Genomic DNA, 184,025 nt, shown 5'->3' on the forward strand with positions numbered 1-184,025 from the left:
CCTTCACCGCGAGAAGGCCATGCGAACGGCCCGGGACCCTCGGTGCGTCCCGGACCGGTACGAAGCCACGGCGCCACGGTCGGCCAGACGTCCCGGCAGTGCCGTCCCCCGGTCACCTCGCCGCCCACGCGCGAGGAACAGCTGTCTGCTGCCGGTGCGGCGCGAGGACACAACGAGCTAGCGGATGCGCCGCCGCGCCGAGGGCCCGGGATCGCCGGATCCGCCGGGCCCTTCGCGTGCGGACGCCCGAACGCTCCGCGGACCGTCGGCTGCCCCCCGCTCGCTCACGCCGGCGCCACGGCAGCACGCACCCCTTCACCGCGAGAAGGCCATGCGAACGGCCCGGGACCCTCGGTGCGTCCCGGACCGGTACGAAGCCACGGCGCCACGGTCGGCCAGACGTCCCGGCGGTGCCGTCCCCCGGTCACCTCGCCGCCCACGCGCGAGGAACAGCTGTCTGCTGCCGGTGCGGCGCGAGGACACAACGAGCCAGCGGATGCGCCGCCGCGCCGAGGGCCCGGGGATCACCGGATCCGCCGGGCCCTTCGCGTGCGGACGCTCAGGGACTCCGGCCCCGACCATCGGCCGCGCAGCTCACGCCGGTGCCGCAGCACGCCAGCAGGGCGCTGCCGGACGTCACCTCGAAGATGTCCCGGTGCCGCTGGAGGGATGCCCCGGGGGGTGTACGCGGGCGAGGTCCCGGTGCGCCCTGAAGAGCCCGAGGGCCGGCAGCGCGCGCAGCGACCTCTCACCGGTGGAGCTCGCCGCTGGGAAGTCGCGGTGCCGTGCCGGCTAGGCCTCCCGGCGGTGCCGTCCGCCGGTCGCCTCGCCGCCCTCGGTGGCCAGCGCCGCCTTGCGCTCCGCCTCGGCCTTCTCCTCGGCCTCCATCTCGGCGAAGACGTCGATGGGCGCGGGTGCCTTCGCGAGGAAGATCCAGGTGAGCCAGACCGCCAGCAGGAACGGCGGGATCTTCAGGGCGACCAGGACCCAGCCGAGCTTGGTGGTGTCGGACCACCAGTAGAGCGGGAAGAGGATCGCACACTTGGCGAGCAGGATCAGGCCCCAGGCCCAACTCGCCTTCGCATAGGCCTTCTTGCGGCCGGGGTTGCGGGTGCGCCAGGAGAGGTTCTCCTTGAAGACCGGGCCGAGGATGAGGCCGATCAGGGGCACACCGGCCAGGGTCGTGACGATGTACGCCACCGCCAGGCCCAGCGTGTAGAGCATGCCGGGGAGGTAGAAGTCCTTGGCGTTTCCGGTGAACATCGCGAAGACGACACCGAAGGCCACACCGAAGACACCGCTGAAGGCGTGCTTGACGGTGTCCTTCATGGCGAGCCGGACCACGACCAGGACCAGGGACACGATCAGCGCGGCGATCGCCGACACGTGCAGGTTCTTGTCGACCGTGAAGATCGCGACGAAGAGCAGGCCCGGCACGACCGTCTCGACCATGCCGCGGACACCGCCGAACGCGTCGAACAGCGCGGCCTCGGTCACCGCACGGGCATCGCCGGTTCCGTCGGGCGGACTCTGGTCGGTGCCTTCGGTCGGCTTGTCGAGGGACGTCACCGGCTACTCCCGTCCGAGGGGTCGCAGTTCGTATTTCGGGTTGAACAGCACCCGGCGGCCCCGGCTCATCGAGATCCGGCCCGATGCGATCAGCTTGCGCCCCGGTTCTATGCCCACGATGGAACGCCTGCCGAGCCACACCACGTCCAGCGCGGCGGAGCCGTCGAACAGCTCGGCCTCCAGGGCGGGGACCCCGGCGCGCGGACGCAAGGTGACCGTGCGCAAGGTACCAGTTACCGTGACGATCTGCCGGTCGTGGCAGTCGCCGATCTTCGTACAGCCCGCGGCGTCGGCGTCCTCGCGCAGTTCCTCGGACTCCAGGTCCTCCTGCGACGAGGAGAGCCGGTCGAGCATGCGCCGGAACCGGCCGGCCGGCTTTTCGGAACGAGGAACAGCACTCATACCTGAAGCGTACCGGGGCACACCGACAGCACCGTAGCCAAGCTCACTTCGCAGCCCGCTCACTTGGCAGCGCTCACTTCTCGAACCGGTACCCCATACCCGGCTCGGTGATGAAGTGCTTCGGGTGCGAGGGGTCCGTCTCCAGTTTCCGCCGCAGCTGGGCCATGTACACGCGCAGGTAGTTGGTCTCGGTGCCGTACGACGGCCCCCACACCTCCTGCAGCAGCTGCTTCTGGCTGACCAGCCGGCCGGTGTTGCGGACCAGCACCTCCAGCAGGTGCCACTCGGTCGGGGTGAGGCGGACGTCCTTGCCCGCGCGGTTGACCTTCTTGGCGGCCAGGTCGACGGTGAAGCCCTCGGTCTCGACGGTCGTCAGGTCGTCCTCGCCGGGCCCGACCGGCTCGGCCCGGCGCACCGCGGCCCGCAGCCGGGCCAGCAGCTCGTCCATGCCGAAGGGCTTGGTGACATAGTCGTCGGCGCCCGCGTCCAGCGCCTCGACCTTCTCGTCCGAGGAGTGCCGGGCGGACAGGACCAGGATGGGCACGCGGGTCCAGCCGCGCAGGCCCCTGATCACCTCGACGCCGTCCATGTCGGGCAGGCCCAGGTCGAGCACGACCACGTCGGGGTGCCGGGAGGCGGCGAGGTCCAGGGCGGTACGGCCGTCGGGCGCCGCGTCGACCTCGTACTTGCGCGCCTTGAGGTTGATCACGAGGGCGCGCACGATCTGCGGCTCGTCCTCGACCACGAGCACCCGGGTCGTCATAGGGTCTGCCTTTCTGGTTCTGCGATGTCCGGGCCCAGGTCCAGGGGCTCGGGACCGGATCCCGCCGCCCGCAGGCTCAGGACCATGGTGAGTCCGCCGCCCGGCGTGTCCTCGGCGGTGAGGGTGCCGCCCATGGCCTCCGCGAAGCCCCGGGCGACCGCGAGGCCGAGCCCGACCCCGGCGCCGCGCGGGGCGTCGCCGTACCGCTGGAACGGCTCGAAGATCCGGTCCTTGGCCTCGTCCGGCACGCCCGGCCCCTGGTCCACCACGCGCACCTCGACCCGGTCGGCGATGGCGCTGGCGGAGACCAGCACGGGCCTGCGCTTCGGGCTGTACTTGACGGCGTTCTCCACCAGGTTGGCCACGGACCGCTCCAGCAGCCCGGGATCGACCTCGACCATCGGCAGGCTCTCGGGCACGTCCAGCTCGACGCTGTCCTCCGGGACGCCGCCGAGTGCCATCGGCACGACCTCGTCCACGTCGATCTCACGGATCAGCGGCGTGACCGTACCGGTCTGCAGGCGGGACATGTCGAGGAGGTTGCCGACGAGGTGGTCCAGCCGGTCGGCGCCCTCCTCGATGGCGGCCAGCAGCTCGGCCCGGTCCTCGTCGGACCACTCGACGTCGTCGGAGCGCAGCGAGGAGACCGACGCCTTGATGCCGGCCAGCGGGGTGCGCAGGTCGTGGCTGACGGCCGCGAGCAGGGCCGTGCGGATGCGGTTGCCCTCGGCGAGCGCGCGGGCCTGGTCGGCCTCCTCCTGCAGGCGCCGGCGGTCCAGGGCGACGGCGGCCTGCGCGGCGAAGGCGGCGAGCACCCGGCGGTCCTCGGCGGGCAGCACCCGGCCGGTGAGCGCGAGCGCCATGTGGTCGCCGACCGGCATGTCGACGTCGGCGTCCTCGGGCCGCTCCAGCGGCCTGCCGAATCCGGCCCGCCCGGCGCAGGTCCACGGCTCGGTGTCGCCCGCCCGCTCCAGCAGCGCGGCCGACTCCATCGCGAAGGTCTCCCGGACCCGCTCCAGCAGCTCCTCCAGACTGGTCTCGCCGCGCAGCACGTTCCCGGCGAGGAAGGAGAGTATCTCCGACTCGGCGCGCAGCCGGGCGGCCTGGTGGGTGCGCCGGGCGGCCAGGTCCACCACCGAGGCGACCGACATGCCGACGCCGAAGAAGATCGCGATGGCCACGATGTTCTTGGGATCCGCGATGGTCAGCCGGTGCAGGGGCGGTGTGTAGAAGTAGTTCAGCAGGAGCGAGCCGAAGGCCGCCGAGGCCAGCGCGGGCAGCAGGCCGCCGAGCAGCGCCGCCGCGACGGTGACGGTCAGGAACAGCAGCATGTCGTTGGCGAGGCCGAGGGCCACGCTGTTCAGCAGCACCGCGAGGACCGCGGGGCCCAGCAGGCCCACCGCCCAGCCCCAGATGATCCGGGCCCGCCCGAGCCGGGCGCCCCGGGCCACGGGCAGCCCGCGGCCCCTGGCGACCTCCTCGTGGGTGACGATGTGGACGTCGAGGTCGGGCCCCGACTCCCGGGCGACCGTGGCGCCGACGCCGGGCCCGAAGACGTACTGCCAGGCCTTGCGGCGCGAGGAGCCCAGCACGATCTGGGTGGCGTTCACGCCCCGCGCGAAGTCCAGCAGCGCGGCCGGTATGTCGTCGCCGACGACGTGGTGGAAGGTGCCGCCCAGGTCCTCGACGAGGGTGCGCTGGACGGCCAGCTCCTTCGGGGAGGCCGAGGTCAGCCCGTCGCTGCGGGCTATGTACACGGCGAGCACCTCGCCGCCGGCGCCCTTCTCCGCGAGCCGCGCGGCACGCCGGATCAGGGTGCGCCCCTCGGGGCCGCCGGTCAGCCCGACCACGATCCGCTCGCGGGAGCCCCAGATCTTGGAGACCCGGTGTTCGCTGCGGTAGGCGTTCAGGTACTCGTCCACCCGGTCCGCCACCCACAGCAGCGCCAGCTCGCGCAGCGCGGTGAGGTTGCCGGGCCGGAAGTAGTTGGACAGGGCCGCGTCGACCTTGTCCGGCTGGTAGATGTTGCCGTGCGCCATCCGCCGGCGCAGCGCCTCCGGGGACATGTCGACCAGCTCGATCTGGTCGGCCCGCCGTACCACCTCGTCCGGGACGGTCTCGCGCTGCCGCACGCCGGTGATCGATTCCACGACGTCGCCGAGTGACTCCAGGTGCTGGATGTTGACGGTGGAGATCACGTCCACACCCGCGGCGAGCAGTTCCTCCACGTCCTGCCAGCGCTTGGCGTTACGGGAGCCGGGGATGTTCGTGTGGGCGAGTTCGTCCACCAGGGCGACGGCCGGCGCCCGGCGCAGCACGGCGTCGACGTCCATCTCGCCGAAGGTGCTGCCCCGGTACTCCAGCCGCCGGCGCGGCACCTGCTCCAGGCCGTGCAGCATCACCTCGGTGCGCGGCCGGTCGTAGTGCTCGACGAAGGCCACGACACAGTCGGTGCCCCGCTCCACGCGGCGGTGCGCCTCGGAAAGCATGGCGTAGGTCTTGCCCACGCCCGGTGCCGCACCGAGGTAGATCCGAAGTTTGCCGCGTGCCATGGCTCCATTGTCTTCCGGTGACTGCTGCCTACGCAGCGTCGACCTTACGGCCAACAATCACGGCCAAACGTGACAGAGGGGCGGGCGACGGGCAACTTTGACGCAACCCTGATGACACCGCGGACGGTCGGCCGGCTCAGTGCTCGACGATCTCGCCGTCGCGCAGTTCCAGCACCCGGTCGGCCAGGTCGAGGAGGGTCGCGTCGTGCGTGGCGACCAGCGCGGACGGGGGCCCGTCCGGGTCGGCGGAGGCCGGCCCCTCGCTGCGTACGACGGCCCGGAGCAGCTCCATGACCGCGTGCCCGGTCTCGGCGTCGAGCTGGCCGGTCGGTTCGTCGGCGAGGAGCAGGGCCGGCCTGTTGGCGAGGGCGCGGGCGATGGCGACCCGCTGCTGCTGCCCGCCGGACAGCTCACCGGGCCGCTGGGCGGCATGGCCCGCCAGCCCGACGAGGGAGAGCAGCAGCTCGACCCGCTCCTCGCGCTCGCGCGGGTCCGCCCGGCGCAGCCTGAGCGGTACACCGACGTTCTCGGCGGCGGTGAGGATCGGGATGAGCCCGAAGGACTGGAAGACGAACCCGATCCGGTCCCGGCGCAGCCGCAGCAGCTCGCTCTCGCCCAGCTCCCCCAGCTGCCGCCCGTCCACTTCGACCCGCCCCCGGTCGGGCGTGTCGAGCCCGCCGACGATGTTCAGGAGAGTGGTCTTCCCGGACCCGGAACGCCCCTTGAGAGCGACGAGTTCACCCCGCCGCACCTCCAGCGAGACCCCGCGCAGAGCATGCACGACCGCGGCACCGCGCCCGTACGACTTGTGCACGTCCTCGACCCGCACCATGGTCCCGGTGACCACCCGTCCGCCCATACGGCCTCCCCCATCGATGGGGCGCCAGTATCGCGCCCCAAAGGGGCGCGGGGAACTGCGCGAGCAACCACAACGAACCCGCGCGCGGCGACGGCTCGACCCCGCAAAACGGGCCGCACCCCGCAAAGGCACGGCCCGTACATCCCTGCTGAACCCGGCGGAGCGCCTAGCGGACCTCCGTGATCTCCGGTCCGCGCTGCAGCTGACCCATCCCACCGGAGAAGCGGGAGCCCTCATCCTGCTGCACCCCCTCGGGGACCATCTGGGCGTCGTTCGGCAGCTTGAGGACGATCGGGTCGCGAGGCGCCATCGGCCCCTCACCGCGGACCACGACCGTGTCGCGGAAGATCTGCTCCAGCAGCCCGGCGGCCTGCGGCTGCACCGCGCCCTGCCCGGAGATCACACCGCGCAGGAACCACCGCGGACCGTCCACGCCCACGAACCGCACGACCTGGAAACCACCCGTGCCGTCCGGCAGCTGCACCGGTACCTGGGCGCGCAGCTCCCAGCCGAGCGGGCCCTCGGCCTCGTCGACGATGCCACCCTGCTGGGTGATGCCGGACGCGATCTCCTCGCGGACCTCGCCCCAGATGCCCTCGCGCTTGGGCGCGGCGAAGGCCTGGAGCTGGATGGCGCTGTCGCGCAGCACGACGGTCGCGGCGACGATCGCGTCACCGGCGACCTCGACCCTGAGCTCCATGCCGTCGACGCCCGGTACGAACAGTCCGCCGAGGTCCACACGGCCCTCGGCCGGGTCGCGTACCTCGCTGCTGTCCCACGGCCCGTCGGGCCGCGGCCCGGGCTCCAGCCGGACGCGCTCGCGCTCGGCCTCGGCTTCTCCCTCGTCCGCCTCGGTGTCGACGCTGTCGACGACCTGCTCGGCCTCGCCGGCCGCGTCCTCGGCGGCACCCTTCTTCTTGCGACGTCCGAACACGTCACTGTCCTTCCCGGTCGGATACGACCGAAGCGTATCGATTCCCACCCGTCGGACCGCCATCGGCGGCCTGACCGCTTGTGCCGCTTTCGCCGCCCACCGCGGCATGACCGCCGGTGGACCCGAAGCCCCCTTCGGCCCGCGTGGAGTCGGGAAGCTCCGCGACCTCCTGGAAGCGGACCCTCTCGACCTGCTGGACGACCAGTTGGGCAATCCGGTCGAAGCGCTCGAACCGCACGCTCTCACGCGGGTCGAGATTCACCACGATCACCTTGATCTCCCCACGGTACCCGGCATCAACCGTCCCCGGGGCATTGACGAGGGCGACACCGCAGCGAGCGGCGAGACCGGAGCGTGGGTGCACGAAGGCCGCGTACCCCTCGGGCAGGGCGATCGACACACCCGTGGGGAGCACGGCTCGCTCCCCGGGACCCAGTTCGCACGGCTCGGTGGTGCGCAGATCGGCTCCGGCGTCCCCCGGATGCTCGTACGCCGGAAGCGGTACGTCGGGGTCGACGCGCCGGAGCAGCACGTTCAGGGGGCCACGGCTCACGGGTTCACCTCGAAGGCGCGGGCACGCCGGATCTGGTCCGGGTCGCTCATGGCGGCCTGGATCTCCTCCTCGCGGCCGTGGTCGATGAAGTGGTCGACCTTGACCTCGATGAAGAGGGCGTCGGCGCGGACCGCGACGGGCCCGTCGGGGCCGCCGATGCGGCCGGTGGCGGTGGAGTAGATCTTCCGCCCGGCGACGGCGGTGACCTCGGCCTCCAGGTGCAGCGTGGTGCCGACGGGCACGGGCCGCACGAAGTCGGTCTCCAGCCGACCTGTGACGGCGATGGTCCGCAGCAGCCAGTTCAGCGAGCCGAGGGTCTCGTCGAGGGCCGTGGCCAGCACTCCGCCGTGCGCGAGGCCCGGGGCGCCCTGGTGGGCGGGCTGGACGGTGAACTCGGCGGTCAGCGAGACACCCTCGCCGGCCCGGGCCTCCAGGTGCAGTCCGTGCGACTGCCCGGGGCCGCAGCCGAAACAGTGTGCGTAGTGGGCGCCGAGGAGTTCTCCGGGCGCGGGCGCGTCGGGGTGCCGTACCGGTTTCACCGCGTCGGCGGGGGGCTGAAGGCTTGCGGAACTACCACTCACAGGCGCAGACCTTACCCGCGCGTCGGGCCGATACGGATCCCGTGCCAAGCTTGGCTCCATGCAGCCCTCCGCCACCCCCTACGAAGAACGCCTCACCACCCCCCGCTCGTGGTGGCTGATCAGCTTCCTGGTGGGCGTCTCCTTCGCCCTGATCCTGCTTCCCTTCGGCACTCTGCCGCTGCTCGGCGGCCTGGTCGGCGGTACGGCCGCGGCGGCGGTGGTCGCCAGTGCGTACGGCTCCCTGCGCATCCGGGTCGTGGGCGACTCGCTGATCGCGGGCGAGGCGAAGATCCCGGTGTCGGCGCTGGGCGACTCGGAGGTGCTGGACGCGGAGGAGGCCCGCGCCTGGCGGACGTACAAGGCCGACACGCGCGCCTTCCTGCTGCTGCGCGCCTACATCCCCACGGCGCTGCGGGTGGAGGTCACGGACCCGGAGGACCCGACGCCGTACCTGTATCTGTCGACGCGGGAGCCGGAGAAGCTGGCGGCGGCGATCGAGGCCGCGCGCAAGGCGGACGCGTAGCCTCCGGCGGGCCGGCTAGAGCTCTTCGGGAAGGTCGCGCAGCTTCAGCGGTTCCGCCGGCTCCTCCAGCGGCGGCAGCTCGGCCAGCTCCTCCCAGGGCACCTGGATCTTGCGCAGGTCGGCCCGGACGTGCGCGGCGAGCTTCTTGGTGTCCCGGCGGTTCATGACCGCCCCGACCGCGGCGCCCACCATGAAGGGCATGAGGTTGGGCAGGTCGCGGACCATCCGCTTCATGATCTGCTGGCGCAGTTCGCGCTTCATGCGGACGCTGAGGGCCGCGTCGTACGTCGACGGCTTCATCACGTCGATGCCGCGCTCCCCCGACCAGGAGGACAGATACGCGGTACTGCGGGTCTTGAGGTTCCCCGGCGGTCGTACGCCGTAGACCTCGTGCAGTTCGGCGACGAGCTTCAGCTCGATCGCGGCGACCCCGGTGATCTCCGCGGCCAGTTCGGTCGGCATCGCGGGCGGCACCGGCAGCATCGCCGCCGCTCCGATCCCGGCTCCCACCGTCGAGGTGCCGGCCGCCGCGCCCGCCACCAGTTTGTCGGCGAGTTCTTCGGGTCCGAGGCCCGGGAACTGCCGGCGCAGGGTCGCGAGGTCGCGTACGGGGATGCGCGGGGCGATCTCGATGATGCGGTCCGCGAGGTAGCCCAGGCCCGCGCGGGCGCCGCTGCCGCCCCTGCGGACCCCTTCCCGGGCCAAGTCCCAGGCCCTGTCGCGCATCACCGCGGCCCGTCGCCGGGCGACGGGCGCGGGCTGCTGCACCGGCGCCGGGTGGTCCGCCCGGTCGGTCACCGGTTCGAGCGGGGCCACCACTCCGGGTGCCCCCCGCTCGTCGTCACGCGCGCCGTACGAGCCGTCGGACGGCCCTTCGTCCGCTTTCCCCAGGGAGAAGCGGCGCTTCCGTGGAGGGGTCGAGCCAGACACGGCCGACCCCTTCTCAGTCGCAGTCGCGGCAGATCGGCTGACCGTTCTTCTCCCGGGCCAGCTGGCTGCGGTGGTGCACCAGGAAGCAGCTCATGCAGGTGAACTCGTCCTGCTGCTTCGGCAGCACCCGGACGGCCAGCTCCTCGTTCGAGAGGTCGGCGCCGGGCAGTTCGAGGCCCTCGGCGGCCTCGAACTCGTCGACGTCCACCGACGAGGTGGACTTGTCGTTCCGCCGGGCCTTCAGCTCTTCAAGGCTGTCCGAGTCGACGTCGTCGTCGGTCTTGCGTGGAGTGTCGTAATCCGTTGCCATATCGCTCTCCCCCTCTGGGTGTCTGCGGTGTCTCCAGCGCACGTAACGCGTGAGAGGCCGGACTTGTGCCCGACCTGAGGCGGAGATTTTGCCTCACATCAAGGTCTGTTACTCAATCGACACCCAACCCGACCCCTCAAGAGTGATCGGCTTGGATGGCGGTGAGGACCGTACACGGTTCGAATGCCGCACCTCAAAGGCGCCTCACCGTGTACTTCCCGTGATCATGAGCCCTGAAAACTGGGACTTTCCCGGCTTTCTGCCATGTTTCATGATCACAGAGAGTACATGGCTGAAAATCCGTCCATGTGATCGATCACACAACGGGAAGCCCATTCGGAGGCTGAAAAATTCCGCGTAAAGCGAACATCTCTCGCGTGTGTCGGTTCCGGGCCCAGGTTGCCCGGTCCCGGATCACAGCGGCAGGGTGACCCGCATCACCAGCCCGCCGCCCTCGCGGGGCTGCGCCACGATGTGGCCGCCGTGCGCGCGGGCCACGGACCTGGCGATGGACAGGCCGAGTCCCACACCCTTGTCGCTCCCTGTGCGCTCCGTACGGAGCCGTCTGAAGGGCTCGAAGAGGTTGTCGATCTCGTACGCCGGCACCACCGGCCCGGTGTTCGTGACGGTCAGCACCGCCTGCCCGTGCTGGACCTCGGTGGTCACCTCGACCCAACCCTCATCGGGCACGTTGTACCGCACCGCGTTCTGCACCAGGTTCAGCGCGATCCGCTCCAGCAGCACGCCGTTGCCCTGCACCACCGCCGGCTTGCGCTCGCCGCGGATCTTCACGCCCTTGGCCTCGGCCTCGGCGTGCACCTGGTCGACGGCCTGGGTGGCGACCTCGGCCAGGTCGACGGGCCCCCGCTCGACGATCTGGTTGTCGCTGCGGGCGAGCAGCAGCAGGCCCTCGACGAGTTGCTCGCTGCGCTCGTTGGTGGCCAGCAGCGTCTTGCCCAGCTGCTGCAGCTCCACCGGCGCGTTCGGGTCCGACAGATGGACCTCCAGAAGTGTTCTGTTGATCGCGAGCGGGGTGCGCAGCTCATGGGAGGCGTTGCCGACGAAGCGCTGCTGGGCGGTGAAGGCCCGTTGCAGCCGCTCCAGCATGTCGTCGAAGGTGTCCGCCAGCTCCTTCAGCTCGTCGTCCGGGCCGTCCAGCTCGATCCGGCGGGACAGGTCGGACCCGGCCACCTGACGGGCGGTGCGGGTGATCCGGCCGAGCGGGGACAGCACGCGGCCGGCCATCGCGTAACCGAACGCGAAGGCGATCACGGCCAGGCCCAGCAGGGCGAGCAGGGAGCGGCTGAGCAGGTCGTCCAGGGCCGCCTGGCGCTGCTGGTCCACGCAGTGGGCGATCACTTCGTTGAAGTCCGACAGCGGCACCGGGTTGGAGTTGATCGCGGTGATCGCGGGGCAGTTGTCGCTGGTGACCCGGATGTTCGTGCCGCTGACGATCTTGAACAGCGGCTGGTTGCCGGTACTGATCGCCTGCGCGGCCAGCAGGTAGATGATCGACAGCAGCAGGATGCCGGCGATCAGGAACATGCCGCCGTAGAGCAGCGTGAGCCGTATGCGGATGGTCGGGCGCAGCCACGGGAACGGGGGCTGCGGCCTTCTGGGGTCCCAGGTGGGTTTCGGTGGCGCCTGGGGCGGCGCGGGTGTGGCGGCCATGGCGGATCAGATCCGGTAGCCGGAGCCGGGGACGGTGACGATCACCGGCGGCTCGCCCAGCTTGCGCCGCAGGGTCATCACGGTCACCCGCACGACGTTGGTGAACGGGTCGGTGTTCTCGTCCCAGGCCTTCTCCAGCAGCTGCTCGGCCGAGACCACCGCGCCCTCGCTGCGCATGAGCACCTCCAGCACCGCGAACTCCTTGGGCGCGAGCTGGATCTCCTTGCCCTCGCGGAAGACCTCGCGGCGGTTGGGGTCCAGCTTGATTCCGGCGCGCTCCAGGACCGGCGGCAGGGGAACGCTCGTACGACGGCCGAGGGCGCGCACGCGCGCGATCAGTTCGCTGAACGCGAAGGGCTTGGGCAGATAGTCGTCGGCGCCGATCTCCAGGCCCTCGACCCGGTCGCTGACATCGCCGGACGCCGTGAGCATGAGCACGCGCGTGGGCATGCCCAGCTCGACGATCTTGCGGCAGACGTCGTCGCCGTGCACCAGCGGGAGGTCGCGGTCGAGGACGACCACGTCGTAGTCGTTGACGCCGATGCGCTCCAGGGCGGCCGCACCGTCGTACACGACGTCGACGGCCATGGCCTCCCGGCGCAGTCCGGTGGCCACCGCATCGGCGAGCAGCTGCTCGTCCTCGACGACGAGTACGCGCACGTCGCTTGTCCTTCCTCATGTCCACCCGCGTAGCGCGCCGTGGGCGCGTGCGGGCAGGGGTGTTCGTGGGGTGTGACCTCCATCCTGCCCTTTTCGGCCGTAAGTCGGCTGTAAGGCGGGTTGTGGACCGCACGGATCCGCGCTCCGGGGCGGGAATACGAGATTTTCTCCTCCGGTTGAGGTTTCCGGGTGAGGGAGCGGGGGGAGGACGGCTTTACACCCCGCGATCACGCTCTGCATGTGCCGCAGCACCATGCGGTACTCCGCGATCCGCTTCCGCAGAGTGGGCGCGGGTGTCCGGCACCGTCGCCGCCCAGCAGGGCAGCGCTGGGCACCCGTGAGAGACGTGATCGCCCCTTTCCCAAACAGGCACACCCCCGTGCCACCGACCCACGACCCAGGACGAGGGGGCGCAGCATGGACGCTTTCACCGCAGGACTTCTGCAGCGCATAAGGGCGACCGAGTCCGACCTGTCGCGGGCTCGTGACGAGGGTGACGACTTCCTCGTCGAAGTGGAGCAGGCAGAGCTCGACGACCTGCGACGCCTCGCCGCCGAACACGGTGTGGAGGTCGGCGCGTCACGCGTCTGATCGGCCCGAAAGCGCAACAGCGGGACCCCCGGCGAATCCAGCGCCGGGGGTCCCGTCTGTTTCTCACCTGCGGGCTCGGTTGCTTCTCACCTGCGGGCTCGGTCAGTCATGCCACGCCCCGAACTCCTCCAGCAGCCCCTGCAGCGGCTGGAACACCCCCGGTGACCCGGCGACGGTCAGATCCCGCGACGGCCGCTCTCCGGGCCGCCCACCGACCAGCGCGCCCGCCTCCCGGGCGATCAGGTCACCCGCCGCGAAGTCCCACGCGTTCAGCCCCCGCTCGTAGTACCCGTCGAGCCGGCCGCAGGCCACATCGCACAGGTCGACCGCCGCAGAACCGCTGCGCCGGATGTCCCGCAGCAGCGGGATCAGCCGGCCGGCCACCTCGGCCTGGTGGGCGCGGACCTCGGCGACGTAGTTGAAGCCGGTGGAGACCAGCGCCTGGTCCAGCGGGGGCGCGGGACGGCAGGCGAGCGCCCGCTCGCCCTCCCATGCGCCGGTGGCCCACGCGCCGCCGCCCCGTACCGCGTGGTACGTCTCGCCGCGCATCGGAGCGGCGACGACCCCGGCGACGGTCTCGCCGTCCTGCTCGGCCGCTATGGACACCGCCCAGGTCGGCAGCCCGTACAGGTAGTTCACCGTGCCGTCGAGCGGATCGATCACCCAGCGGACGCCGCTGGTGCCCGCCACGGAGGCGCCCTCCTCGCCGAGGAAGCCGTCGTCGGGCCGTCGGCCGGAGATCAGATCGGTGATCAGCTTCTCCGCAGCGATGTCCATCTCGGTGACGACGTCGATCGGGCTGGACTTGGTCCTCGCCACGGCCAGGTCGGCCGGTCGGCCGTCCCGCAGCAGCTCACCGGCGCGGCGGGCGGCCTCCTGGGCCAGCTCCAGCAGTTCCCGGTGCAGGGGGTCGGTCACGGGTCTCCTCACGCGTAGGGGCTGTCGGCGCCGGCGGCGGCCGGGTGGGGCGCACGGGCGGGGCAGCAGCCGACCGGGCAGAGGTTGTGGCTCGCGCCCAGCGCACCCAGGGCGCACGGGGCGACCTCCTGGCCGCGCTCCACGGCGGCGCGCTCCGTGATCAGGTCGCGGACGGCGGCGGCGAACCGGGGGTCGGCGCCGACGGTGGCCGAGCGGCGCACCGGCAGGCCCAGTTCCTCGGCCTTGGCCCTGGCCTCGGTGTCGAGGTCGTAGAGGACCTCCATGTGGTCGGAGACAAAGCCGATGGGCGCCATGACGACAGCCGGGACGCCCGCCGCGTGCTGCTCCTGAAGGTGGTCGCAGATGTCCGGTTCCAGCCACGGGATGTGCGGGGCGCCGGAGCGCGACTGGTAGACCAGCCGCCAGGGGTGGTCGACGCCGGTGCGCTCGCGGACGGCGTCGGCGATCAGCTGGGCCACGTCCAGGTGCTGCTCGACGTAGGCGCCGCCCTCGCCGTGAGTCTCGACCGGGCCGGAGGTGTCGGCGGCGGAGGTCGGGATGGAGTGGGTGGTGAAGGCGATGTGGGCGCCCGCGCGGACGTCCTCGGGAAGGTCTTCGAGGGCGCGCAGCACGCCGTCGATCATGGGCTCGACGAAGCCCGGGTGGTTGAAGTAGTGCCGCAGCTTGTCGATCTTCGGCAGCGGCAGGCCCTCGGCCTCCAGGGTGGCCAGCGCGTCGGCCAGGTTCTCGCGGTACTGGCGGCAGCCCGAGTAGGAGGCGTAGGCGCTGGTGGCGAGCACGAGGATGCGGCGGCGTCCGTCGGCGACCATCTCGCGCAGGGTGTCCGTCAGGTACGGCGCCCAGTTGCGGTTGCCCCAGTAGACCGGCAGGTCCAGGCCGTGCTCGGCGAAGTCCTTGCGCAGGGCGTCCAGCAGGGCGCGGTTCTGGTCGTTGATGGGGCTGACCCCGCCGAACAGGAAGTAGTGCTGCCCGACTTCCTTCAGGCGTTCCTTCGGGATGCCGCGCCCGCGCGTGACGTTCTCCAGGAACGGGACCACGTCGTCCGGGCCTTCGGGGCCGCCGAAGGAGAGCAGGAGCAGGGCGTCGTACGGGGTGGCATCGAGCGCGTCTGGCATGTCTCGATCCTGCCACTCGGTACTGACAGCCAGGAAACAGCGGGGTGACGAGTCGGGTTCCAGCCGGTTTATGCCTGTTTTTCCCGCAGGCAAAATCAGGTGCCGTTAGGGTCCCCTAACTCGTAAGCTGTATCAGCCGTATTCGCGCCTTACCGAGCCGCTTCGGAGACCCCGTGCCCAGCCCCTACAGAGCCCTGTTCGCCGAACCCGGCACCAAGGCGTTCTCCGCCGCGGGATTCCTCGGCCGGATGCCGCTGTCGATGATGGGCATCGGCGTGGTCACGATGGTCTCCCAGCTGACCGGTCGGTACGGGCTCGCGGGGGCGCTGTCGGCCACCATCGCGCTGTCCGCCGCGGCGATCGGGCCGCAGATCTCCCGGCTGGTCGACCGGCACGGGCAGCGCCGGGTGCTGCGTCCCGCGACCCTGGTGGCCCTCACGGCGGCGGCCGGGCTGCTGCTCACCGCGCACCTGAAGTGGCCGGACTGGGTGCTGTTCGTGTGCGCGGCCGGGATCGGTTCGGTGCCGAGTCTGGGGGCGATGATCCGGGCCCGCTGGGCGGCGCTGTACCGGGGCACCGACAAGCTGCACACCGCGTACTCGTTCGAGTCGGTCGTCGACGAGGTCTGCTTCATCTTCGGCCCGATCATCTCCATCGGACTGTCCACAACCTGGTTCCCGGAGGCCGGGCCGCTGCTCGCCGCCTGCTTCCTGGCCGCCGGCGTCTTCTGGCTCACCGCCCAGCGCGCCACCGAACCGGAGCCGCACCCGCGCGAACACCACGGCGGCGGTACGGCCCTGCGCTCGGCCGGGCTGCAGGTGCTGGTGGCCACCTTCGCGGCGACCGGCGCGATCTTCGGGTCGGTGGACGTGGTCACCGTCGCCTTCGCCGACGAGCGCGGCCACAAGGGCGCCGCGAGCGTGGTCCTGGCGCTGTACGCGGCCGGATCCTGCGTGGCCGGGGTGGTCTTCGGGCTGCTGCGGTTCGCCGGGGCGCCGGAACGCCGCTGGCTGCTGGGCGTGGCGGCGATGGCCGTGAGTATGATCCCCCTCCTACTGGTCGGAAACCTGCCGCTTCTGGCCGTGGCGCTGTTCGTTTCGGGGCTGTCCATCGCACCGACGATGATCACGACGATGTCCCTCATCGAAGAGCACGTACCTCGCGCGCAGCTCACCGAAGGCATGACCTGGGTGAGCACCGGCCTCGCGGTCGGGGTCGCGCTCGGCTCGTCCGTGGCCGGCTCGGTGATCGACGCAGCCGGGGCGCGGGCCGGGTACGGGGTTCCGGCCGTGTCCGGGGCCGTCGCGGTCGCGGTCGGTTTCCTCGGGTACCGCCGGCTGCGCAGGCCGGCCGCGGGTCGGGGAGGCACCGTTGAGCAGCACAGCGAGCGGGAAGAACGGCACGTGGCGTAACTGGGGCGGGAACGTCTCCGCCCGGCCCGCCCGGCAGGTCACACCGGCGTCGGTGGAGGAGCTGGCGGCGGCGGTGCGCCGGGCCGCCGAGGACGGCCTGAAGGTGAAGGCGGTCGGGACCGGCCACTCCTTCACGTCCATAGCCGCCACCGACGGTGTGTTGATCCGCCCTCAACTGTTGACCGGCATCCGCAAGATTGATCGTGAAGCCATGACGGTCACGGTCGAGGCCGGCACTCCGCTCAAGAGACTCAATGCGGCTCTGGCGCGCGAGGGTCTGTCGCTCACCAACATGGGCGACATCATGGAGCAGACCGTCTCCGGGGCCACCAGCACCGGCACGCACGGCACGGGCCGCGAGTCGGCCTCGATCGCCGCCCAGATCACAGGGCTCGAACTCGTCACGGCGGACGGCTCGGTGCTCACCTGCTCCGAGAAGGAGAACCCCGAGGTGTTCGCGGCCGCCCGAATAGGCCTCGGCGCCCTCGGCATCGTCACCGCGATCACCTTCGCCGTGGAGCCGATCTTCCTGCTCACCGCACGCGAGGAGCCGATGCCCCTCGACCGGGTCCTCGCAGAGTTCGATCAACTCTGGGCGGAGAACGAGCACTTCGAGTTCTACTGGTTCCCGCACACCGGCAACACCAACACCAAGCGGAACAACCGCAGCGCCGGTCCCGAGCAGCCCGTGGGGCAGCTGGCCGGCTGGTTCGAGGACGAGTTCCTCTCCAACGGCGTCTTCCAGGTGGCCCAGTGGGTCGGCCGCGCCGCCCCCGCCACCGTTCCCGCCATCGCCCGGATCTCCAGCAAGGCCCTGTCCGCGCGGACCTACACGGACATCCCGTACAAGGTCTTCACCTCGCCGCGCCGGGTGCGCTTCGTGGAGATGGAGTACGCCGTCCCCCGTGCGGCCCTGGCGGAGACGCTGGGCGAGCTGAAGAGCATGGTCGAACGCTCGGGGCTGCGGGTCAGCTTCCCCGTCGAGGTGCGCACCGCCCCGGCCGACGACATCACCCTGTCCACCGCCTCCGGCCGGGACAGCGCCTATGTCGCCGTCCACATGTTCCGGGGCACGCCCTATCAGGCGTACTTCACCGCCGCCGAGCGCATCTTCACCGCCCACGAGGGCCGGCCGCACTGGGGCAAGGTGCACACCCGGGACGCCGAGTACTTCACGCGCGTGTACCCGCGTTTCGGCGAGTTCACTGGGCTGAGGGACCGTCTTGACCCGGAACGGCTGTTCCAGAACGACTACTTGCGGAGGGTTCTGGGGTCGTAGGCGTCTGGGCGGACCCGCTGGGCGTGGGGGTCGGCGACGGGTTCGGGCCGCCGCTCGCCCCTCCGCCCGGGGAGTCGCCGGGCGTCGGCATCGCGCTGCGGGCCGTACCGTGGCCGGGACCGGGCGCGTGCTCGCGGGACGGAGTGTCCGAAGGAGCCGGTGTCTCCTCGGACTTGGCCGGCGCGTCGGGCGTCACGGAGGACGGGCCCCGGCCGGTGACGGCAGCGCTGACCGTCGTACCCGTGCTGCCGCTGAAGCTGTTGCCGGACACCAGTTCATACGTCGTGATGCCGCCCATGGTCACCCCGAACACGAGGGCGGCCGCGAGCACCGGCCGCCGCCAGCTCTTCACCCGCGCGCGGTAGACGGTGCCCTCGGTGAACTCACCCGGAGCCCGTGGCACTTGCTCCCTGGGACGGGTCGCGACCGTCGCCTCCCGCAACTGCTCCCCCGTCCGCTTGAAGAAGTGCTGGAACACCGTGCCCCCACAGGTGGCGACGATGCTGACGACTCCCGCGCCGAGAATCGTGCCGTACACCCGAAGTACGACGCCAGTTTGGCCGCCACGACGGCCGCGAGGGCGCTGCCCGCGACCTGGGGGACGCTCAGGTCGATCCGTTTGCGACCCACATCGGGCGTCTCACGCATACCCGGAACTTGCCTGCCTTTCCCGTACTTGATCGACATTGATCCACCGACTGCACGAGATAGGGACGTACAGCGGAAACCATTAGTTCCGTTTCTGGGGATTGCGTGAAGTTCGCCACGTTCATGATCCGCAAAACCGGTTGCCGACGGCCAAGTCGCAAGCGTTGCCAGAAGTTGGGCGGCGTGCCCATCCACGCACATGGTCCAAATGGAGTACTGTTGCGAACCCTGGGCCTGGTCTCCCACCAGGGTGTCCGCGGCCCTGAAGGACCGCCGGGAGGGGGCTAGTTGCACAGGGTGACGAATTTCGTCACTTAGCGTTGCGAATAGGTAACCGTGCCATAACGGCGGCCCAGGGCCCGTGCCCGACACGCCGGGCAACTCGGCAAGGTTGTGGCAGGCTGCACCCGGGCAGGCCACACTCGACTAGCGGAAGCAGCGACGCACGTGACGTCGGCAGGCACCACCCGGGAGGTCCCCATGCCCGAACTGCGTGTCGTGGCCGTCTCGAATGACGGCACACGGCTGGTGCTCAAGGCTGCCGACGCAACGGAGTACACCCTTCCGATCGACGAACGGCTGCGCGCCGCCGTGCGCGGCGACCGGCCGCGCCTCGGCCAGATCGAGATCGAGGTCGAGAGCCATCTCCGCCCCCGTGACATCCAGGCGCGTATACGCGCCGGTGCCACCGCGGAAGAGGTCGCCCAGCTCGCCGGCATCCCCGTCGACCGGGTCCGGCGCTTCGAGGGGCCCGTGCTGGCCGAGCGCGCCTTCATGGCCGAGCGCGCCCGCAAGACCCCGGTCCGCCGCCCCGGCGAGAACTCGGGTCCGCTGCTCGGCGAGGCCGTGCAGGAGCGGCTGCTGCTGCGCGGCGCCGAGAAGGACACCGTGCAGTGGGACTCCTGGCGCCGCGACGACGGCACCTGGGAGGTGCTCCTCGTCTACCGGGTCGCGGGCGAACCGCACTCGGCGAGCTGGACGTACGACCCGCCCCGGCGGCTCGTCCAGGCCGTGGACGACGAGGCGCGCTCGCTGATCGGCGAGTCCGACGACCTCGCCGTGCCCGAGCCGAGCTTCCCGTTCGTGCCGCGCATCGCCCGCCTGCCACGCGAGCGTTCGATGGACCGCGCGCTGGACCGGGGCGAGCGGGAGCGGCCGAGTCTGCCCGCGCAGGCGTCCGAGCCTCCCGAGGAGAGCACGGGCGAACGCGACTCGCTGACCAGCCTGCTGGAGGCGGTGCCGAGCTTCCGGGGCGACCTGGTGGTCCCAGAGCGCCCGGCGGAGACGCCGGAGGAACCCGACGGCGAGACGGCCGCCGAGGAGCCGCCGGCCCCCGCCGCCTCGGCCGGTTCGGCGTACGCGGACGTCCTCATGCCCCGCTCCGTCGGCAGCCACCGCGACCGGCTGATCGGCGCCACCGACCGCCAGGCCGAGGCCGACGGCGTCCGCCCCGGCCGCCGCGCCGCCGTGCCGAGCTGGGACGAGATCGTGTTCGGCACGCGCCGCAAGAAGCAGGAGTAACCGGCCGTTCGGAAACGGAAAGTGGGGGCACGCGCGCGTGCCCCCACTTCCCGTTGCGCGCGCCCGACTTTCGGGTGCACGCGTGCGTGCCCGGTTTACAGGCTGCACGCGTGCGTGCCCGCCTTCCGGCCGCACGCGTGCGTGCCCCGCCTCTCGACTGCCGCTACTGCGGATCCGCGCCCACCGCCACCGGCCGGGACGGGTCCGAGGACCACTCGGACCAGGAACCGACGTACAGGGCCGCCGGGATGCCCGCCACGGCCAGCGCGAGCACTTCATGGGCGCCGGAGACGCCCGAGCCGCAGTACACACCCACCTCGGTGTCCGTGGAGACGCCCAGGGCCTTGAAGCGGTCCCGCAGCTCCGCCGCGGGCAGGAAGCGGCCGTCGGGGCCCACGTTCTCCGTCGTCGGCGCCGACACCGCGCCGGGGATGTGCCCGCCGACCCGGTCGATCGGCTCCACCTCACCCCGGTACCGCTCCCCCGCCCGCGCGTCCAGCAGCACACCCGCGCGAGCCAGGGCCGCCGCCCCGTCCGCGTCCAGCAGGCCCGACGCGTCCGGCGCCGGCCGGAAGTCGCCCTCGGTCACAGCGGGCACCTCCGTGGACAGCTCGGCCTGCCAGGACGGCAATCCGCCGTCGAGGACCCGCACGTCCGGGTGACCCGTCCAGCACAGCAGCCACCAGGCGCGCGCGGCCGCCCAGCCCTGGCCGCCGTCGTACACGACGACCGGCCGGTCGGACGACACGCCCGCGCGGCGCATCGCGGCGCCGAACTCCGCGAGGTCCGGAAGCGGATGCCGGCCCCGTTCCCCGGGCACACCGGCCAGCTCCCGGTCCAGGTCGACGAAGGCCGCGCCGGGGATGTGCCCGGCCGCGTACTCGGCCCGCCCGTCGAAGGCCGGCGCGCCCGCCGCCTTCGCCAGGCTCAGCTGCCAGCGCACGTCCAGCACTACCGGAGGGCGGTCGCCGGTCAGCTCGTGCGCGAGATCGGATGCGGTGATGATGGCTCTCATGGCGCCATGCATACGCCAGGGGTGGCCGCGGCGTCCAGGTCCGGCTACTCTGCTCGGCCGGACAGGCTCGATCACGCGGCGTACGGGATCGAGCACGTGCTGTACAGCCGGCGGACACCCGCCGGCCCTCGTCAGGAAGCGGCGAAAGACGACGGACCGGGCATCCTCCCGGAGGTGTCGCCGAGCGTCGGCGCGGTAAGTCCCGGCGCGGCGTGGAGGATGCGGGCACCGGCGCGGGCGGACCCGCCGTCGGCGTGGACACCCCTTCCGGGGAGCGGAAGCGACACGGCCACCGCGAGGGGCCGGGGAGAGAGTGATCGATGACCGAGGCACGGGAGCCGGCCGGCCCGCACGCGCGGCATGCGCCCGGCACGCCCTGCTGGGTGAGCCTGATGGCGCACGGGCTGGCCGCCACCGAGGAGTTCTACGGTGAGCTGTTCGGCTGGGAGTTCCGGCCGGGCCCGCAGCAGCTCGGCCCGTATGTGCGGGCGCTGCTCGACGGGCGCGAGGTGGCGGGCATGGGCCAGCTGCCGCCGGACCACCGGCTGCCGATCGCCTGGACGCCGTACCTCGCCTCGCAGGACGTGGACCAGACGGCCGACACGGTGCGGGAGTGCGGCGGCACCGTGGCGGTCGGGCCGCTGGACGCCGCCGAGGCCGGGCGACTGGCCATCGCCGCGGACCCCTCCGGGGCGGTGTTCGGCATCTGGCAGGGCTCCGCGCACCTCGGCACCGCGATCAGCGGAGTGCCCGGCACGCCCGCGTGGAACGAGCTGGTGACCTTCGAGACCGAGAGCGTGTCCAAGTTCTACGCGACCGTGTTCGGTTACGAGCGGGAGCCGGTGGTCTCCGCCGACTTCGACTACGTGACCCTCCACCTCGCCGGCCGCCCGGTGGCCGGTCTGCACGGCGTCGGCCATGCGCTGCCCCGCGACCGCGGACCGCACTGGCAGACGTACTTCGAGGTCGCCGACGCCGACGCGACGGTGCGGCAGGTGGCGGACCTCGGCGGCCGCGTCATCAGACAGCCGCACAACAGCCCACACGGCCGGGTGGCGACGGTGGCGGACCCGGAGGGCGCGGAGTTCTCGGTGATCCAGAACCCGCACTGAGCATCCGGGGGCGGATTTCGACCGGCCACCGGGGGCGAGTCCGGGCGGTTGTCGGGGCGAGCCGGCCGGTCCTTCAGACCGGGGCCAGTCCCATGGGACGAGTCCCAGGCGCTCGGGACGAGTCCAGCCAGCCGCCCACAGCAGGACCAGCCAGTCGCTCAGGGCGGCATCAACCGGTCGCTCGGGGCGAGTCCAGGCAGTCGACGAACCGTGTGAGCTTGGGCAACCGGGTGCGCAGCGGCTCCCCGCCGCCGGAGGCAAGGACCGTACTCGGGTCGTCGGCCTCCCTGGAGGGCATCGGCTCCACGTACCTACTCGTGCCCGGTCCCCAGGCCGTCGGTGAAGGCGCGTCCGCGGTGCTACTCGCTTTCCCCTGCTTTCGAGGAGCGGAAGGCCAATGTCCCCACGAACGCCAGCGCGGCCATGACGGCGGCGCCGGCGAATGCGGCGGTGATGCCGCTGGTCAGGGCTTCCCCCGGCGTACCGGTCACGCCCCGGGAGCACGCTCCGAACACCGTGGTCAGGATCGCCAGGCCGAGCGTGATACCCGTCTGCTGAATGGTCTGCAGCGCCCCGCCGGCGGCCCCGGCCGCGCTGGACGGCACCTTCGCCATGATGATCACACTCAGCGGCATCAGCCCCAGCCCGGTACCACACCCCATCAGCACGGTCGCTGCGAACACCACGGGGAAGTAGCCGGTGTCGGGGGTCAGTCGAGTCAGCAGGACCAGCCCGGCGACCAACAGCGCGGTGCCGGTCATGGTCACCGGCTTCGGCCCGAACCGCCGCAACAGCCGCGGCACCAGCCGGATCATCGCGAACATCAGGACGGCTGTCGGGAGGAACGCGAAGCCCGTCGACAGCGGGCCTACTTGGCGTACGTCCTGCATGTACAGGGACAGGAAGAAAAACATCGACATGCTCGCCATGTAGCCGACGAACACATTGTTGTACGCGGCCGCGCGATTGCGGTCAGCGAACAGCACCAGCGGCAGCAGGGGCTGTACCGCCCGTTTCTCGACGAGGAGGAAGACCACGATCAGCGCGGCGCCCGCGAGGAGCGAGAGACCGATGGTGACATCGCCCCATCCGTGCGTCGCAGCCCGGATAAGGCCGAACACCAGGGCAGCGACCCCGCCCGTCGCGGTCAAGGCACCCAGCAGATCCAACCGGGCCTCCCGCCTGGGCAGGATCGGCAGGTACCGCCTGGCCAGCAGGACCGCCGGCACGCCCAGGGGAACGTTGATGAACAGTACCGCCCGCCAGCCGAGCCACTGGGCCAGCAAGCCACCGAGGATCAGGCCGACCGCGAATCCGGCACTCGCCATCCCCGAGTACAGCGCCAGCGCGCGCACCCGGGCCCTCGGCTCGGTGAAGACCGTGTTCAGCAGCGCCAGCGCGTTCGGTCCGGCCATGGCGGCCCCGGCCCCCTGTGCGACCCGGGCGGCCAGCAGCCAGTCGGCCGACTGTGCAAGGCCCCCGGCCAACGACGCCGCGGTGAACAGGGTGACTCCCGCGACGAACAACCGTCGTCGGCCGAACAGATCTCCCGCGCGGCCGCTGACCAGCAACAGCCCGCCGAACGCCAGGGTGTAGGCGTCGAGGACCCAGGGCAGACCGGTGGCGCTGAAGTTCAGGTCGGTCCGGATGCGGGGCAGCACTACGTTCATGACCGTGACGTCCAGGACGATCAACAACTGGCAGCTGAGCAGGATGGCCAACACGACGCCGGGGCGAAGGGGGCGACCATCCTCGCCGACCTCGGCATCTGGGAGCGCTGCGACATCAGACATGGGGACTCCGGGAGGGGGATCGAAACAGCGACCGGGCGGATCGGCGCGTCAACTGACCGAGATGCGACGCAGCTTCCTCGGGGAGTCGACGGAGTAGGCCGCGCGCGCGTGCACGACTCGCCGGTTGTCCATGACCAGAACCTGACCGGCCTGCCACCGGTGTACATACATCACCTCGGGGATGTTCAGCCACCGGTCCAGCACCGCGAAGAGCTCGAAACTCTGTTCCTTGGTGTAGCCGACCACGGCCGAGCCGAAGTTGCGTTCCGGATCCTCCGGGTAGTCGAGCCCGACCCAGAGCGTGTCCCCGCCCGTGACCGGGTCCACCTGCACCGGTGCCACGACCGGGTTGCCCTCGGGCCGCTCCACGTAGAAGCCCGAGACCCTGGACCAGTACTCGATCTGGATGCCGCGCAGTGTGTCCACCAGGGCGGCGGGAGCCGTCGCGAAGAACGCGCGGCTGCTGGCGATCAGCGTCTCGCCACCCTCGTCCGGGGCTTCGAGACACTCCAGCCCGATGTAGCTGACCCTGTTCGCGTTCAGGAGTGCGTCGACGTGCATCGGTATGGCGCCGGTGCGGAACTGGGAGTTGTCGGTCCCGGGCCGCTGCTCCTGGATGAGCTGCGTTCCGTAGCTGTACGACGCCGCCGCGCCGAGCGGCGCCATGATGTCCTCCAGGGACATCGGATCCGGGCCCTCGGGCTCCAGGACGACGAAGCCGTGGCGCTTCAGCTTCTCCAGGTACGGTGAGGAGGCCCTGCGGCCGCAGCGAGCGTCGGCGGCCGAGCGTCGCATGTCGGTGGGGAAGTCCATGGTTCTTCTCTTCGCTGGTCGGTGACGTGGCATCAGGTACGGCTCAGCTGCCGCGGGTGAGTTCCGCCCGGGTGTAGTTGGCAGCGGCCGTGCCGAACTGGAGCGCCGCGTGGGAGCCCGCGGTGTGGATGTCGCGCCACAGCCGCTGCAGGACCGAGCCGGTGCTGTGTCCGCTGGTGCCGGAAGCCCTCATGAGGCGGTCAACCGCGCGGACCAGCAGCTCGGCTGCGAATGCGCAGTCCCGCTGGTTGCGCGCCACGTCCGAGCGGGTGACCGTCGGCGCGGTGTCGGTGACCTGCGCGATGCGGTCGAGGAGCAGTTCGGCCGCGTCGATCTCACTGGAACTGCGCGCGAACACATCCGCGTAATGGGCGACTACCGGATCGTACGCACCCGGGCGCCCGTGCAGTTTCGCCCCGGTCAGCTGCTTCCAGTACCGCAGTGCGCCGTGGGCGGCGCCGAGCATCGGCAGACAGAACAGGAACGCGTTCACAGCCAGCAGCGGCACCGCGCGGCCGTCCGGGCCTGCCTGTGGAGCGTCCAACTCGGTGAGGAGGCCGGCGGGGAAGGTCATCGTGTCCGGGACGAAGACCTGCTCGACGACCGCCGTGTGGCTGCCGGTCGCCTGCATCCCGACATCGTCCCAGGTCCGATCGATGCGGACCTCGGCGCGCGGCACCAGGCACACCCGCTGCTCGGACCCGTCGGGCCCCTCCGCGGCGGCGGATAGGAGGATCCAGTGGGCCCGCTCCGACGAGGACACCGCCGGCCAGGATCCCGAGAGCAACCAGCCGCCCTCCACCGGGGCCGCGACGCCCCTGGGCGTCACACCACCGGCGATGAGAGTGTCCGGCCCGCCCGCCCACAGCTGCTTCTGTCCCGCCGGCGGCAGGTAGTTCGCCGTGCGGGTCATCAGTCCGGCCACCACCATGCACCAGGCGGTTGCCGGGCACTGCTCGCCGATGACAACGGCTGCCTGCTTCAGTTCCGCGAACGTCCCGCCGGAGCCGCCGAGCGACGTCGGCACGAAGTGACGTGCGGCCCCGGCGGCGACGAGCGCGTTGATGACATCGAGGTCCGGCGTGCGGGCGGCCTCGGCCTTCTCGGCCCGTCGGCTCGCCAACTCGGCGATGTCCGGCGCCTGTTCCACCAGCGACGAGGATCCGGTCGTCTTCATGGCAGCATCACATCCCGACCGCGTGCTGCGAAAGAATCTCCGCGGCGAGGCGTGCGACGGTCACCGGCTCGCGGAAAAGCCGGGCGACGGCGAATTCGACGTCGAACTCCTCTTCCAGGACGGACAGCAGCCGGACCATGTTGACCGAGTTGAGACCGGCGCCGATGAGATCCGCTTCGTACTCGTCGGGGCCGATCCCGTAGCCCTGTTGCTGTAGCTGATCGACGATTCCGCTGATCACCGTTGGTTCGTTCACTGCCACCCGCCCTCGATCCCGTCCTCTACGTGCCGCAGGTTCTCCGCCTCGAACACGTCGAAATGCCCACCGGTCAGCGCGACGGTGCGCATCGTCGGCGCCCATGCCCGCCAGGCGTCCGGGTCCGGTTCGGCCGGCCGTTCACTGGCGCGGAACTGGACGACCGGAACCCGTACGGGGCTCGGCTGCCAGTCGCGCAGCAGCAGCTTGTTCTGCCGGTACACCTCGAACCTCCGGTGCAGTGCCGGGTCGCTGCTCACGGCCTGCGCCGAGACCACCACACCGCCCGCCTGCCGGATGTCGTGGACGAACTCGGACACCATCACCGCGTCGGAGTCCTCACAGTGGCGCGCCGCCGCCGACACGGGGGTGTCGAGCATGACGACCCTGGTGATCGGGTACGTCGCCGCCCGCGCGGCCTCCGCGGCGAGCGCGCCACCGAACGACCAGCCGACGAGGACGCACGGCACACCCGGGTCGTCGATCTGCCCCTCCAGGTGGCGCATGCAGACGTCCGCCTTGACGGCCAGTGTGGGGGCCGTGGACCCGGGCGCGTCGAAGGGCCGGTCGAAGCCGAGCACGTGGACGTCGATGTCGCCCGGCAGGTTCCGGATCAGACCGGCGTAGCAGGCAACACCCCCGCCGACGGGCGGGAAGAAAATCACCCTGCCGCGCGGATTGGCCACCGAGCGCGGGGTGAAGCTCCACACCGCCTCGCTCGCCGACCCGCGTTCGGCCTTGCACAACTGCGCCAGGCCGGTCACCGTCGGGTTCGAGAGGAAGCGCCCGAACGCGATGTCGTACCCAAACCTGCTGCGCAACATCGTCAACAGCCGGATCGCGTCGAGGGAACTGCCGCCGGACTCGAAGAACCCCTCCGTTCCGGGCGCCCTGCCCAAGAGTTCGGTCCAGCAGGCCGCCACCTCCTGGGCGTGCGGTCCCCGGTCGAGCGGCACGGCTGCCTCTGCCGACGCAGCGGGCGGCGTCGCCGCCGTGCGCAACCGGCGGTGGTCGACCTTCCCGTTGGCGGTCAGCGGGATTTCGTCGAGGGCGACGAGCGCGTAGGGGACCATGTACGAGGGCAGTTCGTCGCGCAGCGCGGCGATGCTGCGCTCGCGCCAGTCGGCGGGGGCGTCGGCGGACAGCGTGACGTAGGCGAGGACACCGCCACCGTTCTGCGGGACGCACGCGGCGCTCCGGCGCACGTGGCCCATGGCGTTGAGCAGCGATTCGATCTCGCCCAGCTCGACCCGGTAACCGTTGACCTTGACCTGGGTGTCGATGCGGCCGAGTATCTCGACGACGCCGTCCGGGCCGCGGCGGCCGCGGTCGCCGGTGCGGTAGATCCAGCCGTGCTCCGGGTCGTCGACGAATGCCTGCGCGGTCCGCTCCGGGTCGTTCAGATACCCGTCGGCGACTCCGTGGCCCGCGATGTGGATCTCGCCGATGTGCCAGTCCGGACACACGTTGCGCTGGGCGTCCAGCACCAGGATGTCCTGGCCGGCCAGCGGCCTCCCGTACGGGATCGACCGGCCGGTGCAGTCGGGCGGCGTGATCCGGTGGTGGATCGACCAGATCGAGCCCTCGGTCGCACCGCCCAGGCTGATCACCTCCGCCCCGGCGGACAACCGCTCCAGCCCGGCGGGAAGGTGCAGCGGGATCCAGTCTCCGCTGAGCATGAAGGAGCGGATCGACGCGAGGGCGCCGCCCTCCTCCGCGAGCAGGGCGGCCAGCGCCGGAGCCGAGTTCCAGATCGTCACCGAGTGCTCCGTGACGATCCTCGTCCAGGCCGACGGGGTGCGCGCGGAGTCCTCGGGCAGCATGACCACCGCGGCGCCGACGAGCAGCGGACCGAAGATGTCGTACACCGACAGGTCGAAGCCGATCGAGGACACCGACAGCACGCTGTCGGACGGCCCGAGCTTGATCAGGTCGTTGATCGCGTCGATGGTGTTCAGTACCGCGCCGTGGCGGATGACCACGCCCTTCGGCTCCCCCGTCGACCCGGACGTGAAGATCACATAGGCGACGTCGGGCGCGCCGCGGTCCGGCAGCCGCCGCTCCCCCGGAGCCGTCGTCGGCACGGCGATCGTCCGCACCCCGCGCTGGTGCCACTCGTCGGCGACGTTCCGCTCGTCCCCGGTCACCGCGAAGCGCAGCCGGGCCTGACGAGTGATCCGGTCGAGCCGTCCCTGCGGCAGCCCCCAGTCCAGCGGAATGTACACGCAGCCGGCGAGCAGCGCGCCCAGGATCGCCACGACCTGGCCACGGCCGCGCGGCAGATGGATCGCGACGTGGTCGCCGACGACGGCGCCCGCGGTCACCAGCCGATGCGCGACCTCGGCGGCCGCGTCGGCCAGTGCCGCGTAGGTCAGCTCCCCGTCGCCGTCCCGGACCGCCGGCGCGTCGGGCATCAGCTCTACGGTCTCCAGCACCCGCTGCTGCAGCGTCGTTCCCCCGTGTTCCGCGGGGCGGACGCGGTCGGCCGCGGGAAGCGTGCGTCCGCCCGGCCTGGTCCAGTCGGCCCCGTCGGCCGCCAGCCGGTCGACCGCGTGGGCGTACTGCTCGATGAAGTCGTCGAGGAAGCCTTCGTCGAAGGCGTCGGTGCGCCAGTCGAAGCCCAGGTGGATGGTGCCGTCACGGTCCACGCCGACCTGGTGGTCCAGCAGGACCTGCGGCACTCTCAGTTGCACGGTGTCCCAGTCCCGCCGCAGGCCGAGCGCCGCTTCCCGCGGCGTGTCGAGTTCGGTCGCGGTGAAAGCGAACGGGTACAGCAGCCGGCGCCGGTCGGCAGTCGGGTCGGCCAGGCGGACGATCTCGGGGCCGCTGAGCGAGGAGTGCAGCGAGTGTTCCAGGACGCGGCCCTGCACCTCCCGCGCGAGCGAGACGAAGTCGCGCCCCTCGGCCGCCGGCATCGCCACCGGGAGGGGGGTGCCGTGGTTGCCGAGCTGCCTGTTGCCGGCGTGCGGGTCCTGCTGCGAGAGAACGAGGGTGAGGGTGTGTGGCCGGCCGCCGCCGACGGCGCCGAGGAGCGCCCCGTACACCGTGAGGAAGACCATCGGCACGGTCAGGCCGTGCCGGTTGGCCTGCCGGGTGATCGCCTCCGCCGTGGGCCGGTCGAGGTGCAGCATCCGGTGCGCCACGGCCCGGCCCGCGTGCCGCCAGTCGGGCCGCAGCGGTACCTCGGCGGTCTCCGGCAGCGTCGGCGCCACCTCGCGCCAGTACCGTTCGTCGCGCTCCTTCCGCCGACCGGTCGGCGAGGCCGGCTCGGGGTCGGCTGCCACGCCGTCGGCGTCGCGGACCAGCCCTTCCAGGAACCGCGCGAGTGACGCGGCGTCCATCAGCCACAGCGTGTAGACGAGGTGGATGCGCGCCCGCCGTGCCGAGCGCACCACGGTGACCCGCAGCTGCGGCCAGGTGTCGAATTCGAGCGCGTCCGAGCGGAACTCGTCGCGCACACCGCTGTCGAGAGTGTCGAAGGTGGCCTCCGTCGCGTCCAGTACGGTGACCGGGACGACGGCGTTCTCGGCGACCGGCGTCCGGGTCAGGTCGTTTCCGACGCGCATGCGCAGGATCGGGTTCTCCCGTACCAGACGGTCCAGGCGCCGTTGGACGGCGTCCACGGCGGACACCCGCAGCTCGCAGGCGACGTAGTACCGGGCCGGACTGCGCAGTTCGAGCCCGTCCTGGTCGCCGACCAGGTAGGCGCGCTGGAGCGGTCCGAGCACGTGGTCCGGCGCTTCCGGTGCCCGCGAGGCCGGCACGTCGATCGTGTCGACGTCTTCAGTCATGGGTCGCCTCCCAGCCCGTGCGGATCGCCCGCAGCAGCCCGCGGTGCACGCGCCCGATCACATCGGCGCCGGAGATTCCCTTGCGGTAGTAGTAGGTCATGACCATCTCGGGCCCGGACATCTGAAGCTCCCCCTGCAGTTGGTAGCGCAGCGCACGGCCGAGTGACCTCGGGCTCCAGGCCCCGAGGTCGCGCGCACGCAGATCCCGCGGCATCGGCCGCTGGTTGCACAGGACAGTGGACAGCGGAAAGCGGTCCGTGTCGCCCAGCCCCAGATCGGCGACACGCTGGTCGAACTCCCAGTCGCCGTACTGAGTGCCGTCGGCCAGCTGACGCGCCATGGCGCCGACGCTGTTCCGCAGGGACGGTGCGCCCGGTCCGCGGACTATCAGGCTCGTGGTGAAGTTTCCGACGACGGCGGCATCGGTCTCGCCGCGGTTCTGGCTCATCACGATGACGGACGGACGGTCGAGCCCGAAGGCGGCGGCGACCGCCTGCTCGAAGCCGGCCAGGACGACGGTGAACGCGGAGACGCCCAACTCCTGGGCGATCATGTGGACCTGGCGTGTGCACAGGGTGCCCAGGGGCAGCGAGAGCAGCTCGCCCTGCGCCCCGTCGGGTCCGGTGGCTTCGGGCAGTTCGACCTGGGTGACACCGTCCAGCAGGCCCCGCCAGTACGCGGCCGCCGGGCCCGGCTCCGGCTTCCTCGCCGTCGCGAGGCAGAACGCCCGGTATCCGCCGTGGTCCTGGTCCGCGACGGGGTCCGGGCCCCGGCCGGACAGCAGGGCCCGCAGCTCGCCGGCCAGCGCGTCCAGGCCCAGCCCGTCCACGAACAGGTGATGCGCCACTAGGAGGACCGAACTGCCGGTGGTCCCCCGGACGAGCGCGGCCCGGATCGGCGGCGCGGCCTCGGGGTCGATCAGCTCGGACACCAGCGCGGTACGAACGGCCTGCACCCCCTCGCGGAAGGCCGGCGAGTCCGTCTCGACGTCGATGTCCACGACACGGACCGCACAGGACAGCTCCGCCGGCGCGGTCCAGGTCTGTTCCTGCCAGTCGGCGGTGAGCGCCAGCCCCAGCGCGTCGTGCCGTGCGAGCAGCGGCCGGAGCGCCTCGGTGAGCGCTGTCTCGGACAACCGCCGCGCGATGGGAATCTCCCGGGAGATGTTGCACCAGTTCGCGTTGCCGCCCGACATGCAGATCCACATGTACGCCAGCTGACGGGAGGACAGCGGATAGCGGTGCGGCGCCGTCGGCGCGGGCGGGCGGCAGGTCTCCGCGGCGTCGGAGCCGGCCGGGCAGCGCCTGCGGTCGATCTCGCGGGCCAGGGCCGGCACGTCGCGCAGGCGGAAGGCCTCCGCCACGGTCAGCCGCACCCCGTAGACACGGTTGACACTGGACATCGCCGCGAGCATCTCCAGCGACGAGATGCCGGCGTCGACCAGGCCGAAGGCATCCTCGTCGATGCCCAGCAGGGCGTGCAGGTGCCGCTCGACCTCGTGACCGGCGGCACCGGCGGGGGTGGGGTCCTCGGACGGCGGGACGGTGAGCCGGTCCAGGGACGCCAGCAGGGCCCGCCGGTCCACCTTGCCGCTGCGCAGCATCGGCAGGTCCGCCCGCAGGTGCAGGGTGAACCGCGGCAGCCGCCGACTGCGGCCGAGGCCATGGATCGTGGTGCGCAGCGGCTCCTCGGCGGGAGCCTCACCCGGCGCGGTGGCGACGAAGAGCTGTGGACCCCCGTGATCGACGACCACGCACTGTCGTACCTCGGGCAATGCCTCGACGTCGTCGATCAGGGGCTGGAAGGAGACCCGCCGGCCGCCGAACTTGATGTCGTTGCCGCTCCGGCCGACGATCAGCAGGGCGCCGTCGTCGGTCCGGCGGCCGAGATCGCCGGTCGGCAGGGGGACGGGGAACGGAGCCGTCCGGTGCTGGTCACCGGTACCGGCGCACAGAATGCCGAGCGCCGGTGCCTGCGAGGTGAGGAGCACCTCGCCGACTCCGGTGTCGTCGAGGTCACGGAAGGCCACCTCGACGCCGGGGCGCGGCACCCCGACGGGTATCGACTGCGCGTCACCGTGGTCGAGTCGCTGGACATCGCGCCGGTACAACTGCGCGAGCGTCGCCTCGGTCTGGCCGTACAGGTTGACGATCTCGGCGTTGGGTGCGATGGCGGCCCACTGATCCACCACCCGCCGGCCGAGGACCTCGCCGGCGAAGAAGATCAGCCGCAGGCCCTGCAGTCCGGCTGCCGCGAGCCGCGGTTCCTCGGCCAGCCGGGTCGCAATGGACGGAACGAGGAACGCCGTCGTCGGGTCGCTGTCGACCAGGTGGTCGGCCAGCGCCGGCAGGTCGAGCTGCGCATCGACGGGCGGCAGCGACAGCACACCGCCCGCGCCGAGCACGCCGAGCAGTTCCCGCAGCGAGGGGTCGAAGTTCACCCGGGTGACGGCGGCGCACCGGTCCGACTCGGCGAGCCCGAACTCGTCGCGGAACCAGTCGAGGAAGAGGTCCAGGCCGCGACGGCTGCCGACGACGGCCTTCGGCTCCCCGGTCGAGCCGGACGTGGGGATCACATAGCCGGCGTCCGGGTCCTGGAACCTCCGCGCCCGCGACTCGGTGTGCGGGGCGGATTCGAGGAGGATCGCGCCGGTGCCGGATTCGACGACGATCTCGGTCACGCCTCGGGTCGCCCCCCGGTACTGGTCGGCCGGGGTGACATCGTGACTGATCACCGCGGCAGGGCAGGTGCGGTGTTCGAGCCAGGCGTACTGCTGCGCGGTCAGTCCGGCGTCCACCGGCACGGGGACCGCGCCGGCGCGCCACACGGCCAGCAGCCCGACCAAGTACGCGGGCGACAGCGGGCCCATGACCATGACGCTCGCGCGGGCCACGTCGGCCGCGGCGAGCCGCTCGGCCAGGGTGGCGACCGCCGCCTCCAACTGCGCGTACGTCATCGACCGGCCGCACCACTCCACGGCGGTCCGCGCCGACCGCTCGCTCGGGGCGACCGGGCATCGAAGGCCGATGCCTTCCGCGGGAGTCATATCGCGAGTGCTTCCTCGTCCTGGACGATGCGCTTGACCGCCTCGTAGTCGATCTTTCCGACCGGGGTCCGCGGCAGCGCGGCAGCGAACCGGTACGTCTGAGGCAGCTGGTACGGGAGCAGGTGCGAACCGACCTGCCGGCGGATCGACTTCGGATCGCACCCGGGCTCGGTCATGACCAGCGCGGCGACCTGTTCGCCGCCCTCCCCGTCAGGCAGCCCGACGACCGCGCAGTCGATGACGCCGTCGCACTTGCGCAGTACCGTCTCGACCTCGATCGGCGCGACCTTGTTGCCCGTGACGTTGATGAACGTGGACTTGCGCCCCCGGATGAACCAGCCCTCCGGCCGTGCGACGACGAGGTCCTGGGTGCGCAGCCAGCCGTCCACGAACATCGCCGACTCCGCCGCCGGGTCCCGGTAGTACCCGCGGGCCAGGGCCGGTCCGCGTACCAGGAGTTCGCAGATCTGTTCCTCGCCGTCGAATGCGTCGACCGGCTCCAGCGTCCACTCGATCCCCGGGAGCGGCAGCCCGATCGTGCCCGGTCCCGCGTTGTCGGCGTCGTACGTGATGATGCCGATCTCGCCCAGCCCGTAGCCCTGGCGCAGCGGCAAGCCGAACCGCTCGCCGAAGCGCGCCTGGGTGTCGGCGGCGATGGGGGCGCTTCCGGTGAGGGCGAACCGCAGGGAGCCGAGCATCGAAGGGTCGACCCGGTCGGCCGCGACGAGCATCTGGTACATCACCGGAAGGCCGCTGACGAAGGTCACCGCGTGATCGGCGATGGCGCGTGCCAGGCCACGGCCCGTCAGATGCGAGCCGCGGGTGAAAACGAGCTTCGCCCCGCTCAGCAGGCTGGGCAGTGCCAGCACGTCAATTCCGTGGCCGTGCCAAAGCGGCAGCGCGCACAGCACCACGTCCGAGGGCGCCAGGCCGACCTTGCCCGCCCAGGAGCTCACCCGCTCCATGACGGCCGCCTGGCTCATCACGATTCCCTTCGGCTCACCGGTCGAGCCCGAGGTGCAGTGCACGACGAAGTCCGTGAGCAGGTACTCGTGAGGCGCCCTCGCAGCGTGACCGGACCTCTCGCGGACGCCCTCGATGCCTCGTGCGGTCGGCTCCAACACGATGGAGCCGATGCCGCCGGAGCCGTCGCGCAGCACCATGTCCAGGTCGAACTTGGCCGAGAGACGCGCCGTCTCCTCGGGGGTCGCCCTGCTGTCCAGGAGCACGATGACCAGTTGCAGCTTGGCGGCGGCGAAGTAGGCGGAGACGAAGCTGACGGGATCGTCCAGCGCCAGGCCGACGACGGAGCCGAGCAGGGTGGCATCGAGCTGCTCGGCGATGGCGTCGGTGGTCTCGACGAGCCGGCCGTAGGAGACCGTGGTGCCGTCGTAGGACACCACGGCCGTCGAGTCGGGCAGACGCTGGGCGACGCTACACAGTTCCTGATACAGCGTCATGAGGTGGTGCTCGCCACCTTTTCGCCGGTCCTGCCCAGGATGTTGTTGAAGTGGCTGTGCATCGCCTTCGCCGCGAAGGTCCTGCGGTGCACGGCCTTCGAATCCTCGCGGGTCTGCTCCAGGGTCACCCGCAGCCGGTCGGTGAGCACGTGCTTGGTGGCCGAGAACGCGATCTCGGGGTAGCGCGCCATCCGCTGCGCCCGCTGCATCGCCCGGTCGAGCAGGAACTCCGGCTCACAGGCCTCGTCCGCCATGCCCCAGCGAAGTGCGGTGTCGGCGCCGATCGGGCGGCAGGACATGATGACATGGCGGGCGATGTCGTAACTGCTGATGGTGGAGAGGATGGCGGCCCCCATGGAGGCCCCGATGCCGTGCTCCAGCTCCGGCATGACCAGGTTCGCCCGGGTGGACATGATCTTCCAGTCGAACATCATGGCCAACTGGAAGCCCAGGCCGATGGCGTGGCGGTCGATCGCCGCGATTGTCGGCTTGCTTGTGTCCAGGACCGATACGTAGAGGTCGGTGATCCAGTCGATGAGCTCGTCGACCGAGTCGTCCGTCGCCAGCAGCATGACCTCGTTGAAGTCCCCTCCCGCGCAGAAGCTCCGGTCACGGCCGCCGTTGACGACGATCGCGCCCACCGTGTCGTCGCGGTCCGCTTCGCGCAGAGCGGACATGAACGCCTCGGCCATCCGCTTGCCGAACGGATTCGTCGGCTTCTCGTGGGCCAGGGTCAGGATCCGAATTCCGTCGACGTCCTCGATGTCGATCAATGCCACGACTTTCCCCTGTTCTCAGTGGTACTCACGGATGTAGGCGGCTATCGCCGCCTCCAGGCACTTGTCCGAGTCGATCGGCTCAAGCGGGGACTCGACCAGCGCACCGGCCTGTGCAGTGGCGACGTGTTCGTAGAATCGCTCCACGTCGACGGTCTCCAGGCCGATCAGACGGGCGACGGCGCCGTCAAGATTGCGCTGGACACCGCTGCCGTGGTGCATGGCCTGCTTCGGCCGCCACGCGATCTCCGGCGGGAGGAGCGCCTCCGCCGCAGCCCGCATGTGCCCCTTCTCCCGGTCCCGATGGCGCATGACCTCGGGGGCCGTGTCCAGGGCGGCTTGGATGACGGGCGTGTTCCAGTACATGTGGCGCAGGGCGTAGCCGTACGCTGCGGCCCCGGCACCGGTCCACTCGCCGCCCAAGGCCCCGTCGGCCAGGCACTGGGCGACGGCGCGCTGCAGATCGGGCACCGTGCCCGCCTCGACCCGGAGCCCGGAGTTGATGTAGTCGGCGCCGATGCCGGTCAGGATGGTGCCGGCGGGAATCCGGCCGTTCCGGTAGACCGCGACGAGGTTCACTCCTCCGGCGACCATCTCCCGGTTGGGAACGCCGAGCATCCGGACGGTTTCCGGGATCGCCCGGAGGATGTCCTCCTCGGAGAGCGCGATGCGACGGACCGTCATGCCCAGGTGGGAGCCGAGCTCGTCGGCCGCGGCGTATTCGTCACCCCACGGGGTGCCCAGTGTGGCGAGGTGATCGAGGATTCCGGCCTGCTTCGCCAGCGCGGCGACGAGCCCGGAGTCCACTCCGCCGGAGACGACGACGGTCACGGGCCGCGGCGTGCCGGAGGCGATGATTTCCCGACGCAGCACCTCGATCTGCCGGGCTCCGGCCTCGACGGCGCTCTCGCCGGCCATGGGAGAGGCCTTCCAGCCCTTCGACACGGTCTCGGTGACATCCGTCGAGTCGCCGTCCGCGGAGCGGGAGAAGACGACGGTACGACCGCCGCCGATCGTGCGGATCGAGGCGCGGATGGCGCGGATCTGCGCCACGCGATCGGATTCCGCGCCCACGCACGCGATGGCTCGTGCGGTCAACTGGGCCAGGTCAGTTCCGATCAGGACGCGGCCCGTGCCCGGCTGCTGCCAGTAGCGCAGGAGCGTGAGGTTCTGCCGGCTGGTGCGGACCGTGACGCGGTCACCGGTCCACTCGATCGTGTTGCAGTCGTCCGGGCCACCGGAGGGCAGCGGCCACTCGCGGCCGAACTCCTCCACCACGAGCCGCCCGATGTCACCGGGCTCACCGGCGCCGTCGAGCTGTGTCAGGAGGCCGGTGCCCTGGTTGTGTACGTCCAGGAGCAGCGAGGGATACCTGTTCATCGGGCCGTCCCCCTCACGCGACCGACAGCCGGACCAGCTTGCGCGGCTGGTTCGGGAAGGCGGCACGACCATGGACGACCTGGTGGTTGTCCTGGACGATCACCTCCCCGACCTGCCACTTGTGGGCGTAGAGCACGCTCGGTTGGTGCAGCACCGCCTTGATCCTGTCCAGCAGCTCGGCGCTCTCTTCGGCCGTGCGGCCCACGACCGTCGCGTCATGGGTGCGCATCGGGTCGTCGGGGTCGGTGAGGCCGATGACCAGCCGCATCTTGCCGGTGACCGGATCATCCTGGATCGGGGCCACCCTGGGGTGCTCCCCCTCGGGCCGGTTTCGGTAGTAGCCGGAGATCCGGTTGCGGTACTCGATGGTGATGCCGCGCATGACCTCGAGCAGATCGGCCGGCGCCTGGGCGAAGAACGCGGCATTGCTCGCGATCAGTGTCTCGCCACCGGCTTCGGGCGCCGTCACGCAATGCATGCCGATGTACCTGACCGCCGGTCCGGCGTTGAAGAGGCCGTCGGTGTGCAGCGGCATCCCGCGGCTGGTGAACTGCAGGTTGTCGGAGCCCTCCTTCGGCTGGAGGTCAAGCTTGGTACCGAAGCCGTACTCAACCGGTTCGCCCAGCTCCGACATGATGTCGTCGAGGCTGTGGTCGCCGGCTCTGTCCGGCTGGAGGACGACGAACCCGTAGTCGTCCAGCTTCTTCCGGAGGTCCTGGTGCTGTCCGGGAGGACAGACTGCGCGTTGGGCGATTTCCTGCATGTCGAGCGAGTTGATCATTTCCACCCCAAAGCGATCAGATGCGACGCAAGCGCGGCCGCACCGACTCGGTTGACGTCTCTGCTGCGGGAACAGCGATCCGACCGTGCAGCAGGTCGGAATCAGCAACGTCTTTAAGCCGCAGCGGAGTTCAAGCACCATCGCCGTGAATCCGTCGGCGGCTGGCGGCGTGCGGCTGTGTTTCGGCCGGGCGAGTGAGAAGGCCCGCCCAGGACTTGGCCTGCGGGAGCAGCACAGCGGAGCCGGCATGGAGTTGGCCGGGAAGGTCTCTCAGACTTCGCGCAAGCCCGTACGAATCGCGCCCTCAGACTGTCGCCCCTGTGCCGCCGAGGAAACCAAGCGTTCCGGATCCGGCGTCAAGGACGGCATGAGCTCCCAGGGGAACGGTCAACTGAACCGGACCGTGTCCGAAGGGCAGGTCCACGACGATCGGAACACCAAGGGGCCTCAGACGCTCGGCCACGACGCTCAGCACGCGTTCGGGGTTACCGCACCGTTCCCATGATCCACAGGCCACGCCCCTCACTCCGTCGAACCAACCGACGGCGAGCAGTTGTGTGAGCATCCTGTCGATCCTGTAGGGGGCCTCGCCGACGTCTTCGAGGACCGCGATGCCGTCTGCAGCGGGCCGGAACTCCCGCGTGCCCGCGGTGCTGCAGAGCATCGCCAGATTGCCTCCGACGGTCACGCCTTCGGCGACACCGGGCACGAGACCGTGGCCACCTGAGAGAGAGACCTCGTCCAACGGGCCGAAGAGGGCGGACCGCAACCCTCGCAACGATTCCTCATCAGGCTCCGCGGTACCCAGCACCGGACCGGCCACGGTGGGACCGTAGAAGGTCTGAACGCCAAGATGCGTGGCGAACGCCTGGTGGAGGGCAGTGATGTCGCTGGAGCCGATCAGCGGCTTTGCCGGGCCAGGCCCGGTGGCGCGCCTGAGTTCCGCCCAGTCCATGAGGCCCAGGATCCGGGAGGAACCGTACCCTCCGAGCGCACAGAAAACCGCGTCGATGTTCGGATCGCACCAGGCGTCGCGGAGATCCGCTGCCCGGTCGCGGTCACGCGCGGCAAGATGGCCGTGCTCGCCGCGCCCGAGCACATACTGGCCGAGCCGGACGTCCAGTCCCATGGAGCGCAGTACCGCACAACCGTGCTTCAGGCGTTCCTCGTTCACGGGTCCCGCTGGAGCGACCACACCGACGGTCATGCCCGGGGTCAGTGGAGCGGCAGGTGTGAGCCGCGGCAACGGTGCCATGTCTGAAGTCAATGATGCCCTGCCTGGATGGTTGTTCGGCGACTGAACGCCGAGTATGTCGGACCGAGGAATTCGGTGCGCCGGTCGCGACCGGCGTCGCCCCGGGGATCCGGTCACAGCACACGCACGGGGGCGTCCCGAAGGAACGCCTCGACGCAGTGCACGGCATCGGCGTAGAACACCTCGAACACGCCTTGGGTGCAATACCCGACATGTGGCGTCAGCACGGTATTGGGTGCGCGCAGGAGTGGATGCGAAGGCGGGATGGGCTCCGTGTCGTGCACGTCCAGGGCCGCTCCGGCGATCCAGCCTTCGTGCAGGGCGGTCAGCAGAGCCTCCTGGACGACGAGCGCAGATCGGGCCGTGTTGACGAGATATGCCGTCGGCTTCATGAGCCGCAGTTCGGGCTCGCCGACAACGCCCCTGCTCCGGTCGCCCAGCCGCAGGTGGAGGGTGACGAAGTCCGAGCGCCGCAGGAGGTCCACCTTGGTAACGGGCTCGACCCCGAGGCGCTGGGCATGCTCGGGATCGAGGTTCTGGCTCCAGGCGAGAACCTTCATTCCGAACGCCGCCCCCACGGACGCGACGCGCTGCCCGAGCCGGCCCAGCCCGATCACGCCCAGTGTCGCTCCGTCGAGGTCGCGGCCCAAGCCGCGTTGCCAGTCACCGTCACGCAGTGCGGCTTGCTCGGCACCGACGCGCTTGGCGAGCTCCAGGAGGAGCGCCCAGGTGAGCTCCGCCGCCGCGTACGGAGGCATACGTGTGCCGCACACGGTGATACCGAGCAACCGTGCCTCCGCCATATCGATGGCTGCGTTCGCCATACCGGTCGTCACCAAGAGCCGCAGCCGGAGCAGGCGCCGCAGCAGCGAGCCGGGGAACGGCGTGCGCTCTCTCATGGCGATGACGGCGTCGAACGGCCGGAGGCGTTCGGCGACCGCCGCCTCGTCGGCGACGTGGTCACCGAAGAACGTCACCTCCGCCTCGGGGGGCATGGCCTGCCAGCAGCTCAGGGCCGCTCCGAGGCCCTGGTAGTCGTCCAGTACCGCGATGCGGAACAAGGGTCCTCTTTCCTTCGGCGCGGTGGACTACGCCTCGATCGGTGCGGCGATCTGGACCCGCTTGAGATGCCTCGCGGGGTCTTCGAACGCGTTTCGCGAGTGAAGCATGCGCCAGTTGTCCCAGACGATCAGATCCCGCTCCTCGTAGCGGACGGCGACGTGATGCTCGTCGTAGATCTCCTTGCCGCGTTCCAGAAGGCGCGCGGCGACTTCGTCACCCTCGGGCAGGATCAGGTTGTTGTACGAGAAACGGAACACCAGCCCGGTCCTGCGCTGCTCCAGGACAGGATGCTCGGTCCGGTAGTCCACGCCGCGCCGCGCCAGGCCGTCGGTGGACTTCCACTCGTACGTCGTGGCGAGCAGGTGCTGCCGCTCGTCCTCGGTGAGTTCGTCGAGGAGCTGGTGACCGTCGAGCATGGTGGTCTCACCGCCCTCTCCGGAGGCCGGCGTGATGCACCACAGCGCGAGATACCGGGGCGGAGTACCGCGGTACTCGTACCCTTCGGTGTGCGGCACGAGCGACTTGCGATTCTGGGCGTGATAGGTGTCGTCCATGTCGGCTTCCGGCTTCAGGTCACCGACGACCGTGCCGGTCGGAGTGGGCTGAAAGTCGCCCAGCTCCTTGAGGAACGCCACGTGATCGAAGGTTTTCGGCACATTCACCACGTGCACGTAGCCGTTGTTGCCCAGCAGTTGGTGGAAGGCATAGCGTAGAACGCCTTCGGGAAGGAGATCCCCGTTGACGTCAGTACAGGACAGGACGCTGTCCGGCGACTTGCTCACGGTTCTGATATCTCTTTCTGGATATGTAACTAAGGTTGGTAACCCGGCTTGGTGAAGGCCGTTGCCATGATGTGCTCGATGAGGGCGTTGTACGAGATGCCCCCGGCCGCCGCCATGGTGGCAAGATTGCCCTGCCGGGAGAGCCCCGGGAGGGTGTTCAGCTCCAGAAACCAAGGTTCCCCCTGCTCGTCCAGCATGAAGTCGACGCGGCCGACGCCATGGCACTTGAGCGCCTTGAACGCCGTCAGGGCCAGTTCGGCCAGGCGATCCTGGAGAGCTGCAGGAATGTCAGCCGGACAGGAGTGCTGACGCAGGTCGGAGTTGTGCTTGATTTCATAGTCGTAGAAACCGCCGTCGAACGTCGTCGCCAGGACGGGCAGCACCCGGAGCTCGCCGGACATCTCCAGGATGCCGACGGAGATGTCCGTGCCTACCACGAGGTGGCTCACAAGACAGGACGTGTTCGATGCATCCTGTTGGGCCGCCGTGATCCGTGACTCGAGTTCTGGGATGTCGTTGACGATTGCCGACCCCAGACTGCCCCCGCCGGACGAGGGCTTCCAGAAGAGGGGGAAGGCGAGTTCCGTCGCTATGCGCTTGGCCTCTACGGCCGCGTCGGTGGTGAAGTCCACCTCTGTCCATGCGGGGACCGGTACGCCTGCGGCCTGCACGACCTTGTTCGCGGCCGGCTTGAACATCGCGCATGACGAGGCATAGACACCGGATCCCTGGTACGGCAACTGCAGGACATCCAGCAGCCCCTGGAGCTTTCCGTCCTCGGCGTACCAGCCATGTGAGGCGATGAAGGCCGCGTTGGCATTGGTCACCCGCTGGAGGAAGTCCGGCGCCTCCAAATCGACGATTTCTGCGTCCCAACCCGATTCTCGCAGCGCGGGGGTGGCGGTGTCACCCGACACGATCGAACCTCGGCGCTCGGGGGTGGGTCCTCCGACGATGACTGCCAACTTGCCCTTGTCCATCTTCTGGACCACTCCTTTGAATCGCAATCAGATCTCGGCTAACCCCATATGAGGTCGCCGGGCGCAACCTCCGAGGTCGCGGTGCTGCCGGTGGCGAGGGATCGACTTTCCGTGGCCCAGGAAGGCTCGACGATCGACAGGAAGGGGGCGGCCAGCGCCGCCGCGATGGCCAGGGAAAGGATCCGGCGCCGTACGCGGGCGACATGGGGAGCCTTCTGACTGTGTGACACGTGTTTCATGACGTTCTTTTTCAACTCTTGCACGAGAAGCAGAAGACATCTGTTCTCCTCGTGGCGCATGACTGTGGGGACCTCGATTCTTGTTGCGCACGGAGCGGGGAACAACCCCTGCCCCTGGCGCACACGGGTCCTGACACGAATGTGCCAGCCCTGACGTCGACTCTTCAGCGGTCGTGAGGGCATGACCGTGCCGTCGGTTCGCCCTGTTTGTTCCGCGTGATCGCGGGCGGGGCCTCCGCGTGTCGCTACGGCTGCGCCCGGGTTCCACGGCGCCCGGAGGCCGTGCGGGTCCGCTCCTTGCCTGGTCTTGTCGGGATGGTGGTCTGGCCGTCAGGTGACGGCTGGCAGGGCCGTCGGCCGGCGCCAGCAGGTGGTGAACGCCGTCGCCCAGGGCCAGGTCCGCTCGATCCACGGGAAGCGGCGGCGGGCGCGCAGGCGATGCGGGCGGGCGGGTGGCAGAGGCGGAAGCGCATGGTGTCCGGCTCGGCATGGGTCAGGCCGTCGATGTCGTGCAAGGCCAACAGCCGCCCCCACGCGTCGAGATCGGCAGCGAGGTTCGCGGCGAGCATCCATCCGCGATTCACCTCCCACGATGCGGAGGGCAAGTTGTCCAGTCCCATGGCCTTGTTGGTGCGTACCTTGCGGTGATGACAGTGGCGTCGAGGTCGATGACGATCCAGCCACACAGCCGCTTGCCAGCTGCCGTCAGCCACGGAAAGCCGCCCGGCCCCAGATGCAGCAGACTCCACACGTGGCGACGTCATCCGCCGGACCGACATGCCCGCCTCTCCGAGGCACTTGCTGAAGCAGGTGTCGCCGGCCACCGCCAGCAGTCGGGGCCCCGGCATGAGCGCTTGTGGTGCGCGGCAACTCCCGTCGGCTCTACGGTGAGAGGGGAAGAGCCGCACCGGTCAACGCAAAGCCGCCTGTTCCAGCACGGCCCGGGCCAGAATGCGTGTCACGTCGTGCACATTGGCGGGGAGTTCAGAGAACAGCGGGGACAGGTCCGTGCATCCGATGAGGACACTGTCACCCGACGCGGTCCAGGGTGCTTCGATCGCCTTGTGCAATTGGGCCGATGCTTCCGCGACGCGACCGGACTTGACCAGTTCAACGCATTCCTGGATTTTGAGCTGTGTCTCGCCGTCAGGGTAGACGGGCGTAATGTTCGCGCCTACGAGCGTCCTGTGCAGGTGGCCGAGTTTCAGAGCGCCACTGGTGATGGCCAGTGCGGGGCGCCTAACTTCTGCGTCGCGCAGCCCGGTTGCCACTGCCTGAAGCATGTCCACGACAGGGACGTCCACTGCGGCGGCCACTTCGTCGTAGTAGGCCTGTGTGGTGACCGAGGGCATGGCGATCAGTTGGGCCCCGGCCTCTTGGAGTCTGCGGGCCACGTCTTTGAGTTGCGCCACCGGAGACGGCCCGTCAGCCAAAAGGTGGTCCAGGCGGCTGGGTATGAAGGGGCTCGAGAGCAGCAGGACTTCCGGGTGCTGTTGGTCGCTCGCCGCCTCGGTCATCTCAACAAGCCGCACATAGAAATTTGCGCAGGCGAGCGGACCCAACCCCCCGATAATCCCGATTTTCTGCCACTGGTTGATCGGTTCGCTGTACACACGCACGACACTGCGATCCCGAGCAGTGTGCCCTCAAGCCCCACCGAGTGGCCACTGGCGGCCACGGCACCCACGCGCCAAGCGTGTCCTCGTGGTTGTCGGACATCGTCACGCCGGTTTCGGAAGGCGGCCGAAGTGGCGCGCTACGACTCGAACATGCCAGGGACACGCTGAGCAGCCGCGGCTGAACGCTACGTCGCCCTCGTGGTCGAGCTCGTGAAGAGAATGGTGTGAACATGATCACGGCGTAGCCGTCGCCGTCCCCATTCGCGAGGGCCACGTGCTGCCTGGCCGTCACGCTCGGCGCGGCGGCGGGTGGGCGACCTGTACCCCTGCACCGCGAGCCTCAGGGGCCTTCCACCCTGTGCGTGACCGTGCCTCGTCCACGGGCCGACCCGCTCGCGCAGTCGCTCGCGGACCGTTGCCGTCAAACGCGGCCGACGAAGATCCACGTATCTTTGGCCTGCACAGACGCGACGCGCACCGTGCCACCCTCACCATTTGCTCGCCGGCCTACTTTGAGACGGACATGCACCACGACCCTCATGGCACCCCCACACCTGAGGCTGGATTGCGTAACGCGATCACTCAAGCCAGGTCCGCCCTGAGTCGAGCGGCCTCGGAGATGAATGTGATCTTCGAGGCTCTCGACGTGGCGAGCAACCAACTCATCCTGAAGAACCAGCGGCAGCCCAGCCATGCCGTCGACGTTGAGGTGGTAGTGGGCCTGGAGCGGATCTCCGAGCTATTGGAGAGCATGACCCTACTCGCCCAGTGCGAGCTGGTCGGAATGCACCCGGGCATCGCTCTTTCCCCGGAGGAGCTCGGCAACGGAATCCGGCGGAACCGCGAACTACTCGACCGTGGGGTTTCCATTCGGAGTATTCACATGGAGCCGATGACACGGGTTCCGCACGGAGCGGTGCATGTACAGCAGCTGGTTGAGTGTGGGGTGCAGGTGCGGCTCGCGAATTCGCTGCCGTTTCGGCTGATCGTGGCTGACCGGTACTGGGCGATGGTACCGATCTCCCCGGTGGATGGTGAGCTGGCACTGATGCTTCTCCGTGGGGGACCGTTGGTGAACCTGCTGTGTGATCTCTTCGAGCATGCCTGGCTGCACGCCTCGCCGGTGAACGCCACCACACCTGTCGCTGAGGGAGCGAGCCCGACTCCCCAGCAGCGGTTGATGCTCAAGGCCATGGCCGCCGGGTACAAGGACGACACCGTAGCTCGCGAACTCGGAGTCTCCACACGAACGTACCGGAGGCTGATTGCGGATCTGTTGCGAGTACTCGGCGTGGAGTCCCGCTTCCAGGCCGGCGCGCAGGCGATGCGGCTGGGCTGGTTGGACTGAGCATCGATTCCGAGGCCGGCGCCGTGCTCGATGTACTGCGTTCTTGGAGCCGGTGTCGACCCAGCTCCAGGTGATGGTGGGGCAGGTCGTCTCGGCCTCTCCGAGGAGCCGTATCCCTACGGCTCCTCGGAGAGGCTCGCGGCTGTGACGGTCACGGCGAGGATCAGTCCGATGGCGTCGGTGAGGATGTACCGCCTCCGCCCGACGATCTCCTTGGCGGCGTCCGCACCCTGGCTGGTCAGCGGCACGCACGCATATCGTCGTGGAGATCCTGGTAGTCCTGGACGGGAGGACCCTGTTGCCGATCGACCGGATCGCTGCCGACCGGCCGTCCGAAGGGCAGCACGCCGTCACCATCTCCCACGCCAAGATCCGCGCGCTCGGCGGGCAGGCCATGGGGACTTGGGAACCGTCCCTTGTGGGCGGGCTGTCCTGGCCGGTAGGGGTCATGACAGGGAAGGGCCATTCTGACGGCATTGCCGCCCTGGCCCTTCGAGCCAAGGATTGATCTTGGCCGCGCCCACAATCTGCCGCGTGCAGGTGTGGCCCTGTTTCGGTGCACTCCGGTAAAGGAATGTCCAGAGCCAGGGGGCGGTGTGAGAAGCAAAGGCAGGACGGCGGTCGTTGTGAGGCCCGAGACCGGAGCGTGCATGACAGCTCATCTCCGGTGATACCAGGCTGCCGAACGCCCGAGCAACGGCCGGCGCTCGATGTTCGCCGACGCGTACGCATCGCCTTCGGTGCCGCAGTCGAGAGTGTCGCCGTGCGGGCGTTCACCCAGCCACCCACCGTCCTTGAGACAGCGGAGATGAGACGGCCGACATGTACGAGCACACTTCCGGTCGCCCAAGGTTGATTCTGGCCGACGGCCCTGGGGGACCACCCCCGCAGTGGTTCCTGCCCCGGCTCTGCGAGCGATACGAACTTCACGTTCTGCGGCGCCCGCTCGAGGATCCGGCCGCGGATCGCGATCGGGCGGGTCAGTTCAGCGCCTGGTGCCACCAGGAGGTAGTGGACCCGGAGACGCCGTTCCGGCAGGCAATCCTTGAGCACGCCGGAAACTGGCACCCGCACGGTGTGCTGTCGTTCAGTGAGTTGCTCGTCGAGCAGGCGCACATGGCCGCCTCGGCACTGGGTCTGCCCGCCAATCCCTCCCACGCACTGCCGGCCCTGCGGGACAAGTATGTTCAGCGGGAGCTCCTGCAACGGGCCGGCGTTCCGGTGCCGAGGTACGCCGGCGTCGACGGACTCGACCAGCTCAGGCACGCGCTGGCGCTGGTAGGCGGTAACGCCGTCCTGAAGCCGGTGGCAGGCGTGGGCAGCATGGCGACCCATCCTGTCAGCGCTTCCTCCGATCTGGCGCAGATCTGGGAGACCGCCCGGAGTGAATACCTGGCCGACCCTCGCGGGAACGGCAGGCCCGTGTTCATCCTGGAGGAGCGTCTCATCGGCCGCCCCTGGCACACCGACCCCCGCTATGGCACATACGTCAGCGTGGAGTCCCTGGTCCAGTCAGGGGAGATCATGCATCTCGCCGTGACCGACAAGCTGCCGCTGACCGAGCCCTTCCGGGAGAACGGCGGAATTCTGCCGTCTTCGCTGGGAGCGGCCGACATCGCGCGGTTGCATGCTGCGGCAACCGATGCGATCCGCGCCATCGGTCTTACCGACTGTGCGGTGCACACGGAGTTCATGCTCACTGCGGACGGCCCCAGGGTGATCGAGGTGAACGGCCGTATCGGGGGAGGAGTCACCGAGCAGCTGTTCCTCTCGTCCGGCTATGACGTCGTCCTCGCGATGGCAGCAGTCGCCACGGGAACGCCCGCTCCAGAGGCGCGGCCGGCCAGACGCAGTGCAGCGATCATGTTGCCGCAGGCTCCTGGAGAAGAGGCACGCCTGTCCCGAGTCCCCGAAGCAGCGGAGGTTCTGGCGCTCCCCGGTGTGGTCTCGGTGCAGATCAACTACTCAGTCGGACAACGTCCGGAGTGGGAGCGTGGCACTGCCGCTGGTACGCTCGCTCGCGTCTTCGCCGCAGCCGACCAGCCCGAGGTCCTCCTTTCCACCTTCGATGAGTTGTCCTCCTCGCGGTTCTTCTCCTTTGAACCCGTTGTGGAAGCCGAGCAGTCGGCCCCCCTTTCGATCCGGTGAGCAAGGGACGTTCGGCCGCTCTCCGATTCGGCGGGCGTGAAGCCGTCGGGAGCTGGCTGCTGGTCGTGCTGCTGGTGGACAAGACCGGCGCCGGCCTCTGGCAGACTTCCGCGGCTCTCTACTTCACCCATGTCGAGGGCCTCAGCCCCCGAAGTATCGGGCTGTTGCTGGGGATGGCGGGCACGGCCGGTATGGCGGGTGCCCCGCTGGCCGGATGGCTGGCCGATCACGTCTCGCTGCGGGGACTGGCCTTGGCGGGATATGTATACCGGGCGGGAGCCGCGGTCACACTACTGGTCTGCCATCAATTCTGGTCACTGCTCGCGGTGATGACGCTCGGAAGCGTCGGTGACCGAGCGGCAGCGGTGCTGCAGCGGTTGCTCGTGGCCAGGGTCGGCATGGACGATCGGGTGCGCTTTCAAGCCAAGGCGAGGGTGGCCACGAATATCGGGTTCGCGCTCGGGGCCCTGGGTGCCGGAGCGGCCGAGGCAGTGGGGACGGACCTCGCCTTCCACGTGATCCTGTTGACCAACGCCCTGTTCTTCGGCACCGCTGCGGTGCTGCTGCGCCGACTCCGGCTCCATGCCGCGCCTTGTGAGCCTGGTGAGGACGCGGCACCCCCGGGGGCGAAGCCGCGGTACGGCAGAGGTCCCTGGCGTGACCTCAGCTACCTGGCTTTCGTCCTGCTGGAGGCGCCGCTCTTCCTGGATGCCTCACTGTTCAATGTGGCCCTCCCGCTCTGGCTCGTATCCGCCACCCGCGCGCCGCATGAGCTAACGGCTGGGCTCTTCCTCCTCAACACCGTGTCAGTCATCGTCTTTCAGATGCGGTTGTCCCGCCTCGGCAGATCGATCGAACGCACGCAGGCGGCAGTGGCGGCGACCGGCGCGGCCTTTCTGCTGGGATGCTGTTGCGCGGCGGTGGCGGGTCACGGCGGCGCGATCACGGCGGCGATCGCTCTGTGCGGTGCCGCAGCGGCCATCACGGTGGCCGAGATGCTGCACGCACTGACTTCGTGGGAACTCGCCGTGAGCCTCGCTCCCCTGTCTTCCCGGGGCGCGTACATCGGAGTTCACGGGCTCGCCCAGTCCGCAGAGCGGGCGGGGGGTCCCCTTCTGGTCACCGGTGCGGTCCTGGCAACAGGACCGACCGGCTGGGTCACGCTGGGCTTCTGCCTGGCAGTCATATCCCTTGTGCAGTACTTCGTGGTCAGGGCACGCCGACGGAGCATGGACTCCGTTGTGCGAGCAAGGAGTCACCAGCCCCGAGTCAAGGTGTCCTGAAGAGCTCACCGCAGGATCACAAGGGCAGCGCCCATCGCCATGACAGTCATCGGTCGACGCCTCGTCGTCCCGTTCGTGTTCGCGCACACCACCTCGGCGTGCCCGGCAACAGCCTGCCGTGCGCGGTGACGGTCTTGTTGCAGTCGGCGGCGGTGGCGGTGGCCCGGGCCACTCTGGTGGACGTTGGCGTCCCAGACATCCGGCCGACCCGCCGGCCGTCGCGGAATGTCCAGGACACGCTCCGGCCGTCGGGGGCCGGTCGGTGGTGACAGTGACGGCGGCCTGGAAGCTGTCGGGCCACTGGTCGACGAGGTCGTAGGCGCCCTGGCAGCCGGCCGCGCGGGCGCCGCTGCCGCTGGGGCCGGGCCGGTGTGCGGTCGGGGAGCTGCCCTGCGGTTCGGGTCGGGTTTCTGGCGGCCCGGCCGGCTGCGGTGCGCGTGGCGGACGGGATGGCGGCGGGCGCCGTCGGCGAGCCGTGCGGGGTGGTGAGCCGGCGATCGGTTGCCGGTCGTCGCGGGCGGCGGTGCTGTCGTCGCCGGAGCCACCGAACGGCATCATCGACACGCCGAGCGCCAGTGCCGAGAGCAGCACAGCGGCGGCGAGCAGGCCGCCGCGCAGGGCGCGGCCGCGGCCGGTGCCCTCAGCCGGGGATGCGCGCCGCCTTCGGCGTGCCAGCGGCGCTCACGCCGCCGTCCCGCCTTCGTTCCGGGCCGGTCGCAGTTCTTCAGTGCGGTGATCGTCTCTTCGGTCATGAGTCCGAGGCCACTGGGCAACACACCGTCAGACGCGTCCTCCGCCGGGTTCAGAACGATGGGGCCGTCAGGTCAGCCCGACGTTACCGGCAGTACGTCAGGCGACAGTGCTGCCGCGCGCGCCGTCGCGCTCGTCATCTCCTTGCGATGATGACGGCGGCACAGGACCTCGTACCCGACGGCCTCCTCAGCCGCGCCGACGTCCCCCACCACGACCTGCTCGCCCTCGACGACCATCTTGCCGCCCACCGTGCGAGCGTTGTGGGTGGCCCGTGCCCCGCACCAGCACATCGCCTCCACCTGGAGCGTCTCGATCCGGTCCGCCAGCTCGATCAGCCGCTGCGAACCGGGGAACAGCTTGGTGCGGAAGTCGGTGGTGATGCCAAAGGCGAACACATCGAGGTCCAGATCGTCAACGATCCGGGCCAGCTGGTCGATCTGCTCCGTGAACAAGAACTGGGCCTCGTCCACGATGACGTAGTCGACCTTGCCGCCGAGCGACATACGCTCCACCACGAACGCATAGAGATCCAGCCCGGGTGTTGCCTCCACCGCGTCGGTCACCAGCCCCAGGCGCGACGACAGCTTGCCGGTCCCCGCGCGGTCCTCCCGTGTGAAGATCACGCCCTGCAGTCCGCGAGCCGAACGGTTGTGCGCAATTTGAAGCGCCAGAGTCGACTTCCCACAATCCATCGTTCCGGAGAAGAACGCCAGCTCGGGCATGAGGAGTTGAGCACCTTTCGGCGAGAGGTCGTGCGGGTCGGGAGGGTCAGGAGCGTACTTCGAGCAGCGGGATCAGCTGCTCGGCGGGCGTCATCGAACCGTGGTTGCCCACCAGCGACGATTCCTTGGGCTCCCGCTCGGACGCGATGATCAGGACGTCGTCGTACGCGGCCGCGACCACGTCCCCGAGCCGGGGGTACACCCGTTCGTCGATGTGCGGCCCGAACCAGCCCGCCGCGATCGCCTCGTCCCGCGAGGCCACCCAGAACTGCTCGCCGAGCACCTCGCGCCAGACGGTCAGTACGTCGTTCTCGGCGCCCGGCACCGCGTACACGTGCCGCGCCCGGCCCTCGCCGCCCAGCAGGGCGACCCCGGCGCGCAGCTCCCAGTCCGTGTCGAAGTCGATGCGGTGCTCGTCGTCGAACGGGACGTCGACCATGCCGTGGTCGGCGGTGACGTAGAGCGCGCTGCGGGGCGGCAGTTGCTCGGCGAGGCGCTGGGCGAGCCGGTCGACGTACATCAGCTGGCCGCGCCAGGTGTCGGAGGCGACGCCGTAGCGGTGTCCGGCGCCGTCCAGCTCGGAGTAGTACGTGTAGACCAGCGAGCGGTCCCCGGCGGCCAGTTGCTCCGCCGCGAGGTCCATGCGCTCCTCGCCGCTGAGCCGGCCGTGGAAGCTGCCGCCACTGAGCGCGATCTTGGTGAGCGGGGTGTGCTCGAAGATGGGCGAGGTCACCTGGGCGGCGTGCACCCCGGCCGCCTGGGCCAGCTGGAAGACGGTGGGGTACGGCTGCCAGGCGCGCGGATCGGTGTACGGCTGCCAGCGGAGCTGGTTCATCAGCTCGCCGGTGGCCGGGTTGCGCACGGTGTAGCCGGGCAGGCCGTGCACGCCGGGCGGCAGGCCGGTGCCGACGGAGGCGAGGGAGACGGCGGTGGTCGCCGGGTAGCCGGCGGTGAGCGGGCGGCCGGTGCCGCCGCGCGAGGTGCCGAGCAGCGAGGTCAGGAAGGGCGCCTCGTCGGCGTGCGCCCGCAGCTGTTCCCAGCCGAGCCCGTCTATCAGCAGGACACAGACCCGGTCGGCCGGGGTCAGCTCCTCGATCGTGGCCTTGAGGCCGGGGACGCCCATGCCGGCGGCCAGGGTGGGCAGCAGATCGGCGAGGGAGCCGGTGCCGTACTCGGGCAGCGGCGCGGTGTCCAGGGCGAGCGGTTCCGGGTGGTCCCAGGCGGAGAGCTGGGACATCAGCGGGCGATGTCCGCGGTCGCCTCCGAGATGGCCTGGGCGAAGGCGAGCGCCTGGCGCACCGTCTCCGGGCCGTCCCCGGCCTCGCTGACGCGCAGGCTGAGGTCGTCCGCCGTGGAGCTGCCCGTGTAGCCGTGGTCGGCGTCGCAGTTGGGGTCGCCGCAGGCGGCGGGCTCCAGGTCGATGCGGCTGACCGCGCCCCAGCCGATGGTCAGCACGACCTCGCGGGGCAGGGTGCCCGGCGCGTACTGCTCGGGGTTGGCGACCACCCGGCTGACCACGACCGACGAGATCCGCTCGATCTTGACGGACTCGGTGGAGGTGGTGGCGTACGGCGTCGGGGAGGTGCTGTCGGCGGCCTGCTCGTCGGTGTGGCTGACGATGAAGCGGTTGCCGGTGAGGACGAGCACGGTCACATGGCGCCGCACCTCGTTCTGATCGAAGGTGGTCTCCTGGTGGACCAGGTACGACCGGATGGGCTCGCCGCCCACAGCGGCCTCCACCGCCTCGGCCACGAGGGCCGGGTAGTAGCCGCTGCGCTCGATCGCCGCGCGCAGCCCCTGGGTCGTCGTACTGGTCTTGGCCATGGCGTCCATCCTAATCCGTGGGCATGGGGGGTCCGGTCCAGTCACGAAGACCGGGGTCGGCCTGCGCACGCGCGCGTGGGCGCCGCGGAACGAGCCCCGGCAGGATGTCCAGCCCCTGCGCGGCGATCAGACAGGAGACGGGTTCGGGTCCGCCGCCGTCCGCCTCGAACGCGACCACGACGGGCAGTGTTTCGCCCAGCGCTCGCCGCAGGCGTGCCGCCTCCTCGGCGGCGGGCTCACGGAAGACGGGGTCCTGGAAGGCGGAGGGGCACGCGACGAAGCCCGGGTCGGTGAAGACGATCTCCAGGCCGTGGTGATACGTGAGGTCGTATCCTGCGGCCAGCCGCAGCTGCCCGCCGTCCCAGACGATCACTTCCCAGTCCCACCAGCTGCCCTCGGGCAGCGGACGGCCGGCGATCTCCATGCGGTCTCCCTCCCCTGATCAGTAGGTGATCAGTAGGCCGGCATGGTGCGCGGGCCCAGGTCGTCGCGGGCCGGTGGGGGCGCGAGCCGTACCGTGGCGCTGAGGACGCTCACGCCGTGCGGGGCGACGACGACCGGTTCCAGGGTGACGGCGACCACCTCCGGATGGTCGTCGACCAGCCGGGACACCCGCAGCAGCAGTTCCTCCAGCGCCGGGGTGTCGACGGGCGTGGAGCCGCGCCAGCCGAACAGCAGCGGTGCCGTACGGATCGACCGCACCAGCGAGGTCGCCTCCCGGTCGGTGACCGGGACCAGCCGGTGCGCCATGTCGCCGAGCAGCTGGGAGGCGGCCCCGGCCAGCCCGAAGGACAGCACGGCCCCGGCCGCCGGGTCGATCACGGCCCGTACGACGGTGTCGACGCCGCGCGGTGCCATGCCCTGCACCACCGGCCGCAGCTCCTCCGGCGTGCCGAACAGCTCGGTCAACTCGGCGTACGCCCGGCGCAGTTGCTCCTCGTCCGCGAGGTCGAGGCGTACGCCGCCCAGGTCGGCGCGGTGTCTGAGGTGCGGAGCGGTGGCCTTGAGGGCGACCGGGTAGCCGAGGGCGCGGGCGGCTTCGGCGGCGGAGTCGGGAGTGGGCGCGGGCAGCGCGCGCCGCACGGGGATGCCGTACTTGCCGAGCAGCTCGCAGGTCTCCGCGTCGGAGATCGTGAGCCCTTGCCCGCGCGCGAGCAGCTCACCGATCAGCCGCGCGGCCCCCTTCTCGTCGATGTCGTCGTACTCGGGCACCTTCCCCGGGTCCATGGCCTCCCGCCGCCACTGCCCGTACTTGACGGCTTCGGCCAACGCCCGCACGGCACGTTCGGCGGCGGGGTAGGCGGGGATGAGGTGCATGCCCTCCGGAGGACTGGCCGCACCCGCTCTCGCGGTGGGCAGGCGTTCCGCAGCACGGAACAGGCGGGCACCGCCCTCGGTACCGGGTGCCTTGTCAACGGCCGCGGGTGCGGTACTGGCCGCTGCCGACAAGGCCTCCGCAAGCCCCCCGAGCTCCACATGCACCACCAGCACCGGCTTCCCCGGAACGGCAGCCGCGGCCGACCGCAACGCCTCCGCCAGCTCCGCATCCCCCGGCGACGCTTCCCCGATCGCGGGGATCGCCGTCACCACGACGGAGTCGCACGACTCGTCGGCCAGCGCGGCGCCCAGCGCCCGATGGAAGTCCTCCGCCGTCGCCCCCGTCGTCAGGTCCAGCGGACGCGAAGGCCGCAGCCCCTCCGCCAGACACCGGTCGTACGTCAGCACGCCCAGCGACTCCGAGTTCCCCAGGATCGCCACCCTCGGCCCCGCCGGCAGCGGCTGCCGGGCGAGCAGCAGCCCCGCGTCGACCAGCTCGGTGATCGTGTCGACCCGGATCACCCCGGCTTGCCGCAGCAGCGCGGAGACGGTGGCGTGCGGCAGCCGGGTGGCCCGCACCGCGTGTCCCTGCGGCGTGGAACCGTCCCCCTGCACCACGACCAGCGGCTTCGCCGCCGCCGTCCGGCGCGCGAGGCGCGTGAACTTGCGCGGGTTGCCGATGGACTCCAGGTACATGAGGGCGACGTCGGTCTCGGGGTCGTCGTACCAGTACTGGAGGACGTCGTTGCCGGAGACGTCCGCGCGGTTGCCGGCGGAGACGAAGGTGGACACGCCGGTGACCCCGGTGACCCCTCCGCCGCGCCGGTGCAGCCGGGACAGCAGGGCGATGCCGATGGCGCCGGACTGGGCGAACATCCCGATACGGCCGGGGCGGGGCATCTCCGGGGCGAGGGAGGCGTTGAGGCGCACGTCCGGCGCGGTGTTGATGATCCCGAAGGCGTTCGGGCCGATGATCCGCATGCCGTACGCGCGTGCCTGCCGCACGAGGGCCCGCTGCCGCTCGCGCCCCTCGGGCCCGCTCTCGGCGTACCCGGCGGAGAGCACGACGAGCCCCTGCACCCCGTGTTCGCCGCACTCGGCGACCACGGCGGGAACGTGCTCGGCCGGTACGGCGACCACGGCGAGGTCCACCGGACCGCCGATGTCCCGCACGCGCCGGTAGGCCGGCACCCCGTCGACCTCACCGAGGCTTTCCGGGAAGGCCTTGTTCACGGCGTGCAGCAGGCCGCCATAGCCGGCGTCCCGGATGTTGCCGAGGACGCTGCGGCCCACGCCGCCGGGGGCGCGGCCCACGCCGACCACCGCCACCGAGCCGGGCATGAGCAGCCGCCGTACCGAGCGGGCCTCGGCGCGCTGCTCGCGCGCTCGCTGCACGGCGAGGGAGCGGTCGGTGGGTTCGAGGTCGAACTCCAGGCGGACGACGCCGTCCTCGAAGCTGCGCTTCTGGGTGTAGCCGGCGTCCGTGAACACCTTGATCATCTTGGTGTTGGCGGGCAGCACCTCGGCGGCGAAGCGGCGGATGCCGCGCTCGCGGGCGACCGCCGCGATGTGTTCCAGCAGGGCGGAGGCGACCCCGCGGCCCTGGTGCGCGTCCTGCACCAGGAAGGCGACCTCGGCCTCGTCGGCGGGCGCCGAGGCGGGCATGCCGTCGGCGCCGATGCGGTCATAGCGTACGGTGGCGATGAACTCGCCGCCGATGGTGGCCGCGAGTCCCACCCGGTCCACAAAGTCGTGGTGCGTGAAGCGGTGGACGTCCTTGGCGGAGAGCCTGGGGTACGGCGCGAAGAAGCGGTAGTACTTCGACTCGTCCGAGACCTGCTCGTAGAAGCTGACCAGGCGGTCGGCGTCATCAACGGTGATGGGCCTGATGCGCGCGGTACCACCGTCGCGCAGCACCACGTCCGCCTCCCAGTGGGCGGGGTACTGGTGCCGGTCCTGCCGGTCCGCCGAGGTCTGCATGGGCCCCAGAGTACGGCTCGCGTCCGACAACGGCGCAGGGCAGTCTGTGGAGGACGGAAGCCGGAACCGAGGCCGCGGTTCCGACGCCACGCCGGGGCGGACGAAGGTCCGCTCCGGGGCATGCTTCGCGATATGGGAAACTGGTCTAGACAACCCTGAAGACTGAAGGGCAGCAACACATGGCTGAGCGCCGCGTCAACGTCGGCTGGGCCGAGGGCCTCCACGCCCGCCCCGCCTCCATCTTCGTCCGAGCCGCCACGGCCGCAGGCGTCCCGGTGACGATCGCCAAGGCTGACGGCAACCCCGTCAACGCGGCCTCCATGCTGGCTGTCCTGGGCCTGGGTGCCCAGGGCGGCGAGGAGATCGTGCTGGCCTCCGACGCCGAGGGTGCGGACGTCGCCCTCGACCGTCTGGCCAAGCTGGTCTCCGAGGGTCTCGAGGAACTGCCCGAGACGGTCTGAACAGCAGCACGCTGACACACCGGAGCCGCGTCGCCCTTTTCGGGCGGCGCGACTCTGCGTTTCCGGGCTCTTTGCGCACACACCGGAATTGAGGCAGCGGGAAATGCTGCGCAGCCGAATACCTCTTCTTTGTATACGGCGCCCGTGTTAATGCTGGAGGCCCGACATGTTTACGGCGTGTTGCGAAGTCCTCACACGCTCGCCGGCCCCGGAAAAGCGCAGCCGGTGCACGGCCGTCGCGCGCTCGGTGTGCAGCGCCGTGAGCGCCCGCGCGCGCTCCCCGTCGCCGCGCGCCACCGCGTCGACGATGGCGCCGTGCTCCGTCCAGTAGTCCACCGGGCTGGACGGCGCCTCCACCGCGTACATCCAGGCGATCTTGTGCCGGAGCTGGCTGAGCATCGCGGTCAGCGAGGGGCTGCCCGAGGCCTGGGCGAGCGTCTCGTGGAACCAGCCGCCCAGCGAGCGCAGATCGTCGCTGTTGCCCCTGCGGGCCCGCTCCTGGCCCAGCCTGACCAGGCCGCGCAGCACCTTCAGATGGGCCTCGGTGCGCCGCTGGGCGGCCCTGGCGGCGCCGAGCGGCTCCAGCAGCAGGCGCATCTCCAGCAGGTCGGCGGCCTCCTGCTCGGTCGGCTCGGCCACGCACGCGCCTGCGTGCCGTCGGGTCACCACGAAGCCCTCGGCCTCCAGGGTGCGCAGGGCCTCGCGGACGGGGACGCGCGAGACGCCGTAGCGGCGGGCCAGGACTTCCTCGGTCAACCGGCCGCCGCGCTCGTAGACACCCGCGACGATGTCGTCCCGGATGGCCGTGCACACCGAGTGCGCCGGAATACGCATGACCGACCTCCGCCTTAATCCCCGTGAAACGTCGACGATGGACGCCTGTCCCGTGACTCTATTCCAATGAGCCGCAATTTCCGACGGCGGGCCAGAATCCATGGATATTTTTTGGTCAGCGGATCGGGTGCGCCCCTGAAAAGACGACGAAAGCCCCGGCTCGGTGAGCCGGGGCTTCGCATGCCGCGCGATGAGGCGTCAGACGTTCACGCCGTGCTTGCGGAGGTAGGCGACGGGGTCGACGTCCGAGCCGTAGTCGGGGGTCGTACGGGCCTCGAAGTGCAGGTGCGGGCCCGTGGTGTTGCCGGTCGCGCCGGACAGGCCGATCTGCTGGCCCGGGGTGACCTGCTGGCCCACCGAGACGCCGATCGACGACAGGTGGCCGTACTGGGTGTACATGCCGTCGGCCATCTTGATCACGATCTGGTTGCCGTACGCGCCGCCCCAGCCGGTGGAGACGACGGTGCCGGAGCCGACCGCGTGCACCGGGGTGCCGCTCGCGGCGTGGAAGTCGATGCCGGTGTGCGAGCCGGAGGACCACAGCGAGCTGCTCGCCCTGTAGCCGGTGGAGACGTAGGAGTTCGCGATCGGGACGACGAAGGCGTTCATCAGGCGCTTGCGCTCGGCCTCCCGGGCGGCGCGGGCCCTGGCCTCGCGCTGCTCCTTCGCCCTCTTCGCCGCGGCCTCCTCGGCCGCCTTCTGCTCGGCGGCCCGCTGCTGCGCGGCGGCCTGCGCGTCGATGTGCTCGGCCACGTCGTCACTCAGGGTGAGGACCGGCGTGAGGCCGGTCTGCTCCACGGTGTTCTCGGCGGCGAGCGCCGGGGAGGCGGCCAGGGTGCCGATGACACCGGTGGTGGTGAGGGCCGCGATGCCTGCCGCCTGAGCGGTGGTGCGCTTGACCCGGCCGGGCTTGCGGTGCTTCCCGGTGGCGCACATGAACGCCATGGAGTGGCTGGTCCTTTCCTTCCTTCTCGCCTACCGGGTTAGCTGACGGGTTCGGAGCAGGAAGGTCTCCTACGGGCCCCCTCGCCAAGCGCGGGCGCCCGATTCACCCCAGGGACTGCGTGGGTCCCCGGCTCCCCTGGCTCGCGCCGTACGGGGACTCGGCGATGGCTGTCCGGTGCCGCGGGTGCGGCGCACTACCGACGAACAGCCCGGGTGACGCTACGTAAGCCTGCTTTCGAACCCCAAACGGATCCGGGCTTTTGTAGCGCATCCCACAGGGCAGACAGGCAACCTCCGCCTCAAATCGGGCATCCCGAAAAAGGAGTGAGAACGGCAGGGGCCCTGACGGTCCGTAGACCGTCAGGGCCCCACGCACGCGTGCGGTCACTCGGCCGCCACGACCGTCACTTCACCGATGCCGAGCGCCTCCACCGGTGCCTTGATCTGGGAGGCGTCACCGACGAGGACGGTCACCAGACGGTCCACCGGGAAGGCGTTCACGACGGCCGCCGTGGCCTCCACCGTGCCCGTCGCGGCCAACTGCTGATAGAGCGTCGCCTGGAAGTCGTCGGGCAGATACTGCTCGACCTGGTCGGCCAGCGTGCTCGCGACGGCCGCCGCGGTCTCGTACTTGAGCGGCGCCACCCCGACGAGGTTCTGCACGGCCACGTCCCGCTCGGCGTCGGTCAGACCGTCCGCCGCGAGGGTGCGCAGCACCTTCCACAGGTCCTCCAGCGCCGGGCCGGTGTTGGGGGTGTCCACGGAGCCGCTGATGGCGAGCATCGAGGCGCCCGTGCCGTCCGGCGCGGACCGGAGGACCTGGCCGAACGCGCGCACACCGTAGGTGTAGCCCTTCTCCTCCCGCAGGACGCGGTCCAGGCGGGAGGTGAGGGTGCCGCCGAGGCAGTAGGTGCCGAGCACCTGGGCGGGCCACACCCGGTCGTGCCGGTCGGGGCCGACGCGGCCGATGAGCAGCTGCGTCTGCACGGCGCCGGGCCGGTCCACGATGACCACGCGCCCGGTGTCGTCGGCGGTCACCGGCGGCACGGGCCGCGGCTCGCCCGGCGTGCCGGTCCAGGCGCCCAGAGTGTCGCCGAGCAGCGCGTCCAGGTCGACCCCGGTGAGGTCGCCGACCACCACTGCGGTGGCCGTGGCGGGGCGTACGTGCCGGCCGTAGAAGGCGCGTACGGCGGCGGCGTCGATCTTCTCGACGGTCTCCTCGGTGCCCTGGCGGGGGCGCGACATGCGCGAAGCCACCGGGAACAGCTCCTTGGAGAGCTCCTTGGCGGCCCGGCGGGAGGGGTTGGCCAGCTCGTGCGGGATCTCGTCCAGGCGGTTGCGGACCAGCCGCTCCACCTCGCTGTCGGCGAAGGCGGGCGCGCGCAGCGCGTCGGCGAGCAGGCCGAGGCCCTTGGCCAGGCGCGAGGCGGGGACCTCCAGGCTGAGCCGGACGCCGGGGTGGTCGGCGTGCGAGTCCAGCGTGGCGCCCGCGCGCTCCAGCTCGGCGGCGAACTCCTCGGCGGAGTGCTTGTCGGTGCCCTCGGAGAAGGCCCGCGCCATGATCGTGGCGACGCCGTCCAAGCCGGCCGGCTCGGCGTCCAGGGGCGCGCCCAGCAGCACCTCGACGGCGACGACCTGCTGGCCGGGGCGGTGGCAGCGCAGCACGGTCAGGCCGTTGTCGAGCGCGGTGCGCTCGGGCGCCGGGAACGCCCAGGGCTTGGCCTCGCCGGCCTGCGGCTGGGGATGGAAGTCCATGGTGGCGAGCTCGGTCACTTGGCCGTCTCCTCGTTCTCGTTACCGGCCTCTACGGTGGCTTCCTGCTCCGGGTCCTCGGGGACGTCGGCGTCCGGGGCCTGCTCCGGGGACTTCGGTTCGTACACCAGGACCGCGCGGTTGTCGGGGCGCAGACGGGCCTGGGCGATCTCCTGGACCTCCTGCGGGGTCACCTCCAGGACGCGCTTGACGGCGGTGAGGGCGAGCTGCGGGTCGCCGAACAGGACGGCGTACCGGCACAGTTCGTCGGCGCGGCCGGCGACCGTGCCCAGCCGGTCCAGCCACTCGCGCTCCAACTGGGCCTGGGCGCGCTCCATCTCCTCGGCCGTGGGGCCCTCCTCGGCGAACCGGGCCAGCTCCTCGTCGATGGCGGTCTCGATGACCGGCACCTCGACGTCACCGGAGGTCTTCACGTCCAGCCAGCCCATGGAGGGCGCGCCGGCGAGGCGCAGCAGGCCGAAGCCGGCCGCGACGGCCGTACGGTCGCGGCGGACCAGCCGGTTGTACAGGCGGGAGGACTCGCCGCCGCCGAGGATGGTCAGGGCGAGGTCGGCGGCGTCGCACGCGCGCGTGCCGTCGTGCGGAAGGCGGTAGGCGGCCATCAGGGCGCGCGCCGGCACCTCCTCGACGACGACCTCGCGCTTCTGCTCGCCGATGACGTCCGGCAGGGAGCCCTCACGAGGGGCGGCCTTGCCGTCGTGGGACGGGATCGAACCGAAGTACTTCTCGATCCAGGCGAGGGTCTGCTTGGGGTCGATGTCGCCGACCACGGAGAGCACCGCGTTGTTCGGCGCGTAGTAGGTGCGGAAGAACTGGCGGGCGTCCTCCAGGGTGGCCGCGTCCAGGTCCGCCATCGAGCCGATCGGCGTGTGGTGGTAGGGGTGGCCCTCCGGGTACGACAGGGCGGTCAGCTTCTCGAAGGCGGTGCCGTAGGGCACGTTGTCGTAGCGCTGGCGGCGCTCGTTCTTGACGACGTCCCGCTGGTTCTCCATGGACTCGTCGTCCAGGGCGGCCAGCAGCGAGCCCATGCGGTCGGCCTCCAGCCAGAGCGCCAGCTCCAGCTGGTGGGCGGGCATGGTCTCGAAGTAGTTGGTGCGCTCGAAGCTGGTGGTGCCGTTGAGCGAGCCGCCGGCGCCCTGCACCAGCTCGAAGTGACCGTTGCCCTTGACCTGCGCCGAGCCCTGGAACATCAGGTGCTCGAAAAGGTGAGCCAGGCCGGTACGCCCCTTGACTTCGTGGCGGGAGCCGACGTCGTACCAGAGGCAGACCGCCGCCACCGGGGTCAGGTGGTCCTCGGAGAGCACCACGCGCAGACCGTTGGCCAGGCGGTGCTCGGTCGCTGTCAGGCCCCCGGAGCCTGCCTCGGCTGTGGTCGTGTGACCCATGGGCATGTACATCCCTTCGCGAGCGGAGGCGGTTGTGAAAACCGCGGTTTTCCTGCCGTTCCTGCCACTGTATGCAAACCGTGCCGGGCCTCGGCGAAGTTCCCGCGGGACGTACGCCCACAGCGGATCGCGTAGCCTGCGACTCGCGTGCCCGCAGGACGGCCGGCGGGCACCGTGCGGTGCCGGTCCGGTGTGCCTTGCGGTGCCGGGCGGACCGTGGAAGACCGGGCCATGGCCCCGGTTGTCAGTGCCGCGGTCCACAATGGTCCGCGTCAGATCCATCAAACGCTTCAGTAGCAAGGAGCCGGCAGCGATGGCCCGCCGCAGCACGAAGACCCCGCCGCCCGACGATTCGTACGAGGAGAAGATCCTCGACATCGACGTCGTGGACGAGATGCGTGGCTCCTACCTCGAGTACGCGTACTCGGTCATCTACTCGCGCGCCCTGCCGGACGCCCGTGACGGCCTCAAGCCGGTGCACCGCCGGATCGTGTACCAGATGAACGAGATGGGCCTGCGCCCCGACCGCGGCTATGTGAAGTGCGCGCGTGTCGTCGGCGAGGTCATGGGCAAGCTGCACCCGCACGGCGACGCGTCGATCTACGACGCCCTGGTGCGCATGGCCCAGCCCTTCTCCATGCGCGTGCCGCTGGTCGACGGCCACGGCAACTTCGGCTCGCTGGGCAACGACGACCCGCCGGCCGCCATGCGGTACACGGAGTGCCGGCAGGCCGAGGCGACGAGCCTGATGACCGAGTCGATCGACGAGGACACGGTCGACTTCGCGCCGAACTACGACGGCCAGGAGCGGGAGCCGGTGGCGCTGCCCGCCGCCTTCCCGAACCTGCTGGTCAACGGCTCCTCGGGCATCGCGGTCGGCATGGCGACGAACATGCCGCCGCACAATCTGCGCGAGGTCATCGCGGCCGCCCGCCACCTGATCAGGCACCCGAACGCGGACCTGGACGCGCTCATGAAGCACGTCCCGGGCCCGGACCTGCCCACCGGCGGCCGGATCGTCGGCCTGGACGGCATCCGGGACGCGTACGCGACGGGCCGCGGCACCTTCAAGATGCGCGCGACGGTCTCGGTCGAGACGGTGACCGCCCGCCGCAAGGGCCTGGTCATCACGGAACTGCCCTTCGCGGTCGGCCCGGAGAAGGTCATCGCGAAGATCAAGGACCTGGTCAACGGCAAGAAGGTCCAGGGCATCGCCGACGTCAAGGACCTCACCGACCGCGAGCACGGCCTGCGCCTGGTCATCGAGGTCAAGAACGGCTTCGTGCCGGAGGCGATCCTGGAGCAGCTCTACAAGCTGACCCCGATGGAGGAGTCCTTCGGCATCAACAATGTCGCGCTGGTGGACGGCCAGCCGCTCACGCTGGGCCTGAAGGAGCTGCTGGAGGTCTATCTCGACCACCGCTTCGACGTGGTGCGGCGCCGCAGCGAGTTCCGCCGCGGCAAGAGGCGCGACCGGCTGCACCTGGTCGAGGGTCTGCTGACGGCGCTGGTCGACATCGACGAGGTCATCCGGCTGATCCGGTCCAGCGAGAACTCCGCGCAGGCCAAGGAGCGCCTGATGCAGCGCTTCTCGCTGAGCGAGATCCAGACGCAGTACATCCTCGACACGCCGCTGCGCCGGCTCACCAAGTACGACCGCATCGAGCTGGAGGCGGAGAAGGACAGGCTCACCGCGGAGATCGCGGAGCTGACCCGGATCCTGGAGTCCGACGCGGAGCTGCGCAAACTGGTCTCGAACGAACTGGCCGCCGTGGCCAAGAAGTTCGGCACCGACCGGCGTACGGTCCTGCTGGAGTCCGCGGGCGCCCCGGTGGCGGCGGTACCGCTGCAGGTGGCCGACGACCCGTGCCGGGTGCTGCTGTCCTCGACGGGGCTGCTGGCCCGTACGGCGACGGCGGAGCCGTTCCCGGAGGAGGCCGGCGGGAAGCGCGTCAAGCACGACGTGATCGTCTCGGCGGTCCCGGCGACCGCGCGCGGCGAGATCGGCGCGGTGACCTCGGCGGGCCGGCTGCTGCGGATCAACGTGGTCGACCTGCCCCAGCTGCCGGAGACGGCGGCCGCGCCGAACCTCTCCGGAGGCGCGCCGCTGGCGGAGTTCGTCTCCCTGGAGGACGACGAGACGGTGGTCTGCCTGACCACGCTCGACGAGTCGTCCCCGGGCCTTGCGCTCGGCACCGAGCAGGGCGTCGTCAAGCGCGTGGTGCCCGACTACCCGTCCAACAAGGACGAGTTGGAGGTCATCACGCTGAAGGAGGGCGACCGGATCGTCGGCGCGGTGGAGCTGCGCACCGGCGAGGAGGACCTGGTCTTCATCACCGACGACGCACAGCTGCTGCGCTTCCAGGCGTCCATCGTGCGCCCGCAGGGCCGTCCGGCCGGCGGTATGGCGGGCATCAAGCTCGCCGAGGGCGCGAAGGTCATCTCCTTCACGGCGGTCGACCCGGCGGCCGACGCGGTGGTGTTCACGGTCGCGGGCTCGCGCGGCACGCTGGACGACTCGGTGCAGACGACCGCCAAGCTGACGCCGTTCGACCAGTACCCGCGCAAGGGCCGGGCCACGGGCGGTGTGCGCTGCCAGCGGTTCCTGAAGGGCGAGGACTGTCTGTCGCTGGCCTGGGCGGGCGCGGTTCCCGCGCGCGCGGCGCAGAAGAACGGCACCCCGGCGGACCTGCCGGAGCCGGACCCGCGCCGGGACGGTTCGGGCACGTCGCTGCCGAAGACGGTGGCGGTGGTCGCGGGACCGGTGCTCTAGGCGGGCGGATCTTCCAGGTCCGCCTGGTCCGGGCCTTGGACATAGCGCAGGACGCCCCACATGCCGTGTTCGTCGGCGTGTGGGGCGTCGTTCCGGCACCCCTTGAGCTCCTGGCCGAGGGCCTCGCCGTCGATGCCGGAGCCGATCAGCACGAGCTGGGTGAGACGGTCGCCGGCAGCGGCCCAGGGCTCCGGGTAGAAGCGCAGGAACCGGCCGACGGCGTGTACGGCGTACCGGTTGCGGGTGTCGTACGGCCCGAAGTCGACATGGCCCTTGATCCGGTACAGCCCCTCGGGCCGGCTGTCCAGGAACCGCATGAGCCGGCGGGGTTCCAGGGGGACCTCCGAGGTGAAGGACAGGCTGTCGTAGCCGGTGTCCAGATGACCGGCGTGCTCATCGTCCCCGGTGTGCTCGTGGAGGTCGTCGAAGGACAGCTGCCCGATCCGCTCCTCGCTCGGCCTGCAGTCGAAGAGGAACTCGGGGTCGATACGGCCGTAGGTGGCGGGGACGACGGCGGCCCGGTCGGTGAGCGAGCGGACGAGGTCCAGCACCCCGTCGGCGTCGTCCGCGCGGTCCAGCTTGTTGACGACGACGAGGTCGGCGAACGCCAGGTGCCGGTCGATCTCGGGGTGCTTCGCGCGCGTGTCGTCGAACTCGGCGGCGTCCACGAGCTCGACCAGGCCGCCGTAGACGACCCTCGGGTGCTCGCCGGCCAGCACCATCCGCACGATTTCCTGTGGCTCGGCGAGCCCGCTGGCCTCGATGACGATCACGTCGATGCCGGTGCCCGGGTCGGCGAGCCGCTCCAGATAGCGGTCGAGTTCGCTTGCGTCGACGGCACAGCACAGGCAGCCGTTGCCGAGCGAGACGGTCGAGTCGCCGAGGGCGCCCGCGACGGCCATCGCGTCGATCTCGATGGCCCCGAAGTCGTTGACGATCGCCCCGATCCGGCTGCCTCCGCTGCGGTGCAGGAGGTGGTTGAGGAGTGTGGTCTTCCCGCAGCCGAGGAAACCGGCGAGCACGACGACGGGGATCTGCTGCGGGCTACGGCTGCTGTCCGGGCTGTTCGCCAGGCTGTTCCCCAACGGGCGACCTCTCTCGTGTGGACCGACTGCCGGTCCAGGATAGGAGGGGCGCCCGGGGCGGGTGCGTCAGCCGGCGACCGGCACCGCGACCGGCGGCGTCGGCCCCACGTACCGCGCGACCGGCCGGATGATCTTCGAGTCCGCCGCCTGTTCCAGGACGTTGGCGCTCCAGCCCACCACCCGCGCCGCGGCGAAGGTGGGGGTGAACATCTCGCGGGGCAGTCCGCAGAGTTCCATGACCACGCCGGCGTAGAACTCGACGTTGGTGTGGAGTTCGCGGCCGGGCTTGAGCTCGGCGAGGATCGCCTCTACGCGGCGTTCGACCTCCACCGCGAAGTCCACGCGCGGTCCGCCGAAGCTCTGGGCGATCTCCCGCAGCATCCGGGAACGGGGGTCCTCCGTGCGGTAGATGGCGTGCCCGAAGCCCATGATCCGGTCGCCGGCGAGCACCCGCTCGCGGATCCAGGGGTCGATCCGGTCCGGGGTGCCGATGGCGTCCAGGGTGTCCAGGGCCCGGCTGGGCGCGCCTCCGTGCAGCGGCCCGGACAGGGCGCCCACGGCTCCGGTCAGGCAGGCGGCCACGTCGGCCCCGGTGGAGGCGATGACGCGGGCCGTGAAGGTTGATGCATTGAACCCATGATCAATGGTTGAGATCAGGTATTGCTCGACCGCACGCGCCCGCCGGGGCTCGGGCTCCTCGCCCGTGAGCATGTACAGGTAGTTGGCCGCGTACGGGAGGTCCTCGCGCGGCTCGACCGGGTCGAGGCCCTGCCCGAGCCGGTACAGCGCGGTGAGCAGTGTGGGTACGGCCGCGCAGACGGCCAGGGTGTCGGCGCGGCGCCGGTCGGCGTCGATGTCGTACACCGGCCGCAGTCCGCGTGCCGAGCCGAGCAGGGACAGGGCCGTGCGCAGCCCGGACAGCGGGCCGGAGACGCGGCTCGCCGCGGCGATCGCGGGCAGCGCCGAGGCCACCTCCCCTGGCAGCCGCCGCAGCGCCGCCGTCTCGGCGGTGAAGGCGGCGCGGCGCTCCGCGTCCGGGAGCGTGCCGTGAACAAGGAGGTGCCAGACGTCCTCGAAGCCACGGGTCCGCGCGAGTTCGACGGCCGAGTACTGGCGGTAGTGGTAGAAGCCCTCGCGCCCCCGGACGTCACCGATCTCGGTCTCGGTGACGACGACGCCGGCGAGTCCGCGCGGTGCGTCGATGTACGGGGTTGCGGTCCTGTTGATCGCCATGATTCTCCTCCCTGGACTTGATCCGACTGTCCATGCTTGACTGATTTCTTGTCAATATTGATTGAATCAATGCAAGCCGATCAACATGTGCAGAGGCGGCTACGGTGACCCCCATGCGCGATCACGAACCCGCTCCCGGCCGTCCCGGGCGCAGGCTGACCACCAAGGAGACCGCCGAACTGCTCGGCGTGAAGCCGGAGACGGTGTACGCGTACGTCAGCCGCGGTCTGCTCAACAGCAGGCGCGAGCCCGGCGGACGTGCCAGCACCTTCGAGGCGAAGGAGGTCGAGGCCCTCGCCCGGCGCCACCGCCGGGAGGCGGCCGGAACCCCCGGCTCCGGCGGGGACCTGTCCGTCCGGACCCGCGTCACGCTGATCGAGCAGGACCGGTACTACTTCCGGGGCGTGGACGCCGTAGAGCTGGCACTCCGTCACTCCTACGAGGAGGTCGCGGAGTGGCTGTGGACGGGCCGGCTCACCCCGGGCGTGACCTTCTCCGCGCCCGCCCCGACCGTCGCGGTCGCGCGCCGCGCGGTGAACGCGCTGTCCGAGCACGCCTCCCCCACCGACCGGCTGCGCGTGGCGGCCGTCGCCGCGGCGGCCGAGGACCCGCTGCGCTTCGACCTGTCCGAAGACACCGTGCTGAACACTGCGCGGATCCTGATCCCCACGCTCGTCGACGCGCTGCCGCCGGTCCGGCGCGACCACAAGGACGACGGCCCGCTCGCCCACCGGCTCTGGGGCCGGCTCACCGGCCACCCCGCCGACGAGGCGTCCCTGCGTGTCCTGGACACCGCGCTCGCCCTGCTCGCCGACCACGATCTGGCCGCCTCCACGCTCGCGGTCCGGGTCGCCGCCTCGGCCCGCGCGCACGCCTACGCGGCCGTCTCCGCCGGGCTCGGCGTCCTGGAGGGCCCGCTGCACGGCGCCGCGAGCGGCAACGCCCACCGCATGCTGCTCGACGTGCTGGACCAGGGCACAGCGGTCCCGGTGATCGCCGACGAGTTGCGCGCGGGCCGCCGGGTCCCGGGACTCGGCCACCGGCTGTACACCGGCGAGGACCCGCGCGCGAGCGTGCTGTTCGGCCTCCTGGAGCGGGTCCCGCGCGCGGAGTCCGCCCTGCTCGCCGCCCGGGACATCGTCGCCACCACCGCCCGGCACACCCCGCTGCACGCCAACGTCGACCTGGCCCTGGCGGTGTTCACCGCGTCCAGCGGCATGCCCGCCACGGCCGGCGAGATCATCTTCGCCGTCGCGCGGACCGCGGGCTGGATCGCCCACGCCTTGGAGGAGTACGGCGAGCGCCCGCTGCGCATGCGCCCGGTGGGCCAGTACGTCGGTCCGCGCCCTCCGCAGCCGCTGCCGGAACCGCTCGGCCCCGAAACCCGCCCGGATTAGGACACGACCACGGCCGGAAGTCACCCCAGAGAGAGTCAGGTTAGGCTCGCCTCTGTGAGTACGTGTGCGACCGTCTCCCGGAGCCTCGACGAGCTCGTTTCCGGTACGGCGGCCACGGCGACGACGTGGCTGCTCCTGGAGCAGCCCGGCCCGTGGGGTGCCAAGGCGCTCACTTCGAGCCACCTGGACCCCACCGTCGGGCGGGCGCTGGAGGCGGCCACCGAGGGAACCGGCGTACGCGTCGCGCTCATCCGGCGCCCCGGACGCCATGCCGACCCCGGCACGTCCGCCGTCCGGCAGGTGTACGCCGCCCACACCGTGCCGGGCCGCGTCTGGCTGCACAGCGCCACGACCCGCGATCCGCGCCGACTGCTCGGCCTCGATTTCGCCGCCCTCGGAGCGGGCGACCACCGTTCCTTCGGCGCCGCGCTCGGCGGGCAGCCGTACGGCGGCGACCCGCTCGCGCTCGTGTGCACCAACGGCAAGCGCGACCGCTGCTGTGCTCTCCTGGGCCGTCCCCTCGCCGCCGAACTGTGCGCCTCGGGGGTGCGCGGCGTCTGGGAGGTCACCCATCTGGGTGGCCATCGCTTCTCGCCGACCGTGCTCGTCCTGCCGTACGGCTACGCCTACGGTCGCGCCGAGGCGCACACCATCAAGGAGGCGCTGCACGGCGCGCAGGAGGGGCGCGTGGTGGTCGAGAGGTGCCGCGGCTGCTCCGCCTGGGAACGGCCCGGTCAAACGGCCGAGCTGGCCGTCCGGTCGACGGCGGGCGAGTACCGGGCGGGGCTGCTGAGCGTCGTACGGACCGACGGTGCGGCCCCGCGCTGGGAGGTCACCGTCGGCCATGCCGACGGCCGTCGCTGGCGGGTGACCGTGGCGCAGGGGGCGTCGCTGCCGCCGCGCCCGGAGAGCTGCGGAGCGGCGGTGCTCGGCACCCCGGCGCGGATGGACGTCGTCGCCGTCCGCGAGCTCAGGCCTACGGCGCTGGCGGGCTGAGCGACCGCCTTCCCACAGCGACCTCATCTTTCAAGAACTGGTCAAGAGATCCCCACCACATCCCCTGGGGCGCGTCCGGTCACCCCACGTACCGTCATGGGCATGAGTCCCACTCCCCCTGCACGCCGTCTGCGTCTCGGTCTGCCGCGGCGGGTGTTCTCGCAGGTGCTGCTGATGCAGGTGGCGATCGCCGCGGGCGTCGCGGTGCTCGCGACCGGACTGTTCCTGGCACCGCTGAGCAGGCAGCTGGACCAGGAGGCGGAGCACCGCGCGCTGGCCATCGCGCAGACGACGGCCCAGGATCCGCAGATCGCGGAGGGCGTGCTGACCACCTCACCGAACGCGAACGGTCCCGTGCAGAAGGAGGCCGAGCGGATCCGACGGGCCACGCACGCGGAGTACATCGTGGTGATGAACCGGCGGGGCATGCGCTGGTCGCACACCACCGTCTCGGAGATCGGCGGGCACGTCTCCACCGACCCCAGGCCGGCCCTGGCCGGTCATGAGGTCATGGAGATCGACAACGGCACCCTGGGCCGCTCGGCCCGCGGCAAGGTGCCGCTGTACGACACGCACCACCGGATCATCGGGGCGGTCTCGGTCGGTATCGCCTACGACAGTGTGCGGGCGCGGCTGATCAGCGCGATCCCGGGACTGTTCGCGTACGCCGGGGGCGCTCTCGCGGTGGGCGCGCTGGCCGCCTGGCTGATTTCCCGGCGGGTCCAGCGGCAGACCCAGGACCTGGCCTTCTCCGACATCTCGGCGCTGCTCGCGGAGCGCGAGGCGATGCTGCACGGCATCCGTGAGGGCGTGGTCGCCCTCGACCGCGGCGGCCGTGTCCGCCTGCTCAACGACGAGGCGCGACGGCTGCTCGGGATCGGCGACGAGGCCGTCGGACGGACCCCGGACGAGGCGCTCGGCGGGGGCCGTACGACGGACGTCCTGGCCGGCCGGGTGACCGGCACCGATCTGCTCACCGTGCGCGGCCAGCGCGTGCTGGTCGCCAACCGTATGCCCACCGGCGACGGCGGCGCCGTGGCCACCCTGCGCGACCGCACGGAATTGGAACAGCTGGGGCGCGAACTCGACTCCACGCGCGGTCTGATCGACGCCCTGCGCGCCCAGGACCACGAGCACGCCAACCGCATGCACACCGTGCTGGGACTGCTGGAGCTGGAGATGTACGACGACGCCGTGGAGTTCGTCGGCGAGGTGGTCGGCGACCACCGGGCCACCGCCGAGCAGGTCACCGAGAAGATCCAGGATCCCCTGCTGGCGGCGCTGCTGGTCGGCAAGGCGACCGTGGCGGCCGAGCGGGGCGTCGCGCTGTGGGTGTCCGAGCACACCCGGCTGCCCGACCGGCTGATCGATCCGCGCGGTCTGGTCACGGTCGTGGGCAACCTGGTGGACAACGCCCTCGACGCGGTCGCCGGCACGCTGCACGCGCGCGTGGAGGTCGAGTTGCGCTCCGAGGGCCGTACGGTCGTCCTCAGGGTGTGCGACACGGGCCCCGGGGTCCCGGCGGATCAGCGCGAGTCGATATTCACGGAGGGCTGGTCCACCAAGAAGCCTCCTGCGCACGGCAAACGGGGCCTCGGGCTCTCGCTGGTGCGCCGGCTCGCCCAACGGCAGGGCGGAAGCGCGACGGTCGGCGAGGCGACCGGTGGCGGCGCGGAGTTCACCGTGGTCCTGCCGGAGGCGCTGACCGAGCCGGAGCTGGAGCCCGCGGTGCCCGAGAAGACCCTCGAGCCCGCTGCCGTCACCGAGGAGGAGACCCGATGATCGAGGTCCTGGTCGTGGACGACGACCCCCGCGTCGCCCGGGTCAACGCCGCGTACGTGGCGAAGGTGCCGGGATTCCATGTGGCCGGCGAGGCGCACAGCGCCGCCGAGGCGCTGCGGCAGGTGGAGACGCTGCCGCGGCTGGACCTGGTCCTCATGGACCACTACCTGCCCGACGACACCGGCCTCGCGGTCGTCCGCGAGATGCGCCGGCGCGGCCACCAGGCCGACGTGATCATGGTGACGGCGGCGCGGGACGTGTCGACCGTCCAGGCCGCGATGCGTCAGGGGGCGCTGCAGTACCTGGTGAAACCGTTCGCCTTCGTCGGCCTGCGCGCCAAGCTGGAGGCGTACGCGCAGCTGCGGCGCACACTGGACGGCGGCGGAGAGGCCGAACAGGCGCAGGTGGACCGCATCTTCGGCGCCCTGTCCGCGCCGTCGGAGCCCGTGCTGCCCAAGGGGCACTCCCCGACGACGGCAGAACTGGTGCGCCAGGCGCTGATGAACGCCGAGGGTCCGCTGTCCGCCCAGGAGATCGCCGAGCGGACCGGGGTGAGCCGGCAGACGGCCCAGCGGTATCTGAAGCTGCTGGAGCGCACCGGACGGGCGCGGCTGACCCTGAAGTACGGCGACGCGGGCCGCCCGGAACACCGTTACATGTGGGCGGCCCGCGGCTGAGCGGACGTCTGTACTTGACCGCGCTTACTTGGCAGCGTTGACGAACTCGGTGGTGTACGTCTTGCTCAAGTCGACCTTTGCGTTCTTGATGTTCGGGTTGAACGACTTGAGGACCTTCTCAACCGTCTCCGGGCCGCCCTGGGGCATCACGCCGTCGTCGGTGAACATCGGCAGGGTGCTCTTGATGGCCTGGGCGTAGAGCGTCTTGTTGCCCTGGGAGTAGTCGGCGGGCATCTTGGCGGCGATCTCGTCGGCGCTGTGGGTGGACATCCACTTGAGCGTCTTGACGAATGCGTTGACCAACTTCTGGACGGTGTCCTTGTGTCCGTTCACCCAGTCCGTCTGCATGTACAGACTTGACGACGGGTACGGCCCGCCCAGCGCCTTCTGCGAGCCCTCGGGGGTGCGCATGTCGATGAGGACCCTGCCCGCCTTCTTGTCCAGGATCGTCGCGACGGTCGGGTCGGTGGTCATGCCGCCGTCGATCGCCCCCTTCTGGAGGGCCGCGATGAACGTGGGACCGGCGCCGACGGCGACGGGGGTGAACTCGTCGACCTGCACGCCGTTCTTGACCGCGAGGTACTTGGTGAGGAAGTCGGTGGAGGAACCGAGCCCGGTCACGCCCAGCTTCCGGCCCTTGAAGTCCTTGGGCGACGTGAGGTCGCCGGCCGCCTTGTTCGAGACCACCTCGACCTCGCCGGGCGCGTGCGAGAACTGGACGACCGACTCCACCGACTTGCCCTTGGTCTGCAGGTCGAGGGTGTGGTCGTAGAAGCCGACCGCCCCCTGCACCTGGCCGGAGACGAGCGCGGTCTCGGCCTGGACACCGGCGGGCTCGCTGAGGAGTTGGACATTCAAACCCTCTGCCTGGAAGTAGCCGAGGCGCTGGGTGAGCATCGCGGGCAGATAGATGACCTTGTCCAGGCCGCCGACCATGATCTTGACGGTCTCGCCCTTGCCGCCGCCCCCACCGCTGCCGGTGTCGGCCGTGGAGCTGGCCGCGTCGTTGGCACAGGCGGTGAGCGAGGAGAGCGCCAGCAGGCCGGCGGCGGCCAGGGAGGCGTATCTGGCGGTGTTGCGCATGCGGTTCACGTCCTTGTGAGAGGGCGGTACAGGAAGGCGTGGGGGGCTGGTCCGGGGAGGGGCCCGGGGGTGGCCGGGGGGCCATGGGTCCCGGGGCGCCAGGTGGGGCCGGAGATGGATCGGTGAAAGGGAGCCGGTCAGCTGTCGGAACCGGAGGGCCTCCAGCGGAAGATGCGGCGCTCGGCGAAGGTCAGCAGCCCCTCGGCGGCGAGGGCGACGACGGCGAGGATGACCATCGCGGCGTAGACGCCGGCCGCGTTGAAGGTGTTCTGCGACTGTGCGACGAGCAGGCCGATGCCCTTGGTCGCGCCGATGTACTCGCCGACGATGGCCCCGATGAGGGCGAAGCCGAAGCTGACGTGGAGGCTGGTGAAGATCCAGGAGGTGGCCGACGGGATGACCACCTGGAGCGTCACACGGCGGTCGCCGGCGCCCAGGATGCGGGCGTTGGCCACCAGGTTGCGGTCCACCTCCCGGGCGCCCTGGAAGGCGTTGAAGAACACCGGGAAGAACACCAGCACGACGGCGGAGGCGACCTTGGAGGACGGCCCGAGCCCGAACCAGATCAGGAAGATCGGTGCCAGGACGATCCTGGGGATCGAGTTGAGCACCTTGATGTATGGACCAAGGACCTCGGCGAGCAACCCGATCCGCCCGAGTGCAATACCGAGGAGCACACCGGCGACCACACCGATGACCCAGCCGAGCAGTGCCTCGTAGAGCGTGTACCAGATCTGTTCGCCCAGCGAGCCGAGCGCGGTTCCGTGGGTCACCCAGGTCCAGATCTGGTCCCAGATCTTCGACGGCATCGAGAAGTTGAAAGGATCGATGACCTTCGCCCGGGACAGTCCCTCCCACAGCCCGAGGACGGCCAACAGCAGCAGCACGCGCACGGCGGCGACGAGAGCCTTGCGGCGGCGGGCGGCCTGGGCGCGGGTCTGCGCGCGGTTCGTCTTGTCGGCGAACTCGGTCGTGGCCGGCGCGACCTGAGCCTCGGGCATGACCTCAGGCGACATGGGCGGCACCCCTCTCACGGGTGATGCGGACCTCTTCGCCGAGGGACTCCCAGATCTCGCGGTAGATCTCGATGAACCGCGGCTCCAGGCGCACCGACTCCACCTTGCGCGGCCGGGGAAGGTCGATCTCGAAGACCTGCTTCACGGTCGCGGGTCCGGCGGTCATCACGACGACCTTGTCGGCGAGCGCGATGGACTCCTCCAGATCGTGGGTGACGAAGACGACGGAGGCGCCCGTGCCCTCCCACAGCTCCAGCAGCTCGTCCGACATCAGGGCCCGGGTCTGCACGTCCAGTGCCGAGAACGGCTCGTCCATCAGCAGGATCTCGGGGTCGTTGACGAACGTGGCGGCGAGCGCCACGCGCTTGCGCTGACCGCCGGAGAGCTGGTGCGGGTAACGGTCCTCGAAGGCGGCGAGGCCGACGCGGGCCAGCCACTCCCGGGCCTTCTCCTTGGCCTCGGCCTTCGGTACGCCCCGGAAGCGGGGGCCGGCCATGACGTTGGACAGGACCGTGCGCCAGGGGAAGGTGGCGTCCTGCTGGAAGACGAAGCCGACCTTGTCGCCCACGCCGTCGACGGCTTCGCCGGCCACCAGCACGTCGCCCTCGCTGGGCTCCTCCAGGCCGCTGACCAGCGTCAGCGTGGTGGACTTGCCGCAGCCGGTCGGGCCGACGACGGCCACGAACTCACCGCGCTCGACGGTGAGGTCCAGACCGCGCACGGCTGTGTGCAGTCCCCCTGACGGGGTTCTGAAGGTCTTGCTCGCGCCCCGCAGCTCGATGGCGGGGCTGGTGTGTGCGCTCATGGCCCGGGACGGTAGGTGTGGCCCCGGCCACAGCAGGAGTCTTGTGAGCGCAAGCCGTTCTTTTGCTCGCAAGAGCCTGTTGTGCTCTTTTTGCTCGCGCTACAACTGCGGAGCCGAAACACGGGCTTAACGCTCGTCGGCCTTGAAGGAGAGGCCTGATGATTGACGTCCTGGTCGTGGACGACGACTTCCGCGTCGCTGAGATAAACGCCAAGTACGTGGGGAAGGTTCCCGGCTTCCGGGTGACCGCCCGCGCGCACAGCGCTGCCCAGGCCCTGGCCGCCGTGGAACGCGGCACCATCGACCTGGTCCTGCTCGACCACTATCTGCCGGACCAGACGGGTCTTGATCTCGTGCACCGCATGCGGGAGCAGGGTTACGGCACGGACGTCATCATGATCACCGCGGCCGGCGATGTGACGACTGTGCAGCAGGCGATGCGCCTGGGCGCCCTGCACTACCTGGTCAAACCCTTCACTTTCGCCGCCCTGCGCACCCGCCTGGACTCCTATGCGGCGCTGCGTCGCACGGTGGACCGGGTGGGCGGCCGCGGCCTGACCGGGCAGGAGCAGGTCGACCGCATCTTCGGGGCGCTGCGGACGTCTCCCGCACCCTCCGCGCCCGGCGTGCCGAGCGGCCACTCGGCGCCCACGACCGACCTGATCTGCGGCGTCCTGCACCGCGCCGACCAGCCGCTGTCCGCCCACGAGGTGGCCGTCAGGACCGGCCTGAGCCGCTCCACCGCCCAGCGCTATCTCCGCCATCTGGAACAGGCCGGCCGGCTGCGTCTCTCCCTGAAGTACGGCGACACCGGACGGCCGGAGCACCGGTACGCCTGGGTGGCGCCGTAGCGATCCGTGCGCGGCGCTGGTGACCGGCTACACGGCGCCGGCGCCGGTCAGCGACCGGACCTCCGTCTCGGCGTACTTGGCCTCGTCCGCGACCTCCGCGGAGGTGATCGTGCCGAGCCAGCCGGCGAGGAAGCCGAGCGGGATGGAGACGATGCCCGGGTTCTGCAGCGGGAAGTACTGGAAGTCGACGCCCGGGAACAGCGAGGTGGGGCTGCCGGACACCACCGGGGAGAGCAGCACCAGTCCGAGCGCCGGGATCAGCCCGCCGTACACGGCCCAGACCGCGCCGCGGGTGGTGAAGCTGCGCCAGAACAGCGAGTACAGCAGCACCGGGAGGTTCGCCGAGGCGGCGACGGCGAAGGCGAGGCCGACGAGGAAGGCGACATTGAGGTCACGGGCCAGCAGACCGAGCGCGATCGCCACGACACCGATGCCGACCGCCGCCCAGCGCGCCACCGCCACCTCGCTGCGCGCCTTGCCTCGCGAGCGCCGCAGCGACGCGTACAGGTCGTGCGCCACCGACGTCGACGAGGCGAGGGTGATGCCGGCGACCACGGCGAGGATCGTCGCGAAGGCGACGGCGGCGACGACCGCGAACAGGACCGTGCCACCGGTGGAGCCCGCGCCACCGCCCAGGTCGAGGGCGAGCAGCGGCACCGCGGTGTTCCCGGCCGCGTTCGAGCCGCGCACCGCGTCCGTGCCCACCACCGCGGCCGCCCCGAAGCCGAGGACGATCGTCATCAGATAGAAGCCGCCGATCAGCCCGATGGACCACACCGCGGAACGGCGGGCGGCCCGCGCGGTGGGCACGGTGTAGAAGCGGGACAGGATGTGCGGCAGTCCGCCCGTGCCCAGCACGAGGGCGAGTCCCAGGCTGATGAAGTCGAAGCGAGCGGTCCAGGTCCCGCCGTACTTCAGGCCCGGCGCCAGGAACGCCCTTCCGTGACCGCTGCGGTCCGCGGCCGTGAGCAGCAGGCGGTCGACATCGCCGTGGAAGCGGAGCAGAACGAGGACGGTCAGCGCGATGGTGCCGCTCAGCAGCAGCACCGCCTTCACGATCTGGATCCAGGTGGTGGCCCGCATCCCTCCCAACGACACATAGATCACCATGAGCGCGCCGACCCCGATGACCGCCCAGGCCTGCTCGGCCCCGCTCGCCCGCCCCAGCAGCAGCGCCACCAGACTGCCCGCGCCGACCATTTGCGCCACCAGATACAGAACGGACACCGTGACCGAGGAAGTACCCGCGGCGATCCGCACGGGCCGCTCGCTCATCCGCGCGGCCACCACGTCGGCCAGGGTGAACCGCCCGCAGTTGCGGACCAGTTCGGCCACGAGGAACAGCACGACCAACCAGGCCACCAGGAAGCCCACGACATACAGCATCCCGTCGTACCCGTACAGCGCGATGAGCCCGGTGACCCCGAGGAAGGAGGCGGCCGACACGTAGTCACCTGCGATGGCAAAACCATTCTCCATGGGAGAGAACAGCCGCCCTCCGGCATAGAACTCCTCCGCCGAACCACGCCGCCGACGGCTCACCCACGTCGTGATGCCGAGAGTGACGGCCACGAAAACGCTGAACAGCAGCAGCGCCAGCGTCTGATGCTCACCGGCCACGAGGCACCTCCCGCACTTCGCGGGTCAGTTCCTGGGTGTCCCAGCGCAGCTCCAGCGCCGCCCGGTCCCGACGGAGCCGCGCGTGCCGGGCGTAGGCCCAGGTGAGCAGGAACGTGGTGAGGAACTGTCCGAGCCCGGCCAGCATGGCCACGTTCACCGCGCCCGCCACGGGACGGGCCATGAGCCCCGGCGCGGTCGTAGCGGTGACCACATAGCCCACGTACCAGGCGAGGAAGGCGGCGACTCCCGGCACGACGAACCGCCGGTACCTGGTGCGCACCTCCTGGAAGTCAGCGCTGCGCTGCACCTCGACGTACACATCACGTGCGCGCACCGCCGCTCCGCTCCGCTCCCCGCGAGCGGGTGGCACCGCCGGCGTCGGCACGCCGATACCGTCCGGCTCGCCCCAGCCGGAGGCCAGTGCGTCGTACCAGGGGTCTTCGTACGTCTCGTCGCGGGAGGGCGCGCCGTGGTCTTGCCGGTTCTCGGCCGAACTCTCGGGACCATCCCCGACTCCATGGGCACGACCGTTGCTTGACTGCATGCCCAAGGATGGACAGATCGGGCAGATCCCTGACTCTTCTTCCTCGGGCTCTTCACCCCATCAGGTGATTCACTGTGCGGGCGGTCTCACCAGCCCTTTGCTGTAGGCGTAACGCACCGCCTGCGCCCGGTCCTTGAGGCCCGTCTTGGCGAAGAGATTGTTGATGTGCGTCTTCACAGTCGCGGTCGACACATGCAGCTTGCGGGCGATCTCCTGATTGCTGAGCCCTTCGGCGATCAGCAGCAGTACCTCGGTCTCCCGAGCGGTCAGTCCGTCGGGCGGCGCCTGGACGGTCGCCTGCGGGCTGGGCTCGGGCTGCGACAGCCGCTCCAGCAACCGGCGCTGGACACTCGGCGACAGACCCGCGTCCCCCGAGAGCACGCTCTCCACGGCACGCACGATCTCGTCACCCCCCGCGTCTTTGGTCAGATAACCCCGGGCGCCGGCGCTCAGCGCCGGGAACAGCGACTCGTCGTCCGCGTACGTGGTGAGCACCACGACCTGGGTCCCGGGGTACTGCGCCCGGATCCGCCGGGTGGCCTCGACACCGTCGCAGCGGGGCATCCTGAGATCCATCAGGACGACGTCCGGGGCCAGTTCTCCGACCAGCCGCACCGCCTCCTCGCCATCTCCCGCGGCACCCACGACCTCCACCCCGGGCAGCAGCCCGAGCAGCATCACGATGCCCTCCCGGACCACGGTCTGGTCGTCGGCGACCACGACCCGTGCGGGACTCTTCTCCCCCTCCGTCTCCGTCATACAGGCACCTTCAGCGTCACCACGAACCCCTCCTCCTGCGGCCGCGCGTCCAGTGAGCCGCCCAGCAACTCGGCCCGCTCGCGCATCCCCAGCAGACCGTACCCGGCTCCGGATCCCGTGAGTTCGCCCGGCCGCCCGCCCGTGTCCCGTACGTCCAGCCTCACTTCGTGCTCGCTGTAGTCGAGTCGCAGGTGCACCTTGGCGCCCTGTGCGTGCTTGCGGACGTTCGTCAGCGCCTCCTGGGCGACCCTGCGCACGGCCTGGGAGGCCTCGGCCGGCAGGGGTCTGCGCTCACCCGTCACGGTGACCTCGGCGCCATCGGCCCCGCTGACGAGTTCGCTCAGGAAGTCCTCCAGTGGGGTCAGCTCGCCCCGCAGCGCGGACAGGGCCTGCCGGGTCTCGGCGAGTCCGTCGCGGGCCATGCCCCGGGCAGCCACCACCCGCTCCAGGATGCGCTCACGGTCCGCACCCTTCTCGATCAGCAGCCGGGCCGCCTCCAGGTGCACCAGCTGCGCCGAGAGGCTGTGGGCCAGCACGTCGTGGATCTCCCGTGCGATGCGGGCTCGCTCGGCCAGCGCCGCGGACTCCGCCTCGGCCGCCCGGGCTGCGCGCTCCTGGGCAAGCAGTTGCTGCGCGTGGCCGCGGGCTTCGGCGTCCAGCCGAAGGACGTATCCGGCGAGGGCCATGCCCGCCACGGAGGCGGCCGTGGTCAGCCAGACGTCGTTGTTGAAAGCGGAATATGCTGCCAGGCCCACCGAGGTCACCGGCGCCGCGGCCGCGAGCGGCAGCCGCTCCAGGGCGCCGATCCCACAGCCGCACCAGATCACGAGGGCCGGCCCCCTGAATCCCGTGGCCTCAGCCGCGACCGCGATGCCCATGAGGGCGCCCATCAGCATCAGGGAGGGGACCAGCCGGTGCTGGTAGGTGGTCCGGAAGAAAGCCCAGGCCAGAAGAGCGGCGACAAGGACCCCGGCCATCGCACCGAGGGCGCCCCAGAGGCCGACGTGCCTCTGGTTGTACGCGCCCCACAGGAGCATGCCGATGACCAGGCATCTGACGGACCAGGCGATCAGACGCCGCGGCCGGGTGGTCCCCTCGCGGCCGAGGGCCTCCTGTGACGGCCAGCGCGTCCAGGCGTTCTCCTTCACGCGCGCTCCCTCCATACCGACCGCATGCCGTCACCGTACGCCGGGGCAGGGTGGTCCGCGGTGCCGAGGGACTGCGCCCGCCAGACGAGGATTCCGCCGCGGACTAGCAGGGTGACGGCGAGAGCGCACATCAGGGCGGAACTGTTCTGCTGCAGGCCGAGTACGGCGCCGATGGCGTAGATACCGATGCGCAGGGCTATGCCCACGATCCACACCGCGACGCTCGCCTTGGTGCTCTTCGTCCACACGACGCCGTCCGGTTCCCTCCAGATGCGGGTCGTCCAGGCCCAGCCGGCACCGGTGGCCACACCGATGATCAGCTCCACCGCGAGCAGCGCGGCGGATTCCGCATGATGGTGGGCGTCGAGAATGCCGGGCCTGCGCAGCGCGACAGCGGCAAGGACCACAGGGATCAGCCACCAGCGCCGGTCGGTGTTGATCGCGCGGGCGCGAAACTGCCGCACGATCACTATGGCGGCGACGGCCACGATCACCAGCGCGTTGACGAGCCCGGACATCAAAGCCTCCGTGAGCGAGAAGGGTGGTGCCGGGAGCAGGTGCTGCCGACACCTACGAAGCTACGGAAAAGCGCAGGTCGAGAGATCGGAGCGGGGGTGGATCACGGGTGGAAACCTGGAGCGGCTCGTCTCCACCCACGGGTGTAGATCCCGCGGGTCCGCATACCGGGCCGGTGCGGAGGCAGGGAGCGCCGGTGCCGGGGTGAGCGGGGAATCCAGCACCACCTCCGACGCCGGTTGACCGCCAGAAGAGCCGGGACCTCCCACTGCTCACGACGACTCGGACGGGAACGGGGGGCTCACACAAGCGCCGCCGAACGCCCGCGAGCCCCCGACCGCAGCCGCGCCGGACCAGACCTTGTCCGGCCCAGCAGGATCAGGCCTTGTCAGCCCTGGCAGGAACAGGTCTGTCGGGCCCAGCAAGATCGGCCCACACAGGCCGGGAGGGCAGCCGACGCCGCCGGTGCGATGCCGAGTGCGCGGCCGGCGTCCAGCCCCGGTCGTCGCGGTGGAACACACAGTCTGCCGTGTCCAGGCCACGGCTCACCGGCCACCGCACCCGACATCGAAGGAAGACCAAGCGACCACCGGCGACAGCCCCAGCCGCGGAGGCAAACCACTGTTCCCCTCCGCAACCAGCTGATGACCGCCGCCGCGGCCGACCAGGTCAGCCCGCCTCGGGCAGCCCCGTCGGCCGATGCCCGGTGCAGCGGCTACGCGTCGATGCGCGACCGGTCCAGCGTCGCCGCCGAGCTGGAGATGAACTCCTTGCGCGGTGCCACGTCGTTGCCCATCAGCAGATCGAAGACCTGCTCGGCGGCCTCCAGATCGGCCAGGTTGATCCTGCGCAGCGTGCGGTGACGCGGGTCCATCGTGGTCTCGGCCAGCTGGTCGGCGTCCATCTCACCCAGGCCCTTGTAGCGCTGGATCGAGTCCTTGTACCGGATGCCCTTGCTCTGGAACTCCATGAGCTTGTCCCGCAGCTCACGGTCGGAGTACGTGTAGACGTACTTGTCCTGGCCCTTCTTCGGCTGGACGATCTCGATGCGGTGCAGCGGCGGCACCGCGGCGAAGACGCGGCCGGCCTCGACCATCGGCCGCATGTAGCGCTGGAACAGCGTGAGCAGCAGGCAGCGGATGTGGGAACCGTCCACATCGGCGTCGGTCATCATGATGATCTTGCCGTAGCGGGCCTGGTCGATGTCGAAGGTCCGGCCCGAGCCCGCCCCTATGACCTGGATGATCGCACCGCACTCGGCGTTCTTGAGCATGTCGGTCACCGACGACCGCTGCACGTTGAGGATCTTGCCACGGATCGGCAGCAGGGCCTGGAACTCGGAGTTCCGCGCCAGCTTGGCCGTACCGAGCGCGGAGTCGCCCTCGACGATGAACAGCTCGCTGCGGTCGACGTCGTCGCTGCGGCAGTCGGCGAGCTTCGCCGGCAGGGACGAGGACTCCAGGGCGGTCTTCCGGCGCTGGGCGTCCTTGTGCTGGCGGGCCGCGACGCGCGTACGGGCTGCGGCCACCACCTTCTCCATGACGACCCGGGCCTGCGCGGCGGCGTCCCGCTTCGTGCTGGTCAGGAACGCCTTCAGCTCCTTGGTGACCACGTTGTTCACGATGCGGCGGGCCGCCGAGGTACCCAGGACCTCCTTGGTCTGGCCTTCGAACTGCGGCTCGGCCAGGCGCACCGTCACGACGGCGGTCAGGCCCTCCAGGGCGTCGTCCTTGACGATGTTGTCCTCGGCCACCCTCAGCAGCTTCTTGGCGCGCAGCACGTCGTTGAACACGCCCGTCAGGGACTGCTCGAAGCCGGAGACATGGGTGCCGCCCTTGGGGGTGGCGATGATGTTGACAAAGGACCGGATGGTGGTGTCGTACCCGGTGCCCCAGCGCATCGCGATGTCCACGCCCAGTTCACGCGTGACCTCGGTCGGGGTCATCTGGCCGTGCTCGTCGAGGACGGGGACGGTCTCCTTGAAGGTGCCCTTGCCCGAGAAGCGGATGACGTCGCAGACCGGCTTGTCGCCCGCCAGGTACTCGCAGAACTCGCTGATGCCGCCGTCGAAGCGGAAGGACTCCTCGCCCTTGCTGCCGCCCTCTCCCAGGCCGAACTCGTCGCGCACGATGATCGTCAGACCCGGCACCAGGAAGGCCGTCTGCCGAGCGCGCTGGTGCAGGTTCTCCAGGGAGAGCTTGGCGTCCTTGAGGAAGATCTGGCGGTCGGCCCAGTAGCGCACGCGCGTGCCGGTGCGGGTCTTGGGGATCTTCTTGGTCTTGCGCAGGCCGCTCTTGGCCTCGAACTTCGCGTCGGCGCCGTCGGCTGCGAAAGCGCCGGGCACTCCGCGCCGGAAGCTGATGGCGTGCGTGTGGCCGCCGCGGTCCACCTCGACGTCGAGGCGGGCGGAGAGGGCGTTCACCACGGAGGCACCGACGCCGTGCAGACCGCCGGAGGCGGCGTACGAGCCGCCGCCGAACTTGCCGCCCGCGTGCAGCTTGGTCATGACGACCTCGACGCCGGACAGGCCGGTCCTGGGCTCGACGTCCACAGGGATGCCACGGCCGTTGTCGCGCACCTCAACGGAACCGTCGTCGTGGAGGATCACCTCGATGCGGTCGCAGACGCCCGCGAGGGCCTCGTCCACGGAGTTGTCGATGATCTCCCACAGGCAGTGCATCAGACCACGACTGTCGGTCGAGCCGATGTACATGCCCGGGCGCTTGCGCACGGCCTCGAGGCCCTCGAGGACGAGCAGGTGCCGCGCGGTGTAGTTGGAACCGTCCCGGTCTGCTCCTGCCAGCAGCGCTGTGGACGGCACGGACGTATCGGCGGTCACGCGGTTCGCTCCTCGCTGAATTTCAGTTTGCCCCCTACTGGGTAAGGGGACGGCTTCGGTCGCCGCTCAGAGGGTACCGAGGCCTGGTAGAGCCGGTGTAACGCCACCCTCGTCGAGAACTCAGACTAGTCCAGGCTCGCATAGATGTTCGATCCCTCGATGGAGTGAAGTACATATCACGTTCCCTTGGAGGCATGAACCATTTAGGCTCCGGGCACGTCCTCATGAACAACAGGCAACCCCGCCTGGAGGACCGAGACACAACACTGCGCGAAACCGTAAGCACCACAAGAGACGCACTACGGCACATTCGCCGCCAACCGGCAGCAGACAGCCGCCCCGGAAGTTTTTTTCGAGGAATAGCCACGAGCGGGAACGTTTTCGGGCTGGTTGGATGTTGACCCTGGTACGACAGCTCGTCGAGCTAGAGAAGAGGCGACGTGACTACTGTTCTGACCCCCGCGAGCCCGTTGACGGCCGCCGATCGCTGCGACCGCTGCGGCGCCCAGGCATACCTGCGCGTCGTCCTGCTCAGCGGCGGAGAACTGCTCTTCTGCGCCCACCACGGTCGCAAGTTCGAGCCGGAACTCAAGAAGATCGCCGCTGAGATACAGGACGAGACGGAGCGGCTGACCTCCGCTCCGAACACCGCTTCCGAAGAAGAGCGCTGAATCTCGCACACACGACGAGCCAGCCCCGGCACAGGCCGGTGCACGGGCGGCCGCTCCCCTCGGGGGAGCGGCCGCCCGTGCTCATGTCCCTGTGCGGGCACCTCAGGAGCCTCCGTGGGGCCTCCTGCGGTTCCCTGAGGCCGCTTCCAGGGCTCTCATGACGCCGGACACGCGCGTGTACACGCCAGGCCTGCCCGGCCTGCCGCAGCCGCTGCCCCATGACACGAGGCCGATCAGCCGCCCTCCCGCCACCAGTGGGCCGCCACTGTCCCCCTGGCAGGCGTCCGGGCCCCCCGCAGCCTCTCCGGCGCAGAGCATGCTGCCGGCCCGGTAGGCGCCGTCGGGACCGCCCGGATAGGCGCGGGCGCAGAGGTCGTCGGGCAGCACGCGCACGCGTGCGGCGTACAGCCTGTGCGCATAGGCGCCCCCGCCGGTCGTGTCCCCCCATCCGGACACGGTGGCCTGCGTGCCCGGCGCGTAGGCCGGATCACCTGCACCCGCCATGCCGACGACCGCGCGCTGCGGCAGCGGCTCGGCGAGGGTGAGCACGGCGAAGTCGCCGGCATTGGTCCCGGTGTCGTACCCCGGATTGACCCAGGCATCGCGTACGGCGATCTCCTGCCCCTCGTCCGACAGCAGATCGGTGCGGCCCGTGATGACCCGCAGGTCGCGCACGCGGTTCGGGGGCGCCCCGAGGACCTCCTCGGCCAGGCAGTGAGCCGCGGTGAGCACCGCCGTCCGGGCGACGGCCACACCGCCGCAGAACTGGCCCGCCCGCGTACCTCCGAACCGGTCACGGCTGGACAGCGCGACCGTCCACGGGGCTTGGGACACGTCTATCGGAAAGCCCCCGACCACCACGCTGTCGGCGGCCACGGGAGGCGCGCTCACCAGCGGTGTGGCGGTCATGACGGCCGCAAGGGCCAGCGGCCGGATCAGGGCTCGCGCAACGGAACAGCGCATGCAGACTCCTCACTCTCAGTGGTGCTGGAACACCCAGAGTGATCCACGGCGCCGTCGCGCGCAGCACGAAGGCCCGGCTCCCGCGAGCGGAGCCGGGCCTTCGCCGTCGTACGACCTGACCTAGTCGAGGTAGTCGCGCAGCACCTGGGAACGCGAGGGGTGGCGCAGCTTCGACATGGTCTTGGACTCGATCTGGCGGATGCGCTCACGCGTCACGCCGTACACCTTGCCGATCTCGTCGAGGGTCTTCGGCTGACCGTCGGTGAGACCGAACCGCATCGAGACGACGCCGGCCTCGCGCTCGGACAGGGTGTCCAGAACGGAGTGCAGCTGCTCCTGCAGGAGCGTGAAGCTGACGGCGTCGGCGGGGACGACAGCCTCGGAGTCCTCGATGAGGTCACCGAACTCGCTGTCGCCGTCCTCACCCAGGGGGGTGTGCAGCGAGATGGGCTCGCGGCCGTACTTCTGGACCTCGATGACCTTCTCCGGGGTCATGTCAAGCTCCTTGGCCAGCTCCTCCGGGGTGGGCTCGCGGCCCAGGTCCTGGAGCATCTGGCGCTGCACGCGCGCGAGCTTGTTGATGACCTCGACCATGTGCACCGGGATACGAATGGTGCGGGCCTGGTCGGCCATGGCGCGGGTGATGGCCTGACGGATCCACCAGGTGGCGTAGGTGGAGAACTTGTAGCCCTTGGTGTAGTCGAACTTCTCGACCGCGCGGATCAGACCGAGGTTGCCCTCCTGGATGAGGTCCAGGAAGAGCATGCCGCGGCCGGTGTAGCGCTTGGCCAGGGAGACCACCAGACGGAGGTTGGCCTCCAGGAGGTGGTTCTTGGCGCGGCGGCCGTCCTCGGCGATGATCTCCAGCTCGCGCTTGAGCTTCGGCGCCAGCTTGTCGGCGTTGGCCAACTTGTCCTCGGCGAACAGACCCGCCTCGATGCGCTTGGCCAGCTCGACCTCCTGCTCGGCATTGAGCAGGGGGACCTTGCCGATCTGCTTCAGGTAGTCCTTGACCGGGTCGGCGGTGGCGCCGGCCGCGGCGACCTGCTGCGCGGGCGCGTCGTCCTCGTCCTCGTCGGACAGGACGAAGCCCGCGTTCTCGGCGCCCTCGGGCTCGTCGGCGACCTTGGTGTCCTCGAGAACCTCGTCCTCGAGAATTTCGACGTCGTCCTTCTTGGCCGTGGTCTTCTTGGCCGCCGTCTTCTTGGCGACGGTCTTCTTGGCGGCCGCCTTCTTGGCGACGGTCTTCTTGGCCGCGGCCTTCTTGGCGGGTGCGGCTTCCTCGGCGGAATCGGCTGCGGCAGGAGCGACGGGCTCCGCGGGGGCGGCCGTGGTGGCGGTGGCCTTCCTCGTCGTCGTCACCGTCTTCGCCGCGACCGTCTTGGTGGCGGTGCGCTTCGCCGGGCTCTTCGCTGCGACGCTCTTGCGGGTGCGCTTGGGCTCTGCGGCACTGACCATCAGCGTCACACCCTCTTCCTCAAGAATCTGGTTGAGGCTGCGCAGTACGTTCTTCCACTGAGTGGCCGGAATCTGGTCAGCTTCGAAGGCCCGACGCACATCGTCGCCGGCGATCTGCCCCTCAGCCTTTCCCCGCTCAATGAGCGCCATGACAGAGACGGACTCGGCGATCTCCGGCGGGAGCGTACGGGATGTGCTGGCCGACACGAACAACCTCTCGGAACGTTGGAAAACGGCTTCCGGCACCGTCCACTGCGGACAGGAGCCGACCACCGGCCTGGGGATGGGCCGACGGCGCGGGCGGGGGCCGGGGAAGATGCACAGCGCCTGTGTTGGCGTCCGTATTCCCTCCGCGGCTGTCACCTCTTAGGTCATCGCGCTGTTTCCACGAGCGTTACGCCCAATCTGCGTGGCCCGAGTCACACCCCGTAAGCGGTCAAAACCAGTCAGACATGGGCAGACGAGATCACCATTGCCATCCTGCCCGGTTGCGCACATGACCCCGGCGGCCCGCCGCGCCGCTGGACCCCGCCGGACCGCACAGGGTCCGGCGGGGTCCAGCGGCGGCCGGCAAGGAGCCCGGCGCCGCCACGAGCGCGCCGCACACCGACGACCGCGGGGGTCAGTGCTCGCGCGGGGCGGGTACCACGCGCTCGACCTCGGGGTGGACCGTGAGCAGTTGACGCATGGCCGTCTCGGCGGCCGCGCCGTCGCCGGTGCCGAGCGCGTCGACGATCCGCGCGTGCTGCGCGAGCGACGTCTCGTTCGGCCGTTCACACCCCGTGACCGGGCCGCCGGAGACCTGGAGGGCCGCCGAGACGATCCCGGAGAGGTGCTCCAGCATGCGGTTGCCGGCGATCTGGATGAGCAGCGCGTGGAACTCGTTGTCGGCGCGCGAGTACGTCAGCGCGTCGCCCTGCGCCATGGCATGGCTCATGATCTCGACCATGTCACAGAGGCGCTGCTGCACGTCCTCCCGCCCGTGCCCGGCGGCGAGGCGGGCGGCGAGCGGCTCGATCGTCCAGCGCAGCTCGCTCAGCTCGCGGCGCTGGTCGTCGCGCTGGGGCCCGAAGGCCCGCCACTCGATGATGTCCGGGTCGAGCAGGTTCCAGTCGCTGACGGGACGCACGCGCGTGCCGACGTTCGGGCGGGCACTGACCAGGCCCTTGGCCTCGAGGACACGGAGGGACTCGCGGACGACGGTGCGGGAGACCTCGAAGCGCTGGCCGATCTCCTCGGGCACCAGCGGTCGGTCCGCGCCCAGGTCGCCCGAGACGATCATCTGTCCCAGCTGCTGAACGAGTTGGCCGTGCAGTCCACGTCCGCGGCTGCCCGCGGCACGGCGGCCTACGCGGCCCAGATCAGGGTCCGCGCCCTCCCACGAGGGCGCTCCGACGCGGTCGGCCACCTGGGGCTCTGCGTAGGGGTAGCGGTCGAGTTCGCCCGGGCCGGCCAGACCGGAGTCGGTGGAGCGGGCGGCGGTCATCATGGTGTGCGCAAGGGTACTCACGGATCCTTTGTCGGCGCCGTCTCCAACTCCCTTGAGGTCTTTGGTGAAAAGCACACGAAAGGGTGATCGCTCACGCCGTCGCAATTGACGCCTTATCGGAAAGAAATGGGCTTGCCGTGCGGAGTTGTGCACACGGCGGGATCGGAAGTGGACGCACACACGTCACCGGAACCGGGTGCGCAGCGTCGTGAACACATACGCGCACAGCAGCGCCGACAGCGACAACGCCAGTGCGCTGCCCACGGGTTGGGCGAGCACCCGGGCCATCCCGAGCACGTAGCGCTCGCCGCCGAAGGGCCACTGCGGCAGGAAAACCTCCCGCATCCGCACCGGGAACCCGGCGGCCATGCGCAGGGCGGGCCCCTGCATCGCCTGGTGCACGAGGGGGACGACGACAACGGGTACGGCGAGTACGGCGGCCAGGCCTCCCGTGGTGGACCGGAACACACCGGCCGCCAGTACACCGGCCCAGGCACAGCCGACGGCCAGACAGAACCAACTCGCGCCCAGCGAGAGCCAGTCCGCGGGAACTTGTGTCAGCTCTCGTCCGTAGACGATGTAGAGCGCTTCGGCGTCGCAGCCCACGGTGAGGAAGGCGAGCATGGCGGCGGTGGCTCCGGAGACGAGAAGTTTCGCGGTGAGCAGTCCCAGCCGGCGGGGCACGGTGCCTCGGTCCGCCGCGAGGGCGGGGTGGCGGAACTCGTCCCCGAAGGCCAGCGCACCGAGCAACCCCGCCGCGAGCGCCGCGGGCGGCAGCGGCAGCTCCCGCGGCCATGCGGCGAACAGCCGCTCCTGTGGGGTGTGTCCGATCCTGGCCAGCAGAACGGCGATGAGCGCGGACACGGCCAGTACGGCACCGCAGGTGACGAAGCCGACGCCGATGCCGGTGGCACGCCGGATCTCGTAGCGAAGGGGGCGGAGGGGGCTGGGGGCGGGGCGGACGGAGATGGGGGGCGGGAGGGGGAAAAGGGCATCGGGACAACGGACGCCGTCGGAGTGGGCGGCACGGGTGGTCTGCGGCTGACGGGTGCCGGGCTTCCTGGCGCCGGGGAGGCGGGTACGCAGGGCGGCGATGCTCGCTGCCACAGCGCTCGGGCCGCCGGGCTGCGATCCCTGGGCCGCGGAGGCCGCGTCGCGCCCGGCGTCCTTGGCAGCCGCGTCGGCGGTCCGGCCGCCGACGGCTCCCGCGAGCACCCCGGCGGACAGCACTCCGGCACTTCCGCCGAGCGTGTCGTCATCAGAGGGACCGACATCGCCGTATGCCGTCCCGCCGGTTCCCGGAGCCGCGTCGTCCGGCGACGCGCCCTCGGCCGGTACGCGCTGTGTGGACTCCAAGTACTCCGCCCCCGGCCGGGCACTGGGCGTCTCGCCGAGCGGCGGCTGCCCACCGTCGGCGGCCTGTGCCCGCCTGCCCTCCGGCGGTTCCTCGCCGGAGGAGACGCTGGACACAGCCCGCTGCGGCCCCGGCGTGTGCGCCGGGGCGTTCTCTCGCTCCCCCACCGAGAACCCGAACGGCAGGGCCGCCCGTTCTCTCCCCGAGAAACCCGAGGCCGTGACGCCCGGCGCACCCGACGAGAGGCCGGACGCCACGCGTGCCTGCCCCGACACGGACGCGTCTACCGCCGACGCGCCGGACTCAGCCGCCGACGAACCGGGCGCCGGGAGGCCGGACGCGGACGCGGCCAGGCCGATCCCCGAGGCACCCGGCTCCACCGTCGGCAGGCTACGCACCGCCGGCTCGGGCTCCGCGGACGAGGAACCGGGCCCGGCGTGTTCCAGCTCCGCTCGGGGCTCGTTGGCCGCCTCCGCGGTCGCCTCCTGGGACAAGCCTCCGATCGCGGCACCGGATCCCGGCCCCATGTCGCCGATCTCGTCCGCGAGTTGGTGCACGGGGATGCCGTGCCGGAACGCCGTCTCACCCACGTCGGCGGTCGTGGAGCCGTACACCGAGAGTCGATTGCCGCCTTCCCGTACGACTTCCACGGAGCGGCGAGCGGTGCGGGCCTCCTTGGCGAGCAGGGCCGCCAGGCGAGCCGCGTGCGGACTGCGGACCGCCACGCGCGGACGCAGCCGGGTGCGGGCGAACTCGCCGGCCACCTGGTCGGCCACGAGCCTGCCGCCGTCGAGGGTCACGACCCGGTCGGCCGTGCGCGCCGCCTCCTTGGGGTCGGCCGTGGTGAAGAGAACCGTGCCACCCTGGCCGGCATGGGCACGCAGCATGCCGTGGAGCCACTGCGCCTCACGGGCGGACAGACCGTAGGCGGGCTCGTCCAGGACGAGCGTGTGCGGATCGGGCAGCAGAGCGCAGGCCAGGCCGAGTCCGCGGTCCATCCCGCGCGAGAGCGTGCCGAGCCGCTCCTCACGGAGGCTGACAAGGCCGACCACTTCGAGGACTTCGTCGGCCCGCCGCGCGGGAACTCCCGCAGCCGCACACAACATGCGCAGATGCCCGCGGACCGAACGGGCCGGATGCCCCGGCACGTCCCCGAGGAGCACGCCGACCTCCCGCGAGGGGTGGGCGATCCGGTGCAGGGGCCGCCCTCTGAAGTAGGTGATGCCACGCCCCTGTTGAAGCTCGAGCATCAGCCTGAGCGTGGTCGTCTTGCCCGCGCCGGCGCCTCCGAGGAGCACGGTGACATGCCCCGGTTGCGCTTCGAAGGACACGTCGTCGACGGCGGGCGGGTGCGCCTTGCGGGGATTGCTGGTCAGTCCGAAGGCCTGGATCACCTGCAGCAAGATAGCGCGCAATGTCCTGTTTTTCGGGTATCACCCGATCCAATACCACACGTGCTGCCGATCAACCTGGTTCGGATGCGCCGTTCGAGGGATGCGACGCCCCACCTCCACGGTCGGCCCACCTGATCGTCCGCACGGCCGACCGCCTGTGCGCCTCAGACCTCAGGGCGCAGCATCGGCGGATTGAGCAGGGTGGCGCCGCCCGCCCGGAAGAGCTGCGCCGGCCGGCCGCCCTGGCGCGTGGTCGTTCCTCCGGTGGGGACGAGGAATCCGGGGGTTCCGGTGACCTTGCGGTGGAAGTTGCGCGGGTCGAGGGCCACCCCCCACACCGCCTCGTACACCCGTCGCAACTCGCCGACGGTGAACTCGCTCGGGCAGAACGCGGTGGCCAGCGACGAGTACTCGATCTTGGACCGGGCCCGTTCCACGCCGTCGGCGAGGATCTGGGCGTGATCGAAGGCGAGCGGCGCCACGGGCTCGCCGTCACGGCCGTAACCGCCCTGCTGCAGCAGTTCCTCGACCGGTGCCCAGCGCGCGTTGCTGGCGTCGCCTCCCGCACGCGGGGCGGGCAGGTCGGGCGCGAGCGCGAGGTGCGCGACGCTCACCACACGCATGCGCGGGTCCCGCTTGGGGTCCCCGTAGGTGGCGAGCTGCTCGAGATGAGCCCCGTTGTCCTGGGCCGGGGCCGAGGGGTCGTGTGCACACAGCCCGGTCTCCTCGGCGAGCTCGCGCGCCGCCGCCTGGGAGAGGTCCTCGTCGGCCCGTACGAAACCTCCGGGCAGCGCCCAGCGCCCTTGGAACGGGGGCTCGCCCCTGCGCACCGCCAGCGCACACAGGGCATGGCGGCGCACGGTCAGCACGACCAGGTCCACGGTGACGGCGAAGGGCGGAAAGGCTGACGGGTCGTAGGGCATGCCGCGATCATAGTCGTCTGCCTGACGATAAACACTCCCTTCCCCGGCCGCATCGACGGTGATTCCACTTCGTTCTGGTATCGCGCGCAGGGCCGGCTCCTGTTCTTGGCTTCCGTGGTGTCGTACGAGGTCACACTCCCAGTTGCAAGCCTTCCGCCGCCTCCTCGACCAGGGCGAGCCCCAGCCGGCTGATGCGCACGGCGAACGGGGCGCCGGCGACGCGCAGCCCGGTCAGGCTGAGTTCACCGAGCGGTGCGCTGCGCACGGGTCGCAGGGTGACCGTTCGGCCGGGGGCGTCGGGGCGGATGCCCGCGAGCGAGGTGAGCATCGTGATCACCGACGCCGCCGCGGTGGCCGCCGGCCGGCAGGCCGCGGGGTGCGGGGTGCGGGAGGGGTGCGCTTCCGGCGGAGCGCTGTTCACCGGCGAACATCTCCGGCAGCGGGTGGCCGAAGTGTTCCGCCGCTTCCAGCAGGCCTTTCATGAGGCCGCCGGCTTCCTTCTCGTAGCCGGCGGCGGCCAGTCCGCCGATGGCGAGTGCCGTGTCGTGGACCCGGACGGCTCCGGTGCGGTGGCCGAACGGGTTGTGTCCCGCTTCCTTGGCACCGAGACCGCGCAGTCCCCAGCCCGCGTCCATGGCGGGGGCTCCGAGCAGCCGGGCGAGGTGCCCGGTCTGTACGGAGTCGAGCAGGCCCGGGGCGAGCCGGCCGGAACCGAGCAGGCCGGTGTCGAGGAGGTGAACGGCGGCGGAGCCCAGGTGCGGCACGGGCCGGCCGTCCGGCGCCAGGGCTGCGGCCGGGCGTCCACCGGCGTGGTCCTCGACCCAGAAGCCGGCCCGGAACGCCGCCTGCAAGGCCTGGGCCCACTGGCGTAACTCGGCGGTGCCGGGCCGGTCGTAGGCGTCGAGGAGATCGGCGCCGAGCAGGGCCGCCCGATACGCGTGGGCCTGGGTCTCGCAGCGGGCCGGGCCCCCGGGCTGGGGGTCGCGAAGGTAGGGGCCGTCGCCGGCGGTCGTCCGCAGCCAGGTGAGGCAGGTTCTGCCGCGGGCAGCAACTCCCTCGTGTCCTGCTCGGGCAGTCCCCAGCGGCGGGCCTCGGCGAGCAGGACGGGGAAGAGCAGTGTGGCCGCCGTACCCGTGCAGCCGGGCGGAAGAAACGGGCCGGCATCGCGCCAGGGTCCCGGAATCATGCCGGCCTGCGGACTCCGGTCCCGGAGCTGGGTGCGGGCCAGGGTCCGCAGTGTGCCCGCGGCGAGCCGGGTGCCGAGCGGCAGGGCCATACGGGCCGCGGCCAGGGCCTCGGCAGGGGCCATCCCGCAGCGCCAGGGCGCACCCGCCGCGAGATGGGTGTCGGAGGGATGGGCGGGGCCCGCAGAAGCAGCGCCTGGAGATCGGCGACCGCCGAGTCCAGCAGCGGGGCCACCCGCGGGTCGTCTCCCGTCGCGCGGGCGGAGGCCAACGGGCTGGTCGTGGCCTGTCCCGGCGCCCGCAGGGGGCCCGTGCCGTCGAGGCGCACTCTCAGTTCCGCGGCTGCCGTACCGCCCGGCGGGAGTTCCAGTTCCCAGCGCAGCAGTCCGGCGGATGCGCGGGCGTCGGAGGGTGGCGGGTCGGCGAGATCGCCTCCCGAGCAGCCTCCGAGGGCGGGCGCCGCACCCCGCAGACTCCGTCGATACGCCGGACGTCTTCCCTGGGCAGACCTGTTCGACCAGGTACCGCCGACACTCCCTCGCACGGCGATCATCCCTCCCCTTCGGGCTTCCGGTGGTCGTTCTTCGACAGGGCTGCGCCGGCCGTGGTGCCTTCCGCCGCACGCGTGCGCGCGCTGCCGAGGCCACGGCTGCCGGGGCGTGAGGATTCGGCCGCCGACGGGCCGTGATGGAAGCCGGCCGGCCTCCGTCGTCCGCCCGTGGGCCTGGCCGCGCGAGGGGCATCGCCGCCGTCGGCCGGTCGTACCCGGCGCCGTCGGCGCGTGCCTGTCTCTCGGCCCGCTTCGGCGCCGCCCTGATCGTCCGCTCGGGCGGCACCTGTCGCGTCATCGGTTGCCGGGAGCTCGGCACGGGCCGTCTTCTCCTCCATGTCCGGCTGTGAGCCGGTCTCCGTCGGCGTACGCCCCGCCCGGTCCGCGCGCAGGCAGCGGCGGACCGCTTCCGGGTCGAGGCCTTCGTTGCAGGCCTGGTGCAACAGCCGGGCGAACAGATAGTCGGGATCCGCGCCCAGCGCCATGGCCAGCGCCTCACGGGCCTCCAACTCGTCACCTGTCGACCAGGCGACCCAGCCGGCCAGGGTCAGCGGGGCCGCGGCGTGCTCGCCGTAGGGCCCGACGCAGCGGCGGGCCAGGGCCCGCCAGAGCCGGAGGGCCGGACCCGCCTCGTCGCCCTCCATCCATGCCGCCGCCCGGTCGCGGGTCGTGCGGTCCTGGAGGCCGAGGATCAGAGTCGCCGCCTCGTCGTGTGCGAGCAGGCGGTCGTCGCGCAGGTCCGCGGGGTGCGTGCCGGACACCGGTGCCGCGGCGGCGAAGCGGTGGATGATGCGCGCGGCGAGGCACAGGGTCTCCTCCGCGACTTCCGCGCGGGACGCCTCGTCGAGAATCCGGGGCACCAGGGTCATACCGGCCGCGTCCAGGGCGATCTCCTGCTCCAGGGCCGCGGTGGTCTCCCAGGGCTGCAGCCTGGCGCGCAACTCCCTGAGCGTGCCGCGCACTTGGATGCCGGCGTAGGTCGCCGCGGCGGCCAGGACGGAGGTGCCGGGAAGGCCCATCGGCGAGCCGTCCTCGGGGCAGCAGCTGTCGATCGGGCAGCAGTAGGACCAGAAACGGCCGTCGGAGATGCACAGTGCCTCGATGACCGGCACGTCGAGGTCGCCGCACTGGGTGCGCAGCAGGTGGGCCAGCCGCTGGAGCCGTCGTTTGACGTCGCGGCCGGACTCTCCCGGGGCGGGTTCCTGGCAGACGTAGGCCACCATCTGTTCGGGCCGGGCGCCCCGCCGTTCGCTGCCGGTCACCAGTCCGTGGGCGAGCTGGTGTGCGGCCGCCTCCCAGTCCTCCTCGTTCGCCGGGATGCCGAGCCGGGCCCTGCCGCCGAACCTGCCCCGGCCTTTGCGGTCGTGCAGGGCCACCAGCACCATGCTGTCCTCCGGCCGGTAGCCGAGGAGGTAGGGCAGGGCGTCGGCCAGCTCGGCGGGGGTGCGCAGCGTGACCTGCGCGTCGTGCGCGGACGGGCCGGTGAACGGGTCCTGTCCCGAGATGTCGCCGTTTTCGAACGGTCCGGTGGTTTCGCTGTGATTCGTCATGTGCAGACGATCTCGCGGATTTTGTGATTCCGCTTTGACCTGTGGACAAGTCAGATCAGGGACACGACAAGACCGTCCCGGTTGTCCACAGCCGGGGCAGTGGCCCGCCCGCTTGTCGGTCCCGTCCTGTTGTATGGGACGCATGGAGCACACGAGCAACGCGGATCTCCGGGCGCAGGCGGACGCCGTCCTCGCCCGGCTCGTCGGGGATGCCACGGGCGCGGCCCGGCTGCGCGAGGACCAGTGGCGGGCGATCGAGGCGTTGGTCGCCGAGCGGCGCAGGGCCCTGGTCGTGCAGCGCACGGGGTGGGGCAAGTCCGCGGTGTATTTCGTGGCGACCTCGCTGCTGCGGGCCAGAGGCAGCGGACCCACTGTGATCGTCTCGCCCCTGCTCGCGCTCATGCGCAATCAAGTGGAGGCCGCGGCCCGGGCCGGCATCCACGCCCGCACCATCAACTCCTCCAACACCGAGGAATGGGACGCCGTGCAGGCCGAGATCGCGGCCGGCGAGGTCGATGTCCTGCTGGTCAGCCCGGAGCGGCTGAACAACCCGGACTTCCGCGACCAGGTGCTGCCCAAGCTGTCCGCCGCGACCGGCCTGCTGGTCGTGGACGAGGCACACTGCATCTCCGACTGGGGTCACGACTTCCGTCCCGACTACCGACGGCTGCGCACCATGCTCGGCGATCTCCCGCCAGGTGTCCCCGTGCTGGCCACCACCGCCACGGCCAATGCCCGGGTGACCGCGGATGTCGCCGTGCAGCTCGGCACCGGCGGCACCTCGGACGCCCTGGTGCTGCGCGGGCCGCTGGACCGGGAGAGCCTCAGCCTCGGCGTGCTGCGGCTGCCGGACGCCGCGTACCGGATGGCCTGGCTCGCCGACCACCTCGACGACCTGCCGGGCTCCGGCATCATCTACACGCTCACCGTCGCCGCCGCCGAGGAGGTCACCGCGTTCCTGAAACAGCGCGGGCACACCGTCGCCTCGTACACGGGCAAGACGGAGAACGCCGAACGTCAGCAGGCCGAGGACGATCTGCTCGCCAACCAGGTCAAGGCCCTGGTCGCCACCTCAGCGCTCGGCATGGGCTTCGACAAGCCCGATCTCGGTTTCGTGGTCCACCTCGGCTCCCCCTCCTCCCCCATCGCCTACTACCAGCAGGTCGGCCGGGCGGGCCGCGGTGTCGAACACGCCGAGGTACTGCTGCTGCCGGGCAAGGAGGACGAGGCGATCTGGCAGTACTTCGCGTCGCTCGCCTTCCCCTCGGAGGAGCTGGTCCGGCGCACTCTGGATGTCCTCGCCCGGGCGGACGGCCCCCTGTCGCTGCCCGCGCTGGAGCCGCTGGTGGAGCTGCGCCGCTCCCGGCTGGAGACGATGCTGAAGGTCCTCGACGTGGACGGAGCGGTCCGCCGCGTCAAGGGCGGCTGGATCACCACCGGGCAGCCCTGGTCGTACGACACCGAGCGCTACGACTGGGTGGCCCGGCAGCGGGCGGCCGAGCAGGAGGCGATGCGCGCCTACGCGTCCACCACCGAGTGCCGGATGGAGTTCCTCCAGCGCCAGCTGGACGACGAGGGTGCCCGGCCCTGCGGCCGCTGCGACAACTGCGCCGGACCGCGGTTCACCGCCGACACGTCCATGGCTGCGGTGGACGCCGCGCGCGGCGACCTGGGCCGGGCCGGTGTCGAGGTGGAGCCCCGGCGCATGTGGCCGACGGGCCTGCCGGCCATCGGCATCGATCTCAAGGGACGCATTCCGGCCGGTGAACAGGCCTCTTCGGGGCGGGCTCTGGGTCGGCTGTCGGACATCGGCTGGGGCAACCGGCTGCGTCCGCTCCTCGCGCCCCAGGCGCCGGACACCGCTGTGCCGGACGACGTGGCGCGGGCCGTGGTCGGGGTCCTGGCCGACTGGGCGAAGGGCCCTGGCGGCTGGGCTTCGGGCGCGTCCGACGCCCAGGCCCGGCCGGTGGGTGTCGTCACCGTCGCCTCGCGGACCCGGCCCAAGCTGATCCACTCCCTGGGCACCCGGATCGCCGAGATCGGCCGGCTGCCGCTGCTCGGCACCGTGGAGTTCGCCGAGGACGTGCCGCGGGTGTCGCGCAGCAACAGCGCGCAGCGACTGAAGGCCCTCGACGGTGCGCTGACGGTACCGCCCGCCCTCGCTTCGGCGCTCACCGCGGCCGGCGGCCCCGTGCTGCTGGTCGACGACTTCACGGAGACGGGCTGGACCCTGGCGGTCGCAGCACGGCTGCTCAGAGGGTCGGGCGCGCGGGCGGTATTGCCGCTGGTCCTGGCCGTCCAGGGCTGACCGCGCACCCGCAGCGGTATCTGTACGGGACTCGGCCCGACACCTCAGGCGTCATCGGGCAGACCTTTGGGTAGGGATATAAGCCACGCACCACCAGATAACCGTCGGTGGCGTCAATTGCTCGTTGCCGCATCCAAGTTCGGCAGGAAGAATTGAGGTCCGCTCCCCGCACGGCTCGTCCGTGATCGGTTGGGCTCTGCTGCGGTGCGCGGTCCCTCGAATCCGACCTCGCCCGCAGTATGGGCGCGTAGCCGAAGGGAGGAACGTGACCTTCGGATTCGCCTCGTCCTCGGCGGCCTCGTTGTCGACCTCCGCGTCCGCCGCTTCCGCCAGTCGTCTGCTCGAGCCGTCCGAATGGGCCGCCGCCGGAATCCCTCTGCTGCGCAACCCCCGTGAAGTCGTCAGCGGGCTGCATGCGCGCCATCGGCCGAGGCCCTCCACGGCGATCGTGGCAGTGCTCGATCCGGGCGAGCGGCTGTGCGCCAGCGCATCGTTCACACGTCGTCCGGCCCCGGCCGACGGCTGGATGTTCCGCAACGCACTGCTCGACCAACTGCGCCGGGTGATTCCGCACGACCTGAGACGCCGGACCCCGGTGCGCACGGCCATCCTCATCTACTGCCGTGAGGGCGACGCGCGTTGGACGGAGGAGGACGGCGCCTGGATGTGGGGCCTGCGTGACGCCTGCACCCTGCACGGTCTGCGATGCGGGGCGTACATCACACTGACCCACGACGGTTGGCATGTGCTCGGCGAAGGACGCAGCGGCCGCCGTCCCAACGCCGACTCCGCACCCGAACCCTTCGCCATGTCCGAGACCCCGCCGCTCCCATCGCGCACCGGCGGCCCGGTCTCCGAGGTCCTGCGCCGCGCGGCGGCTCGCTGAAGGGCACGGCAAGAGGCCGGACCCGCGCCCGACCGCCTTTTGGCCACCACCCTGCCCGCACGGACGGCAACTCGACCACGCACTGCCCCACCCGCGCGGACGGCGAGCCGACCACCCACCGTCCGGCCGCCAGGACGCCGCGCCGCATCAGGCCGCACCGTGCCCCGAGGAACGCAAGGGCCGCCCGTGCCCCAAGCGATGTATTGGCCATACCGCGCCCGGGGGACACGGGGCTGGGCCGACCCGGGGGTGCACCAGGCTGGGCCGCGCCGAGCAAGCCGGCGCCCATGCGACATCCTGCAAGCAGCCGTACGGGCCGAGAGCCACAACCCGAGTTCCCGCGGCCATGCCCCTATGGGCGACGGCTGCGCGGTGCCGATCGACAGGCCCAGCAGCGTGAGCCCGGGTCCCCTCTCCGCCCTGCAACCGCTGCTCCGTATGCGGCGTCCTGGCGTAGTTCCGGGAAGCCGCCCAGGAGCCGAACGGCCGCTGGTCGTGCGGGCATGCCAATGGTCACGCCGTGCGGATTCCCCCCGGAGCGGTTCCTCTGTCACCCCGGTGCCCCGAGGTGCGTCGGAGCAGGCTCAGACGCCCGCGCCCAGTACCGAATTGATCTGCTGCGGGTCGCCGCAGACGATCAGCAGGGCACCGGCCCGGGTGTGGGCCAGCGGAAGGGCCGAGGCAGCAGCGGAAGCCGGGCCTCCGTTGACGGCCACGACGACCACGGGACGTGACGCGGCGCGGGAGGCGACGGCGGCGTCCGCATAGAAGACGTCGTCACCGGCGTCGTGCTGCGCCCAGTAGGAAGCTTCACCGAAGGACAGCTCGTGCTCCGCCCACGGGTGCTGGGACCCTGTGGTGATCACGAGTACGTCGCCGGGGGCACGGCCGGAGTCCAGCAGCAGGTCCACCGCCTCCTCGGCGGCGTCGAGGGCGCCCTCGGCCGAGGCCGGGATCAGCTGGATCTGCGGGGTGACCGCCGCGGCGGCGGGAGCGGCCGGACCGGACGGGCCCGGCTTGGCCGGAGCCGCGTCACGCGGCGTGCGCTGCACCGGCGGAGCCGGCCGCGGAGGGCCGGGACGACCGGGGCGGGACGGAGCCGCGGGGCGGGGGCCGGGTACGGGGCGGGGGGTCGGCGCGGTACGGCCGCTGGCCGGAGTGGCGCGGGGACCCTGGGCACTCTCGTGAATCTGAGGCTCCTCGGGAATGAGAGGCATGAGCTGATATTTATCAAACATTGGTGCGGCGCGGGTGACCGGGTGGCACATCAGTGCGAGCGGAACCGTCAGAAATCGAAGCCGAGCTGACCCTCGATCTCCGGAACGCTTCCGTCCGCCCAGCTGCGGACCTTCTTGAGATGCCGCCACTGAGGCAACGCATCAAGATACGCCCACGACAAGCGGTGGTGCGGGGTGGGCCCCCACTCCTCCAGTGCGGCCTTGTGCACGGGCGACGGATACCCGGCGTTGTCCGCAAATCCGAAGTGTGCATGGTCGACACCCAGTTCGGCCATCATTTTGTCGCGCTGAACCTTGGCGATCACCGACGCCGCCGCGACGGCCACACACGACCGATCGCCCTTGATCACCGTGCGCACCTTCCAGGGGGTGCCGAGGTAGTCGTGCTTCCCGTCGAGGATCACGGCGTCGGGGCGGACCGGCAGGATGTCCAGGGCACGGACCGCGGCGAGCCGCAGCGCGGCCGTCATCCCCAGGTCGTCGATCTCCTCGGGAGAAGCATGCCCCAGCGCATAGGCCGTCACCCACGCCTGCAGGACCTCCGCCAGTTCCGTGCGCCGCTTGATCGTCAGCAGCTTGGAATCGGTCAGCCCCTCGGGCGGGCGGCGGAGTCCGGTGATCGCGGCGCAGACAGTGACAGGTCCGGCCCACGCGCCGCGCCCCACCTCGTCGACACCGGCAATGACCTTCGCTCCGGTCGTGGCGCGCAGGGAGCGCTCGACGGTGTGAGTAGGCGGTTCGTACGGCATGGCGCCCTTAGCGTACGCCGATGGGGTCGTCGGCCGACACCCCGGTCGCCCCACCGCCACACGGATCGCCGCCGCGGGGGATCAGCTGCCGTGGGGCCGCAGCAGCGGGAGCATCAACTGGTCGATCATCTCTTCGAGATCCTGATCGCTCCATTCACTGGCGCACATCTTCGAGCGGTACATCATCATGGCCGGGATGGCGTCGAAGACATAGCCGTTGGCAGCGTCGGGACGCACCTCGCCCCGCTCTATTCCACGGGCGATGACCTCACCAAGCAGTTTGACGGTCGGCTCCACCACTCCTCCGACGATCACCTCCTGGAAGCGTTCCACCTGGGTCTGATCGCACTCGTGAATCACGGAGCGCAGCGCGACACCCGGGGGCGAGAACATGATCTGCCGCACCTCGCGACACAGAGCGAGGAGGTCCTCGCGCACACCGCCGAGGTCCGGGGCCGTCTCGACCCGTGGCAGTCCGGCCACCAGGGCGTCCGCGACAAGGTCCTCCTTGGAGGGCCAGCGGCGATACACCGCCGCCTTGCCGGTCTGCGCGCCGGCGGCAACTCCCTCCATGGTCAGGCCTTTCCAGCCGACCTCACCGAGCTGCTCCAGCGCGGCGTCGAGGATCGCGCGCTCCAGCACCACTCCGCGCCGACGAGGGGAAGCCGCCCGATCGGAAGCGGCCGTCCAGCGCGAGGTAACCATCTGTGTCCCTCCAACAAGGGAAGCGGGGATTCCGGGGGCAGGGTGCGCCGCGCCGCAGCAACAGGGGGACGCAAAGCGGGGCGCAGTATTAAGTGAACGCTTGCGTTCACTGTTGCGGACTCACTACCGTGGACGCCTCAGTGAACGCGAGCGTTCACTAACGCCTGTATGGGGGACCCATAGTGACGACCTCTCAGCTGCTTCAGGAACCAAAGCCGGGCGTGGCCCGCCGGGAGGGGCATCCCGGCATCGCACTCACCGTCATCGCGGCCTGCCAACTCATGGTGGTACTCGACGCGACGATTGTGAATATCGCGCTCCCGCACATTCAAGACGCGCTCAAGTTCAGCACCACGGATCTGACTTGGGTGGTCAGCGCCTACACGCTCACCTTTGGCGGCCTGCTGCTGCTCGGTGCGCGGGCCGGTGACATCCTCGGTCGGCGCCGGGTCTTCATGACCGGCATTCTCCTGTTCACCTTCGCCTCCCTGCTGGGTGGTCTCGCCCAGGAACCCTGGCAGCTGCTGGCCGCACGGGCTCTGCAGGGGGTGGGCGGTGCGATCGCTTCGCCCACGTCGCTGGCGCTGATCACCACGACCTTCCCCGAAGGTCCGGAACGCAACCGGGCCTTCGGTGTGTTCGCCGCCGTGTCCGCGGGTGGCGGCGCCATCGGCCTGCTGGCGGGCGGCATGCTCACGGACTGGCTGGACTGGCGGTGGGTGCTGTTCGTCAACGTGCCGATCGGCGTGCTGATCGCCTCGCTCGCGCCGCTGTACATCAACGAGTCCGAGCGGCATCCCGGGCGCTTCGACATCACGGGTGCGCTGACCTCGACGGCGGGCATGGCCTCGCTCGTCTACGGGTTCATCCGCGCCTCGGAGAACGGCTGGCGGGACGGTCTCACCCTCGGCTCGTTCGGCGCGGCTGTGGTGCTGCTGGCCGCCTTCGTCCTCACCGAGGTGCGGGCGAAGGAGCCGATCACCCCGCTCAGGATGTTCGCGGACCGCAACCGCTGGGGCACGTACGTGATCATGCTGAGCCTCGCCGCGGCGATGTTCGGCATGTTCTTCTACATCGTGCTGTTCGTGCAGGACGTACTCGGCTACAGCGCGATCAAGGCGGGTCTGGCCTTCCTTCCCGTGACGGTCGCGATCGCGGTCGGTGCCGGACTGTCCCAGCGCTTCCTTCCGGTCCTCGGCCCGAGGCCGTTCATGATGGCCGGCACGGGGCTCGTGGCGATCGGGCTGACCTGGCAGGCCTTCATCCGGCCGGACAGCTCCTACCTCGGCGGCGTGCTGGGGCCGATGCTGGTGTTCGGCTTCGGCATGGGCCTGAACTTCGTGACGGCCACGGTCACGGCAGTGGCCGGCGTCGCCCAGCACGAGGCGGGTGCCGCCTCCGGACTTCTCAACGCCATGCAGCAGGTGGGCGGTTCGCTCGGCCTGTCCATCCTGACGACGGTGTTCGGCTCGGCCGCCAAGGACGAGACGAAGAAGCAGCTGCCGAAGTTCCTCGCCAACGGCTCGCCGGGACAGCAGGCCCACTTCGCCAAGACGCACCAACTGCCCGCGCCCTGGGGACACGATGTGCTCGCCCACGGCATCTCCACCGCCTTCGTGCCGGCTGCCGCGATGGCCGGGGTCGCGTTCCTCACCTCCTGGCTGGTGATCAGGGTCCGCAAGAGCGATCTCGATTCCCTCGCAGGCGTGGCGGGTCCGGGCATCGGCTGACCCGTCCCCAGCCGCACGGAGCCACAGTCGGCCGGACCGCCGCCCGGGGATGGACGGCACACGCGACGGTCCGGTCGACCGCACCCCGGCCACTGACACCCGCAGCAGAACCAGGACGGGAACCACCACCAGCACCGCCATCAGGTAGGCCATCTCCACACCCCCGCCAACCGTCGCTCTTCGCCTGTCTGTCGACCCGCGGCCGCAAGCCGCGGGGCTGCGGCGGACATGAGAGGAACGGCTGGCGGTCACGGAGAGTTCCCAGTAGACACGGAGAGTTTCCAAGACCGCCTGCCCGGGTGCGAAAAGCACCGGCTCGGGCCACGAGATCACACCCGGATGCCCTCCGGCCGCGGCCGTCGGACCCGTCAGAGCGCCGCCGGCACCCAGTCCGGCAGCACCTCGCAGCGTTCCACCCACTCGACGGGCGGTGCCCCCGCCTTGCCGGAGGCGAGCACACCGCCCACGATCGCGCAGGTCGTGTCCACATCGCCGCCGACCCCGGCCGTCGTCCAGAAGGCCGCCTCGAAGTCGCCCAGGCTCCGTGCGGCCGACCAGAGGGCGAAGGGAACGGTGTCGTGGGCGGTCGTACGGCGTCCGCAGCCCAGCACCGCCGCGACGGTGCCCGCGTCGCCGTAGTCGAGCATGTCCCGGGCGCGCCGGAGTCCCTGACCGACGGCGCTCTTCGGCACCAGGGCGATGACGCCGTCGAGGAGCGCCTCCGGGCTGGGCGGTCCGCCCGGCGAGCCGGCCAGCGCCGCCGCGGCGGCCACGGCCATGGCGCCGACGACGGCCTCACGGTGCTGGTGGGTGGGGTAGGCCGAGATCTCCGCCTGGTGGGTCGCCTGCTCCGGATCGTCCGCGTACCAGGCGCCGAGGGGCGCGATCCGCATCGCCGCTCCGTTGCCCCAGGACCCCTGTCCGTTGAACAGTGCGGCGGCCAGTTCACGCCAGTCCTCGCCCTCCCGGACGAGTCTCAGAAGCCGGTTGACCGCGGGGCCGTAGCCCCGGTCGAAGTCGTGGTGCTCGGCGAAGGAGCGGGCCAGTGCGTCCTGGTCGATGCGCCTGTGGGCGGCCAGGACGGCCACCACGGAGCAGGCCATCTCGGTGTCGTCCGTCCACTGCCAGGGACCCGCGGGTAGTGCGCGTCGCTTCAGCAGGGGGTAGTTCGCCGGGACGAAGAACTGGGAGCCCAGGGCGTCCCCCACAGCCAGTCCGCGCAGGCTCGCCAGGGCGCGCTCCAGGCATCCGGAGGAAGAGGAGTCAGCGGTCATCGCTCTGCCACTCTATCCGTTCGCCCAGGTTCGCCCAGTACGGCACCGGTTTTCGCCAGCGCTCGAAGGGCCGGTCGAGCGTGTACTTGCCGTCGTCCCCGAGAACGAGCATCCGCATCTCGGCGTTCCCGGGGTTCGACAGTGACTCGAATTCCGCGACCGTCCAGTGGAACCACCGCATGCAGAACAGTCGCATCGCCAGTCCGTGTGTCACCAGGAGGACGTTCGGTGGGTGGTCCGGGGCCTCGAAGCTGCGGTAGAGACTCTCCAGGAAGCCGCCGACCCGGTCGTACACGTCGGCGCCGGACTCGCCCTGCGGGAACCGGAAGAAGAAGTGGCCGTACGCGTCGCGGTAGGCCTTCTGCAGGCGCACGTCGTCGCGGTCCTGCCAGTTGCCCCAGTCCTGTTCGCGCAGCCTCGGCTCCTCCCGGACCCGTATGAGTTCGGGGTCGAGGTGGAAGGCGCGGAGTGTCTCGTGCGTCCGGCGGTACGGGGAGACGTACACGCTCACGCGTTCCCGGCCGAAGAGCTCCCGGAGCTCCTTGCCGGTCTCCTCCGCCTGCCCCCAGCCGCGCTCGGTCAGCGCGAGAGCGTGGTCGGGCTCGCGCTCGTACACGGAGTCGTCGACGTTGCCCGTGGACTCGCCGTGCCGGACAAGGACGATGCGCCGTGGTCGTGCCATGCCAAAACCCTAGATCGAACGAGGGAAGATCGAGCACCCGGACCGGCCCCATACGGCGTAGGTCACACGAATCTCGCCGTCAGGGCCATTCCGGGGCCCGGTGAGTCGCACCTTCAGGCGGTGAGTTTGGTATTCAAACGCACGATGGTGGCCTCAGACCGTCCAGGACGGCTCCAGCTCCACGATGTCACCGGAGAGTGCCGCGACGTCGGCCTCGGTCTGGGCACGCAGCGCGAGACGTTCCACCCGCTCGGTACGGTACTTGCCGTGCTCGGCCGCCGACCGCCACATCGACAGGACCAGGAACTCCTGTTCGGGCGCCTCGGCGAACATGCCGCGGATCATGCCGGGCGAACCGGCCATCGCCGGGTTCCAGACCTTCTCCTGCATGAGCGTGAAATGCTCCACGCGCTCCTCGTGGACGCGGCACAGGGCCACACGGACCAGATCGGAGTCGGTGAACCGCGGCTCGAAGCCCGTCTTCACATCGAAGCGGTACTCGAAGAGCTTGACCTGCGCGTCCTTGAACGTACCGGACTGGGCGGCCGCCAGGCGGTCGTGCGAGCGGGCCATGAAGGAGTCGTAGAAGGCACGGCTCTCCCAGAAGGCGAAGATGTGTGCCACCCCCGGCCGCTGCCGGCTCCAGCCTCCACCCTGCCCCCGGAAACCCGGCTCCCCCAGAAGCCCCGCCCATTTCCGCTGCCCCCGCTCGAAGCCGCGGCGGTCCACCACGGTGCAGCGAATCCACTTGACCAGCACCGCGCCATCGTAAGGCCACGGGGCGTGGCGTCGGTCACGCTCCGGCGGAGATCGCCCGCGCATGCGCCCCGCGCGCGTGGCACGATGGACAAGGAGCCCTGACTGCACCCGAGTTGGGGAGCATGGCAGCCACCGGGGGAAGGGGAAGCCTGTTGACCGGTTTCAGCAAGGGAATCGGCAAGGTCGAGGTCGGGCTCAAGTGGGACCCCAGTCCTGCGGGTCAGCCGCCCACCGATCTCGACCTCGTCGCCGCGACGTTCCTGTCGGGCGATCCGTACGGGACCCCGGCCTATCTGGTGCACTTCGACAGCCGCTCACCGGACGGCACGATCTTCCTCAACAGGGACAGCACCGACGGCAGAGGCTTCGGCTGGGACGAGGTCATGACGCTGGAACTGGACCGGCTCGACGGCCGGTACGCGCGCGTGGTGGTCGGTGTCGTCATCCAACAGCGGTTCGGCCACAAGACGTTCGTCAATGTACTGAATCCGGCCATGCGCATCCGGGTGGACCGCTACACCGTGCTCGCCCAGGACAACTTCGGCTCGGTCCTCGGCGCGACGGCGGCCACGATCGCGGAATTCGTCCGTGACGACTCCGGGGAGTGGACCTTCCGTCCCGGCGTGCACGGCTTCGACGAGGACCCGGCGACCTTCACCCGGGTCATGGGCAGGGCCCAGTAGCGGTAAGGGGCGCCGGCCATTGCCGACGCCCCTTACTTCACTTCAGAAACCGCGCTTCATCAGCTGCAGCCGCTGGTCGAGCCGCAGCCCTCGCAGATGTAGCAGGAACCGGCCCGCTGCATCTTCGTGCCGCAGGAGAAGCACAGCGGGGCGTCGGCCTGGATGCCCAGCTGCATCTCCACCAGCTCGGCGCTGGTGTGGGCCTGCTTCGGGGCGGGCTTGGCCGCCTCGGACTCGGCCTTCGGTGTGGCGACCGCCTTCAGCTCCTGCGCGCGGGGCGCGGACTGGGCCAGACCCTCGACGTCGACCTCGTCCTCGTTCGGCTCGTAGGAACCGGTCTCCAGGTGCCGCTGACGCTCCTCGGCGGAGTGGATGCCGAGCGCGGAACGGGTCTCGAAGGGCAGGAAGTCCAGCGCCAGGCGGCGGAAGATGTAGTCGACGATCGACTGCGCCATCCGCACGTCCGGGTCGTCCGTCATGCCGGCCGGCTCGAAGCGCATGTTGGTGAACTTCGAGACGTACGTCTCCAGCGGCACGCCGTACTGGAGGCCGACGGAGACCGCGATGGAGAAGGCGTCCATCATGCCCGCGAGGGTCGAGCCCTGCTTGGACATCTTCAGGAAGACCTCGCCGAGACCGTCGTCCGGGTAGGAGTTGGCGGTCATGTAGCCCTCGGCGCCACCGACCGTGAAGGACGTGGTGATCCCCGGACGGCCCTTGGGGAGACGCTTGCGGACCGGGCGGTACTCGACGACCTTCTCGACCTTGGCCTCGACGGCCGCGGGCTCCTCGGCCTTCTTCTCCTCGATCTCCTTCTTCTTGGCCGACAGCGGCTGGCCGACCTTGCAGTTGTCGCGGTAGATCGCGAGCGCCTTGACGCCCAGCTTCCAGGCCTCGAAGTAGATCTCCTCGACCTCCTCGACGGTCGCCGTCTCCGGCATGTTGACCGTCTTGGAGATGGCGCCGGAGATCCACGGCTGGATCGCGGCCATCATGCGGACGTGGCCCATCGGGGAGATGGCGCGCTCGCCCATGGCGCAGTCGAACACCTCGTAGTGCTCGTGCTTCAGGCCGGGGGCGTCGATCACATTGCCGTGCTCGGCGATGTGGGCGACGATCGCCTCGATCTGCTCCTCCTGGTAGCCCAGGCGGCGCAGGGCCTGCGGGACGGTGCCGTTGACGATCTGCATCGAGCCGCCGCCGACCAGCTTCTTGAACTTCACGAGCGCCAGGTCGGGCTCGACACCGGTGGTGTCGCAGGACATCGCGAGACCGATGGTGCCAGTCGGGGCGAGGACGGACGCCTGCGAGTTACGGAAACCGTTCTTCTCACCGAGACGGACGACGTCCTGCCAGGCCTCCGTGGCGGCGGCCCACACCGGGGTGTCCAGGTCGTCCATGCGGACGGCCTTGCCGTTGGCGTCGGCGTGCTGCGCCATGACGCGCTTGTGGGCGTCGGCGTTGCGGGCGTAGCCGTCGTACGTGCCGACGACCGCGGCCAGCTCGGCGGAGCGGCGGTAGGCCGTACCGGTCATCAGGGAGGTGATGGCGCCGGCCAGGGCGCGGCCGCCGTCGGAGTCGTAGGCGTGGCCGGTGGCCATCAGCAGGGCGCCGAGGTTGGCGTAGCCGATGCCGAGCTGGCGGAACGCGCGCGTGTTCTCGCCGATCTTCTGGGTCGGGAAGTCCGCGAAGCAGATCGAGATGTCCATCGCGGTGATGACCAGCTCGACGACCTTCTGGAAGCGCTCGGTCTCGAAGGACTGGCTGCCCTTGCCGTCGTCCTTCAGGAACTTCATCAGGTTCAGCGAGGCCAGGTTGCAGGACGTGTTGTCCAGGTGCATGTACTCGCTGCACGGGTTCGACGCGGTGATCCGGCCGGACTCGGGGCAGGTGTGCCAGTTGTTGATGGTGTCGTCGTACTGGATGCCCGGGTCGGCGCAGGCCCAGGCGGCCTCGGCGATCTTGCGGAAGAGCGCCTTGGCGTCGACCTCCTCGATGACCTCACCGGTCATACGGGCGCGCAGGCCGAACTTGTCGCCCTCCTCGACCGCCTTCATGAACTCGTCGTTCACGCGGACCGAGTTGTTGGCGTTCTGGTACTGGACGGAGGCGATGTCGTCGCCGCCCAGGTCCATGTCGAAGCCCGCGTCGCGCAGGACGCGGATCTTCTCCTCCTCCTTGACCTTGGTCTCGATGAAGTCCTCGATGTCGGGGTGGTCGACATCGAGGACGACCATCTTGGCGGCGCGGCGGGTGGCACCACCGGACTTGATGGTGCCGGCGGAGGCGTCGGCGCCGCGCATGAAGGAGACCGGTCCGGAGGCGTTGCCGCCGGAGGACAGCAGCTCCTTGGAGGAGCGGATGCGGGAGAGGTTCAGGCCGGCACCGGAGCCGCCCTTGAAGATCATGCCCTCTTCCTTGTACCAGTCGAGGATCGACTCCATGGAGTCGTCGACGGACAGGATGAAGCAGGCCGAGACCTGCTGGGGCTGCGGGGTGCCCACGTTGAACCAGACGGGGCTGTTGAAGCTGAAGATCTGGTGCAGGAGGGCGTAGGCCAGCTCGTGCTCGAAGATCTCTGCGTCGGCGGGCGAGGCGAAGTACTTGTGGTCCTCGCCGGCCTTCCGGTACGTCTTCACGATGCGGTCGATCAGCTGCTTGAGGCTGGTCTCACGCTGCGGGGTGCCGACGGCACCACGGAAGTACTTGCTGGTGACGATGTTGACCGCGTTCACCGACCAGAAGTCGGGGAACTCGACGCCACGCTGCTCGAAATTGACCGAGCCGTCGCGCCAGTTGGTCATGACGACGTCACGGCGCTCCCACGAAACCTCGTCGTACGGGTGTACGCCGGGGGTGGTGTGGATGCGCTCGATGTGCAGTCCCTTGTTACCCGCCTTGGTGCCCTTGGCTCGGGAACCTCGCGCCGGACCGCTCGCCGTCTCTGTCATGCCGCCTCCCTGTACGGGCAAAAACGCCCTGAAGTGCCCCGTTTGTTCCCGTGGCACGGTGTTGTGTCTTTCGTTGCGAGCACCCTCAGCTGCCGCCCGCAACAGGTCTTCGGTCGCCGCCTGGCGGCCGGAACCCGGCTCTCCTCCGGATTCCGGCCCGCCGGTCAGTCGGCGACGTGGGCGGGCACGGGGACCTGAGTGGTCCCGCCGCGCCCGCGGTCGTCTTCCTGGCTCCCCGCTCCCGCGACTTCCTCGTCCGCGGCGGGGCCTCGCGTCGTCTCCCTCAGCTCCGCGATGGCAGCCTCGAAGTCCTCGAGCGAGTCGAACGCCCGGTAGACGGAGGCGAATCGCAGATAGGCGACGAGGTCGAGCTCCTGCAACGGGCCGAGTATGGCCAGCCCCACGTCATGGGTGGTCAGCTCGGCGCTTCCGGTGGCTCGCAGCGCCTCCTCGACCCGCTGGCCGAGCTGGGCGAGCGCGTCTTCGGTGACAGGCCGTCCCTGGCATGCCTTGCGCACGCCGTTGATGACCTTGGTACGGCTGAAGGGCTCAGTGACCCCCGACCGCTTGATCACCATGAGCGAACACGTCTCCACGGTCGTGAAACGACGGGAGCAGTCAGGGCACTGGCGGCGCCTGCGGATCGACGTGCCGTCGTCGGTGGTACGACTGTCGACCACACGGCTGTCGGGGTGCCTGCAGAAGGGGCAGTGCATGATCTCCAACCCTCCTCACAGCAGACTCAATAACCTCACCAGGCCACATGAGCCCCGCGAAGCAGCCCTAAGCATAGGCGATCGCCGAGCCGCCTCGGACCGGGGGGACCACAACTTCTGGGCTGGTGTAGCCATCCAACCACTAGATGTGGGGCTTGGCTCATACATCGAAGCCAACTCGCGTGTCGCGAGAAACGGAAGCGGACGCCGACCTGCACAGGGCCCGCAGAGACACGCGGGCGCAGAGCCGTATCGCTGCGAGGCTTACGGAGATAGCGTGGGCGCCGCACGGAGGACGCGTGGGACTCCGGCACAGGAGGGACCCGGAGCCCGGACGAGCAGGTTCCGGATGACAGACTGGGGCAGCGACCCACGAGGTCGGCAACCCCAGCGGTGAAGAGTACAACAATGGGCGCTTTTGCCCGCCAGGTGGCGCGTCAGCGATACACCCAGACACATGATCGCGTCAGGTGAATCGCACTTTTTCACTCGAACGTGTGTTTGGCGCAACCTTTCGAAAGCAACTACCGTTGTCCAGCAGGGAGACCATCGAGAGGGGCCGACGTGACCACCACCGCAGACAGTGCCACCATCACCGCCCAGGACCGCTCCCAGGGACGAGTCGAGCCGGTACACGTGATGAACGAAGCCACGAATCCCGAGGGACACAAGCGCTCCCTGCCGGGCCGACCTCCAGGCATCCGGGCCGACAGCTCCGGGCTCACCGACCGGCAGCGCCGCGTGATCGAAGTGATCCGGGACTCCGTACAGCGGCGCGGTTACCCGCCGTCGATGCGGGAGATCGGCCAGGCCGTCGGCCTCTCCAGCACCTCCTCGGTCGCCCACCAGCTGATGGCGCTGGAGCGGAAGGGCTTCCTGCGCCGCGACCCGCACCGCCCTCGCGCGTACGAGGTCCGAGGCTCGGACCAGGCCGTGACCGTGCAGCCCACGGACACCGCCGGCAAGCCCGCCGCGTCGTACGTCCCGCTGGTCGGCCGCATCGCCGCAGGTGGCCCCATCCTCGCGGAGGAGTCCGTCGAGGACGTCTTCCCTCTCCCCCGCCAGCTCGTCGGCGACGGTGAACTGTTCGTGCTGAAGGTCGTCGGTGACTCCATGATCGAGGCCGCGATCTGCGACGGCGACTGGGTCACCGTCCGCCGTCAGCCGGTCGCCGAGAACGGCGACATCGTGGCGGCGATGCTCGACGGCGAAGCCACCGTCAAGCGCTTCAAGCGCGAGGACGGCCATGTCTGGCTCCTCCCGCACAACGCGGCCTACGAGCCGATCCCCGGTGACGACGCGACCATTCTGGGCAAGGTCGTCGCGGTGCTGCGGCGCGTGTGACGCTTGCGGCGGGCGGGCCGTACGGCCGGCTCGCTCCCTGACCGGGCCCCGGAACCCCTGCGCCGGTTCCGGGGCCCTGCTGTGTCCAGCGGGGCTGCACGGTGCTGTCGCATCGCGGGGTGGCCTGACCGGCGCCGGTCAGGCCACCTTGCGATCACTTCGCCTCGGCCTGCTGCGCTTCCGCCGCCTGCGCCGCCGCGTCGATCGCCGCGAGCGACTTGCGCACCTGATTACGGTCCGTGGTGTACCAGAAGCCCGGCAGTGATGCCTTGAGATAGCCGCCGTACCGTGCCGTGGCCAGCCGCTGGTCCAGTACGGCGACCACGCCCCGGTCCCCCGACGCGCGGACGAGCCGGCCGGCACCCTGGGCCATGAGCAGGGCCGCGTGGGTGGCGGCCACCGCCATGAAGCCGTTGCCGCCCGCGTCCTCCACCGCCTTCTGCCGGGCGCTCATCAGCGGATCGTCGGGACGAGGGAACGGGATCTTGTCCATGACGACGAGCTGACAGCTGGGGCCGGGCACGTCGACGCCCTGCCACAGGGACAGGGTCCCGAACAGGCAGGTCTTCGGGTCGGCCGCGAAGTTCTTGATCAGTTCGCCGAGGGTCTCCTCGCCCTGGAGCAGGATCGGGAACTCGGGAATCCGGGAGCGCAGCTCCTCCGCCGCGAGCTGCGCGGCCCGCATGGACGAGAACAGCCCGAGGGTGCGGCCACCGGCGGCTTGGATGAGTTCGGTCAGCTCGTCGAGCATGTCGGAACGCTCTCCGTCACGCGCGGGGCGCGAGAGATGCTTGGCGACATAGAGGATGCCCTGCCTGCGGTAGTCGAAGGGCGAGCCGACATCGACGCCCTTCCACTTCGGCAGGTCCTCGCCCTCCACGCCCTCGGGGCCGAGGCCCAGGGACGCACCGACGCCGTTGAAGTCGCCGCCCAGCTTGAGGGTCGCGGAGGTGAGGACGACGGCGCGGTCGGCGAAGAGCTTCTCCCTGAGCAGGCCCGAGACCGACATGGGAGCGACCCGCAGGGACGCACCGAAGCGGTCGTGCCGTTCGTACCAGACGACGTCCCACTCCGAGCCGTTCAGGACCCGCTCCGCCACGTCGTGCACCGTCTCCACCGAGGCCAGGGCCTGCTTGCGGACGGCGTCCTCGTCCTGCACCGACTTGTCGCGCGTCGCACCGATCGCGGAGATGACCGTCCGGGCGGCGTCGCGCAGCGCCATCAGGGCATAGCCGAGGTCTTCCGGGATCTCCTCCAGACGGGCGGGCAGGGCCAGCTCCATCAGCCGCTCGAAGCCCTCGGCGGCGGTCTGGAGCTGATCGGCGGCCTTCTCGTTCACCAGCTTGGCGGCGCGGCGCACCGCACGGTTGACCTGGCCGGGCGTGAGCTCGCCGGTCGCGACGCCGGTGACCCGCGACACGAGCTCGTGCGCCTCGTCCACGATCAGCACCTCGTGCTGCGGCAGCACTGGCGCGCCCTCGATGGCGTCGATGGCGAGCAGCGCGTGGTTGGTGACCACGACCTCGGCGAGCTTGGCACGCTCGCGGGCCATCTCCGCGAAGCACTCGGCGCCGTAGGCGCACTTCGACGCGCCCAGGCATTCCCGCGACGACACCGACACCTGCGCCCAGGCGCGGTCCGACACGCCCGGGGTTAGGTCGTCCCGGTCGCCCGTCTCCGTCTCGTCGGACCAGTCCCGCAGCCGCAGGAGGTCCTGGCCCAGCTTGCTGGTGGGTGCGGCGGCCTCGAACTGGTCGAAGAGGCCGTCCTCCTCGTCCTGCGGCATGCCCTCGTGCAGGCGGTGCAGGCACAGATAGTTCGACCGGCCCTTGAGCATCGCGAACTCCGGCCGGCGGCGCAGCAGCGGGTGCAGGGCCTCGACCGTGCGCGGCAGGTCGCGTTCCACGAGCTGGCGCTGCAGCGCGAGTGTGGCCGTCGCGACGACCACCCGTTCCCCGTGCGCGAGCGCCGGCACGAGATAGCCGAGCGACTTACCGGTGCCGGTGCCGGCCTGGACCAGCAGGTGGGATCCGTCGTCGATCGCCTCGGCGACCGCTTCGGCCATGGTCACCTGGCCGGGGCGCTCCGTGCCGCCGACAGCGGTGACAGCGGCATGCAGGAGTTCGGGGAGTGAGGGCTTCGTCATAGCCCGACCACCCTACGGCCCGGCACTGACAAACGGGCGGTCAAGACGGGGAGGGAGGGCGGGATCACGGCCGGGCTCCTGTTGGACATTGGCTTCGGAAATTTCTCGGAACGCGGGAACCCCAGCGCCCCCCGCTTCGTACTACATGTGAGCGCGCAGTCACACAGCGCTACAGCACATCGCGCAGGACTCGGTCCCGGATCATGAGGGCGGCCCGCTTGCCGGGCAGGTCGACCTCGTCCGCGTACCGGAAGCCGGCGCTCAGGAACGCCGCGACGGAGGGGGTGTTGCGAAGATCGGGTTCCGCTACGACTCGTGCGCAGGCGGGGCGCCGGTCCAGGATCAGGTCGGCCACGGCGCGGAGCAGGGCGGATCCCAGCCCCCGCCCTCGATCCGCCGCTCCGCCGACGAGGAGGTGGACCCCGGTGTCATGGGGACGAGCCGGATAGCGGCGGGCCAGCGGATCCAGGTCTGCCCGGTAGATCTCCCAGTAGCTCATCGGCGTGCCGTCCAGCACACCCAGACACGGCGTGCTGCGTCCGTCGCCCTCGAGTTGGGCGCGCAGGTGGTCCTCCGTCCGGTTCTGGGGTCCGGCCAGCGCCCAGAATTCCGCGACGGCGGGGTCGTTCATCCAGCGATGGATGAGCTGCAGGTCTTCATCGATACGGACAGGAACCAGTTGGAAGGAGCCGACGCGAGTGACCACCGGACCCCACGTGGGGAGCTGGTCCAGGAGGTAGGCCGTACCTCCGGCGAAGAGCGCGAGGAACTCGGCGGGCAGATGCAGGTCCAGCGTGTCCTCGCTGTCCCCGTCGTCGTCCTCGATGGCGAACCCGGTGAACGGGGCCCGCAGGGCACCCATGCTGTCCGCGCGGGGGCCGGCGGTACTGCCCCACGCTCGGCTTCGCTCGCACGGGGGCGCCCCCACGTGGGCAGGGGCGCCTGGGCCGACGGGGGCTCCCGGACAGGCAGGGCTGGGGCCGGGGGCGGCGTTCGCGTCGGTGGGAGGCATGGTGCGCTCCTCTCAGGAGACGAGGTGGGTCATGGTCCTCGGAAGTGCGGAGAGACGGTTCGATTCGCTCAGGAATGAAGGGGGTTGGCGATGGTGACGTAGACGGACTGGGTGTCGACCGGGCCGATGAGTTCATCGAGGCCGTGCAACCGGGTCAGCAGGTTGGCCTTGCACCGCAGCACGGGCGAGTCGAGCAGGCGGCGGGGCAGGGAGGTGCGCAGGGCGTTGGGTCCTGCGGCGACATCGGTGAGGAAACGCCGGAAGGCTGCAAGGAGGAGTCGTTCGTCGGCCAGGCGTTGGGAGCCGAACGCGCCGATCAGGCCGAGCACGTTGTTGATGGCGAGGTAATAGGCGAAGCGTTCGTCGGTGACCTCGTCGGAGACGAAGGTGTCGCTGCGCTCACCGATACCGGGCAGCCGGGCGTCCAGTTCGGCTCGCCGGGACTCGCGGAAGTAGTAGCCCTGGTTGTCGCGGTAATAGCCGCCGGCGGGCCAGCCGTCGCCGTCGAGCAGAAGCAGGGTGTTCTGCTGGTGGGCTTCGAGGGCGATGCCGGCCTCGCTGTCCAGCCAGAGCACGGGGCGAACGACCTGCTCCAGGTAGCGGAGGAACCACTCCGCGGCAACGGCTCCGACGGGCCGCCCGGTGCGTGCGGCGAGCCTCGCCACAAGCTGGGCCAGCCGGGAGCGCATGGGCCGGGCCGGCTGCTGGACGCAGAAGCTGCCTTCGGGTTCGGGTTCGGCAACGGCCCCCGGCGAGACGAGACCGGCGACACAGCCGACGTTGTCGGTCGGGCCGAACGGGTTGTGCCTGATCATCACGTCGAGTCCGGGCACGGGCCGGCCGTCCGGGTCGTCGACGGCGAGCCAGGCGGGGTCGCGGACGATGTCGAAGCCGGGGTGTACGGCCTGCCACTGCTTGAACAGGCCGGTGCGCAGCAGCCGGTGCACCTCGACTCCCCGATGGAGTTCCTTGCGCAGGTTCTCCCGGCGGGAGTTGGTGATGCGCAGTCCCAGCGACAGCTTGAGCATCGCCGGGGCGCCGGATCGGTGGACCGTGCGCACGGAGGACGTGGGATGCCAGTCGGCGCCGAGGGGACCAAGGTCGCGGAGGAGACCGGAGTCGAGCAGGGCGGCGACGGGTTCGCGATGGCGTAGCTCGCGGGCCTGCCAGGGGTGCAGAGGGAGGGCGGCGTGGCCGTCGGTCGGGAGGAGGTCGGTTGCGGCGAGGCGCCGGGTGAGGTGGTCGGCGGGGACGGGGCGCCCGCGCTCGGTCCAGGCCGAGTCGGTTGCGAGGAGGGAGGGGGCGACAGCCATCCAGTGCAAGGGGAAGGAGCCACGCAGCTCCGGTGAGTAGAGGCGGGCTTCTGCCTCGGTCAGACCTTCCCGGCTCTTGGGTGTCGGGTGCAGGGGGTGTCCGAGGAGGAGGGCCTGCTCGGCGGAGAGGAAGAGGCCGGGCGCATCGGTCGGGTGCTCGCGCCGGTCGCGGATGAAGGTCGCGGTGCGGCGGAGGGAGTCGGCCACCCTGGCCACGAGATCGCCGTCGTCGTGGAGGCAGGCCGCACCGGAGTCCTGGGCGCGGGAGGTGCTGCCCGTGTCTCCGGCTCTCTCCCGGGCGAGCAGCGCCGCCAGGGTGACGGCGTCGACGGCCGGGGCGGCCTCGGGGGCGCTGGTCAGGCGTGGTGGACCGAAGCGGTGCGAGCCGGTGGGCGACCAGTAGCGGACCGGCACGAGCAGGGAGATGCCGCTGGCCGGAAGCGGGAGGCGGAGGGTCCCACTGGTGGGGGCGGCGAGGCTGGTCTCGCGTACCCAGCACCGCAGCAGGTTCTCCACGGCGGCGGCCTGGGCCGCGATATGCGGGTCGGGATGTTCCAGCAGGTCGGCGCCGGGCTCGGTCACACGGGTGAGATCCGCGGTGCGCCTCTTCTGCTGGGGAACCGACTCGGCGAGCGGCACGGGAGCGGCCGGGGTGGCGGAGTCTCCCTGGTCGTCGGGAGCGCCGGAGCTGCCGTCGGGAGTGGGAGTGGCGTTGATGACGGCTCCTCGTGGCTGGCTGGGTTGGTGCTGGGCTCGTGCCGTCGCTCCGGCACCGTTCTCTCGGCCGATGGTTGCCTCGGCGGCGCCGACGGTCGGCTCGGCCGCGTCGGAGGTCGGCTCGGCCGCGTCGAAGGGCCGGGGCGCCGGGGAGAGCGGGCGTGGGCGAGAGGGCTGGGGGTGCGTCATGGGAGCCCGTTTCGGCCTGAGCGTCCTTGGAAGGAGATGCAGTTGGATGAGCAAGGTCGGTGTTCGTGAGGCTGGTGCCGGCTTCGAGGGCCGGGCGGTGTGGGTGCGGCTCTCAGCCCGTGCGTTGGCCAGGGCCGTGGTGTCCGCCGTGGTGTGGGCCGTGTGGGCCGTGCTCTTCGTGACTGCGGGCGACCGCGGCCACCGCGTCCGACAGCCGGTCCAGAACGGCCGTCGCCTGCTCCTCGCTGATCGTGAGCGGGGGAAGCAGCCGGACCACGGCCGAGTGGCGGCCGCCGAGTTCGACGATCAAGCCGCGCTGAAGGCACTCCCGCTGTACTGCCACGGCGAGTTCGGGCGCGGCCGGATACGGGGTGTGGGAGGGCTCCAGGCCCGTGGCCGCGGAGCTGTGGTCGAGGGGCTCGGACCCGGCGCGCGCCGGGTCCACCAGCTCGACCCCGATCATCAGTCCACGCCCCCGCACCTCGCCCACACACGCGAACGTGCCGGCGAGTTCGCCGAGTTGGTTCAGCATGCGGGAGCCGAGGTCGGCCGCGCGGTCGGCGAGGCCGTTCTCTCGGACATAGGTGAGGGTGGCGGTGCCCGCGGCCATGGCGAGCTGGTTGCCCCGGAAGGTTCCCGCGTGGGCGCCGGGTTGCCAGACGTCGAGATCATCGCGGTAGACGATCACGGCCAGTGGGAGGCTGCCGCCGATGGCCTTGGACAGGACCATCACGTCAGGGGTGACGCCGCTGTGGTCCACGGCCCAGAAGGCGCCCGTCCTGCCCACTCCGGTCTGGATCTCGTCGGCGATCAGTGGGATGGAGCGGTCCGCCGTGAGCCGCCGCATACGGCGCAGCCAGTCGTCCGGGCCGGGAATCACTCCGCCTTCGCCCTGGACGGGTTCGAGGATCATCCCGGCGGGCAGCGGCACGCCCGACTTCGGGTCGTCCAGGAGGGACTCGGTCCAGCGGGCGGCGAGTTCGGCGCCGCGCGCTCCGCCGACGCCGAAGGGGCAGCGGTAGTCCTGCGGATAGGGCAGCCGGGCGACCTGGACGTCCCGGGCTCCGCCGGAGGCGGCCAGGGCGCCGGCGGTCATGCCGTGGTAGGCGCCGGTGAAGGCGAGGATGCCGGTGCGGCCGGTCGCGGCCCGGACCAGTTTGAGGGCGGCCTCGACGGCGTCGGTACCGGCCGGGCCGCAGAACTGGACGCGGGCGCGGTCGGCGAGGCCTGGCGGGAGGGTGCGGAACAGCTCGGTGATGAAGGCGTCCTTCACGGGGGTCGCCAGGTCGAGGACGGAGAGGGGAGCGCCGGAGTCGAGGACCCTGCGGATGGCTTCCAGTACGACCGGATGGTTGTGGCCGAGGGCGAGCGTTCCGGCGCCGGAGAGACAGTCCAGATAGCGGCGGCCGTCGGCGCCCTCGATGGTGAGCCCTCGGGCCCGGACCGGGACGATGGGCAGAGCCCGGGCATAGGTGCGGGCGGAGGACTCACGCGCCGACTGGCGTCTGAGGATCCCCTCGTGCACAGCACGCTCTTCCCCGTGCATCCCTGCAGCCATCGACTCCGTAACGGCCACGGCTCGCTGTCCTCCCCGCTGTCCAGAGGCGAGTTGATCCGCGGGGGCCGGATACAGGCAGCTGGCCCCCCACCCCTACAACCGTGGACCGTTCGGCGGGTTACGGGTTTACGCAAGATCATTGCCACGACGGGACGACGGCATGGGCGGCAATCCGGAAGGCCGTGCCGCCGAGTGGACGTCGCATCGGGCGATCCAGGGATGGTTGTCCTGGTCAGACGGCTTGTGGCCGAACCGTTGCCGTTCCGTCGGAAGTCCCCCACAGCCAGCGCATAGTGTGTGATGCCGTTCCTAGACGGTCGTGAGACCGGCATGAACTCCCCACGAGTTCTCGGCCGGTGGCACGGCCGAAGCGCCGAGTACCTTCACAGCAGGGGGAGTCACAGCATGCGATCCATACGGCCGTCGTTCACTGTTCGGCGAGGGAGGGGCGCGCGCCGTACCTCCCCCGCGCTGGCGGCGGTCGCCCTCGCCTCCACGCTGGCGCTGACCGCCACTGCCTGCAACGGCGACAACAAGGCCGACGACAAGCCGACCGCCTCGGCGACCGCGGACGGCATTGGCGACGGCAAGATCAGGATCCCGGACGACCTCAAGAAGAGGCTCAAGGAGCACGGGATCGACATCGACAAGTGGAAGAACGGCGCCTGGAAGAACTGGAACAAGGAAGACTGGCTGCGCGAGGCCAACGACTTCATCAACCCGATCATCAAGGGCCTGTGGGATCCCAACCGGATGCGCCACGCCAACGACCCGAACAAGGGTGTCAACGACAACGACATCTCCGGTGACCAGGGCGTGACGGACCCGACCCCGCAGCCGGTGAAGGCCCAGGCGGTCACGCCGCCGTACCACACCAACGCGGCCGCCTCGGGCAAGGTGTTCTTCGACTCCCCCCAGGGCCACATGGTGTGCTCGGGCACGGTCGTGGAGGACCCCGCGCACCCGGGCAAGTCCAACCTCGTCTGGACGGCGGGGCACTGCGTGCACGCCGGCAAGAACGGCGGCTGGTACCGCAATATGGCCTTCGTGCCGTCGTACAACAACTCCGGCGAGTCGGTCGCTCAGCTGCAGAACGCCAGCCGGTCCGAGATCGCCCCCTACGGTGTCTGGTGGGCCGATGCGGCGCGGACCTCGCAGCAGTGGATCGACCAGGGCGGTGAGACCGGCGGCAACGGTGCCCCGTACGACTTCGCGGTGATCCATGTGACGCCCGAGCAGGGCAACGGCGGCAAGTCGCTGGAGGAGACCGTCGGCGGGGCGCTGCCGGTGAACTTCAACGCTCCCGCGGTGCCGAAGGTCGACGGCATCACGGCGTCCGGCTACCCGGAGGCGGCTCCGTTCGACGGTCAGTTGCTCTACCAGTGCAAGGACAAGCCGGGCCGGCTCTCCATCGACCAGTCGGCTCCGACGATGTACCGCATCGGCTGCACGATGACCGCGGGCTCCTCCGGCGGTGGCTGGGTGGAGACCGGTTCCGACGGTAAGCCGGCGCTGGTGTCCAACACCTCGATCGGTCCGGTGACGTCGGGCTGGCTCGCCGGGCCGCGGCTGGGGTCGGTGGCCAAGGGCGTGTATGACGCGGTCAGCAGGAAGTTTGCCGGGCAGTAACGGCGGTTGACTTCGCCATCTCGCGGCTGGAGAGGCGCGAAAGGCCCGCCCCCCGAAAGGGGAGCGGGCCTTTCGCATGGCCTTGGATCAGGACGCGGAGACCGGTGCGTACGGCGCCAGGTCCGCCGCCAGTTCCTCGTGCACCCGGACCTTGAGCAGGGTGCCCTCCGCGGTGTGCTCCTCGGAGATCACCTCGCCCTCGGTGTGGGCGCGGGCGACGAGCTTGCCGTGGGTGTACGGCACGAGCGCCTCGATCTCGACCGAGGGGCGGGGCAGCTCGTTGTCGATCAGGCCGAGCAGTTCCTCGATGCCCCGGCCGGTGCGGGCAGAGACGGCGATGGAGCGCTTCTCGACCCTGAGCAGCCGCTGGAGGACCAGCGGGTCCGCTGCGTCCGCCTTGTTGATCACGACGATCTCGGGCACGTCGGTGGCGCCGACGTCCCGGATCACCTCGCGCACGGCCGCGAGCTGCTCCTCCGGGTTCGGGTGCGAGCCGTCCACCACGTGCAGGATCAGGTCGGAGTCGCCGACCTCCTCCATGGTGGAGCGGAACGCCTCGACCAGGTGGTGCGGCAGGTGACGGACGAATCCGACGGTGTCCGCCAGGGTGTACAGCCGGCCGCTGGGGGTCTCGGCCCGGCGGACGGTCGGGTCCAGGGTCGCGAACAGGGCGTTCTCGACCAGGACTCCGGCGCCGGTGAGGCGGTTGAGCAGGGAGGACTTGCCGGCGTTGGTGTAGCCCGCGATGGCGACGGACGGCACCTTGTTGCGCCGGCGCTCCTGGCGCTTGATCTCGCGGCCGGTCTTCATGTCCGCGATCTCCCGGCGCATCTTCGCCATCTTCTCGCGGATCCGTCGCCGGTCCGTCTCGATCTTCGTCTCACCGGGGCCACGCGTGGCGAGGCCGCCGCGACCGCCACCCATCTGCCGGGACAGCGACTGACCCCAGCCGCGGAGCCTGGGCAGCATGTACTGCATCTGCGCGAGCGCGACCTGCGCCTTGCCCTCTCGGGACTTGGCGTGCTGGGCGAAGATGTCCAGGATCAGGGCCGTACGGTCGATGACCTTGACCTTGACGACGTCCTCCAGCTGGATCAGCTGGCCCGGGCTCAGCTCACCGTCGCAGATGACCGTGTCGGCGCCCGTTTCGAGGACGATGTCGCGCAGTTCCTGGGCCTTGCCGGAGCCGATGTAGGTGGCCGCGTCGGGCTTGTCGCGGCGCTGGATCACACCGTCGAGCACGAGCGCGCCCGCGGTCTCCGCGAGGGCGGCCAGCTCCGCGAGGGAGTTGTCGGCGTCCTGAGCGGTGCCGGTGGTCCACACCCCGACGAGCACGACCCGCTCCAGGCGGAGCTGCCGGTACTCGACCTCGGTGACGTCCTCCAGCTCGGTGGACAGGCCCGCCACACGGCGCAGCGCCGCGCGCTCGGAGCGGTCGAACTGGTCGCCGTCCCGCTCGCCGTCGATCTCGTAGCTCCAGGCGTCGTCCTCTTCCATCAGGGCATCGGCCCGAAGACCCTCGGGATAGGCGTACGCGAGGCGCTTGGTGTCCTGGGAAGGGGAAGAAGAGGAGGTCATTGGATCCTTACGTCGATGGGAAGCCGTTACGGCGTCGGTGGCCGGTCCCACTGGACCGGCTCTGTGTGGTCAACGCACGAATACCCCGGGAGATTCCCGTCGTCCCGTCTCGCGCCGACCCGAAGATGGTCGCACGAGGCGGCCCGTCTCGTCACCGCGTTATCGCGCGCTCCGCGATGCCTCGGGCCCGGCGGTCTCGGTCGGTGAAAGCTGCTTCCACTCCGGGTGGCCGGGCATCGGCGGGGTCTTCTCACCGTACAGCCAGTCCTTGAGGAAGCCGCTCAGGTCGCGGCCGGAGACCGCCGAGGCCAGCTGGACGAAGTCGGCGGTGGTGGCGGTGGAGTCCCGGTGTTCGCGGACCCAGATCCGTTCCAGCCGCTCGAAGGCCGGTCGGCCGATCTTCTGGCGCAGGGCGTAGAGGACCAGCGCGGCGCCGTCGTACACGTTGGGGCGGAAGATGCCGATCTTCTGGCCGGGGGCGGGCGCCTTGGGCCGGGCGGGCGGGCCGCCGGCCTCGCGCCAGCGGTCGGAGGCGCTGTACGCGGCCTTCATCCGGTTCTCCATGGGCCGGTGCGCGGTCTCCTCGGCGTACAGCTGCTCGTACCAGGTGGCGTGCCCCTCGTTCAGCCAGACGTCGGACCAGGTGGCGGGGCTGACGCTGTCGCCGAACCACTGGTGGGACAGCTCGTGCACCATGACCGACTCGATGTACCACTTGGGGTAGGCGGGCTCGGTGAACAGGTTCTTCTCGAAGAGGGAGAGGGTCTGTGTCTCCAGTTCGAACCCGGTGGAGGCCTGCGCCATGAGCACGCCGTACGTCTCGAAGGGGAACCTGCCGACCTTGCTCTCCAGCCAGGCGATCTGGCCGGGCGTCTTGGCGAGCCACGGTTCGAGGGCCTTGGCGTCGGAGCTGGGCACGACGTCGCGCATCGGCAGCCCGTGCGGTCCCTCACGGCGCAGCACGGCGGAACGGCCGATGGACACCTGGGCGAGTTCGGTGGCCATGGGGTGCTGGGTGCGGTAGGTCCAGGTGGTGGTACGGCCTACCCGGTCGGCTCCGGCGGGCAGACCGTTGGCCACGGCCGTGTAGCCGTTCGGGGCGGTGATGTGGAAGGTGAACATCGCCTTGTCGGACGGGTGGTCGTTGCACGGGAAGACCTGGTGGGCGGCGTCTGCCTGGTTGGCCATGACAAGGCCGTCGGAGGTGCGCACCCAGCCGCCGTCCTGGTCCTTGGCGTAGACGGGATCGCTGGTGTGCTTCACCGTGATGCGGGTCCAGTTGCCCTCCGCGATGCCGTGGTCCGGGGTGACGACCAGGTCCTCGCCGGCGGTGGTGAAGGCCGCGGGACGCCCGTCGACCTCGACGGACTGCACGGTGCCGTGCGTGAAGTCGAGGTTGATCCGGTCCAGGTCGGCGGTGGTCCAGGCGTCGATGGTGGTGACGGCCTGGAGCGGCTTGTCGTTGGTACCGGGATAGGTGAAGGACAGGTCGTACGACGCCACGTCGTAGCCCGGGTTGCCCAGGTCCGGGTAGAGCCGGTCGCCGATGCCGAGGGGCTCGGCCGGGCCCGCGGCGGCGAGGAGACAGACGGAGACGGCGGAGGCGAGCAGGGCCGCCTTCCGGTGCCGCATGGCCCGGGGCCAGGTCCGGGAGTGGGGTCGGGATCCGGTCCCGGGCTGGGTCCGTGACTCGGAGCAGGCACGAGGGCCGACGCGGGGGGTGAGGAGCATGTCCCACCGCTACCAGTGGCTGCCCGCGCTACGACGGCGACTCGCACCCGGCCCACCCGATCGGGTTCGGTTGGGAGGGCCTTCTGATCCAAGCGCGGCAGCCCTCAGGAGGCCGGGGCCTGATGCTGGGCGCGGGACACGTCGTACACGCCCGGGACGTCCCGCATGGCGCGCATCAGGGCCGGGAGGGCGGCCGCGTCGGGGAGCAGGAGGGTGTACGTGTGCCGTACCCGCTGCTGGCTGGGCGGCTCCACGGTCGCCGAGACGATGTCGACGCCCGTCGAGGAGATCGCCTCGGTGAGATCGGCGAGCAGATGGGGGCGACCGAACGATTCAGCGACCAGGGTGACCCGGCACTCGGTGGTGTCCCCCCAGCGCACCCCGATCTCCGCGCGCCCCCTGCCCTTCATATGCGCCACCGCGGCGCACTCCACCCGGTGCACGGTCACCACTCCCCCGCGTACCGCGAAGCCGGTGATCTCGTCGGGCGGCACGGGCGTACAGCACCGGGCGAGCCGTACGGAGGCCCCCGGCCGGTCCACGAGGACATCGGCGCCGCGAGAGCGGGCCGGGGAGCCGGCCTCGGCCGGCGCCGCGTCCGCCGGGCGGGGCGCGGTGGTGCCCGGGGCCGCATCGGCGTGCCGTGCGGGGGCGGTGCCCTCGGCGGTTTCGGCGCGGGTGCCGGTCATGTCCTCCGGGCCGGTGCCGCCGCCGGGGTGCGTCGCCAGCCAGCGCTGGATGGCGATGCGGGCGGCCGGGGTGTGGGCGTGCTCCAGCCATTCCCGGGAGGGCTCGGAGGCCGGGTCCTGGCCCATGAGGAGCTGGACGGTGTCGCCGTCCTTCAGGACGGTGCTGAGGGTGGCCAGGCGGCCGTTGACCCGGGCGCCGATGCAGGCGTGCGCGTCCTCGCCGTACTGGGCGTACGCGGCGTCCACGCAGGTGGCGCCCTCGGGCAGGCCGAGCGTGCCGCCGTCGGGGCGGAAGACGGTGATCTCGCGGTCCTGGGCGAGGTCCTCGCGCAGCGTGGACCAGAAGGTGTCGGGGTCGGGGGCGGCCTGCTGCCAGTCGAGGAGCCGGGAGAGCCAGCCGGGACGGGTGGGGTCGGCGCGCTCACCGTCGGCGGGGGCGTCGGATGCGGCAGCGGGGGCGTACGGGTTGCCGAGGGCGACGACGCCGGCCTCGGCGACCTTGTGCATCTGGTGGGTGCGGATGAGGACTTCGACGACCTGGGCGGCGATGGGGGTCCCCCCGGGCGAGTCGGTTCGAGCCTGGGGGAGGGCGACGGCCGTGTGCAGCGACTGGTACAGGTTGAACTTCGGTACGGCGATGAAGTCCTTGAACTCCGAGACGACCGGGGTCATGCACGTGTGCAGTTCGCCGAGGACGGCGTAGCAGTCGGCGTCCTCGTTCACCAGCACGAGCAGGCGGCCGAAGTCGGTGCCGCGCAGCTGTCCGCGTTTGCGGGCCACGCGGTGGACGGAGACGAAGTGCCGCGGGCGGATGAGGACTTCGGCCTGGATGCCGGCCTCGCGCAGCACGCCGCGCATCTCGTCGGCGACCTCGCCGAGCGGGTCGTCGGGGCGCGCGGCGTTCTCGGCGATGAGCTCGCGCGTGTGCTCGTACTCCTCGGGGTGCAGGATGGCGAAGACCAGGTCCTCCATCTCGGTCTTCAGGGCCTGCACGCCGAGGCGTTCGGCGAGCGGGATGAGGACGTCGCGGGTGACCTTGGCGATCCGCGCCTGTTTCTCCGGGCGCATCACGCCGAGGGTGCGCATGTTGTGCAGGCGGTCGGCGAGTTTGATCGACATCACGCGCACGTCACTGCCGGTGGCGACGAGCATCTTGCGGAAGGTCTCCGGCTCGGCGGCGGCTCCGTAGTCGACCTTCTCCAGTTTTGTGACGCCGTCGACGAGATAACGAACCTCCTCGCCGAACTGTTCCCGCACCTGGTCGAGCGTCACATCGGTGTCCTCGACGGTGTCGTGGAGCAGCGAGGCCGTCAAGGTCGTGGTCTCGGCGCCGAGTTCGGCGAGGATCAGGGTCACGGCGAGCGGGTGGGTGATGTACGGTTCACCGCTCTTGCGCATCTGGCCGCGGTGCGAGGACTCCGCGAGGACGTAGGCGCGGCGCAGCGGGTCGAGGTCCGCGTCGGGGTGATGGGCGCGGTGCGCCTCCACGACATGGCTGATGGCGTCGGGCAGTCTGCCGCGCACGGCGGGGCCGAGCAGCGCGGCCCGGCCGAGCCTGCGCAGGTCGATCCGGGGCCGGGACTTCCTGCGGTCCGCCCTGGGCACCGCGGGGGCGGTGGCCGCCGCGGACGCGGTGGGCGCTACCGGGCCAGGGGTCGCAGGGTTCGTGGCCTCCGCACTCATGGGCACCTCCGGCTCGTGGACCGGCGGACGGAGGCCCCAGGGCGTACGCGGCTCAGGGATGGCGACGTTCCCCCGTCCGTGCCGGTGCTTGATGCTATCGAGCCCACCACGCCCGACCGACCGCCTCTCGCCGAGCGTGAAACGGATCACCCATTCGAGCGATGAAAAGGAGGTTTAGGGTTTGCGCCAACTGCCTTGGTCCCGGCCGCCGTTTCCAACGCCCCGGGGCACCGGAAACCGCTGATCCGGAAGCCGTGGGGCGTCCCCCACGCGGTCACGCCGCATCAGCGAAGGGCGTTTTCCAGCCATTCACCGTCGATCTCGCCCTCGGCGACGATCACGGCGGGTCCGGTCATCTCGATCTCACCGTCGGGCCGCTCGGTGATGACCAGACGGCCGCCGGGCAGGTCGACGGTGTACGTGGCCGGGGTTCCGGTGACGGCCGGGTCGGCCCCGTCACGCCGAGCGGCGGCCACGGCGACGGCGCACGCGCCCGTGCCGCACGAGCGGGTCTCGCCGGAGCCGCGCTCGTGCACGCGCATGGCGACGTGGCCGGGGCCTCGGTCGACGACGAACTCGACGTTGACCCCGTCGGGGTAGGCGGCGGCCGGGCTGAACGGCGGCGGGTCGTACAGGGTGCCGGCCTGTGCGAGGTCGTCGACGAAGGCGACCGCGTGCGGGTTGCCCATGTTCACGTTGCGGGCGGGCCAGCTGTGCTCGCCGACGCTCACCGTGACCTCGCCCTCCGGCAGGCGGGCGCGGCCCATGCCGACGGTGATGTCACCGTCCTTCGCGATGTGGACCGTCTTCACGCCCGCGCGCGTGGCGATCGCGAGGTCGCCCTCGCCCACCTGCCCGGCGTGCTGGAGGTAGCGCGCGAACACACGGACTCCGTTGCCGCACATCTCGGCGACCGAGCCGTCGCCGTTGCGGTAGTCCATGAACCACTCGGCCTCGGCCGCCATCGCCCTGGCCTCCGGGTGCGCGGCGGAACGCACGACGTGCAGCACCCCGTCGCCGCCGATGCCGGCCCGGCGGTCGCACAGGGCGGCGACGGCGGCCGGGCTCAGGTCGAGGGCGTTCTCCGGGTCCGGGACGATCACGAAGTCGTTCTCGGTGCCGTGGCCCTTGAGGAAGGGGATCCGCGTGCGCGTGCTCATTCCTCGATCGTAAAGGACGGCAGCGGTCACTCTGCGGACCGGTTGTTCAGCGCAGCCTTGCCACGCGCCAGACCGCGAGGACCACGACCACGGCCACCAGGAGGACGTATCCGAGTACGACCCGCCAGTCCGGGCGCTGATCCGAGCCCCGTGGTGGGAGGCCGGGCCAGGTGTAGCCCACGCGGCGGGCGGCCATCATGCCCCAGCCGGCGGCGCAGGAGCAGATCAGCAGGCCGAGCATGGCGATGACGGCGCCGCTGTCGCCGAAGTCGAAGGCGAGCGGGAAGGCGAACATCAGGGAGCCGACGGCGGACAGTCCCACGATGGGAGCGAGCTGCCAGAGGCGGAGCCTGCGCTGCGGGCGCAGCTCGACCTCGACCTCCGGACCGCCCGGGTACATCTCCTCGGGCGTCGGCCCGTCGTCGGTCACACCGTCCGGCGTCTCGTCGGGACCGTCGTCGGTCAGCCGGTCCGCGGTGAGCCAGGGGCCGACGAGCCGGTCGTCGGTGAGACGGTCATCGGTGAGCCGGGGGCCGACGAGCCGGTCGTCGGTGAGACGGTCATCGGTCAGCCGGGGGCCGACGAGCCGACCGTCGGTGCGGCCGTCATCGGTGAGGCGGGCCTCCGCCGGCCGGCCTTCGGCCTCCGCCGGCAGGTCCCCAGCCCGACGGGCCTCGGGCAGCCGGTGGCCGGCCGGGCGGTCTCCGTTCAGACGCTCTTCGGTCAGAGGGTCCTCGCCCGGGCAGTCGTCGGTCAGACGGCCGCCGGGGTCCGGTTCGTCACCCGCAGTGGTGACGTGCTCGGTACTCTGTGCGGTGTCGCGAGGGCCGGCCTCCATCGCCACGCGCCCTCCCAACTAGGCTCCACTTGGTCGATCGAAGCTCGATGATGGCACGGCACCGAAGGCCTCGATGACCGGCGGCGCATCCCGATGCCATGACGTGATCAGGCTGTAACCGGTCGTTCGACCAACGCCAGGGCCTGGTGCGGAAGTTCCCCGCGGTCGGCCACGGCCCCACTCAACCAGTGCACCCGGGGATCGCGCCTGAACCACGAATCCTGACGGCGCGCGAAGCGCTTGGTCGCGCGTACGGTCTCGGCCAGGGCTTCCGCTTCGGTGCACTCTCCGGCGAGCGCCGCGAGCACCTGCTGGTAACCCAGCGCACGCGACGCCGTGCGCCCCTCGCGCAACCCCTGCGCCTCCAGCGCGCGCACCTCGTCCACGAGGCCCGCCTCCCACATCCGGTCGACACGGCGCGCGATGCGCTCGTCGAGCTCCGGACGAGCCACGTCGACTCCGATCTGGACGGTGTCGTACACGGAGTCGTGACCCGGCAGATTGGCGGTGAAGGGCCGGCCGGTGATCTCGATCACTTCCAGCGCCCGGACGATACGGCGGCCGTTGCTGGGCAGGATCGCGCGGCCGGCCTCGGGGTCGGCGGCGGCCAGCCGGGCGTGCAGCGCACCCGAGCCGCGCAGGGCCAGCTCCTCCTCCAGGCGGGCGCGGACCTCGGGGTCGGTACCGGGGAACTCCAGGTTGTCGACGGCCCCCCGGACGTACAGGCCGGAGCCGCCGACCAGGATCGGCCAGCGGCCCTCGGCGAGCAGTGCGTCGATCCGGGCGCGGGCCAGTTTCTGGTACTCGGCGACAGAGGCGGTGACCGTCACGTCCCAGATGTCCAGCAGGTGGTGCGGGATGCCGCCGCGCTCCTCGGGCGTCAGCTTGGCGGTGCCGATGTCCATCCCTCGGTACAGCTGCATGGAGTCCGCGTTGACGACCTCCCCGCCGAGCTGTTGGGCCAGGAAAACACCGAGATCGGACTTTCCGGCCGCGGTGGGTCCGACGACGGCGATGACACGGGGGGTGGAGGGTGCACTGCTCACCGCACCAGTCTCGCAAACCTCCAGGCCGTGCCTCGAACGAGTTACGTGACGGGTGGAGTTGCGGGTCGTTGCCCGAGGCGGATACCGCCATCCGGATCACCGGAGGCGGTGACCCGGGCGGCGCAACCGTACGCACCGGGTAACGCGGGAATTCGCCCGCACGAGTACCGTATGGAGTGGATATGGGCGTTTTTGCTCGATTCTTCGGAAGGTCGAAGACGACTCCGGAGACCTCGGCCGCCGAGGCACCGGCCGGTGCGGAGCCGGAAGGAGCCGAGGCGGAGGAAGCGGAGTCGGCGAAGGCCGAGGCGGCCGGGTCGGCGCAGGCGACGGGGTCGGCCGGGGGCGAGAGCGAGGACGCGGCGACGCGGTCGGACGCCGCCGCGGACGACGCGTCCGACGGCTCCGGCATCCCCAGGCAGCAGTCCGCCGAGGAGGCCGCCGACAACGAGGCCGGCGAGGGCGCCCGCAGGTAACTGCCCCGCGAGGGAAGGTGGACCATGGGTCTGATGGACAACATGAAGGCCAAGCTCGGCCCGGCCAGGGACAAGGTGTCGGACCTCGCGCGACAGCACGGGGACAAGGTCCAGCACGGTATCGACAAGGCCGCGAAGGCCGTGGACGACCGGACCAAGCACAAGTACAGCGAGAAGATCCACGCGGGCACCGGCAAGGCCAAGCACGCGGTCGACCGACTCGCGCACAAGGAAGGTCACGGCCCGGAGCGGGCCGGCGGCAATCCGACGACCCCCACCCGGCCCACCCCGCCGGAGGGCCCGCCACCGGCTTCCTGAGCCTCCGGGACGGCGGCACACGAGCCTGCCGGACGGCATGCGGCCGTACGGCAGGCGGATCGGCGGACGGTCGTGGAGCACAGCGGCTCCCGGCCGTCCGCCGGTTCCGCCTGTGCCGGGAGTTCCCGGGACCGGGTGGCCACCGAGCCGCGCTAGGACCAGGTGGCCACCACGTATCCCACGCCGTACGGTGCGTCCTCGTACAACAGTGCGCCGCTGAGGTCGGCGCCCTCGGCGGCGCCGGCCAGGACCTGCCAGGGCGCCCGGCCGGAGGCCTTCAGTTCGTGTGCCAGCTCGGCGTCCAGCGCCTGGACGGCCGCCACGTCCGCCGCGCCCAGCGCCCTGGCGACCTCCGCGTCGAAGGGTGCCGCCCGCTCGTCCAGGTAACCCGGCGCCTTGACCGTGCGGCACGCGCTGGCGTCTCCCATCACCAGCAGCGCCACCCGCCCGGCCCTGGCGCCGATCTCCCTTCCGGCTTCGACGCACCGCTCGGGCGCGAGCGGTTCCCCGACACCGAGTCCCTCGATCGGGGCATCCGCCCAGCCGGTCCGCTCCAGCAGCCAGGCGCCGACGGCCAGCGACGGCGGCAGCTCGCGCTCGGAGACGGCCTCCTCGGCGGGGCCCAGGCGGACCTCCACGTCGACCCCGAAGCCGCGGAAGGACCCCGGAGTGCCCTGCGGAAACGATCCGCGCCCGCTCTGCTCGGCGGGCCCGACGACCACCAGGAGGTCCGGGCGGGAAGCGGCGAGCACACCGAGCGCGTCGGCGCAGGCCGCGCGCGCGGCATCCATTTCGTGCGCGGCGCCCGCAGCCACCTCGGGCACGATCAGCGGAGGGCAGGGACAGACTGCGGCTGCGACAAGCATGATCGGCAGGGTACGCCGTACGGCAGCCGCCGGCCGAGTCGGTCCTCGATGAGCACGCCGGTCAGGTCGCTCTCTGTCGTGGCGGGCCCTCAGTCGCAGCCGCAGCCGCTTGCCGTGGCGACCGGCAGCGGCTCCGGCACTCCGATCCTCGGCAGGCCCAGCATGACGCCGGCCGGCTTGGCGGCCTCGGCGGCGTTGCGCTTCTCCCAGGCGTCCCCCGCGCGCGTGCGGCGCACGGAGAGGACGGGGCCCTCGGCGAGGAGGTGGTGCGGGGCGGCGTACGTCACCTCGACCGTGACCACGTCACCGGGGCGGACCTCCTGCTCCGGCTTGGTGAAGTGGACGAGGCGATTGTCCGGGGCGCGGCCGGAGAGCCGGTGCGTGGCGCCGTCCTTGCGCCCCTCGCCCTCGGCCACCATCAGTTCCAGCGTGCGGCCGACCTGCTTCTTGTTCTCCTCCCAGGAGATCTCCTCCTGGAGGGCGACGAGCCGCTCGTAGCGCGCCTGGACGACCTCCTTGGGGATCTGGTTCTCCATGGTCGCGGCCGGGGTGCCGGGCCGCTTGGAGTACTGGAAGGTGAAGGCCTGCGCGAAGCGCGCCTCACGGACCACGTGCAGGGTCTGCTCGAAGTCCTCCTCGGTCTCGCCGGGGAAGCCCACGATGATGTCGGTGGTGATCGCGGCGTGCGGGATGGCGGCCCGCACCTTCTCGATGATCCCCAGGTAACGCTCCTGCCGGTAGGAGCGGCGCATCGCCTTCAGCACGGTGTCCGAGCCGGACTGCAGCGGCATGTGCAGCTGCGGCATCACGTTCGGCGTCTCTGCCATGGCGGCGATGACGTCGTCGGTGAAGTCACGGGGGTGCGGGGAGGTGAAGCGGACCCGCTCCAGGCCCTCGATCTTCCCGCAGGCGCGCAGCAGCTTGCTGAAGGCCTCGCGGTCGCCGATGTCGGAGCCGTACGCGTTGACGTTCTGGCCCAGCAGCGTGATCTCGGAGACACCCTCGGCGACCAGCGCCTCCACTTCGGCGAGGATGTCGCCGGGCCGGCGGTCCTTCTCCTTGCCGCGCAGGGCCGGGACGATACAGAAGGTGCAGGTGTTGTTGCAGCCGACGGAGATCGACACCCAGGCCGCGTAGGCGCTCTCGCGCCGGGTCGGCAGCGTGGAGGGGAAGGCCTCCAGCGACTCGGCGATCTCGACCTGCGCCTCCTCCTGCACGCGGGCGCGCTCCAGCAGGACCGGCAGCTTGCCGATGTTGTGCGTGCCGAAGACGACGTCCACCCAGGGCGCCTTCTTCACGATGGTGTCGCGGTCCTTCTGCGCGAGGCAGCCGCCGACCGCGATCTGCATGCCGGGCCGCGAGGCCTTCTTCGGCGCGAGCCTGCCGAGGTTGCCGTACAGCCGGTTGTCGGCGTTCTCCCGTACGGCGCAGGTGTTGAACACGACCACGTCCGCGTCCCCGTCCGACCCCTCGGGGGCCCGCACATACCCGGCGTCTTCGAGCAGGCCGGCCAACCGCTCGGAATCGTGGACGTTCATCTGGCACCCGTAGGTGCGCACTTCATAGGTCTTGGGTGCTTGAACGTCCACTGCGGGGCTCCGGTCGCTGCTGCTGGTCATGCGTAAAGGGTAGGCCGTCCCCGGAGAACCCCGCCCCGGGCTCCGCCGCGGTGGGCCGGGACGAGTTGGCCGACGCGGTGACGAGGGGTGATCGGGTTTCCGGTTCCGCTGTCTCCTGCGGCAAAGGCCGAGACCGTCGGCGATCGGAGTGCGGCCCGCGCCGGGGGGACGGATAACCGGTGTCGCATCCCTCGATGCCTCTGACAGGATGCGTCCATGATCCCGTTGTCACCGGTGCCCCCGGTCGTCCCCGCAGGCCGGATGGCCCAGCTCCAGCAGCCGGTGCTCGATCTGCCCCACGGCCTGGAGCTGCGGCCGTGGCACGTCGACGACGCCGGTGTCCTGGTGGCCGCCGGTCAGGATCCGGCCATACGGAAGTGGAACCGCCTGGACGTGGGGTCACCGGAGGGCGCGCGCCGGAGGATCGAGCGGATGCACCGGCGCTGGCAGACCGAGGAGGCCGCGATCTGGGCCATCGCCCGGGCGGACGGCGGCGAGGCCCTGGGCCTGATCGGATGGGGGGACATCGATCTCGCCGACGGCAACGCCGAGATCCTCTACTGGATCCTGCCCGCCGCACGAGGCGGCGGTGTCGTCGCCGAAGCAACCCGGGTTGTCAGCCGGTGGGCCCTCGACGAGCTGGGCCTGCACCGGCTCCGTCTGTGCCACTCGACCGCGAATTCCGCATCCTGCCGCGTGGCGGAGAAGGCCGGCTACTCCTACGAGGGCACCCAGCGCAGCGCGCTGCTGCACGAGGACGGATGGCACGACGAGCATCTGCACGCCCTGGTGCAGGGAGACATCTGAGACCGTCAGAGGTCGTTGCCCGCGCGGGCAGGGTGAAGCACGGGCGCCATACCGCTCAGCGTCGTACAGCGGTTGATGGCCGCCGACGGCGCGGCTGGGGCCACGCCCGTGTCCGCTCTGGAGACGGACTTCGCTACGCCGGCGGCTTCCCCTCGCCCTGCGCGGCCTGCAGGTCGGCGAGGAGTTCGGCCTGGCCGGCGAGCACGCCGGAGAGGATCGTACGGGCCACGCGCAGCAGTTCGGTGACGTGCGGGCTGGTGAGCGAGTAGTACACGGTCGAGCCCTCCTTCCGGGTCTTGACCAGGTTGGCCCGCCGCAGCACGGCGAGTTGCTGTGAGAGGTGCGCGGGCTCGATGCCCACCTCGGGCAGCATCTCCGCGACCGCGTGCTCGCGCTCGCTCAGCAGTTCCAGGACACGGATGCGGGCCGGGTGACCGAGCGTCTTGAAGAACTCGGCCTTCAGCTGGTACAGCGGCGTACTCACCTGGCCGTCCCCTCCCCGGTACAGCGGCACGGCCCCGCCGGCCGGGCCTCGGCGCATCGCATCCACCCACTCGTCACGAACATGCGGCCCATCCTCGCCTGCGCACGCGGCCAAGCCGAATCCGCAGGTGAGGACGGGGGCCGCGGACGCGAAGCCGCCCGGGACGTCGTCCCGGGCGGTCGGCACGGCGAGGTGTCGGGTCAGGCCTTCTTGACCACGCTGGACTTGAGCTGCATGGCGCCGAACCCGTCGACCTTGCAGTCGATGTCGTGGCCGTCCACGCCGTCGACGAGGCGGATGTTGCGCACCTTGGTACCCGCCTTGATCCCGGTGGGGCTGCCCTTGACCTTGAGCGTCTTGACCACCGTCACGGTGTCACCGTCGGCGAGCACGTTGCCCACCGCGTCCCTGATCACCTTGGCCCCGGCATCACCTGCGGACTCCGCGGACGGCGACCATTCGTGCCCGCACTCGGGGCAGACCAGGAGCGTACCCATCTCGTAGGTGTACGCACCGGAGCATTCGGGGCAGGAGGGAAGGTTGTCACTCATGGCACAGGGGTCTTTCCGTCGGTGAGCGGGTGTGTGGGTCGGGCGGGGGTCAAGGGAGTGTCAGGCGGGCCAGCCGTCGGTGCGCCATGCCTGGTGCCCCTCCTCGGGGGCCGATGGGTGCCGGGCATGGGCGGCGCGGGCGGCGGCCAGGTCGCAGTGGACGCGGATGTCCGGGCAGTCGCCGGTCGGGACCAGCGGGCCGTCGGCGGGGATGGCGGCCAGTTCCAGGCTACGTCCCGCCCCGGCGAGGCGGCGTGCGGCCTCGGCGATGGCCAGCTGGCCCTCGGCGGACCAACTGAGCAGCTCGGTCAGGTCGAGGATGACCGGTCCGGTGCCGCGGGCGACCACCCAGCCGACCGCGCCACCGAAGCGACGGACCGCCTCCGGGCCCAGATATCCGGCGACGGAGAGGATGCCGAGATCCTGCTCGATGGTGTAGCGCCACTCGATGGTCATGGGGGTGAACTTCCTTGCGGTCCGGCCCGTCGGGTTCAGAGGGGGAGGGTGATCCAGATGCTCTTGCCCCGCCCGTCGGCGTCCGCGCGGACCACCGCGGTGGCGCCGAGCTCCCGGGTCAGCTCCATGACGGTGGCCAGTCCGCCGGTCCCGCCGCCGGAGGCGCCGTGCAGCGGAGGCTGGTAGGGGTGACGGTCGTGGACGGCGAAGGCCAGGCAGTCCGGGCCCGCGGCGTAGATCACGGTCAGCTGCGGGGAGAGGACGGCGGCGTGCCGGACGCTGTTGGTCACCAGCTCGCCCAGGATCAGCAAGGCCGGGTCCACGGCGGGGTGGCGCAGGCCGATCCCCCACTCCGTCAGGGCCTGTTCGGCCGTCTCGCGGGCCGTCCGCACAGCGGCCGGCGTGGTCGGCAGGGTGAGCACATGCCGGTGGGGAAGGGCTTCGCGGCGCATGGACGTCACTCATGCCTCCACGCGGGCGAGGCGGAAACCGGTGACGGTCTTGGGCTGCAGGCGCAGCAGGGTGTCGTGCGGGCCGTGCGTCCAGCCGGACAGGGTGCGCAGATAGTGAGCGGCCTCGTCGGGATCCGTGATCACCTGGGCCGGCCCGGACACGGTGACCGTCCAGCCGGTGCCGGTCACCGTGCGGATCTCGTCCACGTGGTACGTCGCCGTCGCGGGCACCGCCGTGGCCGGGGCCGGAGTACGGACGACAAGACGGCCGTACTCCCACACATGCCGGGCGGGCCGCACCACGGTCAGGTCCCGCTGCGCGTAGGCCAGCCGTCCCAGGCTGCTGCCCTCCAGCAGCCACAGGGTCTCCGCGCCGGAGACCTCGACCATGCGGAGGGGACCGGGGGGAGTGCTCATCGCAGGGCTTCCTCGCTGGAGGTTCGGGGCTTGTGGTGGGGAGGTGCGGGCAGGAGTCCGGCGAGTTGCAGGTGGTCGCGAGCGCCTCGGATCGCCTCCGGGGTGGTGGCGTAGTCCCGGCCGGCGTGCCGCAGCAGCGCCAGCGCGCCGACGGAGTCAAGGACCTGGCGCTGGCCAGGGCGTATCCCGGAGGCCAGGACGAGGATGCCGCGCCGTGTCAGCTTCTCCACCGCGTCCTTGAGGACCAGCGCCCCGGTGGCGTCCATGGTCGACACCCGCGACATGCGCAGGATGACCACCCGGACGTCGGCCACATCGGTCAGCTCCAGCAGGAAGCGGTGCGCGGCGGCGAAGAACAGCGGCCCGTCGATGCGGTAGGCGACGATGTGCTCGGCCAGCAGGGCGTGCTCCTCGGCGCTGTGGTCGCCCCGGTCGAGGGGCACCTGGTCGAAGCGGGCCTGCTTGGCCACGGCGCGCAGGGCCAGGGCGCCCGCCACGACCAGGCCGATGATCACGGCGTAGACGAGGTCCAGGACGAGGGTCGCCGCGGCGGTGAGGACGAGAATCAGCGCGTCCGAGCGGGTCGCCTTCGCCATCGCCCACAGCGAGCCGACCTCGACCATGCGGATAGCGGTGGCCAGCAGTACTCCGGCCAGGGCGGCCAGCGGGATCCTCGAGACAAGGGGCGCCGCCGCGAAGACGATCACTGCGAGCACCGCGGCGTGGGTGAGGGCGGCCAGCCGGGAGCCCGCGCCGGTGCGGACATTGACCGCGGTGCGGGCGATCGCACCGGTAGCGGGGACGCCGCCGAAGAGCGGGGCGGCGATATTGGCGAGGCCCTGCCCGAACAGCTCCCGGTCCGGGTCGTGTTTCTGCCCCACCGTCATCCCGTCCGCGACCGAGGCGGACAGCAGTGACTCCAGGGCCGCGAGCGCCGCCACGGCCACGGCCGGACCGAGCAGGGTGCCGAGCGAACCGAGGTCCAGGAAACCGAGGGACGGCGCGGGCAGCCCGGACGGCAGGTCGCCGATCGGCTTCGCCGCGTCCAGCCGCGCGCACTGGGACACGACGGTCGCCGCGATGACCGCGAGGATGGAGAACGGGACGGTCGGCCACCGGCGGGCGCCGATCAGCATGACCACGGCCACCGCCCCGGCGAATCCGACCGCCGTCCAGTTCGGATGCCGCGCGAACGCTTCGACGGCCCGCCAGGTCACCACCAGCACCCGGTCACCCTCGGGCTTGGGCACGCCGAGCGCGTTCGGGACCTGTTGGAGCCCGATCACGCAGGCGATGCCGAGAGTGAAGCCCTCGACCACGGGTGCGGGCACGTATTGCATGTACTTGCCGGCCCGCAGCGCGGCCAACGCCACAAGCATGAGGCCCGCCATCAGCCCGACGGTCAGTACGCCGGTCGGCCCGTACTTGCCGACGATCGGCACCAGCACCACGGTCATGGCTCCGGTGGGCCCGGACACCTGGAGATTGGACCCGCCGAACAGCGCGGCGAGCGCGCCGGCGACCACGGCGGTCGCCAGTCCCGCCGCGGCGCCGAGACCGGAGGAGACGCCGAAGCCGAGCGCGAGCGGCAGCGCCACGATCGCCACGGTGAGACCGGCCAGCAGGTCCCGCCGGGGGTCGCGGCGCATGTCTGCCAGGTCGGCGCGGGCGGGCAGGAGTGCGGTGAGCCGGGCCTTCGCCCCGCTGATCCCCGAAGTCATCGCGCGGCGACCTCGGCGTCCCGCAGCTCGGCCAGCAGTTCGCTACGGCCGGCGAGCATCTCGGTCAGGATCCGGCGCGCGGCCTTCATCAGGTCGGCGACGTCCCCTCCGGCCAGCTCGTAGACGACGGTCGATCCCTCCCGGGTGGCGGTGACGATCCCGGACCGGCGCAGCACCGCCAACTGCTGGGACAGGCTCGAGGGTTCCACCTCGATGGCGGCCAGCAGGTCCCGCACCGGCCGCGGTCCGTCCTGCAGCAGTTCCAGCACCCGGATCCGTACGGGATGCCCCAGCATCCGGAAGAACTCGGCCTTGGCCTGGTACAGCGGAACGGACACGAGCCCTCGGCTTCCCTACGACGCGGCCCGCATGGGAGCGGACACCATAAACAAAGCATCTAACCAATTGCGAAATTTTGCAATTCCGCATGTGCGGCTCACGAACGTGTGCGCGTCGGCGCTGCCCCTGGTGCGGGCCGCACGGCTCCTCTCCCGCCCCGCCGGGCGCACACTTGTAAGCAGAAGGCCATGCGTCATGAGCCGCACGTGGAGGTGAGCCATGAGCACCCTCGAGCTGCATGTCGACGTCGATGTTCCGGTCGACAGGGCCTGGGAGACTCTTCACCGGGTGGAGAACTACCCGCGCTTCGTGGACGGAGTGCGGGGCGCGCGTACGGAGGCGGGGGGCCGAGCACATCTGGAGGTCGAGGCAGGTGGCCGGGCCCGGGAGGTCGAGGCCGAGGTGACCGACCGCGGCGAGCACGTGATGGAGTGGCTCACCACGAGCGCTCCCGAGCTGACGGGCTCCTTCTCGGTCCAGCCGATCGACCGGAACCACACCCGGATCCAGGCACGCCTGGAGTACGACCCCGGCACGGTCCGGGACGCCTTCGGCGGGCCGAAGGGGTTCGCCCAGACGAACGCGATCGAACGGCTCGTCCGCAGCGATCTGGAGCACTTCAAGGAGTACCTGGAACGCGGGTGAGCGGCGCGCACACGGTGAGCGTGGCAGCGCCGGGCGGCGGGTACGCCGGTCAGGTCTCCATCACGGCATCGCAGTCCGGGCAGACCAGAGAGGCGTGTTCCTCGGGGTACCAGGGCGCTCCCGGATGTTCGGCGGGCTTCCAGTCGGTCGTCTCCATGGCGAAGGTGTCCCTGCCGCAGAGGGTCCGCGGGCCCGCGGCCGTCCGCGACCCCGGTGCCGCGGGTGCCGCGTGCACCTTGCGGACGCGGCGTTCCGCGCCACCCGCCGGTCCCGTGGCTCCGGTGGAGCGTGTTGCGCCCGGCCTGTCGAGTTCGTAGACGACGATCTCGCTCATGTCTCCACCGTAGGCGTCGGCACCTGATGGTGCGGTGAACCCGGTCGTGAACTCCGTACCCGGAGAACCGGACGATCTCGTGCGGGCCCTCGCGGCCGCCGGGGTCGGGGACGAGCGACTGCTCGCGGCCGTCCGGACGACACCCCGCGCGGAATTCGTCCCGGCCGATCAGCGGGCCGCCGCCTACTTCGACGTACCCATTGCGATCGGGCAGGGGCAGGTCACCACGCAGCCCTCGCTGTCCGCCATGATGATCGAGGGTCTTGAGCTGAATGGGTCGGAGCACGTCCTGGAGGTAGGTACGGGCCTGGGCTTCCAGACCGCTCTGCTCGCACAGCTGGCCGCGGACGTGGTCAGCATCGAGATGCGGCCGGACATGGCCCGCGAGGCGCGCGCGAATCTGGCACGTCAGGGCGTGCGGAACGTGGAGCTGCGGGTCGGCGACGGCAGCGGCGGCGTGCCGGACCGGGCTCCGTACGACGCCGTCCTCGTGTCGGCCGCCTTCCCGGAGGTGCCCGCGCCGCTGGTCGCACAGGTGCGCCCGGGTGGCCGTCTGGTGCAGCCGATCGGGCCGGGGGGACACGAGCAGGTGGTCTGCTTCGGGCGCACCGCCGCGGGGCTGGCGCGGCTGCGGGTGGTGACCTCGGCCTGCTTCGTCCGGTTGCAGGGCCGATACGGCTTCCCGATCGGCGAGGCGGAGTCGAGTCCAGGCTCTCCCTAGTCGTCCGCGACGCGTACGACCGCCAGCGTGATGTTGTCGGGGCCGCCCGCGGCGATGGCGGCCTTCCACAGCTCGAAGGCGGCGCGGCCGTCGTCGTGCTCCCGCATCACCTCGTCCAGCACATCCGCGGGCAGCGGATCGGTCAGGCCGTCGGTGCAGACGAGGTAGCGGTCGCCGGGAGAGAGGGACTCGGCCGTCACATGGGGGTGGACGGCGCGGTACGAGGGGCTGCCGCCCAGGCACTGGGTGACGATGGACGTGGTGCGCTGCCCGGGTTCGAGCGGCGGGCTGTCATCGACGCTCACCTGCCGCAGCCCGTCGCGGGAAGCCCCGTAGACCCGGCTGTCCCCCACGTTGAACACCAGCAGCGAGCCGGACTGTACGACGATGCCGGCGACCGTCGTGCCCATGGCGGTGAGCTCGGTCTCCTCCTCGCCGCCGGCGGCCGCGTACACGGCGCGATTGCAGGCGTTCAGGGCGTCGCGGACGGCGTCCTCGCCGCTCAGGGCGGGTCCGACGGACGCGATCCGGCGGGCGACCAGGGCGCTGGCCACATCGCCGCCGGGATGTCCGCCGAGCCCGTCGGCAACGGCGACGACAAGGGGCGTGCCGAGCGGGAACATCAGGGTCTGCGGACTCTCCGTCACCGTGGCGCACAGGGTCCACGGCCCGATCACGAGACTGTCCTCGTTCCGTTCGCGGAGCAGCCCGGGATGACTCAGCGCGCTCACCGCCACGTACCGCATGGAACGCCACCGCCTTCCCGGTCGGGCCACGGCAGTCCGCCGGCTCGCTGTCCGCGGCTCCAGGGTAGGCGCTCGCCCCAGGAGCCGAGGCGCGCCGCGGCACCTCGGCGGGGCGTGGGCACAGGCCCCGGTGCCTTCGGAAACCCGGTGGAGACCGGAGGCCCGCCGTGCCTAGGCTCGCGGGATGAGCACTCGCACTTTCCGGATCACCGTCCGCGGCGCCTTCGACGGCCTCACCGACGCACAGCGGGCCGCACTGCTGGCCGACGCCGCCGAACACGACGTGCTGCGCGCCGCGTTCACCACCGAAGGCACCCTCACCTACGACATCGCCGCCCGACCGGCCTTCGTCTTCCGTTTCTCCGCCACCGGGGAGGAAGAGGAGGACATCCTGGAGGCGACCGAGCGGGCCGAGGAGGCGGCGAAGGCCTGGCTGACCGAGCGCGGCTACGGCTTCAAGAACCTCCGCTCCACCGCCGAGGACCTCTCCCAGGCACCGATGGGCAAGCGGCAGCGACGCGCCGCGCGTTCGAACGGCGCATAAACTTGAGTACTCAAGGAGATCGCAATGAGTGGCCGCAAGGACACCGGGAGCGGGCGATGAGCGGCCATGAGTGACGCCCTGGACGCGGCACTGCGACTGGTACGGGCCCAGGCGGCGCTCGTGCGGCGCTTCGACTCCCGGCTGAGCGGGCTGCACGGCGTGAGCCTCGCCGACTTCACCCTGCTGCTACGGCTGAGCCAGGCGCCCGGCGGCCGTATGCGGCGGGTCGACCTCGCCGAGGCACTGGGCCTGACGGCCTCCGGGGTCACGCGCGGGCTCGCGCCACTGGAGCGGATCGGACTGGTGACCCGCGAGGCGGATGCCCGGGACGCGCGCGTGGCCTACGCGTCGCTGACCGGGACGGGCCGCCGGCGGCTGAAGGAGATGCTCGCGACGGCCGAGGAGACGGCCACCGAGGTCTTCGCGGCTCCGGCGTTGAACGCCGAGGACATCACACAGCTGTCGTCCCTGCTGACCCGCCTCGGCGGCACCGGTCTGGCCGGCCCCTGAGCCACAGCCTCACATCACCGTTTTTCGGCCCCGCCGTGGCGTGAACTCACGGTGGGGCAGGTCACCTTGAGACGTGGCCGGAATGTGCGGGCCTCCCACCCAAGGGCATGGCATGCTCATGGCCGATCACGAGTTACCGGCCGGTTCTACCAACCAGTAGCCAACTCGCCCGGTACCTCTCCGACACCCCCCACTTCACCCAGGACCGACCATGCGCAGACGCATGCGGCACAGACGAGCCCTGCTGCCCGCCTTCGCCGTGACCACCCTCTTCCTCGCCGCGGCCTGTTCCTCGCCCGCCTCGCACGCCGGACCGTCGGCCACCGCGGGGCACGACCGACAGGTCGCGGACCGCTCCGCCGGCGGTGCGGACCACTCGCTCGCCGTCGCCGCCGCACCCGCGACCACCGCCACCGCCACGAGCGCCGCGTCCGCCACGACGGGGTCGACCGGCTCCGGGCAGCGGGCGCACAGGACGGCGCTCTCCATCACCTCGTACGACAGCCGCACCCGGCGGGCCGTCCTCACCGACAAGTCCAACAAGCCCGTCCAGCAGGGCAGTTCATCCCCTTCCTCCCCGACCACCTCCCCCGTCCCGTCCGGCGCCCCGCACAAGACCTCCGTCGGCGATGTGATCGCCAGTGCGCCCGCACCCGGGGCACCGCACGGGCTGCTCGCCAAGGTCACCAAGGTGCTCGGCGCGACGGACGGCGGGACCGAGGTACAGACGGAACCGGCCACCCTCAACGCGCTGCTCGGCGACGAGACGGCCAAGGGCGCCGTACCGGTCGACCCCTCGTCGTTCGCCGTCGACAAGCTGCTTCCCGGTGTGAAGGTGTCCTGGGCGACGGCCGGCCACCTGCACGCCGGCCCGAAGGGTGCCACGGTGCCGCTCGGCAGCCTCCGGCTCGACGTGAGCGCCGGCATACCGACGGCCCCGAACGCCCCGGTCTCCGCCACCGCCTCGGTGCACGGCTTCGTCCAGGTCGCCCCACAGGTCGACTTCGCCTACGGCGGCGCCGGTACCGATGCCCCGCCCGGCTCCGCCTACCTCGGCCTGTCCGGCGACTGGACCTCCGGCTGGGCGGTCGAGGGCCGGGCCGCCGCGGCCACCGGCACCCCGCTGCGGATCCCGTTCGCCAAGCTGCATGCCGACCCCGTCCTCCAGGTCGGCCCGGTCCCTGTCGTCGTCAACCTCGACCTGACCGCTTATGTCCAGATCAGCGGCGACGGACGGGTCACCGTCGACGTCCAGCAGAGCCTCAAGGGCGACTTCAAGGCGGGCGGCACCTTCGGCCCGGCCAGGGGCTGGACACCGGTCAGCTCCTCGGACATGACGAGCACACCCGTGCGCGCCTCCGTCACCACCGCCGGGAACATGAAGACGGCACTCGGCGCCGAGGCCTCGGTGGGCCTCTACGGCACCGTCGGTGTCACCGCCGACCTGGCACCGTATCTGCGGGGCGAGGCCTCCGGCACAGTCACCGCCGCCACGGGCGGCGGGGCGAAGGCCTCGGGCGCCTGGAGCGTGTACGGCGGGGTCGATCTGTCCGGGACCCTGCGGCTCCAGCTGTCCGTCTTCGGCACACCGGTCATCCAGCGGAGCATTCCGCTGGGCACCCTGAACCGCGAGTGGAAGCTGGCGGGCGGCACCTTCTAGACCCCCGCCTGCGCAGAACGGTCCTGCGCCGCCGGTATCCAGCCCTGGCGGCGCAGCACGGCCGACACGTCCGGCGCCCGGTAGTGCTCGCCCTTGAGGACCTTGCCGTCGGCCCGGCGGGCGACCTGTCCGTCCGGGCCGAGCTTGCTCATGTTGGCGCGGTGGATCTCGGCGATCACCTGGTCGAGGTCGATGCCGTGGACCAGCGCCGTGCCGTACGCCACGTAGACCACGTCCGCCAGTTCGTGCGCGAGCTTGTCCAGCGGGCCGTCGACCGCGACCTCGGCGACCTCCGCGGCCTCCTCGGCGAGCAGTTCCCCACGGTGCGCGGCCAGTTCGGGGTCCACCTCGGCCGGCGTACTGCGGGCGTCGAGGCCGAAGGCGAGGTGGAACTCTCGGACGAGGTCTGCGGGCGAAGTGCTCATGCGACGACTGTAACGGCCACCACTGACAGAGCCTTCCGTCCACTTCCGGGCCATGGACTGACCCCGCCCTGGTCAGCGTCGCGCCCGGCCTGGCAGGATCGCCGCATGTCCAAGGTGTTCCCCCGTATCAGCAGGCGCCGGGCGCTGCCGGCCACGGCCGCCGGTGCCGTGGTGCTCGGGCTGCTGCTGTGGTGGCTGCTGCCGCTGGGCGAGAAGCCGCCGAGCGGGGAGATCGTCTTCAGCACGGGTACGCTCCGGGGCGTCTACCAGGAGTACGGCGAGCGGCTGCGCGCCGAGTTCGCCAAGGACATGCCCAACTTGAAGGTGAAGCTGCTGAACAGCGCCGGCTCGCAGGAGAACGTGCAGCGGGTGGCGACCGGCAGGGCCGACTTCACCATCGCGGCGGCCGACGCGGTGGAGGCGTACGAGCTGCGGCACGGCAGCGGCGCCGGGCGGCTGCGCGGGGTGGCCCGGCTCTACGACGACTACGTCCACCTCGTCGTGCGCAGCGACTCGGACATCAGAAACGTCGCGGACCTGCGGCACAAGCGGGTGGCGATCGGTCTGCCCGACTCCGGGGTACGGCTGATAGCCGACCGGGTGCTCAAGGCCGCCGGCATCGACCCCCGCAAGGACATCACCCCGGTCGCGGACGGCATCGACACCGGGCCCGACCGGCTGGAGCAGCGCAGGATCGACGCCTTCTTCTGGTCGGGCGGCCTGCCCACCAAGGGACTCGTCGCGCTGGCCCAGAGGTCCGCCTTCAAGTTCGTACCGATCGAGGGCGATCTGGTCACCAAGCTGCACAGCCAGAGCGAGGAGGCGCGCTACTACCGGGCCACCAACATCCCGGAGTCGGCCTACCCGGCCGTGCAGCAGGGCAACGAGGTTCCGACGATCTCCGTCTCCAACCTCCTGATGACCCGCGCGGACATGGACCCCCGGCTCACCGAATGGGTGACCCGCACGGTCATCAAGAGCCGCGACGACATCGGCGCCCATGTCCACTCCGCCCAACTGGTCGATCTGCGCACCGCCATCTACACCGACCCGTTGCCCTTGCAGGAGGGCGCCCGGCGCTACTACCGCTCGGTCAAGCCGTAGCCCAGGCGCGCCCCGTTCCGCCGCCCGCAGCGGCGCCCGCCCGACCAGGCCGCCGCCGGCTCCGGCACCGCCGCTGCTCGCTACGTCAGGATTCCCCGTGCCGAGGCACGGTCACCGTCACCCGCAGCCCCCGCGGCTCGTGGTGGGCGTAGTCGATCGAGCCTCCGCCCGCCATCAGCAACGCACGCACGATGGACAGGCCGAGGCCCGAGCCCTTGATGTTCTGGTGGCGGCCGCTGCGCCAGAACCGGTCGCCCACGCGCGCGAGTTCCTCGTCGGTGAGGCCGGGCCCGGTGTCGGTGACGACGACCGTGGAGCTGTCGCCGTCGGCGGCGACGGTGACCTCCACCGTGCCGCCCTCGGGGGAGAACTTCACGGCGTTGTCGATCACCGCGTCCAGGGCGCTGGAGAGGGTGATCGGGTCCGCCCAGGCGGTCGTGGGCGGGCAGTCCCCGGTCAGCCGGACCCCCATGGCCTCGGCGGCCGGAGACCAGGCGGCGACCCGCTCCTCGGCGAGGGCGCCGATGTCGGTCAGCCTCAGGTCCGCCTCGGCGTGCTCGGCCAGCGCCAGGTCCAGCAGGTCGTCCAGGACCTGTGCGAGGCGCTTGCCCTCGGTGCGGACCGAGGCGATCTCCTCGTTGTCCTCGGGCAGTTCGAGGGCGAGCAGTTCGATGCGCAGCAGCAGCGCCGCGAGGGGGTTGCGCAGCTGGTGCGAGGCGTCCGCGACGAAGGCGCGCTGCTGCTCCAGCACGTCCTCGACGTTGTCCGCCATCTCGTTGAACGAACGGGCGAGCCGTCTGAGTTCCGGCGGCCCGCCACCGACCGCGACCCGTGACTTGAGCCGTCCGGTGGCGATGTCGTGGGTGGTGGCGTCCAGGACCCGTACCGGTCTGAGCACCCAGCCGGTCAGCCGCAGCGCCGCGCCGACGGCCAGCAGCATGGCCGCGATCTCGCCGGCCCCGATGACCAGCCAGCCGCGGAAAATCCGTGAACGCATCTGCCCGGTGGGCGAGTCGGTGACGACGACCGCCACGACGTCCCCGTCCCGGATCACCGGCGAGGCCACGACCAGTCGGCTGCGCTGCCACGGCCACACCTGCCGCGGGTCATGGCTGCGCCGGCTGAGCAGTGCCTCCTCGAAGGCGTTCCGCACCTCCCCCGTCCGCGGGACGAACCAGTCGTCGGGGGCGTTGGCCATCGCCGAGCCGTTGCGGTAGAAGACACCCGCGCGGATGCCGTAGACACCGTAGTAGCTGCCGAGTTCGCTGCGCAGGGCCTCCAGGCGCTCGTCGGTGCTGGTGCGGCGCGATCCGCTGGGCGCGTCGGTGACGAACTGGGCGAGCGCCGCGAAGCGTGCCGTGTCGTCGATGCGGTCGACGACGACCTTCTGCTGCTGTGCGGCGGCCAGGCTGATTGCGAGCGGCAGCCCGAGGGCGAGGAGGACGGCCGCCATCAGGACGATGAGCAGCGGCAGGAGCCGTGTGCGCACCCGTCCCCGCTAGGCGGCCGGGGCGACGAGCCGGTAGCCGACGCCGCGTACGGTCTCGATCAGCGCGGGCATGCGCAGTTTGGCGCGCAGGGAGGCGACGTGCACCTCCAGGGTGCGGCCGGTGCCCTCCCAACTGGTGCGCCAGACCTCGCTGATGATCTGCTCCCGCCGGAAGACCACCCCGGGGCGCTGCGCGAGCAGGGCGAGCAGATCGAACTCCTTGCGGGTCAGTTGGATGACCGAACCGTCCACGGTGACCTGCCGGGTGGGCAGTTCGATGCGTACGGGACCGAGCAGCAGGGCGCTCTCGCCTCCGGCCGACGGGTCCTCGTGGGCGGTGCGCCGGCTGACGGCGTGGATGCGGGCGAGCAGTTCCCCGGTGTCGTACGGCTTCACCACGTAGTCGTCGGCGCCCAGGTTGAGCCCGTGGATGCGGGAGCGGACGTCGGAGCGGGCGGTCACCATGATCACGGGGGTGCTGGTGCGCTTGCGGATCTTGCCGCAGACCTCGTAGCCGTCCTGGTCGGGCAGGCCCAGGTCGAGCAGGACCACACCGAAACCGTCGCCCTCGGGGACGAGCGCCTGCAGGGCCTCCTCGCCGCTGCGCGCGTGCGTGACGTCGAAGCCGTGCCGCGCGAGTACGGCGGACAGGGCCGCGGCGACGTGGTTGTCGTCCTCGACGAGCAGCAGTCTCATCCCGGCCCCCTCCGGTTCAGCGGTCGTACGTCGTGGGTTCGCGTGGGCGGTATAGCTCACGCGCGCGTGCACCATGGCAGTGACGCCGATGGATTAGGACGGCGTCAAGAGGGTTCCGGTTGCCCGTCGCTTCCGTTATCCGGCCGATACGCGCAGGGCGGCATGTGTCACGACACGTGTCCGACAGCTATCGGATCGTGATGCTCAGATCTCCCTCAGATGTGATGACGCAGGTCACAGCCGCTCACTACTGTCCTCCGAAACCGAGGAGGACGGAGCCCGAGAGCGATGACCAATGTATCGGTGACCGAGGAAGAGGTGGTCACGTCCGGCGAACTGGTCGTCCTGAAGAGCGTCAACAAGCACTTCGGCGCGTTGCACGTTCTCCAGGACATCGACCTGACGATCGCCCGCGGCGAGGTCGTCGTGGTCATCGGGCCCTCCGGGTCCGGAAAGTCGACCCTGTGCCGCACCATCAACCGTCTGGAGACGATCGACTCGGGCACCATCGCCATCGACGGCAAGCCCCTGCCCCAGGAGGGCAAGGAACTGGCGCGGCTGCGGGCGGACGTCGGGATGGTCTTCCAGTCCTTCAACCTCTTCGCGCACAAGACCGTGCTCGAGAACGTGATGCTGGGTCAGCTCAAGGTCCGCAAGGCGGACAAGAAGCAGGCCGAGGACAAGGCCCGGTCCCTGCTCGACCGGGTCGGCGTGGGCACCCAGGCCGACAAGTACCCCGCCCAGCTGTCCGGCGGCCAGCAACAGCGCGTCGCCATCGCCCGGGCACTGGCGATGGATCCGAAGGTCATGCTCTTCGACGAGCCGACCTCCGCCCTCGACCCCGAGATGATCAACGAGGTCCTCGAGGTCATGCAGCAGCTCGCCCGCGAGGGCATGACGATGGTCGTCGTCACCCACGAGATGGGCTTCGCTCGATCGGCTGCGAACCGCGTGGTCTTCATGGCCGACGGCCGGATCGTCGAAGAGGCTGCGCCCGACCAGTTCTTCAGCAACCCGCGCAGCGACCGGGCCAAGGACTTCCTGTCCAAGATCCTGCACCACTGACGACGCCGGCCGCCCCGCGCCCCTGGGTCGCCTTTTCAAACGGACCTCGTTCCGCACCCCATCAAAGGATGTTCACCATGAAGCTCCGCAAGGTCACCGCCGCCTCGGCCGCCGTACTCGCGCTCGCCGTGGGCGCCACCGCGTGCGGCGGCGGCAAGAAGGACGACAACGGCTCCTCCGGTGGCGGCAAGAAGATCGCCATCGGCATCAAGTTCGACCAGCCGGGCCTCGGCCAGAAGACCCCGCAGGGCTACTCGGGCTTCGACGTGGACGTGGCCACCTATGTCGCCAAGAAGCTCGGTTACAGCGCCGACCAGATCGAGTGGAAGGAGTCGAAGAGCGCCGACCGCGAGACCATGCTGCAGCGCGGGGACGTCGACTTCATCGCCGCCACGTACTCGATCACGCCGAAGCGTGAGGCGAAGGTCGACTTCGCCGGCCCGTACCTGCTGGCCCACCAGGACGTACTGCTGCGCGCGGACGAGACGAAGATCAAGTCTCCGGCGGATCTGAACGGCAAGAAGCTCTGCTCGGTGGCCGGCTCGACCTCGGCGCAGAACGTCCACGACAAGCTGGCTCCCAAGGCCAACCTCGTGACGTACCCGACCTACTCGGCCTGTCTGGGCGGTCTGCAGAGTGGCGCCATCGACGCCCTCACCACGGACGACTCGATCCTCGCGGGCTACGCCGCCCAGGCCCAGTTCAAGGGGAAGTTCAAGCTCGGCGGCTTCAAGATGACCAACGAGAACTACGGCATCGGCATCAAGAAGGGCAGCGACCTCAAGGCCAAGATCAACAAGGCTCTTGAGGAGATGGTCTCCGACGGCTCGTGGGAGACGGCCGTGAAGAAGAACTTCGGTCCGGCCGACTACAAGAACGAGCCCGCCCCGAAGATCGGCGACATCAAGAGCTGAGGCAACGCCCCGCCGGTGCGCCGCCTTTGAACACGGCAGCGCACCGGGGCATCCCTACACGCGGAAGCGCGGGAGATCGTGTTCGACTTTCTTGACAAGTACGACGTGCTGGGCGCCTTCTGGACGACGGTGCAGCTGACGCTGCTGTCGGCCGTGGGCTCCCTGGTCTGGGGCACTCTGCTGGCCGCCATGCGGGTGGGCCCCGTACCGCTGATGCGCGGCTTCGGCACCGCCTATGTGAACATCGTGCGGAACATCCCTCTCACGGTGATCATCCTCTTCTCCTCCCTCGGCCTCAACCAGACGCTGGGCGTCAGCCTGGGTGCAAACAGCTTCGACACGATCAACTTCCGGCTGGCCGTGCTCGGCCTGATCGTCTACACCTCGGCCTTCGTGTGCGAGGCGATCCGGGCCGGCATCAACACCGTGCCGGTCGGACAGGCGGAGGCGGCGCGTGCCATCGGCCTGAGCTTCCCCCAGGTGCTGGGGCTGGTCGTACTGCCGCAGGCCATCCGCGCGGCCGTCGGTCCGCTGACCAACGTGCTGATCGCCCTGACGAAGAACACGACGGTCGCCGCCGCGATCGGCGTGGCGGAGGCGGCATTCCTGATGAAGAAGATGATCGAGAACGAGGCGGAGTTGCTGGCGATCTCCGCGGTCATCGCCTTCGGATTCGTCTGCCTGACCCTGCCGACCGGTCTGATCCTCGGCTGGGTGGGCAAGAAGGTGGCGGTGAAGCGATGAGCTCGGTCCTGTACGACGTCCAAGGGCCTCGCGGCAAGCGGCGCAACATCCTGTACACGGCGGTCTTCCTGATCGCCCTCGCGGCCGTCGCATGGTGGGTGTACAAGTCGTTCGACGACAAGGGACAGCTGGCCTGGTCGCTGTGGAAACCCTTCTTCAGCGGCACCGAGGCGTACTCGACGTACATCTGGCCCGGGCTGCAGAAGACCCTGGAGGCTGCGGCCCTCGCGATGGTCATCTCGCTTCCGCTCGGCGCCGTCCTCGGTATCGCCCGGCTCTCGGACCACCTGTGGGTGCGCGTCCCGGCCACGATCGTGGTGGAGTTCTTCCGCGCGATCCCCGTCCTGGTCCTGATGATCTTCGGGCTCGCGCTCTTCGCCCAGTACACCGACGTCAGTTCGGACGACCGGCCGTTCTACGCGGTCGTCACAGGCCTGGTGCTGTACAACGCGTCGGTGCTCGCCGAGATCGTCCGCGCGGGCATCCTCGCCCTGCCGAAGGGCCAGTCTGAGGCGGCCCTGGCGATCGGCCTGCGCAAGGGGCAGATGATGCGGCTCATCCTGCTGCCGCAGTCGGTCACCGCCATGCTCCCGGCCATCGTCAGCCAGTTGGTGGTCATCGTGAAGGACACCGCACTCGGCGGCGCGGTCCTCACGTTCCCCGAACTGATGGCCTCGGCCAACACGATGGCCGGCTACTACGGCAACATGATCGCCTCGCTGACGGTGGTGGCGGTGATCTTCGTGATCATCAACTTCTCCCTGACCTCGTTCGCGAGTTGGCTGGAGGGCCGGCTGCGGCGGGGCAAGAAGTCGACCGGGGCGGTGCTCGGCGTGGAGGACACCGTGGGCGTCGCGGGCCACGCGGGAACGGGAATCGCGGCCTGACACGAGGTCAGACCCGAACTCATCACCCGGAGGCAGTGGCGTGATCACCACTGCCTCCGGTCGCTTGACGCAAACTCTGCCAATGGGTTGCATACGTTTTGTGATCGTGCACCCCGCTCCCCCTTCCTGTTCACTTGTCTCCGTCAGGGCATCGTCACGGGCAGGGGGCGCCGCGTCATGGACCCGGTGATCATCGTCGGAGCGGGGCCGGTCGGGCTCACGCTCGCCCTGGCGCTGGCCCGCCAGGAGGTGCCGTGCGTGGTCCTGGACGAGGGCCCCGGCAAGGACGAACCCCGCCCCGCGCGCACCGTCGTCCTGCGGGAGGACACGGCCGCCCTGCTGGAGCGGCTGACCGGGGTGGCGCTCGGTGAACAGGGTGTGCGCTGGGCCGGATGGCGGTCCCTCAGGCGCAAGCAGGTGATGAGCGAGATCACCTTCGAGGAGGCGGACCCCACCGCCCCGCTGCACATCGCCCAGCACGTCCTCAGCGGCGCCCTGCGCGCGGTCATCGCCGACGAGCCGCTGGTGAAGGTGGCCGTGGACAGCCGTCTGGACTCGATCGAGCAGGAGCGTTCCGGCGTCACCGCGCACACCCGCGGCCCGAGCGGCACCTGGTGGCGCGGCAGTTACCTGGTCGGCTGCGACGGACCGCGCTCGACGGTGCGCAAACTCCAGGACATCCGCTTCCCCGGCCGTACGGCGGTGGAGCGGCACGCGGTCGCCGCCCTGCGCACGGAACTTCCGTGGCAGGGTCGGGCGTTGCTCCATCGGACGCCGCCGTGGCGGCAGTCCGGGCCCCCGGCCGGGGAGGTGACCGCCCGCCCCCTCCCGGACGGCGTGTGGCGCCTGGACTGGCTGCTGCCACCGGGCAAGGACCTGGTCACGCCCGAGATCCTGGTGGCCCGGATCCGCGAGACGCTCGCGGGCTGGACGGACGGCTCCACACCGGCGTACGAGCTGCTCGACACCGGTGTCCACACGGTGCACCACCGGCTGGCCCGCCGGTGGCGCGTCGGCCGGGTCTTCCTCGCCGGGGACGCGGCCCATCTGCTCGGCGCGCTCGGCACCCAGGGGCTGGACGAGGGCCTCAGGGACGCCGACAACCTCGCCTGGAAGCTGGCCCCGGCCTGGCACCACGGCCCGCACGAGGCGCTGCTGGACAGCTACCAGACCGAACGGCGCGCGGTGGTCGCCGCCCGGCTGCGCGCTGCCGACCAGGTGCTGCCGGTGCTGCGCGGCGCCGGCGGACTGCGCCAGATCGTCCCGGGTGCGGCGCGCGGCCACGATGCGCTGCTCATGGACGGTCACTTGGGGCGCGGGCCGCTCGGTGCGCCGGGGGTGTACGCCAACTCGCCGCTCGCGCCCCGGCATCTGGAGGGCGAGGTCCCGGTCGACACCCCGTCCGGAGCACCCGTCACCGACGTACGGGTCACCGCGGAGGATGGTTCCTTCGTCCAACTGCGCGACCGGCTCGGCCGCGGCGCCCTGCTCGTCGTGCTGATCGCGCCCGGCACGGGGGTCTGGGACCGCAAGCACTGGGTCTCCGCCGGAGTGATGCCCCGGCTCGCGGCGGCCGTGACCGCGCTGCCGTACCCCGCCGAACTGCTGGTCGCCGAGAGCTACCCGGGTGCGCCGGCGCACAGCGTGCTGCTCGTGCGCCCCGACGGCCACCTGATCACCGCGCTGAGCGGCGTCCGTCCGGCCGACCTCTACGCGGCGGCGGAGGCGGCGGTGGGCGGCGCGGCCAAGGAGGAGCCGGCCCGGGCGGCCTCCGCCGCCCGCTGACCGCAGCCCCGTCACCCTCTGTCCACATGGTGACGGTGAGTTGACCGCAGTACACCGGCATGCTGTACTCCGGACCATGACCGACACCTGTGTGCGCCTGTGGCGGAGGGTCCATATGGACCTCGTCCGCTATGCGGGCTGCGTGTGTCGCCCGTCCTGCTGACTTCGCATTCCTCTTCCTGTCCGGGCGCCGCAGTGCGCCCGTTCCGCGAACCTTCTTCAGGCTTCAGGACGGTGTACGTGTCTGTCTCCCCCGCTCCCGTGTCCCCTGCCGTCGGCTCGGCACCCACCCAGGCGGACCTCCTCGACTTCGTCCGGCGCACGGCCGCCGACGCCGAGCTGATCGCCTCCCTTCCGCTCGACCCGGAGGGCCGCACCTGGGTGCGGCTGCAGGGTCCGGGCGGCAGCGAGGCATGGCTCATCGGCTGGCCACCCGGAACCGGCACCGGCTGGCACGACCACGCCGACTCGGTCGGCGCGTTCCTCACCGCGTCGGGCGTTCTCAAGGAGAACTCGCTCGCCGCCCGGCTGCCGACCGACGGCTGGAAGACCCTGGAACTCACCGAGGACGTGGACCGCGCACGCCGGATGCCCGCGGGCGAGGGCCGCTCCTTCGGCCGCCACCATGTCCACGAGGTCCTCAACGAGTCCCCAGACGAGCACGCGATCTCCGTGCACGCCTACTACCCACCCCTGCCGCGCATCCGGCGCTACAGCCGTACGGGGCATGTGCTCCGCCTCGAGCAGGTCGAACGCCCGGAGGACTGGCAGTGAGCGGCACCATCGGTCAAGCCCCGGTCGGCATCGACGAGTTGCTGGAGCGGGTGCGCGCCGACTACCGGCGCATCGAGGCTCGCGAGGCGCACGAGGCGGCGCGGACCGGCGAGGCGCTGCTGGTCGACATCCGGTACGCGGCCCTGCGCGAGCGGGACGGGCTGATCCCCGGCGCTCTCGTCATCGAGCGCAACGAACTGGAGTGGCGTCTCGATCCCCAGGGCAGCCACCGCGTCCCCGAGGCAACCGGCCACGACCTGCGCGTCGTGGTCATCTGCAATGAGGGCTACGCCTCCAGCCTCGCGGTCGCTTCCCTCCGGCAACTGGGACTGCACCGGGCCACGGACCTCGTGGGCGGCTTCCAGGCGTGGCGGGCGGAGGGCCTCCCGGTGGAGCCGACGACGCCCTGTTGACCCCACCGCGGACGCGGGGAGATCGCAGAACCCGACAGCTCCACGCCCTGCGCACCGAAGACTCAGAAGTCGCCTTCTCCCAGGAAGTCCGTGTCCTCGCCCTCTTCCTCCAGGGCCTGGCGGACGACACGGAGGGCCATGCCCTCGGGGTAGCCCTTGCGGGCGAGCATCCCGGCGAGTCGGCGGAGCCGCTTGTCACGGTCGAGGCCACGGGTGGCGCGCAGTTTGCGGTCCACGAGCTCGCGGGCCGTCGCCTCCTCCTGCTCGGAGTCGAGCTGGGAGACGGCCTCGTCGATCAGCGTCTTGTCGACCCCTTTGGTGCGCAGCTCCTGGGCCAGCGCCCGGCGCGCAAGCCCCCTGCCATGGTGCCGGGACTCCACCCAGGCGTCGGCGAACGCGCTGTCGTCGATCAGCCCGACCTCCTCGAACCGCGACAGCACCTCCTCGGCCACGTCCTCGGGGATCTCCCGCTTGCGCAGAGCGTCCGCGAGTTGCTTGCGGGTGCGCGGGGTCCCGGTGAGCAGGCGCAGGCAGATCGCCCGTGCCCGCTCAGCCGGGTCCCCTGAAGACTCCCCCCGCTCGGCCCTCGACGAGGAAGGGGCGCCTTCGTCCTCATCGGGCGCGTCCCCGAAGCCGCGCCGCCGCCGGCCGCGCCCGCGCTCGCCCCGCGGGCCGACGCCGCCTCGGGAGCGCCGGCCGGGCGAGCCGCCCCCGTACGGCTCGTCGCCCGTGTCGTCCCGGTGGGCGCCACCGGCATCCCCGTACCCACCGGAGCCGCGGTACTCGTCCTGCCCGTCGTGACCCTCGTAACCGTCGTCCGGGTATCCGTCGTCACCGCCCGGGGCGGCGCCCGGATGGCCCCCGGTGCCCCTCCCCCGTGGGGCACCGGGGGTGGCGTACTCGTACTCGGCCCAGTCGGTTCGTCGTGTCACGGGTCAGCTCTTGGCTGCGGCGGCCTTGGGCTTGGTGGCCTTGGCGGCTGCCGGGGCGGGCACCGTCTTGGCGTCGCCGGCGGCAGCGGCGGTGACCGCAGCGTCCCCGCCCGGCTCGGCGGCGGGCTCCTCCGGCCGGACACCGACGCCCAGCTTCTCCTTGATCTTCTTCTCGATCTCGTTGGCCAGATCGGGGTTGTCCTTGAGGAAGTTACGCGCGTTCTCCTTGCCCTGGCCGAGCTGGTCGCCCTCGTACGTGTACCAGGCGCCGGCCTTGCGGACGAAGCCGTGCTCCACGCCCATGTCGATCAGGCCGCCCTCGCGGCTGATGCCCTGGCCGTAGAGGATGTCGAACTCGGCCTGCTTGAAGGGCGGGGCGACCTTGTTCTTCACGACCTTGCAGCGGGTGCGGTTGCCGACCGCCTCCGTGCCGTCCTTCAGGGTCTCGATGCGGCGGATGTCGATACGCACCGAGGCGTAGAACTTCAGCGCGCGGCCACCGGTCGTGGTCTCCGGGGAGCCGAACATCACGCCGATCTTCTCGCGGAGCTGGTTGATGAAGATCGCGGTGGTCTTGGACTGGTTGAGCGCGCTGGTGATCTTCCGCAGGGCCTGGCTCATCAGCCGGGCCTGGAGACCGACGTGACTGTCGCCCATCTCGCCCTCGATCTCCGCGCGCGGGACGAGCGCGGCGACGGAGTCGATGACGATCAGGTCGAGGGCACCGGAGCGGACCAGCATGTCCACGATCTCCAGGGCCTGCTCGCCGTTGTCGGGCTGGGAGAGGATCAGGTTGTCGATGTCGACGCCGAGCTTGCGCGCGTACTCGGGGTCGAGGGCGTGCTCCGCGTCCACGAAGGCGACCTGACCGCCGGCCTTCTGGGCGTTGGCCACGGCGTGCAGGGTCAGGGTCGTCTTACCCGAGGACTCCGGGCCGTAGATCTCGACGACACGGCCGCGCGGCAGGCCACCGACGCCGAGGGCGACGTCGAGCGCGGTCGACCCGGTCGGGATGACCTCGATGGGCTCCTTCGACCGCTCGCCCATGCGCATGACCGCGCCCTTGCCGAATTGCCGTTCAATCTGCGCGAGCGCGGCGTCGAGCGCCTTCTCGCGGTCGGTTCCTGCCATGGGTTCCACCCGGTTTGCTTGAGTCGATCGCTTCACGTCAAAGACGCTAACGCCTGCCACTGACAATGCGCCCCGACGCAGGCCCAGCCTGTGGATAACCCTGGGACTTCTTCCCGCAAAACGGGACGAAATCCACCGCCCAAGCCTCGCCTGAGCCTCCATAAGAATGGATGTTCGATTTTGGTGTCAAGCGCACCACGCGGTGCCCTGAACGCGTGCTCCGGCGCCCCGCACCGCTACTCCCGGCGGCGTACGGCGGGTGTCTTCGGCCGGACGACGACCGGGCGTGCCGCTCCCAGGAGCCTTGGCCCATGAACAATCCGCGCGCCGTCGACCGCCTCTGTCATGCGACGGGGCTGCTTCTCGTCCTGTCCGGTCTCGTGCACCTGGGGGTCTTCGCGGTCGACGGGGGCCCGTGGTTCGGTCCTGTCTCCTGGCGCAAGCCCGTCACGTTCGGACTGTCCTTCGGGCTGACGCTCATCGCGATCACATGGGTCACGTCGTATCTGCGCGTCGGCCCCCGGCTGCGCTCGGCCCTGCTGCTCGTCTTCGCCGCCGACTGTGTGGTGGAGGTCGGCGGGATCACCCTCCAGGCGTGGCGCAGGGTGCCCTCGCACCTGAACATGGAGACCCCCTTCGACACGGCGGTGTCCATGACGCTCGCGGTGGGCGGCGGTGTCCTGGTCGCCCTGCTCACGGTGTTCGCCGTCGCGTCCTTCCGGCACCGGCCGACAGGCCCGGCCGCAATGCCGCTCGCGGTCCGCTCCGGGTTCGCGATCCTGCTGGTGGCACTGGCCTCCGGGGCGGCGATGATCGCGCGCGGGGTCGTACTGACCCGCACCGGCCATCAGGAGGCCGCCTACCGTTCGACGGCCCCGCTCAAGCCCCTGCACGGCGTGAGTCTGCACGCCGTGCTCGTCCTGCCCGCGCTGGCCTGGCTGCTGTCCCGCTCGCCCTGGAGCGAACGGACACGCCGGCGGATCGTGGTCACAGCGGTCGGCTGCTATACGGCGGCCGTCGCCGGAGCGGGAGTGTGGGCGGTGCTGACGTACCGATGACGGGACCGAGGCGGCACCGGCTCACCCCGTGCTTCTCCGGTCACCGGCCCGCGACATCCGTTTCCGAGGCGCACCGCCCTACGACAACTCCTCCGGCTCGGGCTGCGCGACCCGCGGTCGGCGTATCCGCGCCAGCACCCCGGCACCGCCCGGGCCCCGGCCCCGGTGCCCGTGCACCCTGGGGTCGTCCGTGACGGCGTAGCGCTTCACATACGCCCCGAGGAACGCCTGGAGGGTGGCCACCGCCGGGATGGCGATCAGCGCGCCGACGGCGCCCAGCAGCGCGGTGCCGGCGATGACCGAGCCGAAGGCGACCGCGGGGTGAATGTCGACGGTCCTGGCGGTCAGCTTGGGCTGGAGCATGTAGTTCTCGAACTGCTGGTAGACCACCACGAAGGCCAGCACCCACACCGCGTACCAGGGGTCGACGGTGAACGCGATCAGCATCGGCAGCGCGCCGGCGAGATAGGTGCCGATGGTCGGGATGAACTGCGAGACCAGGCCCACCCAGACGCCGAGCACGGGCGCGTACGGCACGCCGAGGGCCTGGAGCAGGATGTAGTGGGCGATGCCGGAGATGAGCGCCATCAGGCCGCGCGAGTAGAGGTAGCCGCCCGTCTTGTCGACGGCGATCTCCCAGGCGCGCAGCACCTCGGCCTGGCGTGCGGGCGGCAGGACGGAGCACAGGGCGCGGCGCAGCCGGGGACCGTCGGCCGCGAAGTAGAAGGAGAACAGCCCCACCGTCAGCATCTGGAACAGCCCGCCGAGCACCTGTGCGGAGACGTCGAGGACACCGGCGGCGCTGTTCTGCGCGTACTTGCGCAGCCACTCGGAGTGGAGCAGGCCCTCCTGGACGTCCACCCGCCGCAGCTCGGTGTGGAAGCTCTCATTGATCCAGTTGATGAGCGAGTCAAGGTAGTCCGGGAAGCCCTCGACCATCTTGATGATCTGGCCGGCCAGCATGGAGCCGAGCAGGGTGACGAACCCGGCGACGGCGATCGTCAACCCGAGGAAGACCAGGAAGGTGGCCAGCCCCCGGCGCATGCCGCGGGCGGCCATCCGGCTCACCGCGGGCTCGATCGCGAGGGCCAGGAAGAACGCGATCAATATGTTGATCAACAGCCCGGTCAGCTGGTGGAAGGCCCAGCTGCCGAGCTGGAACGCGGCGATCAGCGCGAGCGCGAGCACCATGGCGCGCGGCAGCCAGCGCGGCATGCGGCCGACCGCGGCGACGGCGTCGGGAGCCGTGGGCCGCTCGGGCCGTGTCGTGCCGTTCGGTGCCGCGTCCCGGGTCAGCGACTCGTTGTCCTCGTCAATCGGTGCCACGGGCCAAGTCTCGCCCACGCCACCGACAACCGGCGCCCACCTGCGATCTTCGTGACCGATCGGTGCCGTACGGCCGGCCTCTTCGGGGACGAATCGGAATCTTCCAGGCAGCGCGTCAGCGCCGCTCGCCCGGCACGTTCATGACCGTGCAGACCACGCGCCACACGTCCTTCGCGTCCCAGCCGGCGTTCAGCGCCTCGTGCACCGTGCGCCCGCCCAGCTCGGACATGACGTGATCGCGCGCGAAGGTGTCGGCGTACCCCGGACCGAAGTGTTCCGCCATCCGCTGCCAGAAGACCGTCAACCGCATGACTCCAGTATCCCGCCCCTGGGGGTGGGCCCCGGCCGGGAGCGCTTGCCGAGACCGCTTTCCGTCCTACGGTCTGACGCATGGCCGAAACAGGAGCTTCCCCACTCCCTTCCACGCCCCCGGCGCGCTCCCCGCTCTTCCGCGCCGAGCAGTTCGTGTGGCTCACCGCGCGCGTGCTGGAGCAGCGCCTCTTCGCGTACCACTTCCTGCACGGCACCCCGGACGCGGTCGAAGCGGCACTGGACGCCTACCGCAACGAGGACGGCGGGTACGGGCACGCGCTGGAGCCCGATCTGCGCGGCCCCGTGAGCCAGCCCCTGCACTCTGCGCACGCGCTGCGCGTCCTGGACGAGATCGGGCGCTGCGGCGGGCAGCGGGTCGAGCGCGTGTGCCGCTATCTGACCTCGATCTCCACCACGGACGGCGCCCTGCCGGCGATCCATCCCAGCCAGCGCGGATATCCGGTGGCACCGTTCGTCCCGGTCGTCGACGACCCTCCCAGCGAGCTGCTCGCCACGGGACCGGTGGTGGGGCTGCTGCACCGCAACGAGGTGTGGCACGCCTGGCTGTTCCGGGCCACCGACTTCTGCTGGCAGGCCGTGGAGTCCCTGGAGAAGTCCCATCCGTACGAGGTGGAGGCCGCCGTGGCCTTCCTGGACTCCGCTCCCGACCGCTCGCGCGCTGAGGCCGCCGCGGACCGGCTCGGCCGCCTGGTGCGGGAGCAGCGGCTCGCGGCCCTGGAGCCGGACCGGCTCGACGCGTATCCGGTCGCGCCCGGTTACGCTCCGGGCGAGCATCACTTCCCGCACGACTTCGCCAGGACTCCGGACTCGCTCGCGCGCGCGTGGTTCACGGACGACGAGATGGCACGCTCCCTGGACCACCTGGCCGCCGAGCAGCAGGACGACGGCGGCTGGCCGATCCGGTGGCACCAGTGGGCACCGGCCCCCGCGCTGGAGGCACGCCCCCGGGTGACGATCGAGGCACTGCGCACCCTGCGGGCGTACGGCCGTTTCGTGGGCTGAGCCAGTGCCGTACGCCCGCCCGCCCGGCGTCCGGGCCCCACCGGTTCGCGCACGGAACCGCCTCGTGAGCCGCGTCGGCCCGCGTCGGTCCCGCGTCATCCGCCGAGGGCCCGTACGCCCGCCGTCACGATCACGGCCGCCGCGACGACCAGCAGGAACGGCGCGCGCAGCACCAGCGCCACAGCAGCCGCGCCGAGCCCCGCGACCCGTGCGTCCAGCACGATCCCGTGCCCGTCGGCGAACGTCTGCTGAGCCGTGAGCGCGGCGAGGAGGGCGACGGGCAGCAGGGCGGCGATCCGCCGTACGAACGGTCGCTCCATGGCGCCCGCGGGCACCAGCAGCCCGGCGAGCTTGACGGCGTAGCAGCCGAAGGCGGTCAAGGCGATCGCTGGCCAGGTGTTCACCGGTCCTCCTCCGCTGCGGCGCCGTCGTTCGGTCCGCTCGCCGGCTCGCCCTGTGGGCCGCGTGGCCTTCTGCGTCCCTCGGCGAGGAGAGCGATCGGTGCCGCCAGGGCCGCCACCAGGACCGGGGCGCCGGCCGGGAGGACGGGCAGCAGACCGAGGCCCAGCAGGACCGCCAGGGCGGCGACCGCGCGCTCGGTGGTCGTCCGCAGCATCGGCGCGAACAGCGCCAGGAACACGGCGGGCCCGGCCGCGTCCAGTCCCCACGCGCGCGTGTCGCCGATCGCCTTGGCGCCGAGCGCGCCGAGCAGCGTGGTGAGGTTCCAGAGCGCGTACAGCGTGAGCCCGGTGACGGTGAAGCCGATCCGCCGGGCGCGCCGGGTCGGCTGGGCCAGGGTGACCGCCGTGGTCTCGTCGATCACCCACTGGGCCGCGAACGGCCGCACCCCGCGCGGGAGATCGAGCAGCTGCGACAGCCGCAGCCCGTAGAAGGCGTTGCGCACGCCGAGGAAGAAGGCGCCGGCGGCCGCCGTGAACGGACTGCCTCCCGCGGCGAGCGCTCCGACCAGGGCGAACTGGGATGCGCCGGTGAAGACCAGGAGGCTGAGCGCGCAGGTCTGGAGCAGTCCGAGCCCGCTGCCGGCGGAGGTCACCCCGAAGGCGAATCCGGACAGGCCGACGGCGACGCCGACCCCGAGGGCGTCCCGTACGACGGCCCGGTCGGGCTTGTCCGCGCCGTCGGCGGTCATGTCCGCGAGTGCTGTCTGCTGTGCCACGCCGCAGACGGTACGGACGTCCCTCACCCCGGGTCTTGTACGTTCTTGCACCCGCGCATGTTCTTCGGCTCGCTATTGTTCCTGCGCTCGCGCTGGTAGGCGCCCGGGGGCACGCCGATGATCCGGGTGAAGTGCCGGTTGAGGTGCGGCTGGTCGGTGAAGCCGACGGCGGTGGCCGCCTCGGCGGGGGGCGACCCCGCGTCCAGCAGGAGTCGCGCGCGGCGCACGCGGGCGTCGGTCAGCCAGGTGTGCGGCGGCATGCCGTAGGTGTCGCGGAACGCCCGCAGGAGCGCGAACGGGCTGGTGCCGAGGTCGGCGGCCAGCCGTTCCAGGGTCGGCGGCGCGGCCATCCGCTCGTCCAGCACCGCACGCGCGCGTGCCGCGATACCGGCTCCGGCCGTGCGGACCGGGCGCTGGGACAGCGGTCCGCCGTTCAGTCGCAGCAGTCTCGTCACGGCGACCCGCAGCAGGGTGTCGGCGGCCAGCGCGTTGCCCTCGTCGGCGGCGCGCAGCACCTGGTGGACCAGGCAGACGGTGTAGGGGTCGTCGAGGACGGGACTGACGAAACCCGGCGTGCCCCGGATGGTGGTGGTCTCGGCGGCGATCGCGGCGACCACTTCGGGCGAGGGGTAGACCGCGCCGTACCGCCAGCCCTCTGGGACGCCGGCGCGCCCGGTGTGGGCGGTGTCGGGGTTGACCAGAGCGAGGGCTCCCGCGCCCGCGGACACGTCGGAGCCGCGGTGGTGGAAGACCTCGACGCCGTCGGCTATGGCCGCGATCACGAAGTGCTCATGGGTGTGCCGGACGAAGGTCTTGTGGATGTACCGGGCCCGCAGCAGGTCCACGCCCGGCAGGTCGTCGTACCGCCAGTGCCGCGCACGCTCCACCGGCCGACGCCCGCCCGTCTTCCCACCCGTCCGTTGCTCGCCCCGCCGAGCCGCACCCGCCATGCGCCCATTGTCCGCCCACCGCTAACGCCCGGCCTCGGCACGCTCCCGCACCACCACCCGCAGCCGCCGCTGGCTCCGCGCACCATCACCGCCAGCCGCCACGCTCACGCCGGCACCGCCCACTCACAGCCGCCGCTCAGGCCACCGCCACCAGCCGCCGCTCAAGCCCGCGACACCACCGCAGCCGCCATCACATCACTCCCGCCGACCGCCTCCCTCGACCCACTCCCGCCGCACGGCGTTTGCCCAGGTCAGGGTGATTGTCAGTGGCCGGGTGCAACATGGACGCATGGTCAGCTCCGCACACCGAGCCCTCGACGGCTTCTCACCCGCGACCCGCGGCTGGTTCACGGGGGCGTTCTCCGCGCCCACCGCGGCCCAGGCCGGCGCGTGGCAGGCCATCGGTGCGGGCTCGGACGTGCTGGTGGTGGCCCCGACCGGTTCGGGCAAGACACTGGCCGCGTTCCTCGCCGCCCTGGACCAGCTGGCCGCGACCCCGCCCCCGGCCGACCCGAGGAAGCGCTGCCGGGTGCTCTACGTGTCCCCGCTGAAGGCCCTCGCGGTCGACGTCGAGCGCAACCTCCGCAGCCCGCTGACCGGCATCCGCCAGGAGTCCGTGCGCCTGGGCCTGCCCGAGCCCGAGGTCAGGGTCGGCATCCGCTCCGGCGACACCCCGGCGGCCGAGCGGCGCGCCCTGTCCACCCGCCCGCCGGACATCCTGATCACCACCCCCGAGTCGCTGTTCCTGATGCTGACCTCGGCCACGCGCGACGCGCTCACGGGCGTGGAGACGGTGATCCTGGACGAGGTGCACGCGGTCGCGGGCACCAAGCGCGGCGCCCACCTCGCGCTCTCCTTGGAGCGACTCGACGAGCTGCTGCCGAGGCCGGCCCGCCGGATCGGCCTGTCGGCGACGGTCCGTCCGGTGGACGAGGTGGCCCGGTATCTCTCGCCCCGGCGCAAGGTGGAGATCGTCCAGCCGGAGTCCGGCAAGGAGTTCGACCTTTCCGTGGTCGTCCCGGTCGAGGACATGGGCGAACTGGGCGGCTCCCCGGCGACGGACGCGGCCGAGGGCGGGGAGCGGCCGTCGATCTGGCCGCATGTGGAGGAGCGGATCGCCGACCTGGTCCAGTCCCACCGCTCCACGATCGTCTTCGCCAACTCCCGGCGCCTCGCCGAGCGGCTGTGCAACCGGCTCAACGAGATCGCCTACGAAAGGGCGACCGGCGAGACCCTGGACGAGCACCACGCCCCTGCCCAGCTGATGGGCGGCTCGGGCGCGGCCCAGGGCGCACCCCCGGTGATCGCCCGCGCGCACCACGGCTCGGTCTCCAAGGAGCAGCGCGCCCTGGTCGAGGAGGACCTGAAGGCGGGCCGGCTGCCCGCCGTGGTCGCCACGTCCAGCCTGGAGCTGGGCATCGACATGGGCGCCGTCGATCTGGTCGTCCAGGTCGAGTCGCCGCCGTCGGTCGCCTCCGGTCTCCAGCGCGTGGGCCGCGCGGGGCATCAGGTGGGCGCCATCTCCACCGGTGTCGTGTTCCCCAAGTACCGCGGCGACCTCGTCCAGGCGGCCGTGGTCACCGAGCGGATGCGCACGGGCTCGATCGAGTCCCTGAAGGTGCCGGCGAACCCGCTCGACGTGCTCGCGCAGCAACTGGTCGCGATGACGGCCCTGGACACGTGGCAGTTCGACGACCTGCTCGCCGTGGTCCGCCGTGCGGCCCCCTTCGCCTCGCTGCCCGAGTCGGCGTTCACGGCGGTCCTCGACATGCTCGCGGGCCGCTATCCGTCCGACGCGTTCGCGGAGCTGCGCCCGCGCGTGGTGTGGGACCGCGTGACCGGCGAGATCACCGGCCGCCCGGGCGCCCAGCGCCTGGCCGTCACCTCCGGCGGCACGATCCCCGACCGCGGCCTGTTCGGGGTCTTCCTCGCCGGTTCCGACCCCAAGAAGGGCGGCGGCCGGGTCGGCGAGCTGGACGAGGAGATGGTCTACGAGTCCCGGGTGGGCGACGTCTTCACTCTGGGCACGAGTTCCTGGCGCATCGAGGACATCACCCGCGACCGGGTCCTGGTCTCCCCCGCGCCCGGCGTGCCGGGCCGGCTGCCCTTCTGGAAGGGCGACCAGCTGGGCCGCCCGCTCGAGCTGGGCCGCGCGGTGGGCGCGTTCCTGCGCGAGGTCGGCTCGCTGCCCAAGGACGACGCCCGGCTGCGGCTGCTCGCGGCGGGCCTGGACGCCTGGGCGGCGGACAACGTGCTGTCGTACCTGGACGAGCAGCGCGAGGCCTGCGGCCATGTCCCGGACGACCGCACGATCGTCGTGGAGCGCTTCCGCGACGAGCTGGGCGACTGGCGGGTCGTCGTCCACTCGCCCTTCGGCGCCCAGGTGCACGCCCCGTGGGCCCTCGCGCTCGGCGCCCGCCTGTCCGAGCGGTACGGCATGGACGCGCAGGTCATGCACGCCGACGACGGCATCGTGCTGCGCCTGCCCGACGCCGACCTTATGGGCCTGGACCTGCTCGACCAGGCACCGATGAAGGCCGGCACGGAGTACGACGCCGAGCAGGCACCCGTCGGCGCGGCGGACGTCGCCTTCGACAAGGGCGAGGTCGACCAGATCGTCACCGACCAGGTCGGCGGCTCCGCCCTGTTCGCCTCCCGGTTCCGCGAGTGCGCCGCCCGCGCGCTGCTGCTGCCGCGCCGCAACCCCGGCAAGCGCACCCCGCTGTGGCAACAGCGCCAGCGCGCTGCCCAACTCCTCCAGGTGGCGAGCGAGTTCGGCTCGTTCCCGATCGTCCTGGAGGCCGTCCGCGAATGCCTCCAGGACGTCTTCGACGTCCCCGGGCTCACGGAGCTGATGGGCGACATCGAGTCCCGCAAGGTACGCCTGGTCGAGGTCACCACCCCGGAGCCGTCCCCCTTCGCCCGCTCCCTTCTCTTCGGGTACGTCGCCCAGTTCCTGTACGAGGGCGACTCCCCGCTCGCCGAGCGCCGCGCCGCCGCGCTGTCCCTGGACTCCCGGCTGCTGGCCGAGCTGCTGGGCCAGGCGGAGCTGCGTGAGCTGCTGGACGCCGAGGTGCTGACCGAGCTGGAGCGCGAGCTGCAGTGGCTCACCGAGGACCGGCGGGTGAAGGACGTGGAGGGCGTGGCCGACGTACTGCGGCTGCTCGGCCCACTGACCGACGCCGAGCTGGTCGCGCGGGGCGCGGATGCGCAGTGGGCGCGCGAGCTGGCCGGCGCCCGCCGGGCCATCAAGGTCCGGATCGCCGGCGCCGACCACTGGGCGGCGGTCGAGGACGCGGGCCGGCTGCGCGACGCGCTCGGCACGGCACTGCCGGTCGGCGTGCCCGAGGCCTTCACCGAGCCGGTCAAGGACCCGCTGGGCGATCTCCTCGCCCGGTACGCCCGCACCCACGGCCCGTTCACGTCGGCCACGGCCGCGGCCCGCTTCGGCCTGGGCGTGGCGGTCACCGAGGGCGCCCTGCAGCGGCTCGCCGCGAGCGGCCGGGTGGTGCAGGGCGAGTTCCACCCGGCGGGCATCGGCCAGGAGTGGTGCGACGCGGCCGTACTGCGCCGCCTGCGCCGCCGTTCCCTGGCGGCCCTGCGCCATGAGCTGGAGCCCGTGCCCCCGGCCGCGCTCGCCCAGTTCCTGCCCCAGTGGCAGCACATCGGCAAGGGGCACGGTCTGCGCGGCATCGACGGACTGGTGCGCGCCGTCGAGCAGTTGCAGGGCGCCTCCGTGCCCGCCTCCGCGCTGGAGAAGCTGGTCCTGCCCTCCCGCGTGGCGAACTACACGCCCGCGATGCTCGACGAGCTGACGGCCGCCGGCGAAGTGGTGTGGTCCGGCGCGGGCGCGCTGCCCGGCAAGGACGGCTGGGTCTCCCTCTATCTGGCGGACGCGGCCCCGCTGCTGCTCCCGCCGCCCCATCCCCTGGAGCTGACCGCGCTCCACCAGTCCGTACTTGACGCCCTCTCCGGCGGCTACGGCCTGTTCTTCCGCCAGATCGCCGACCAGGTCCGTGCCAACACCCACCCCGACGTCACCGACCCCCAACTGGCCGACGCGCTCTGGGATCTGGCCTGGTCGGGCCGGCTCACCAACGACACCCTCGCGCCGATGCGCTCCCTGCTGGGCTCGGGCCGTACGGCGGGGTCGACCGCCCACCGCGCCAAGCGCGCCGTCCCGCGCGGGCGCTACGGCTCCCTGACGGCCGCCGCGCGCATCGCATCCCGTACCGGTCCTCCGACGGTCGCCGGCCGCTGGTCACTGCTTCCGACGGCCGAGCCGGACCCCACCGTGCGCGCGCACGCGCTGGCTCGCACCCTGCTGGACCGGCACGGCGTGGTCACCCGCGGGGCGGTCGCCGCGGAGGGGATCGAGGGCGGCTTCTCGGCGGTGTACCGCGTGCTGTCCGCGTTCGAGGAGAGCGGCCAGGCGCGCCGCGGCTATGTGGTCGAGGGCCTGGGCGCGGCCCAGTTCGCCATGGACGGCGCGGTGGACCGGCTCCGGGCGGTGTCCAACGCCCGCGACCGCGGCGAGAGCCTGACCGCCGCGGCCCCCGGAAACGGCTTCCCGAGTCCCTCGAACGGCTTCGCCGCACCGCCGTTCCCGAACGACTTCGGCGGAGGCGACGGCCCACCCCACGAACACCCTCTCCCCGGCGCCTTCGACGGGTCGGACGGCGGTTTCGCCCACCCCGGCCTCGACGGCGACTTCACCTGGCCACCTGCGGACCCCCCGCCCGGCCCCGGCGACTACGTCTCGCCCCGCGACCTCGCCGACCCGTTCGCCTCCCCCGGCTACGGCGGCCCCAGAGGCGGCGGATCCAGCGCCTACGGCTCACCGGCGCACCGGGGCTACGGCAGTGGTCGTACGGGCATGGCCGCACCGGACCCACGTGCCGTGGTCCTCGCCGCGGCCGATCCCGCCAACGCGTATGGCGCCGCCCTGTCCTGGCCCGAGCCGCCGACCGGTGCCGGGCACAAGCCGGGCCGCAAGGCGGGCTCGCTGGTCGTCCTGGTGGAGGGCGAGCTGACGCTGTACATGGAGCGCGGCGGCAAGACCCTGCTGGCCTGGCCCGCCGGCCCGGGCACCGCGGCCCCGGACGACCCCCGGCTCCGTATGGCCGCGGAGGCCCTGGCCGCGGCGGCCCGCGCGGGCTCCCTCGGCACGGTCACGGTCGAGCGGATCAACGGCGCCCAGGCCCTGACCTCACCCATAGGCACCCTTCTCGAAGCAGCGGGCTTCGTGGCGACACCACGCGGCCTGCGCCTGAGAGCGTGACCGCGGACGGGCGGCCCCGCCACCACCACCGCCACCACCACCGCCGCTACCAGCACCGCCACCGCCACCGCCACCCGAACGCCCACCTCACCCGACCGTGGCACCCTTGACGCATGCCCGAAGGTGACACGGTCTGGCAGGCCGCGAGGCGGCTGCACGAGGCCCTCGCGGGCAAGGCGCTGACCCGCAGCGACTTCCGGGTGCCGAAGTACGCGACGGTCGACCTCACCGGAAGTACGGTGCTCAGCACGATCCCGCGCGGCAAACACCTGCTCACCCGGTTCGAGGGCGGCCTGACCCTCCACACGCATCTGCGGATGGAGGGAGCCTGGAAGGTGTACGACACCGGCGAACGCTGGCGGGGCGGTCCGGCACACCAGATCAGGGCCATCCTCGGCACCGCCGACCGCACGGCCGTGGGCTACCGACTCCAGGTCCTGGAACTGCTGCGCACGAGCGAGGAGGAGCGGGTCGTCGGCCATCTGGGCCCCGACCTGCTCGGCCCGGACTGGGACCCCGAGCGTGCCCTCGCCAACCTCCTCGCCGATCCCGCCCGCCCGCTCGGCGAGGCCCTGCTCGACCAGCGCAACCTCGCCGGCATCGGCAACATCTACAAGAGCGAGCTGTGCTTCCTGCTGGGCGTCACCCCATGGCTGCCGGTCGGCGCGCTGCCCGGGGACCGCGCGGAGAAGCTGCCCATGCTCGCGAAGAGACTCCTGGAGGCGAACCGCGACCGCCCGGTCCGCCAGACCACGGGCCTGCACCGGCACGACCTGTTCGTCTACGGCCGCGCACCCCGCCCCTGCCTGCGCTGCCACACCCCGGTCCGCATGGCCGACCAGGGCGACGGCTCCCGGGAACGCCCCACCTACTGGTGCCCCACCTGCCAGACGGGCCCCGCCCCGGCCCCGGGCTCACCGCAACACCGACGAGACCGCCGGCCCCGCCGCACCACCTGACACCCCGCCCCACACCGCTCCGGCGCCGCCGGCGCTGGCGTTGTCGGAGCGGCATCGGCGGTCCTGACACGGTAATTGACGCTCCGTCAGAAACGGTCGTACCGTCGCTCCATGCCCCTCACCGCGTACGACCTCACCGGACGCACCGCATTCGTCACCGGCGCCGCCGGCGGTATCGGCCGGGCCTCCGCCGTGCTGCTCGCCGTGGCGGGGGCGACCGTGCACTGCGCCGACCGGGACGCGGACGGCCTGCAGGGCACGGCGGAGCTGATCGAGAAGCGCGGCGGCACGGCCCGTACGCATGTCCTGGACGTCACCGACCGGGCCCGGATCGCCGAGGCGATCCGGTCCTGCGAGCGCCTGGACGTGATGGCGGCGATCGCCGGGATCATGCACAGCAGCCCCGTGCTGGAGACCCGTGACGAGGATCTCGACCGGGTGCTGAACGTCAACTTCAAGGGCGTGCTGTACGCCTGCCAGGAGGCGGCCCGTTCGATGCTGGCCCATGCCACGCGGGGCAGCATCGTGACCATGGCCTCCGGCGCGGTCGACACCGGAGGCGCCGGGTTGCTCTGCTACGGCGCGGCAAAGGCGGCCGTGGTCCAGCTGACCAGGACGCTGGCCACCGAGGTCGGCCGGCACGGCATCCGGGTCAACGCGATCGCGCCGGGCTGGATCCGCACCCCGATGACCGACCGCCACGACCGCGAGACGCAGGCGCACACCGAGGCCGTGATGGCCCGGATGGCACCGCTGGGCCGGGTCGGTGAGCCGGACGACGTCGCTCACGCCGTGCTCTACCTGGCGTCGGACGCCTCGGCGTTCACCACGGGTCAGATACTTCGCCCGAACGGGGGTGTGGCGATGCCGTGGTAGCGCCCCTCTCCCGCCAAGCGGCCACCCAGCGGCCCTTCGACACGGCCCCCACCGCCTGCCCCTTGGGGACGCAGTGCACGGGCAGCAGGCTCAGCCCCCACCCGCCGGCCGCGACGGCGCCTTCCAGGACGCCCGCGCCCTGACCCAGAGCGATCCGGAGCACGGCCCACCACCACAAGGCCGCGAACCCCAGCCCGACCGCCCAGCGCACTGTCCGCGCCACCATGCGCCACCACCTCCTGCCGGACGCTAGACCTCCGCCCGCCCGGCGGGGAAGGCGCACCACGGGCTCACCGGTGCACGAACATCAGCCCGTCCGCACTGGGCAGCACCGGCAACCGGCCCTTGCCCCGGTCCCGGTCCCGGTCCCGGCCCCTGCCCCTGCCCCGGTCCCGGTCCCGGTCCCGGCCCCTGCCCCGGCCCCTGCCCCGGCCCCGGCCCCGGCCCCGGCCCCGGCCAGAACACCTACGCGTTCTCCGCCTGGAACATCCAGTGATGCTTCTCCAGATCCGCCGTGATCCCGATGAAGATGTCCTGGGACACCGGATCCGGCTCTCCCGTCGCCGCCACCCGCACCCTCATCCCGGCGATCACCGCGCCGAGCGCGTCCACCATCGCCCGGACCGCGTCCCCGTCCTTGATCCAGCCCGCCGGAGTGGTGCCGATGCCGCTGCCGGAGGCCACCGTGGCGGCGCGCCCGTCCGGCGGTACACCCAGGGCCGAGGCCCGCTCGGCCACCGTGTCGGAGTGGGTGCGCGCGGAAGCGACGACCTCGTCGAGCTGGAGGTGGATGGAGCGGAAGCGGGGCCCGACGATGTTCCAGTGGATCTGCTTGGCGACCAGGGAGAGGTCCACCAGGTCGACGAGGGCACCCTGCAGCGCCTCGGCCACGGTCTTCAGGTCCCCCTCGGCCAACGGGCTCTTCACGACGTACATCCGCTTCCTCCGGTGCTTCGGCGCCGTCACGTCCCTCCACCATGACCGCATGGACCGAGCCCGGCAAACGGGCACAAAAGTGATACAACCCACACGCACGACCGGCAAAAGGAAAGCCCCGGCCGCACTTCTCGGTTCGTTCCGAGAAGCCCGGCCGGGGCCTCACACGTTCGCTAGGCCACGCACGCGTGTGTCACGCGGCGACCACGTCCACTGCCTCCGCGGGCGCCTTGATGGTCACCCGTTCCGGTGGCACACCGGTCACCGAGACGGAACCCAGCATCGGACGGACCGGCGTGGGCACGGGCTCGGTGGCCGCGGCGGACTGGGCCAGTTCGGCGAGCGCCAGCTCGTCGCTCACTTCTCGCATGAGTTCCGACATCCGTACGTCCAGCGCGTCGCAGATGGCGGAGAGCAGCTCGGAGGAAGCCTCCTTCTGCCCCCGCTCCACCTCGGAAAGATAGCCGAGTGAGACTCGGGCGGACGAGGAGACTTCGCGCAGAGTACGGCCCTGGCGTTGGCGCTGCCGACGCAGCACGTCACCCAGCAGGCGACGGAGCAGAATCATCGGTGGCTCCCTCCTCGGACCGCGTAGCCGCATCCTTCTCGCCCCACCGTACCGCCTCGCGCTGCGGCCGTGCGGGGAGCGATGTCGTGTTCACTCAGGGCTGCAAACATCAAAACCCCCCGTTCCGTTCCGTATCCTGTGCCCGCTCATTACCGGTCTGTTCGCCCGCTAGCTGCTCGAGGAGCACTGCGAGTACGCTCCGTACACTCTCCATACGAATTTCCGCACGGCTGCCGTTCAACCGCAGGGCTTCCACTTTTCCGCCACCGGCGGAACCGGGGCGGTCGGTGAGCGGCCCGTCCACGGCCACGAAGACCGTCCCGACGGGCTGGCCGTCCTGCGGTTCGGGGCCGGCGACTCCGGTGGTCGCGATGCCCCAGTCAGCGCCCAAAACCTTCCGTACTCCGGCTGCCATCTCACCCGCGACCTGCGGATCCACCGCTCCTCGCTGCGCCAGCAGGGTGGCGTCGACGCCCAGCAGCTCATGCTTCAGCTCGGTGGCGTAGGCGGTGACCGAACCCCGGAACACCTTGGACGCTCCGGGGACCGATGTGATCTCCGCCGCCACCAGGCCACCGGTGAGCGACTCGGCGACGGCGAGGGTCTCGCCCCTCACGGTCAGTAGTCGCACCAGTTCGGTGGCCTTCGAGCTCACGCTTCCTTCTCCTCCAACGCCGCCGCGCGCTCGGCGATTCCCTGCCTGCGCAGCACAATGGCTTGTCTCACGTAGTCGAGTCCGGTGACGACGGTGAGGACGACCGCCACGGCCATCACCCAGAACCTCAGTGTGGCCAGCCATCCCGTCAGCGCCAGGACGTACATCCCGACCGCCACACCCTGGGTGAGGGTCTTCAGCTTGCCCCCACGGCTGGCCGGGATCACGCCGTAGCGAATGACCAGAAAACGAAGCAGCGTGATGCCGAGTTCCCGGCCGAGGATCACGGCCGTCACCCACCACGGCAGATCGCCCAGGGCCGAGAGACAGATCAGCGCCGCTCCCATGATCGCCTTGTCGGCGATGGGGTCGGCGATCTTCCCGAAGTCGGTGACCAGGTTGTAGGTGCGAGCCAGATGCCCGTCGAACAGGTCGGTGATCATGGCGATGGCGAAGGCCGCCCAGGCCAGCGAGCGCCAGGCCGGGTCATAGCCGCCGTTCGCCAGCATCAGCGCCACGAAGCCGGGCACCAGGACCAGCCGGAGCATGGTCAGCAGATTGGCCACGTTCCAGACGCTGGCCTGGTTGACGGCCGCGGCCGCGATCTTCCCGCCGCGCGCGGGCCTGCCGCCACTGTCGGGACCTGGAGCAGAACCGGAGACCTCGGACCGAGCGCCGTCGGCAGCGGCGGCGGAACTCCGGGCGCCGTGCGCGCCGGAGGAGCCACCCGCGGCGGATGCCGGGACTCCGGTCATCTGCCCGCCTCCTCACTGCACGCGAGCGAGCCGGCCAGCGGCTCGGCCACCAGGTCGACACCTTCCGTACCGACCACCTTCGCCTCGACCATACGTCCGACGCTCAGGCCCGCGCCGCTCGTGAGCAGAACCTGGCCGTCGGTCTCGGGCGCCTGGTGCGCGGCACGGCCGTACACGCCCTCTTCCTCGTCGACGGACTCGACCAGGACGTGCACGGTTGCGCCGACGCGCTCCTCGGCGCGCTGCGAGACGAGCTCCTCGGCCAGCCGGGACACCCGGGCCAGGCGCTCGGCCACGACGTCCTCGTCGAGCTTGTCGTCGTAGGTCGCGGCCTCCGTGCCCTCCTCGTCGGAGTAGCCGAAGACACCGATGGCGTCCAGGCGGGCGCCGTTCAGGAAGCGCTCCAGCTCGGCCAGGTCCGTCTCGCTCTCGCCGGGGAAGCCGACGATGAAGTTGGAGCGCACGCCGGCCTCGGGCGCCTTGGAGCGGATGGTGTCGAGCAGCTCCAGGAAGCGGTCGGTGTCGCCGAAGCGGCGCATGGCGCGCAGCACGCCGGGCGCGGAGTGCTGGAAGGACAGGTCGAAGTACGGGGCGACCTTCGGGGTGGAGGTCAGCACGTCGATCAGACCCGGGCGCATCTCGGCCGGCTGCAGATAGCTCACCCGCACCCGCTCGATGCCGTCGACCTCGGCCAGCTCGGGCAGCAGGGACTCCAGCAGGCGGATGTCCCCCAGGTCCTTGCCGTAGGAGGTGTTGTTCTCGGAGACCAGCATGATCTCCTTCACGCCCTGCTCGGCCAGCCAGCGCGTCTCGTTCAGCACGTCGCTGGGGCGGCGGGAGATGAAGGAGCCACGGAAGGACGGGATGGCGCAGAAGGAGCAGCGCCGGTCGCAGCCGGAAGCGAGCTTCACCGAGGCGACCGGGGAACCGTCGAGGCGGCGGCGCAGGGGGGCGCGGGGGCCGGAGGCGGGCGCCAGGCCCTCCGGGAGATCGGCAGGGGCGTGCCCGGGCAGGGCGACGGACGCGGCCGATTCCTGGCGCTCGGCCGGGCTGATCGGGAGCAGCTTGCGGCGGTCGCGCGGGGTGTGGGAGGCGTGGACGCCCCCGGACAGGATGGTCTGCAGACGGTCGGAGATGTTCACGTAGTCGTCGAAGCCGAGCACGCCGTCGGCCTCGGGCAGCGCCTCGGCGAGCTCCTTGCCATACCGCTCGGCCATGCAGCCCACCGCCACGACGGCCTGGGTTCTCCCATGGTCCTTGAGGTCGTTGGCCTCGAGGAGGGCGTCGACGGAGTCCTTCTTCGCGGCCTCGACGAAGCCACACGTGTTGACCACGGCGACATCGGCGTCCGCGGCGTCCTCGACCAGCTGCCAGCCGTCCGCCTCCAAACGGCCTGCGAGCTCCTCCGAGTCCACCTCGTTACGGGCGCAGCCGAGAGTGACGAGTGCGACGGTACGGCGTTCAGGCATGGGCTCAAGAGTACTTCGTCTCACTGACAGCCCACGTCGACGGGGTTGGCCGATCTTGGTCAACCCCGTCACACGCACTCTTCCCGAGGGCTCCTCAGCCCGCCACCGGGTCACCCTTCGTGTAGGTGAGGCGCTCCACCTGGCCCGGCTGGAAGTTGTCGTCGATCTTCTTGCCGTTGACGTACAGCTCGATCGCGCCGGCGTCGCCGAGGATCAGGTTGATCTTGGAGCTGTCCTGGAAGGTCTTGGACTCGCCCTTGCTCAGCAGCCCGTCGAAGAGCATCCGGCCGTTGTGGTCCTTGGCCGAGATCCAGCTGCGTCCGTTGGGCGCGCTGACCTGGACGGTCACCTTGTCCTGGGGCGCGGCGGCGATGGCGCTGTCGGAGGGCTCGGTGCTCGGAGTGGCGGGCTTGTCCTTCTTCGGCGTGGGCGAGGCCGACTTGCTCGCCGCGGGCGTGCCGCCGCCCCCGGCGACCTGCGACTTCGCGTCGTTGCCCGAGGTGCCGCCCTTGACCGCGGTGAAGGCGACGAAGCCGATCACGACGACGATCGCGGCGACCATGGCGGCGGTCCAGTTCGGCCCGCGCCGCTCCGGCCGGATCCGCTCGGCCTCGAACAGGGGTGCCGCCGGGGTGGGTGCGGGACGGCCGCCGTGCTCGGCGTCGTACTGGGTGATCAGGGGTGCGGGATCGAGGCGTACGGCCTTGGCCAGCGTTCGGATGTGTCCGCGGGCGTACACATCGCCGCCGCAGGGGGCGAAGTCGTCCGCCTCGATGGCGTGGATGATGGCGATACGGACACGAGTGGCGGTGCTGACGTCGTCCACGGTGAGCCCGGCCGCGATCCGCGCCTGCTGCAGGGCGCGGCCCACGGAGACACGGGCTTCCTGGGACTCGTCTTGCAACGGACGCTCGTCTTCAGGGGAGTTGCCGATGGACACGGGGGCGCCTTTCGAGCGTGTAGCCACCTGTGCTGGAAGCTCAGTCTAGGGGGGGTACGAAAGGGTGGGGCAACCGGGCGGTCTGACTTTGTACATCATAGGAATGGCCGGACATTCCTATGGTTCGACAGGCAGGTACCCCATCGTGGGATGCCCATCTGTCCTTTCGCTCAACTGGACGTACGACAAAGGGAAACGGTTGCTCGCCGCTCTCTAACGGGTGGATCACGGACGATGCCGCCACCCGGCGTAACCGGCGTCCGCCGGACGGCCCTTCGCCCTACTCCCCAGACTCCCCGCGGATCAGGGCGAGCACGCCGTCCAGGTCATCAGGCTTCACAAGAACGTCACGTGCCTTGGATCCCTCGCTCGGGCCCACGATGTTGCGGGACTCCATGAGGTCCATGAGCCGCCCGGCCTTGGCGAAGCCGACACGCAGCTTGCGCTGGAGCATGGAGGTCGACCCGAACTGGGTGGAGACGACCAGCTCGGCCGCCTGGCACAGCAGGTCCAGGTCGTCGCCGATGTCCTCGTCGATCTCCTTCTTCTGCTTGCTGCCGACCGTGACGTCGTCCCGGAAGACCGGCGCCATCTGGTCCTTGCAGTGCTGGACGACGGCCGCGACCTCGGCCTCGGTGACGAATGCGCCCTGCATACGGGTCGGCTTGTTCGCGCCCATCGGCAGGAACAGGCCGTCGCCCTTGCCGATCAGCTTCTCGGCGCCGGGCTGGTCGAGGATGACCCGGGAGTCGGCGAGCGAGGAGGTGGCGAAGGCGAGCCGGGAGGGCACGTTGGCCTTGATCAGGCCGGTGACCACGTCGACCGACGGACGCTGGGTGGCGAGCACCAGATGGATGCCGGCCGCGCGCGCGAGCTGGGTGATGCGCACGATCGCGTCCTCGACGTCGCGCGGGGCGACCATCATCAGGTCGGCCAGCTCGTCCACGATCACCAGCAGATACGGGTACGGCTGCAGCTCGCGCTCGCTGCCCTCCGGCGGCTTGACCTTGCCGTCGCGGACGGCCTGGTTGAAGTCGTCGATGTGCCGGTAGCCGTAGGCCGCCAGGTCGTCGTAGCGCAGGTCCATCTCGCGCACGACCCACTGCAGCGCCTCGGCGGCCCGCTTGGGATTGGTGATGATCGGCGTGATCAGGTGCGGGATGCCCTCGTAGGCGGTCAGCTCCACCCGCTTGGGGTCGACCAGGATCATCCGGACGTCCTCCGGGGTCGCCCGCATCATGACCGAGGTGATCAGACAGTTGATGCAGGACGACTTGCCGGAGCCGGTCGCACCGGCGACCAGCATGTGCGGCATCTTCGCCAGCGAGTGCATCACGTACCCGCCCTCGACGTCCTTGCCGAAGGCGACCAGCATCGGGTCGTCGTCCTCGGCGGACTCCGCGAGCCGCAGCACATCGCCGAGGTTGACCATCTCCCGGTCGGTGTTCGGGATCTCGATGCCGACCGCGGACTTGCCGGGGATGGGGCTGATGATCCTGACGTCCGGGCTGGCGACGGCGTACGCGATGTTCTTGGTCAGCGCGGTGATCCGCTCGACCTTCACGGCGGGGCCGAGCTCGACCTCGTAGCGGGTGACCGTCGGGCCGCGGGTGAAGCCGGTGACGGCCGCGTCGACCTTGAACTCGGTGAAGACCTGGGTGAGCGAGGCGACGACCGCGTCGTTGGCCTCGCTGCGCGCCTTGCCGGGCCCGCCGCGCGTGAGCAGGTCCAGCGACGGCAGTGAGTAGGTGATGTCCCCCGAGAGCTGGAGCTGCTCCGCGCGCGGCGGCAGGTCGCGCGGCTCCTCGGGGGCTCTCTTGGTCAGGTCGGGGACGATCCCGGCCGTGAGTTTCTCCTGCTTGGGGCGCGCGGCCGGGACGGGAGCCGGGGCGGGCGCGGGGGCCGGCGCCGGGGTGGGCACCGGCGTGGTCTCCTCGCGGTCGCCCACGCTGACGCCCTGGGTCAGGTCCGCGACCAGCGGGGAGGGCGGCATGCCGTGCAGCACCGCGCCGTCGAGCGCCGCGGCGGCGGCCGCCGCGACATCCACGGCGTCCATCCGGCGCTGCGGATCCGGCTGGGGCACCGCGGAGCGCCGGGGGCGCCCACGGCGCTGTGAGAGGGCCTCCTCCTCGGCGCCGTCGGGGTCGTACGCCTTGGGGGCGGACGAGCGCTTGCGGGGGCGTGCGGGCAGCCCCTCGCGCCACTGTTCGTCGTAGCGCTCGTCGTCCTCGGTGAAGTCCTCCGCCTCGTGGTCGTGCAGCACGCCCAGGCGTACGCCGAGCGCCCGCAGCCGCTGCGGGATGGCGTTGACCGGGGTGGCGGTCACCACGAGCAGCCCGAAGACCGTCAGCAGCACCAGCAGCGGTACGGCGAGCGCGTCGCTCATGGAGTACGTCAGCGGAGTGGCCGCCGCCCAGCCGATGAGGCCGCCTGCGTCCCTTATGGCCTGCATGCCGTCGCTGCGGGCGGGCGAGCCGCAGGCGATGTGGACCTGCCCGAGCACGCCGATGACGAGCGCGGACAGGCCGATCACGATCCGCCCGTTGGCCTCCGGCTGCTCCGGGTGCCGGACGAGCCGTACGGCGATCACCGCGAGCAGGATCGGCACCAGCAGGTCCAGCCGGCCGAAGGCGCCAGTGACGAGGATCTCCACGAGGTCGCCGACGGGGCCCTTCAGGTTGGCCCAGGTGCCGGCGGCGACGATCAGCGCGATGCCGAACAGCAGCAGCGCGATGCCGTCCTTGCGGTGGGCCGGATCGAGGTTCCGCGCGCCCCGCCCTATGCCGCGGAAGACGGCGCCGACGGCGTGCGCGAGGCCCAGCCAGAGGGCGCGCACAAGTCGGTACACGCCCCCGGTGGGGCTGGGCGCCGGCTTCGGCGGCGCGGCCCTTCTGGCCGGGGCCTTCTTGGCGGGCGCCTTCTTCGCCGGAGCCTTCTTCGCTGCGGCCTTCTTCGCCGGAGCCTTCGCGGGAGCGGCCGCCTTCCTGGCGGGCTGCTTCTTGGCTGCGGAGGGACGTGAGGCCATGGGTGTGAGGTTACCGGGGGAGACGACGGCGGACACGTGTGCCCACAGCTTCACCCGTTCGTGTCGCCCTTGTCGAGGACCGGAACTGACGCACGCTCATGGGCAACCGCCGCCCGAGTGTACGTCAGTTCTGCGCCGGCACCGACGAGCCGCCGGGGCCGGCGCCCGGCTCCAGGGCGTCGAGCGCGCGGCGCAACCCGGTGAGTTTGCGCTCCAGATGGGCCGCCGTGGCCACCGCGGCCGCGTCCGCCGAGTCGTCGTCCAGCTGCTTGGACAGCGCCTCGGCCTGCTCCTCCACGGCCGCGAGCCGCGCGGACAGCTCGGCGAGCAGCCCGGCGGACTCCTTGCCGCCGACCGCGCCCTTGCCGCCGCCGTCCAACTGCAGCCGCAGCAGCGCCGCCTGCTCCCGCAGCTGGCAGTTCTTCATGTACAGCTCGACGAACACCGAGACCTTCGCGCGCAGCACCCACGGGTCGAAGGGCTTGGAGATGTAGTCGACCGCGCCCGCCGCATAGCCCCGGAAGGTGTGGTGCGGGCCGTGGTTGATCGCCGTAAGGAAGATGATCGGGATGTCCCGGGTCCGCTCGCGCCGCTTGATGTGCGCTGCGGTCTCGAATCCGTCCATGCCCGGCATCTGGACGTCCAGCAGAATGACCGCGAAATCGTCCGTGAGCAGTGCCTTGAGCGCTTCCTCCCCGGACGATGCCCGCACCAGCGTCTGATCGAGCGCAGAGAGGATCGCCTCCAGCGCCAGCAGATTCTCCGGCCGGTCATCGACCAGGAGGATCTTGGCCTTCTGCACCATGGCCCGCCCTCCTCGCCCCGGCGGTACACCGGGCGCCGCCCCAGGGGACGACTCCCTTTCGCCGCCCGTCCTTGTGCCGGTCATCGTAGCCGCACCCCGCCCGTCGCCACACCCTGTCACCGCGATGTCACTGTGCACATAGCGAAAACGCGGCGGGGGTGGTGATGGTTCCCGGAATCCCGCATTCCCATACGTTCGCAGGCCACCCTAAGCCGTACCTTCGCCCTCACCTCAAGTGGACAACTCCCGACCCACGCCAAGGGTTCTCCGGGTGTTCACATCCCGGTGCGCCGATCTCGTCACTTCCCACCCATCCACTGCTGCATCACGGCCAGCAGATGATCCGGGTCGACCGGCTTGGTCACGTAGTCGGAGGCACCGGACTCGATCGCCTTCTCCCGGTCGCCCTTCATCGCCTTCGCGGTCAGCGCGATGATCGGCAGCCCGGCGAACTGCGGCATCCTGCGGATCGCCGTGGTCGTCGCGTAGCCGTCCATCTCCGGCATCATGATGTCCATCAGCACGACCGCCACGTCGTCGTGCTGCTCCAGCACCTCGATGCCCTCGCGGCCGTTCTCGGCGTACAGCACCGACAGACCGTGCTGCTCCAGGACGCTGGTGAGGGCGAACACGTTGCGGATGTCGTCGTCGACGATCAGCACCTTCTCGCCGCCGAACCGCACCCCGCGCGCGGACTGCGGCGCGCCCTCCTGCTCCGGCACCGCCGCCCAGTGCTCGGGCCGCTGCTCACCCTGCGGCAGACCCCGGCGCCGGCGCCGGAAGAGCGCGGCGGGACCGTTCTGCGTCTCCCGGTACGACTTCACCTCGGCCGGGGTCTCGATCTCCACGGCGGACAGCTCCGAGGACTGCCGGGCCTCGGAGGCCAGCAGCTCGCCCGCCTCCAGCGGGGGGACCGACTGCTGGTAGCCCTGCGGCGGCAGCTCGCTCGGGTGCAGCGGCAGGTACAGCGTGAACGTCGAGCCGCGCCCCGGTTCGCTCTGCGCGTGGATCTCACCGCCGAGCAGCTGCGCGATCTCCCGGGAGATCGACAGACCGAGGCCGGTGCCGCCGTACTTGCGGCTGGTCGTGCCGTCCGCCTGCTTGAACGCCTCGAAGATCACCCGCATCTTGCTGGCTGCGATGCCGATGCCGGTGTCCGTCACCGAGAACGCGATCAACGGTCCGTCCGGATCGGTCAGCGAGCCGGCCTCCAGCAGCTGCTCCCGGATGCCCACCGGCACGTCCGCGCCGGCCGGCCTGATCACCAGCTCCACCGACCCGGAGTCGGTGAACTTCACCGCGTTCGACAGCAGGTTGCGCAGCACCTGCAGCAGCCGCTGCTCGTCGGTGTGCAGGGTCGCGGGCAGCTCCGGGGAGACCCGAACGGACAGATCCAGGCCCTTCTCCGCGGTCAGCGGCCGGAAGGTGGCCTCCACGTAGTCCACGAGCTGCACGAGCGCGATACGCGTCGGGGAGACGTCCATCTTGCCCGCCTCGACCTTCGACAGGTCGAGGATGTCGTTGATCAGCTGCAGCAGGTCGGAGCCGGCGCCGTGGATGGTCTCGGCGAACTCCACCTGCTTCGGGGACAGGTTGCCCTCGGCGTTGTCGGCGAGCAACTTGGCCAGAATCAGCAGCGAGTTGAGCGGCGTACGCAGCTCGTGCGACATGTTGGCGAGGAACTCGCTCTTGTAACGCATCGACACCGCGAGCTGCTCGGCACGCTCCTCCAGGACCTGCCGGGCCTCCTCGATCTCGGTGTTCTTCACCTCGATGTCGCGGTTCTGCCGGGCCAGCAGCTCGGCCTTCTCCTCCAGTTCGGCGTTGGAGGCCTGCAGCGCCTTCTGGCGGTTCTCCAGCTCGGCCGAACGCTCGCGGAGTTGCTCGGTCAGTTCCTGCGACTGCTTCAGCAGCTGCTCGGTCTTGGTGTTGACCGAGATGGTGTTGACGCTCGTCGCGATCATCTCGGCGATCTGGTTGAGGAAGTCCTTCTGGATCTGCGTGAACGGTGTGAAGGAGGCGAGCTCGATCACACCGAGCACATTGCCCTCGAACAGCACCGGCAGCACGATCACCTGCGCCGGCGGGGCCTCGCCGAGGCCGGAGGAGATCTTCAGATAGCCGCTGGGCGCGTTCTCCACCAGGATCGTGCGCTTCTCCTGGGCGGCCGTGCCGACCAGCGCCTCACCGGGCCGGAACGATGTCGGCATGGAGCCCATCGAGTAGCCGTACGAGCCCAGCATCCGCAGCTCGTAGGTGTCCTCGCCGTCGCCGACGTCCTTGCCCTCCATCAGCGGCATCGTCAGGAAGAACGCGCCGTGCTGCGCGGAGACGACCGGCGTCAGCTCGCTCATGATCAGCGAGGCCACGTCCTCCAGGTCCCGGCGGCCCTGCATGAGGCCGGAGATACGGGCCAGGTTGCCCTTGAGCCAGTCCTGCTCCTTGTTGGCGATCGTGGTGTCGCGCAGGTTGGCGATCATCTTGTTGATGTAGTCCTGCAGTTCCTGGATCTCGCCGGACGCGTCGACGTCGATCTTCAGGTTCAGGTCGCCGCGGGTCACCGCGGTCGCCACGCGCGCGATGGCACGCACCTGCCGGGTCAGGTTCCCGGCCATCTCGTTCACCGACTCGGTCAGGTCCCGCCAGGTGCCGTCGACGTCACGCACGCGTGCCTGGCCGCCGAGCTGTCCCTCCGTACCCACCTCGCGGGCCACGCGCGTGACCTCCTCGGCGAAGCTGGACAGCTGATCAACCATGGTGTTGATCGTCGTCTTCAGCTCGAGGATCTCGCCGCGCGCGTCAATGTCGATCTTCTTGGTCAGGTCACCCTTGGCGATCGCCGTGGTCACCATGGCGATGTTCCGCACCTGACCGGTCAGGTTGGACGCCATCTGGTTCACGGACTCGGTGAGGTCCTTCCAGGTGCCGGCCACACCAGGTACGTGCGCCTGGCCGCCCAGGATGCCGTCCGTGCCCACCTCACGGGCCACCTTGGTGACCTGGTCGGCGAACGAGCTCAGCGTCTTGACCATGATGTTGATGGTGTCGGCGAGCTGCGCGACCTCACCGCGCGCCTCGATCGTCACCTGCCGCGTCAGGTCGCCATTGGCGACGGCCGAGGCCACCTGGGAGATGTTCCGCACCTGCATGGTCAGGTTGTTGGCCATGAGGTTGACGTTGTTGCTGAGGTCCTTCCAGATACCGGTGACACCCGGTACGTGCGCCTGACCGCCCAGGATGCCCTCGGTGCCCACCTCACGGGCCACCCGGGTCACCTGCTCGGCGAAGCTGGACAGCTGATCAACCATGGTGTTGACCGTCGTGACGAGCTCAAGGATCTCGCCCTTCGCGTCAACAGTGATCTTCTTCGACAGGTCGCCCTTGGCGACCGCGGTGGTGACCTCGGCGATGTTGCGCACCTGGATCGTCAGGTTGTTCGCCATGAAGTTCACCGACTGCGTGAGGTCCTTCCAGGTGCCGGAGACCCCCTGCACCTCGGCCTGACCGCCCAGGATGCCCTCGGTGCCCACCTCACGGGCCACTCGCGTGACCTCCTGGGCGAACGACGACAGCTGGTCCACCATCGTGTTCAGGGTGTTCTTCAGCTCCAGGATCTCCCCGCGCGCGTCCACGGTGATCTTCTGGGAGAGGTCACCGCGCGCCACGGCCGTCGCGACCTGCGCGATATTGCGGACCTGGGCCGTCAGGTTGCCGGCCATGCCGTTCACGGAGTCGGTCAGGTCCCGCCAGACACCGGCCACACCAGGAACCTGCGCCTGACCGCCCAGGCGGCCCTCGGTGCCCACGTCACGGGCCACCCGGGTCACCTGGTCGGCGAAGGCGGACAGCTGATCAACCATGGTGTTGATCGTGTTCTTCAGCTCAAGAATCTCACCGCGCGCGTCGACGTCGATCTTCTGCGACAGGTCACCGCGCGCCACGGCCGTCGTCACCTGGGCGATCTGCCGCACCTGCGAGGTGAGGTTGCCGGCCATGAAGTTGACGGAGTCCGTCAACTCCTTCCACGTGCCCGACACGCCGTCCACCCGGGCCTGACCGCCGAGGCGGCCCTCCGTACCCACGTCACGGGCCATCCGCGTGACCTGGTCGGCGAAGCTCGACAGCTGGTCCACCATCGTGTTCACGGTGTTCTTCAGCTTGAGCATCTCGCCGGAGACGTCCACGGTGACTTTCTGCGACAGATCGCCGTTGGCCACCGCCGTCGTCACCTGAGCGATGTTGCGCACCTGACCGGTCAGGTTGCGGAACGCCGTGTTGACGGAGTCGGTCAGGTCCTTCCAGGCACCGGCCGCGCCCGGCACCTGCGCCTGACCGCCCAGCTCACCCTCGACACCGATCTCCCGTGCGACCCGCGTCACCTCGGCACCGAACGCCGACAGCTGGTCCACCATCCCGTTGACGGTGTTCTTCAGCTCCAGCATCTCGCCGGCCACGTCGACTGTGACCTTCTGCGACAGATCACCACTGGCCACAGCCGTCGTCACGGTCGCGATGTCCCGCACCTGGATGGTCAGGTTCCGGAACACGGTGTTGACGGAGTCCGTCAGGTCCTTCCACGTACCCGCGGCGCCCGGCACGTTCGCCTGCCCGCCGAGCCGGCCCTCCGCGCCGACCTCGTTCGCCACGCGCGTGACCTCGTCCGCGAAGATCCGCAGCGTCTCGGTCATCTGGTTGATCGTCTCGGCGAGCTGCGCCACCTCGCCGCGCGCCGGCACCGTCACCTTCTGCGACAGATCACCACTGGCGACAGCAGTCGTGACCTGCGAGATCCCGCGCACCTGCGCGGTCAGGTTGCCCGCCATCGTGTTGACGGAGTCGGTCAGCTCCTTCCACACACCGGCCACGCCCGGCACCTGCGCCTGCCCGCCCAGGATGCCCTCGGTGCCCACCTCACGGGCGACCCGGGTCACCTCCACGGAGAAGGACGACAGCTGCTCCACCATCGTGTTGACGGTGTTCTTCAGCTCCAGCATCTCGCCGGCGACCTGCACGGTCACCTTGCGTGACAGGTCACCCCGGGCGACCGCCGTCGTCACCAGCGCGATGTCGCGCACCTGGGCGGTCAGCTGCCGCGCCATCGTGTTGACGGACTCCGTCAGGTCCTTCCACGAACCGGACATGCCGCGCACCCGGGCCTGACCACCGAGCTTGCCCTCGGTGCCGACCTCGCTGGCCACGCGCGTGACCTCGTCCGTGAACGTCGACAACTGGTCGACCAGATTGTTGACGGTACGGCCGACCTTCAGGAACTCACCCCGCAGCGGGTGCCCGGTGCCGCCGTCCAGCGCCTGCGTCCGCAGCTCCATCCGCGGCGACAGATCGCCCTCGGCGACCGCCGTGAGCACCCGGCCGACCTCCGACACCGGCCACACGAGATCGTCGACGAGCGCGTTGGAGGCGTCGATCGCGGACGCCCAGGAGCCCTCGCAGGCCCCCTTCTCCAGCCGCTCCGTCAACTTGCCCTCACGGCCCACCATGCGCCGCACCCGGGACAGCTCACCGGTCAGATGCAGGTTCCGGTCGGCCACCTCGTTGAAGACGGCCGCGATCTCCGACATCACGCCGTCCCCGGAGACCGTGAGCCGCTTGCGGAAGTTCCCGTCCCGCATCGAGACGAGAGCCGCCAACAGCCGGTTCAGGGCAGCCGTGTCCACTGCGGTGGTCTCACCGCGCCTGCCCAGGGACGGTCCGCCTTTCGCGCGCGTCTTCGTGCCACGCGTCGCCGCGCCAGACTCCACTGTGTCCCTCCCGGAGGGGTAGACCACTACTGCTGTGCTCGGCCGCTTCGGCCCGGCCTGCCGGTTTCGGCATACCGGTTACTTCGGCGTACCGGTTACTGCTGCGTATTTCTGCCAGACGAGATCCGGCCACACCAGAGGCTGCTGCCCGCCGTACACGGAACACACGCAGGCTGACCCGACCTTCATCAGAAGCTTGCCCAGTGTTTCACCCCGGCCCAACCAGGCCATAACAGTTCGGCAGCTTCGCACATCGTCCGCACACCATGGGGGGTAAACACCGGCGACCGGCATCCGCTCGGACGGCGAAGGTAAGTAACCTTGCATCCGGCTGTCCAGCCGCACCGGTCCGACCGGCTTGGGCGGTGGCACGAGAACGAGCGGGCATCGGAGGGGCGGCCGCAGAACATGACCACCGGAGTCATCCCCGGGGGACAGTCCCCGGAGCCACAGCCGACGGGCGAGCTGATGCCGCAGCAGCGGCGCGAGCCCGTCGGCCACGCAGCCCTGCACGTAGACAACCGGCCGAGGAGTTCTGTGATCACCGCGCGCGCGGCCGCCACCTTCGAGCCCGTGGGGCGATCGGTCGCGACCGCCCGGTCCTTCGTCCGCGACACCCTCCAGGGCTGGGGCTTCGCCGACATCGTCGACGACGCCGTGGTCCTCACCAGCGAGCTGGTGACCAACGCGGTCGTCCACGCGGGCACGCACGCGGACGTCCTGTGCCTGCGCACCGAGGACGGCGTGCGCGTCGAGGTCTCGGACCGCTACCCCGAACGCGAGGTCCCCCTCCAGCACGCCGCCTCCTCCATGGGCAGCCCCGACCGCGAGGGCGGCCGCGGCCTGCAGCTGTGCGCGGCCCTGGCCACCCGCTGGGGCGTCGACTACACGCCCACCCACAAGAACGTCTGGTTCCAGCTCAACCTCCCCGAACGCCCCGTCGGCACCCGCACCGCCGGCCCCTCCCTCCCCGCCGACCTGCTCCCGCTGGCCGACAGCCGGGTGCGCGTCGCGGTCCTCCAGGTGGACCGGGACGGCTCGATCACCTCCTGGAACGAGGACGCCGAAGAACTGTTCGGCTATCCGGCCGGCGAGGTCATCGGCAAGCCCCTCACCGAACTGGCGGCCTGGCCGCACACCCCGGGGACCAGCACCGGCGTGGCCGAGGCCCTGCAGCTCTCCCGCTGGGAGGGCAGCTACGGCATCCGCGGCGCCGACGGCCGCGTGGCCCCGGTCTACGCCTCCCACCTCAGGGTCCGCGACACCGGCGGCGAACCCTCCACCGTCTGCCTCCTGGTCCGCGACCACGAGCGCGCCGTACTCCAGACTCCCCCACGCGTCCCCGCGGGCGACCAGACCCCGTCCGCCGACGGCCAGAGCACCGACCCCTTCGAGGTCTTCATCGGCTCCCCCGCCCCGGACGACCTCGACGGCCTCCTCCAGCGCACGGTGGAGCGCGCCCGCGACATGCTCGACGGCGACTCCGCGTTCCTGCTGCTGGCCACCGACGACGAGACCGAGCTGGAGGTCCGCGCCTCCACCGGCCTGCCCTCCGCCCGCCAGCGCTTCGCGCGCGTGCCCGTCGAAGCAGGCCCCGGCCGCTACGGCTCGGCACGCATGCCGGCCGTCCACGACGACCTCACGTCCGTCCCCGGCGCCGTACCGCTGCTCGCCGGCACCGGGATGCGCTCGGTCGTCACCGTCCCGCTGAAGGTAGAAGGCCGCCTCACCGGCTCGCTCGGCGTCGCGGCCGAGGCACCGGGCCGGTACTCCAACGAGGAGGCGCTGCGCCTGCAGTTCGCCGCCGACCGGATCGCCCTGGCCGTCGAGTCGGCCCGCCTCGGCGAGCTGGAGCGGCTGCGCCGCGGCTCCCTGAGCTTCCTGGTCGAGGCCTCCGACCTGCTGGCGGGCACCCTGGACCGCGACCAGACGCTGGCCCTGATGGCCCAGATGACGGTCCCCACCCTGGCCACCTGGTGCGCCGTCTATACGATCGCCGACCAGGCCTCCGAGCCGTATCTGTCGTACGTCCTGCACGAGGACGAGGAACTCATCGACGGCATCAAGTCGTTGCTGTCGAAGGTCCCGCCGCCGGACCCGGTACCGACCCCCGGCGCCCGCGTGTGGACCGTCCCCGCCGAGGTGGCGCACCGGGCGGCCCTGCGCTCCTCCATGCGCAGCCTCGGCCTGTCCGGCGGTCCCACCCACCGGGTCAGCGCGGGCATCGGCCCCACCCTCGCCACGGCCTCCGCCGTCGGCGGCGAAACGGTCGTGCTGCCCCTCGTCGCCCGCAACCGCGTCATCGGCATGCTGACCCTCGGCAAGCCCACGGACGAACACTTCCGCCAGGAAATCCTGGAACTGGCCGAAGACCTGTCCCGCCGGGCCGCACTCGCCCTGGACAACGCCCGCCTGTACTCGGAGCGCACGGCCATCAGCCAGTCCCTCCAGCGCAGCCTGCTCCCGCCGGGCCTGCCGCAGATCGACGGCGTCGAGGTCGAGGTCATCTACCGCGCCGCCGGAGAGGGCAACGAGGTCGGCGGTGACTTCTACGACCTCTTCCCGATCGGCAACGGCGCCTACGGCTTCGCCATCGGCGACGTCTGCGGTACGGGCCCCAACGCGGCGGCGGTCACCGGCCTCGCCCGGCACGCCCTGCGCCTGCTGGCCCGCGAGGGCCTGTCCGGGCCGGCGGTCCTGCAGCGCCTGAACTCCGCGATCCTCGACGAGGGCGACCGCAGCCGCTTCCTGACGCTCCTCTACGGCGAGATGCGCCCGCAGGAGGACGGCAGCGCCGAGCTGAAGGTGGTCTGCGCCGGCCACCCGCTCCCGCTGCGCCTGCGCCAGGACGGCACGGTGACGCCGGCCGCCGAACCGCAGCCGCTGCTGGGCGTGATCGAGGACCTGGAGCTGCACGAGGAGACCGTCACCCTCGACCCCGGTGATGTACTGCTCTGCGTCACGGACGGCGTCACCGAACGCCGTGAAGGCGCGCGCATGCTGGGCGACGACGGCCTCGCCGACGTCCTCACGACCTGCACGGGGCTGACGGCGGGCGCGGTCGCCGCGCGCATCATGCGGGCAGTGGAACGCTTCGCGTCGGACGCCCCGTCGGACGACATGGCGATCCTGGCGATGCGCGTCCCGGGAATCCACAAGGACGCATGAGAAAGACCCCACCCGAAAGGGTGGGGTCTTTCTCTCCGAGCCCCCAAACGGAATCGAACCGTTGACCTTCTCCTTACCATGGAGACGCTCTGCCGACTGAGCTATAGGGGCCTGTCGTTTTCGAGGTTTCCCTCGCGGCGACGAAGAAACTCTACCCCGAGCGGGCCCGAGTTCCCAAATTCGTTCGGAACCCGCTCAGTAGGCGGGCTGCAGCAGTCCCCCGAGCGCGTTGCAGGCGGACACGATCCGCTGCATCTCCCGCTTGGTGAGCGAGGCGTCCACGGGCAGCGTCAGCGTCTCGTCGGCGGCCAGCTCGGTCTCCGGCAGGGACACGCACCGACGGAACTCCGGCAGCCGGTGCACGGGCGTCTTGACCGGCACCCGGCAGTCAACGCCCTTGGCCCGCAGGGCCATCGCGAAGGCGTCCCGGTCCGGCCGGCCGTTCCCCGGCACTCGCACGACGTACTGCTGATAGGTGTGCCCGTCACCGCCGTCCGGCGTCCGTACGCCCTTGAGCTTGCCGTCGAGGTAGGCGGCCCGCTGCCTGCGCTGCGCTATCTCGTCGTACGGCGCCTCGGACTCGCCCTGTTCCAGCACCAGGACACCGTGCCGCTGCCCGAGCCCGTGCAACCGCCGCACATCGGCCCGCCGTCCGAAGCGGTGCACGACAACGACCGCCGCAGTACGCGGAGTTACGGCTGCCTCGACGGCGACGGGATCGAGGCAGTAGGTCACCGGGTCTATGTCGGCGAACACCGGGAGCGCACCGGCCAGGGTCACGGCCTCGGCGACCTCGACGTTCCCGAAGGCAGGTACGACGACCTCGTCACCGACTCCGACGCCGGCGGCCCTGAGCATTGCAGCAGTTCCCATGTGCTGGATGCTGGGCGCGCAGGGTGAACGACACGTTAAGCAAAACGTAAAAAGGCCGGACCCCGAACCGAAGTTCAGGATCCGACCTTTTCATAAGAATTGTTCGGCGGCGTCCTACTCTCCCACAGGGTCCCCCCTGCAGTACCATCGGCGCTGTGAGGCTTAGCTTCCGGGTTCGGAATGTAACCG

Annotated in this window: 156 protein-coding genes, 1 tRNA gene, 1 rRNA gene, 2 pseudogenes and 1 riboswitch; of the genes and pseudogenes, 48 read left to right on the top strand and 112 right to left on the bottom strand. The window is 70.9% G+C overall.

Annotation, left to right across the window (positions count from 1 at the left end; translation table 11 throughout):
- Positions 1-792: 792 nt before the first annotated feature.
- The 8 genes from ACWCQS_RS32765 to ACWCQS_RS32800 all read right to left on the bottom strand — a co-directional run bounded on the left by ACWCQS_RS32765 (position 793) and on the right by ACWCQS_RS32800 (position 8,213).
- On the bottom strand, positions 793-1,569 hold the full coding sequence (locus ACWCQS_RS32765; protein WP_451007818.1) for a DUF3159 domain-containing protein: 777 nt from the start codon (positions 1,567-1,569) through the stop codon (positions 793-795).
- A 3-nt stretch (positions 1,570-1,572) separates the two neighbouring features.
- The gene (locus tag ACWCQS_RS32770) at positions 1,573-1,971 is read right to left on the bottom strand and encodes an OB-fold nucleic acid binding domain-containing protein (protein ID WP_351806002.1); all 399 of its coding nucleotides are present in this window, start codon (positions 1,969-1,971) and stop codon (positions 1,573-1,575) included.
- Between the two features lie 73 nt (positions 1,972-2,044).
- Complete coding sequence (locus tag ACWCQS_RS32775) at positions 2,045-2,734, bottom strand: response regulator (protein WP_451007819.1); 690 nt, start codon at positions 2,732-2,734, stop codon at positions 2,045-2,047.
- On the bottom strand, positions 2,731-5,286 hold the full coding sequence (locus ACWCQS_RS32780) for an ATP-binding protein (RefSeq protein ID WP_451007820.1): 2,556 nt from the start codon (positions 5,284-5,286) through the stop codon (positions 2,731-2,733). The genes ACWCQS_RS32775 and ACWCQS_RS32780 overlap by 4 nt, the downstream gene beginning before the upstream one ends.
- A 136-nt stretch (positions 5,287-5,422) precedes the next feature.
- Entirely contained in the window at positions 5,423-6,145 is a 723-nt protein-coding gene (locus ACWCQS_RS32785) for an ABC transporter ATP-binding protein (RefSeq protein WP_451007821.1), read from the bottom strand.
- 166 nt (positions 6,146-6,311) lie between these two features.
- A complete protein-coding gene (locus ACWCQS_RS32790; protein WP_451007822.1) occupies positions 6,312-7,079 on the bottom strand; it encodes a DUF3710 domain-containing protein in 768 nt (255 codons plus the stop codon).
- A 1-nt stretch (position 7,080) separates the two neighbouring features.
- Positions 7,081-7,632 carry a dUTP diphosphatase gene (gene dut, locus ACWCQS_RS32795; RefSeq protein WP_388624823.1) on the bottom strand — a complete coding sequence of 184 codons (552 nt, stop codon included), beginning with the start codon at positions 7,630-7,632 and terminating at the stop codon, positions 7,081-7,083.
- Positions 7,629-8,213 carry a PaaI family thioesterase gene (locus ACWCQS_RS32800; RefSeq protein WP_450986353.1) on the bottom strand — a complete coding sequence of 195 codons (585 nt, stop codon included), beginning with the start codon at positions 8,211-8,213 and terminating at the stop codon, positions 7,629-7,631. The genes dut and ACWCQS_RS32800 overlap by 4 nt, the downstream gene beginning before the upstream one ends.
- Positions 8,214-8,271: 58 nt before the next feature.
- Between ACWCQS_RS32800 and ACWCQS_RS32805 the strand changes: the two genes are divergently transcribed.
- Positions 8,272-8,736 (top strand): DUF3093 domain-containing protein, encoded by a 465-nt coding sequence (locus ACWCQS_RS32805; RefSeq protein WP_451007823.1) that lies wholly within the window; start codon positions 8,272-8,274, stop codon positions 8,734-8,736.
- A gap of 15 nt (positions 8,737-8,751) precedes the next feature.
- On the opposite strand, the gene ACWCQS_RS32810 is transcribed toward ACWCQS_RS32805, so the two are convergent.
- From ACWCQS_RS32810 to ACWCQS_RS32825, 4 genes are all read right to left on the bottom strand, one after another.
- Entirely contained in the window at positions 8,752-9,666 is a 915-nt protein-coding gene (locus tag ACWCQS_RS32810) for a hypothetical protein (RefSeq protein WP_451007824.1), read from the bottom strand.
- Positions 9,667-9,679: 13 nt separating this feature from the next.
- On the bottom strand, positions 9,680-9,976 hold the full coding sequence (locus ACWCQS_RS32815; RefSeq protein WP_003997302.1) for a DUF4193 domain-containing protein: 297 nt from the start codon (positions 9,974-9,976) through the stop codon (positions 9,680-9,682).
- A gap of 414 nt (positions 9,977-10,390) precedes the next feature.
- Positions 10,391-11,647 (bottom strand): sensor histidine kinase, encoded by a 1,257-nt coding sequence (locus tag ACWCQS_RS32820; RefSeq protein WP_451007825.1) that lies wholly within the window; start codon positions 11,645-11,647, stop codon positions 10,391-10,393.
- A gap of 6 nt (positions 11,648-11,653) precedes the next feature.
- Positions 11,654-12,307: a response regulator transcription factor gene (locus tag ACWCQS_RS32825; protein ID WP_023546086.1), complete on the bottom strand. Its 654-nt coding sequence runs from the start codon at positions 12,305-12,307 to the stop codon at positions 11,654-11,656.
- 417 nt (positions 12,308-12,724) lie between these two features.
- On the opposite strand from ACWCQS_RS32825, the gene ACWCQS_RS32830 reads away from it, so the two are divergent.
- A complete protein-coding gene (locus ACWCQS_RS32830) occupies positions 12,725-12,898 on the top strand; it encodes a hypothetical protein (protein ID WP_023546087.1) in 174 nt (57 codons plus the stop codon).
- Positions 12,899-13,000: 102 nt separating this feature from the next.
- Here the strand turns inward: ACWCQS_RS32830 and ACWCQS_RS32835 are convergent, their stop codons facing one another.
- Positions 13,001-13,816: an inositol monophosphatase family protein gene (locus ACWCQS_RS32835; RefSeq protein ID WP_451007826.1), complete on the bottom strand. Its 816-nt coding sequence runs from the start codon at positions 13,814-13,816 to the stop codon at positions 13,001-13,003.
- A gap of 8 nt (positions 13,817-13,824) precedes the next feature.
- Positions 13,825-14,952 carry a ferrochelatase gene (locus ACWCQS_RS32840; protein ID WP_451007827.1) on the bottom strand — a complete coding sequence of 376 codons (1,128 nt, stop codon included), beginning with the start codon at positions 14,950-14,952 and terminating at the stop codon, positions 13,825-13,827.
- 173 nt (positions 14,953-15,125) lie between these two features.
- Between ACWCQS_RS32840 and ACWCQS_RS32845 the strand changes: the two genes are divergently transcribed.
- The 4 genes from ACWCQS_RS32845 to sepH all read left to right on the top strand — a co-directional run bounded on the left by ACWCQS_RS32845 (position 15,126) and on the right by sepH (position 19,812).
- Positions 15,126-16,364: an MFS transporter gene (locus ACWCQS_RS32845; protein ID WP_451007828.1), complete on the top strand. Its 1,239-nt coding sequence runs from the start codon at positions 15,126-15,128 to the stop codon at positions 16,362-16,364.
- The gene (locus tag ACWCQS_RS32850; protein ID WP_451007829.1) at positions 16,324-17,643 is read left to right on the top strand and encodes a D-arabinono-1,4-lactone oxidase; all 1,320 of its coding nucleotides are present in this window, start codon (positions 16,324-16,326) and stop codon (positions 17,641-17,643) included. The genes ACWCQS_RS32845 and ACWCQS_RS32850 overlap by 41 nt, the downstream gene beginning before the upstream one ends.
- Before the next feature lie 23 nt (positions 17,644-17,666).
- The gene (locus tag ACWCQS_RS32855) at positions 17,667-18,008 is read left to right on the top strand and encodes a hypothetical protein (RefSeq protein WP_451007830.1); all 342 of its coding nucleotides are present in this window, start codon (positions 17,667-17,669) and stop codon (positions 18,006-18,008) included.
- A 763-nt stretch (positions 18,009-18,771) separates the two neighbouring features.
- Positions 18,772-19,812: a septation protein SepH gene (gene sepH / locus ACWCQS_RS32860; protein ID WP_388624851.1), complete on the top strand. Its 1,041-nt coding sequence runs from the start codon at positions 18,772-18,774 to the stop codon at positions 19,810-19,812.
- Between the two features lie 163 nt (positions 19,813-19,975).
- On the opposite strand, the gene ACWCQS_RS32865 is transcribed toward sepH, so the two are convergent.
- Complete coding sequence (locus ACWCQS_RS32865) at positions 19,976-20,827, bottom strand: sulfurtransferase (protein ID WP_451007831.1); 852 nt, start codon at positions 20,825-20,827, stop codon at positions 19,976-19,978.
- 320 nt (positions 20,828-21,147) lie between these two features.
- On the opposite strand from ACWCQS_RS32865, the gene ACWCQS_RS32870 reads away from it, so the two are divergent.
- Positions 21,148-21,939 carry a VOC family protein gene (locus ACWCQS_RS32870; protein WP_451007832.1) on the top strand — a complete coding sequence of 264 codons (792 nt, stop codon included), beginning with the start codon at positions 21,148-21,150 and terminating at the stop codon, positions 21,937-21,939.
- A 169-nt stretch (positions 21,940-22,108) separates the two neighbouring features.
- Here ACWCQS_RS32870 and ACWCQS_RS32875 read toward each other — a convergent pair whose 3' ends face one another.
- From ACWCQS_RS32875 to ACWCQS_RS32955, 17 genes are all read right to left on the bottom strand, one after another.
- The gene (locus ACWCQS_RS32875; protein ID WP_451007833.1) at positions 22,109-22,237 is read right to left on the bottom strand and encodes a hypothetical protein; all 129 of its coding nucleotides are present in this window, start codon (positions 22,235-22,237) and stop codon (positions 22,109-22,111) included.
- A gap of 61 nt (positions 22,238-22,298) precedes the next feature.
- A complete protein-coding gene (locus ACWCQS_RS32880; protein ID WP_451007834.1) occupies positions 22,299-23,732 on the bottom strand; it encodes an MFS transporter in 1,434 nt (477 codons plus the stop codon).
- A 48-nt stretch (positions 23,733-23,780) separates the two neighbouring features.
- Positions 23,781-24,545 carry a TauD/TfdA family dioxygenase gene (locus ACWCQS_RS32885; protein WP_451007835.1) on the bottom strand — a complete coding sequence of 255 codons (765 nt, stop codon included), beginning with the start codon at positions 24,543-24,545 and terminating at the stop codon, positions 23,781-23,783.
- A 43-nt stretch (positions 24,546-24,588) separates the two neighbouring features.
- A complete protein-coding gene (locus ACWCQS_RS32890) occupies positions 24,589-25,722 on the bottom strand; it encodes an acyl-CoA dehydrogenase family protein (RefSeq protein WP_451007836.1) in 1,134 nt (377 codons plus the stop codon).
- Positions 25,723-25,729: 7 nt separating this feature from the next.
- The gene (locus ACWCQS_RS32895) at positions 25,730-25,978 is read right to left on the bottom strand and encodes an acyl carrier protein (protein WP_451007837.1); all 249 of its coding nucleotides are present in this window, start codon (positions 25,976-25,978) and stop codon (positions 25,730-25,732) included.
- On the bottom strand, positions 25,975-29,769 hold the full coding sequence (locus tag ACWCQS_RS32900; RefSeq protein WP_451007838.1) for a non-ribosomal peptide synthetase: 3,795 nt from the start codon (positions 29,767-29,769) through the stop codon (positions 25,975-25,977). Before ACWCQS_RS32900 ends, ACWCQS_RS32895 begins: the two co-directional genes overlap by 4 nt.
- The gene (locus tag ACWCQS_RS32905; RefSeq protein WP_451007839.1) at positions 29,762-32,815 is read right to left on the bottom strand and encodes an AMP-binding protein; all 3,054 of its coding nucleotides are present in this window, start codon (positions 32,813-32,815) and stop codon (positions 29,762-29,764) included. Before ACWCQS_RS32905 ends, ACWCQS_RS32900 begins: the two co-directional genes overlap by 8 nt.
- Positions 32,812-34,275 carry a class I adenylate-forming enzyme family protein gene (locus tag ACWCQS_RS32910; RefSeq protein WP_451007840.1) on the bottom strand — a complete coding sequence of 488 codons (1,464 nt, stop codon included), beginning with the start codon at positions 34,273-34,275 and terminating at the stop codon, positions 32,812-32,814. The genes ACWCQS_RS32905 and ACWCQS_RS32910 overlap by 4 nt, the downstream gene beginning before the upstream one ends.
- Entirely contained in the window at positions 34,272-35,054 is a 783-nt protein-coding gene (locus tag ACWCQS_RS32915) for an enoyl-CoA hydratase/isomerase family protein (RefSeq protein WP_451007841.1), read from the bottom strand. The genes ACWCQS_RS32910 and ACWCQS_RS32915 overlap by 4 nt, the downstream gene beginning before the upstream one ends.
- Positions 35,055-35,069: 15 nt before the next feature.
- A complete protein-coding gene (locus tag ACWCQS_RS32920; RefSeq protein ID WP_451007842.1) occupies positions 35,070-36,431 on the bottom strand; it encodes an asparagine synthase C-terminal domain-containing protein in 1,362 nt (453 codons plus the stop codon).
- A 13-nt stretch (positions 36,432-36,444) separates the two neighbouring features.
- Complete coding sequence (locus tag ACWCQS_RS32925) at positions 36,445-37,353, bottom strand: TauD/TfdA dioxygenase family protein (RefSeq protein WP_451007843.1); 909 nt, start codon at positions 37,351-37,353, stop codon at positions 36,445-36,447.
- A gap of 163 nt (positions 37,354-37,516) precedes the next feature.
- On the bottom strand, positions 37,517-38,467 hold the full coding sequence (locus ACWCQS_RS32930) for a S66 peptidase family protein (protein ID WP_451007844.1): 951 nt from the start codon (positions 38,465-38,467) through the stop codon (positions 37,517-37,519).
- Positions 38,468-38,580: 113 nt separating this feature from the next.
- Positions 38,581-39,462, bottom strand: coding sequence for a D-2-hydroxyacid dehydrogenase family protein (locus ACWCQS_RS32935; protein WP_451007950.1), 882 nt, complete (start codon positions 39,460-39,462; stop codon positions 38,581-38,583).
- Between the two features lie 93 nt (positions 39,463-39,555).
- On the bottom strand, positions 39,556-40,311 hold the full coding sequence (locus ACWCQS_RS32940) for a TauD/TfdA family dioxygenase (RefSeq protein WP_451007845.1): 756 nt from the start codon (positions 40,309-40,311) through the stop codon (positions 39,556-39,558).
- A 29-nt stretch (positions 40,312-40,340) separates the two neighbouring features.
- Positions 40,341-41,291: a D-alanine--D-alanine ligase family protein gene (locus ACWCQS_RS32945; RefSeq protein ID WP_451007846.1), complete on the bottom strand. Its 951-nt coding sequence runs from the start codon at positions 41,289-41,291 to the stop codon at positions 40,341-40,343.
- A 38-nt stretch (positions 41,292-41,329) separates the two neighbouring features.
- Complete coding sequence (locus tag ACWCQS_RS32950) at positions 41,330-41,590, bottom strand: hypothetical protein (protein WP_451007847.1); 261 nt, start codon at positions 41,588-41,590, stop codon at positions 41,330-41,332.
- A gap of 851 nt (positions 41,591-42,441) precedes the next feature.
- Entirely contained in the window at positions 42,442-43,143 is a 702-nt protein-coding gene (locus ACWCQS_RS32955) for an aspartate/glutamate racemase family protein (protein WP_451007848.1), read from the bottom strand.
- Positions 43,144-43,774: 631 nt separating this feature from the next.
- Between ACWCQS_RS32955 and ACWCQS_RS32960 the strand changes: the two genes are divergently transcribed.
- On the top strand, positions 43,775-44,497 hold the full coding sequence (locus tag ACWCQS_RS32960) for a LuxR C-terminal-related transcriptional regulator (protein ID WP_451007956.1): 723 nt from the start codon (positions 43,775-43,777) through the stop codon (positions 44,495-44,497).
- Here ACWCQS_RS32960 and ACWCQS_RS32965 read toward each other — a convergent pair.
- A pseudogene (locus ACWCQS_RS32965) lies at positions 44,494-44,745 on the bottom strand (IS5/IS1182 family transposase); the annotation flags it as partial. The gene ACWCQS_RS32960 and the pseudogene ACWCQS_RS32965 sit on opposite strands and share 4 nt — an antisense overlap.
- A gap of 14 nt (positions 44,746-44,759) precedes the next feature.
- Between ACWCQS_RS32965 and ACWCQS_RS32970 the strand changes: the two are divergent.
- From ACWCQS_RS32970 to ACWCQS_RS32980, 3 genes are all read left to right on the top strand, one after another.
- The gene (locus ACWCQS_RS32970; RefSeq protein WP_451007849.1) at positions 44,760-45,005 is read left to right on the top strand and encodes a hypothetical protein; all 246 of its coding nucleotides are present in this window, start codon (positions 44,760-44,762) and stop codon (positions 45,003-45,005) included.
- A 503-nt stretch (positions 45,006-45,508) separates the two neighbouring features.
- Positions 45,509-46,645 (top strand): ATP-grasp domain-containing protein, encoded by a 1,137-nt coding sequence (locus ACWCQS_RS32975; protein ID WP_451007850.1) that lies wholly within the window; start codon positions 45,509-45,511, stop codon positions 46,643-46,645.
- Positions 46,642-47,928, top strand: a complete 1,287-nt coding sequence (locus ACWCQS_RS32980; protein WP_451007851.1) for an MFS transporter — start codon at positions 46,642-46,644, stop codon at positions 47,926-47,928. The genes ACWCQS_RS32975 and ACWCQS_RS32980 overlap by 4 nt, the downstream gene beginning before the upstream one ends.
- A gap of 554 nt (positions 47,929-48,482) precedes the next feature.
- Here ACWCQS_RS32980 and ACWCQS_RS32985 read toward each other — a convergent pair.
- The 6 genes from ACWCQS_RS32985 to ACWCQS_RS33010 form a co-directional block, all read right to left on the bottom strand.
- A complete protein-coding gene (locus ACWCQS_RS32985; RefSeq protein ID WP_451007852.1) occupies positions 48,483-48,680 on the bottom strand; it encodes a hypothetical protein in 198 nt (65 codons plus the stop codon).
- 72 nt (positions 48,681-48,752) lie between these two features.
- Positions 48,753-49,403 carry a thymidine kinase gene (locus tag ACWCQS_RS32990; protein ID WP_451007853.1) on the bottom strand — a complete coding sequence of 217 codons (651 nt, stop codon included), beginning with the start codon at positions 49,401-49,403 and terminating at the stop codon, positions 48,753-48,755.
- Positions 49,404-49,449: 46 nt separating this feature from the next.
- Entirely contained in the window at positions 49,450-50,640 is a 1,191-nt protein-coding gene (locus ACWCQS_RS32995) for an alkaline phosphatase family protein (RefSeq protein WP_451007854.1), read from the bottom strand.
- The gene (locus ACWCQS_RS33000) at positions 50,640-51,227 is read right to left on the bottom strand and encodes a DUF5998 family protein (RefSeq protein ID WP_451007855.1); all 588 of its coding nucleotides are present in this window, start codon (positions 51,225-51,227) and stop codon (positions 50,640-50,642) included. The genes ACWCQS_RS32995 and ACWCQS_RS33000 overlap by 1 nt, the downstream gene beginning before the upstream one ends.
- Before the next feature lie 10 nt (positions 51,228-51,237).
- Complete coding sequence (locus tag ACWCQS_RS33005; RefSeq protein WP_451007856.1) at positions 51,238-51,651, bottom strand: hypothetical protein; 414 nt, start codon at positions 51,649-51,651, stop codon at positions 51,238-51,240.
- A 29-nt stretch (positions 51,652-51,680) separates the two neighbouring features.
- Positions 51,681-54,524: a bifunctional acetate--CoA ligase family protein/GNAT family N-acetyltransferase gene (locus ACWCQS_RS33010; protein WP_451007857.1), complete on the bottom strand. Its 2,844-nt coding sequence runs from the start codon at positions 54,522-54,524 to the stop codon at positions 51,681-51,683.
- 179 nt (positions 54,525-54,703) lie between these two features.
- Between ACWCQS_RS33010 and ACWCQS_RS33015 the strand changes: the two genes are divergently transcribed.
- Positions 54,704-54,985, top strand: a complete 282-nt coding sequence (locus ACWCQS_RS33015; protein WP_184565564.1) for an HPr family phosphocarrier protein — start codon at positions 54,704-54,706, stop codon at positions 54,983-54,985.
- A 147-nt stretch (positions 54,986-55,132) separates the two neighbouring features.
- Here ACWCQS_RS33015 and ACWCQS_RS33020 read toward each other — a convergent pair whose 3' ends face one another.
- The 4 genes from ACWCQS_RS33020 to ACWCQS_RS33035 all read right to left on the bottom strand — a co-directional run bounded on the left by ACWCQS_RS33020 (position 55,133) and on the right by ACWCQS_RS33035 (position 59,928).
- Entirely contained in the window at positions 55,133-55,819 is a 687-nt protein-coding gene (locus tag ACWCQS_RS33020; protein ID WP_451007858.1) for a GntR family transcriptional regulator, read from the bottom strand.
- A 198-nt stretch (positions 55,820-56,017) separates the two neighbouring features.
- On the bottom strand, positions 56,018-56,764 hold the full coding sequence (locus tag ACWCQS_RS33025) for a M23 family metallopeptidase (RefSeq protein WP_451007859.1): 747 nt from the start codon (positions 56,762-56,764) through the stop codon (positions 56,018-56,020).
- A 13-nt stretch (positions 56,765-56,777) separates the two neighbouring features.
- A riboswitch (cyclic di-AMP (ydaO/yuaA leader) is annotated at positions 56,778-56,938 on the bottom strand.
- 210 nt (positions 56,939-57,148) lie between these two features.
- Positions 57,149-58,537 carry a M16 family metallopeptidase gene (locus ACWCQS_RS33030; RefSeq protein WP_451007860.1) on the bottom strand — a complete coding sequence of 463 codons (1,389 nt, stop codon included), beginning with the start codon at positions 58,535-58,537 and terminating at the stop codon, positions 57,149-57,151.
- Positions 58,534-59,928, bottom strand: a complete 1,395-nt coding sequence (locus ACWCQS_RS33035; RefSeq protein WP_451007861.1) for a M16 family metallopeptidase — start codon at positions 59,926-59,928, stop codon at positions 58,534-58,536. The genes ACWCQS_RS33030 and ACWCQS_RS33035 overlap by 4 nt, the downstream gene beginning before the upstream one ends.
- A 307-nt stretch (positions 59,929-60,235) precedes the next feature.
- Between ACWCQS_RS33035 and ACWCQS_RS33040 the strand changes: the two genes are divergently transcribed.
- Entirely contained in the window at positions 60,236-62,695 is a 2,460-nt protein-coding gene (locus ACWCQS_RS33040) for a DNA gyrase/topoisomerase IV subunit A (RefSeq protein WP_451007862.1), read from the top strand.
- On the opposite strand, the gene ACWCQS_RS33045 is transcribed toward ACWCQS_RS33040, so the two are convergent.
- Together ACWCQS_RS33045 and ACWCQS_RS33050 are read right to left on the bottom strand one after the other, a co-directional pair.
- Positions 62,692-63,780: a CobW family GTP-binding protein gene (locus ACWCQS_RS33045; protein ID WP_451007863.1), complete on the bottom strand. Its 1,089-nt coding sequence runs from the start codon at positions 63,778-63,780 to the stop codon at positions 62,692-62,694. The genes ACWCQS_RS33040 and ACWCQS_RS33045 overlap by 4 nt on opposite strands.
- Positions 63,781-63,846: 66 nt before the next feature.
- The gene (locus ACWCQS_RS33050; protein ID WP_451007864.1) at positions 63,847-65,013 is read right to left on the bottom strand and encodes a citrate synthase/methylcitrate synthase; all 1,167 of its coding nucleotides are present in this window, start codon (positions 65,011-65,013) and stop codon (positions 63,847-63,849) included.
- Positions 65,014-65,126: 113 nt separating this feature from the next.
- Here ACWCQS_RS33050 and ACWCQS_RS33055 point away from each other — a divergent pair, with 113 nt between their 5' ends.
- The 4 genes from ACWCQS_RS33055 to ACWCQS_RS33070 all read left to right on the top strand — a co-directional run bounded on the left by ACWCQS_RS33055 (position 65,127) and on the right by ACWCQS_RS33070 (position 69,865).
- Positions 65,127-66,410, top strand: a complete 1,284-nt coding sequence (locus ACWCQS_RS33055) for a citrate synthase (protein ID WP_451007865.1) — start codon at positions 65,127-65,129, stop codon at positions 66,408-66,410.
- 54 nt (positions 66,411-66,464) lie between these two features.
- Positions 66,465-67,406 (top strand): sucrase ferredoxin, encoded by a 942-nt coding sequence (locus ACWCQS_RS33060; protein WP_451007866.1) that lies wholly within the window; start codon positions 66,465-66,467, stop codon positions 67,404-67,406.
- A gap of 102 nt (positions 67,407-67,508) precedes the next feature.
- Positions 67,509-69,188, top strand: a complete 1,680-nt coding sequence (locus tag ACWCQS_RS33065; protein WP_451007867.1) for an ATP-binding protein — start codon at positions 67,509-67,511, stop codon at positions 69,186-69,188.
- Entirely contained in the window at positions 69,185-69,865 is a 681-nt protein-coding gene (locus ACWCQS_RS33070) for a DUF7342 family protein (RefSeq protein ID WP_451007868.1), read from the top strand. The genes ACWCQS_RS33065 and ACWCQS_RS33070 overlap by 4 nt, the downstream gene beginning before the upstream one ends.
- Before the next feature lie 24 nt (positions 69,866-69,889).
- On the opposite strand, the gene ACWCQS_RS33075 is transcribed toward ACWCQS_RS33070, so the two are convergent.
- From ACWCQS_RS33075 to ACWCQS_RS33085, 3 genes are all read right to left on the bottom strand, one after another.
- Positions 69,890-70,948 carry an ABC transporter substrate-binding protein gene (locus ACWCQS_RS33075; RefSeq protein WP_451007869.1) on the bottom strand — a complete coding sequence of 353 codons (1,059 nt, stop codon included), beginning with the start codon at positions 70,946-70,948 and terminating at the stop codon, positions 69,890-69,892.
- A gap of 137 nt (positions 70,949-71,085) precedes the next feature.
- Positions 71,086-71,964 carry an ABC transporter permease gene (locus ACWCQS_RS33080; protein ID WP_451007870.1) on the bottom strand — a complete coding sequence of 293 codons (879 nt, stop codon included), beginning with the start codon at positions 71,962-71,964 and terminating at the stop codon, positions 71,086-71,088.
- Positions 71,954-72,769 carry an ABC transporter ATP-binding protein gene (locus ACWCQS_RS33085; protein ID WP_451007871.1) on the bottom strand — a complete coding sequence of 272 codons (816 nt, stop codon included), beginning with the start codon at positions 72,767-72,769 and terminating at the stop codon, positions 71,954-71,956. The genes ACWCQS_RS33080 and ACWCQS_RS33085 overlap by 11 nt, the downstream gene beginning before the upstream one ends.
- 158 nt (positions 72,770-72,927) lie before the next feature.
- On the opposite strand from ACWCQS_RS33085, the gene ACWCQS_RS33090 reads away from it, so the two are divergent.
- Positions 72,928-73,620: a response regulator gene (locus ACWCQS_RS33090; protein WP_451007872.1), complete on the top strand. Its 693-nt coding sequence runs from the start codon at positions 72,928-72,930 to the stop codon at positions 73,618-73,620.
- 27 nt (positions 73,621-73,647) lie between these two features.
- Here the strand turns inward: ACWCQS_RS33090 and ACWCQS_RS33095 are convergent, their stop codons facing one another.
- From ACWCQS_RS33095 to ACWCQS_RS33120, 6 genes are all read right to left on the bottom strand, one after another.
- The gene (locus ACWCQS_RS33095) at positions 73,648-75,240 is read right to left on the bottom strand and encodes a solute symporter family protein (RefSeq protein WP_451007873.1); all 1,593 of its coding nucleotides are present in this window, start codon (positions 75,238-75,240) and stop codon (positions 73,648-73,650) included.
- Positions 75,230-75,784 (bottom strand): DUF485 domain-containing protein, encoded by a 555-nt coding sequence (locus tag ACWCQS_RS33100; RefSeq protein WP_451007874.1) that lies wholly within the window; start codon positions 75,782-75,784, stop codon positions 75,230-75,232. The genes ACWCQS_RS33095 and ACWCQS_RS33100 overlap by 11 nt, the downstream gene beginning before the upstream one ends.
- 69 nt (positions 75,785-75,853) lie before the next feature.
- Positions 75,854-76,543: a response regulator transcription factor gene (locus ACWCQS_RS33105; protein WP_451007875.1), complete on the bottom strand. Its 690-nt coding sequence runs from the start codon at positions 76,541-76,543 to the stop codon at positions 75,854-75,856.
- Positions 76,540-77,691: a sensor histidine kinase gene (locus ACWCQS_RS33110; protein ID WP_451007876.1), complete on the bottom strand. Its 1,152-nt coding sequence runs from the start codon at positions 77,689-77,691 to the stop codon at positions 76,540-76,542. Before ACWCQS_RS33110 ends, ACWCQS_RS33105 begins: the two co-directional genes overlap by 4 nt.
- Positions 77,688-78,209 (bottom strand): DUF1453 domain-containing protein, encoded by a 522-nt coding sequence (locus ACWCQS_RS33115; protein WP_451007877.1) that lies wholly within the window; start codon positions 78,207-78,209, stop codon positions 77,688-77,690. The genes ACWCQS_RS33110 and ACWCQS_RS33115 overlap by 4 nt, the downstream gene beginning before the upstream one ends.
- A 713-nt stretch (positions 78,210-78,922) precedes the next feature.
- Positions 78,923-81,046, bottom strand: a complete 2,124-nt coding sequence (locus ACWCQS_RS33120) for a DNA gyrase/topoisomerase IV subunit B (RefSeq protein ID WP_451007878.1) — start codon at positions 81,044-81,046, stop codon at positions 78,923-78,925.
- Positions 81,047-81,486: 440 nt separating this feature from the next.
- Here ACWCQS_RS33120 and ACWCQS_RS33125 point away from each other — a divergent pair, with 440 nt between their 5' ends.
- A complete protein-coding gene (locus tag ACWCQS_RS33125) occupies positions 81,487-81,717 on the top strand; it encodes a DUF7455 domain-containing protein (RefSeq protein ID WP_146463514.1) in 231 nt (76 codons plus the stop codon).
- 102 nt (positions 81,718-81,819) lie between these two features.
- Here ACWCQS_RS33125 and ACWCQS_RS33130 read toward each other — a convergent pair whose 3' ends face one another.
- The 7 genes and pseudogenes from ACWCQS_RS33130 to ACWCQS_RS33160 all read right to left on the bottom strand — a co-directional run bounded on the left by ACWCQS_RS33130 (position 81,820) and on the right by ACWCQS_RS33160 (position 92,582).
- The gene (locus ACWCQS_RS33130; protein ID WP_451007879.1) at positions 81,820-82,680 is read right to left on the bottom strand and encodes a serine protease; all 861 of its coding nucleotides are present in this window, start codon (positions 82,678-82,680) and stop codon (positions 81,820-81,822) included.
- 120 nt (positions 82,681-82,800) lie between these two features.
- The gene (locus ACWCQS_RS33135; RefSeq protein ID WP_451007880.1) at positions 82,801-84,345 is read right to left on the bottom strand and encodes an RNA polymerase sigma factor; all 1,545 of its coding nucleotides are present in this window, start codon (positions 84,343-84,345) and stop codon (positions 82,801-82,803) included.
- Between the two features lie 415 nt (positions 84,346-84,760).
- Positions 84,761-85,648, bottom strand: a complete 888-nt coding sequence (locus ACWCQS_RS33140) for a FadR/GntR family transcriptional regulator (RefSeq protein WP_451007881.1) — start codon at positions 85,646-85,648, stop codon at positions 84,761-84,763.
- A gap of 162 nt (positions 85,649-85,810) precedes the next feature.
- Positions 85,811-88,375 (bottom strand): ATP-binding cassette domain-containing protein, encoded by a 2,565-nt coding sequence (locus tag ACWCQS_RS33145; protein WP_451007882.1) that lies wholly within the window; start codon positions 88,373-88,375, stop codon positions 85,811-85,813.
- Between the two features lie 164 nt (positions 88,376-88,539).
- A complete protein-coding gene (locus tag ACWCQS_RS33150; RefSeq protein WP_351208985.1) occupies positions 88,540-89,298 on the bottom strand; it encodes an NUDIX hydrolase in 759 nt (252 codons plus the stop codon).
- Positions 89,299-89,428: 130 nt separating this feature from the next.
- A pseudogene (locus ACWCQS_RS33155) lies at positions 89,429-90,906 on the bottom strand (glycogen debranching N-terminal domain-containing protein); the annotation flags it as partial.
- A gap of 125 nt (positions 90,907-91,031) precedes the next feature.
- Positions 91,032-92,582: a DUF4192 domain-containing protein gene (locus ACWCQS_RS33160; protein WP_451007883.1), complete on the bottom strand. Its 1,551-nt coding sequence runs from the start codon at positions 92,580-92,582 to the stop codon at positions 91,032-91,034.
- A gap of 142 nt (positions 92,583-92,724) precedes the next feature.
- Between ACWCQS_RS33160 and ACWCQS_RS33165 the strand changes: the two genes are divergently transcribed.
- Both ACWCQS_RS33165 and ACWCQS_RS33170 read left to right on the top strand, forming a co-directional pair.
- Positions 92,725-94,890, top strand: a complete 2,166-nt coding sequence (locus tag ACWCQS_RS33165; RefSeq protein WP_451007884.1) for a RecQ family ATP-dependent DNA helicase — start codon at positions 92,725-92,727, stop codon at positions 94,888-94,890.
- 265 nt (positions 94,891-95,155) lie between these two features.
- Entirely contained in the window at positions 95,156-95,776 is a 621-nt protein-coding gene (locus tag ACWCQS_RS33170; RefSeq protein WP_451007885.1) for a hypothetical protein, read from the top strand.
- Positions 95,777-96,360: 584 nt separating this feature from the next.
- Here the strand turns inward: ACWCQS_RS33170 and ACWCQS_RS33175 are convergent.
- From ACWCQS_RS33175 to ACWCQS_RS33185, 3 genes are all read right to left on the bottom strand, one after another.
- The gene (locus ACWCQS_RS33175; RefSeq protein WP_388635756.1) at positions 96,361-96,993 is read right to left on the bottom strand and encodes a hypothetical protein; all 633 of its coding nucleotides are present in this window, start codon (positions 96,991-96,993) and stop codon (positions 96,361-96,363) included.
- A gap of 68 nt (positions 96,994-97,061) precedes the next feature.
- Entirely contained in the window at positions 97,062-97,763 is a 702-nt protein-coding gene (locus ACWCQS_RS33180) for a ribonuclease HII (protein ID WP_451007886.1), read from the bottom strand.
- A gap of 81 nt (positions 97,764-97,844) precedes the next feature.
- The gene (locus ACWCQS_RS33185; RefSeq protein ID WP_451007887.1) at positions 97,845-98,468 is read right to left on the bottom strand and encodes a TetR/AcrR family transcriptional regulator; all 624 of its coding nucleotides are present in this window, start codon (positions 98,466-98,468) and stop codon (positions 97,845-97,847) included.
- A gap of 182 nt (positions 98,469-98,650) precedes the next feature.
- Between ACWCQS_RS33185 and ACWCQS_RS33190 the strand changes: the two genes are divergently transcribed.
- On the top strand, positions 98,651-100,198 hold the full coding sequence (locus ACWCQS_RS33190; protein WP_451007888.1) for an MFS transporter: 1,548 nt from the start codon (positions 98,651-98,653) through the stop codon (positions 100,196-100,198).
- 368 nt (positions 100,199-100,566) lie between these two features.
- On the opposite strand, the gene ACWCQS_RS33195 is transcribed toward ACWCQS_RS33190, so the two are convergent.
- The 3 genes from ACWCQS_RS33195 to ACWCQS_RS33205 form a co-directional block, all read right to left on the bottom strand.
- A complete protein-coding gene (locus ACWCQS_RS33195; RefSeq protein WP_451007889.1) occupies positions 100,567-101,472 on the bottom strand; it encodes an ADP-ribosylglycohydrolase family protein in 906 nt (301 codons plus the stop codon).
- Entirely contained in the window at positions 101,462-102,154 is a 693-nt protein-coding gene (locus ACWCQS_RS33200; protein ID WP_451007890.1) for a histidine phosphatase family protein, read from the bottom strand. The genes ACWCQS_RS33195 and ACWCQS_RS33200 overlap by 11 nt, the downstream gene beginning before the upstream one ends.
- 153 nt (positions 102,155-102,307) lie before the next feature.
- Positions 102,308-102,913 (bottom strand): YdbC family protein, encoded by a 606-nt coding sequence (locus tag ACWCQS_RS33205; protein ID WP_451007891.1) that lies wholly within the window; start codon positions 102,911-102,913, stop codon positions 102,308-102,310.
- Between the two features lie 152 nt (positions 102,914-103,065).
- On the opposite strand from ACWCQS_RS33205, the gene ACWCQS_RS33210 reads away from it, so the two are divergent.
- Positions 103,066-103,596 (top strand): TerD family protein, encoded by a 531-nt coding sequence (locus ACWCQS_RS33210; RefSeq protein WP_451007892.1) that lies wholly within the window; start codon positions 103,066-103,068, stop codon positions 103,594-103,596.
- 59 nt (positions 103,597-103,655) lie between these two features.
- Here ACWCQS_RS33210 and ACWCQS_RS33215 read toward each other — a convergent pair whose 3' ends face one another.
- Both ACWCQS_RS33215 and nrdR read right to left on the bottom strand, forming a co-directional pair.
- Positions 103,656-106,547, bottom strand: coding sequence for a vitamin B12-dependent ribonucleotide reductase (locus ACWCQS_RS33215; RefSeq protein ID WP_451007893.1), 2,892 nt, complete (start codon positions 106,545-106,547; stop codon positions 103,656-103,658).
- A gap of 164 nt (positions 106,548-106,711) precedes the next feature.
- On the bottom strand, positions 106,712-107,263 hold the full coding sequence (gene nrdR, locus ACWCQS_RS33220) for a transcriptional regulator NrdR (RefSeq protein ID WP_451007894.1): 552 nt from the start codon (positions 107,261-107,263) through the stop codon (positions 106,712-106,714).
- A 564-nt stretch (positions 107,264-107,827) separates the two neighbouring features.
- On the opposite strand from nrdR, the gene lexA reads away from it, so the two are divergent.
- Positions 107,828-108,607 carry a transcriptional repressor LexA gene (lexA, locus tag ACWCQS_RS33225; RefSeq protein WP_055710152.1) on the top strand — a complete coding sequence of 260 codons (780 nt, stop codon included), beginning with the start codon at positions 107,828-107,830 and terminating at the stop codon, positions 108,605-108,607.
- Between the two features lie 154 nt (positions 108,608-108,761).
- Here the strand turns inward: lexA and ACWCQS_RS33230 are convergent, their stop codons facing one another.
- The 4 genes from ACWCQS_RS33230 to ACWCQS_RS33245 form a co-directional block, all read right to left on the bottom strand.
- Positions 108,762-110,753: an ATP-dependent DNA helicase gene (locus tag ACWCQS_RS33230; RefSeq protein WP_451007895.1), complete on the bottom strand. Its 1,992-nt coding sequence runs from the start codon at positions 110,751-110,753 to the stop codon at positions 108,762-108,764.
- Positions 110,754-110,922: 169 nt separating this feature from the next.
- A complete protein-coding gene (locus ACWCQS_RS33235; protein ID WP_451007896.1) occupies positions 110,923-111,765 on the bottom strand; it encodes a GNAT family N-acetyltransferase in 843 nt (280 codons plus the stop codon).
- A 68-nt stretch (positions 111,766-111,833) separates the two neighbouring features.
- The gene (locus ACWCQS_RS33240) at positions 111,834-113,795 is read right to left on the bottom strand and encodes an IucA/IucC family protein (RefSeq protein ID WP_451007951.1); all 1,962 of its coding nucleotides are present in this window, start codon (positions 113,793-113,795) and stop codon (positions 111,834-111,836) included.
- A 301-nt stretch (positions 113,796-114,096) separates the two neighbouring features.
- Entirely contained in the window at positions 114,097-115,542 is a 1,446-nt protein-coding gene (locus tag ACWCQS_RS33245) for a diaminobutyrate--2-oxoglutarate transaminase family protein (RefSeq protein WP_451007897.1), read from the bottom strand.
- A 405-nt stretch (positions 115,543-115,947) separates the two neighbouring features.
- Here ACWCQS_RS33245 and ACWCQS_RS33250 point away from each other — a divergent pair, with 405 nt between their 5' ends.
- Positions 115,948-117,171: a trypsin-like serine peptidase gene (locus ACWCQS_RS33250; protein WP_451007898.1), complete on the top strand. Its 1,224-nt coding sequence runs from the start codon at positions 115,948-115,950 to the stop codon at positions 117,169-117,171.
- 87 nt (positions 117,172-117,258) lie between these two features.
- Here ACWCQS_RS33250 and hflX read toward each other — a convergent pair whose 3' ends face one another.
- From hflX to miaA, 6 genes are all read right to left on the bottom strand, one after another.
- A complete protein-coding gene (hflX, locus tag ACWCQS_RS33255) occupies positions 117,259-118,749 on the bottom strand; it encodes a GTPase HflX (RefSeq protein ID WP_450985567.1) in 1,491 nt (496 codons plus the stop codon).
- A gap of 159 nt (positions 118,750-118,908) precedes the next feature.
- On the bottom strand, positions 118,909-120,480 hold the full coding sequence (locus ACWCQS_RS33260) for a M1 family metallopeptidase (RefSeq protein ID WP_451007899.1): 1,572 nt from the start codon (positions 120,478-120,480) through the stop codon (positions 118,909-118,911).
- 104 nt (positions 120,481-120,584) lie between these two features.
- A complete protein-coding gene (locus ACWCQS_RS33265) occupies positions 120,585-122,852 on the bottom strand; it encodes a RelA/SpoT family protein (RefSeq protein WP_451007900.1) in 2,268 nt (755 codons plus the stop codon).
- A gap of 284 nt (positions 122,853-123,136) precedes the next feature.
- Positions 123,137-124,012: a diaminopimelate epimerase gene (gene dapF, locus ACWCQS_RS33270; protein ID WP_451007901.1), complete on the bottom strand. Its 876-nt coding sequence runs from the start codon at positions 124,010-124,012 to the stop codon at positions 123,137-123,139.
- A gap of 46 nt (positions 124,013-124,058) precedes the next feature.
- Complete coding sequence (locus tag ACWCQS_RS33275; protein WP_451007952.1) at positions 124,059-124,583, bottom strand: hypothetical protein; 525 nt, start codon at positions 124,581-124,583, stop codon at positions 124,059-124,061.
- 374 nt (positions 124,584-124,957) lie between these two features.
- Positions 124,958-125,896 carry a tRNA (adenosine(37)-N6)-dimethylallyltransferase MiaA gene (gene miaA / locus ACWCQS_RS33280; protein WP_451007902.1) on the bottom strand — a complete coding sequence of 313 codons (939 nt, stop codon included), beginning with the start codon at positions 125,894-125,896 and terminating at the stop codon, positions 124,958-124,960.
- 182 nt (positions 125,897-126,078) lie between these two features.
- Here miaA and ACWCQS_RS33285 point away from each other — a divergent pair, with 182 nt between their 5' ends.
- On the top strand, positions 126,079-126,372 hold the full coding sequence (locus ACWCQS_RS33285) for a hypothetical protein (protein WP_451007903.1): 294 nt from the start codon (positions 126,079-126,081) through the stop codon (positions 126,370-126,372).
- A gap of 24 nt (positions 126,373-126,396) precedes the next feature.
- On the top strand, positions 126,397-126,690 hold the full coding sequence (locus ACWCQS_RS33290) for an antitoxin (protein ID WP_451007904.1): 294 nt from the start codon (positions 126,397-126,399) through the stop codon (positions 126,688-126,690).
- Between the two features lie 152 nt (positions 126,691-126,842).
- Here the strand turns inward: ACWCQS_RS33290 and ACWCQS_RS33295 are convergent, their stop codons facing one another.
- Complete coding sequence (locus tag ACWCQS_RS33295) at positions 126,843-127,556, bottom strand: class III extradiol dioxygenase subunit B-like domain-containing protein (RefSeq protein ID WP_451007905.1); 714 nt, start codon at positions 127,554-127,556, stop codon at positions 126,843-126,845.
- Between the two features lie 89 nt (positions 127,557-127,645).
- Positions 127,646-129,175 (bottom strand): tRNA (N6-isopentenyl adenosine(37)-C2)-methylthiotransferase MiaB, encoded by a 1,530-nt coding sequence (gene miaB, locus ACWCQS_RS33300; RefSeq protein ID WP_451007906.1) that lies wholly within the window; start codon positions 129,173-129,175, stop codon positions 127,646-127,648.
- A 216-nt stretch (positions 129,176-129,391) separates the two neighbouring features.
- Here miaB and ACWCQS_RS33305 point away from each other — a divergent pair, with 216 nt between their 5' ends.
- Positions 129,392-129,982, top strand: a complete 591-nt coding sequence (locus tag ACWCQS_RS33305; protein ID WP_451007907.1) for a GNAT family N-acetyltransferase — start codon at positions 129,392-129,394, stop codon at positions 129,980-129,982.
- 133 nt (positions 129,983-130,115) lie between these two features.
- On the opposite strand, the gene ACWCQS_RS33310 is transcribed toward ACWCQS_RS33305, so the two are convergent.
- The 7 genes from ACWCQS_RS33310 to ACWCQS_RS33340 form a co-directional block, all read right to left on the bottom strand.
- Positions 130,116-130,466: an ArsR/SmtB family transcription factor gene (locus ACWCQS_RS33310; protein WP_451007908.1), complete on the bottom strand. Its 351-nt coding sequence runs from the start codon at positions 130,464-130,466 to the stop codon at positions 130,116-130,118.
- A gap of 200 nt (positions 130,467-130,666) precedes the next feature.
- On the bottom strand, positions 130,667-131,017 hold the full coding sequence (locus ACWCQS_RS33315) for a zinc ribbon domain-containing protein YjdM (RefSeq protein WP_451007909.1): 351 nt from the start codon (positions 131,015-131,017) through the stop codon (positions 130,667-130,669).
- Positions 131,018-131,077: 60 nt separating this feature from the next.
- A complete protein-coding gene (locus ACWCQS_RS33320; protein ID WP_451007910.1) occupies positions 131,078-131,473 on the bottom strand; it encodes an anti-sigma factor antagonist in 396 nt (131 codons plus the stop codon).
- Positions 131,474-131,508: 35 nt separating this feature from the next.
- Positions 131,509-131,925: an ATP-binding protein gene (locus tag ACWCQS_RS33325; protein WP_451007911.1), complete on the bottom strand. Its 417-nt coding sequence runs from the start codon at positions 131,923-131,925 to the stop codon at positions 131,509-131,511.
- A 9-nt stretch (positions 131,926-131,934) separates the two neighbouring features.
- Complete coding sequence (locus ACWCQS_RS33330) at positions 131,935-132,342, bottom strand: pyridoxamine 5'-phosphate oxidase family protein (protein WP_451007912.1); 408 nt, start codon at positions 132,340-132,342, stop codon at positions 131,935-131,937.
- Entirely contained in the window at positions 132,339-134,063 is a 1,725-nt protein-coding gene (locus ACWCQS_RS33335; protein ID WP_451007913.1) for a SulP family inorganic anion transporter, read from the bottom strand. Before ACWCQS_RS33335 ends, ACWCQS_RS33330 begins: the two co-directional genes overlap by 4 nt.
- A complete protein-coding gene (locus ACWCQS_RS33340; protein ID WP_450985582.1) occupies positions 134,060-134,401 on the bottom strand; it encodes an ArsR/SmtB family transcription factor in 342 nt (113 codons plus the stop codon). Before ACWCQS_RS33340 ends, ACWCQS_RS33335 begins: the two co-directional genes overlap by 4 nt.
- Positions 134,402-134,621: 220 nt before the next feature.
- Between ACWCQS_RS33340 and ACWCQS_RS33345 the strand changes: the two genes are divergently transcribed.
- Entirely contained in the window at positions 134,622-135,047 is a 426-nt protein-coding gene (locus ACWCQS_RS33345) for an SRPBCC family protein (RefSeq protein WP_451007914.1), read from the top strand.
- Positions 135,048-135,096: 49 nt separating this feature from the next.
- On the opposite strand, the gene ACWCQS_RS33350 is transcribed toward ACWCQS_RS33345, so the two are convergent.
- Positions 135,097-135,381 carry a hypothetical protein gene (locus ACWCQS_RS33350; RefSeq protein WP_451007915.1) on the bottom strand — a complete coding sequence of 95 codons (285 nt, stop codon included), beginning with the start codon at positions 135,379-135,381 and terminating at the stop codon, positions 135,097-135,099.
- A gap of 46 nt (positions 135,382-135,427) precedes the next feature.
- Here ACWCQS_RS33350 and ACWCQS_RS33355 point away from each other — a divergent pair, with 46 nt between their 5' ends.
- On the top strand, positions 135,428-136,102 hold the full coding sequence (locus tag ACWCQS_RS33355) for a protein-L-isoaspartate O-methyltransferase family protein (protein ID WP_451007916.1): 675 nt from the start codon (positions 135,428-135,430) through the stop codon (positions 136,100-136,102).
- Here the strand turns inward: ACWCQS_RS33355 and ACWCQS_RS33360 are convergent.
- Entirely contained in the window at positions 136,099-136,848 is a 750-nt protein-coding gene (locus ACWCQS_RS33360) for a PP2C family protein-serine/threonine phosphatase (protein ID WP_451007917.1), read from the bottom strand. The two genes, ACWCQS_RS33355 and ACWCQS_RS33360, sit on opposite strands and share 4 nt — an antisense overlap.
- Before the next feature lie 184 nt (positions 136,849-137,032).
- On the opposite strand from ACWCQS_RS33360, the gene ACWCQS_RS33365 reads away from it, so the two are divergent.
- From ACWCQS_RS33365 to ACWCQS_RS33375, 3 genes are all read left to right on the top strand, one after another.
- Positions 137,033-137,392, top strand: coding sequence for a DUF6204 family protein (locus ACWCQS_RS33365; protein ID WP_451007918.1), 360 nt, complete (start codon positions 137,033-137,035; stop codon positions 137,390-137,392).
- A gap of 66 nt (positions 137,393-137,458) precedes the next feature.
- Positions 137,459-137,902, top strand: coding sequence for a MarR family winged helix-turn-helix transcriptional regulator (locus ACWCQS_RS33370; RefSeq protein WP_451007919.1), 444 nt, complete (start codon positions 137,459-137,461; stop codon positions 137,900-137,902).
- A gap of 211 nt (positions 137,903-138,113) precedes the next feature.
- Positions 138,114-139,562 (top strand): hypothetical protein, encoded by a 1,449-nt coding sequence (locus ACWCQS_RS33375; protein ID WP_451007920.1) that lies wholly within the window; start codon positions 138,114-138,116, stop codon positions 139,560-139,562.
- On the opposite strand, the gene ACWCQS_RS33380 is transcribed toward ACWCQS_RS33375, so the two are convergent.
- Positions 139,559-139,987, bottom strand: a complete 429-nt coding sequence (locus ACWCQS_RS33380) for a pyrophosphohydrolase domain-containing protein (RefSeq protein ID WP_451007921.1) — start codon at positions 139,985-139,987, stop codon at positions 139,559-139,561. The two genes, ACWCQS_RS33375 and ACWCQS_RS33380, sit on opposite strands and share 4 nt — an antisense overlap.
- Before the next feature lie 105 nt (positions 139,988-140,092).
- Here ACWCQS_RS33380 and ACWCQS_RS33385 point away from each other — a divergent pair, with 105 nt between their 5' ends.
- On the top strand, positions 140,093-141,091 hold the full coding sequence (locus tag ACWCQS_RS33385; RefSeq protein WP_451007922.1) for a TAXI family TRAP transporter solute-binding subunit: 999 nt from the start codon (positions 140,093-140,095) through the stop codon (positions 141,089-141,091).
- An 85-nt stretch (positions 141,092-141,176) separates the two neighbouring features.
- Here ACWCQS_RS33385 and ACWCQS_RS33390 read toward each other — a convergent pair whose 3' ends face one another.
- Positions 141,177-142,580 (bottom strand): ATP-binding protein, encoded by a 1,404-nt coding sequence (locus tag ACWCQS_RS33390; RefSeq protein WP_451007923.1) that lies wholly within the window; start codon positions 142,578-142,580, stop codon positions 141,177-141,179.
- Positions 142,581-142,589: 9 nt separating this feature from the next.
- Positions 142,590-143,276, bottom strand: coding sequence for a response regulator transcription factor (locus tag ACWCQS_RS33395; protein WP_451007924.1), 687 nt, complete (start codon positions 143,274-143,276; stop codon positions 142,590-142,592).
- A 288-nt stretch (positions 143,277-143,564) separates the two neighbouring features.
- Here ACWCQS_RS33395 and ACWCQS_RS33400 point away from each other — a divergent pair, with 288 nt between their 5' ends.
- The 8 genes from ACWCQS_RS33400 (at position 143,565) to ACWCQS_RS33435 (ending at position 149,858) form a co-directional block, all read left to right on the top strand.
- Positions 143,565-144,341: an amino acid ABC transporter ATP-binding protein gene (locus tag ACWCQS_RS33400; protein WP_451007925.1), complete on the top strand. Its 777-nt coding sequence runs from the start codon at positions 143,565-143,567 to the stop codon at positions 144,339-144,341.
- 77 nt (positions 144,342-144,418) lie between these two features.
- Positions 144,419-145,255 (top strand): glutamate ABC transporter substrate-binding protein, encoded by an 837-nt coding sequence (locus ACWCQS_RS33405; protein ID WP_451007926.1) that lies wholly within the window; start codon positions 144,419-144,421, stop codon positions 145,253-145,255.
- A 78-nt stretch (positions 145,256-145,333) separates the two neighbouring features.
- Positions 145,334-145,999, top strand: coding sequence for an amino acid ABC transporter permease (locus ACWCQS_RS33410; RefSeq protein ID WP_451007927.1), 666 nt, complete (start codon positions 145,334-145,336; stop codon positions 145,997-145,999).
- Positions 145,996-146,886: an amino acid ABC transporter permease gene (locus ACWCQS_RS33415; RefSeq protein WP_451007928.1), complete on the top strand. Its 891-nt coding sequence runs from the start codon at positions 145,996-145,998 to the stop codon at positions 146,884-146,886. The genes ACWCQS_RS33410 and ACWCQS_RS33415 overlap by 4 nt, the downstream gene beginning before the upstream one ends.
- A gap of 177 nt (positions 146,887-147,063) precedes the next feature.
- Positions 147,064-148,671 (top strand): FAD-dependent monooxygenase, encoded by a 1,608-nt coding sequence (locus tag ACWCQS_RS33420; protein WP_451007929.1) that lies wholly within the window; start codon positions 147,064-147,066, stop codon positions 148,669-148,671.
- Between the two features lie 115 nt (positions 148,672-148,786).
- Complete coding sequence (locus ACWCQS_RS33425) at positions 148,787-148,834, top strand: hypothetical protein (protein WP_309506048.1); 48 nt, start codon at positions 148,787-148,789, stop codon at positions 148,832-148,834.
- Positions 148,835-148,911: 77 nt separating this feature from the next.
- A complete protein-coding gene (locus ACWCQS_RS33430; RefSeq protein ID WP_451007930.1) occupies positions 148,912-149,445 on the top strand; it encodes a cysteine dioxygenase in 534 nt (177 codons plus the stop codon).
- Entirely contained in the window at positions 149,442-149,858 is a 417-nt protein-coding gene (locus tag ACWCQS_RS33435; protein ID WP_451007931.1) for a rhodanese-like domain-containing protein, read from the top strand. Before ACWCQS_RS33430 ends, ACWCQS_RS33435 begins: the two co-directional genes overlap by 4 nt.
- A gap of 62 nt (positions 149,859-149,920) precedes the next feature.
- On the opposite strand, the gene recX is transcribed toward ACWCQS_RS33435, so the two are convergent.
- Positions 149,921-150,790, bottom strand: coding sequence for a recombination regulator RecX (recX, locus tag ACWCQS_RS33440; protein WP_451007932.1), 870 nt, complete (start codon positions 150,788-150,790; stop codon positions 149,921-149,923).
- 3 nt (positions 150,791-150,793) lie between these two features.
- Positions 150,794-151,921 (bottom strand): recombinase RecA, encoded by a 1,128-nt coding sequence (recA, locus tag ACWCQS_RS33445; protein WP_451007933.1) that lies wholly within the window; start codon positions 151,919-151,921, stop codon positions 150,794-150,796.
- A gap of 311 nt (positions 151,922-152,232) precedes the next feature.
- Here recA and ACWCQS_RS33450 point away from each other — a divergent pair, with 311 nt between their 5' ends.
- On the top strand, positions 152,233-152,979 hold the full coding sequence (locus tag ACWCQS_RS33450) for a hypothetical protein (RefSeq protein ID WP_451007934.1): 747 nt from the start codon (positions 152,233-152,235) through the stop codon (positions 152,977-152,979).
- Between the two features lie 78 nt (positions 152,980-153,057).
- On the opposite strand, the gene ACWCQS_RS33455 is transcribed toward ACWCQS_RS33450, so the two are convergent.
- Entirely contained in the window at positions 153,058-154,194 is a 1,137-nt protein-coding gene (locus ACWCQS_RS33455; protein ID WP_451007953.1) for an AI-2E family transporter, read from the bottom strand.
- A 226-nt stretch (positions 154,195-154,420) separates the two neighbouring features.
- On the bottom strand, positions 154,421-154,615 hold the full coding sequence (locus ACWCQS_RS33460) for a DUF3046 domain-containing protein (RefSeq protein ID WP_388635657.1): 195 nt from the start codon (positions 154,613-154,615) through the stop codon (positions 154,421-154,423).
- 80 nt (positions 154,616-154,695) lie between these two features.
- Between ACWCQS_RS33460 and ACWCQS_RS33465 the strand changes: the two genes are divergently transcribed.
- Positions 154,696-155,640 (top strand): hypothetical protein, encoded by a 945-nt coding sequence (locus ACWCQS_RS33465; RefSeq protein ID WP_451007935.1) that lies wholly within the window; start codon positions 154,696-154,698, stop codon positions 155,638-155,640.
- A gap of 95 nt (positions 155,641-155,735) precedes the next feature.
- On the opposite strand, the gene ACWCQS_RS33470 is transcribed toward ACWCQS_RS33465, so the two are convergent.
- From ACWCQS_RS33470 to ACWCQS_RS33480, 3 genes are read right to left on the bottom strand one after another with little or no spacing between them, the layout of a single operon-like run.
- Entirely contained in the window at positions 155,736-156,044 is a 309-nt protein-coding gene (locus ACWCQS_RS33470; RefSeq protein ID WP_451007936.1) for an AzlD domain-containing protein, read from the bottom strand.
- Positions 156,041-156,817 (bottom strand): AzlC family ABC transporter permease, encoded by a 777-nt coding sequence (locus tag ACWCQS_RS33475; protein WP_451007937.1) that lies wholly within the window; start codon positions 156,815-156,817, stop codon positions 156,041-156,043. The genes ACWCQS_RS33470 and ACWCQS_RS33475 overlap by 4 nt, the downstream gene beginning before the upstream one ends.
- A 23-nt stretch (positions 156,818-156,840) precedes the next feature.
- Entirely contained in the window at positions 156,841-157,767 is a 927-nt protein-coding gene (locus ACWCQS_RS33480; protein ID WP_451007938.1) for a helix-turn-helix domain-containing protein, read from the bottom strand.
- Positions 157,768-158,056: 289 nt separating this feature from the next.
- Between ACWCQS_RS33480 and ACWCQS_RS33485 the strand changes: the two genes are divergently transcribed.
- The 3 genes from ACWCQS_RS33485 to ACWCQS_RS33495 all read left to right on the top strand — a co-directional run bounded on the left by ACWCQS_RS33485 (position 158,057) and on the right by ACWCQS_RS33495 (position 164,883).
- On the top strand, positions 158,057-163,048 hold the full coding sequence (locus tag ACWCQS_RS33485; RefSeq protein ID WP_451007939.1) for an ATP-dependent helicase: 4,992 nt from the start codon (positions 158,057-158,059) through the stop codon (positions 163,046-163,048).
- Positions 163,049-163,161: 113 nt separating this feature from the next.
- Positions 163,162-164,007, top strand: coding sequence for an Fpg/Nei family DNA glycosylase (locus tag ACWCQS_RS33490; RefSeq protein WP_451007940.1), 846 nt, complete (start codon positions 163,162-163,164; stop codon positions 164,005-164,007).
- Positions 164,008-164,118: 111 nt separating this feature from the next.
- A complete protein-coding gene (locus ACWCQS_RS33495; protein ID WP_451007941.1) occupies positions 164,119-164,883 on the top strand; it encodes an SDR family NAD(P)-dependent oxidoreductase in 765 nt (254 codons plus the stop codon).
- 465 nt (positions 164,884-165,348) lie between these two features.
- Here ACWCQS_RS33495 and ACWCQS_RS33500 read toward each other — a convergent pair whose 3' ends face one another.
- From ACWCQS_RS33500 to ACWCQS_RS33540, 9 genes are all read right to left on the bottom strand, one after another.
- The gene (locus ACWCQS_RS33500; protein WP_388635641.1) at positions 165,349-165,819 is read right to left on the bottom strand and encodes a Dps family protein; all 471 of its coding nucleotides are present in this window, start codon (positions 165,817-165,819) and stop codon (positions 165,349-165,351) included.
- A 193-nt stretch (positions 165,820-166,012) separates the two neighbouring features.
- Positions 166,013-166,387: a helix-turn-helix domain-containing protein gene (locus ACWCQS_RS33505; protein WP_030178264.1), complete on the bottom strand. Its 375-nt coding sequence runs from the start codon at positions 166,385-166,387 to the stop codon at positions 166,013-166,015.
- 109 nt (positions 166,388-166,496) lie between these two features.
- Positions 166,497-167,042: a CinA family protein gene (locus tag ACWCQS_RS33510; protein WP_451007942.1), complete on the bottom strand. Its 546-nt coding sequence runs from the start codon at positions 167,040-167,042 to the stop codon at positions 166,497-166,499.
- Positions 167,039-167,797, bottom strand: a complete 759-nt coding sequence (pgsA, locus tag ACWCQS_RS33515; protein WP_451007943.1) for a CDP-diacylglycerol--glycerol-3-phosphate 3-phosphatidyltransferase — start codon at positions 167,795-167,797, stop codon at positions 167,039-167,041. Before pgsA ends, ACWCQS_RS33510 begins: the two co-directional genes overlap by 4 nt.
- On the bottom strand, positions 167,794-169,266 hold the full coding sequence (rimO, locus tag ACWCQS_RS33520) for a 30S ribosomal protein S12 methylthiotransferase RimO (RefSeq protein WP_451007944.1): 1,473 nt from the start codon (positions 169,264-169,266) through the stop codon (positions 167,794-167,796). The genes pgsA and rimO overlap by 4 nt, the downstream gene beginning before the upstream one ends.
- Positions 169,267-169,360: 94 nt before the next feature.
- The gene (locus ACWCQS_RS33525) at positions 169,361-170,206 is read right to left on the bottom strand and encodes a helix-turn-helix domain-containing protein (RefSeq protein ID WP_451007945.1); all 846 of its coding nucleotides are present in this window, start codon (positions 170,204-170,206) and stop codon (positions 169,361-169,363) included.
- 280 nt (positions 170,207-170,486) lie between these two features.
- Positions 170,487-173,231, bottom strand: coding sequence for a DNA translocase FtsK (locus ACWCQS_RS33530; protein ID WP_451007946.1), 2,745 nt, complete (start codon positions 173,229-173,231; stop codon positions 170,487-170,489).
- A 124-nt stretch (positions 173,232-173,355) separates the two neighbouring features.
- Positions 173,356-174,036, bottom strand: coding sequence for a response regulator (locus tag ACWCQS_RS33535; RefSeq protein ID WP_451007947.1), 681 nt, complete (start codon positions 174,034-174,036; stop codon positions 173,356-173,358).
- A 299-nt stretch (positions 174,037-174,335) separates the two neighbouring features.
- Positions 174,336-179,795, bottom strand: coding sequence for a HAMP domain-containing protein (locus tag ACWCQS_RS33540; protein WP_451007948.1), 5,460 nt, complete (start codon positions 179,793-179,795; stop codon positions 174,336-174,338).
- Between the two features lie 408 nt (positions 179,796-180,203).
- On the opposite strand from ACWCQS_RS33540, the gene ACWCQS_RS33545 reads away from it, so the two are divergent.
- A complete protein-coding gene (locus ACWCQS_RS33545) occupies positions 180,204-182,963 on the top strand; it encodes a SpoIIE family protein phosphatase (protein ID WP_451007949.1) in 2,760 nt (919 codons plus the stop codon).
- Positions 182,964-183,001: 38 nt separating this feature from the next.
- Here ACWCQS_RS33545 and ACWCQS_RS33550 read toward each other — a convergent pair.
- The 3 genes from ACWCQS_RS33550 to rrf form a co-directional block, all read right to left on the bottom strand.
- Positions 183,002-183,074 (bottom strand) — tRNA-Thr (locus tag ACWCQS_RS33550).
- Positions 183,075-183,158: 84 nt separating this feature from the next.
- Entirely contained in the window at positions 183,159-183,821 is a 663-nt protein-coding gene (locus tag ACWCQS_RS33555) for a DegT/DnrJ/EryC1/StrS family aminotransferase (RefSeq protein ID WP_451007954.1), read from the bottom strand.
- Positions 183,822-183,937: 116 nt separating this feature from the next.
- A 5S ribosomal RNA gene (gene rrf / locus ACWCQS_RS33560) occupies positions 183,938-184,025 on the bottom strand; the annotation flags it as partial.

The organism is Streptomyces sp. NPDC002076, from assembly GCF_053593835.1.

What these genes read in the sequence shown, in the direction of transcription:
- hflX (WP_450985567.1), bottom strand. Translation starts at nt 118,749, where the DNA reads ATGACCTCCTCTTCTTCCCCTTCCCAGGACACCAAGCGCCTCGCGTAC.
- ACWCQS_RS32905 (WP_451007839.1), bottom strand. Translation starts at nt 32,815, where the DNA reads ATGACTCCCGCGGAAGGCATCGGCCTTCGATGCCCGGTCGCCCCGAGC.
- ACWCQS_RS33350 (WP_451007915.1), bottom strand. Translation starts at nt 135,381, where the DNA reads ATGAGCGAGATCGTCGTCTACGAACTCGACAGGCCGGGCGCAACACGC.
- ACWCQS_RS33370 (WP_451007919.1), top strand. Translation starts at nt 137,459, where the DNA reads ATGAGTGACGCCCTGGACGCGGCACTGCGACTGGTACGGGCCCAGGCG.
- ACWCQS_RS32805 (WP_451007823.1), top strand. Translation starts at nt 8,272, where the DNA reads ATGCAGCCCTCCGCCACCCCCTACGAAGAACGCCTCACCACCCCCCGC.
- ACWCQS_RS33150 (WP_351208985.1), bottom strand. Translation starts at nt 89,298, where the DNA reads ATGCCCTACGACCCGTCAGCCTTTCCGCCCTTCGCCGTCACCGTGGAC.
- ACWCQS_RS32770 (WP_351806002.1), bottom strand. Translation starts at nt 1,971, where the DNA reads ATGAGTGCTGTTCCTCGTTCCGAAAAGCCGGCCGGCCGGTTCCGGCGC.
- recA (WP_451007933.1), bottom strand. Translation starts at nt 151,921, where the DNA reads ATGGCAGGAACCGACCGCGAGAAGGCGCTCGACGCCGCGCTCGCGCAG.
- ACWCQS_RS33415 (WP_451007928.1), top strand. Translation starts at nt 145,996, where the DNA reads ATGAGCTCGGTCCTGTACGACGTCCAAGGGCCTCGCGGCAAGCGGCGC.
- ACWCQS_RS33065 (WP_451007867.1), top strand. Translation starts at nt 67,509, where the DNA reads ATGAGTCCCACTCCCCCTGCACGCCGTCTGCGTCTCGGTCTGCCGCGG.
- ACWCQS_RS33070 (WP_451007868.1), top strand. Translation starts at nt 69,185, where the DNA reads ATGATCGAGGTCCTGGTCGTGGACGACGACCCCCGCGTCGCCCGGGTC.
- ACWCQS_RS32865 (WP_451007831.1), bottom strand. Translation starts at nt 20,827, where the DNA reads ATGAGAGCCATCATCACCGCATCCGATCTCGCGCACGAGCTGACCGGC.
- ACWCQS_RS33365 (WP_451007918.1), top strand. Translation starts at nt 137,033, where the DNA reads ATGAGCACTCGCACTTTCCGGATCACCGTCCGCGGCGCCTTCGACGGC.
- ACWCQS_RS33500 (WP_388635641.1), bottom strand. Translation starts at nt 165,819, where the DNA reads ATGTACGTCGTGAAGAGCCCGTTGGCCGAGGGGGACCTGAAGACCGTG.
- rimO (WP_451007944.1), bottom strand. Translation starts at nt 169,266, where the DNA reads ATGCCTGAACGCCGTACCGTCGCACTCGTCACTCTCGGCTGCGCCCGT.
- ACWCQS_RS33395 (WP_451007924.1), bottom strand. Translation starts at nt 143,276, where the DNA reads ATGAGACTGCTGCTCGTCGAGGACGACAACCACGTCGCCGCGGCCCTG.
- ACWCQS_RS33040 (WP_451007862.1), top strand. Translation starts at nt 60,236, where the DNA reads ATGGCCCGCCGCAGCACGAAGACCCCGCCGCCCGACGATTCGTACGAG.
- ACWCQS_RS32875 (WP_451007833.1), bottom strand. Translation starts at nt 22,237, where the DNA reads ATGCCCTCCAGGGAGGCCGACGACCCGAGTACGGTCCTTGCCTCCGGC.
- ACWCQS_RS33005 (WP_451007856.1), bottom strand. Translation starts at nt 51,651, where the DNA reads ATGGAGATCGCCGGCCGTCCGCTGCCCGAGGGCAGCTGGTGGGACTGG.
- ACWCQS_RS33185 (WP_451007887.1), bottom strand. Translation starts at nt 98,468, where the DNA reads ATGGTTACCTCGCGCTGGACGGCCGCTTCCGATCGGGCGGCTTCCCCT.
- ACWCQS_RS33385 (WP_451007922.1), top strand. Translation starts at nt 140,093, where the DNA reads ATGTCCAAGGTGTTCCCCCGTATCAGCAGGCGCCGGGCGCTGCCGGCC.
- ACWCQS_RS32820 (WP_451007825.1), bottom strand. Translation starts at nt 11,647, where the DNA reads ATGGCCGCCACACCCGCGCCGCCCCAGGCGCCACCGAAACCCACCTGG.
- ACWCQS_RS32995 (WP_451007854.1), bottom strand. Translation starts at nt 50,640, where the DNA reads ATGTCCCAGCTCTCCGCCTGGGACCACCCGGAACCGCTCGCCCTGGAC.
- ACWCQS_RS32930 (WP_451007844.1), bottom strand. Translation starts at nt 38,467, where the DNA reads ATGGCACCGTTGCCGCGGCTCACACCTGCCGCTCCACTGACCCCGGGC.
- ACWCQS_RS33400 (WP_451007925.1), top strand. Translation starts at nt 143,565, where the DNA reads ATGACCAATGTATCGGTGACCGAGGAAGAGGTGGTCACGTCCGGCGAA.
- ACWCQS_RS32890 (WP_451007836.1), bottom strand. Translation starts at nt 25,722, where the DNA reads ATGAAGACGACCGGATCCTCGTCGCTGGTGGAACAGGCGCCGGACATC.
- ACWCQS_RS33015 (WP_184565564.1), top strand. Translation starts at nt 54,704, where the DNA reads ATGGCTGAGCGCCGCGTCAACGTCGGCTGGGCCGAGGGCCTCCACGCC.
- ACWCQS_RS33075 (WP_451007869.1), bottom strand. Translation starts at nt 70,948, where the DNA reads ATGCGCAACACCGCCAGATACGCCTCCCTGGCCGCCGCCGGCCTGCTG.
- ACWCQS_RS33260 (WP_451007899.1), bottom strand. Translation starts at nt 120,480, where the DNA reads ATGCTCCTCACCCCCCGCGTCGGCCCTCGTGCCTGCTCCGAGTCACGG.
- ACWCQS_RS33165 (WP_451007884.1), top strand. Translation starts at nt 92,725, where the DNA reads ATGGAGCACACGAGCAACGCGGATCTCCGGGCGCAGGCGGACGCCGTC.
- ACWCQS_RS33505 (WP_030178264.1), bottom strand. Translation starts at nt 166,387, where the DNA reads ATGATTCTGCTCCGTCGCCTGCTGGGTGACGTGCTGCGTCGGCAGCGC.
- ACWCQS_RS33050 (WP_451007864.1), bottom strand. Translation starts at nt 65,013, where the DNA reads ATGGCGATCAACAGGACCGCAACCCCGTACATCGACGCACCGCGCGGA.
- ACWCQS_RS33130 (WP_451007879.1), bottom strand. Translation starts at nt 82,680, where the DNA reads ATGCGCTGTTCCGTTGCGCGAGCCCTGATCCGGCCGCTGGCCCTTGCG.
- ACWCQS_RS33465 (WP_451007935.1), top strand. Translation starts at nt 154,696, where the DNA reads ATGGCCGAAACAGGAGCTTCCCCACTCCCTTCCACGCCCCCGGCGCGC.
- ACWCQS_RS33360 (WP_451007917.1), bottom strand. Translation starts at nt 136,848, where the DNA reads ATGCGGTACGTGGCGGTGAGCGCGCTGAGTCATCCCGGGCTGCTCCGC.
- ACWCQS_RS33295 (WP_451007905.1), bottom strand. Translation starts at nt 127,556, where the DNA reads ATGCTTGTCGCAGCCGCAGTCTGTCCCTGCCCTCCGCTGATCGTGCCC.
- ACWCQS_RS32920 (WP_451007842.1), bottom strand. Translation starts at nt 36,431, where the DNA reads ATGAACAGGTATCCCTCGCTGCTCCTGGACGTACACAACCAGGGCACC.
- ACWCQS_RS32880 (WP_451007834.1), bottom strand. Translation starts at nt 23,732, where the DNA reads ATGTCTGATGTCGCAGCGCTCCCAGATGCCGAGGTCGGCGAGGATGGT.
- ACWCQS_RS32985 (WP_451007852.1), bottom strand. Translation starts at nt 48,680, where the DNA reads ATGACCGAAGAGACGATCACCGCACTGAAGAACTGCGACCGGCCCGGA.
- ACWCQS_RS33245 (WP_451007897.1), bottom strand. Translation starts at nt 115,542, where the DNA reads ATGGCTGCAGGGATGCACGGGGAAGAGCGTGCTGTGCACGAGGGGATC.
- ACWCQS_RS33485 (WP_451007939.1), top strand. Translation starts at nt 158,057, where the DNA reads ATGGTCAGCTCCGCACACCGAGCCCTCGACGGCTTCTCACCCGCGACC.
- ACWCQS_RS32785 (WP_451007821.1), bottom strand. Translation starts at nt 6,145, where the DNA reads ATGGGCGGACGGGTGGTCACCGGGACCATGGTGCGGGTCGAGGACGTG.
- ACWCQS_RS33000 (WP_451007855.1), bottom strand. Translation starts at nt 51,227, where the DNA reads ATGGCCAAGACCAGTACGACGACCCAGGGGCTGCGCGCGGCGATCGAG.
- pgsA (WP_451007943.1), bottom strand. Translation starts at nt 167,797, where the DNA reads ATGACCGGAGTCCCGGCATCCGCCGCGGGTGGCTCCTCCGGCGCGCAC.
- ACWCQS_RS33535 (WP_451007947.1), bottom strand. Translation starts at nt 174,036, where the DNA reads ATGGTGCAGAAGGCCAAGATCCTCCTGGTCGATGACCGGCCGGAGAAT.
- ACWCQS_RS32925 (WP_451007843.1), bottom strand. Translation starts at nt 37,353, where the DNA reads ATGGTGCTTGAACTCCGCTGCGGCTTAAAGACGTTGCTGATTCCGACC.
- ACWCQS_RS33320 (WP_451007910.1), bottom strand. Translation starts at nt 131,473, where the DNA reads ATGACCATCGAGTGGCGCTACACCATCGAGCAGGATCTCGGCATCCTC.
- ACWCQS_RS32870 (WP_451007832.1), top strand. Translation starts at nt 21,148, where the DNA reads ATGACCGAGGCACGGGAGCCGGCCGGCCCGCACGCGCGGCATGCGCCC.
- ACWCQS_RS33080 (WP_451007870.1), bottom strand. Translation starts at nt 71,964, where the DNA reads ATGTCGCCTGAGGTCATGCCCGAGGCTCAGGTCGCGCCGGCCACGACC.
- ACWCQS_RS33180 (WP_451007886.1), bottom strand. Translation starts at nt 97,763, where the DNA reads ATGCCGTACGAACCGCCTACTCACACCGTCGAGCGCTCCCTGCGCGCC.
- ACWCQS_RS33195 (WP_451007889.1), bottom strand. Translation starts at nt 101,472, where the DNA reads ATGACCGCTGACTCCTCTTCCTCCGGATGCCTGGAGCGCGCCCTGGCG.
- ACWCQS_RS33265 (WP_451007900.1), bottom strand. Translation starts at nt 122,852, where the DNA reads ATGAGTGCGGAGGCCACGAACCCTGCGACCCCTGGCCCGGTAGCGCCC.
- ACWCQS_RS33105 (WP_451007875.1), bottom strand. Translation starts at nt 76,543, where the DNA reads ATGACGGAGACGGAGGGGGAGAAGAGTCCCGCACGGGTCGTGGTCGCC.
- ACWCQS_RS33055 (WP_451007865.1), top strand. Translation starts at nt 65,127, where the DNA reads ATGCGCGATCACGAACCCGCTCCCGGCCGTCCCGGGCGCAGGCTGACC.
- ACWCQS_RS33215 (WP_451007893.1), bottom strand. Translation starts at nt 106,547, where the DNA reads ATGACAGAGACGGCGAGCGGTCCGGCGCGAGGTTCCCGAGCCAAGGGC.
- ACWCQS_RS33235 (WP_451007896.1), bottom strand. Translation starts at nt 111,765, where the DNA reads ATGCCTCCCACCGACGCGAACGCCGCCCCCGGCCCCAGCCCTGCCTGT.
- ACWCQS_RS33160 (WP_451007883.1), bottom strand. Translation starts at nt 92,582, where the DNA reads ATGACGAATCACAGCGAAACCACCGGACCGTTCGAAAACGGCGACATC.
- ACWCQS_RS33250 (WP_451007898.1), top strand. Translation starts at nt 115,948, where the DNA reads ATGCGATCCATACGGCCGTCGTTCACTGTTCGGCGAGGGAGGGGCGCG.
- ACWCQS_RS33115 (WP_451007877.1), bottom strand. Translation starts at nt 78,209, where the DNA reads ATGTCCGGGCTCGTCAACGCGCTGGTGATCGTGGCCGTCGCCGCCATA.
- ACWCQS_RS33555 (WP_451007954.1), bottom strand. Translation starts at nt 183,821, where the DNA reads ATGCTCAGGGCCGCCGGCGTCGGAGTCGGTGACGAGGTCGTCGTACCT.
- ACWCQS_RS32945 (WP_451007846.1), bottom strand. Translation starts at nt 41,291, where the DNA reads ATGGACAAGGGCAAGTTGGCAGTCATCGTCGGAGGACCCACCCCCGAG.
- miaB (WP_451007906.1), bottom strand. Translation starts at nt 129,175, where the DNA reads ATGACCAGCAGCAGCGACCGGAGCCCCGCAGTGGACGTTCAAGCACCC.
- ACWCQS_RS33375 (WP_451007920.1), top strand. Translation starts at nt 138,114, where the DNA reads ATGCGCAGACGCATGCGGCACAGACGAGCCCTGCTGCCCGCCTTCGCC.
- ACWCQS_RS32840 (WP_451007827.1), bottom strand. Translation starts at nt 14,952, where the DNA reads ATGCCAGACGCGCTCGATGCCACCCCGTACGACGCCCTGCTCCTGCTC.
- ACWCQS_RS33335 (WP_451007913.1), bottom strand. Translation starts at nt 134,063, where the DNA reads ATGACTTCGGGGATCAGCGGGGCGAAGGCCCGGCTCACCGCACTCCTG.
- ACWCQS_RS32950 (WP_451007847.1), bottom strand. Translation starts at nt 41,590, where the DNA reads ATGCGCCACGAGGAGAACAGATGTCTTCTGCTTCTCGTGCAAGAGTTG.
- ACWCQS_RS33090 (WP_451007872.1), top strand. Translation starts at nt 72,928, where the DNA reads ATGATTGACGTCCTGGTCGTGGACGACGACTTCCGCGTCGCTGAGATA.
- ACWCQS_RS33305 (WP_451007907.1), top strand. Translation starts at nt 129,392, where the DNA reads ATGATCCCGTTGTCACCGGTGCCCCCGGTCGTCCCCGCAGGCCGGATG.
- ACWCQS_RS33330 (WP_451007912.1), bottom strand. Translation starts at nt 132,342, where the DNA reads ATGAGCACTCCCCCCGGTCCCCTCCGCATGGTCGAGGTCTCCGGCGCG.
- ACWCQS_RS33100 (WP_451007874.1), bottom strand. Translation starts at nt 75,784, where the DNA reads ATGCAGTCAAGCAACGGTCGTGCCCATGGAGTCGGGGATGGTCCCGAG.
- ACWCQS_RS33450 (WP_451007934.1), top strand. Translation starts at nt 152,233, where the DNA reads ATGAACAATCCGCGCGCCGTCGACCGCCTCTGTCATGCGACGGGGCTG.
- ACWCQS_RS32780 (WP_451007820.1), bottom strand. Translation starts at nt 5,286, where the DNA reads ATGGCACGCGGCAAACTTCGGATCTACCTCGGTGCGGCACCGGGCGTG.
- nrdR (WP_451007894.1), bottom strand. Translation starts at nt 107,263, where the DNA reads ATGCACTGCCCCTTCTGCAGGCACCCCGACAGCCGTGTGGTCGACAGT.
- dapF (WP_451007901.1), bottom strand. Translation starts at nt 124,012, where the DNA reads ATGAGCACGCGCACGCGGATCCCCTTCCTCAAGGGCCACGGCACCGAG.
- ACWCQS_RS32830 (WP_023546087.1), top strand. Translation starts at nt 12,725, where the DNA reads ATGGACGCTTTCACCGCAGGACTTCTGCAGCGCATAAGGGCGACCGAG.
- ACWCQS_RS33380 (WP_451007921.1), bottom strand. Translation starts at nt 139,987, where the DNA reads ATGAGCACTTCGCCCGCAGACCTCGTCCGAGAGTTCCACCTCGCCTTC.
- ACWCQS_RS33035 (WP_451007861.1), bottom strand. Translation starts at nt 59,928, where the DNA reads ATGCCCATGGGTCACACGACCACAGCCGAGGCAGGCTCCGGGGGCCTG.
- ACWCQS_RS33405 (WP_451007926.1), top strand. Translation starts at nt 144,419, where the DNA reads ATGAAGCTCCGCAAGGTCACCGCCGCCTCGGCCGCCGTACTCGCGCTC.
- ACWCQS_RS33455 (WP_451007953.1), bottom strand. Translation starts at nt 154,194, where the DNA reads ATGCCGCGCTGGCTGCCGCGCGCCATGGTGCTCGCGCTCGCGCTGATC.
- ACWCQS_RS33085 (WP_451007871.1), bottom strand. Translation starts at nt 72,769, where the DNA reads ATGAGCGCACACACCAGCCCCGCCATCGAGCTGCGGGGCGCGAGCAAG.
- ACWCQS_RS33285 (WP_451007903.1), top strand. Translation starts at nt 126,079, where the DNA reads ATGGGCGTTTTTGCTCGATTCTTCGGAAGGTCGAAGACGACTCCGGAG.
- ACWCQS_RS33460 (WP_388635657.1), bottom strand. Translation starts at nt 154,615, where the DNA reads ATGCGGTTGACGGTCTTCTGGCAGCGGATGGCGGAACACTTCGGTCCG.
- ACWCQS_RS33200 (WP_451007890.1), bottom strand. Translation starts at nt 102,154, where the DNA reads ATGGCACGACCACGGCGCATCGTCCTTGTCCGGCACGGCGAGTCCACG.
- ACWCQS_RS33495 (WP_451007941.1), top strand. Translation starts at nt 164,119, where the DNA reads ATGCCCCTCACCGCGTACGACCTCACCGGACGCACCGCATTCGTCACC.
- ACWCQS_RS33230 (WP_451007895.1), bottom strand. Translation starts at nt 110,753, where the DNA reads ATGACGAAGCCCTCACTCCCCGAACTCCTGCATGCCGCTGTCACCGCT.
- ACWCQS_RS33325 (WP_451007911.1), bottom strand. Translation starts at nt 131,925, where the DNA reads ATGCGCCGCGAAGCCCTTCCCCACCGGCATGTGCTCACCCTGCCGACC.
- ACWCQS_RS32990 (WP_451007853.1), bottom strand. Translation starts at nt 49,403, where the DNA reads ATGCCCGAGCTGGCGTTCTTCTCCGGAACGATGGATTGTGGGAAGTCG.
- ACWCQS_RS33315 (WP_451007909.1), bottom strand. Translation starts at nt 131,017, where the DNA reads ATGAGTGACAACCTTCCCTCCTGCCCCGAATGCTCCGGTGCGTACACC.
- ACWCQS_RS33490 (WP_451007940.1), top strand. Translation starts at nt 163,162, where the DNA reads ATGCCCGAAGGTGACACGGTCTGGCAGGCCGCGAGGCGGCTGCACGAG.
- ACWCQS_RS33020 (WP_451007858.1), bottom strand. Translation starts at nt 55,819, where the DNA reads ATGCGTATTCCGGCGCACTCGGTGTGCACGGCCATCCGGGACGACATC.
- ACWCQS_RS33345 (WP_451007914.1), top strand. Translation starts at nt 134,622, where the DNA reads ATGAGCACCCTCGAGCTGCATGTCGACGTCGATGTTCCGGTCGACAGG.
- ACWCQS_RS33290 (WP_451007904.1), top strand. Translation starts at nt 126,397, where the DNA reads ATGGGTCTGATGGACAACATGAAGGCCAAGCTCGGCCCGGCCAGGGAC.
- ACWCQS_RS33530 (WP_451007946.1), bottom strand. Translation starts at nt 173,231, where the DNA reads ATGGCCTCACGTCCCTCCGCAGCCAAGAAGCAGCCCGCCAGGAAGGCG.
- ACWCQS_RS33545 (WP_451007949.1), top strand. Translation starts at nt 180,204, where the DNA reads ATGACCACCGGAGTCATCCCCGGGGGACAGTCCCCGGAGCCACAGCCG.
- ACWCQS_RS33010 (WP_451007857.1), bottom strand. Translation starts at nt 54,524, where the DNA reads ATGCAGACCTCGGCGGACCGGCAGGACCGGCACCAGTACCCCGCCCAC.
- ACWCQS_RS33175 (WP_388635756.1), bottom strand. Translation starts at nt 96,993, where the DNA reads ATGCCTCTCATTCCCGAGGAGCCTCAGATTCACGAGAGTGCCCAGGGT.
- ACWCQS_RS32815 (WP_003997302.1), bottom strand. Translation starts at nt 9,976, where the DNA reads ATGGCAACGGATTACGACACTCCACGCAAGACCGACGACGACGTCGAC.
- ACWCQS_RS32775 (WP_451007819.1), bottom strand. Translation starts at nt 2,734, where the DNA reads ATGACGACCCGGGTGCTCGTGGTCGAGGACGAGCCGCAGATCGTGCGC.
- ACWCQS_RS33480 (WP_451007938.1), bottom strand. Translation starts at nt 157,767, where the DNA reads ATGGCGGGTGCGGCTCGGCGGGGCGAGCAACGGACGGGTGGGAAGACG.
- sepH (WP_388624851.1), top strand. Translation starts at nt 18,772, where the DNA reads ATGCCCGAACTGCGTGTCGTGGCCGTCTCGAATGACGGCACACGGCTG.
- ACWCQS_RS33420 (WP_451007929.1), top strand. Translation starts at nt 147,064, where the DNA reads ATGGACCCGGTGATCATCGTCGGAGCGGGGCCGGTCGGGCTCACGCTC.
- ACWCQS_RS33025 (WP_451007859.1), bottom strand. Translation starts at nt 56,764, where the DNA reads ATGGCGTTCATGTGCGCCACCGGGAAGCACCGCAAGCCCGGCCGGGTC.
- ACWCQS_RS32900 (WP_451007838.1), bottom strand. Translation starts at nt 29,769, where the DNA reads ATGACTGAAGACGTCGACACGATCGACGTGCCGGCCTCGCGGGCACCG.
- ACWCQS_RS32885 (WP_451007835.1), bottom strand. Translation starts at nt 24,545, where the DNA reads ATGGACTTCCCCACCGACATGCGACGCTCGGCCGCCGACGCTCGCTGC.
- ACWCQS_RS32935 (WP_451007950.1), bottom strand. Translation starts at nt 39,462, where the DNA reads ATGCCCCCCGAGGCGGAGGTGACGTTCTTCGGTGACCACGTCGCCGAC.
- ACWCQS_RS32910 (WP_451007840.1), bottom strand. Translation starts at nt 34,275, where the DNA reads ATGACGCTGTATCAGGAACTGTGTAGCGTCGCCCAGCGTCTGCCCGAC.